At 61.7% G+C, this 226,596-nt stretch carries 208 protein-coding genes, 2 tRNA genes and 1 pseudogene (2 of these 211 cut by a window edge); 130 read left to right on the top strand and 81 right to left on the bottom strand.

From position 1 onward, the window contains the following. A protein-coding gene (locus tag AC1DYR_RS12830; RefSeq protein WP_477705428.1) for a sigma 54-interacting transcriptional regulator crosses the window boundary here: on the bottom strand, positions 1-927 show its 5' portion. The gene continues 165 nt to the left of window position 1, outside the view; only the first 927 of its 1,092 coding nucleotides appear in the window; it begins with the start codon at positions 925-927; the stop codon falls past the left edge of the window. Between the two features lie 559 nt (positions 928-1,486). Between AC1DYR_RS12830 and AC1DYR_RS12825 the strand changes: the two are divergent. From AC1DYR_RS12825 to AC1DYR_RS12815, 3 genes and pseudogenes are all read left to right on the top strand, one after another. Then, positions 1,487-1,854, top strand: a pseudogene (locus AC1DYR_RS12825) (YkvA family protein). 356 nt (positions 1,855-2,210) lie between these two features. Continuing rightward, positions 2,211-4,154: a hypothetical protein gene (locus AC1DYR_RS12820; RefSeq protein WP_477705427.1), complete on the top strand. Its 1,944-nt coding sequence runs from the start codon at positions 2,211-2,213 to the stop codon at positions 4,152-4,154. Between the two features lie 59 nt (positions 4,155-4,213). After that, complete coding sequence (locus AC1DYR_RS12815; protein WP_477705426.1) at positions 4,214-5,449, top strand: ABC transporter substrate-binding protein; 1,236 nt, start codon at positions 4,214-4,216, stop codon at positions 5,447-5,449. 332 nt (positions 5,450-5,781) lie between these two features. Here the strand turns inward: AC1DYR_RS12815 and AC1DYR_RS12810 are convergent, their stop codons facing one another. Further along, positions 5,782-6,822: a 1-aminocyclopropane-1-carboxylate deaminase gene (locus tag AC1DYR_RS12810; RefSeq protein WP_477647590.1), complete on the bottom strand. Its 1,041-nt coding sequence runs from the start codon at positions 6,820-6,822 to the stop codon at positions 5,782-5,784. A gap of 228 nt (positions 6,823-7,050) precedes the next feature. Here AC1DYR_RS12810 and AC1DYR_RS12805 point away from each other — a divergent pair, with 228 nt between their 5' ends. Beyond that, on the top strand, positions 7,051-7,515 hold the full coding sequence (locus AC1DYR_RS12805; protein ID WP_477705425.1) for an Lrp/AsnC family transcriptional regulator: 465 nt from the start codon (positions 7,051-7,053) through the stop codon (positions 7,513-7,515). Positions 7,516-7,548: 33 nt separating this feature from the next. On the opposite strand, the gene AC1DYR_RS12800 is transcribed toward AC1DYR_RS12805, so the two are convergent. The 5 genes from AC1DYR_RS12800 to paoA form a co-directional block, all read right to left on the bottom strand. Next, positions 7,549-7,944 carry a hypothetical protein gene (locus tag AC1DYR_RS12800; protein ID WP_477705424.1) on the bottom strand — a complete coding sequence of 132 codons (396 nt, stop codon included), beginning with the start codon at positions 7,942-7,944 and terminating at the stop codon, positions 7,549-7,551. Continuing rightward, complete coding sequence (locus AC1DYR_RS12795; RefSeq protein WP_477705423.1) at positions 7,944-8,774, bottom strand: hypothetical protein; 831 nt, start codon at positions 8,772-8,774, stop codon at positions 7,944-7,946. The genes AC1DYR_RS12800 and AC1DYR_RS12795 overlap by 1 nt, the downstream gene beginning before the upstream one ends. 273 nt (positions 8,775-9,047) lie before the next feature. Continuing rightward, positions 9,048-11,258 carry an aldehyde oxidoreductase molybdenum-binding subunit PaoC gene (gene paoC, locus AC1DYR_RS12790; RefSeq protein ID WP_477705422.1) on the bottom strand — a complete coding sequence of 737 codons (2,211 nt, stop codon included), beginning with the start codon at positions 11,256-11,258 and terminating at the stop codon, positions 9,048-9,050. Next, a complete protein-coding gene (locus tag AC1DYR_RS12785) occupies positions 11,255-12,211 on the bottom strand; it encodes an FAD binding domain-containing protein (RefSeq protein ID WP_477705421.1) in 957 nt (318 codons plus the stop codon). Before AC1DYR_RS12785 ends, paoC begins: the two co-directional genes overlap by 4 nt. After that, positions 12,208-12,858, bottom strand: coding sequence for an aldehyde dehydrogenase iron-sulfur subunit PaoA (gene paoA, locus AC1DYR_RS12780; RefSeq protein ID WP_477705420.1), 651 nt, complete (start codon positions 12,856-12,858; stop codon positions 12,208-12,210). Before paoA ends, AC1DYR_RS12785 begins: the two co-directional genes overlap by 4 nt. Before the next feature lie 289 nt (positions 12,859-13,147). On the opposite strand from paoA, the gene AC1DYR_RS12775 reads away from it, so the two are divergent. After that, a complete protein-coding gene (locus tag AC1DYR_RS12775; RefSeq protein ID WP_477669939.1) occupies positions 13,148-13,552 on the top strand; it encodes a DoxX family protein in 405 nt (134 codons plus the stop codon). A gap of 71 nt (positions 13,553-13,623) precedes the next feature. Here the strand turns inward: AC1DYR_RS12775 and AC1DYR_RS12770 are convergent, their stop codons facing one another. The 5 genes from AC1DYR_RS12770 to AC1DYR_RS12750 form a co-directional block, all read right to left on the bottom strand. Continuing rightward, a complete protein-coding gene (locus AC1DYR_RS12770; RefSeq protein ID WP_477705419.1) occupies positions 13,624-15,084 on the bottom strand; it encodes an MFS transporter in 1,461 nt (486 codons plus the stop codon). Further along, complete coding sequence (locus tag AC1DYR_RS12765) at positions 15,081-15,977, bottom strand: sigma-70 family RNA polymerase sigma factor (RefSeq protein ID WP_477705418.1); 897 nt, start codon at positions 15,975-15,977, stop codon at positions 15,081-15,083. The genes AC1DYR_RS12770 and AC1DYR_RS12765 overlap by 4 nt, the downstream gene beginning before the upstream one ends. 21 nt (positions 15,978-15,998) lie before the next feature. Continuing rightward, complete coding sequence (locus AC1DYR_RS12760; RefSeq protein ID WP_477705417.1) at positions 15,999-16,454, bottom strand: carboxymuconolactone decarboxylase family protein; 456 nt, start codon at positions 16,452-16,454, stop codon at positions 15,999-16,001. 170 nt (positions 16,455-16,624) lie between these two features. Continuing rightward, positions 16,625-17,431 (bottom strand): isocitrate lyase/PEP mutase family protein, encoded by an 807-nt coding sequence (locus tag AC1DYR_RS12755; protein ID WP_477705416.1) that lies wholly within the window; start codon positions 17,429-17,431, stop codon positions 16,625-16,627. A 109-nt stretch (positions 17,432-17,540) separates the two neighbouring features. After that, positions 17,541-18,308 (bottom strand): 2-keto-4-pentenoate hydratase, encoded by a 768-nt coding sequence (locus AC1DYR_RS12750; RefSeq protein WP_477705415.1) that lies wholly within the window; start codon positions 18,306-18,308, stop codon positions 17,541-17,543. A gap of 234 nt (positions 18,309-18,542) precedes the next feature. Here AC1DYR_RS12750 and AC1DYR_RS12745 point away from each other — a divergent pair, with 234 nt between their 5' ends. Both AC1DYR_RS12745 and queC read left to right on the top strand, forming a co-directional pair. Beyond that, the gene (locus AC1DYR_RS12745) at positions 18,543-19,721 is read left to right on the top strand and encodes a fumarylacetoacetate hydrolase family protein (RefSeq protein WP_477705414.1); all 1,179 of its coding nucleotides are present in this window, start codon (positions 18,543-18,545) and stop codon (positions 19,719-19,721) included. Between the two features lie 15 nt (positions 19,722-19,736). Beyond that, positions 19,737-20,477, top strand: a complete 741-nt coding sequence (gene queC, locus AC1DYR_RS12740; RefSeq protein WP_477705413.1) for a 7-cyano-7-deazaguanine synthase QueC — start codon at positions 19,737-19,739, stop codon at positions 20,475-20,477. 179 nt (positions 20,478-20,656) lie between these two features. Here the strand turns inward: queC and AC1DYR_RS12735 are convergent, their stop codons facing one another. The 8 genes from AC1DYR_RS12735 to ilvA form a co-directional block, all read right to left on the bottom strand. After that, a complete protein-coding gene (locus AC1DYR_RS12735; protein WP_477705412.1) occupies positions 20,657-22,264 on the bottom strand; it encodes an MFS transporter in 1,608 nt (535 codons plus the stop codon). Further along, positions 22,265-24,055, bottom strand: a complete 1,791-nt coding sequence (locus AC1DYR_RS12730; protein ID WP_477705411.1) for an ABC transporter ATP-binding protein/permease — start codon at positions 24,053-24,055, stop codon at positions 22,265-22,267. Positions 24,056-24,072: 17 nt separating this feature from the next. Beyond that, complete coding sequence (locus AC1DYR_RS12725; protein WP_477705410.1) at positions 24,073-25,041, bottom strand: 5'-nucleotidase; 969 nt, start codon at positions 25,039-25,041, stop codon at positions 24,073-24,075. A gap of 60 nt (positions 25,042-25,101) precedes the next feature. Continuing rightward, entirely contained in the window at positions 25,102-25,650 is a 549-nt protein-coding gene (locus tag AC1DYR_RS12720) for a histidine phosphatase family protein (RefSeq protein WP_477705409.1), read from the bottom strand. A 130-nt stretch (positions 25,651-25,780) separates the two neighbouring features. Continuing rightward, positions 25,781-26,635 carry an adenosylcobinamide-GDP ribazoletransferase gene (locus AC1DYR_RS12715; protein ID WP_477705408.1) on the bottom strand — a complete coding sequence of 285 codons (855 nt, stop codon included), beginning with the start codon at positions 26,633-26,635 and terminating at the stop codon, positions 25,781-25,783. A gap of 17 nt (positions 26,636-26,652) precedes the next feature. Further along, a complete protein-coding gene (gene cobT, locus AC1DYR_RS12710) occupies positions 26,653-27,714 on the bottom strand; it encodes a nicotinate-nucleotide--dimethylbenzimidazole phosphoribosyltransferase (protein ID WP_477705407.1) in 1,062 nt (353 codons plus the stop codon). Further along, on the bottom strand, positions 27,671-27,934 hold the full coding sequence (locus AC1DYR_RS12705) for a cysteine-rich CWC family protein (protein WP_477705406.1): 264 nt from the start codon (positions 27,932-27,934) through the stop codon (positions 27,671-27,673). Before AC1DYR_RS12705 ends, cobT begins: the two co-directional genes overlap by 44 nt. A gap of 27 nt (positions 27,935-27,961) precedes the next feature. Then, positions 27,962-29,605 (bottom strand): threonine ammonia-lyase, biosynthetic, encoded by a 1,644-nt coding sequence (gene ilvA, locus AC1DYR_RS12700; protein WP_477705405.1) that lies wholly within the window; start codon positions 29,603-29,605, stop codon positions 27,962-27,964. A 252-nt stretch (positions 29,606-29,857) separates the two neighbouring features. On the opposite strand from ilvA, the gene AC1DYR_RS12695 reads away from it, so the two are divergent. Further along, the gene (locus tag AC1DYR_RS12695; RefSeq protein WP_477705404.1) at positions 29,858-30,316 is read left to right on the top strand and encodes an OsmC family protein; all 459 of its coding nucleotides are present in this window, start codon (positions 29,858-29,860) and stop codon (positions 30,314-30,316) included. Positions 30,317-30,413: 97 nt separating this feature from the next. Here AC1DYR_RS12695 and coq7 read toward each other — a convergent pair whose 3' ends face one another. Together coq7 and AC1DYR_RS12685 are read right to left on the bottom strand one after the other, a co-directional pair. Next, entirely contained in the window at positions 30,414-31,043 is a 630-nt protein-coding gene (gene coq7, locus AC1DYR_RS12690; protein WP_477705403.1) for a 2-polyprenyl-3-methyl-6-methoxy-1,4-benzoquinone monooxygenase, read from the bottom strand. Positions 31,044-31,192: 149 nt separating this feature from the next. After that, a complete protein-coding gene (locus tag AC1DYR_RS12685) occupies positions 31,193-32,491 on the bottom strand; it encodes a porin (protein ID WP_477705402.1) in 1,299 nt (432 codons plus the stop codon). A 761-nt stretch (positions 32,492-33,252) separates the two neighbouring features. On the opposite strand from AC1DYR_RS12685, the gene AC1DYR_RS12680 reads away from it, so the two are divergent. The 4 genes from AC1DYR_RS12680 (at position 33,253) to AC1DYR_RS12665 (ending at position 38,306) form a co-directional block, all read left to right on the top strand. Next, the gene (locus AC1DYR_RS12680) at positions 33,253-34,344 is read left to right on the top strand and encodes a porin (RefSeq protein WP_477705401.1); all 1,092 of its coding nucleotides are present in this window, start codon (positions 33,253-33,255) and stop codon (positions 34,342-34,344) included. 357 nt (positions 34,345-34,701) lie between these two features. Beyond that, positions 34,702-35,847 carry a porin gene (locus tag AC1DYR_RS12675; RefSeq protein WP_477705400.1) on the top strand — a complete coding sequence of 382 codons (1,146 nt, stop codon included), beginning with the start codon at positions 34,702-34,704 and terminating at the stop codon, positions 35,845-35,847. Positions 35,848-36,239: 392 nt separating this feature from the next. Continuing rightward, on the top strand, positions 36,240-36,935 hold the full coding sequence (locus AC1DYR_RS12670; RefSeq protein ID WP_477705399.1) for a DUF3047 domain-containing protein: 696 nt from the start codon (positions 36,240-36,242) through the stop codon (positions 36,933-36,935). Between the two features lie 33 nt (positions 36,936-36,968). Next, on the top strand, positions 36,969-38,306 hold the full coding sequence (locus AC1DYR_RS12665; RefSeq protein ID WP_477705398.1) for a M20 aminoacylase family protein: 1,338 nt from the start codon (positions 36,969-36,971) through the stop codon (positions 38,304-38,306). A 135-nt stretch (positions 38,307-38,441) separates the two neighbouring features. Here the strand turns inward: AC1DYR_RS12665 and AC1DYR_RS12660 are convergent, their stop codons facing one another. After that, complete coding sequence (locus AC1DYR_RS12660) at positions 38,442-39,287, bottom strand: MurR/RpiR family transcriptional regulator (RefSeq protein WP_477705397.1); 846 nt, start codon at positions 39,285-39,287, stop codon at positions 38,442-38,444. A gap of 144 nt (positions 39,288-39,431) precedes the next feature. Then, positions 39,432-40,904 carry a glucose-6-phosphate dehydrogenase gene (zwf, locus tag AC1DYR_RS12655; protein ID WP_477705396.1) on the bottom strand — a complete coding sequence of 491 codons (1,473 nt, stop codon included), beginning with the start codon at positions 40,902-40,904 and terminating at the stop codon, positions 39,432-39,434. Between the two features lie 141 nt (positions 40,905-41,045). Between zwf and tal the strand changes: the two genes are divergently transcribed. The 11 genes from tal to AC1DYR_RS12600 all read left to right on the top strand — a co-directional run bounded on the left by tal (position 41,046) and on the right by AC1DYR_RS12600 (position 53,262). Continuing rightward, positions 41,046-41,993, top strand: coding sequence for a transaldolase (gene tal / locus AC1DYR_RS12650; RefSeq protein WP_477705395.1), 948 nt, complete (start codon positions 41,046-41,048; stop codon positions 41,991-41,993). Positions 41,994-42,013: 20 nt separating this feature from the next. Then, positions 42,014-43,591, top strand: coding sequence for a glucose-6-phosphate isomerase (gene pgi, locus AC1DYR_RS12645; protein ID WP_477705394.1), 1,578 nt, complete (start codon positions 42,014-42,016; stop codon positions 43,589-43,591). 90 nt (positions 43,592-43,681) lie between these two features. Further along, positions 43,682-44,542 (top strand): DUF3047 domain-containing protein, encoded by an 861-nt coding sequence (locus AC1DYR_RS12640; protein WP_477705393.1) that lies wholly within the window; start codon positions 43,682-43,684, stop codon positions 44,540-44,542. 200 nt (positions 44,543-44,742) lie between these two features. Further along, complete coding sequence (locus AC1DYR_RS12635; RefSeq protein ID WP_457282605.1) at positions 44,743-46,050, top strand: ABC transporter substrate-binding protein; 1,308 nt, start codon at positions 44,743-44,745, stop codon at positions 46,048-46,050. Positions 46,051-46,133: 83 nt separating this feature from the next. Beyond that, positions 46,134-46,991: a carbohydrate ABC transporter permease gene (locus tag AC1DYR_RS12630; RefSeq protein WP_457282606.1), complete on the top strand. Its 858-nt coding sequence runs from the start codon at positions 46,134-46,136 to the stop codon at positions 46,989-46,991. Positions 46,992-47,142: 151 nt separating this feature from the next. After that, entirely contained in the window at positions 47,143-47,967 is an 825-nt protein-coding gene (locus AC1DYR_RS12625) for a carbohydrate ABC transporter permease (RefSeq protein WP_431095103.1), read from the top strand. A 13-nt stretch (positions 47,968-47,980) separates the two neighbouring features. Next, complete coding sequence (locus tag AC1DYR_RS12620; protein ID WP_477705392.1) at positions 47,981-49,018, top strand: ABC transporter ATP-binding protein; 1,038 nt, start codon at positions 47,981-47,983, stop codon at positions 49,016-49,018. A gap of 86 nt (positions 49,019-49,104) precedes the next feature. After that, entirely contained in the window at positions 49,105-50,508 is a 1,404-nt protein-coding gene (gene dalD, locus AC1DYR_RS12615) for a D-arabinitol 4-dehydrogenase (protein ID WP_477705917.1), read from the top strand. Then, the gene (locus AC1DYR_RS12610; protein WP_477705391.1) at positions 50,505-51,293 is read left to right on the top strand and encodes an L-iditol 2-dehydrogenase; all 789 of its coding nucleotides are present in this window, start codon (positions 50,505-50,507) and stop codon (positions 51,291-51,293) included. Before dalD ends, AC1DYR_RS12610 begins: the two co-directional genes overlap by 4 nt. A 41-nt stretch (positions 51,294-51,334) precedes the next feature. After that, entirely contained in the window at positions 51,335-52,303 is a 969-nt protein-coding gene (locus AC1DYR_RS12605; RefSeq protein WP_477705390.1) for a carbohydrate kinase family protein, read from the top strand. An 11-nt stretch (positions 52,304-52,314) separates the two neighbouring features. Next, a complete protein-coding gene (locus AC1DYR_RS12600; RefSeq protein ID WP_477705389.1) occupies positions 52,315-53,262 on the top strand; it encodes an AraC family transcriptional regulator in 948 nt (315 codons plus the stop codon). 220 nt (positions 53,263-53,482) lie between these two features. Here the strand turns inward: AC1DYR_RS12600 and AC1DYR_RS12595 are convergent, their stop codons facing one another. From AC1DYR_RS12595 to AC1DYR_RS12585, 3 genes are all read right to left on the bottom strand, one after another. Beyond that, positions 53,483-54,163: an OmpW/AlkL family protein gene (locus AC1DYR_RS12595; protein ID WP_477705388.1), complete on the bottom strand. Its 681-nt coding sequence runs from the start codon at positions 54,161-54,163 to the stop codon at positions 53,483-53,485. Between the two features lie 291 nt (positions 54,164-54,454). Beyond that, positions 54,455-56,107, bottom strand: a complete 1,653-nt coding sequence (gene groL, locus AC1DYR_RS12590; protein WP_411877453.1) for a chaperonin GroEL — start codon at positions 56,105-56,107, stop codon at positions 54,455-54,457. 92 nt (positions 56,108-56,199) lie between these two features. Then, entirely contained in the window at positions 56,200-56,490 is a 291-nt protein-coding gene (locus tag AC1DYR_RS12585; RefSeq protein ID WP_007872916.1) for a co-chaperone GroES, read from the bottom strand. Between the two features lie 549 nt (positions 56,491-57,039). Here AC1DYR_RS12585 and AC1DYR_RS12580 point away from each other — a divergent pair. The 6 genes from AC1DYR_RS12580 (at position 57,040) to AC1DYR_RS12555 (ending at position 71,060) form a co-directional block, all read left to right on the top strand. Further along, on the top strand, positions 57,040-58,749 hold the full coding sequence (locus AC1DYR_RS12580) for a ShlB/FhaC/HecB family hemolysin secretion/activation protein (protein ID WP_477705916.1): 1,710 nt from the start codon (positions 57,040-57,042) through the stop codon (positions 58,747-58,749). 40 nt (positions 58,750-58,789) lie between these two features. Further along, the gene (locus AC1DYR_RS12575) at positions 58,790-66,616 is read left to right on the top strand and encodes a two-partner secretion domain-containing protein (protein ID WP_477705387.1); all 7,827 of its coding nucleotides are present in this window, start codon (positions 58,790-58,792) and stop codon (positions 66,614-66,616) included. After that, complete coding sequence (locus tag AC1DYR_RS12570; RefSeq protein ID WP_477705386.1) at positions 66,616-67,080, top strand: SMI1/KNR4 family protein; 465 nt, start codon at positions 66,616-66,618, stop codon at positions 67,078-67,080. Before AC1DYR_RS12575 ends, AC1DYR_RS12570 begins: the two co-directional genes overlap by 1 nt. 365 nt (positions 67,081-67,445) lie before the next feature. Beyond that, a complete protein-coding gene (locus AC1DYR_RS12565; RefSeq protein WP_477705385.1) occupies positions 67,446-68,948 on the top strand; it encodes an ATPase domain-containing protein in 1,503 nt (500 codons plus the stop codon). A gap of 114 nt (positions 68,949-69,062) precedes the next feature. Further along, a complete protein-coding gene (locus AC1DYR_RS12560; RefSeq protein ID WP_477705384.1) occupies positions 69,063-70,442 on the top strand; it encodes a hybrid sensor histidine kinase/response regulator in 1,380 nt (459 codons plus the stop codon). A 414-nt stretch (positions 70,443-70,856) separates the two neighbouring features. Further along, positions 70,857-71,060 (top strand): hypothetical protein, encoded by a 204-nt coding sequence (locus AC1DYR_RS12555; protein ID WP_477705383.1) that lies wholly within the window; start codon positions 70,857-70,859, stop codon positions 71,058-71,060. Between the two features lie 116 nt (positions 71,061-71,176). Here AC1DYR_RS12555 and metK read toward each other — a convergent pair whose 3' ends face one another. Then, positions 71,177-72,358 (bottom strand): methionine adenosyltransferase, encoded by a 1,182-nt coding sequence (metK, locus tag AC1DYR_RS12550; RefSeq protein ID WP_457279749.1) that lies wholly within the window; start codon positions 72,356-72,358, stop codon positions 71,177-71,179. A gap of 178 nt (positions 72,359-72,536) precedes the next feature. Between metK and AC1DYR_RS12545 the strand changes: the two genes are divergently transcribed. After that, positions 72,537-73,397 carry a lysophospholipid acyltransferase family protein gene (locus AC1DYR_RS12545; RefSeq protein ID WP_477705382.1) on the top strand — a complete coding sequence of 287 codons (861 nt, stop codon included), beginning with the start codon at positions 72,537-72,539 and terminating at the stop codon, positions 73,395-73,397. A gap of 14 nt (positions 73,398-73,411) precedes the next feature. Then, the gene (locus tag AC1DYR_RS12540) at positions 73,412-74,290 is read left to right on the top strand and encodes a lysophospholipid acyltransferase family protein (RefSeq protein ID WP_477705915.1); all 879 of its coding nucleotides are present in this window, start codon (positions 73,412-73,414) and stop codon (positions 74,288-74,290) included. Between the two features lie 82 nt (positions 74,291-74,372). Here the strand turns inward: AC1DYR_RS12540 and AC1DYR_RS12535 are convergent, their stop codons facing one another. Then, positions 74,373-75,284: an alpha/beta fold hydrolase gene (locus AC1DYR_RS12535; RefSeq protein WP_477705381.1), complete on the bottom strand. Its 912-nt coding sequence runs from the start codon at positions 75,282-75,284 to the stop codon at positions 74,373-74,375. Between the two features lie 87 nt (positions 75,285-75,371). Beyond that, positions 75,372-76,112, bottom strand: coding sequence for a ribosome biogenesis GTP-binding protein YihA/YsxC (gene yihA / locus AC1DYR_RS12530; protein ID WP_477705380.1), 741 nt, complete (start codon positions 76,110-76,112; stop codon positions 75,372-75,374). Positions 76,113-76,321: 209 nt separating this feature from the next. On the opposite strand from yihA, the gene AC1DYR_RS12525 reads away from it, so the two are divergent. Beyond that, a complete protein-coding gene (locus AC1DYR_RS12525) occupies positions 76,322-76,996 on the top strand; it encodes a c-type cytochrome (protein ID WP_477705379.1) in 675 nt (224 codons plus the stop codon). On the opposite strand, the gene AC1DYR_RS12520 is transcribed toward AC1DYR_RS12525, so the two are convergent. Next, on the bottom strand, positions 76,993-77,196 hold the full coding sequence (locus AC1DYR_RS12520) for a hypothetical protein (RefSeq protein WP_477705378.1): 204 nt from the start codon (positions 77,194-77,196) through the stop codon (positions 76,993-76,995). The genes AC1DYR_RS12525 and AC1DYR_RS12520 overlap by 4 nt on opposite strands. Here AC1DYR_RS12520 and AC1DYR_RS12515 point away from each other — a divergent pair. The 4 genes from AC1DYR_RS12515 (at position 77,195) to AC1DYR_RS12500 (ending at position 82,577) form a co-directional block, all read left to right on the top strand. After that, entirely contained in the window at positions 77,195-79,414 is a 2,220-nt protein-coding gene (locus tag AC1DYR_RS12515) for a cytochrome c biogenesis protein ResB (protein WP_477705377.1), read from the top strand. The two genes, AC1DYR_RS12520 and AC1DYR_RS12515, sit on opposite strands and share 2 nt — an antisense overlap. Next, a complete protein-coding gene (gene ccsB, locus AC1DYR_RS12510; RefSeq protein WP_477705376.1) occupies positions 79,411-80,811 on the top strand; it encodes a c-type cytochrome biogenesis protein CcsB in 1,401 nt (466 codons plus the stop codon). The genes AC1DYR_RS12515 and ccsB overlap by 4 nt, the downstream gene beginning before the upstream one ends. Before the next feature lie 108 nt (positions 80,812-80,919). Beyond that, entirely contained in the window at positions 80,920-81,918 is a 999-nt protein-coding gene (gene msrP, locus AC1DYR_RS12505) for a protein-methionine-sulfoxide reductase catalytic subunit MsrP (RefSeq protein ID WP_477705375.1), read from the top strand. Continuing rightward, entirely contained in the window at positions 81,918-82,577 is a 660-nt protein-coding gene (locus AC1DYR_RS12500) for a protein-methionine-sulfoxide reductase heme-binding subunit MsrQ (RefSeq protein ID WP_477705374.1), read from the top strand. The genes msrP and AC1DYR_RS12500 overlap by 1 nt, the downstream gene beginning before the upstream one ends. A gap of 60 nt (positions 82,578-82,637) precedes the next feature. Here the strand turns inward: AC1DYR_RS12500 and lysA are convergent, their stop codons facing one another. Further along, positions 82,638-83,921: a diaminopimelate decarboxylase gene (lysA, locus tag AC1DYR_RS12495; RefSeq protein ID WP_477705373.1), complete on the bottom strand. Its 1,284-nt coding sequence runs from the start codon at positions 83,919-83,921 to the stop codon at positions 82,638-82,640. Positions 83,922-84,083: 162 nt separating this feature from the next. Next, positions 84,084-84,290: an LPS translocon maturation chaperone LptM gene (gene lptM, locus AC1DYR_RS12490; protein ID WP_477705372.1), complete on the bottom strand. Its 207-nt coding sequence runs from the start codon at positions 84,288-84,290 to the stop codon at positions 84,084-84,086. 12 nt (positions 84,291-84,302) lie between these two features. Here lptM and cyaY point away from each other — a divergent pair, with 12 nt between their 5' ends. Then, positions 84,303-84,653, top strand: a complete 351-nt coding sequence (cyaY, locus tag AC1DYR_RS12485; RefSeq protein ID WP_477705371.1) for an iron donor protein CyaY — start codon at positions 84,303-84,305, stop codon at positions 84,651-84,653. An 81-nt stretch (positions 84,654-84,734) separates the two neighbouring features. On the opposite strand, the gene AC1DYR_RS12480 is transcribed toward cyaY, so the two are convergent. Beyond that, the gene (locus tag AC1DYR_RS12480) at positions 84,735-87,146 is read right to left on the bottom strand and encodes a penicillin-binding protein 1A (RefSeq protein WP_477705370.1); all 2,412 of its coding nucleotides are present in this window, start codon (positions 87,144-87,146) and stop codon (positions 84,735-84,737) included. 268 nt (positions 87,147-87,414) lie between these two features. Here AC1DYR_RS12480 and AC1DYR_RS12475 point away from each other — a divergent pair, with 268 nt between their 5' ends. From AC1DYR_RS12475 to tatC, 37 genes are all read left to right on the top strand, one after another. Continuing rightward, complete coding sequence (locus tag AC1DYR_RS12475) at positions 87,415-88,494, top strand: pilus assembly protein PilM (RefSeq protein ID WP_477686099.1); 1,080 nt, start codon at positions 87,415-87,417, stop codon at positions 88,492-88,494. Beyond that, the gene (locus AC1DYR_RS12470) at positions 88,491-89,159 is read left to right on the top strand and encodes a PilN domain-containing protein (protein ID WP_477705369.1); all 669 of its coding nucleotides are present in this window, start codon (positions 88,491-88,493) and stop codon (positions 89,157-89,159) included. Before AC1DYR_RS12475 ends, AC1DYR_RS12470 begins: the two co-directional genes overlap by 4 nt. A 22-nt stretch (positions 89,160-89,181) precedes the next feature. Next, positions 89,182-89,850 carry a type IV pilus inner membrane component PilO gene (locus tag AC1DYR_RS12465; protein WP_477705368.1) on the top strand — a complete coding sequence of 223 codons (669 nt, stop codon included), beginning with the start codon at positions 89,182-89,184 and terminating at the stop codon, positions 89,848-89,850. Next, positions 89,847-90,401: a pilus assembly protein PilP gene (locus tag AC1DYR_RS12460; protein ID WP_477705367.1), complete on the top strand. Its 555-nt coding sequence runs from the start codon at positions 89,847-89,849 to the stop codon at positions 90,399-90,401. Before AC1DYR_RS12465 ends, AC1DYR_RS12460 begins: the two co-directional genes overlap by 4 nt. Next, on the top strand, positions 90,398-92,542 hold the full coding sequence (locus AC1DYR_RS12455; protein WP_477705366.1) for a type IV pilus secretin PilQ: 2,145 nt from the start codon (positions 90,398-90,400) through the stop codon (positions 92,540-92,542). Before AC1DYR_RS12460 ends, AC1DYR_RS12455 begins: the two co-directional genes overlap by 4 nt. 166 nt (positions 92,543-92,708) lie before the next feature. Further along, a complete protein-coding gene (locus AC1DYR_RS12450; RefSeq protein WP_477705914.1) occupies positions 92,709-93,245 on the top strand; it encodes a shikimate kinase in 537 nt (178 codons plus the stop codon). A 45-nt stretch (positions 93,246-93,290) separates the two neighbouring features. After that, complete coding sequence (gene aroB, locus AC1DYR_RS12445; protein ID WP_477705365.1) at positions 93,291-94,406, top strand: 3-dehydroquinate synthase; 1,116 nt, start codon at positions 93,291-93,293, stop codon at positions 94,404-94,406. Positions 94,407-94,505: 99 nt separating this feature from the next. Next, on the top strand, positions 94,506-95,702 hold the full coding sequence (locus AC1DYR_RS12440; protein ID WP_477705364.1) for a deoxyguanosinetriphosphate triphosphohydrolase: 1,197 nt from the start codon (positions 94,506-94,508) through the stop codon (positions 95,700-95,702). 31 nt (positions 95,703-95,733) lie between these two features. Further along, positions 95,734-96,978, top strand: coding sequence for an MFS transporter (locus tag AC1DYR_RS12435; RefSeq protein ID WP_477705363.1), 1,245 nt, complete (start codon positions 95,734-95,736; stop codon positions 96,976-96,978). A gap of 192 nt (positions 96,979-97,170) precedes the next feature. Continuing rightward, on the top strand, positions 97,171-98,319 hold the full coding sequence (locus tag AC1DYR_RS12430; RefSeq protein WP_477705362.1) for an ABC transporter substrate-binding protein: 1,149 nt from the start codon (positions 97,171-97,173) through the stop codon (positions 98,317-98,319). 128 nt (positions 98,320-98,447) lie between these two features. Then, entirely contained in the window at positions 98,448-99,158 is a 711-nt protein-coding gene (locus tag AC1DYR_RS12425) for a transposase (protein ID WP_477705361.1), read from the top strand. Positions 99,159-99,396: 238 nt separating this feature from the next. Beyond that, positions 99,397-104,142, top strand: a complete 4,746-nt coding sequence (locus tag AC1DYR_RS12420; protein WP_477705360.1) for a glutamate synthase-related protein — start codon at positions 99,397-99,399, stop codon at positions 104,140-104,142. A 115-nt stretch (positions 104,143-104,257) separates the two neighbouring features. Beyond that, on the top strand, positions 104,258-105,724 hold the full coding sequence (locus tag AC1DYR_RS12415; RefSeq protein ID WP_477705359.1) for a glutamate synthase subunit beta: 1,467 nt from the start codon (positions 104,258-104,260) through the stop codon (positions 105,722-105,724). Positions 105,725-106,107: 383 nt separating this feature from the next. Then, positions 106,108-106,953: an ABC transporter ATP-binding protein gene (locus AC1DYR_RS12410; RefSeq protein WP_477705358.1), complete on the top strand. Its 846-nt coding sequence runs from the start codon at positions 106,108-106,110 to the stop codon at positions 106,951-106,953. Next, complete coding sequence (gene mlaE, locus AC1DYR_RS12405; protein ID WP_477705357.1) at positions 106,950-107,744, top strand: lipid asymmetry maintenance ABC transporter permease subunit MlaE; 795 nt, start codon at positions 106,950-106,952, stop codon at positions 107,742-107,744. The genes AC1DYR_RS12410 and mlaE overlap by 4 nt, the downstream gene beginning before the upstream one ends. A gap of 131 nt (positions 107,745-107,875) precedes the next feature. Further along, positions 107,876-108,382 (top strand): outer membrane lipid asymmetry maintenance protein MlaD, encoded by a 507-nt coding sequence (mlaD, locus tag AC1DYR_RS12400; RefSeq protein ID WP_457279721.1) that lies wholly within the window; start codon positions 107,876-107,878, stop codon positions 108,380-108,382. Positions 108,383-108,393: 11 nt separating this feature from the next. Continuing rightward, positions 108,394-109,155, top strand: coding sequence for an MlaA family lipoprotein (locus tag AC1DYR_RS12395; protein ID WP_477705356.1), 762 nt, complete (start codon positions 108,394-108,396; stop codon positions 109,153-109,155). A gap of 194 nt (positions 109,156-109,349) precedes the next feature. After that, positions 109,350-110,000 (top strand): MlaC/ttg2D family ABC transporter substrate-binding protein, encoded by a 651-nt coding sequence (locus AC1DYR_RS12390; protein ID WP_477705355.1) that lies wholly within the window; start codon positions 109,350-109,352, stop codon positions 109,998-110,000. Between the two features lie 13 nt (positions 110,001-110,013). Then, on the top strand, positions 110,014-110,295 hold the full coding sequence (locus AC1DYR_RS12385; protein ID WP_477669872.1) for an STAS domain-containing protein: 282 nt from the start codon (positions 110,014-110,016) through the stop codon (positions 110,293-110,295). Positions 110,296-110,395: 100 nt separating this feature from the next. After that, positions 110,396-111,361, top strand: a complete 966-nt coding sequence (locus AC1DYR_RS12380; protein WP_477705354.1) for an ABC transporter ATP-binding protein — start codon at positions 110,396-110,398, stop codon at positions 111,359-111,361. Next, positions 111,358-112,113 carry an ABC transporter permease gene (locus AC1DYR_RS12375; protein ID WP_477705353.1) on the top strand — a complete coding sequence of 252 codons (756 nt, stop codon included), beginning with the start codon at positions 111,358-111,360 and terminating at the stop codon, positions 112,111-112,113. The genes AC1DYR_RS12380 and AC1DYR_RS12375 overlap by 4 nt, the downstream gene beginning before the upstream one ends. Positions 112,114-112,125: 12 nt before the next feature. Then, the gene (locus AC1DYR_RS12370; RefSeq protein WP_477649156.1) at positions 112,126-112,371 is read left to right on the top strand and encodes a BolA family protein; all 246 of its coding nucleotides are present in this window, start codon (positions 112,126-112,128) and stop codon (positions 112,369-112,371) included. 6 nt (positions 112,372-112,377) lie between these two features. Further along, positions 112,378-113,652, top strand: coding sequence for a UDP-N-acetylglucosamine 1-carboxyvinyltransferase (murA, locus tag AC1DYR_RS12365; RefSeq protein ID WP_477705352.1), 1,275 nt, complete (start codon positions 112,378-112,380; stop codon positions 113,650-113,652). Next, positions 113,649-114,290: an ATP phosphoribosyltransferase gene (gene hisG, locus AC1DYR_RS12360; RefSeq protein WP_477705351.1), complete on the top strand. Its 642-nt coding sequence runs from the start codon at positions 113,649-113,651 to the stop codon at positions 114,288-114,290. Before murA ends, hisG begins: the two co-directional genes overlap by 4 nt. 11 nt (positions 114,291-114,301) lie before the next feature. Continuing rightward, positions 114,302-115,621, top strand: a complete 1,320-nt coding sequence (gene hisD / locus AC1DYR_RS12355; RefSeq protein ID WP_477705913.1) for a histidinol dehydrogenase — start codon at positions 114,302-114,304, stop codon at positions 115,619-115,621. Between the two features lie 134 nt (positions 115,622-115,755). Continuing rightward, positions 115,756-116,847, top strand: a complete 1,092-nt coding sequence (gene hisC / locus AC1DYR_RS12350) for a histidinol-phosphate transaminase (protein WP_477705350.1) — start codon at positions 115,756-115,758, stop codon at positions 116,845-116,847. Next, entirely contained in the window at positions 116,844-117,452 is a 609-nt protein-coding gene (gene hisB / locus AC1DYR_RS12345) for an imidazoleglycerol-phosphate dehydratase HisB (RefSeq protein ID WP_477705349.1), read from the top strand. The genes hisC and hisB overlap by 4 nt, the downstream gene beginning before the upstream one ends. A 129-nt stretch (positions 117,453-117,581) precedes the next feature. Then, positions 117,582-118,271, top strand: coding sequence for an imidazole glycerol phosphate synthase subunit HisH (hisH, locus tag AC1DYR_RS12340; RefSeq protein ID WP_477705348.1), 690 nt, complete (start codon positions 117,582-117,584; stop codon positions 118,269-118,271). 94 nt (positions 118,272-118,365) lie between these two features. Further along, positions 118,366-119,106 (top strand): 1-(5-phosphoribosyl)-5-[(5-phosphoribosylamino)methylideneamino]imidazole-4-carboxamide isomerase, encoded by a 741-nt coding sequence (gene hisA / locus AC1DYR_RS12335; protein ID WP_477705347.1) that lies wholly within the window; start codon positions 118,366-118,368, stop codon positions 119,104-119,106. A gap of 127 nt (positions 119,107-119,233) precedes the next feature. Continuing rightward, positions 119,234-120,034 (top strand): imidazole glycerol phosphate synthase subunit HisF, encoded by an 801-nt coding sequence (gene hisF / locus AC1DYR_RS12330; protein WP_477705346.1) that lies wholly within the window; start codon positions 119,234-119,236, stop codon positions 120,032-120,034. A 198-nt stretch (positions 120,035-120,232) separates the two neighbouring features. Then, positions 120,233-120,649: a phosphoribosyl-AMP cyclohydrolase gene (hisI, locus tag AC1DYR_RS12325; RefSeq protein WP_477705345.1), complete on the top strand. Its 417-nt coding sequence runs from the start codon at positions 120,233-120,235 to the stop codon at positions 120,647-120,649. Next, entirely contained in the window at positions 120,636-121,019 is a 384-nt protein-coding gene (locus AC1DYR_RS12320) for a phosphoribosyl-ATP diphosphatase (RefSeq protein WP_477686074.1), read from the top strand. The genes hisI and AC1DYR_RS12320 overlap by 14 nt, the downstream gene beginning before the upstream one ends. Before the next feature lie 85 nt (positions 121,020-121,104). Next, the gene (locus AC1DYR_RS12315) at positions 121,105-121,452 is read left to right on the top strand and encodes a DUF4870 family protein (protein ID WP_477705344.1); all 348 of its coding nucleotides are present in this window, start codon (positions 121,105-121,107) and stop codon (positions 121,450-121,452) included. 21 nt (positions 121,453-121,473) lie between these two features. Further along, complete coding sequence (locus AC1DYR_RS12310; RefSeq protein ID WP_477705343.1) at positions 121,474-121,833, top strand: histidine triad nucleotide-binding protein; 360 nt, start codon at positions 121,474-121,476, stop codon at positions 121,831-121,833. A gap of 146 nt (positions 121,834-121,979) precedes the next feature. Then, the gene (tatA, locus tag AC1DYR_RS12305; protein WP_477705342.1) at positions 121,980-122,219 is read left to right on the top strand and encodes a Sec-independent protein translocase subunit TatA; all 240 of its coding nucleotides are present in this window, start codon (positions 121,980-121,982) and stop codon (positions 122,217-122,219) included. Positions 122,220-122,235: 16 nt separating this feature from the next. Then, entirely contained in the window at positions 122,236-122,703 is a 468-nt protein-coding gene (gene tatB / locus AC1DYR_RS12300; RefSeq protein ID WP_477705341.1) for a Sec-independent protein translocase protein TatB, read from the top strand. Between the two features lie 70 nt (positions 122,704-122,773). Continuing rightward, a complete protein-coding gene (gene tatC, locus AC1DYR_RS12295) occupies positions 122,774-123,574 on the top strand; it encodes a twin-arginine translocase subunit TatC (RefSeq protein WP_477705340.1) in 801 nt (266 codons plus the stop codon). 152 nt (positions 123,575-123,726) lie between these two features. On the opposite strand, the gene AC1DYR_RS12290 is transcribed toward tatC, so the two are convergent. Continuing rightward, positions 123,727-124,884, bottom strand: a complete 1,158-nt coding sequence (locus AC1DYR_RS12290) for a S1C family serine protease (protein ID WP_477705339.1) — start codon at positions 124,882-124,884, stop codon at positions 123,727-123,729. Positions 124,885-125,127: 243 nt separating this feature from the next. Between AC1DYR_RS12290 and AC1DYR_RS12285 the strand changes: the two genes are divergently transcribed. Beyond that, positions 125,128-125,733, top strand: coding sequence for a chalcone isomerase family protein (locus AC1DYR_RS12285; protein WP_477705338.1), 606 nt, complete (start codon positions 125,128-125,130; stop codon positions 125,731-125,733). Positions 125,734-125,767: 34 nt separating this feature from the next. Further along, positions 125,768-126,529, top strand: coding sequence for a Nif3-like dinuclear metal center hexameric protein (locus tag AC1DYR_RS12280; RefSeq protein ID WP_477705337.1), 762 nt, complete (start codon positions 125,768-125,770; stop codon positions 126,527-126,529). A 17-nt stretch (positions 126,530-126,546) separates the two neighbouring features. On the opposite strand, the gene AC1DYR_RS12275 is transcribed toward AC1DYR_RS12280, so the two are convergent. Continuing rightward, positions 126,547-127,884 (bottom strand): diguanylate cyclase domain-containing protein, encoded by a 1,338-nt coding sequence (locus tag AC1DYR_RS12275; RefSeq protein WP_477705336.1) that lies wholly within the window; start codon positions 127,882-127,884, stop codon positions 126,547-126,549. Between the two features lie 208 nt (positions 127,885-128,092). Here AC1DYR_RS12275 and pdxA point away from each other — a divergent pair, with 208 nt between their 5' ends. Beyond that, a complete protein-coding gene (pdxA, locus tag AC1DYR_RS12270) occupies positions 128,093-129,127 on the top strand; it encodes a 4-hydroxythreonine-4-phosphate dehydrogenase PdxA (RefSeq protein WP_477705335.1) in 1,035 nt (344 codons plus the stop codon). 281 nt (positions 129,128-129,408) lie between these two features. Here the strand turns inward: pdxA and mscL are convergent, their stop codons facing one another. Then, positions 129,409-129,834 (bottom strand): large conductance mechanosensitive channel protein MscL, encoded by a 426-nt coding sequence (gene mscL, locus AC1DYR_RS12265; protein WP_457279696.1) that lies wholly within the window; start codon positions 129,832-129,834, stop codon positions 129,409-129,411. 293 nt (positions 129,835-130,127) lie between these two features. Here mscL and petA point away from each other — a divergent pair, with 293 nt between their 5' ends. From petA to AC1DYR_RS12230, 7 genes are all read left to right on the top strand, one after another. Then, the gene (gene petA, locus AC1DYR_RS12260; protein ID WP_457279695.1) at positions 130,128-130,763 is read left to right on the top strand and encodes a ubiquinol-cytochrome c reductase iron-sulfur subunit; all 636 of its coding nucleotides are present in this window, start codon (positions 130,128-130,130) and stop codon (positions 130,761-130,763) included. Positions 130,764-130,891: 128 nt separating this feature from the next. Continuing rightward, positions 130,892-132,433 carry a cytochrome b gene (locus AC1DYR_RS12255; RefSeq protein ID WP_477705334.1) on the top strand — a complete coding sequence of 514 codons (1,542 nt, stop codon included), beginning with the start codon at positions 130,892-130,894 and terminating at the stop codon, positions 132,431-132,433. A gap of 16 nt (positions 132,434-132,449) precedes the next feature. Further along, positions 132,450-133,205 (top strand): cytochrome c1, encoded by a 756-nt coding sequence (locus AC1DYR_RS12250; RefSeq protein WP_477705333.1) that lies wholly within the window; start codon positions 132,450-132,452, stop codon positions 133,203-133,205. Between the two features lie 85 nt (positions 133,206-133,290). Beyond that, complete coding sequence (locus tag AC1DYR_RS12245; RefSeq protein ID WP_007868077.1) at positions 133,291-133,902, top strand: glutathione S-transferase N-terminal domain-containing protein; 612 nt, start codon at positions 133,291-133,293, stop codon at positions 133,900-133,902. 1 nt (position 133,903) lies between these two features. Next, a complete protein-coding gene (locus tag AC1DYR_RS12240; protein WP_477705332.1) occupies positions 133,904-134,056 on the top strand; it encodes a hypothetical protein in 153 nt (50 codons plus the stop codon). 13 nt (positions 134,057-134,069) lie between these two features. Beyond that, a complete protein-coding gene (locus AC1DYR_RS12235; protein WP_477705331.1) occupies positions 134,070-134,621 on the top strand; it encodes a ClpXP protease specificity-enhancing factor in 552 nt (183 codons plus the stop codon). Positions 134,622-134,632: 11 nt separating this feature from the next. Then, a tRNA-Thr gene (locus AC1DYR_RS12230) sits at positions 134,633-134,708 on the top strand. 124 nt (positions 134,709-134,832) lie between these two features. On the opposite strand, the gene AC1DYR_RS12225 is transcribed toward AC1DYR_RS12230, so the two are convergent. Next, positions 134,833-135,150, bottom strand: coding sequence for a hypothetical protein (locus AC1DYR_RS12225; protein WP_477649133.1), 318 nt, complete (start codon positions 135,148-135,150; stop codon positions 134,833-134,835). Between the two features lie 53 nt (positions 135,151-135,203). Between AC1DYR_RS12225 and AC1DYR_RS12220 the strand changes: the two genes are divergently transcribed. The 5 genes from AC1DYR_RS12220 (at position 135,204) to AC1DYR_RS12200 (ending at position 141,961) form a co-directional block, all read left to right on the top strand. After that, on the top strand, positions 135,204-136,184 hold the full coding sequence (locus tag AC1DYR_RS12220) for a M23 family metallopeptidase (RefSeq protein WP_457279690.1): 981 nt from the start codon (positions 135,204-135,206) through the stop codon (positions 136,182-136,184). A gap of 212 nt (positions 136,185-136,396) precedes the next feature. After that, a complete protein-coding gene (gene secA / locus AC1DYR_RS12215) occupies positions 136,397-139,162 on the top strand; it encodes a preprotein translocase subunit SecA (protein WP_477705330.1) in 2,766 nt (921 codons plus the stop codon). 57 nt (positions 139,163-139,219) lie between these two features. After that, positions 139,220-140,461, top strand: a complete 1,242-nt coding sequence (gene argJ, locus AC1DYR_RS12210) for a bifunctional glutamate N-acetyltransferase/amino-acid acetyltransferase ArgJ (RefSeq protein ID WP_477705329.1) — start codon at positions 139,220-139,222, stop codon at positions 140,459-140,461. A gap of 97 nt (positions 140,462-140,558) precedes the next feature. Next, positions 140,559-141,524: an ATP-binding protein gene (locus AC1DYR_RS12205; RefSeq protein ID WP_477705328.1), complete on the top strand. Its 966-nt coding sequence runs from the start codon at positions 140,559-140,561 to the stop codon at positions 141,522-141,524. Then, positions 141,521-141,961, top strand: a complete 441-nt coding sequence (locus AC1DYR_RS12200; protein WP_477690023.1) for an NUDIX domain-containing protein — start codon at positions 141,521-141,523, stop codon at positions 141,959-141,961. Before AC1DYR_RS12205 ends, AC1DYR_RS12200 begins: the two co-directional genes overlap by 4 nt. Positions 141,962-142,571: 610 nt before the next feature. Here the strand turns inward: AC1DYR_RS12200 and AC1DYR_RS12195 are convergent. Together AC1DYR_RS12195 and AC1DYR_RS12190 are read right to left on the bottom strand one after the other, a co-directional pair. After that, positions 142,572-143,246, bottom strand: coding sequence for a lytic transglycosylase domain-containing protein (locus tag AC1DYR_RS12195; protein WP_477686061.1), 675 nt, complete (start codon positions 143,244-143,246; stop codon positions 142,572-142,574). A gap of 7 nt (positions 143,247-143,253) precedes the next feature. Further along, positions 143,254-144,996 (bottom strand): proline--tRNA ligase, encoded by a 1,743-nt coding sequence (locus AC1DYR_RS12190; protein WP_477705327.1) that lies wholly within the window; start codon positions 144,994-144,996, stop codon positions 143,254-143,256. 160 nt (positions 144,997-145,156) lie between these two features. Here AC1DYR_RS12190 and AC1DYR_RS12185 point away from each other — a divergent pair, with 160 nt between their 5' ends. Next, positions 145,157-145,861, top strand: coding sequence for an RNA pyrophosphohydrolase (locus AC1DYR_RS12185; RefSeq protein ID WP_477705326.1), 705 nt, complete (start codon positions 145,157-145,159; stop codon positions 145,859-145,861). Then, the gene (locus tag AC1DYR_RS12180) at positions 145,858-146,364 is read left to right on the top strand and encodes a CNP1-like family protein (protein ID WP_477705325.1); all 507 of its coding nucleotides are present in this window, start codon (positions 145,858-145,860) and stop codon (positions 146,362-146,364) included. Before AC1DYR_RS12185 ends, AC1DYR_RS12180 begins: the two co-directional genes overlap by 4 nt. Positions 146,365-146,396: 32 nt before the next feature. Here the strand turns inward: AC1DYR_RS12180 and proB are convergent, their stop codons facing one another. From proB to rplU, 4 genes are all read right to left on the bottom strand, one after another. Next, on the bottom strand, positions 146,397-147,533 hold the full coding sequence (gene proB / locus AC1DYR_RS12175) for a glutamate 5-kinase (RefSeq protein ID WP_477705324.1): 1,137 nt from the start codon (positions 147,531-147,533) through the stop codon (positions 146,397-146,399). A gap of 106 nt (positions 147,534-147,639) precedes the next feature. After that, complete coding sequence (gene cgtA / locus AC1DYR_RS12170) at positions 147,640-148,716, bottom strand: Obg family GTPase CgtA (protein WP_477649123.1); 1,077 nt, start codon at positions 148,714-148,716, stop codon at positions 147,640-147,642. Between the two features lie 120 nt (positions 148,717-148,836). Beyond that, positions 148,837-149,094 (bottom strand): 50S ribosomal protein L27, encoded by a 258-nt coding sequence (gene rpmA, locus AC1DYR_RS12165; RefSeq protein ID WP_122955354.1) that lies wholly within the window; start codon positions 149,092-149,094, stop codon positions 148,837-148,839. A gap of 27 nt (positions 149,095-149,121) precedes the next feature. Next, positions 149,122-149,433, bottom strand: a complete 312-nt coding sequence (rplU, locus tag AC1DYR_RS12160; RefSeq protein ID WP_122955355.1) for a 50S ribosomal protein L21 — start codon at positions 149,431-149,433, stop codon at positions 149,122-149,124. A 183-nt stretch (positions 149,434-149,616) separates the two neighbouring features. Between rplU and AC1DYR_RS12155 the strand changes: the two genes are divergently transcribed. The 9 genes from AC1DYR_RS12155 to AC1DYR_RS12115 all read left to right on the top strand — a co-directional run bounded on the left by AC1DYR_RS12155 (position 149,617) and on the right by AC1DYR_RS12115 (position 156,741). Continuing rightward, a complete protein-coding gene (locus AC1DYR_RS12155; protein WP_477705323.1) occupies positions 149,617-150,600 on the top strand; it encodes a polyprenyl synthetase family protein in 984 nt (327 codons plus the stop codon). A gap of 12 nt (positions 150,601-150,612) precedes the next feature. Beyond that, positions 150,613-150,689 (top strand) — tRNA-Pro (locus AC1DYR_RS12150). Between the two features lie 135 nt (positions 150,690-150,824). Further along, positions 150,825-152,561 (top strand): type IV-A pilus assembly ATPase PilB, encoded by a 1,737-nt coding sequence (gene pilB / locus AC1DYR_RS12145; protein ID WP_477705322.1) that lies wholly within the window; start codon positions 150,825-150,827, stop codon positions 152,559-152,561. An 80-nt stretch (positions 152,562-152,641) separates the two neighbouring features. Further along, complete coding sequence (locus AC1DYR_RS12140) at positions 152,642-153,862, top strand: type II secretion system F family protein (protein ID WP_477705321.1); 1,221 nt, start codon at positions 152,642-152,644, stop codon at positions 153,860-153,862. Between the two features lie 11 nt (positions 153,863-153,873). Further along, positions 153,874-154,713 (top strand): prepilin peptidase, encoded by an 840-nt coding sequence (locus AC1DYR_RS12135; RefSeq protein WP_477705320.1) that lies wholly within the window; start codon positions 153,874-153,876, stop codon positions 154,711-154,713. A gap of 4 nt (positions 154,714-154,717) precedes the next feature. Continuing rightward, positions 154,718-155,329, top strand: a complete 612-nt coding sequence (coaE, locus tag AC1DYR_RS12130; protein WP_477705319.1) for a dephospho-CoA kinase — start codon at positions 154,718-154,720, stop codon at positions 155,327-155,329. 45 nt (positions 155,330-155,374) lie between these two features. Next, positions 155,375-156,130, top strand: coding sequence for a cell division protein ZapD (gene zapD, locus AC1DYR_RS12125; RefSeq protein ID WP_477705318.1), 756 nt, complete (start codon positions 155,375-155,377; stop codon positions 156,128-156,130). A 70-nt stretch (positions 156,131-156,200) separates the two neighbouring features. Next, positions 156,201-156,407, top strand: coding sequence for a DNA gyrase inhibitor YacG (locus AC1DYR_RS12120; RefSeq protein ID WP_477649824.1), 207 nt, complete (start codon positions 156,201-156,203; stop codon positions 156,405-156,407). 61 nt (positions 156,408-156,468) lie between these two features. Continuing rightward, positions 156,469-156,741, top strand: coding sequence for a hypothetical protein (locus AC1DYR_RS12115; RefSeq protein WP_477705317.1), 273 nt, complete (start codon positions 156,469-156,471; stop codon positions 156,739-156,741). A 46-nt stretch (positions 156,742-156,787) separates the two neighbouring features. Here the strand turns inward: AC1DYR_RS12115 and grxD are convergent, their stop codons facing one another. The 4 genes from grxD to hemA all read right to left on the bottom strand — a co-directional run bounded on the left by grxD (position 156,788) and on the right by hemA (position 160,747). Further along, positions 156,788-157,120, bottom strand: a complete 333-nt coding sequence (gene grxD, locus AC1DYR_RS12110) for a Grx4 family monothiol glutaredoxin (protein ID WP_457279670.1) — start codon at positions 157,118-157,120, stop codon at positions 156,788-156,790. Positions 157,121-157,261: 141 nt separating this feature from the next. Continuing rightward, positions 157,262-158,119: a peptide chain release factor N(5)-glutamine methyltransferase gene (gene prmC, locus AC1DYR_RS12105; protein ID WP_477705316.1), complete on the bottom strand. Its 858-nt coding sequence runs from the start codon at positions 158,117-158,119 to the stop codon at positions 157,262-157,264. A gap of 109 nt (positions 158,120-158,228) precedes the next feature. After that, a complete protein-coding gene (gene prfA, locus AC1DYR_RS12100) occupies positions 158,229-159,350 on the bottom strand; it encodes a peptide chain release factor 1 (protein WP_477649827.1) in 1,122 nt (373 codons plus the stop codon). Positions 159,351-159,457: 107 nt separating this feature from the next. Then, positions 159,458-160,747 (bottom strand): glutamyl-tRNA reductase, encoded by a 1,290-nt coding sequence (gene hemA / locus AC1DYR_RS12095; protein WP_477686049.1) that lies wholly within the window; start codon positions 160,745-160,747, stop codon positions 159,458-159,460. Between the two features lie 138 nt (positions 160,748-160,885). Here hemA and AC1DYR_RS12090 point away from each other — a divergent pair, with 138 nt between their 5' ends. Then, complete coding sequence (locus AC1DYR_RS12090; protein WP_477705315.1) at positions 160,886-161,176, top strand: hypothetical protein; 291 nt, start codon at positions 160,886-160,888, stop codon at positions 161,174-161,176. 150 nt (positions 161,177-161,326) lie between these two features. Here AC1DYR_RS12090 and ugpQ read toward each other — a convergent pair whose 3' ends face one another. The 5 genes from ugpQ to ugpB form a co-directional block, all read right to left on the bottom strand. Beyond that, positions 161,327-162,082, bottom strand: coding sequence for a glycerophosphodiester phosphodiesterase (gene ugpQ, locus AC1DYR_RS12085; RefSeq protein WP_477705314.1), 756 nt, complete (start codon positions 162,080-162,082; stop codon positions 161,327-161,329). A gap of 42 nt (positions 162,083-162,124) precedes the next feature. Then, the gene (locus AC1DYR_RS12080) at positions 162,125-163,144 is read right to left on the bottom strand and encodes a sn-glycerol-3-phosphate import ATP-binding protein UgpC (protein WP_477705313.1); all 1,020 of its coding nucleotides are present in this window, start codon (positions 163,142-163,144) and stop codon (positions 162,125-162,127) included. A gap of 109 nt (positions 163,145-163,253) precedes the next feature. After that, positions 163,254-164,105, bottom strand: coding sequence for a sn-glycerol-3-phosphate ABC transporter permease UgpE (ugpE, locus tag AC1DYR_RS12075; protein WP_477705312.1), 852 nt, complete (start codon positions 164,103-164,105; stop codon positions 163,254-163,256). A 145-nt stretch (positions 164,106-164,250) separates the two neighbouring features. Beyond that, on the bottom strand, positions 164,251-165,132 hold the full coding sequence (gene ugpA, locus AC1DYR_RS12070) for a sn-glycerol-3-phosphate ABC transporter permease UgpA (RefSeq protein WP_477705311.1): 882 nt from the start codon (positions 165,130-165,132) through the stop codon (positions 164,251-164,253). A 129-nt stretch (positions 165,133-165,261) separates the two neighbouring features. Beyond that, positions 165,262-166,575, bottom strand: a complete 1,314-nt coding sequence (ugpB, locus tag AC1DYR_RS12065) for a sn-glycerol-3-phosphate ABC transporter substrate-binding protein UgpB (protein WP_477705310.1) — start codon at positions 166,573-166,575, stop codon at positions 165,262-165,264. A 230-nt stretch (positions 166,576-166,805) separates the two neighbouring features. Between ugpB and AC1DYR_RS12060 the strand changes: the two genes are divergently transcribed. The 16 genes from AC1DYR_RS12060 to AC1DYR_RS11985 all read left to right on the top strand — a co-directional run bounded on the left by AC1DYR_RS12060 (position 166,806) and on the right by AC1DYR_RS11985 (position 184,137). Continuing rightward, positions 166,806-170,708, top strand: coding sequence for a DUF3683 domain-containing protein (locus AC1DYR_RS12060; RefSeq protein WP_477705309.1), 3,903 nt, complete (start codon positions 166,806-166,808; stop codon positions 170,706-170,708). 100 nt (positions 170,709-170,808) lie between these two features. Next, entirely contained in the window at positions 170,809-171,222 is a 414-nt protein-coding gene (locus AC1DYR_RS12055; RefSeq protein WP_477705308.1) for a gamma-butyrobetaine hydroxylase family protein, read from the top strand. A 157-nt stretch (positions 171,223-171,379) separates the two neighbouring features. Next, a complete protein-coding gene (ubiE, locus tag AC1DYR_RS12050; protein WP_477705307.1) occupies positions 171,380-172,111 on the top strand; it encodes a bifunctional demethylmenaquinone methyltransferase/2-methoxy-6-polyprenyl-1,4-benzoquinol methylase UbiE in 732 nt (243 codons plus the stop codon). A gap of 38 nt (positions 172,112-172,149) precedes the next feature. Then, positions 172,150-173,139, top strand: a complete 990-nt coding sequence (locus AC1DYR_RS12045; protein WP_477705306.1) for a Tim44 domain-containing protein — start codon at positions 172,150-172,152, stop codon at positions 173,137-173,139. Positions 173,140-173,287: 148 nt separating this feature from the next. Continuing rightward, positions 173,288-173,920 (top strand): hypothetical protein, encoded by a 633-nt coding sequence (locus tag AC1DYR_RS12040; protein ID WP_477705305.1) that lies wholly within the window; start codon positions 173,288-173,290, stop codon positions 173,918-173,920. Beyond that, positions 173,917-175,470 carry a ubiquinone biosynthesis regulatory protein kinase UbiB gene (ubiB, locus tag AC1DYR_RS12035; RefSeq protein ID WP_477705304.1) on the top strand — a complete coding sequence of 518 codons (1,554 nt, stop codon included), beginning with the start codon at positions 173,917-173,919 and terminating at the stop codon, positions 175,468-175,470. The genes AC1DYR_RS12040 and ubiB overlap by 4 nt, the downstream gene beginning before the upstream one ends. Positions 175,471-175,596: 126 nt before the next feature. Then, positions 175,597-175,971, top strand: coding sequence for an FmdB family zinc ribbon protein (locus tag AC1DYR_RS12030; protein ID WP_477648507.1), 375 nt, complete (start codon positions 175,597-175,599; stop codon positions 175,969-175,971). Next, positions 175,971-176,600, top strand: a complete 630-nt coding sequence (locus AC1DYR_RS12025; protein WP_457279653.1) for a DUF502 domain-containing protein — start codon at positions 175,971-175,973, stop codon at positions 176,598-176,600. Before AC1DYR_RS12030 ends, AC1DYR_RS12025 begins: the two co-directional genes overlap by 1 nt. Positions 176,601-176,651: 51 nt before the next feature. Continuing rightward, positions 176,652-178,457: an aspartate--tRNA ligase gene (gene aspS, locus AC1DYR_RS12020; RefSeq protein WP_477648506.1), complete on the top strand. Its 1,806-nt coding sequence runs from the start codon at positions 176,652-176,654 to the stop codon at positions 178,455-178,457. Between the two features lie 131 nt (positions 178,458-178,588). Beyond that, positions 178,589-179,035: a dihydroneopterin triphosphate diphosphatase gene (nudB, locus tag AC1DYR_RS12015; RefSeq protein WP_477705303.1), complete on the top strand. Its 447-nt coding sequence runs from the start codon at positions 178,589-178,591 to the stop codon at positions 179,033-179,035. A gap of 132 nt (positions 179,036-179,167) precedes the next feature. Then, a complete protein-coding gene (clsB, locus tag AC1DYR_RS12010) occupies positions 179,168-180,394 on the top strand; it encodes a cardiolipin synthase ClsB (protein ID WP_477705302.1) in 1,227 nt (408 codons plus the stop codon). A gap of 140 nt (positions 180,395-180,534) precedes the next feature. After that, positions 180,535-181,257 (top strand): GTP cyclohydrolase I, encoded by a 723-nt coding sequence (gene folE / locus AC1DYR_RS12005; RefSeq protein ID WP_477705301.1) that lies wholly within the window; start codon positions 180,535-180,537, stop codon positions 181,255-181,257. A 2-nt stretch (positions 181,258-181,259) separates the two neighbouring features. Further along, positions 181,260-181,682 carry a BLUF domain-containing protein gene (locus AC1DYR_RS12000; RefSeq protein WP_348045618.1) on the top strand — a complete coding sequence of 141 codons (423 nt, stop codon included), beginning with the start codon at positions 181,260-181,262 and terminating at the stop codon, positions 181,680-181,682. Positions 181,683-181,708: 26 nt separating this feature from the next. Beyond that, on the top strand, positions 181,709-182,590 hold the full coding sequence (locus AC1DYR_RS11995) for an EamA family transporter (RefSeq protein ID WP_477705300.1): 882 nt from the start codon (positions 181,709-181,711) through the stop codon (positions 182,588-182,590). 4 nt (positions 182,591-182,594) lie between these two features. Further along, positions 182,595-183,428 carry a DUF429 domain-containing protein gene (locus AC1DYR_RS11990; RefSeq protein ID WP_477705299.1) on the top strand — a complete coding sequence of 278 codons (834 nt, stop codon included), beginning with the start codon at positions 182,595-182,597 and terminating at the stop codon, positions 183,426-183,428. 181 nt (positions 183,429-183,609) lie between these two features. Further along, positions 183,610-184,137 (top strand): thermonuclease family protein, encoded by a 528-nt coding sequence (locus AC1DYR_RS11985; protein WP_477705298.1) that lies wholly within the window; start codon positions 183,610-183,612, stop codon positions 184,135-184,137. Positions 184,138-184,309: 172 nt separating this feature from the next. On the opposite strand, the gene AC1DYR_RS11980 is transcribed toward AC1DYR_RS11985, so the two are convergent. From AC1DYR_RS11980 to AC1DYR_RS11950, 7 genes are all read right to left on the bottom strand, one after another. Continuing rightward, positions 184,310-184,624, bottom strand: coding sequence for a BON domain-containing protein (locus tag AC1DYR_RS11980; RefSeq protein ID WP_477648500.1), 315 nt, complete (start codon positions 184,622-184,624; stop codon positions 184,310-184,312). A 92-nt stretch (positions 184,625-184,716) separates the two neighbouring features. Next, positions 184,717-185,268, bottom strand: coding sequence for a ferritin-like domain-containing protein (locus AC1DYR_RS11975; protein WP_477648499.1), 552 nt, complete (start codon positions 185,266-185,268; stop codon positions 184,717-184,719). Beyond that, complete coding sequence (locus AC1DYR_RS11970) at positions 185,265-185,717, bottom strand: hypothetical protein (protein WP_477705297.1); 453 nt, start codon at positions 185,715-185,717, stop codon at positions 185,265-185,267. The genes AC1DYR_RS11975 and AC1DYR_RS11970 overlap by 4 nt, the downstream gene beginning before the upstream one ends. A gap of 24 nt (positions 185,718-185,741) precedes the next feature. Continuing rightward, on the bottom strand, positions 185,742-186,107 hold the full coding sequence (locus AC1DYR_RS11965; RefSeq protein ID WP_477705296.1) for a hypothetical protein: 366 nt from the start codon (positions 186,105-186,107) through the stop codon (positions 185,742-185,744). Between the two features lie 60 nt (positions 186,108-186,167). Next, the gene (locus tag AC1DYR_RS11960) at positions 186,168-186,551 is read right to left on the bottom strand and encodes a glycine zipper domain-containing protein (protein ID WP_477705295.1); all 384 of its coding nucleotides are present in this window, start codon (positions 186,549-186,551) and stop codon (positions 186,168-186,170) included. A gap of 99 nt (positions 186,552-186,650) precedes the next feature. Next, the gene (locus tag AC1DYR_RS11955; protein ID WP_457279639.1) at positions 186,651-186,815 is read right to left on the bottom strand and encodes a DUF1328 domain-containing protein; all 165 of its coding nucleotides are present in this window, start codon (positions 186,813-186,815) and stop codon (positions 186,651-186,653) included. Between the two features lie 265 nt (positions 186,816-187,080). Further along, a complete protein-coding gene (locus AC1DYR_RS11950) occupies positions 187,081-188,421 on the bottom strand; it encodes a sensor histidine kinase (RefSeq protein ID WP_477648495.1) in 1,341 nt (446 codons plus the stop codon). 130 nt (positions 188,422-188,551) lie between these two features. On the opposite strand from AC1DYR_RS11950, the gene AC1DYR_RS11945 reads away from it, so the two are divergent. Beyond that, entirely contained in the window at positions 188,552-189,184 is a 633-nt protein-coding gene (locus AC1DYR_RS11945) for a response regulator (RefSeq protein WP_007867910.1), read from the top strand. 2 nt (positions 189,185-189,186) lie between these two features. Here AC1DYR_RS11945 and AC1DYR_RS11940 read toward each other — a convergent pair whose 3' ends face one another. After that, positions 189,187-189,567: a response regulator gene (locus tag AC1DYR_RS11940; RefSeq protein ID WP_477648494.1), complete on the bottom strand. Its 381-nt coding sequence runs from the start codon at positions 189,565-189,567 to the stop codon at positions 189,187-189,189. A 357-nt stretch (positions 189,568-189,924) separates the two neighbouring features. On the opposite strand from AC1DYR_RS11940, the gene AC1DYR_RS11935 reads away from it, so the two are divergent. Continuing rightward, positions 189,925-191,937 carry an AsmA family protein gene (locus AC1DYR_RS11935; protein ID WP_477705294.1) on the top strand — a complete coding sequence of 671 codons (2,013 nt, stop codon included), beginning with the start codon at positions 189,925-189,927 and terminating at the stop codon, positions 191,935-191,937. A gap of 31 nt (positions 191,938-191,968) precedes the next feature. Here the strand turns inward: AC1DYR_RS11935 and AC1DYR_RS11930 are convergent, their stop codons facing one another. From AC1DYR_RS11930 to gpmA, 3 genes are all read right to left on the bottom strand, one after another. Then, positions 191,969-192,733 (bottom strand): HesA/MoeB/ThiF family protein, encoded by a 765-nt coding sequence (locus AC1DYR_RS11930; protein WP_477705293.1) that lies wholly within the window; start codon positions 192,731-192,733, stop codon positions 191,969-191,971. Positions 192,734-192,820: 87 nt separating this feature from the next. Then, the gene (locus AC1DYR_RS11925) at positions 192,821-194,260 is read right to left on the bottom strand and encodes a S41 family peptidase (RefSeq protein ID WP_477705292.1); all 1,440 of its coding nucleotides are present in this window, start codon (positions 194,258-194,260) and stop codon (positions 192,821-192,823) included. Between the two features lie 197 nt (positions 194,261-194,457). Next, positions 194,458-195,201, bottom strand: a complete 744-nt coding sequence (gpmA, locus tag AC1DYR_RS11920) for a 2,3-diphosphoglycerate-dependent phosphoglycerate mutase (RefSeq protein ID WP_477705291.1) — start codon at positions 195,199-195,201, stop codon at positions 194,458-194,460. Between the two features lie 125 nt (positions 195,202-195,326). On the opposite strand from gpmA, the gene AC1DYR_RS11915 reads away from it, so the two are divergent. From AC1DYR_RS11915 to AC1DYR_RS11900, 4 genes are all read left to right on the top strand, one after another. Beyond that, positions 195,327-195,737: a rhodanese-like domain-containing protein gene (locus AC1DYR_RS11915; RefSeq protein ID WP_477666087.1), complete on the top strand. Its 411-nt coding sequence runs from the start codon at positions 195,327-195,329 to the stop codon at positions 195,735-195,737. Between the two features lie 147 nt (positions 195,738-195,884). Continuing rightward, entirely contained in the window at positions 195,885-196,148 is a 264-nt protein-coding gene (grxC, locus tag AC1DYR_RS11910; RefSeq protein ID WP_477686020.1) for a glutaredoxin 3, read from the top strand. Positions 196,149-196,426: 278 nt separating this feature from the next. Beyond that, complete coding sequence (gene secB / locus AC1DYR_RS11905; protein WP_477648487.1) at positions 196,427-196,891, top strand: protein-export chaperone SecB; 465 nt, start codon at positions 196,427-196,429, stop codon at positions 196,889-196,891. A 47-nt stretch (positions 196,892-196,938) separates the two neighbouring features. Then, a complete protein-coding gene (locus AC1DYR_RS11900; protein ID WP_477705290.1) occupies positions 196,939-197,955 on the top strand; it encodes an NAD(P)H-dependent glycerol-3-phosphate dehydrogenase in 1,017 nt (338 codons plus the stop codon). A gap of 116 nt (positions 197,956-198,071) precedes the next feature. Here AC1DYR_RS11900 and AC1DYR_RS11895 read toward each other — a convergent pair whose 3' ends face one another. The 9 genes from AC1DYR_RS11895 to panD all read right to left on the bottom strand — a co-directional run bounded on the left by AC1DYR_RS11895 (position 198,072) and on the right by panD (position 206,069). Then, the gene (locus tag AC1DYR_RS11895; RefSeq protein ID WP_457279628.1) at positions 198,072-198,401 is read right to left on the bottom strand and encodes a cupin domain-containing protein; all 330 of its coding nucleotides are present in this window, start codon (positions 198,399-198,401) and stop codon (positions 198,072-198,074) included. 94 nt (positions 198,402-198,495) lie between these two features. Then, on the bottom strand, positions 198,496-198,960 hold the full coding sequence (locus AC1DYR_RS11890) for an N-acetyltransferase family protein (RefSeq protein WP_477705289.1): 465 nt from the start codon (positions 198,958-198,960) through the stop codon (positions 198,496-198,498). Positions 198,961-199,153: 193 nt separating this feature from the next. Then, entirely contained in the window at positions 199,154-200,002 is an 849-nt protein-coding gene (panC, locus tag AC1DYR_RS11885) for a pantoate--beta-alanine ligase (RefSeq protein ID WP_477705288.1), read from the bottom strand. A gap of 35 nt (positions 200,003-200,037) precedes the next feature. Next, positions 200,038-200,940, bottom strand: a complete 903-nt coding sequence (gene panB, locus AC1DYR_RS11880; RefSeq protein WP_477686017.1) for a 3-methyl-2-oxobutanoate hydroxymethyltransferase — start codon at positions 200,938-200,940, stop codon at positions 200,038-200,040. A 357-nt stretch (positions 200,941-201,297) separates the two neighbouring features. After that, complete coding sequence (gene bioB, locus AC1DYR_RS11875; protein WP_477648481.1) at positions 201,298-202,320, bottom strand: biotin synthase BioB; 1,023 nt, start codon at positions 202,318-202,320, stop codon at positions 201,298-201,300. 63 nt (positions 202,321-202,383) lie between these two features. After that, positions 202,384-203,592, bottom strand: coding sequence for an 8-amino-7-oxononanoate synthase (gene bioF / locus AC1DYR_RS11870; RefSeq protein ID WP_477705287.1), 1,209 nt, complete (start codon positions 203,590-203,592; stop codon positions 202,384-202,386). After that, positions 203,589-204,281: a dethiobiotin synthase gene (bioD, locus tag AC1DYR_RS11865; protein WP_477705286.1), complete on the bottom strand. Its 693-nt coding sequence runs from the start codon at positions 204,279-204,281 to the stop codon at positions 203,589-203,591. The genes bioF and bioD overlap by 4 nt, the downstream gene beginning before the upstream one ends. Then, positions 204,274-205,608, bottom strand: a complete 1,335-nt coding sequence (locus AC1DYR_RS11860) for an adenosylmethionine--8-amino-7-oxononanoate transaminase (protein WP_477705285.1) — start codon at positions 205,606-205,608, stop codon at positions 204,274-204,276. The genes bioD and AC1DYR_RS11860 overlap by 8 nt, the downstream gene beginning before the upstream one ends. A gap of 80 nt (positions 205,609-205,688) precedes the next feature. Then, positions 205,689-206,069 carry an aspartate 1-decarboxylase gene (gene panD, locus AC1DYR_RS11855; protein ID WP_477648477.1) on the bottom strand — a complete coding sequence of 127 codons (381 nt, stop codon included), beginning with the start codon at positions 206,067-206,069 and terminating at the stop codon, positions 205,689-205,691. Positions 206,070-206,229: 160 nt separating this feature from the next. On the opposite strand from panD, the gene nadC reads away from it, so the two are divergent. From nadC to adhP, 5 genes are all read left to right on the top strand, one after another. Next, the gene (gene nadC, locus AC1DYR_RS11850; RefSeq protein WP_477705284.1) at positions 206,230-207,108 is read left to right on the top strand and encodes a carboxylating nicotinate-nucleotide diphosphorylase; all 879 of its coding nucleotides are present in this window, start codon (positions 206,230-206,232) and stop codon (positions 207,106-207,108) included. Further along, positions 207,105-208,220, top strand: a complete 1,116-nt coding sequence (gene nadA / locus AC1DYR_RS11845; RefSeq protein WP_477705283.1) for a quinolinate synthase NadA — start codon at positions 207,105-207,107, stop codon at positions 208,218-208,220. Before nadC ends, nadA begins: the two co-directional genes overlap by 4 nt. Before the next feature lie 75 nt (positions 208,221-208,295). Further along, the gene (gene pabB / locus AC1DYR_RS11840; RefSeq protein WP_477705282.1) at positions 208,296-210,062 is read left to right on the top strand and encodes an aminodeoxychorismate synthase component I; all 1,767 of its coding nucleotides are present in this window, start codon (positions 208,296-208,298) and stop codon (positions 210,060-210,062) included. Between the two features lie 254 nt (positions 210,063-210,316). Next, a complete protein-coding gene (locus tag AC1DYR_RS11835) occupies positions 210,317-211,837 on the top strand; it encodes an aldehyde dehydrogenase family protein (RefSeq protein WP_477705281.1) in 1,521 nt (506 codons plus the stop codon). A gap of 31 nt (positions 211,838-211,868) precedes the next feature. Next, a complete protein-coding gene (gene adhP, locus AC1DYR_RS11830; RefSeq protein WP_477705280.1) occupies positions 211,869-212,900 on the top strand; it encodes an alcohol dehydrogenase AdhP in 1,032 nt (343 codons plus the stop codon). A gap of 140 nt (positions 212,901-213,040) precedes the next feature. Here the strand turns inward: adhP and nadB are convergent, their stop codons facing one another. The 6 genes from nadB to AC1DYR_RS11800 all read right to left on the bottom strand — a co-directional run bounded on the left by nadB (position 213,041) and on the right by AC1DYR_RS11800 (position 220,978). Then, positions 213,041-214,687 carry an L-aspartate oxidase gene (nadB, locus tag AC1DYR_RS11825; protein ID WP_477705279.1) on the bottom strand — a complete coding sequence of 549 codons (1,647 nt, stop codon included), beginning with the start codon at positions 214,685-214,687 and terminating at the stop codon, positions 213,041-213,043. A gap of 134 nt (positions 214,688-214,821) precedes the next feature. Then, a complete protein-coding gene (locus AC1DYR_RS11820; protein WP_477705278.1) occupies positions 214,822-215,481 on the bottom strand; it encodes a hypothetical protein in 660 nt (219 codons plus the stop codon). A 124-nt stretch (positions 215,482-215,605) separates the two neighbouring features. Continuing rightward, positions 215,606-217,837, bottom strand: a complete 2,232-nt coding sequence (locus AC1DYR_RS11815) for a two-partner secretion domain-containing protein (protein ID WP_477705277.1) — start codon at positions 217,835-217,837, stop codon at positions 215,606-215,608. Between the two features lie 51 nt (positions 217,838-217,888). Continuing rightward, complete coding sequence (locus tag AC1DYR_RS11810; protein ID WP_477705276.1) at positions 217,889-219,589, bottom strand: ShlB/FhaC/HecB family hemolysin secretion/activation protein; 1,701 nt, start codon at positions 219,587-219,589, stop codon at positions 217,889-217,891. 185 nt (positions 219,590-219,774) lie between these two features. Continuing rightward, complete coding sequence (locus tag AC1DYR_RS11805; protein ID WP_477705275.1) at positions 219,775-220,656, bottom strand: segregation and condensation protein A; 882 nt, start codon at positions 220,654-220,656, stop codon at positions 219,775-219,777. Between the two features lie 94 nt (positions 220,657-220,750). Then, positions 220,751-220,978 (bottom strand): DUF3460 family protein, encoded by a 228-nt coding sequence (locus AC1DYR_RS11800; RefSeq protein WP_477658447.1) that lies wholly within the window; start codon positions 220,976-220,978, stop codon positions 220,751-220,753. A gap of 141 nt (positions 220,979-221,119) precedes the next feature. Here AC1DYR_RS11800 and bamE point away from each other — a divergent pair, with 141 nt between their 5' ends. Further along, complete coding sequence (gene bamE / locus AC1DYR_RS11795) at positions 221,120-221,641, top strand: outer membrane protein assembly factor BamE domain-containing protein (RefSeq protein ID WP_477705274.1); 522 nt, start codon at positions 221,120-221,122, stop codon at positions 221,639-221,641. 66 nt (positions 221,642-221,707) lie between these two features. Here the strand turns inward: bamE and AC1DYR_RS11790 are convergent, their stop codons facing one another. Further along, positions 221,708-223,378, bottom strand: a complete 1,671-nt coding sequence (locus AC1DYR_RS11790) for a SulP family inorganic anion transporter (protein ID WP_477705273.1) — start codon at positions 223,376-223,378, stop codon at positions 221,708-221,710. A gap of 253 nt (positions 223,379-223,631) precedes the next feature. Between AC1DYR_RS11790 and AC1DYR_RS11785 the strand changes: the two genes are divergently transcribed. Beyond that, positions 223,632-225,398: a sensor domain-containing diguanylate cyclase gene (locus AC1DYR_RS11785; RefSeq protein WP_477705912.1), complete on the top strand. Its 1,767-nt coding sequence runs from the start codon at positions 223,632-223,634 to the stop codon at positions 225,396-225,398. A 27-nt stretch (positions 225,399-225,425) separates the two neighbouring features. Here the strand turns inward: AC1DYR_RS11785 and metG are convergent, their stop codons facing one another. Further along, positions 225,426-226,596 carry the 3' portion of a methionine--tRNA ligase gene (metG, locus tag AC1DYR_RS11780; RefSeq protein ID WP_477705272.1) on the bottom strand. Its footprint extends 1,010 nt past the window's final position, so 1,171 of the gene's 2,181 nt are visible here — the last part of the coding sequence; the start codon falls outside the window, past its right edge — the gene reads right to left on this strand; its stop codon occupies positions 225,426-225,428.

Below are 226,596 nucleotides of genomic sequence, written 5' to 3'. Positions count from 1 at the left end.
CTCGAACTCCGTGACGGCCTGCTGCTTGGCTGTACGAAAGACCGCCGATTCGGCAGCGGGACGCTCGCCGCGGGGTCGGGACACTGCCTGGCTTATATCGACTTCGTTGCTGTCGCTGAGCAAGAAAGCCCGCTGAACAACATTTTCGAGCTCACGCACATTACCCGGCCACGTGTAGCTCTGGATGAATGCGATAGATGCGGGCGTCAGGCGAACCTGCGGCCTTCCGTGATGGTGGCCAAGCCGCGTCAGGAAAATCCTGGCAAGTTCGATCCCGTCGTCGCCGCGCTCGCGCAACGTTGGCAGATAGACCGACAACACGTTGATGCGATACAGCAAGTCCTTGCGAAAACGGCGTGCTTCGGCAAGCTCGTTGAGGTTGGCGTTGCTGGCCACGACGATACGAACGTCAGACTGTTTGGTTGAACTCCCGCCGACGCGGCGGTAACTGCCGTCTTGCAAAAAGCGCAGCAGCGCGGCTTGGGCCTTGAGGCTGAGCGCGTCGACCTCGTCAAGGAAAAGTGTGCCGCCGCCGGCTTCGCTGACAAGCCCGAGCGAGGCAACTTTTGCGTCGGTGAAAGCCCCACGCTCGTGGCCGAAGAGCTCACTTTCCACCAGAGTTTCCGCGAGTGCTCCGCAATTGACCGGAACAAAAGCGCGGTCGGCCCTCTTGCTGCCATAGTGAATGGCCCGTGCCACCATTTCCTTTCCGGTGCCTGTTTCACCTTCGACGAGAACCGCCGCATCAACTCTGGCGACACGCTCGATCTGCGTACGCACTTTCGCCAGGGATTCCGAGGATCCCAGCAATTGGAAGCCGAATCTTGCACTCATTAACATCCCCCGTTTTATTGCGGCTACTTCAGGGGCTTCTGCCTGCTTTCGCGAGGAAGCAAGAAGAAACCGAGTGCCTGGAAGCGCAAACATAAGAGAATTGCCAACCCCTCACATCCTCCAATTGCAGGAGCAATTAGTACCGAAAATTCGTGATTGACCTGGCTGCTGAACTGCACTGAAGGCTGACGCAACTATTCACTGAATTCCAGCTTCAAACTTCTGTAAGCAGAATGTGTGAGTTGCATTTGAGGTGCGGTGACGCTCTCAGGAATTTTTGCCTCTTTTCACAGTCAATCGGACAGCCTTTCGCCAATACGGCTGGCGCTTGCAAGTGTTGACAAGCCTTGCGTGGCGATGGCTACTCTTGTCTGATCGTCGATACCTGGTCGATACTTATTACGCCTTACAAACTCGCGAATGAGTATCGGATTTTCTGGAAACACCCAAGGCCTGTGACCTTCCAAATCGCTCCATTCACAACCCTCATCCCCCTGTCAGAACTGACAGGTAGGGCATACACGGATCGGCTCGCAAAACTCAACATCTTTTTCACAGATCCTCGGCGGGCCCTGGTAAACGGCAGTCTGCAAACCGACGGATTCGTTGCAATTGATGTGATCACTCCGATGGCTGTGGCATGCTTGCACGCATGACGGTGCGCGGCAAACTCGACAATTGGGCCAGGCGGATCAAGCGCGATGGATTGACGCTCTGGTATGTCAAGGCGCTGGGGCTCTTCGTGGTGGGCTACGCGCTGAGTCCCATCGACCTCATCCCCGATTTCATCCCGGTGCTTGGCTATCTGGACGATGTTTTTTGTTGCTCCCGGGGCTGATCTGGTTGACCATCAGGCTCTTGCCCCCAGAGGAGCTCGCCGATTGCCGCGACCGGGCCGATGAGTGGGTGAAGACGCAGGGCTCAAAGCCGCGCAGCCGGATTGCTGCGCTCGTGATCTTGCTGGTCTGGATCGGATTCGCCGCGGCTTTGTGGATCTGGCTTGCCCAGCCGAGGTTATAGCTCCCGCACCGTTTCGCTCAATCGCAGGCCTCTTGATTCAGTGATCCAGTGCACTACAAAGCAAATCGGCAAGGCGACCGCCCGCATGTAGCGCTTCTGTTCTAGCCCCGGGGTGTGTACTCCGGCAGTACATGTCGCAAACAGACCGCACCGATGTCACCAGCTGTATCCATGCTGGCGCCCGAAAATTTGTATTTCTGGTGATGCTCCCCCTGTAAGCCGTCACGCTGAAAATTCTGACAAACGTCACAAAATGTGGAAGGTGAAAAGATACCTCGCGGGCAGTAGCAACCGCCTTGTCAAAGGTATTACTGCAGCGTATCTTGCGGTCAAACAAGCACAGCAGGGGGACACGCTTGAAAAAGTTGAAGTCGCTGACTTTTCACGCCAGGTCGATTCGCTCCCACCTGTTCTGGACCTATGCCGCGCTGGGTACGGTGCTTGTTGTGGCGCTCATGGTATTGGCCGAGCTGGCGGCAAGCCGCATCGTGCTGGACGGTGCGCAGCGCGAGCTGGAGCAACTGGGCCGCCGCACGCAGGAGCAGCTGCTGCGCTTTCAGGAGCCGGCCCGTGCCTGGCTGGAAGCCACCACCAACGACACGCACGCCGGCCTCGAAGGCGAGAACGACATTTCAGTGCAGCGCATGCAGATGTCGATGCAAAACCGCTATCCCCAGATCGCCTCGCTGGTGTTCGGTTATCCGGACGGCAGTTACCTGCAAAGCATGGTGCTGCGCACCGAACGCGACCGGGCCTGGGCCAAATCATTGCCGGAAGCCCGCTACGCCGAGCAGATCATCCGGGTCGACGAACACGAAAAGCGGGTGGAGGAATGGGTTTTTTACGACCAGCAAATGACCGCCATCGCCAGCGAACGGCGTCCCTGGGGCAACCGCTACGACCCCCGCAGCAGGCCCTGGTACGAGGGGGTGAGCGAGTTGAACCTGGGCACCTTCCAGGCCACCGATCCTTTTATGCTGCAGCTTCCGGCGGAGTTCGGCATGGCGTTGTCGCGGCCGCTCAGCGGGCCGAAGGGCGGCGTCGCGGCAGTAACGTTCACGGTCGCGGGCCTCTCGGATTTTCTGCGTGCGCGCAGCCAGGAAAGCCATGCCGAGCTGATCCTCTTTGATGAGCAGGGACGCGTCTGGGGCTGGTCCGATGCGGACCGCCTGCGCCGTCTGCTGGCGTCCGGCCGGCCCGTGAGCCTTGCCGCGCTGAATGACCCCCTGTATGCCGCGTTGCCGCCGCTGATGACACAGGCCTCTGTGAAAGATACGCCGATTCAGTCGGTCGATGGCGCCGACGGCCGGCGTTTTGCCGCAGTGGTGATGCCGGTCGAAGGCGTGTTCAGCCGCAAGGCCTATGTGGCCCTGGTGTCCGACCAGAACCTGCTGCTGGCGCAGGTGCGGCGCATGCGGTGGATGCTGCTGGGGGTGGGCGTGGCCGGGCTGGTGCTGCTGATGCCCATGCTGTTCTGGATGGCCAACCGGCTGGCCAGGCCCTTGAAGAACCTGGTGCGATCGGCCAGGCACATCCGGCAATTTGAATTCGACAGCGACATTCCGCAGGACAGCGACATCGCCGAGGTGCGCCGCCTGCAGGAGTCGCTGGCGCTGGCACGCATTGCGCTGCAGGGCTTTTCGCGTTACGTGCCGCGGCCGCTGGTGCAGCATTTCATTGCCAACCGCCTGACGCCGCAGGCCGGCGTCGAGCAACGCGAGCTGGCCGTGCTGTGCGCTGCGCTGGACGAGCACCACGCCACGGCCATGACCTGGTCGCCGCACGCCGACCACTACCTGCAGATCCTGGCGGTGGAAGTGGCGCAGGGCAAGGGCATGATGGACCGCTACGAAAGCTGTACCGCCGTCGCGCTGTGGAACACACCGCTCAATGTGTCCAACCCGGCCGGTTACGCCTGCGAGGCGGCCCTGCGCGCGGTGGACTCCATGAAGGCGCTGGCCGAAGGCCTTGATGCACCGGTGAAGCCGCCGCGCTTCGGCCTGGATTTTGGCAATGCCACAGTCGGCAACTTCGGCACCTGGGATCACCTGACATTTACCGCAGTGGGCGCACCGCTGGACCGGGCTCGGGCGCTGGCGCGGCAGGCCAATGCGCTGGGCGTGAACGTCGCCGCCAGCCGGGCGGTGGCGCTTGCGGCCGCGCGGTTTTTCCGTTTCAGGCTGGTGGCCACAGTGCCGCTGGGCCCGAAGGATGAGCCGTGCGAGGTGTATGAGCTCCTGGAAAGAATAGACCACGAACACCATGCGAAACACGAGGGCGTGAGCCTGCCGGCCGCGTGAGCTGCAGGTTTGCGTCGTCGGGTCCGCGTGGCTGTTCTTCACGTGAAAGAGGGGTCTTTATGGCCGGCAGATCAATGTTGACGCGCAGGCACTGGCTGCGCCAGGGCGCGGGCCTGGCCGGCGCAGCGACGGTGGGGCTGGCGCACCTTGCCCGCGCGCAGGCCGGCAAGCCGTTCACGATGTCCTATGGCTGGGTTCCGTGGGCGGCAGGCAACTCGCCGATCACGCAGCACATGATCAATAAAAAGCTGATCGAAAAACACGCTGCAGGGTTCGGCTACGACCTCACCATGGATTACCGCGCCTACCCCGCTGCAGCCCCGCAGGTCGAGGCGCTGGCTGCCGGCCAGCTCGACATGGCCATGTGGGGCAACACGCCGACGTTGCGCGCCATCGTGGCAAAGCTTCCTTTCAGCCTGGTGTCGGTGGCGGAAGGGCGGCTGCGCTTTTTGCTGTGCACGCGCAAGGACTCGCCCATCCGCAACGTGCAGGACCTCAAGGGCAAGACGGTCGGCACGCTGGTGGGCGCAGACCCGTACAACGCGTTCACGCAAATCCTGCGCTATGAGCTGGGCAACCCCGACCCGGCCGCGCACGGCATCCGCATGGTGCACCTGCCCACCTTGCCCGAAGCTGCCCAGGTGCCCAGCGGCATGGACGCCACATTGGCCGTGTACCCGGCCTTCCTGAAGGCGCAGGCCACGGGCACGGTGGCTGTGATGAACTCCTACGGCCACACCGAAGGGCATTACGACGGGCCAGCCGGCAAGGGCGCCGGCATCCTGCTTCCCTCGGTGAAGAATTCGCCTTTCTATCCAGACGGCTATTACCTGCACCGGTCCTTCCGCATCGTGCATAACAACATCGTGGAAAAACACCCCAACCTCGTGCTGGCCTTTCTGCTGGCGCAGCAGGAGGCCGTGAGCGTTCTCAGCGAAGCCGACCCCGAGGCCGTGTCGCAGCTGGTCAAGTCGTATTGGGGCCTGTCGCCGGCGGATGGCGCCAAGGTGGTTCGCGACGAAGTCGTGTTCCGCCGCGGCTGGTCCTGGTCCACCGAAGGTGACGCGCTGGCCTTGTTCGCCACGTCCAAAATGATTGCCGGCGCGAAAATCATTCCGCAGCCCTTGAGCTGGGCGCAGGTGAAAAGTGTCTTCGTGCAAACCGCGCCGCTGGCCAAACAGGCGTACGAGCGGCTGGGTGCCAAACCCGCCATCACGGAATTCCAGAGCGCAAAGGTCGGTGACCTTCGCGGCCTGCCGTCATGGGAGATGACGCGCTGGAAAGACCGGACCTAGCGTTTTACCGGCGGCAGTTTGCTATTAAAAACATAGCTGCTCGCGCATGCTCTTATTGGGCTTCCGCCACTTTTAATGCTTGAAAATGGCCTTTTTCAAGCGCTTTTGGCATGTGAAAGTGCCGGTGGGCCGCGCAAAGGCGCTGGAACCCGCTTTTCAGGCATTAAAAAGGCCTGCAGCCCAATAGTTTCGTGCGCGAACAGCTATTTAATTGATAGCAAAACTCCAATGCTCACGCTCAGATGGAGGCCAACTCCACCCATTGATGCAGCGTGTCCGGCCCCGGCGCCTCGTCCAGTGTGTGAGGCGTTTTCATGTTCAGCCGTTGCAGGTCAACCATTGCGGAAAAGGAAGCTGTAGGCATTGAGCGCCGGCACGCCGCCCAGGTGCGCATACAGCACGCGGGAGCCGGCCGGAAACTCACCGCGCCGAACCATGTCGATCATGCCCTGCATCGACTTGCCTTCGTACACCGGGTCGGTCAGCATGCCCTCCTGGCGGGCGCACAGGCGAATCGCCTCCAGCGTGCCTTCAGACGGCAGGCCATATTCAGGGCCGCCATAGCGGGTGTCCAGCACGACGTCTTTCTCGGTGATGGGGCGGCCCAGCTCCACCAGCTTGGCGGTGTTCTGCGCGATGCGCACAATCTGCGCGTGGGTTTGGGCGGGCTTGGCCGACGCATCGATGCCGATCACCCGGTCGGCACGGCCGTCTGCCGCAAAGCCCACCACCATGCCGGCCTGCGTGCTGCCGGTGACGGAGCACACCACGATGTAGTCAAACTTGAAGCCCAGCTCGGCCTCCTGCGCACGCACTTCTTCGGCAAAGCCGACAAACCCCAGGCCGCCATACGGGTGCTCTGAACAGCCCGCCGGAATCGGGAAGGGCTTGCCGCCCTTTTTGCGCACGTCTTCCATCGCCTGCTCCCAGCTCGGGCGGATGCCGATGTCAAAACCGGCCGCGTCCAGGCGCACGTCGGCGCCCATGATGCGCGACATTTCGATATTGCCCACGCGGTCATACACCGCGTCGGAGTAGTTGACCCAGTTCTCCTGCACCAGCACGCACTTCATGCCCAGGTGCGCCGCCACCGCCGCGACCTGGCGCGTCTGGTTGGACTGGATGCCGCCGATCGACACCAGCGTGTCGCAGCCCTGCGCCAGCGCCTCGGGGATCAGGTATTCCATCTTGCGCGTCTTGTTGCCGCCGAACGCCAGGCCGCTGTTGCAGTCTTCGCGCTTGGCAAACAGCTCGACCTTGCCGCCCAGGTGGGCGCTCAGTCGCTTGAGCGGCTGTATCGGGCTGGGCCCGAAGGTCAGGGAGTGCTTCGCAAATTTCTGGAGCTGGAGCGGATATTGGAGTGGGGTAGGCATGGAGGTCTTTCTCGGTTGAAGCCCTGGTGCGTAGACTGAAATGGCCGCAAAGAAGGAGGGCATGTGGGTGAAGGGTTGGGTGCAGTCCTGGTTCAAATCGTATCGCCGGGGCTGTGGAATGAATTGCATACTTCAGCGAATAAAGCGACTCTGAAATATTTGAACTGAATAAACGCACAATTTATTTTGTTGAATTGCCATTTGATGCAAGATTTGTACAATCCCCCAATGGAAAAAGAACTCGACCGGGTAGACCGCAAGCTCCTGAAGCTGCTGCAGCAAGACGCCTCATTGCCCAACATGCAGCTGGCCGAAAAAACCAACCTCAGCGCACCGGCCTGCTCCAGGCGGGTGGCCAAGCTCAAGGAGCTGGGGCTGATTCGCAAGACCGTGGCGCTGGTCAACCCGCGTGCGCTGGGCTACAACGGCCTGGTCATCATCGGTGTCGTGCTCGACCGCTCCACCACCGACTCATTCGCCGCATTTGAAAAAGCCGCCGCCGGCCTCACGGGTTGCCTCGAGGTGCAGCTGGTCACCGGTGAGTTTGATTATTTTGTGAAGCTGCGCATCAAAAGCATCGACTCGTTCAACGAGATGCACACCGCCCAGCTCGTGGCCCTGCCCGGCGTGCGGCAGGTGCGCACCTTTGTGTGCCTCAAGGAAGTGTTCGAGACGACCGTCATTCCGGTCTGAGGTGGCGGGGTGGGCCCTGAATCAATTGCGCAGTCAATCCTTGCGCTCTTCATAAGCCGGGTCAGCCGAATACGCCGGGCGGATCCGCGTCTTTTTAACAATGCCGGCAGGCGTGAACAGAATCACCAGCTCCGGGTTGGTCACCGTGGGGTGCGGCGTTTTTTTCCGGTAGACCCACACCTCGAATCCGCTGTCGAACTTCACCGACGTGGCGGCGTCGCCCAGCGCTGCGGCCACATCGGCCTTGGTGGACTGGCCGGCCACGATGGCGCCCTGCGCGCTTTCCATCGTCATGGCCGGGTCGCGAAAAGGCGGCGGCGCTTCCTCAGGGCCGAACAATCCCCCCGGGCCCGCGCAGCCGGCCAGCCACAGGCAGGCAAGCAGCATCGCACCGGCATGCCGCAACGTTTGATGGGGCAAGGTTTTCATCACGGCCCGTCCATGTACTCAAACTCCACCAGCGTGTCGTCCGGCCAGCTTCGGTCGCCTAGCGGCAAGACGTAAGTGCGGTCTACCAGCACCTCGCAGTCGCAATACGGCAGGTCGCCGTTCAGGTTGAGGTCGTCGCTGGCGGCGGCGTACAGCTTGTCGATGGAAAGAATCTCCCGTCGCGGGCCATTGACCATGGCCACGCTGAACAAAGGCCGGTCTGCAAAGAAAAGGTAAAGCGGCGCCTTCCTGTCGCAATAGGCGGGTGTGTCCAGAATCACCCGCGCCAGCCGGCCGATCACGTTGGTGGTGTTCGACACCAGCCCCGCCTCCATGCCCACCTGGCATTCCAGCCGCAAGTCTCCCAGCCGCCGCGTGTTGGGCGGCAGGCCCGGCGTGCGGATCTCGGTGCGCCACGTCATGGTCTGCGCCTTCCGGTTCGGAATCACCTGTGCGTTCTCGTCAAACGCCTTGGGGTCACGCTCCATCGTAAAGGTGTGGTCCGGCGCCACCGCCACATCAAACGCCACCGTCGTCCCGATGACCTCCATCTCGATGCGGTCCATCTCCGTCTCGCGCTTGCGCGGCAAGAGTTTGAAGCGCAGCGACGCGTTGGGCGCCATGGCGGCGCGCTGCTTCTCGAAAAGGTCCATGCCGCGGACCATCTTGCGGTAGGACTTTTCGACGGGGTCCCGGTTTGCCTTGGCGGCGATGGTGACTTGCGGCAGTGTGCCTGCGGCTTTGTCCTGCGCAGCGGTGCCCAGGCACGCAGCAGCCAGGGCTGACGCCAGGATCAGTCGTGTGGCGAGGCGAAAAGGGCGGGTTGACATGGCACCGTCAGTACGGAACGGATTCACAGGTAAAACCGATCCTAGTGCGCGCGAACACGCAGCTGTGTAGGACTTGTTCCAGCGGTGCGGCGGGCCGCCGTTCCGCTCGCCGGTGGGCTTGCGCAAGGGGGTTCGGGGTTGAACGGAGGCGCTATTAAATCAGGAGCTGCTTGCGCATGTCCTGATTGGGTTTCAGGCACTTTTTACGCCTGAAACAGGCATTTTTAAGGTGTTTTCCACACCCGCCGCCGGCGTGATGAGGCGCGCCGGCGCTCACACCAGCGCCGGCAGGCTGTCCAGCACTTTGTCCAGTGTGATCGGGTAGTGGCGCACCCGCGCGCCGGTGGCGTTGTAGACCGCATTGGCCACTGCCGCGCCCACGCCGCAGATGCCGAGTTCACCCACGCCCTTGGCCTTCATCGGCGATGAGGTCGGGTCGGTCTCTTCCAGGAAGATCACGTCCTGGTGCGGAATGTCGGCGTGCACCGGCACCTCGTAGCCCACCAGGTCGTGGTTCACGAAAAAGCCGTGACGCTTGTCGACGGCGAGTTCTTCCATCAGCGCCGCGCCCACGCCCATGGTCATCGCGCCTATCACCTGGCTGCGCGCGCTCTTGGGGTTGAGGATGCGGCCCGCGGCGCAGACGGCCAGCATGCGCCGCACGCGAATCTCGCCGGTGTAGATGTCGACGCCCACTTCCACAAAGTGCGCGCCGAAGGTTGACTGCTGGACTTTCTTGCCCAGGTCGCCGAACTCGATGGTGTCTTCGGCGACGAGGCCCTGGGCACCGGCAGCTTCAGCCAGCGGCACAGAGCGCCCACCCGCGCTGACCATGCCGTCGGCAAACGTGATGTCGCCCTGGGTCATTCCCAGTTTTTGGGCGATGGCTTCTCGCAGCTTCATGCAGGCGGCGTACACGCCCGACGTGGAGCTGTTGGCGCCCCATTGCCCGCCGGAACCGGCCGACACGGGAAAGGCGGAGTCGCCCAGCCGCACAAACACCTTTTGCAGCGGCACGCCCATGACTTCAGCGGCGGTCTGCGCAATGACGGTGTAGGTGCCCGTACCGATATCGGTCATGTCGGTTTCAACCGTGACGAGGCCTGTGTTGTCCAGCCGCACGCGCGCACCAGACGTCATCGTCAGGTTGTTGCGAAAAGCCGAGGCAACGCCCAGGCCCACCAGCCAGCGCCCTTCACGCAGCTGGCCCGGTTTGGCTACGCGCCGGCTCCAGCCGAAGGTTTGCGCACCGGTTCTCAGGCATTGAATCAACTGGCGCTGGGAGTAAGCGCGTTCGGGTTTTTCAGGGTCTACCTGTGTGTCATTCAGCACGCGAAACTCCACCGGGTCCATGCCCAGCTTCTCGGCCATTTCATCCATCGCAATCTCGAGCGCCATCAGGCCGGGCGCCTCGCCCGGTGCGCGCATCGCATTGCCCTCGGGCAGGTCGAGTACGGCCAGCCGTGTGGCGGTCATACGGTTGGCGCCGGCGTAAAGCAGGCGCGTCTGGTTCACCGCGGTCTCGGGCCCGCCGCCGGGCAGGTCGCCTGACCAGCCCTCATGGCCGATGGACGTGAGCTTGCCGTCGCGCCCCGCCCCCAGGCGTATGCGCTGGATGGTGGCGGGCCGGTGCGTGGTGTTGTTCATCATCAGCGGCCGCGGCAGCGCGACCTTGACCGGCCGCCGCACCGCGCGTGCACCCAGCGCGGCCAGCAGCACATCGGCACGCAGGAAAAGCTTGCCACCGAAGCCCCCGCCGATAAAGGGCGACACCAGCCTGACGTTGGCTTTGGGGATGTCCAGCGTCTTGGCCAGATCGCCCACGCCCCAGTCGATCATCTGATTGGCTGTCCATACTGTGAGCTTGTCGCCCGTCCACGCTGCGATGGTGGCGTGCGGCTCCATCATCGCGTGGGACTGGTCGGGCGTGGTGTAGGTGGCGTCCAGCTGCACAGGCGCCGCGGCAAAGGCGCCCGCGAAATCGCCCACCTTGGTCTCAGGCTCGCCCGAAAAATCAGAGGCCTTGGCCAGCGGCGCGCCGTCTTTTTCAGATGCCAGGTTGAACTTGCCCGGCGTGCTCTCATAGGTGATGCGTACGAGTTGCGCGGCGGCGCGCGCCTGCTCAAACGTGTTGGCCACCACCAGCGCCACGGCCTGGTGGTAGTGCTCAATCTCCGGCCCGCCCAGCAGCCTGGCCGTGTTGAAGCTGCCCTTGGTGAGCTTGCCGGCGTTCTCTGCCGTGACGATGGCCAGCACGCCCGGCGCGGTGCGGGCCGCGCGCAGATCCATCGACGCGATGCGGCCCTTGGCGATGCCGGCGCCTACGACGTAGCCGTAAGCCGCGTCCGGTGCGGCGTCGTGGCGCTCGTAGGCGTAGGGTGCGGTGCCGGTGGTTTTGAGCGGGCCGTCAATGCGGTCGGTCGGTTTGCCGATGACCTTGAGCTGGTCAATGGGGTTGGTGGTGGCAGGGGTGTCGAATTTCACGATGCGCTCCTCGCCTGGGCCAGCACGGCGGCGATGGTTCGCTCTGCCAGTGGCAATTTGAAGGCGTTGTCATGTGTCGGCGTTGCGCCGGCCAGCACGCCGGCCGCAAGAGCCCGCGCACCTTGCGGCATGGCGGCCTCTGCGGCTTCAACGCGCCAGGGCTTGTGCGCCACGCCGCCCAGGGCGACCTTGCCGGAGCCATCACGCTGCACGATGGCCGCCACGGAAACGAGCGCGAAGGCGTAAGAGGCGCGGTCACGCACCTTGCGGTAGATGTGCACGCCGCCGGCCGGGCGCGGCAGCGTCACGGCGGTGATCAGCTCACCGGGCTCCAGCGTGGTTTCGATGTGCGGCGTTTCGCCTGGCAGCCGGTGAAAGTCGGCAATCGGTATGACGCGCGCAAGCCCGTCGGCCCGCACGGTTTCTACCGTTGCGTCGAGCACGCGCATGGCAACAGCCATATCACTCGGGTGGGTGGCGATGCAGGCCTGGCTGGTGCCGATGATGCCGTGCTGGCGGTTCACGCCCCCGATGGCGCTGCAGCCGCTGCCCGGCTGGCGCTTGTTGCAGGGCTGGTCGGTGTCGTAAAAGTAGGGGCAGCGTGTGCGCTGCAGCAGGTTGCCGGCGGTGGTCGCCTTGTTGCGCAGCTGGCCCGAGGCACCGGCGAGCAAGGCCCGCGACAGCACGCCGTAGTCGCGCCGCACGCGCTCGTCGGAGGCCAGCGCGGTGTTGCGAACCATCGCCCCCACACGCAGGCCGCCCTCGGGCGTCGCTTCAATCTTGTCCAGCGCCAGCCCGTTCACGTCGACCAGGTGCGCAGGCGCTTCGATCTGCAGCTTCATCAAATCAAGCAGGTTGGTGCCGCCGGCGATGAATTTTGCCGCCGGGTTGCGGGCCACCGCTGCGGCGGCTTGCGCCGGCGAGGTGGCGCGTTCATACGTGAAGGGTTTCATGCCTGCCCCCCCGCCACTTCAGTGATGGCTTCAACGATGTTGGAGTAAGCACCGCAGCGGCAGATGTTGCCACTCATGCGCTCGCGAAGCTCGTCGGGCGAGAGCAGCGGCCGCGCGGTGATATCTGCGCTGACGTGGCTGGGGACGCCCCGGCGCAGCTCGTCAAGTGCGCCGACGGCAGAGCAGATCTGGCCCGGCGTGCAGTAACCGCACTGATAGCCGTCATGCTTGACGAAGGCTGTCTGCAGCGGGTGCATGCGCTGCAAGGTTCCCAGCCCTTCGATGGTGGTCACCTTGCTGCCCTCATGCATCACGGCCAGCGTCAGGCAGGAATTGATGCGCTGCCCGTCGAGCAGCACGGTACAGGCGCCGCATTGGCCGTGGTCGCAGCCCTTTTTGGTGCCGGTGAGGTGCAGATGCTCGCGCAAGGCATCGAGCAGCGTGGTGCGCGTGTCCAGGTTCAGGGTGTGGGCCGTGCCGTTGACCTCGAGGGTCACGCGTCCCTGAGGGACGGAGCCGGGCGCGGCGAGCGGTGAAGAGGGGGCTGCGGTGGCGTCTGATGGCATGGTGTTGACCGCCGCTGAGGCGGCACTAGCGATCAGGATACCTCGCCGGGAGATGGTGAGTGCATCGGTGGGGCTTTCCATGGCTTCTGCCTTTGTCCTTCAAGAGGGAGTGGGGAGTGGCGAGGTAACCGCCAGCATCCCGGAGCAGGGCCGATTGCGCTGTAGGAAACAGGCTTGGAGGGGAGTCGGTTGCCGCCACTGCCGCTGCACGGTTGAATTCCGCTGAAGTCTGACCCGAGAGGTGCGAGGCATTTGACGGCTTATCTGCGGAATTGGTGAGGCTGCTTACCCGTTCGATTTCTAAAACTTAATTCGCACTGAACTTATTCCTCCTTCCCCTGTCAGACACCCTTTTAACGGAGGGAACCTCATGGCTTTTGCCCAAAACGACCAACTGACTTCACGCGCCTTGTCGGTGCTTCGCATTGTTTCTGCTTATTTGCTTATTCAGCATGGCACGGCCAAGCTGCTGGGCTTTCCCCACGTGGCCTATTTCGACGGGCTGCAGGTGTTGTCACTGATCGGCTTTGCCGGGATTCTTGAGCTCTTTGGCGGTGCGCTGCTGTTGATTGGCTTGTTCACGCGGCCTGTGGCGTTTGTGTTGTCGGGCTTGCTGGCATTTGCCTATTTCATTGGCCATGCGTCTAAAGGCTTTGTGGCGGCGCCGATGCTGAATGGTGGCGAGTCGGCCGTGTTGTTCTGCTTTGTGTTTTTGTTCTTTGCCGCTGCCGGCGGTGGTGCATGGAGCGTTGACGCGCTGCGTTCGCGGAAGTAAGCAAGACGCCAACCTCGGTGTAAAGCCGGTGCATCCTTTGCGGGTGCGCCGGCTTTTTCACGCCTCACACCTTATGCGGCGCTGTTGGCTGTCTGCCTGAGGGCAGGCGGGCCTGGCTTCGCCGTTTTCCGTGAAGTCAGCAGGCACAGCGCGGGTGCCAGGGCGAACGCGGCGAAGAGCCATTGAGCCGCGCTCGCAGTTCCGGGTACACCGCCGGGGTTGGACAGGCCACCGAGGTTGGCGACCATGCCGGCCAGGGCCGCGCCCATGGCGGTGGCAAACAGCTCCACCGTCATGATGGAAGATGCCGCGAGGTCTTCTTCGCCAGATGGCGCAATCTGCAGCACACGCGTGCTCAGGTGCGGCCAGGCGATGCCGACGGCAAAACCCACAGCCACCATGGCGGCGCAGATGGGCGCCAGCACTTGCCAGCCGCCGTTGCTTGGTGCGGGCATCAGCACTGCCATGCCCACCAGGCCCGCCAGTGCCAGCACCGGTGCAATGCGAATTGCCAGACTGGCCCGGGTGCCGGTCGCGCTTGAGCTGATGAGTGAGCCCAGCGTCCAGCCTGCCGACATGATGGCGGCGAGGTAGCCTGAGACCAGCGGCGTTTGGGCATGCAGGACCTGGAAGAAAAGCGGCGAAAAAATCTCCGTGCTGGTGACCGTCATGCCCAGCAGCCCCATCGCGAGGTAAAGGGCGCCCAGCGCCCCGGGGCGAAACGCATCCTGCGGCAACAGGCGGTTGGCGGCGTGCTTGTCGACGATGACCAGCAACGCGCTGAGCGCAACCGCTGCACCTACACCGGCCGCATTCCACATGACTTGTGTGCTGACGCTGCCAGCAGAAACGGCGAAGACCGCGCCGGCCAGCAGGAGCAACTGCATCCACGGTACGGATGTCGGCGGGCTGCTGATGGAGTTGTGCCGTGGGATCACGCAGACGGCGAGCACGGTGAACAGAACCGCCGCCGGAATGAGCGCGCCAAACGCCCAGCGCCAGGCATCCATCTGGGCAAACACGCCCCCTATGGCGGGCCCCACCAGTGTGGCCACGCCCCACATACCCGACAGCAGGCCGATGGCGCGGGACCACAAGGCCTCGTCATACAGCAGGCGAATCATGGCGTAGGGCAGGGCCAGCAGCAGGCCACCGCCAAAGCCCTGCACCACACGCCCGGCCAGCATGACGGGCATGGAAAGCGCCAGCGCACAGGCGAGCGAGCCCACGGCAAAGATCGCGGCGCCGAGCACATAGGCAAAGCGCGGCCCGAGCTTGCCCAGCACCTGCGTCGCCATGGCGGCGCTGATGATGGAAGCCACCACGAAGAGGGCGGTGTTCCACGCGTAGTATTCGAGCCCGCCAATGTCGCGTACGACGGATGGCAGGATGGTGGTGCCGATGTAGAGGTTGATGGCATGCAGTGCGACGCCGCCGACCAGCGCCAGGGTGCGGATGGCATTGACGCCGGTCAGCAGGGCGATCCAGCCTGTGGGAGCGATGCCTGATGTGTTGCTTGAGGTGTTGTTCATTCCAGCGCCTCGGGTCCGAAGGCCAGCCCGTCAAGCTTGTCCGGGTTGCGCATGATGAAGATGTTGTTGGCCTTGCCTTCGTCGTTGTAGGCAAAGGTGATGGCGGCGGCGATCTCGCCGGTGCTCGTCCGCAGCTGGATGGCGCGGCCACCGTTGATCTCGCAGGGCACCCATTCGTAATGGGCCCAGTAGCGGGCCAGTTGCGTCGTCAGCAGGGTGAGCACGCTGCCCTTGCCCTGGAAGATGCCTTCCACCGAAGCGACCTTGCCGCCGCTGTCGGCGCTCAGGGCGATGTCGTCCGAAAGCAGGCTGGCGAGCGATTCGGTGCTGCCGGCGGTGATGGCTTCGCGGAAGGCGGTGAGCAGGTCGTCCTGCACCTTGGGCGGTGTTACGTGCCGGACTTTGCCCTGGGCGATGCTGGTGCTGGCGCGGGAGACCAGCTTGCGGCAGGCGGCTTCTTCCATGTCCAGCATCTCGGCCACTTCGGCATAAGGCGTCTCAAAAATTTCATGAAGCAGGTAGGCTGCGCGCTCTTTGGGCGTGAGGCGTTCGAGCAGTAGCAAAAAGGCCATGCTCAGCGATGAGGCCAGCAGGGCATGTGTTTCCGGTGTGTCTTCGGTTTGCGTGTGGATGGGTTCGGGTAGCCAGGTACCGACATAGTCGACCCGGCTGCGCTGGGCGTCGCGCAGCATGTCGATGCAATGGCGCGTGCAGATGGCGGTGAGCCAGGCGGCGGGTGTTGCGATGCCCGCGTGGTCGGCCGCCAGCCATTTGATGAAGACGTCCTGCACGGCGTCTTCGGCATCAGCCCGTGAACCGAGGATGCGGTAGGCGAGGCCAAACAGGTGTCTGCGCCTTTCTTCGAACACGGCGGTGGGGTCGATGCCTGTCATGTGCGTTCGCCTCGGTCTGGATCAGTGTGCCGAAACCTGGATGCGGTTCCAGAGATTGATCATGCCGATGGTAGCGGTCAGCGCGCCGATTTCCTTGTCGCTGAACGATTGGCGCAGGCGGCCGCGCAGGCTGGCGTAGTCGGTCTTGTGGTCGAGCGTGGTCAGCGCTTCCGTCCAGGCCAGTGCGGCTTTCTCGGCTTCACTGAAGTCATTGACATGCGCCCAGACGACGAGGCGGTCCAGCCTGTCCTGGGTTTCGCCGTCTTCACGGGCTTCCCGCAGGTGCATCTTGACGCAGAAAGCGCAGCCGTTGATTTGCGAGGCGCGCAGGTGAACCAGGTGGTGCAGTTTTTTGTCCAGGCCCTGGGCGCCAATGGTTTGACTGACCTTGAGCAGGGCGGGGTAGACATCAGGAATCGCGAGGTCGATGCGGACGGGGGCAGTGTTGGCGGCGGTGTTAGCGATAGGGGCAGTCATGGTGTTTCCTTTAAAAAGAGTTCAAAAGTTGGGTGTCACACCGTATTGACGATTCAGCTTTGCCGTTTGTGACGCGTTGTGACGCCTGCCTTCAAAAAAAGATGAAATAAATGAAAAATCGCCTGATCCCCAAAGGAATACAGGCGATAGCGGGCAAGCGCCTGTGCGCTCTAGCGTGGCGTGTTCAACAAGGTGTTCATCGCCGAATAGTCCAGCTTGGGGCCGAGCAGCGGCGACAGGTCCTGTTTCAGCAAGGCTTCAACGCTGGTTCGGGCGTGTTCGTAAGCCACCTGGAAAGGCGCCGGCCCTACGCTGACGCGCCGCACGCCGGCGGCTTGCAACTCGGCAATGGCCGGCAGTCCGGGCATGGCCATCAGGTTCAGCGGCAGGCTGACGGCTTCGCAGATTTCCCGCACGTCAGGCAAGGCAGTGAGGCCGGGGACAAAGGCACCGTCAGCGCCGGCCTGCTGGTACAGCTTCAGGCGGGCGATGCTGGCCTGGGCCGGCGTGCCCTCGACTTTGAGCCTGCGCAGGTAGACATCGGTGCGGGCATTGATAAAAAGCGGTGCGCCTTTGAGCGCGCTGCGTATGGCCTTGATCTTGTCGGCCAGCAGGGCTGGGGCACCGCCGCCGTCTTCGAGGTTGATGCCAGCCGCTCCCACGGCGACCAGCTCGGCGGCCAGGCGGCCTACCTCGGCAGGGCTCTCGCCGTAGCCGTCTTCCATGTCGACGGTCAGCGGCAGGCTCAAGACGCGGGTGATGCGGGCGACGGCATCGAGCAACTCGTCGGGCGGCAAGGCGCCGCCGTCGGCATAGCCGCAGGCCCAGGCCAGCGACGCGCTGCTGGTGGCGACGGCTTTGGCACCGGAGGCTTCAAAGATTTTGGCGCTGGCAGCGTCCCAGGCATTGGGCAGCAGCAAAACGCCGTGGGGCGCCTGGTGAAGTTGGGCGAATTGTTGGTGGTGAAGGACTTGCATGGCGGCTCCGTCGTTGTTGGCGGGATTGGAGAATCGAGGCGCACAGCTTAGCAAGCCGGGCTGAAGCGGCTGGCCATTTCCGGACCTTTTCTGCCCTATTTACTTCAAGTTACGGGTTGCGAAATTCCATCTCAAACCGGGCCAGGCCCGCGTAGTCAAACTGCGTGCGCTTTCCGAAGGGAAGCGTCAGTACGCCTGTATAGGAGCCCGTGATCACCGCCTGGCCGGCCAGCAGGCCGATGCCGCGTTCGCTCAGGAAATTGGCCAGCCAGTACAGCGGCGTGCGCGGGTCGCCGTTCGGGTGTGTGGCTTCGGCGGTTTGCGCAGGTTCTCCGGCGACTTGCCAGGTCAATTCAAATGCCGAGACATCGGGCCCGCCCAGTTCTGGCCCCAGCCACAGGCCGTTGTTGACCACGCCGTCGGCCAGCAGTTCGGGAAAAGGCAGGCTGCTGTGGTCGGTGTAGCGGCTGGCGCAGATTTCCAGCGCGGCATGTACCGAGYCAATCGCCGCATCCACCTCGGCCTCGGTGTAGGGCTGCCCGCGCGGGGGCAGGTCTTTGGCCATCACAAAAGCCAGCTCTGGTTCAACCACCACGGCGGTGGCACCCAAGGGAAAGGGGACGGCGCAGATCGCTGCACGGTTGAGGGCGGGCTGATAGATGGGGGCGGCCACCAGCTTGCCGGGGCTGGGCGGCGAGGCCTTCCAGCCGGCCACCGGCTGGCCCAGCTGGCGGGTGACCTCCTGCTGCACCTGCCAGCCGTCTTCCAGGTCGGCAGGACGGCAGCTGTCGGGCAAGCGTGGGCCCGCCTTTCCCGTGGTTCGCCTTGCTATTAATTCGATAGCTGCTTGCGCAAGTTTTTCGGGGGCTAGAGGCATATTTCGCTCAAAAATCAGGGGGTATGAAGGTTTGGCTGCCTCCCGGGTGGCATGAAGGCAGTGTCCCGCAAGCGGGTGCGTTTCAGTGTAGCGGTGCTTGCCTGGGGCCCAGACGTGTGCGTGCGCTTTTCCTCAACCCTCAGCGGGGCGCCTGGGCTTCTCGTACTTCCTTGTACTATTGATAGCTTCATACGCTTTTGTGTGCTGCCCTTCCTGTTCTTCCCTTCCAACATCATGAAAAACTCCCTGAGCCTTGCCTCCACCCTGCCTGTTGATGCCGCTGATGCCTTGCTGGTGGGGCGTGTCTGGATAGAAGGCACTGGCCCGGTGCTGGCTTTGGTCACACCCGACGGTGTGTACGACCTTTCCAGCGTCGCGCCGACCGCCAGCCAGCTGCTGGAATTGCCGGGTGTCGCCAAGGTTGTGCGGGCCGCTGCGGCGAAGCTGCCGCGCCTGGCGGGTACGGCCGAAGTGCTGGCCAATTCCGCGGAGGATGCGCATGACACCAGGCTGCCCTGGCTGCTGGCGCCATGCGACCTGCAGGCGCTGAAAGCCTCGGGCGTGACGTTTGTCGAATCGATGCTGGAGCGCGTGATTGAAGAACACGCGGGCGGCGACGCCAGCAAGGCCGATGGTGCGCGCAAGACGGTGATCGCCGTGATCGGCGAAAACCTGGGCAGCATCAAGCCCGGCTCGCCCGAAGCGGCCCAACTCAAAGATGTGCTGATCGCCCAGGGCATGTGGTCGCAGTACCTGGAAGTGGGCATCGGCCCCGACGCGGAAATCTTTACCAAGAGCCAGCCGATGAGCGCGGTGGGCACGGGCGCCGAAGTGGGCATACACCCTGGCAGCGACTGGAACAACCCCGAGCCCGAGGTTGTGCTGGCCGTGAACTCGCGCGGCGAAACCGTGGGCGCAGCGTTGGGCAACGACGTGAACCTGCGCGACTTTGAAGGCCGCAGTGCGTTGCTGCTGGGCAAGGCGAAAGACAACAACGCTTCGTGTGCCATCGGCCCTTTCATTCGCCTGCTCGACGAACGCTTCACCATCGACCATGTGCGCAGCAGCGACCTGAGCATCACCGTGACAGGACCCGAGGGTTTTGTGATGAAGGGTGGCAGCTCGCTGAAAAAGATCAGCCGCGACCCGCTGGACCTGGTGGCGCAAGCCATTGGCGCCAACCATCAGTACCCCGACGGCTTCATGCTTTTCCTGGGCACCATGTTTGCGCCCACGCAAGACCGCCACGGCCCGGGCCAGGGCTTTACCCATGTGGTGGGTGATGTGGTGACGGTGGCCACGCCGCAGCTGGGCAGCCTGGTCAACCGCGTCACGACCTCCGACAAGGCAGCACCATGGACGTTTGGCATTTCGGCGCTGATGAAAAGCCTGGCCAAGCGCAAGCTGCTGTAAAGAAGGAGAGGGCGGATGCATACCTCTGCATTGGTGCTGTTTTCCGGCGGGCAGGACTCCACCACCTGCCTGGCGCAGGCGCTGTCGAAATACGAACGTGTCGAGACGGTGGCGTTTGATTACGGCCAGCGCCACAAGGTGGAGCTGGAGGCACGGCTCAACGTGCTGCGCGAAATCAAACAGCAGTTTCCACAATGGGCCCACAAGATCGGTGAAGACCACCTGCTGGACCTGGCGGTGCTCGGGCAGGTCAGCGACACCTCATTGACACGTGACGTCGCCTTCAAGATGGAAAGCTCGGGCCTGCCCAACACCTTTGTGCCGGGGCGCAACCTGCTGTTCCTCACGCTCGCAGCGGCGCTGGCTTACCGCCGCGATTTGCAGGTGCTGGTCACCGGCGTTTGCGAAACCGACTTTTCGGGCTACCCCGATTGCCGCGACGACACCATCAAGGCCATGCAGCTGGCGCTGTCGCTGGGCATGGACAAACGATTCCTGATCGAGACGCCGCTGATGTGGATCGACAAGGCCGACACCTGGCGGCTGGCGCATGACATTGGGGAGAAATCCGGCGAGCCTAATGGGGGTGAGGCGATGGTCAACCTGATCGTGGAACACACCCACACCTGCTACCTCGGCGATCGCGTGCACCGGCATGCTTGGGGTTATGGCTGCGGTACCTGCCCGGCGTGCGAGCTGCGGGCGCGGGGCTATGTGGGCTATAAAACCACCCCCGTCCAGGCTCACTCCGTGTAGCCTGTTCCCCTTCGAGGGGGCGGCGCCTGCGGCCCGGCAAAGCCGGTTCCGCGGCCCGTACTGGTCGTGCCCAATGAACTCTTAAGCCAGCATGAGCCGTGGAACCGGCTTTGCCGGGCCACAGGCGGGCGGCCCCCTCGGGGGGCAGGGAGCTACACGAAGTGAGCGACCGTGGGGGCCTAACTCTCGACGATGCTGCGGGTGACGAGTGGGGGTTCTTCGCCCAGGTGAAATCCGAGTTTGCGTTCGCGCAGCGCCACGTCGCTGGCCGTCACGCGGTCAAAGCGGCGCAGATGTTCCGTCCATGACTCGTCAATGATCTGCTCGATGTAATGGCCGGGCTTGTTGACGTCGCGCAGCAGTTCCCATTCCAGCGCGCCCTGGCGCAGGCGGCTGCGGCGGCTTTCCTGCATCAGCGCGCGAAAATCGTCGGCGCGCGCCATGTCTATCTGGTAGTGAATCCTCACCACCACGCGGCCTGCACCGGGTGGCTCTTCGGCCACTGGCGCCTTGAACTGGCGCGACGGGGTCAGGTCTTCCTCAATGCTGAGGTCCGACACGAGGTACTGCGCCACCATCATCACGATCGAGCCGCTGGCGGCAGCCATCAGCAGGCCGGTGGACACGCTGGTGAGGCCGGCCACATGGCCCCAAAGCGCCGCACCCGCTGCGCTCGCGCCCATGATGGCCATCTGGTACATCGACATGCCGCGCGCACGCACCCAGTCGGGCAGCGACAACTGGGCCGACACGCTGAGCGAATTGGCGCAGGTGATCCAGGCCATGCCGTTGAGCAGCATGGCCGGCACGGCCACATACACATTGGGCGCGAAGGCCATGGCGGCAGTGGACGCCGTCTGCAGCAGCGTGGAGCGCATCACCAGCACGTCGCGCGGCATCATCTGGCGCAGCCGCGCCAGGTTCAGCGCCGCGATGATGGCGCCGGTACCCATGGAGGCCAGCAGCAGCGTGAAGGTGCCGGCGTCACCGCCGTGCAGGCTGCGCGCCACCAGCGGCAGCAAAGCCAGCAGGGCGGTGGAGTGAAAAAAGAAAATCGCCACGCGCAGCAGCACCGCGCGCAGGCGCGCCGACTGGCTCACAAACTGCAGGCCGACGCGCATGGCGCTGACCAGGCGCTCGCGCCCCAGCGGGCTGGGCGCGTGGTCGCGCCGCCAGCGCATGATGACAAAACCTGAAATGACCGACAGCACGGCGTTGAGCACAAACACGTATTCGGTGCCGGCGCCGGCAATCAAAGCGCCTGCAACGGTCGGGCCGACGATGCGCGAGGCGTTCATCGAAACACCGTTGAGCGCCAGTGCGGCGGGCAGCTGCACGCGCGGCACCAGCTCGGGCACGATGGCGGCAAACACCGGCCAGCGCATGGCCAGGCCCACGCCGTTGGCAAAGGTCAGCGCCAGCAACAGGGGTGGCGTCATGACATCCGAGATCACGGCGACGCACAGCAGTGTGGCCACTACCGCGACCCAGAACTGCGTCATGATGAAGTAGCGGCGCCGGTCCAGGATGTCGGCCAGCGCGCCGCTGGGCAGGCCCAGCAGAAAAACCGGCAGCGTGGAGGCCGACTGCACCAGCGCCACCCAGAGGGGCGAGGTGGTCATGGAGGTCATCATCCATGCGGCCGCCACATCGTTCATCCACATGCAGATGTTGGCCACCAGCCAGGTGCTCCACAGCATGCGGAACACGGGGTGCTTGATGGGTGCCCAGGCGGAGAGGGATTCAGCCGTTACCGGCTCGGGGGTTCTTGCAGCTTCCTCGGGCATTCAGGGCACTTCCTGTGCGGCACGCTGGTTCAGCGTGAACAGCGCGGGTGAGCCTTCGGGCAGCTTTTCGAAAGCCCAGGTCTTGTTGTGAAAGGCTGCCACGTTGGGCCGATGGGCGATCGAGACGATCGCGCCTCCCGATGTTTTGACGAGCGCCAGCAAACGTTCATACAACGTTTTTTCAGCCGCCTCATCGAGCGCGCTGGTGGCTTCGTCCGCAAAAATCCATTTTGGCTTTTTCAGCAATACCCGGGCGATGGAGAGGCGCTGTTGCTCACCGCCAGAAAGCTTCTGGCTCCAGGCGTCTTCTTCGTCCAGCCGTGCGGCCAGGTCGGGCAGCAGGGCTTCGTTCAGGGCTTGCTTCAACGCATCGTCGGTGTAGCTTGCCGCCAGTTCGGGGTAAGCCAGTGCATCGCGCAGGGAGCCGTTCGGGAAATACGGGCGCTGCGGGATGAACATGGCGTTTTCAGGTCGGGCGATACGGCCAGTGGCAAACGGCCAAATGCCTGCCAAAGCTCGAAAAAGGGTGGACTTTCCGCTGCCGGAAGGGCCCCTGAGCAGAATGTGGTCCCCGATGTCGGCATGCAGCTCGACGCCCGTCAGTAGAACGGCTCCGGTCGGCAGGGCCAGATTGAGGTCGCTCGACGTGAGCGATGTGGACGCACTGGTGACCAGGCCGACGTTGTCTTTTGCCTGCGCCATCATGCTGTCTTCGAAGCTTGTCAGGCGATCTGTTGTCGCACGCCAACTGGCGAGGCTGTCGTAGTTGTCCACAAACCAGCTGAGCGAATCCTGGACCTTGCCGAAGGCTGAGGAAATCTGTATGAGTTGACCAAGCTGGATTGCGCCGCTGAAAAAGCGTGGAGCCGCGACAATGAAGGGGAAGATCACGGCGGCCTGACCGAAGAAGCTCTGGAACCAGATGAGTTTTTTGTTGGCGCGTATCAGGTTCAGGTAGTTCGCCAGAACCGTCGTAAAGCGCCCGTCAAGCTGGTTGCGTTCAACTGTCTCGCCGTTGTCGAGTGCGATGGATTCGCTGTATTCACGCACACGCACCATGTGATGGCGAAAATTGGCTTCATAGCGCTGCTGCATGAAGTTGAGTTTGATCAGCGGCCGCCCAATGTAATGCGTCAACACGCTGCCGACCACGCAGTAGGCCACTGCGGCCCAGACCATAAAACCCGGAATCGCATAGCTGCTGCCGCCCAGGGTAAAACCCAACGGGCCTGAAAGCGCCCACAGGATGCCGATAAAACTGATCAGCGTCACAACTGCATTCAACAGGCCCATGCTCAATGAAATTGTGGCCGTGGTGAATGAGTGCACGTCCTCCTGAATCCGCTGGTCCGGGTTGTCCGGGCTGGCGTTGATGTTGGACGTGGCCGAATAGCGGGCCAGCTCCATCTTGTAGAAGGCGCGATGCGATAGCCAGCGATGCAGATAGTCGCGTGTCATCCAGGAGCGCCAGCGCATTTGCAGCAACTGGGTCAGGTAAAACTTGTAAACAGCAATGATGATGGCCCCAAAGGCCAGGTAGCTGAACCGCCCAAGTTGCTGCCAGAAAACGACCTGGTCCTTTTTCTCAAGTGCGTCGTAGAAGACGCGGTACCAGTCGTTGAACTGCACCGCCATGTAGACGGTGCCCAGGTTGAGCAGCACGATGGCCAGAAAAAGGCCGCGTGCCTTCCATTTGTCTTCAGAGCGGAAGTAGGGGGCGGCAAGCACCCCTACACGCCGGACGAAGGTTTTGAAGGCGCTGAATTTGCCGGAAAGGCTGGACGGATTCATGAAAGCCCTTTCGCGGCTCAGGAAAGCTGGTTGGAAACACCACTGGCCACGTGGCCCGAAGGCACATGCTGCGAGGCGGAGTGCACATGACCGGTCTGGTCGTCAAAGAAAAAGTCGGGTTCGAACTCGCGCAGGAATTCGCCTTTGGCCAGACCCCCCAGGAACATGGCTTCGTCGACCTCGATGTTCCAGTCCATCAGCGTGCGGATGGCGCGTTCATGCGCGGGTGCGCTGCGGGCGGTAACCAGGGCCGTGCGAATGCGCATGTGCGAGGTGCCGACCTGCTGCAGGCGGTGCAGCGCTTCGAGCAGGGGTTTGAACGGGCCGGCCAGCAGCGGCTGTGTGGCCTTGTCGCGTTCGTGCTGCTGGAAGGCTGACAGGCCCTGTGCCTGGAAGACGCGTTCAGCTTCGTCCGAAAACAGCACCGCGTCTCCGTCGAAGGCGATGCGCACTTCATTGGGGTGCGCATCGCTGGCGCGCACCGAATGCGGATAGACCTGTGCGGCGGGCACGCCGGCCAGCAAGGCGTCGCGGACGTCGCTCAGATGGGCGGACAGGAAAAGATTTGCGTGCAGGGGCTTGAGGTAGCGCCAGGGCGCCTCGCCGCGGTTGAAGGTGCCGCGCTCAATCTTGAGGCCGTAATGCTGTGCCGAGCGAAAGACCCGCATGCCGGAGACGGGGTCATTGCGCGAGAGGATCACGACTTCAACACGCTGGGCGGGTGCCGTGGGGCTGGCCGCCTCGCCGGCGCTTTCAGGCGCTTCATTGAAGGCCAGCAGTTTCTTCACCAGCGAAAACGCCACGCCGGGCTTGGCCGGCACGTCCAGCCGCTCGAGCTGCAGCTTCATGTAGGCTGCATCTTTTTTGGCGCCGGGCAAGGGCTCGGCCGTCATGCCGGTTTCAAAAACCTGGTTTTCTTCTTCAAAGTCAAACAGCGCGCGTGACGAGATCGCCACCACGAGCTGACCATCCAGAGTTGCTGCCATTGTTTGATGCCTTTGATGCGTTGTTGTGTCAGGTCGATGTTGAGTAGGCAACGGGGGTGTTCATGTCAGGTCTAGTTTGCACCAATGTCCATAGCTGGGTGCGTTGATCGGCCACTCGTCTGCCCTTGTGATCTGACGCTGGCCACGTGCGATCAGTTCCGCAGCGCGGATCACGCCTGCATGCGTGACCCACAAGGTATCAGCCTCGCTCTGCAACTCGTCAAAGGCCGCGGCTACACGCGCCATGACTTGCAGGGTGCTTTCCCCGTTTCCGCCTACGCAGTGGTGCGCAAAGCCGTCAGTCCAGGCCTGCAGCTCGGCCGGTCCAACGTCCTGCCAGCTGCGGCCTTCCCAGCTGCCGAAGTCCATTTCCTGCAATCGTGGGTCGGTTTTATAGGTCAAATCGGCCCGCAAGCCGATCAGGGCTTGCGCAAGGCGCTCACATCTTTGTAGCGGGGAGCTGATGACCCTGGTCGCAAGAGGGAGCATCTCTGCCAGCATTCGGGCGCATGTGGCGGTCGCGTCAGCGTCGGCCGCCACATCCTGCCGGCCGTAGCAAACGCCAGCGTCAATCAGGGGCTTTGCGTGGCGAACCAGCCAGAGTTTCATTCAAAGACCGGCCTGGGGCTGCGCTGCAAATACCAGCCAGGGCCGCGGGACCGGCTTTGCCGGGCCGCAGGCGCAGCGGCCCCCTCGGGGGGCAGCGCAGTACACGAAGTGACAAGCGTGGGGGCTCGTTTCATAAGCTCAGGGCCAGGCCCAGGTAAAAAGCGATTTCGCAAACCTGCTGGGTGGCGCCCAGGCAATCGCCGGTGAACCCCTGCAGCCTGCGCTTGAAGAGGCGGCCCATCCACAGCAACGCCAGTACGGCGAAGCTGCAGGCCACGATGAGGTTCATGACGTCGAGCACGAAGGTGGCCAGCGCCAGCGCGGCGAGGCACCAGGAAAAACCCACCAGCAGGCTGCCGGGGGAAATCTGGTCGGCGAGCGGCTTGGATTTGGAGAGGGCGGTGTCGCCCACGTGCGGCAGCAGGTAGATCAGCAGCAGCGGCAGGCCGCGCGACATGATGTGGCCCGTGCATAGCGCGGCACAGGCATACCAGCTGCCAAAGGGCGCCTCTTCCCAGTCGCCCCAGCCGGCGGGCGCGCCTTCGACCGAGCCGAGGATGGCCAGCAGCGCGACCTTGCACAGCAGGGCGAGCACCAGCGCCATGGCGCCAAAGGCACCCACGCGCGAGTCCTTCATGATTTCGAGTGCGCGGCCCTTGTCGTGGCTGCCGCCAAGGCCGTCGGCTACATCGGCAAGACCGTCTTCGTGGAAGCCGCCCGTCAGCAGCGCGGTGGAGGCGGTGGAAAACGCCGCGGCCACGAGCGGCGAGAACGTGGTGTCGGGCAGCACCGCCTGAAACAGTGCGTACACGGCAGCAGCAAACAGGCCCACCAGAATGCCGACGCCGGGGAAGTGGCCGGCACTGGCGCGCAACAACTCTGGGCTGTAGCCCACCCAGGCCGCCAGGCGCCCCGTGATGGGGATGCGCGTGAAGAACTGGACGGCGAGCAGGAACTCGCGGACAAACAGGGTGATGGATGTCATGCGAGGCCCATGATGGTTTATGCGTCTTCCCGCCCGCTCACACCGGCTGAGTCAAAGCTCGCCATTTCATTGAGAAAGCCGGCTGCCGACTGCACCAGGGGCCAGGCCAGCAGCGCGCCTGTGCCTTCGCCGAGGCGCAGACCCAGGTCCAGCAGCGGTTGGGCTTTCAGGTGCGCCAACAGCAGGCGATGGCCGTGCTCGTCGGAACGGTGGCAAAACACCATGTAGTCCTGCACCGCGGGAGCGAGCGAGCGGGCCACCAGTCCTGCCGCCCCGGCGATGAAGCCGTCGACCAGCACCACGCGGCGCTCGCTGGCGGCCCGCAGCATGGCGCCGGCCATCATGGCGATTTCAAACCCGCCCAGCGTGGCCAGCGCATCCAGAGGTCGTGTTGCGCCGGCGTGACGGGCCAGCGCGCGCGACAGCACGGCGCGCTTGCGTTGCAGTTGCTGGTCGTCCAGGCCGGTGCCGCGACCGGTGGCTTCGTCGATGCTGATGCCGGCAAGGCGTGCCAGCAGCAGGGCTGCAGGCGAGGTGTTGGCAATGCCCATTTCGCCAAACGCCACCACGTTGCCGGGCAGCGCTTGCAGGATGTCCATGCCCGCCTTGAGCGCGGCGCGGGTTTGCGGGTGCGACATCGCGGGCCCGCTGCAGATGTTTTGGGTGCCGTGGGCGATCTTGCGCTGCAGCAGCTGCGGGTGCGCGGGCAGGTCCGCAGCCACACCGGCATCCACCACGTGCAAGGCAAAGCCGTGCTGGCGCGCGAAGACGTTGATGGCGGCGCCGCCGGCCAGCATGTTGCCCACCATCTGCACCGTGACAGCCTGCGGAAAGGCCGAAACGCCTTCGGCGGCAATGCCATGGTCGGCCGCGAAAACCACCATTTGCGGGGACTGCAGTGTGACGTTCTCACTCTGCTGGATCAGGCCCAGCTGCAGCGCCACGCTTTCGAGCAGGCCGAGCGCTCCCTGCGGCTTGGTCTTGTGGTCGATCTTGTGCCGCAGCCTGGCCTCCAGCGGGAGGTCGGCAGTCGGCTCAATCGCGGGCAGGAGAAGGGGCGGAAAGTCGGGTGCGTTCATCGGTGATTTGCTTGAGGCAGGCGAGGCAGAAGCACGACAGCGCGCTGCCTTCCGGTTGCGGGGTTCGTTCGGAGGGCACGGGCATGACGTGCGGCAGTTTGACGCACCAGCATTCGGCATCGCCCGCCACCATGCCGCAGCGCAGGCCGGCGCCGCAGCGCGGGCACACCGAGGTGTTGGCCAGAGCGGGTGTGGTCGGGGCTGCGGCCTGTGGGCTCATGGCGTGTGGGCTGGCTCAGCTTTGCAATCAGCTTTGCAGAAACAACCGGTAGACGGGATTGTCGGTTTCTTCCACGTGGGGGTAGCCCAGCGTGTCCAGGAAATCCTTGAAGGCCTTGTTGTCGGCCTTGGGCACCTGCAGGCCCACCAGGATGCGGCCGTAGTCGGCGCCCTGGTTGCGGTAATGAAAGAGGCTGATGTTCCAGCCAGGCCGCATATTGGAGAGAAACTTCATCAGCGCGCCGGGGCGCTCGGGGAAGATGAAGCGCAAGAGGCGCTCGTCTTTGGACAGCGCGCTGTGCCCGCCCACCATATGGCGGATGTGTTCCTTGGCGAGCTCGTCGTGCGTGAGGTCCAGCGTCTTGAAGCCGTGGCGCGAGAAATTGGCGGCGATCTTGCTGCTCTCGCCCTTGGCCGACGTGGTCAGGCCCACGAAGACATGGGCTTTGGCGTCGTCGTTGATACGGTAATTGAACTCGGTCACGCTGCGCGGCCCGCCCGGCAGCTCGCCAATCACTTCGCAAAAGCGCCGGAAGCTTCCGCGCTCTTCGGGAATCGTCACGGCGAACAGGGCTTCGCGCTCTTCGCCGACCTCAGCGCGCTCGGCGACGAAACGCAGGCGGTCGAAATTCATGTTGGCACCGCACAAGATGGCCGCGTAGGTTTCGCCTTTGGTCTTGTGGGTGGCCACGTACTGCTTGACGGCTGCCACGGCCATTGCGCCGGATGGCTCGACGATGCTGCGGGTGTCGACGAACACATCCTTGATGGCGGCGCAGACGGCGTCGGTGTCGACGGTGATGAATTCGTCGACCAGTTCGCGGCTGATGCGGAAGGTTTCTTCGCCCACCAGCTTGACGGCCGTGCCGTCGGCGAAGAGGCCGACGTCGCTCAGGGTCACGCGCTTTTTGGCGTTGACTGACTGCAGCATCGCGTCGGAGTCGTTCATCTGCACGCCGATGACTTTGATCTCGGGCCGCACCGCCTTGATGTAGTTGGCCACGCCGGAGATGAGCCCGCCGCCGCCGATGGCAACAAACACGGCGTCGAGCCGGCTGGAGCCGAGGCTTTGCAGCTGCATGAGGATTTCCATTGCGATCGTGCCCTGACCGGCGATGACGTCCGGGTCGTCAAACGGATGCACGAAAGTCAGGCCCTGCTTTTTCTCGAGCACCACGGCGTGGGCGTAGGCGTCGGAGTAGCTTTCTCCATGCAGCACGACATTGCCGCCCCAGGCCCTGACGGCGTCGACCTTGAGCTGCGGTGTGGTGGTGGGCATGACGATGACGGCGCGTGTGCCGAGCTTTTGCGCGCTGAGTGCGACGCCTTGGGCATGGTTGCCGGCCGAGGCGCAAATCACGCCTTTTTTGAGCTGTTCGGGGCTCAGGTGAGCCATCTTGTTGTAGGCGCCCCGCAGCTTGAAGCTGAACACCGCCTGCTGGTCTTCGCGTTTGAGCAGCACGGTGTTTTTCAGGCGCAGGCTCAGGTTTTTGGCGGGCTCCAGCGCGGACTCCACTGCCACGTCATAAACCCGGGCTGTCAGGATCTTTTTCAGGTAGTCGGCTGGTTTCAGCGCGGGCTTCGACGTTTTGCCGGAAGGTTTCCCCGGAGCTTTGACTGCCTTGATGACTTTGGGAACAGGGCGGATGGCTTGTTTGGTGTGGGTTGGCATGTTTTTCTCGCAGCCTGACATCATAGTGGGCAAGAAAAAAGGCCCAGACTTTGCAGTCTGGGCCTGTAAATCCACCCTTAGAGGAGGTGGAGGAGACAACCGGTGCAAAAAGACCCTGAGTTGCCGGACAACTGATCTTGATGCGATGATTTCAGTATAGCGGGCCGATGTTGCGCTGCACAATATCTTGTGGCGTAAATTCGACATTTTTCACGGTTTAATCATAAATTTTATGCATGAGGAGAGAGATTCATGGAATGCACGGTGAGTTGGACGGGCCCGACGGCGGTCACAGGATCGCGCTCCGGAATGAGTTTTCTGGCTGAGACCGGCAGCGGCCACACCCTGGTGATGGACGGCGCGCCCGATGCCGACAAACCGGAAAACGGCGGCGCCAACCTGGCACCCCGGCCCATGGAAACCTTGTTGGCCGGCACCGGTGGCTGCACGGCCTATGACGTGGTGCTGATTCTCAAGCGTGGCCGCCAGGATGTTCGGGGCTGCTCGGTCAAATTGAGTGCTGAAAGAGCGCCTGTCGACCCCAAGGTGTTCACCAAAATCCACATGCATTTTGTCGTCACAGGGCGTGGCCTGGCCACCAGCGCAGTGGAACGTGCCGTAGCCATGAGCCATGACAAATACTGCTCGGCCACCATCATGCTGGCGAAAACAGCCGGGATCACGACCAGTTTTGAGGTCATTGAAGTTTGAGATGATTGTGGCTGCCAGCCCTTTTTGACAGTGCACGCGCAGCTATCAAATTTATAGCGAAATGGATTTGCATCGGCTTGCGCTTCAGCGGAATCTTTCAGATGTAGTGCGCCGTTGTCGTCATGACGCGTGCTGCAGAGCGCATCAGGGCCTTGACGGGCTCGGGTAACTGCAGGGCGCCGGCCTGTTCGGCATCGCGTGCATGCAGCGCTTCATCGTCTTTCATTTGGGCCACGATGGCGCGCGACTCGTGGTCGCCTGCCGGCAGGCGCTCCAGGTGGCTTGCCAGGTGCGCTTCAACCTGGCGCTCTGTTTCCACGACAAAGCCCAGGCTCAGGCGGTCGCCGAGCCGGCTCGCGACCAGGCCCAGGCCGAAGGCGCCGGCATACCAGAGCGGATTGAGCAGGGACGGTCGGGCGCCGAGTTCGTCGAGCCGGGTCTTTGTCCAGGCGAGATGGTCGCCCTCTTCGCGGCTGGCCTGCAGGAAGTGCTCGCGCAGGGCCGGGTCGCGGGTACCTAAAGCTTGCGCGGCGTACAGGGCCTGCGCACAGACTTCGCCCACGTGGTTGACGCGCATCAGTGCGCCTGAGCGCACCTTATCCTGCGCGGCAAGCTCGGTTTTCTCACCGGGTACGGTAGGGCAGGTACGGCTGGCGCGCGGGGCGGCAAAAAGCGTACGCAGGGCGCCGTCGGCGGCATTGAGTGCGGTATCGAGTGCGTTGGTCATGGTGCTTCGGTTCTTTGGGACGATTTTTTGAGGCGGGATGGTCCATGTTATCCCTCGTCCCGTGGAATGGAAACGGCCACAAAAAAGCCCCCATGCGGGGGCTTTGATGAAAGGAAGGCCGGATCGGGATCCGGACGCAACCTTGATCTTTAGAACGTGTGGCGGATGCCCAAGGCGAGGTTGGTGGAGTTGGTGCCCGCTGTAGACGTCACGCCGCCGAGGAAGCCATTGCCGCCGGGGGCTGCCTGGCCTAAACCCTTGTTGCTGAAGCGTGTCAGCACGGCGTTCAGGTTGGTTCGTTTGGACAGCGCGTAGGTATAGGTTGCACCATACGATGAGGTGTCGGCATTGTTGGGACGCTTGTCATCCAGGCGGTTGTAGGCCACCACAATGGTGTGTGGGCCGGTGGTCATGCGGTAGCCGATGTGCATGAGGTTGGCATCCTGGCGCAGCGCATTGGAGTACGCTGCAAGAATCGTCGCTGCATTGGTGCCCAAAGCCGTCAGACCGGCGGTCGCTGCTGCGGTGGTCAAGTTCGGGGCGATCAGCGCCAAAGCGTCGGGGTTTTCATCCTTGATCGTGGCGTACTGACCATAAATGGTGCCTGGGCCGACGTCAACAGTCGCGCCCAAAACATTGTTGGTCAGGGATTTCTGTCCACTGCTATTGTTCTTCGTGTTGTGACCGAAGCCGACAGACCAGCCGTCAGCCTTGTACATCACCATTCCGCCCAGGAAACGGCTGGCTGAAGAACCGACCGTGGCAGTGGATGCCTCACCGGCGCCATACATCAGCGAGGCTGTCACACCACTGGTCTGGATGGCGTACTGAACGGTGTTGCTCAGGCGAATGTCGAAGGCAGGGGGGAAGCTCGCCACCTGACCCGCAGCCAGACTGGACTGGGTTTGCGAGGCGTCGAAGGTGGCGCCAACCAGATAGCCTGGGGTGTACTGACGGCCCAGCGTAATAGCGCCAACCGGAGTGATCAGGCCGACAAAAGCCTGGCGGTCAAACAGGTTATTGGCCGTGTTGACGCCGAGGGTGCCGCCGATACTGGTGGCAATGGGTGTGAAAAAGTTTGTCTGTAAGCCAGCTTGCTGCGCGGCGGAAAAGGTGGGTACCAGCAAGTTGGCGTTGACCATGCGATCGGGCAACTGTGTGCCCGAATTCGTCCTGTTGCCCAGTGCACCGGTATCTGCTTCAAAGCGGTTTTCCAGCGTGAAGATGGCTTTGTAACCACCGCCGATGTCTTCGGTGCCACGCAGGCCGAAACGCGAGCCTTCCATGATGCCGCTGGCGATGGTGTTCACGGTGCCTTGACGTAAACCGCTCACGCGGTTGTAGCCGGCGTCCACAATGCCGTAGACAGTCACGGTACTTTGTGCCATGGCAGCGGAAGTGGACAGCAGTCCCATGATCGCAGTTGCAACGAGGGTCAGTTTTTTCATGGAGTCTCCAAGAGTTGTAATTGAGGGAAAACCTTCGCAGTCATTGCCGTAAATACACGCATACCGGCTTGACTCGATGGAGCAAAGATTAGTGGGGATGCCGCGGCACGTAAAGAGAGGCAATACGGGGGGTATCACTTTTGCGACAGGGGAAAACCCGAAGTTTTTCTGCCCTGGTTGACGCTGACGGTAACCCTTGGGAGGTTGTCAAATAATTGTGTTTTCCCTCTCAAATTCCGATGCTGAAGATCGTTTTAAGCGAGGCTGGAGAACGACACAGTCATGGGCAACCGGTGACTAGGGTTTGACCTCTAAACGGGGGGGTATAGCGGGTTGGCGGCAGCAGAGTGACTCGCGTTTACAACGGTTCATGCCGCACTACTCCAGCCTGTCCCCCTTCTTGTCTGATTTTTTGCGCCATAACGCTTCCCGGAGACAAAAAACGACTTGGGTTTGTGTTTTTCACCAAGGCGGGGCATCTTGAGGGGGATGCCCTGCTTTGGGGCGGCCTGCCTCGGCCGCCTGAAAATTTCCCTCGTACGCTCAGTCGGGCCCATTCATTCGCATGCGCACCTCCAGTGTGCGCAAAATGCAATGCGTTGTTAGGGGCCAACAACTCAGGTATGAACGTTGCTAATAGTAGAGATAAGGCTTGGTGTGATTTGTGACTCTTTGGTTAAATTGGCCTAAGGGTAGTCACTGAGCCCTTATAAGTTTATTTAGTTGCAGTGTTTGTTATTCCACCTTTTGGAGATTTTCTAATGATGAAGAAAAGCCTAGTTGCTTTGGCAGTGCTGGCCGTTTCCGGCGTAGCTTCTGCTCAGTCCACCGTGACTGTGTACGGCCTCGTGGACGCTTGGGTTGGTACCGTCAAGGATTCCGCCAACAACGTCAGCATCAGCCAGTCCGGCGTGAACCCTAACGGCGGCGGCGGTCTGCAGACCAGCCGTTTCGGCCTGAAGGGTTCTGAGGACCTCGGCGGCGGTTTGAAGGCCAACTTCCTGCYGGAAGCCGGTTTTAACGTCGCCACCGGTGCCTCGAACAACTACACCAACCCCTTTAGCGGCACGACCTCCAATGCCATTTTTGGTCGCCAGTCCTGGGTTGGCCTTTCTGGCGGCTTCGGTGAAGTGAAGCTCGGCAAAATGTGGACCCCTTACGACATGGTCAAGGGCTCTGGCGCTGCTGGTTTCGACGCGATCATATTTGCGCCTGCCAACAACGTGTGGGCCAGCAATGGCTATCAGGACCGTCCTGGTAACTCGATCTACTACCAGACCCCTGATCTGGCTGGTTTCTCTGCTGCTGCAATGTACAGCTTCGGCGAAAACAAAACCGCTACTGTCAGCGCAGGCAAAATTGCCAGCTTTAACGTTGCTTACGCAAACGGCCCCATCGGTGCTTCCCTGGCCTATCAGACCGAAAAAGCCACTGGCACCAGCACTGCAATCAAATACACGCAGTTGAACGGTTCCTATGATTTCGGCGTTGTCAAGCTGCTCGGTGCTTACGGTAACGTGAAGAACGGCACCAGCCCCATGGCTATCGCTCCCGCCGCCGCCCTGCCAACGGACAAGACGAAGGAATACCAGATTGGTCTGGACTTCCCTGTCAGCAGCACGTTTACCCTGTCTGGCGGTTATGCCCGCTCCAAGAGCACCCGTCTGGGTGGTCTTCCTGACCTGAAGCGCACTGGCTACAGCGTGGCTGGCCTGTATGCACTGTCCAAGCGCACGAACCTGTACGCTGGCATTCAGACCGCCAAGGAACAAAATCCTACGACCGTTGTCGGTACCACTGCGCCTGACCACAAGATCAGCAACTACGGTGTTGGCATTCGCCACACGTTCTAATCCAGGTTGGATATAAACCCGGGCTTGCCCGGGTTCTCTCAAAAAGCCGTTTCAGTGAAACGGCTTTTTTCATTGGATCGACCGAAAATCAGGCAAAAAACCGGATTTTGGCTAGGACGATTCCCGGGTTTCCGCAGGCGTTGTTTCTTTTCCACTTGCCTTTGTCTGTTTGTGGCTTGAGCACAACGTCTTGACTGTTTTTTCGGGCATTCCTTTGCGAATTGGGGCCCAGTCTGGTGCAATAGACCCAACTTCCCGAAACGGGGGTTGGCCCGGGTCTCTGGTGGTGCCATGAAGGCGAAAGTCTGAAATGGTCCCCGTGCCGGAGCCCTATGTTTAACCTTGGAGAAACTCTCAATGAAAAAGACTCTTATCGCCCTGGCTGCACTCGCTGCAACCGCTGGCGTTGCACATGCCCAATCCTCTGTGACCCTGTACGGCGTCGTTGATGCAATGATTGGTCAAGAGAACGTTAAAGTTCAATCGTCCACCACCAACACCAGCGTCAGCAACAGCAAGGTTGACGGTAGCGGCCTGAGCAGCTCGCGTTGGGGCATGCGCGGTAGCGAAGACCTCGGCGGCGGCATGGCAGCTGTGTTCACGCTCGAAGGCGGCTTCGGCATTGACACCGGTGCTTTGGCCAACAACGGCGGCAGCTCTTCTTCTACCGCCTCCATCCTGTTTGGCCGTGTCGCTTCCGTGGGCCTGAAAGGCAGCTTCGGTGAAGTTCGTCTGGGTCGTCAGTACACCGCGTATGACTCGCTGCGCGGCGCTACCAACAACACGTATGACTCCAACACGTTTGCTACCACCGGCACCATCTGGGGTGTGGGCCTGCAAGACTACAGCAACCGTGCCAACAACTCCATCCGTTATGACTCCCCCGTTTTCGGTGGTTTCAGCGGTTCGGTGATGTACGCTTTTGGCGAAGACAAGTCGGCAACGGTTTCTGCTTCCAGCAGCACCAGCGCCCACATCAAGTACGCCAATGGCCCTCTGTTGGTTGGTTACGCCTATCAGGCTGAAAAAGCTAACGGTGCCGCTGCCCCGGCTTCCACGCTGTTTTCCGGCGCTTCTGGCCTCGGTTCCACTGTTATCGGCTCCGCATCTAGCAACGTAGGTACCGCTGGTGTGGCAACCACCCGCAAGTACAACCTGCTGGGCGCTACGTATGACTTCGGCGTTGCGAAGCTCGTCGGTAGCTACAACACCGCCAAGGGTCTGAACACCGCTAGCCAGGATACCAAGGACAAGGAATACCAAATCGGCGTGAGCGTTCCATTTGGCGCTGCTTCCATTGCCGCCGGTTATTCCCGTGCCAAGAGCGAATTCGCCGGTACAAGCCGCAAGGGCACTGGCTATAGCTTGCTGGGTACCTATGACCTGTCCAAGCGCACCACGCTGTACACCGGTTACATCAGCCACAAAGGTGAGCCAATCGCTGACTCTACCCGTACCGACAAGAAGACCTTGTTCGCTGCTGGTGTTCGCCACACGTTCTAATCTGAAGCTGGCTTAGCCAGTTTTTGATGAGAATCTGAAAGCCGTCTCGGGGGTAACCCGAGGCGGCTTTTTTCGTGAAGAAAATCCGCGTTTTGCAGCTTGATGTGGCGAGCTATTGAAGTTTGTGAAACTTTTCTGCGTCTGCCGCGTTAAATACGCAAGGCTTGCTATTTGCGGCCAAGACGGGAATTGATACCCACATTCTTTGTAGTCCGTATCTTTCAATGCCATTGCCATACCACCGTCGTTTTTCCCGCTCCATGTTGCGCTTGCTGGCCGCAGGCTGCGTACTCTTTATAGCGGGTTGTGCAGGATTCGGACCTTCCTCGCCCGCGGTAAGCACCAACGTTGACTGGACTTCGGCATCATCCACGGACACCAGTGCCGATGCCGTGAAATGGCAGCACTGCACATTTCCCGGCAAGAAGTCGACTCGCTACCGTGCCGTGCTTCTGGACGGGCGCAATGCCATCCTCGGTGAATCCGACAGCGCCGCCAGCATGCTGCGGCAGAACCTGCGCATAGAGTCTGCAGAACTTGGAACCCTGGGCTTCTCCTGGAAGGTACCGAAGATGATTGCGGGTGCGGACATGACGCAACGCGACAGCGATGATTCACCCGTGCGTGTGGTCCTGGCTTTTGAAGGCGACAGGTCGAAGTTTTCCGCCAGGAACGCCATGCTTTCAGAGCTCGCGTTGGCACTGACGGGCGAGCCGCTGCCTTATGCGACTCTCATGTATGTTTGGGGCTCCCACAGCGCGCCGGAAAGCGTGATCATCAATACACGGACCGACCGGATCCGCAAAGTGGTGATCGAATCCGGCCCCGGCCGCCTTGGCCGCTGGCTTGATTACCAGCGTGACATTCGTGCGGACTACCAAAAAGCCTTCGGCGAGCCCCCCGGCGCTTTGGTCGGTGTCGCCATCATGACTGACAGCGACAACACGCGCCAGATCACCAAGGCATGGTACGGCCCCGTCAGCCTCAAACGCAAAACCGCGAGCATCATGGCCACACCGGTGATGGCTCCGGAGCTGCTGCAGGTTTCACAAACCCCTGAATTTGCACCGCTATCCCTTCAGGACTAGTATTTAACCTGCTGAACTCGGGACTTCACTGACATGCGCGCTCCGGCCAATCTTCCAAGTGCTTCATCCATTCAGCCCGCCGCAGCGGGAGAAATTGCAAACCTCGATCGTCCCTCTCCGCTTCGCGCCTCCGGCCGGGCCTTTGCGCAAATAGCGCAGTACCACCCCGAACTAACCGCCTTCCGACGTGACCTGCACGCGCACCCGGAACTCGGGTTTGAAGAGGTTTACACCTCCAGCCGGGTAGTACACGCGCTCAAGTTGTGTGGCGTAGACGAGGTGCACACCGGTGTCGGTAAAACAGGTGTTGTGGCTGTCATCAGAGGTCAGCAGCCAGCGAAGGCTTCCGGTCAACCCGGTTTTAAGCCCATGATCGGATTGCGCGCTGACATGGACGCGCTTCCCATGACGGAGCACAACGAGTTTGGCTGGAAGTCCGCCAAGGCCGGGTTGATGCACGGTTGCGGGCATGACGGACACACCACCATGCTGGTGGGTGCTGCCCGTTACCTCGCAGAGACGCGTAATTTTGCCGGCGATGCCGTGCTGGTTTTCCAGCCCGCGGAAGAAGGACGTGGCGGGGCCGATGCGATGATCAAGGATGGCTTGTTTGAGCGTTTTCCCGTGCAGGCCATTTACGCCATGCACAACTGGCCCGCGATGCAGCCTGGCACCATCGGGATCAATCCCGGCCCCATGATGGCCGCGGCAGACCGCATCACCATCGAGATTACCGGCAAAGGCGGCCACGGGGCACACGCCTATCTCACGGTCGATCCGGTGCTGGTGGCCGCTCACATCATCACAGCGGTGCAAGGCATCGTCTCGCGCAACGTCAAGGCCATGGACAACGCCGTGATCAGCATTTGTGCCGTCCAGGCAGGCGACTTGGGCGCGATGAGTGTGGTGCCCGGCAATGCCACACTGGTCGGCACGGTACGCACCTTCAAACCGGAAGTGCAGGACCTGGTCGAGCGGCGCCTCAAGGAGTTATGCGCCGCAGTGGCGCAGGGCTTTGGCGCCACGGCCACCGTTAAATACGAACGGATCTACCCTGCCACCATCAACTCACCGGTCGAATACGAGCTGGCCACCAGCGTCGCCGAACAACTCGTGGGTGCAGAGAACGTTGTGCGCAACCTTGAACCCAGCATGGGCTCGGAAGACTTTTCCTTCATGCTCAGGGTCAAGCCGGGTGCCTACTTGCGCCTGGGCCAGGGCGAGCAGTTGCCCGATGGCAAAGGCGGAACCATAGGCGGCGTGGGCAGCCGTTTTTTGCATAACAGCTGCTATGACTTCAACGACAGCGTTCTGCCGCTGGGCTCCGCGCTGTTTGCGGGAATTGTTGAACGCTCGCTGCCGCTGCGCTGATTTGCTATTAATTTGATAGCTGCTCGCGGACACCCCTTATGGGCTGCGGGCGAATTCTTCTTGATACTCCAAGGGGCCGTTATCACAGGCGGGACGACGCAGGCCGCGCCTGCGCCTCACCTGTCTGTGCCCGTCTCAGGCATAACGCTTGTTACGCAGGTTGTTTTTCATTTCCTTGAGCAACGGCTGCAGTTTGCTGCCGATGCGCAGTGCCACACAGGTTGCCAGGATGTCGATGATCATCAGGTGCATCAGGCGCGACACCATGGGGCTGTAGCGGTCGTAGCCTTCGGGGTGGTCGGCTGCCAGGTGGATGTTGCCGGCTGCGGCCAACGGCGAACCGGTGACGGTGATGACGATCGTGGTCGCGCCGTTCTTGCGGGCGATGTCGCAGGCGTCCATCAAATCGCGCGTGCGGCCAGAGTTGGAAATCACCACCACGCAGTCGCCCGGCCCCAGCAGCGAGGCGCTCATCACCTGCATGTGGCCGTCGCTGTAGGCGATGCTGGTGATGCCCAGGCGGAAGAACTTGTGCTGCGCATCCTGCGCCACGATGCCCGAGTTGCCCACGCCGAAGAATTCAATCCGCTTGCCGGTGTTGTACGTGGCCAGCAACGCGTCGGCGGCCCGTTCAACGGCTACGGAACTCGCATCGTTGCGGTATTTCAAAAACGCCGCTACCGTGTTGTCGATCACCTTGACCATCACGTCGCCGGTCTTGTCGTCCGCGTCCACGCTGCGATGGATGAAAGGTACGCCCTCACTGACGCTGCCCGCCAGCTTGAGCTTGAAGTCCGACAGCCCGTCATAACCCATGCTGCGGCAAAACCGCACCACAGTCGGCTTGCTCACATGCGAGCGGCTCGCCAGCTCGGTGATCGGCAGATTGGCAAAGGCTCGCGGATCGGTCAGCACCAACCGGCCGACGCGCTGCTCCGCAGGCGCCAGTGATGGCAATGAAGCTTTGATTCGGTCAAGCACGGCGCATGTCTCGGGTAGCGCCAACGCATTCAAAACCTGGCGTCTTCCCCAACCAGCAGGGGCCGCGGAACCGGCTTTGCCGGGCCGCAGGCGCAGCGGCCCCCTCGGGGGGCAGCGAACCACACGCAGTGGGGAGCGTGGGGGCTAGCATTCCTCGGACCAGCAATAGCCGTCGCGCGCAATCATCGCGCTCGCAGCACTGGGGCCCCAGGTGCCGGCGGCGTAAGGCCGTGGCGCACTCGCCTGGCTACTCCAGCTGTCCATGATGGGCTCGACCCAGCGCCAGGCTTCTTCCTGTTCGTCGCTGCGCACAAAAAGATTCAAGCGCCCGTCGATCACATCCAGCAGCAGCCGTTCATAAGCACCCACGCGCTCGGAGCCAAAGCGTTTGTCGAAATCCAGGTCCAGCTGCACCGGCGCCAGCGAAGGCGTGCCGCGGCCTCCCGTGCGCTGGTCGGCACCCTGCGCAAGCAGGTGCAGCTCCAGGCCGTCCTTGGGTTGCAGGTTGATCACCAGCCGGTTGGCCACATTGGAGCCGGCCAGCGCCGACTTGAAAATCGCGTGCGGCGCGGGGCGAAAGTTCACCTCGATGTGCGCGTCGCGGCCAGCCAGGCGCTTGCCGGTGCGGATGTAAAACGGTACACCGGCCCAGCGCCAGTTGGCGATCTCGGTGCGCAGGGCCACAAAGGTTTCGGTCCTGCTGTCAGGTGGCACCCCCTTTTCGTCGCGGTAGCCGGGCACGGCCTCGCCGTCGATGTTGCCGGCCGCGTACTGGCCGCGCACCACATGCTGGCTCAGCGTTTCAGGCGTCCAGGCTTTCAGCGATCGCAATACCTTGAGTTTCTCGTCGCGGATGGCATCGGCGTGCGAGTTGATGGGTGGCTCCATGCCGATAGCGCACAGCAGCTGCAGCGCATGGTTCTGCACCATGTCGCGCAGCGCGCCGGTGCTGTCGTAAAACGCACCGCGTTTTTCCACGCCCAGGTCTTCGGCAATGGTGATCTGGATGTTGGCAATCGTCTCGCGGCGCCACAGCGGTTCAAAGAGCGAATTGCCAAAGCGCAGCGCAAACAGGTTCTGCACCGAGGGCTTGCCCAGGTAGTGGTCGATGCGAAAGATCTGCTGTTCGCTTAAAACACTGCGCACCGTCTTGTTGATGGCGCGGTTGGATGCCAGGTCGTGGCCCAGCGGCTTTTCGAGCACCACGCGTGTCTGCGGGCCGTTGAGGCCGGCGGCGGCAATCTGCTCGCACACGACAGTGAAAAGGCTGGGCGCAGTGGCTACATACATCACCACCACCTCGGCGGGCCGCTGCTGCAGTTTCGCAGCCAGCGCGGCATAGTCGGCCGGGTTGGACAAGTCCATGCGCAGGTAGCCCAACATCGCCGCGAAGCGCGAGAACTCCTCTTCGCTCGGCCGCTTGGCCAGCTCGACATTGTCAAACCGGGACTTGATCAGCGCGCGGTACTGGTCGTCCGACAAATCGTCGCGTGCCACGCCCACAATGCGCCCGTCCTCCGGCAACGAGCCGTGGCGGAAGGCCTGGAACAGGGCCGGCATGATCTTGCGCCACACCAGGTCGCCGGTGCCGCCAAACAGGATGAGGTCAAAACTCATGGTAAAAAATTGTCTTGGTAATAAAGTTTCATATTCTATGGGCATAATGGTAACTCGACATCGAACCCGTGAAATGCCTGCATCCAGGCACCGCACGGTGTTTCATCCGGACCACTCCGCGTTTTGACCAGCCACCCAGCCATGACCCAACTTGACGCCCTGAAACAGTTCACCACCGTGGTTGCCGACACCGGTGACTTCAAGCAACTGGGGCAGTTCAAGCCGCAGGACGCCACCACCAATCCTTCCCTCATCCTCAAGGCGGTGCAAAAGGCCGACTACCAGCCCCTGCTGAAAGACATCGTGAGCCGATTCAAGGGCCGGGCGCTTGACGAAGTCATGGACCGTCTGCTGGTGCGTTTTGGCTGCGAAATCCTTTCCATCATTCCGGGCCGGGTCTCGACGGAGGTTGATGCCCGCCTGAGCTTTGACGCCAACGCAACGTATACGCGCGGCGAACGCATCATCGAGCTCTACCAGGCTGAAGGCATTCACATTGACCGCGTGCTGATCAAGGTCGCCGCCACCTGGGAAGGCATACAGGCGGCCGAAAAGCTGGAACAGCGCGGCATCCACACCAACCTTACGCTGCTGTTTTCGTTCTGCCAGGCCATAGCCTGCGGCCAGGCCAAGGTTCAGCTGATCTCGCCGTTTGTCGGCCGTATCTACGACTGGTACAAAAAATCTGCCGGCGCCGCCTGGGACGAAGCCGCCATGGCCGGCGCCAACGATCCCGGCGTGAAGTCTGTGCGCGAGATCTACAACCATTACAAGCATTTCGGTGTTGCCACCGAGGTGATGGGCGCGAGCTTTCGCAACGTCGGCCAAATCACTGCACTGGCCGGCTGCGACCTCCTGACCATCAGTCCGGAACTGCTGGCCCAGCTTGCCGCCAGCGATGCCGCGCTGCCGCGCGCACTCGATGCCAAAGCTGCAGCGGCGCTGGATTTGCCTCCAGTGAACTTTGACGAAGCCGGATTCCGTTACGCGCTCAACGAAGACGCCATGGCCACCGAGAAGCTGGCTGAAGGCATTCGCGCTTTCGCGGCCGATGCCGTGAAGCTTGAGCAGCTGATGCTGGCCGCATAACTTCCCGGGCAGGACACGTCATGAACCGACCGCGTTGCGACCAGACTTCCGTATGGCCTGCGCTGCAGGCGCTGTATGCCGCTTCCGGCAAAGATTTCGACCTGAAGGCTGCATTTGCTGCCGACCCGGACCGCTTCGCCAGCTTCAGCCAGGACGCACCACACGTTTTTGCGGACCTTTCCAAAAACCTGATCGACACCGGCAGCCAGGCTTTGTTGTTTGACCTTGCGCGCGCATGCGGGCTGGAGCAGCACCGCGACGCCATGTTCGCCGGGGAGCTGATCAACGGCACCGAAAAGCGCGCCGTGATGCATTTTTTACTGCGAAATCCGGCCGTAGCCCAAGATGGTATTGCGCCGGCAGCTATTAAAAATATAGCAACCGAATTGGCCCAGGTTCACACCACGCTGGACGCGATGCTGGCGTATGCCGAGCAGGTGCGCGCGGATGCCGCCATCACCGACGTTGTCAATATCGGCATAGGCGGCTCCGACCTGGGCCCCCAAATGGCGGTGCTGGCGCTCGGCGAATTCGCCGCCACGGGCAAGCGCGTTCACTTTGTTTCCAATGTGGATGGGGACGAGCTGGCTACCGTGCTGAAGGGGCTCAAGCCGCAAAGCACGCTGTTCCTGATCGCGTCCAAAACCTTCACCACCACCGAGACCATGACCAACGCGCATTCGGCCCGGCGCTGGTTTGAGGCACAAGGCGGACGCGACATCAGCCGGCATTTCGCCGCGCTGACGACCAACGTCGCGGCAGCCAACGAATTCGGCATCAGCACCACCTTTGGTTTCTGGGACTGGGTGGGCGGGCGTTATTCGCTGTGGTCGGCCATCGGCTTGCCGGTGGCCATCGCCATTGGCGCAGCCGGCTTTCGCGAGCTGCTGGCCGGCGCGCACGCCATGGATGGGCACTTTCGCACCGCACCGCTGGAGCGCAACCTGCCGGTGCGCCTGGGTCTGCTCGACGTCTGGTACCGCAACTTTCACGGCTTTACCAGCCGAAGCATCGCGCCCTACAGCAGCGCCCTGCGCCGTCTGCCGGCCTACCTGCAGCAGCTCGAGATGGAAAGCAACGGCAAACGCGTGGATGCGGACGGCAAGGCCTTGCCGTTTGAAACGTCCCCGGTGCTGTGGGGCGAGCCCGGCACCAACGGCCAGCACGCCTATTTCCAGATGCTGCACCAGGGGACGTCGGTGGTGCCAGTCGAGTTTGTGGCGGTCAAGACAGCCGCGCACGCACCGCATGACCTGCCGGGACATCACGCCAAATTGCTGGCCAACGTCCTGGCCCAGGCGCAAGCCTTGATGACTGGAAAAGAAGAGGCCGGCGGCCACAGGCATTTCCCTGGCAACCGTCCCAGTACTTTCCTGTTGCTTGAGCGGCTCACCCCGGCGAGCCTGGGCGCGCTGATCGCCCTGCAGGAGCACCGTGTGTTTGTCAGCGGTGCGATCTGGGGCATCAACAGTTTTGACCAGTGGGGCGTCGAGCTCGGGAAGGTGCTGGCCAAAGACATCGAGCCACGCCTGCACAGCGGGGACGTCTTTGGCCTTGACGGCTCGACCGCCGGCCTGCTGCGCAAAATTGCCGGCTGAATACCGCAAAAGTGTGCGTTTTTCCATAGCGGGAGCGCGCGCTTCCGTGGTCAACTTGCCACTTCGCCGATTTTTCGATGGCTTCGTATCATGTCTTTTTCCCTTCCGCTTCGCCGCCTTTTCCCCCGTTTTTCGATGTTCGCCGCAGCGTTTCTCACGCTGGCTCTGGTCTCCGGCTGCGCGACACGCCCGGCGCCCGACGAGGACACCGATGTCGATGAGCCGGCTAGCCGCGGCGGCACGCTCGGCCCGGCGGAGGGGGTGACCGGCACGGCTTGGGCCGAAATGTCGGCACCGCCCAAGGCCGGCGAGCTCAAGCCGGACGACCTCAGGTGGGAAATCTTCCGCGTGCCGGGCAAGCAGCCGGCCAGCTACAGCTATGTGCGTCATGAGGGCCGCGACGCTGTGCTCGCAAAGGTCGAGGCGTCCGGCAGCATCCTGCGCCATCGCCACCGCATCGAGCCCGACCAGCTTGGCCTCGTGCGCTTTTCCTGGAACGTGCCAGACGCCGGTGCGGGCACCAACCTTGCACTGCCGCAACTCGAGGATGTGCCGGTGCGGGTGGTGCTCGCGTTCGAAGGCGACCGCTCGCGGCTGTCGATGAAGAACTCCCTGCTGTCCGAGTTGAGCCGGCTATTGACCGGCGAAGAAATGCCGTTCGCAACGCTGGTTTATTCGTGGTCGCGCGTCAACCGGCCCGGTGAAGTCGTCGTCAACGACCGCACCGACCGTATCCGCAAGATCATTGTCGACTCGGGTGACCACGGCTACAACGAATGGCGCAGCTACGAGCGTGACATCCGCGCCGACTACCGCAAGGCCTTTGGCGAAGATCCGGGCGCCTTGCTTAGCTTCGCGGTCTTTACGGAAGGCGAAAAGAACGAAGGCCAGCTGCAGGCCTTCTACGGGCCGCTCAAGCTGGTGCCTGCTTCGGCCGTCGCGAGCAAGTAGCGCCATGCCAGGGAGGCGTCTACGCCGACCTTGACAATTTGTTGCATCTAATGATGCGGGGTTTAGGGAAATTACCACTCCTTCAATGCAACAAAGTATTGGAGTGCCCTGATCTGGTATCAAACCCGCAGGGACCTTTCTTCAAAATGCAGTGAACGGCAAAGCGGCCGTTTCGACTGACATAACGAAGGAGACACCCTATGAAGCGTTTTATCCAGGCAGGCCTGGTGCTTGCACTCTCGGGCGCCGGCATGGCCCATGCCGTGACCGAACTCGTGGTGGCGACGGTGAACAACGGCCACATGATCGAAATGCAGAAGCTCACGCCGGTTTTCGAGAAGGCCCATCCTGACATCAAACTCAAGTGGGTCACGCTCGAAGAGGGCACGCTGCGCCAGCGCGTCACCACCGACATCGCCACCAAGGGCGGGCAGTTCGACGTGATGACGATCGGCCTGTACGAAGCGCCGATCTGGTCGAAGAAGGGCTGGTTGCAGCCCATTGCTACCGATGCCGCCTATGACGTCGACGACCTGCTGCCCGCCATCCGCGCCGGCCTGTCGCACGAAGGCAAGCTCTACGCCGCGCCGTTCTATGGCGAGAGCTCGATGCTCATGTACCGCAAGGACCTCGCCGACAAGGTCGGCTTCAAGATGCCCGAGCAGCCCACCTGGACACAGGTGAAGGAACTGGCCGGCAAGATCCACGACCCGAAAGCCGGTGTGTACGGCATGTGCCTGCGCGGCAAGCCGGGCTGGGGCGACAACATGGCTTTCCTGACCACGCTGGTCAATACCAACGGCGGCCAGTGGTTCGACATGCAGTGGAAGCCGCAGATCGACACCAAGCCCTGGAAGGACGCGATCGGCTTCTACGTGGACCTGATGAAAGCCTATGGCCCGCCCGGTGCCTCGGCCAACAGCTTCAACGAAAACCTCGCACTATTCAACGAAGGCAAGTGCGGCATGTGGGTGGATGCCACCATTGCCGCCTCGTTCATCAGCGATCCGAAGCAGTCGAAGGTGGCCGACAAGGTGGCCTTTGCCCAGGCCCCTGTTGCCGTCACGCCCAAGGGCGCCAACTGGCTGTGGACCTGGAACCTGGCCATTCCGGCCAGCTCGACCAAGGGCGCGGCTGCCCAGACCTTCGTGAAGTGGGCTACCTCCAGGGAGTACATCAATCTGGTCGCCAAGGAACATGGCTGGGGGACGGTACCCACCGGCACGCGCAAGTCGACCTACGCAAACCCCGAGTTCCAGAAGGTTGCGAAGTTCGCTGCCGCCGAGAAGAAAGCCATCGACAGCGCCAACCTCAGCGACAGCACGCTGCCCAAGTCGCCCTACGTCGGCGTGCAGTACGCGGCCATTCCCGAGTTCCAGGCCATCGGCGTGGCGGTGGGCCAGCAGATGAGCGCAGCGCTGTCGGGCAAGGTCACGGTGGATCAGGCCCTGAAGACATCACAGACGGCCGCCGAGCGTGAGATGAAGAAGGCCGGGTATTACAAGTAAACCCACAGGCAGCATGCCCTGCCCGCGGACCGGCGAAGCCGGGTTCGCGGCAGTTCTGCCCTGACGCCCCCGGGACCCACAACATGAACCGCCTCCTGCCACGCGCGCTCATGGCGCCCGCAGTGCTCACGCTCTTCCTCTGGATGATCGTGCCGCTCGTGATGACCCTGTACTTCTCGTTCGTGAGCTACAACCTCATGCAACCCGGCGAGCATCCGTTCATCGGCATCGAGAACTTCCAGTACTTCATCACCGATCCGGACTTCTGGCCTGCGACCTGGAACACGCTGTTGCTTATCGGCAGCGTGATCGTCATCACGGTGGTGTTCGGTGTACTGCTCGCGCTGCTGGTGAACGAGCCTTTCCCGGGGCGAGGCATCGTGCGCGTGCTGCTCATTTCGCCTTTCTTCGTCATGCCCGCAGTGAACGCACTGCTGTGGAAGCACATGATGATGAACCCGATCTATGGCGTGCTTGCCGACCTCTGGCGTTTTTTCGGCGCGCAACCGGTCGACTGGCTCACCGATGTGCCGCTGTTGTCGGTGATCATCATGGTGGCCTGGCAGTGGCTGCCCTTTGCCTGCCTGATCTTCATTACCTCGCTGCAGTCGCTCGACCGCGAGCAGATGGAAGCGGCGCGCATGGACGGTGCAAGTTCGTTTCAGCGCTTCTTCTATCTCATCATTCCGCACCTCGGCCGGCCGATGGCGGTGGTGATCATGATCGAAATGATCTTTCTGCTCAGCGTGTTCGCCGAGATCGCCATCACCACCAACGGCGGCCCGGGCAACGAGAGCACCAATCTCACTTACATGATCTTCAAGCAGTCGCTGATGAACTTTGACGTGGGTGTGGCATCGGCAGGTGCGTTGTTCGCGGTGGTGGTGGCCAACATCGTGGCGGTGTTCCTCATTCGCATCGTCGGCAAGAACCTCGACTGAAAAAATGACGCACACCCCCAGTCTTCGCGCACTTCGTGTCGCTTCGCCAACCCCCTTGCAGGGGGCAACACCAACGGCCCGGCAGAGCCGGTTCCGTGGTGTTCCTGGGATGAGCCTTGTGTTAATCCATATGCGGTGGAGCAACTGAGTCATGCAACCAAGCAACTTCCTTCCGCAACTGCTGCGCACTGTGGGTGCGTGGGCCGTGGCGCTGCTGTTGTTCTTTCCGCTCGGCTGGCTGTTTCTCACGGCTTTCAAGACCGAACTTCAGGCAATCCATGTGCCGCCGCTCTTTATTTTCGAGCCCACGCTCGACAACTTCAGCGAAGTGCAGCGCCGCAGCGACTATTTGCTGTATGCGCGCAACTCGCTCATCACCAGCCTGGGTTCAACCATCATCGGCCTGTTGATCGCGGCACCTGCCGCGTACTCGATGGCCTTCTTCCGTACGAAGAGGACGCGCGACATCCTGATGTGGATGCTTTCCACCAAGATGATGCCGGCGGTGGGCGCGCTGGTGCCGATCTACGTTCTCGCGCAGACAGCGGGCCTGCTGGATTCGCTCACCGCGCTGACCATTGTGTTCACGCTGGCGAACCTGCCGATCATGGTGTGGATGCTCTACAGCGCCTACAAGGACATTCCGAACGAGATCCTGGAAGCCGCACGCATGGACGGTGCGAGCCTCTGGACCGAATTTCGCCATGTGGTGCTGCCGCTGTCGGTGGGAGGTCTCGCTTCGACCGGCCTGCTGTGCCTGGTGCTGAGCTGGAACGAGGCCTTCTGGGCGCTCAACCTCAGTTCGGCCAAGGCCGGCACGCTGGCGACATTGATCGCCTCGTACTCCAGCCCCGAAGGGCTGTTCTGGGCCAAATTGTCAGCCGCCTCGCTGATGGCGATCGCACCGATCGTCGTGTTCGGCTGGTTCAGCCAGAAACAGCTGGTGCAAGGCCTGACATTCGGTGCGGTGAAGTGAAAGGAATTGACCCATGGCTTATCTGGAACTCAAGAACATCGAGAAAAGTTTCGGGGAAACCCAAATCATCCGCGGTGTTGATCTTGAAATCAACAAGGGCGAGTTCATCGTCTTTGTCGGCCCTTCGGGTTGCGGCAAGTCGACACTGCTGCGCCTCATCGCGGGGCTGGAGCCCATCACCAGAGGCAACTTGCTGCTGGACGGCAAGGACATCACCTGGACGCCTTCGGGCAAGCGTGACCTGGCGATGGTGTTCCAGAGCTACGCGCTCTACCCGCACATGAGTGTGTACGACAACATGTCCTTTGCGCTCAAGCTTGCGGGCGTGCCGAAGGACGAGATCCAGGCCAAGGTCGAGTACGCGGCCAAAACGCTCAACCTCACCCAGTACCTGGGCCGCACACCGAAAGACCTGTCGGGTGGACAGCGGCAGCGGGTGGCGATTGGCCGCGCCATCGTGCGTGCACCCAAGGTGTTCCTGTTCGACGAGCCCTTGTCCAACCTGGATGCCGCGTTGCGCGGCAACACGCGCGTCGAAATCCACAAGCTGCACCGCGCGCTCGGTGCAACGACCATTTACGTCACGCACGACCAGGTCGAAGCCATGACGCTGGCCGACCGCGTGGTGGTTCTCAGGGACGGGCTGATCGAGCAGGTCGGCACGCCGCTCGAGCTCTACGACCACCCGGCGAACCGGTTTGTCGCGCAGTTCATCGGCATGCCGTCGATGAACATGGTGGCGGCGAGCGCGATTCCGAGCTTCTCGGCGGCCACGGGTGGGCGCCTGCCGAGCGATGGTTTCCTGGGTGTGCGGCCGGAAGGCTTGCGCGTGCATCCGAAGCAGGCCGTTGCTTTGGGTGTGCAAGGCCGCGTGGAGCTGATCGAGGCACTCGGTGCCGACACCCTGATTCACGTCGACGTCGGCGGCGTGCCGCTGATAGCGCGCCAGAACGAACGGACACCGCTGCATGCAGGTGACGATGTTGCGGTCGAGCTCGACCCCTCGGTGCTTCATCTGTTCAACCGTGAAGGCCGTGCGGTTCCGGCCTGATTTCTTCCTTCTTCCTTTCGGACATTCCCTTGACTCTCGCAACAGCGCTTCTTGCGCAAACGCCACCGGCACCTTCGGAATTCACGGTGCTTCACCTTGGACTGGGTTCGTTCCATCGAGCCCACCAGGCCGTTTATCTTCAGCGGCTGATCGATGCGGGCGATACCCGTTGGTCCATCGTGGGCGCCAACATCCGGCCCGACATGGCCGAGGTCGTCGCGGCCTTGCAGGCACAGGGCGGGTGTTACACGCTGGAAACCGTATCGCCGGCCGGCGAGTACCGCTATGAACAGATTGACGCCATCCGCGAAGTGCTTCCCTGGGAAGACTCGCTGGCTGCGGTGATCTCTCGCGGCGCGGCGCCGTCCACCCGCATCGTTTCATTCACCGTGACCGAGGCAGGCTACTACCTCGACACGAAAGGCAGGCTGGACCTGTCTTTCAATGATCTCGCGGCAGACCTTGAGCGCGCACGCCGCGGCGAGGCGGGCGGGGAGGGCGTGACCATCTACGGCGCCGTCTGCGCGATCCTGCGTGCGCGCAAGGCGGCGCAGGCCGGCCCGGTCACCCTGCTCAACTGCGACAACCTGCGCCACAACGGCGACCGCTTCGGTGCCGGGTTGCGCGAATTCATCGAACTCACAGGCGATACCTGGCTGCTTTCGTGGGTCGCGGGGAACACCCGCTGCCCCAACACGATGGTCGACCGCATCACGCCGCGTCCGCCACCCGAGCTGCGCGCTCGCGTCAAGGCCGCCACGGGGCGGGATGATGCGGCTGCGATCACTGGCGAGAGTTTCATCCAGTGGGTGATCGAAGACAATTTCGCGGCCGGGCGACCCGACTGGGGCCGTGTGGGCGTGGAACTGGTCGAGTCGGTGCAGCCCTACGAGGAGGCCAAGATCCGCATCCTCAATGCCACGCACAGCTGCATTGCCTGGGCCGGCACATTGGTTGGGCTGGATTTCATCCACGAAGGGACACACAACGCGGTAATCCGGAAGATGGCCTACGACTATGTGACCGACGACGTGATTCCCTGTCTGAGTTCTCCCGACTCTCCCGGGCCGATCGACCTCACAGCGTACCGCGATGTGGTGCTCGAGCGCTTTGGCAACCCTGCGATCCGCGACACCAATCAACGCGTGGCGGCGGACGGTTTCTCAAAGATTCCAGGGTTTATCGCGCCCACGGTACGGGAGCGGCTCGCCGCGGGACAGCCCATCGACAGCGTCGCAGTGCTGCCTGCGCTGTTTCTTGTTTTCCTGCGGCGCTGGCACCGGGGGGCGTTGCCCTATGCCTACCAGGACCAGGGTATGGACGAGGCGGTGGCCCGCGCGATCTGCGACGCTGTCGATCCTGTGCGCGCGCTGTGCTCCGACGCGGGGCTATGGGGGAGTGCCGCAGGCGATACACGGCTGACGGATGCTGTGCGCGGCGCGATCGGGCGAGTCGCCGGTTTTGTCAATTCAGGGGTAAAAAGAACATGAGCGAACGTCTGAAGAACCGTCATGTGCTTCTGACGGGCGCCGGTGGCGGTATCGGTCTGGCGGTGGCTGAAGCCTGCATCGCCGAGGGCGCGCACTGCAGCGTGGTCGACCGGGCAGTGGTGACGCCTGAAGCCGTGCAGGCACTGCAGAAACGTCATCCCGGCCGCCTGGCCTACATCGCGGCGGACGTGACGGACGCGCAGGCGATTGCGCGCCTGCTGGCGCAGGCACAGGCCGCTTTTGGTCCCGTTCATATCCTTTTCAACAACGCGGCCGTATTCGATCTCGCGCCTTTGCTTGACAGCGACGAGGCATCTTTCGACAGGCTCTTTGCCGTCAATGTGAAAGGCATGTTCTTTGTCATGCAGGCCGTGCTTCGCCACATGGTCGAGGCCGGCACGCAGGGTGCGTCGGTCATCAACATGGCCTCGCAAGCCGGGCGGCGAGGTGAGGCCCTGGTGTCGCACTACTGCGCCACCAAGGCCGCGGTCATCAGCTACACCCAGAGTGCCGCATTGGCCATGGCGCCGCATGGCATTCGCGTCAACGGCATCGCACCCGGTGTGGTCGATACACCGATGTGGGACCACGTCGACAGCCTCTTCGCCAGGGCAGAGGGGTTGCCCCCGGGGGAAAAGAAGCGGCGTGTGGGCCTGGAAGTGCCGCTCGGCCGCATGGGTGTACCGGCAGACATCGCGGGAGCGGCGGTATTTCTGGCCAGCGACGAGGCGCGTTACATCACGGCGCAGACTCTGAATGTCGATGGCGGTAACGTCATGAGCTGATTTGGCCGACGACGGCGCCTTGCATTGACCGACAATCCATCATGCGCATTGCAATCACGGGGGAAGCCCTGATCGATTTCACCGCCGACGAGGCGGGCACACTGGCGTTTCTCGGCCACGAGGGCGGCTCGCCGCTCAACACGGCTGTCGCCTGCGCACGCCTCGGACAGCCCACTGGCTTCCTCACGCAACTGTCGACCGACCTGTTCGGCGAACGCCTGATGCGTTTTCTCGAACGCAACGGCGTGGACACCCGTTTCATCCTGCGCAGCCCCGCGCCGTCGACCCTGGCCTTCGTTGAGCGCACGCCACAGACCAACCGCTATGCCTTCTACACGCAGGGCAGCGCCGATGCGACCTGGGCACCCGAGCCGCTGCCGCAGTTGCCGGCGGAATGCCTCTTCCTGCATTTCGGCTCGATCGCGCTCCTGCAGGAACCTGCTGCCACGCGCATCACCGGGCTGATGGCCGCCAATGCCGGGCGCCGTGTGATCGTGTTCGATCCCAACGTGCGGCCCAGCCTGATTTCCGATATGGCAGCCTACCGTGCGCGTGTCATGACCTGGTTTTCAATGGCCGACCTGGTCAAGCTCAGCGACGAAGATGCCGGGCTGCTGGCGCCCGGCAAGCCTGTCGATGCGCTGGCTGCAGATTGCCTGCAAGCCGGTGCGCGAGCGGTCATCGTCACGCGCGGCGCCGGCGGTGCCACGCTCTGGCGCACAGGGCACGGGCCGTTGACCGTGGCGGCACCGCGTGTTGAGGTGGTCGACACCATCGGTGCTGGTGACACTTTTACGGCCGGGCTTTCAGTCTCGCTGCTTGCGCATGGCGTCGAACACCCGGCCCAGCTTGGCGAGCTGAGTGGCGACGCCTGGCACGCAGTGATGCGCTTCGCCGCCACGGCCGCCGCACTGAACTGCACCCGCGAAGGTGCCGATCCGCCCACGCTGGAGGCCGTTCACGCCGCGCTCGCGCGGGAGGGCCGTGAGGCCGTTGCTTCCCGGTCATGACCCAGACTGCCATGACAATGTCCACATCCAAACGCCCGATTCCCCGTCAGCGCCAGCCCGAGCTGGAACGCGATATTGCGCGTTCCCCGGCGCTGGGTTACGAGGCACCTGAAACCGGTCTGGTGCGCTGTCTTGCACACGGCTTCCCGAGCCCGCTGGTACGCTGGCATTTTCATGAAGAGTATGAACTGCACCTGATCACGGAGACTTCGGGCAAGGCGTTTGTCGGCGACTGGATCGGACCGTTCCAGCCCGGTCATCTGGTGTTGTGCGGCCCGCGCCTGCCGCACAACTGGATTTCGCTCGACGCCCCCGAAGGCGGCGCGGCGGGACGTGACCGGGTGATCCAGTTCCACCACGAACCCATTGAGCGCGCGGCAACCGGGATTCCCGAATTGCGCGAAGTGATGCAGTTGCTCGAACGGGCGCGCCATGGCATCGAGTTCTTCGGCATGTCGCAGCTGGCGCAGACGCACTGGGACAACATCAAGGCCGCACGCGGCGTGCGCCGCCTCGGCCACTTTTTTGAGTTCATGGCCGACCTGGCGCAATGGACGGACTACCGGCTGCTGTCGAGCGTACAGATGCAGGGCACACAGGGCGCTGATGGCGACGCGCAGGTTGACCAGATCAACGGCATCGTCAACCGCATTACCGCCAACATGGCGGAACCGATCTCGATGTCAGTCGTGGCGGCCGAGCTCGGCATGAGCGAGAGCCGCTTCAGCCGCTTCTTCCAGCGCTCCACCGGCAACAGCTTTACCGACTTCGTCAACCGTGTGCGCATCAACAGCGCCTGCCACCTGCTGATGCAGACCGACCACAACGTCACCGACATCTGCTATCAGGTCGGTTTCAACAATGTCGCAAACTTCAACCGGCGCTTTCTGGAGATCAAGGGCATGACGCCTACCGAGTTCAGGCGGCAGACAGACGACCGTTTTGGCCGGTTATCCTGATGGTACTGGCGTTTTTTTGGATTCCTTGTCAGAGGCTACGCATGTATTTGGGCCTTGACCTGGACACTTCGGAGTCCGGGCCGCTTCGCCGCATGACCCTGGCAGAGCGGTACAAAATTTTCGGACCTTGTGTCCGCGTTGCGCTCCAGCCTTGCGGCCTGCGCTTCTGACGAGAGCCTGCATTCTTTGTGCGGTCCTGCCTTCAGGCAGCAACGTGAAATTAAAACTTGTACCCCAGCTGCAAGGTGAAGCAATCAGGGTCAAGGCCCACGTCGATGGTCTGGTTGGTACTGAGCGTGCCGCGGGTTTTCAGGAAAGTCTTGGTATAGCTGGCTTCCACAAACCATTTTTTGTCGAGGTTGAAAATACCACCCAGTTGCAACGCGGGGGCAAATTTCGACTTGAAGGATACGCTTGTGGCGGGGCCGCCTGGGTTGGTCAACGCGGTCAGCAGGGCTGTGCCGCGTTCCTTGTAGAACTTCACGTAGGAGAGGCCCGCACTCAGGTAAGGACGAAACCGGGCGTCGGCATCAAGAAACCGGTATTGCACGATCAGCGTGATGGGCAAGGCCCGGGTGTCGGCCACCGTGCCAACGCCAGCGAGCACACCTGCGCCGCTGACGTCGTGCCTGAAGCCCAAACCGAGCGGCAGGTGCAGGCTGATGTGATCGGTGACCATGTAGTTCACGGCCGCCGTTAACCTGGAACTGCTGCTGACGTCGACTTTCGCGTCCTGAATGACACCAGTTCCGGATGGCGCCGAAAGGCTGCCGCTGTCCACGGAAGGCGCAATCCGCGTGACGCCGGCCGACACGGACCATGTGCCCGCCTGTTGTGCAAAGCCGTATACGGAAGAAACCGCCAGGGCGGACGCTATGAAGAGTTTCTGGGAGGGATTCATGGGCAAGTGCGAATGCGGGATGTGTTCGGGTTGCTAGGGCGTCATTGTTTGTGCCGGCGGTATTCGCGCCATCGCACGGGGCGAGGGAAGTCATCCGGTGGCTCATGAGAAATCATGGTAGCGGCAGGCGCCAATGTGCAGCATCTTCCTCCCCCGTTTTTGTGAAGAGACTGTGGCGCCGCCGACGAAGGATCTTGTTGCGTGCAAACGTTTTTCGTACAAATTGAACGGACAATAAAAAAGGGCCGCTTTCGCGGCCCTTTTTGCTGGAGCGTGAAGCTCAGGCAGGCATTACATGCCCATGTCGCCCATACCGCCCATTCCACCCATGCCGCCTGGCATGCCGCCGCCGGCGCCGGACTCTTCCTTCGGAGCTTCGGCGATCATGGCTTCGGTCGTCAGCATCAGGGATGCGACGGAGGCTGCGTTCTGCAGTGCGGTGCGGGTGACCTTCGTGGGATCCAGGATACCCATTTCGATCATGTCGCCGTAGGTGTCGTTGGCTGCATTGAAGCCGTAGTTACCCTTGCCGGCCAGAACCGCATTGACCACCACAGAGGCTTCGCCGCCTGCGTTGTAAACGATTTCACGCAGGGGGGCTTCAATGGCGCGCAGCACCAGCTTGATACCGGCGTCCTGGTCAGGATTGTCGCCGGCGATCTTGCCTGCAGCCTGCTTGGCGCGCAGCAGGGCCACGCCGCCGCCGGCCACAATGCCTTCTTCCACGGCAGCGCGGGTAGCGTGCAGTGCGTCTTCCACGCGGGCCTTCTTTTCCTTCATTTCGACTTCGGTGGCAGCGCCAACCTTGATCACGGCAACACCGCCGGCCAGCTTGGCCACGCGCTCTTGCAGTTTTTCACGGTCGTAGTCGCTCGTCGCTTCTTCGATCTGGACGCGCACTTGCTTGACGCGTGCTTCGATGTCGGCAGCGGCGCCGGAGCCGTCGATGATGATGGTGTTTTCTTTGCCCACTTCGATGCGCTTGGCCTGGCCGAGGTCAGCCAGCGTCACTTTTTCGAGCGACATGCCGACTTCTTCAGCGATGACCTTGCCGCCGGTCAGGCAGGCGATGTCTTCCAGCATGGCTTTGCGGCGGTCGCCGAAGCCAGGGGCTTTCACAGCCACAACCTTCAGGATGCCGCGCAGGGTGTTCACGACCAGCGTTGCCAGGGCTTCGCCCTCGACTTCTTCGGCAATGATCAACAGAGGACGGCCAGCCTTGGCAACTTGCTCCAGGGTAGGCAGCAGGTCACGGATGTTGCTGATCTTCTTGTCGTAGAGCAGAACAAACGGGTTGTCCAGCAGTGCGGACTGCTTTTCAGGGTTGTTGATGAAGTAAGGGGAGAGGTAGCCGCGGTCGAACTGCATGCCTTCGACGACGTCGAGTTCGTTTTGCAGGGACTTGCCGTCTTCCACGGTGATCACGCCTTCTTTACCAACCTTGTCCATCGCGTCAGCAATGATCTTGCCGATGGATTCGTCGGAGTTGGCAGAGATGGAACCGACCTGGGCGATTTCTTTCGAAGTCGTGGTGGGCTTGGAAGCCTTCTTCAGCTCTTCGGTCAGGGCCAGCACGGCCTTGTCGATACCGCGCTTCAGGTCCATCGGGTTCATGCCGGCGGCCACGTACTTCATGCCCTCGCGGACGATGGCTTGAGCCAGAACGGTGGCGGTGGTGGTGCCGTCGCCAGCGTTGTCAGAGGTCTTGGAAGCAACTTCCTTGACCATCTGCGCGCCCATGTTCTGCAGCTTGTCCTTGAGTTCGATTTCCTTGGCGACGGACACACCGTCCTTGGTCACCGTGGGGGCGCCGAACGAGCGCTCCAGAACCACGTTACGGCCTTTAGGGCCCAGGGTTACCTTGACGGCGTTGGCCAGGATGTTCACACCCTCGACCATGCGTGCGCGGGCTTCGCCGCCGAAAATTACGTCTTTTGCTGCCATGATGCAGATTCCTTAAAGTTTATGGATGAAATCGCCTGCCAGCCCATATATAACGTGCGCCAGCAGCTATCAAATAAATAGCAGAAGAGAGATTACTTCTCGACCACTGCAAACAGGTCTTCTTCTTTCATGACGAGCAGTTCGTCGCCGTCGACCTTGACGGTCTGGCCGCTGTATTTGCCGAACAGCACGCGGTCGCCAACTTTCACGCCCACGGGGCTCAATTCGCCCTTGTCGTTCTTCTTGCCAGGGCCAACGGCCAGCACTTCGCCCTGATCAGGCTTTTCAGCGGCGCTGTCAGGAATGACGATGCCGGAAGCGGTTTTGGTTTCGTTTTCCACGCGTTTGACGATCACGCGGTCGTGCAAAGGACGAAGTTTCATGAGAGCTCCTTGTATGAGAACAATGGTTTTTAGGGAATCAAAAAGCACCCACCAAAAAGTGAGTGCTTGTTAACTTGGTGGTTTGACAGGGCTGTGTTAGCACTCAATACCATCGAGTGCTAATCATAGAGTCATTTAAGGTGGTTTTCAAGGTGAGCTTGCAGGAAATCTGTACCAGCGGGTGAGGGTTGTCGATTTCAGGTTAACTTTGAGCTCTCGGGACCTCTATTTGGCGACGACTGACCTCCACTTTTTGCTGCATGAGCGCTAAGGCGCCGTCCGCGCGTAGATGGACCCTGATGATTCCTCTTTTCGCGCCCCCAAAAACCAACACTTCCAAAGCGTCCTAGGTAACATTCCTTACATTTCCTCTCCGCAAAATTTAAACTCCGGGTTAACCCGGGTGTAAGGCTTGGCGACAACAACAAAACGGAATCAGGGAGAGCGTGATTGGCCAAGCCACACGATGACTTGGGTGTATCACTCGGGGCGGTGCCAGCATGCACCCGAAAATCTGCAAAACGAACAACCAGCCTGCGTAAACTGTGCATCGGCCTGGCCGCGGCTGTCATAGCTTGTAACGTTTTTGCCCAACCCGCACCACAAACCAGTGCGGAGCAGGAGCAGCGCCGTGCCCAGGAGCGAGAGCGAGTACAGCGCGAGCAGCAGGAGAGGGGGCGTGACGAGCGGACCCCTCCTCCCGGCGTGGCCGAAACCGCAAAGCTGCCCGCCGCTGAATCGCCGTGCTTTCCGGTCCACACCCTGAAGCTGCGCACCGTTGCCGGCGAACCAGCCGCGCTGGCGTCCCAATTCGCCTGGGCGCTCGATGCCGCAGCCGGGTCGGACGCGAGCGATTCGCCAACAGGCCGCTGCCTGGGCACAAGCAGCATCGGCATCGTGATCAAGCGCGTGCAAAACGCCGTGATTGCCCGCGGCTACGTCACCACGCGTGTGCTCGCCGAGCCGCAAGACCTCAAAATCGGCATCCTCGCGCTCACGCTGGTCCCCGGCCGTATCCGTGCCGTCCGGTTCTCCGAAGGCAGCGACGCACGCGGCAATGCCTGGACGGCCCTGCCTGCCAGGCCGGGTGACATCCTGAACCTGCGCGACATCGAGCAGGCTTTGGAAAACTTCAAGCGTGTGCCCACGGCCGAAGCCGATATCCAGATCGAGGAAGCCAAAGGCGCGGAGGTCCAGCCGGGCCAGAGCGATCTGGTCATCAGCTACAAGCAAGCGTTTCCGTTTCGGCTCTCGGTGTTCGCCGACGACAGCGGCTCCAAAGCCACCGGCAAATACCAGGGCGGTGTCACCCTGTCCTATGACAACTGGCTGACGCTCAACGACCTGTTCTACGTGTCACTCAATACAGACCTGGGCGGCGGTGAACCGGGCGGCCGCGGCACGCGCGGCACCACGGTCCATTATTCCGTACCCTTCGGCTACTGGACGCTGGGCGCCACCGTCAGCGACAACCGCTACTTCCAGAGCGTTGCCGGCCTCAACCAGGACTACGTTTACCGCGGCACCAGCAGCAACGCCGAACTCAAGCTCTCGCGCCTCGTCTACCGTGACGCCAGCCGCAAGACCACCATCAGCGCCAAGGCCTTCCAGCGTCGCTCCAACAACTTTATTGACGACACCGAAGTCGAGGTTCAGCGCCGCGTCGTCGGCGGCTGGGAGCTCGGCGCAGGCCACAAGGAGTTCATCGGGCAGGCCACGCTGGAAGGCAATGTGACCTACAAGCGCGGCACCGGTGCCTTCGGCTCCTTGCCCGCACCCGAAGAGCCCTTTGGTGAAGGCACTTCGCATTTCGCTGTGGTCAATATGGACGCCAGCCTCAATGTGCCGTTCAAGCTGGCCGAACAAAGCATTCGCTACAACGCCAGCTGGCGCCTGCAGCACGACCGCACCCCGTTGACCCCGCAAGACCGCTTCGCCATCGGTGGGCGCTACACCGTGCGCGGTTTCGACGGCGAATCTTCGCTGAGCGCCGAGCGCGGCTGGCTGCTGCGCAATGAGCTCAGTACCGCGCTGGGTGAGACCGGCCAGGAGGTCTATATGGGCCTGGACCACGGCGAGGTCGCGGGGCCCAGCAGTGAATTCCTGGCGGGCAAGCGGCTGACGGGCGCCGTGATCGGTTTGCGCGGCAGCTTCAAGAAGTTGCAATATGACTTCTTCATCGGCACGCCCGTTAAAAAGCCCGAATTCTTTCGTACCGCCAATAGCACTGTGGGCATGAGCCTCAGCGCGTCGTTCTGACGCTTCCCATTTTTTTTGTGATCCCAGCCGACCCTTCGCCATGAACAAAAACCTGCACCGCATCATCTTCAATTCAAAGCGCGGCCAGCGCATGGTGGTGGCCGAGACCGCCAGCAGCCAGGGCAAGGCGGCAGGTGGCGAAACGCCGGGTGTGGCCGCTTCCGGGGATCTTCTGGCGTGCCTACGTCCATTGCGCTTCGCCGTGCTGAGCGCACTGGGCGCGGTGCTGTGGCTGCAGCCCGCCGTACAGGCACAGGTCATCGCAGACCCATCCGCTCCAGCCAGCCAGCGTCCCACCATCCTGCAAACCGCCAATGGCCTGCCGCAGGTCAATATCCAGTCACCCAGTGCCGGCGGTGTCAGCCGCAACACGTATATCCAGTTTGATGTGCCGCAAGGCGGCGTCATCCTCAATAACAGCCGCGGCAACGTGCAGACCCAGCTCGGCGGCTTCGTGCCGGGCAACCCCTGGCTGGCCACAGGCGCAGCGCGCGTCATTCTCAACGAGGTGAATTCGTCCAACCCCAGCCAGATCAGGGGCTATGTCGAAGTCGCCGGCCAGCGTGCCGAGGTCATCATCGCCAACCCGGCGGGTATCAACGTCAACGGTGGCGGCTTTCTCAATGCCAGCCGCGTCACCCTCACCACCGGCAGCCCGGTGCTCAACAGCGGCGCGCTCGACGGCTTTCGCGTGCAGGGCGGCACCATCACGGTGAACGGCGCAGGCCTGGACACCAGCACGGCCGACTACACCGGCATCCTCGCCCGGGCTGTGCAGCTCAATGCCGGTATCTGGGCCAAAGAGCTCCGCGTGACGACCGGTGCCAACCAGATTGATGCGACACAGACCAGCGCCACACCGATAGCCGGCACCGGCCCTGCACCGACCTATGCGATTGACGTGGCCCAGGTCGGCGGCATGTATGCCGGCAAGATTTTCCTGATCGGCACCGAAACAGGCCTGGGTGTGCGCAACGCCGGCGCCATAAACGCCACAGGCGGCGACCTGGTGTTGCAATCCAATGGCTGGCTCACCAACACTGGCAGCCTGCTGGCCAGCGGCAACTTGCAGTCCGCCACCACCGGCCTCACCACCAACAGCGGCACGATGTATGCCAATGGCAACGCCGCGGTGGCCGCACAGGCCGGCGTCAGCAATACCGGCAGCGCCACACTGGGGGCCCAGGGCAACACCACGGTGCAGGCCAGCGGTGCGGGCGCGCAGGTCACCTCGGCCACCGGCGCCGTGATCGCCGCGGGGTTGAACACAGACGGCAGCACCACCACCAGTGGCAACCTCACCATCAACGCGGCCAGTGCCGTCACCATCTCAGGCAAGGCCCTGGCCGGCGGCAACGCTTCTCTCTCAGGCAGTCAGCTCAACCTGGCGGACAGCACCTTGCGCGCCCAGGGCATGTCGCTCACCGCCACAGGCGGCGACATCGACGCCAGCCGCGCCAACCTCAATGCCACCGGCCTGCTGGCCACCAGCACGGCGCAAACCCTGCGCACCGACGCGGCCACCGTGGTGGCCGGCCAGCTGCGCCTGGCGGCAGGCAGCCTGTCCAACCTCGGCGGGCAAATCACCCAGACCGGCACCACCGCCGGCAGCGTCAGCGCGCAGGGCCAGATCAACAACACCGGCGGCAGGCTGGCCAGCAACGGCAACACCACGCTTCAGGCGCAAAGCCTGGCCAACCAGGGCGGCACGGTCCAGACCACCGGCAGCGCCGACCTGGCCATCACCACCGCCGGTGTGCTCGACAACACTGCTGGTGACCAGCTGGTTGCGGGGGGTAACCTCACCCTCAACGCGGCCGGCATCACCAACGCCGGCAAGCTGCAAGCCGGCAGTACGTTGACCGCGTCAGCCACCGACATCGACAACGCAGCCACCGGCGAAATCACCGGCGCCACCACGCAGCTCACGGCCACCAACAGCCTGACCAACCGCGGCCTCGTCGACGGCCAGGTCACCCGGCTTGATGCGCAGCTCATCACCAACACCGGCACCGGCCGCATTTACGGCGACACCTTAAGCATTGCCGCCGCCACCCTGAACAACACACCCGAAACCATTGCCGGCGTCACCAAGGCCGGCGTGATCGCCGCGCGCAACCGGCTCGACATCGGCGCGGGCACCATCAACAACGGCATCGGTGCGCTCATCTTCAGCGGCGGCACGGGCGCAGCGGCGCTCAACATCGGCGGCAGCCTGGACGCATCCCGCCAGGCCACGGGCCTGGCCCAGGCCGTCAACAACGCTGGCGGCACCATCGAGTCGCTGGGCGGCCTCACGATTGCCGCCGCGCAGATCAACAACACCAACCCTGACTTTGCCTACACGGTGCAGTTTTCGCCCGGCACCAACGGCAAGGAATACGTTACGGGGCAGGGCACATACTCGCCGGACGATGTGGGCTGGATCGTCAGTGGCGAGAACTACCGGGCTGCATCCAACGGTGGCTATTTCTATTACGACACCACCGGCCTCCAGCAGATCTACGGCGGCCCAGGGCGCTGGGGCTCGGAAGACGGCGTACTGCCATACACCGACCACCTCAACGTTGATGGCAAGGGCCGTGTGTTGCTTAAGGGCGCACCCTACTCAGACCCTAAGTACGCGCCGTATTTCCTCGGTCCGAGTGCCTACGTTCCCGACCACAACCTGCTGACAGGCGCCCGCGACGGGCTGGTGTCGACCTCTGTTGCGGCGTTTTTTGGCTACGACGCCAACAGCCCGGTGTGGCAGGTTTTCGGGGTGGCCCGCCCGAGCACTGCTGCGCCGGGACCTCGACCTACAGGTTCTAACACGGGTCACGAATCCAGCTATGTGCCCCCCAATCCGCAGGACCTTGCCGCCTGGGAAGCCGCCGCTGCGCCGTGGATCGCGCTGCAGGCGCAGATCGACGCGATGCGCAGATCCGTCGTTGCTAATGCCGTCGCCTTTGACGCCTTCCGCGACTACAACCAGTCCGTTCCCAGCGCCACCATCACCAGCAGCGCGCCCGGCCGCATCCTGAGCGGCGGGGCCATGACGCTCAACGCCCGCGATGCGCTCCTGAACGACCAGGCGCAGATCGTTGCCGGTGGCGCCCTCAACATCACCGGCCGGGCCGTAGACAACCGCGGCCGCAGCATCACCGTCAACGCCCAACGCACCGGTACTGCCTATGCGTGGAGCAACTACAACGAAGGCTGCGGCGGATGGGACGGCTGCGACTACAACTACAACGCCTATCGCGACTCCGCCTACGTGCAGGATGTGCCCAAAACCTTTGTGCTGGACGTCAACCGCAGCCAGGGCATGACGGCGCCATCCAGCCAGGGCCTGGCCAGCGGCACCCAGCTGGCGGCAGCCGTGGTGGCCGGCGGCGCTGCGGCGCTGCCCGCCAGCAGCAACAGCCTGACGGTGCCCAGCAGCAGCCTGTTCCGCGTCACGCCCAACCCCGTGGGCAACTTCATCGTCGAGACCGACCCGCGCTTTGCCAACTACCGCAACTGGCTCGGCAGCGACTACATGCTCAATGCCCTGGGCCTGGACCCGGCCACCACCCAGAAGCGCCTGGGCGACGGTTTTTACGAGCAGCGCCTGGTGAACGAGCAGGTAGCCCAGCTCACCGGCCAGCGCTTCCTGGCCAACTACACCAGCGAAGAAGTCCAGTACAAGGCCCTGATGGACGCCGGCGTCACCTTTGCCCAGCAGTTCCAGCTGCGCCCCGGCGTGGCGCTGACGGCCGCGCAGGTGGCCCAGCTCACCAGCGACATCGTCTGGCTGGTCGAGCAGGACGTCACCGTGCCCGATGGCCGTGGCGGCACCGTGCAAGTCAAGGCCCTGGTACCCGTGGTCTACGTCGTGCCCCGCGCCGGCGATTTGAGCGGCAAGGGCGTGCTGCTCGCCGGGCGTGAGGTCAACATCAACCTCGGCGGCGACCTGACCAACAGCGGCACCATCGCGGGTCGCAATGTCGTCAGCCTCACGGCAGAGAACGTGCAGAACATCAGCGGCCGCATCACCGGCGACGCCGTCACCGTGGCCGCTCGCAACGACATCAATGTCACCGGTGGGCAGATCGACGCCGTCAACAGCCTGACGGCCCTGGCCGGGCGCGACATCAACATCGTCACCACCACCAGCAGTGCCACCAACCGCACCGGCGGCCTGGGCAGCGGCGGTAATGCCACCGCCGTCAATGCCTCCAGCAACAACACCTTCAGCATGACCGGCATTGATCGGGTGGCCGGTCTCTACGTCACGGGCAATGTCTCCGGCACCGCAGGTACCCTGGTCGCCAGCGCCGGCCGAGACCTCAACGTCATCGCCGGGGTCATAGGCAACAACAACGCCAGCGGCAGCACCATGCTTGCTGCCGGCAACAACATCAACCTGGCCACCGTCACCACCGCCAACAGCAGCGACCAGCGCCGCGGCGACGACGACTTTGTGCGCGACGCGCAAACCAAAGAGGTCGGCAGCCAGATCCAGACCGCAGGCAGCCTGAGCCTGAACGCCGGCAACGACCTCAACGCCCGCGTCGCCAATGTGCAGGCGACTGGCGACCTCACCGCCAGCGCCGGCAACAACGTCAACCTCAGCGCAGGCCGGCAGACCAACAGCTTCGGCTTTGGCATGACCACCGCCGAGAGCGACCTCTTCAGCAGCTCCAGCACCAAAGAGCGCCGCAGCACTGATCAGGACAACGCCGTCGGCTCCAGCCTGGGCGGCAAAACGGTCACCGTGGTGGCAGGCAAAGACATCAACGTCAAAGGCAGCGCCGTCATCAGCGACACCGGCACCACCCTGGCTGCCGGCCGCAACATCGCTATCGAGGCCGCGCAGAACACCAGCAGCAGCACGTCTTTCTTTGAGAAGAAGGAGTCGGGTCTGCTCGACGGGGGCGGCATAGGCATCACCATCGGCACGCGCGAGCAGTCGAATGACCAGAAAAACAAAGGCGCCACCGCCGCAGCCTCCACCGTTGGCGCCGTCAGCGGCAATGTGACCCTGGTGGCCAATGACGTCTACAAGCAGGTCGGCAGCGACGTGATCGCACCCAAAGGCGACATCATCATTGCCGCCAAAACGGTAGACATAGTCGAAGCCCGCGAAGCCAGCCGCACCGAGACCGAGCAGAAGTTCAAGCAAAGCGGCCTGACGCTGGAAGTCACCTCCCCCGTCATCAGCGCGCTGCAGACCATCGACAAGATGAGCGAAGCGGCCAGCCAGACCAAGGACAGCCGCATGCAGGCCCTGGCCGGCGCCAACATGGCCTTTGCCGCCAACAATGCTTACAACGCCATCCAGGCCGGCCAAATGCCCAAAGGCACCGGCGGCAACAACCCCAGCGCCAGCCAGGACGTCGAGCCCAGCGCCGCAGAAAAAGCAGGCGGCATCAACCTGGCCATTAGCATCGGCAGCAGCAAGAGCCAGAGCAACTCCCTGAGCGAAAGCAGCACCGCGCGCGGCAGCAACATCACGGCCGGCAACAACATCACCATTGCCGCCACCGGCGGCGGACAAGCCAGCAACCTGACCATCCAGGGCAGCACCGTCGAAGCCGGCAAGGCCGTGCAGCTGATAGCTGAAAACGAAGCCCGGCTTCTGGCGGCGCAAAACCTCGCCAGCGAACGCAGCACCAACAGCAGCAGCTCGGGCAGCGTCGGCGTGAGCTTTGGCACCGACGGCTTCCTCGTCAATGTCAGCGCCAGCAAAGGCAAGGGCCGCACCAACGGCGACGACACCAGCTACACCAACACCCAGATCAAGGCCGGTGAAAAAGTCAGCCTGACCACGGGCGGCGACGCCACCCTGCAAGGCGCCGTGATCCGGGCCGAGCAGGTCAAGGCCGACATTGGCGGCAACCTCAACATCACCTCATTGCAGGACAGCAGCACCTACACCAGCAGCCAGCAAAGCCTGGGCGGCTCACTGAGCGTGGGCGTCGGCAAGATCAGCGGCAGCATCAGCGCTTCCAGCAGCAACATCAACTCCAACTTCCAGAGCGTTGCCGAACAAAGCGGCATCAAGGCCGGCAGCGGCGGCTTCCAGGTCAGCGTGGCCGGCAACACCGCCCTGCTGGGCAGCGTCATCGCCAGCGACACCCAGGCCGTCAACGCCCAGAAGAACAGCTTCAAGACCGGCGGCACCCTAAGCATCAGCGACATCCAGAACACCGCCAGCTACAAGGGTGAGTCAATCGGCATCAGCTTTGGCGGCGGCGCCACTGCCAAGACTGCCGGCATCAACGGCCTGGGCATAGGCATCGGCTCAGACAAGGGCGATGCCAGCAGCACCAGCAGTGCGGGCATCTCAGGCATCGCTGGCAATACCGCCGTGAGGAGTACGGATGCTGAAACGGGTCTTAAACCCATCTTTGACGCAGCACGGGTGCAGGCCGAGATCAATGCGCAGGTTCAGATTACGCAGGCGTTCACTCGAGAAGCGCCCAAGGCTGCCGCCAGCTTTGCAGAAAGCCAGGCCAAAGCCCTGCGCATTGAAAAGAACGAAGAAGAAGCGAAGAAGTGGGATGAAGGGGGCATCTATCGCATCGCCCTACACACCGTGATAGGTGCGCTAGGTGGCGGCGTGGACGGTGCCTTGGGTGCTGCCACCAGCGCCAGCTCCGCCAACCTGATGAATGCGCTTCAGGACAACCTGCAGCAAAGCTTGCAAGAGGCAGGTCTGGGCGACGGCGCTGCCAAAAGCATTGCTCAAGTCGTTGCCGGGCTGACGGCTGCTGGCATTGGTGCTGCTGTTGGAGGTACGCGGGGTGCTGCTACTGCTTGGACTGTGGATGCCAATAATCGACAGTTGCATTACACCGAAACCCAAAAACTTGCCGCTGCGAAGGAAGGCAAGACTACTGAAGAGAAACGTCGACTGGATGCAGCGGCGTGTGCGTTGATCCGGTGTGCGGATGGCATTCCCGACAGCGATCCAAACTGGATCAAGCTCAACGACATGCAGCGACAGGGTGACACCTATACAGCTGAGAAGGCCATTCTTCAAAAAACGGGTGAGTTCATTTATCAGTCTTTGGATGCGATACGAGACGGCCTGACTCGAAACGGAGAGGCTGTCACTCGAGTGGGTGGTGCCGTCAATATGGGTGCTGGTGCTGTGGGAGTGGTGGGTGGAGGTGTGATTGCCACAGGGGGCGCGGTGTCATGCGTTGAAACATTGGGTCTTGGCTGCGTTGCTGTGCCGATCGGGGTTGGTATTGCCGGTGTATCAAACCAACAGATGCAACAAGGCAATTCGGCCCTCTTTGGCTCCTACCAGTCCGGCGAAGGCCAGCGTGTGCTGGACTCGTTTAATCTGGCGACATACCCGGGCGAGCGTGATCCACTTATGCTGATTGGTATTGATGCCGCCAAGCTTGGGCTTGCCTACCTGGGAGGGAAATACATTCCCAAGGCGCTGGCTAAGGCTGAGGGGTTGGGGGCTGGCGGGGCAAATGGGGCAACCAGCGTGCCAACAGCGTCGGTAAATTTGGCTGATCGCGCCGTGCAAATTCGTACCGATCTCAATATCGGTGGGGGAAGAAATATTGGCGTCGCTCAGTACACTATTGATGGCAATGCTGGAGAGTTGGTCGGCGTCAGCGGGCAAGCGTCACGCCCTGGAACAGTTAATGCGCCAACAAATTCAATATTTAACACAATTCAAACAGGTAACAACCCGAGGACTTTAGATTCGGAATACAAGATCCTTTCGGAACTAGCTACTAAGTTGACCTCCTCCTCAAAAGGGGTTGTGAACTTGTATTCTGAATTGCCTGTCTGTGCTTCGTGCAATGGTGTAATTGACCAGTTCAGGCAGCGATTTCCGGGCGTGACTGTCAACGTAATCACGGGCAAACCATAATGATAGATGGCGTTAAGAAATTGTTTGATGCATTGGTGCAGCAAGGGGCAATCTTGGAGACATCGCTCGTTGGTTGTACCGATGCTGAAATTGCCACCATCGAGCAGCATTTCGGCTGCATTTTGCCAGCAGCGTATCGTGACTTTTTGGCCCTTGCTGGAAAATCCGCGGGGAAACTGTTTCGTGGGACGGATATATTTTTTCCGCGTGTCTTAGCGCTCCGAGCAGAAGCATGCGAACTCATGAATGAATTGAATTTGGCCGATCTTCTGCCTGTTGATGCAAAAATATTTTGTATGCATCAGGGTTATGAAATTAATTACTTTCTACCTATTTCAAATGATCCACCTGTTTGCCAGTTTTTTGAGGGGCAGAGTTCGACAACTCAACCATGGAAAAGTTTTTCAGAGTTCTTGAAAAATTCAATTGAGTACCATCTTGTTCAGTGGCACGATTTAAATTAATGGTGTTAATTTCCATCACAACTTGAACCACTTAGACAGGTAATTTTCAGTCGGCCTTGACCCGCTTGGGTCTGGCTTTGCCGTTCCAAAACAGGTGGAACTCGGGGAGGAGTTCACCTTTTGATGATCCTTTCCCCCCAAAGCGCGCGGATCAAGATTTGATGGAAATACTGGGTCAACTAGCGGCGCAACTCAACAGTGGGACGGCGTCTTGTCCTACGCATAACGAAGATGCGGTAAACCGGGCTTTTTAAGCGGGCTGACTACCATTTATCCAGGTGTTACAAGCCGCTGTGTTCTTTAACGGGTGTTGCGGATTGTTCTTTCATTGGCAAGTCGGCCCACAAACCGCTTTTCCTGCAACCATGACTTCAAAGAACCCAATCGAGCTCCATTTCCTTTCCACCGGTATAGCCGGCCTGGACAATATTCTGGGCGGCGGCCTCATCAAAGACCGCATTTACCTGATCGAAGGTGAACCTGGCACCGGCAAGACCACTACCGGGCTGCAGTTTCTGGTCGAAGGCGCCCGGCGCGGTGAGTCGGTTGTCTACATCACGCTGGCCGAAACGGCCGCAGAACTGGGTGGTGTTGCCGAATCGCATGGCTGGGACATGGAGGGCATCCACATTCATGAGGTCCTTCCTTCCGAAAACCTGCTGACGCCGGAGGCCGAATACACCATGTTCCACCCCTCCGAGGTCGAGATGGGCACCACCACCCAAATGATCCTATCTGTGATCGAGGAACGAAAACCGACCCGGGTCGTGATCGATTCCCTCTCCGAATTGCAGCTGCTGGCCGACACACCGCTGCGCTATCGCCGCCAAGTGCTGGCACTGAAGCAGTTTTTTGCCAGCCGTTCCTGCACCGTGATGCTGCTGGACGATCGCACCGCCGCCGGCATTGATCTCCAGGTGCGCTCCATTGCCCATGGCGTGATCACGCTGGACCAGTCCGTGAAGGACTACGGGGCCGAACGGCGCCGCGTGCGCGTGGTGAAGTACCGCGGCATCGCCTTTCGGGGTGGAATGCATGACTACGACATCCAGTACGGCGGTCTCTGCGTGTACCCGCGCCTGGTGGCGGCCGAGTCGCGCGTGATGGGCAAACGGGAGCAGCTCAAAAGCGGTTTGCCTGAACTCGACACGCTGCTGGGCGGTGGATTGGAAGAGGGCACGAGCACCCTCATCGCCGGGCCTCCCGGCACCGGCAAGTCGTCGCTGGCGGCCCAGTTCGTGACTGCTGCCGCTGCGCGCAGTCAGACCAGCGCCATGTTCCTGTTTGAAGAAGCCGCCAACAATTTGCTGAACCGCGCGGACGGCTTGGGGATGGAAATCCGCGAGCCCTATGAGTCGGGTGTGCTGAGCATTCAGCAGATCGACCCGGCCGAACTGTCCCCCGGGGAGTTCGCGTCGGTGGTGTGCCAGGCTGCCGACCGCGGCTGCAAAGTCGTCGTCATCGACAGCATCAACGGCTACCTCAATGCCATGCCGGATGAACGCTTTCTGACTACGCATTTGCACGAACTGCTGACGTACCTGGGCCAGCGTGGTGTGGTGACCATCCTGGTGGGCGTGCAGCAGGGCATGCTGGGCGGCCAGATGTCCACCACGGTGGATGCCAGCTATCTGGCCGACAACGTGCTCATGCTGCGCTATTTCGAGCATGACGGCGAAGTCAAGCAGGCCGTGTCAGTATTCAAAAAGCGAGGCAGCCTGCACGAGCGCACCATCCGCGAATTTTCCATGTCCCACAAGGGTATCCACGTAGGCGCGCCTCTGCGCGGCTTCCGCGGCATCCTGACGGGGGTGCCGGTCTATGTCGGTAACGATCCTGAAGTGGGTGGCGCCCGCGGAGCGAGCTAGGTGGAGCGGCGAATCGTCATTTGTGCGCCTACAGGGCGGGACGCGGCGCTGACTGCCAAAGTGCTCCGGTCCGTGGGCATCCACAGCATTGTGTGCGCAAACAGCGATGAGCTTATGACGCAACTCCCGCTGGGTGCCGGCGCCCTCTTGCTGGTGGAAGAAGTTGTCAGCGGTGTGGCCATGCGGCCACTGGCCGAATACGTGGCCTCACAGCCCACCTGGTCGGACATCCCCATCCTGCTTTTGACGCGTAGCGGCGCCGATTCGCTGGATGTGCAGCGGGCGGTCGAGCATCTGGGTAATGTGACGCTGGTGGAACGGCCCGTGCGCACCATTGCCCTGATTACCGCCACCCGCTCGGCCGTGCGGGCACGCGAAAGGCAATACCAGGTGCGCGATGCCGACAAGCGCAAGGACGAGTTCCTGGCTACGCTCGCGCATGAACTGCGCAATCCGCTGGCGCCGATCCGCACGTCCATGGGCATCCTCAAGCATCTTTACCCGGATTCGGGCCAGATCACGCAGCTGCGCAATGTCGTGGACCGCCAGGTTGCTCACCTGACGCGATTGGTGGATGACCTGTTGGACGTGGCCCGCATCACCAGCGGCAAGGTCACCCTGAAAAGGGGGCAGATCACACTGCAATCAGTGATCAACCATGCGGTGGAGATTTCCTGCTCCGCCCTGGAAAGCAAGCAGCACCGGCTGGACGTGCAGGAGCCGGACGCACCGTATCTGCTGGATGCCGATCACGCGCGCCTGGTGCAAAGCGTCGCCAACCTTCTGGTCAACGCCGCCAAGTTCACGCATCCAGGCGGGCATATCGTGCTGCGCGCGGAAGTCGAGGGGCCTGTGGTGACTTTCCGGGTCGCCGACAACGGGATCGGGCTTGAGGCGTCTTCTCTGGCAAAAATCTTTGACCTGTTTGCCCAGACGCCCGTGCCTGGCGAAGCGCCGACCGGTCTGGGAATCGGTCTAAGCCTGGCCAGGCAGTTTGCCGAGATGCACGGCGGCACTCTGCACGCCAGCAGTGAAGGCCTGGGTCATGGCAGTGAGTTCGTCCTGGCGCTGCCGGTGGTTCTGGAGGGCGGGCAGCCTGCATCGCCTGTGCAAATGGCGGGCTCCGCCCGGTCCGGAAACGCCAAAAAAATCCTGGTGGTGGACGACAACGTGGATGCGGCCAATACCTTGGGCGCTTTGCTTGGCATGGACGGGTTTTCAGTGACAACGGCGTATGACGGTGTGGCCGCCGTTGCCGCAGCCAAGGCCCACAGGCCGGACGTTATCGTCATGGACATCGGAATGCCCGGCATGAACGGGTACGACGCAGCACGCTTGATCCGCCAGCAGCCTGCCGCTGAAAACATGGTCCTTATTGCGCTCACTGGCTGGGGACAGACAACGGACAAAGCCCTTGCCAGCCTGGCCGGGTTTAACCATCACCTGGTCAAGCCGGTGGATTACGAAAGCCTGATGTCCTGCCTCGTTGCCTGACGTAGGTAAAAACAGCGGCCGGAAAGCCGGGAATTAAAGCTCCAATCAAGGAAGTGGTGCCTGATTCGAGCTTGTCCTACACGCATTTCCTATCCTGCTGACGCATCGTGGCCAAGTGTGAACCTACAGTCAAAACCCAGCCACCCAAAGCCTTCATTGGCGCCGCCATGTTTCTAGACAGCTTTCCCCTGCACCAATCAGAAATCCGGGCACCCCGGCCTGTGCGCGAAGTCGCCATCGAGACGGGGAAATCCCGCAGTGCCTGGCCGTTCATCGTTACCGGCAACGGGGTTGGTGTGTCGGACGCTGCCAGTGATTTCCAGGGGGGAATGCCATCAATGTCTGCATCCGCATTTCCCGCCGCGGATTCCAGCAGCTTTGTTACGTGACGTTCCGCGACATGAAAGACACGAGATGGGCCTGAAAAAACGCATCGATCCAAAGAGTGATCGTGACCGCAAGAACGGGTCAGCCGCACCGCCTGACCCCATATCTGCCGAGGAATACGGCAGAGAGGGCACCAACAAGACCATCGCGCAGCCCAAAGCCGACAACGCGCCTTCCGAAGAATTGGGCAATACCCCGCATGTCGGGAAAAGCCCGTACACGCGCGGTTGAACTGCGGGGTTGATCCCCTGGATTAGCGAGCGGGAGCTACCTTTTCGGTCCTTAACTTCGCTACGCGAAGTGAGCCTGGGCTGAAGAACTAATACCGGGCTATCCGCCCGGCGGCATTACAGGCCGGCTGCAGCGCGAAGCGCAGCGGCTTTATCAGTTCTTTCCCACGTAAATTCCGGTTCGTCGCGGCCGAAGTGGCCGTAGGCGGCGGTTTTTTCGTAGATGGGGCGCAGCAGGTCCAGCATCTGGATGATGCCCTTGGGGCGCAGGTCAAAGTGTTCGTTGACGAGAGCCGAGAGTTTCTCGTCGGAGATCACGCCGGTGCCTTCGGTGTAAACAGTCACATTCATGGGACGGGCTACGCCGATGGCGTAAGCCACCTGGATCTGGCACTGCCGTGCGAGTCCTGCGGCCACAATGTTCTTGGCCACGTAGCGGGCTGCGTAGGCGGCCGAACGGTCCACCTTGCTGGGATCTTTGCCGCTGAACGCGCCGCCGCCGTGCGGACAGGCACCGCCGTAGGTGTCGACGATGATCTTGCGGCCGGTCAGGCCGCAGTCACCCTGAGGGCCGCCGATAACGAAGCGGCCGGTCGGGTTGATCAGGTACTTGGTGTCCTTGAGCCACTCTTTGGGCAGCACCGGCTTGATGATCTCTTCAATGATGGCTTCGGTGAACGAGGCCTTCATTTTGTGCGCGGTTTCGCTCTGGTCGGGGCTGTGCTGGGTCGACAGCACCACGGTGTCGATGCTGTGCGGCTTGCCATCCACATAGCGCATGGTCACCTGGCTCTTCGCGTCAGGGCGCAGGAAAGGCAGGCGTCCGTCCTTGCGCAGCTGGGCCTGGCGCTCGACGAGGCGGTGTGCGTAGTAAATCGGCGCGGGCATCAGGTCCGGCGTTTCGTCGCAGGCGTAGCCGAACATCAGGCCCTGGTCGCCGGCGCCTATGTTCAGGTGGTCGTCGGAAGCGTGGTCCACGCCCTGGGCGATGTCGTTGGACTGCTTGTCATAGCAGACCATGACGGCGCAACCCTTGTAGTCGATGCCGTATTCGGTGTTGTCGTAGCCGATGCGCTTGATGGTGTCGCGCGCGACCTGGATGTAGTCGACATGCGCGTTGGTGGTGATCTCGCCGGCCAGCACGACAAGGCCGGTGTTGGTCAGGGTTTCGGCAGCGACGCGGCTGCGCGGGTCCTGCTTGAAAATCGCGTCGAGGATCGCGTCGGAAATCTGGTCGGCGACCTTGTCGGGATGGCCTTCAGAGACGGATTCGGATGTAAAGAGAAAATCGTTCGCCATTGCGTACACTCCATGAAAAGTTTGTCGGCGCGTTGCCGGCTGGAATGCTTCGGCGAACGCTTTAGCAGTTTGGTTTAATGTCGCCCTGCAAGTTGTTCAGTAACTCGGCGACAGCCCGCATTATATGACGGCTGGATTTCCGCCGGCGTAACCTTTCGATACCCCTTTCGCCTGATTCATGCCCTGGTTGTTCCGCTTCTTTTCCCTCTGGCCACTGGCTGCGTTGCATGCGCTGGGCGGTGTGCTGGGCTGGCTGGTATGGGGTTTGAGCCCACGCTACCGCGCGCAGTTCAAGGCCCATGTGGCGCAGGCCGGCCTCCCTTTTTCGCTGGCCCGGCCGGCGATTGCCGAGGCAGGACGTTTTATTGCTGAGCTGCCGAAACTGTGGATGCGGCCCGCCACTGAATCCTGCCTGGGCAATGTCCGTGTTGAAGGTCAGGCGCACGCGGAGCAGGCTTTTGCCCAAGGCCGCGGGGTGATATTTTTTGGCCCGCATTGCGGCAGCTTCGAACTGGGCCCTCAGGCGCTCGCCGAACTGTATGGGCCCATTACCGCGATTTACCGGCCCGCGCGCAAGGCCTGGCTGGCCCGGCTGGAACGCCTGGCGCGCGACCGGGCCAATCTCACCGTCGTGCCCGCGTCCCTGAGTGGCATTCGCCTCATGCATAAAACCCTCAAAGCCAACCAGGCCGTCGCCTTGCTGACGGACCAGGTGCCACCCGAAGGCCTGGGCGTATGGGCGCCTTTTTTTGGCAAGCCGGCCTACACGATGACGCTGGCCGCACGGCTGACGTTGCAAAGCGGTGCGGTGCTGCTGCCCGTCAGTTGCGAGCGCCTGGCCCGCGGCAAAGGATATTTCCTCAAGATATGGCCACCGGTGCAGGGGATGGACGCCTCTGATTCCGGCGCGCGCGCCGACCTGCTGCATGGGGTGACACAGATCAACCGGGCGATCGAAGCCATTGTGCTGAGCCAGCCCGGCCAGTATTTGTGGGGCTACGCGCGCTACAAGACACCACGCAAGGAAACTCCGCTTTGAAGACCCCCCGCCAGATGGCCAGCCGGATCGTGACCCGCGGCGGCATTGCTTTCATGAGGGTGTTGGCCCTGTTGCCGCTGTCCTGGACCCGTGGCCTGGGCGTGTTGTTCGGCTGGATTTTGTACGCAGTGGTTGGCTCACGGCGGCGCGTGGTGGCCACCAATTTCGCGCTGTGTTTTCCCGGCTATCCGGCCGCAGAACGCCGCCGCCTCACGGTGCTGACATTTGTCTTTTTTGCCCAGGCCTGGCTGGACCGCGCGTGGCTCTGGCATGCGCCCCAGGCCTGGGTGCAGCGGCGCGTTAGGGTAACGGGTGCCGTGCAGGAACTGGAGGGCAATGAGCCCACGGTGATATTCCTGCCGCATTTCGTCGGCCTGGATGCGGCATGGGCTGGTGTGGCGCTGCAGATGCCGCGGCCCTCGACCACCATTTACACCGACCAGTCGAACAAACTGGTGGACCGCTGGATACTGCGGGGCCGTCGGCGTTTTGGCAACCTGCGGCTTTTTGGCCGGGGTGATGGCGTCAAGCCCATTGTGGCAGCGCTTCGGGAAGGGCAGCCGCTTTACCTGTTGCCCGACATGGACTTCGGCCCCGATGATTCAGTGTTCGTGCCTTTTTACGGCATACCCACCGCAACGGTCCCATCCCTGTCGCGATTTGCACGCCTGGGCCGCGCCAAGGTGCTGCCCCTGTTGCCCCGGATTACCCCGGCGGGTTATGAGGTGGAAGTGCTGCCGGCCTGGGCGGATTTCCCGAGCGACGACCCGGTAGCCGACACCGCGCGCATGAATGCGCAGCTGCAGGACTACATCAACACCATGCCCGCCCAGTACTACTGGGTGCACAAGCGCTTTAAAACCCGGCCTGAAGGCGATCCCTCCCTGTATTGACGGCGGACGGGGGCGAAAATTTAATGAAATGAGCGTTCCGCCCAGGCAGAGTCTGCACGATCAGCTATCAAATACATAGCAATTAATGCAGAAAATCCTGCAGGTGCGCCGCCACCAATGTGGGCTGCTCATGCACGATCCAGTGGGTTGCGCCTTCGATGCGGCGTAAATCCATCTGCGGTACATAGTCGCCCAGGCCTTCCAGCAGCGCGGGCGGCAAGGCCGTATCGTCCAGCGCCCAGAGCACCAGCGTCGGAAGGTGGACTTCCAGCATGTCGCGTGGAATGCTCACTGCGGCGGCCGCCGGGTCGTTGTGCGGCGGCCCGGGCCGGGGCGGGCGCAAGGGCGAGGCCCGGTAGTAATTGCAGGGGCCTGTCAGGCCCTGGCGCCAGATTTCGCGGTATTGGTCCTTGACGGCTTCAGTCAGCCAGGCGTGCGGCCCATCGGCTGCGCCCATGTTGGTAAAAAAATCCCAGAGCCTCCGAAAATCGTCTTCGGCCAGCAAGGCTTCGGCATCGGGGCGAATCAGGAAGTTCATGTAGGCGCTGGCGGCTTGCTGCGCCGGCGAATGCTGCAGTTCGCGCAGAAAAGTGCCGGGGTGCGGCGAGTTGATGATGGCCAGTTTTTTCATCAGCGCAGGATGAGCCGCGGCCAGGTTCCAGGCCACCGCACCGCCCCAGTCATGGGCCACAAGGCATTCCAGTTGGCCACCTTCCAGCGCAATCAGCGCTGCGATGTCCTGCACCAGGTGTTTGGGCCGGTAGGCGGCCGCCTCCAGCGGCGCGCTGGAATGTTCAAAGCCGCGCAGGTTGGGCGCCACACAGCGAAAGCCGCCGTTTTCGGGCCGCGCAAAGTGTTCCAGCAAGCCATCCCAGACAAAAGCGGCTTCCGGGAAGCCGTGCAGGAACATCAGGACAGGGCGGCCTTTTTCACCGGTTGTACGGCAGGACAAAGTAATGCCGTGGGGCAATGCGTACAAGCGGGTGGCGATCATATTGCTACTATTTTTATAGCTACTTGCGCTTGTCCCTGTTGGGCTGGAGTCGATATTTGCCTGAAGTTTCAGCGCCGGGGAGGTGTCTCAGTCATTGATCTCGGGCAGCTCTTCAGGCGCCGCTTTGGCAGGCTTTGCCGGCTTTTCGACCGATTTCTCTGCTGGATGGGCCCAGTCCCACAAATGCTGGGCCACTTCCTCGACACCGCGGCGCTTCAGCGAAGAAAAGAGTTTGACGTCTCCGCCGCCGGCCTGCAGTCGCACAATGGACAGCGCCTTGGCCGCTTCGGTCTTGTTGAGTTTGTCGGACTTGGTCAGCAGCACCAGGAACTTGAGGCCGTCTTCCACGCGCGGCCGGATCACGTCCAGCAGGATTTCGTCGAGCTCGGTCAGGCCCAGGCGCGGGTCGCACAGCAGCACCACCGCCTTGAGGTTGTCGCGCGTCTGCAAATAGTTGCCCATCACCTGCTGCCAGCGGTACTTGGCTTCCTTGGGCACGGCCGCATAGCCGTAGCCCGGCAGGTCGGCCAGCACGGCGTCGGTCACGCCCTGTTTGCCCAGGCTGAAGAGGTTGATGCTTTGCGTGCGGCCCGGCGTCTTGGAGGCAAACGCCAGCCGGTGTTGCTGCGTCAGCGTGTTGATGCAGGTGGACTTACCGGCATTGGAACGGCCGACAAAGGCGATTTCGGGCACGTCGACACGGGGCAGGTGCTTGAGCTCGGGCGCTGTGGTCAGGAATTTGGCAGTGTGCAGCCAGCCCATCGCGATTTTGGGGTCGGGCGCGCCGGTTGCGGCTAAAGGTGGTTTGGACGGAGAGGGTGAGGTCATGATCGGGCGGTCCCTGGAGATCGGTTGCACGCTACCGGCATGCGTTGGAGGGAGCAATGGCTTCGGGGACGGAACCCGGGAAGCGCTGAGGCGGTGCGGAGCTGCTGGCCCGTTGCCGCGGCAAGACCCGAATAATCGGGGATGCCCTGAAGCCATTGTAAAATCAGAAAGTTATAAGTTTTGTGCGCCAACCAATTAAAACCCCCGATATGAAGCTGTTCGTTACTTCTCTCCTGGCCGCCTTGCTGGCCGTGCCTGCCGTGTCGTCTTATGCTGCCGGCGAAGCCGCACCTGCGCATGGCGCCGCTTCGGCTCCCGCAGCAGCAGCCCTGGCCAAGGTTGCCAAGCCTGATCTGGTCAAGGGCGAGGCCAGCTTCACCGCAGTTTGCGCCAGCTGCCACGGCGCTGACGGAAATTCCGGCACCCCTGCCAACCCCAAGCTGGCGCAGCAGCACCCCGAATACCTGGTCAAGCAGCTGCAGGAGTTCAAGGCCGGCAAGCGCAAGAACCCCATCATGCAAGGCTTTGCCGCGGCACTGTCTGACGACGACATGAAAAACATCGCTTACTGGGCGACGTCCAAGAAAGCCAAAACCGGCTTTGCCAAAGACAAGGAACTGGTTGCACTCGGTGAGCGGATCTACCGCGGCGGCGTGCAGGACCGGCAGATCGCAGCCTGCGCAGGCTGCCACAGCCCGACCGGCGCCGGCATTCCTTCCCAATATCCCCGCCTGAGCGGCCAGCATGCTGAGTACACAGTGACGCAGTTGACGGCTTTCCGTGACGGTGGCCGCGGCAACAGCCTGCCCATGAGCCAGGTGGCCGCCAAGCTGAACGACCGAGAAATCCGCGCGCTGGCCGACTACATTGCCGGCCTGCGCTAGGCAAAGAACAGCAAAGGACTGGCAGGCGCGTGATTTTTTGCTGAAAGTACCCGCAGGCTGCCTGCAGTATTGAACCCAAGCCTCCAAAACCAATCACACCAAGGCGGGTCTTTCTGATGAAAGCCCGCCTTTTTTCTTTTTCCCTTCTTTTTCTTGTTCGCAGGCTTTCCTGAGCCAACCGCAGGTTCCATTTCAAGCATGACAGTTTCCACTGAGGGTATGAAGGTCAATTGGGGCTCCCGCAGCTGGCGGGCGGCGGTGGAGCTGCTGTCGTCCATGCGGTTTTCCATTTCGCTGCTGACGGTGATCTGCATCGCATCGATCATTGGCACGGTGCTCAAGCAGGCGGAGCCGCTGGGCAACTACGTGAACCAGTTCGGCCCGTTCTGGGCGCAGGTGTTCAGCCTGCTCAGCCTCAACACCGTGTACAGCGCCTGGTGGTTCCTGCTGATCCTGGCTTTTCTGGTGGTCTCTACTTCTTTGTGCATTGCGCGCAACGCCCCCAAAATCTTCGCGGACCTGAACCAGCTCAAGGAAAACGTCCGGGAGCAAAGTCTCAAGGCCTTTGGCCACCGTGCCGAGGCTGCGTTGGCCGAGTCACCCGAAGCGGCTGCGCGCCGCATTGGCCAGACGCTGGTGCAAAGCGGCTGGAAGGTGAAGCTGCAGCAGCGCGCCGGCAACGGCTGGATGGTGGCGGCCAAAAAAGGCGCGGCCAACAAACTGGGCTACATTGCGGCGCACAGCGCGATCGTGCTGGTCTGCGTGGGCGGCCTGCTCGACGGCGACATGATCGTGCGCGCGCAGATGTGGCTGAACGGCAAATCGATTTATGCCGGCGGCGGCCTGATTGCCGATGTGCCGGCCCAGCACCGGCTCAGCGACAAAAACCCGACGTTTCGCGCCAACCTGCTGGTGGCTGAAGGCACGCAGTCCAGCACCGCCATACTGAACCAGCCCGGCGGCGTATTGCTGCAGGAGTTGCCGTTTTCCATCGAACTCAAGAAATTCATCGTTGAGTACTACTCGACCGGCATGCCCAAGCTCTTTGCCAGCGACATCATCATCCACGACAAGGAAACCGGCGAGAAGATTCCGGCGCGCGTAGAGGTCAATCATCCGGCCAATCACCGCGGTATCGAGATTTACCAGTCGAGCTTCGACGACGGCGGTTCCAGCGTGACGCTCAAGGCCATTCCGATGGCCGCGGCGAGCAAGCCGTTTGAAATCCAGGGCACGATCGGGGGCTCGAGCGGCCTGACCAACGGGCAGGGCGAAGGCGCCGAAAAGCTGACGCTGGAATACACCGCGCTGCGGGTCATCAACGTGGAAAATTTTGCATCGGGCGGGAGCATGGGTTCCGGTGCGGATGTGCGCAAGGTCGACCTGCACCAGGCGATTGACACACGGCTTGGCGCGGCGAACAAGACCGTGACGCAAAAGGAGCTGCGCAACGTAGGCCCCAGCGTGAGCTACAAGCTGCGCGATGCTTCCGGGCAGGCCCGTGAATTCCACAACTACATGCTGCCGGTCAAGACGGACCCGGCTGAAGACAGCCCGGCGGTCTACCTGATGGGTGTGCGCGAGACACCGTCCGCGCCCTTCCAGTACCTCCGGATCCCGGTGGATGCCGAAGGCGGCATGGAGACCTTTTTGCGCCTGCGCGCGGCGCTTGCCAATCCGGCGCAGCGTGAGCTGGCGGTCAGGCGCTACGCGAGCCAGGCCATTGGCCCGGAGCGGCCGGAGTTGATGCAGCAGCTCGCCGCATCGACGTCGCGGGCGCTGGCTCTTTTTGCCGGTGACGTTGCAGACGCAGCGGGCGCCGCGCAAGGCTTGACTGGCAAACCCAAAACCGCTGCAGGCCTGCAGGCCATCTCTGATTTTATGGAAGCCAATGTGCCCGAGGCCGAGCGCAACCGCGCTGGCGAGGTGCTGATCCGCATCCTCAACGGCGCCTTGTTTGAGCTGACGCAGATGACGCGCGAGCAGGCCGGGCTCAAGCCGCTGGGCCAGGATGAAAAGACGCGGGCTTTCATGTCGCAAATGGTGCTGAGCCTGTCGGATGCCAATTTTTACCCCGCGCCCATGGCGTTTGAGCTCAAAGATTTCACCCAGGTCCAGGCCAGTGTGTTCCAGGTAGCGCGTGCACCGGGCAAGACCATCGTCTACCTGGGCTGCGCCTTCCTGATCCTGGGGGTGTTCGCCATGCTTTACGTGCGCGAACGCCGCGTCTGGGTCTGGCTGGCGCCGCGCGGCGCAGGGGGCGATCAGGCAGAAGATGGCAATGTTGCGGGTTCGATGCCAGAATCGGCCGAAGACCACAGTCAGGCCACCATGGCCTTGTCGACCAATCGCAAGACCATGGACGGCGACAAGGAGTTTGAGATGTTGAAAACGAAACTGTTGCAGGCGCCTTTATGAATACCTCCACGATCAACACCACCGCGGTGAACACCACCACGCTGAAGGCGGGCGGCGACAGCACGCTGAGCCTGAACGAGGGCTATTTCACCCGGCGTAATGTGCTGGATTGGGTGTTTGCCGCGCTCGTCGCCGGTGGCTTTCTGTATGCCTTCGCCCGTTACAGTGATTTCATGGATGTCTATGAAAAGGGCATCCTGTTCGCGGCCATTCCGGCGGCTATCGCCATGGGCTGGTTTTGGCGGCCGCTGCGGGTGCTGATGATGGTGGTCAGTGCCTTCGCACTGCTCGGCATCGCTTCCTACCAGGGTGACCTGGCGCGCGCCGAGCAGGTGTTCTGGCTCAAATACTTTCTCTCCAGCCAGTCGGCCATTTTGTGGATGAGCGTGCTGTTCTTCATGAGCACGATTTTTTATTGGCTGGGCATGTTCGCAAGCGGCGCGACCAATGCGCAGGGCCATAGCAGCCATAGCGCCGTGCTCGAGTCGGTAGGTTCAAAAATTGCCTGGGCCGCCGTCAGCATGGCCTTGATCGGTACGCTGGTGCGCTGGTATGAAAGTTACCTGATAGGCGCAGATGTGGGACACATTCCGGTCAGCAACCTGTATGAAGTGTTCGTGCTTTTCTGCTGGCTGACCACTACCTTTTATCTCTATTTCGAAGCGCAGTACAACACGCGCACTTTAGGGGCGTTTGTCATGCTGGTGGTCAGCGCAGCCGTCGGTTTTCTGCTTTGGTACACCGTTGTGCGGGAAGCGCATGAGATACAGCCGCTAGTGCCTGCGCTCAAAAGCTGGTGGATGAAATTGCACGTGCCGGCCAACTTTATCGGCTACGGGACTTTCGCACTCTCCGCGATGGTTGCGCTGACCATGTTGCTGAAAACCGCGACCGGCAAATCTCTGTGGATTGGCCTGGTTGCCTTGCCGACCGTCCTTGTTGTCTTGCCTTTGACGGCTGTGATGTTTTTCGGGTCGGCTGAAATGGCTCCCGCCATGGGTAAGGCTTTGCGCATGGTCGTTCCCACCATCATCTTCTTTGTGGCCGTCATTTGGGCGCGCAAGGCGATTAATGCGCACACACCGGATGCCGTCGTCATGGACGACCTGATGTACAAGGCCATCGCTGTAGGCTTTGCCTTCTTCACCATCGCCACGGTGCTGGGTGCCTTGTGGGCGGCCGAAGCCTGGGGCGGCTACTGGAGCTGGGACCCCAAGGAAACCTGGGCGCTGATCGTCTGGCTTAACTACGCGGCCTGGCTGCATATGCGGCTGATGAAAGGGCTACGCGGTACGGTCGCTGCCTGGTGGGCGCTGGTCGGGCTGGTCGTGACTTCCTTTGCCTTCCTGGGTGTCAACATGTTCCTCTCGGGCTTGCATAGTTACGGAACCTTGTAGCCGGCAGCAAGTCCTTGTAAGGTCGGGTTAATTCACCGGCGGGTTGAATCCCTGTAAGAAGTTGCTGCGTATTCAGACTAACCCTTAAACGGATTTCAAGGACCTCACATGCTCATCAGGACCCACGCCAGCGGCTTCGACCACCCCGTTCCCAGCGAGATCACGCCACAAGGCATTTATCACGCCCGGCGCGACCTCATCAAACTGATGGCCACTGGCGCTGCAGGCGCTGCCATGGCCGGATGGGCTGGGCGCGAGGCGATGGCGCAGACGGTGCAGAAACCCGGGAAGCTGGCAGCTCTTGCCGGCGGTAAGTCGGCAGTGCCTGGCGCAGTCACCATGGAAAAGATCACCGACTACAAAGACGCCTCCACCTACAACAACTACTACGAGTTCGGCACCGACAAGGCCGACCCGGCCAAGAACGCCCACACGCTGGTGACCAAGCCCTGGTCGGTGGCTGTCGAAGGCCTGGTCAAACAGCCCAAGACCTTCACCCTCGAAGACCTGATCAAGCTGGCTCCGCAGGAAGAGCGTATTTACCGCCTGCGTTGTGTGGAAGGCTGGTCCATGGTGATCCCGTGGGTGGGGTATTCACTGTCGGAGCTCATCAAGAAGGTCGAGCCGCTCGGCAACGCCAAATACGTTGAATTCGTCACCCTGGCCGATCCCAAGACCATGCCGTTTGTGGGCTCTCGCGTGCTCGACTGGCCTTATGTGGAAGCCCTGCGCATGGACGAAGCCATGCACCCGCTGGCGCTGCTGGCTTTCGGCATGTATGGGGAAGTGCTGCCCAGCCAGAACGGTGCGCCGGTGCGAATGGTGCTGCCCTGGAAGTACGGCTTCAAGAGCGGCAAGAGCATCGTCAAGATCCGCTTTACCGACAAGGAGCCGCGCACCGCCTGGAACAAGGCCGCTGCGCAGGAATACGGCTTTTATTCCAACGTGAACCCGGACGTCGACCACCCGCGCTGGAGCCAGGCCACCGAACGCCGTATCGGTGAAGACGGCCTCTTTGCCAAGAAGCGCAAGACGCTGATGTTTAATGGCTACGAAGCACAGGTGGGCCAGCTCTATGCGGGCATGGACCTTAAGAAGAATTTCTGATGGCGGCGTTCATGGCGGCGCGGCAGAAGTGGCTGCTGAATCCTGCTGCTAAACCCATTCTCTTCGCCATCTGCTTATTGCCTTTCGTCTGGCTTTTCTACGGCGCTTTTACCAACCAGCTCGGCGCCAATCCGGCCGAGGCGCTGATCCGCGCTACGGGTGACTGGACGTTACGCTTTATCTGTATCGTCCTGACGGTCACGCCGCTTCGGGTCATCACCAGCACGCCTGCACTGGCGCGCTTTCGGCGCATGCTGGGGCTGTTCGCGTATTTCTATGTAGTCGTCCACCTGCTGAGCTACAGCTGGTTCGACATGGGCTTTGATTTTGCCGATATTGCCAAAGACATCGCCAAGCGGCCGTTCATCCTGGTCGGATTCTCGGCCTTTGTGTTGCTGACACCCCTGGCGGCGACGTCCTTCAATGCGGCCATCAAAGCCATGGGTGCCAAACGCTGGCAGTGGCTGCACAAGCTGGTCTACCTGATTGCAGGCTTGGGGCTGCTGCATTTTTTCTGGATGCGCGCCGGCAAGAACAATTTTGCCGAAGTGTTCGTTTACGCTGCGATCATCGCCGTACTTCTCGGCTGGCGTGTGCAACAGTTCTTGAAGAAAAAGAGGCTGAAACCCATATACGACGTGCGCAATCAGCTATCATAATAATAGCAATATGCGTACTTTACCGAGGCCGCCGCGTGGCCGGTGAGCCCGGCTCCAGTCTTAACCCGTTACCAGCTGTTCCTGCCGCATCTGGTCTTCAGCGGTTTCCCGCCGGCGTATGAGGTGCACTTCACCGCCGTCGACCAGCAGTTCAGCCGCCCGGCCGCGTGTGTTGTAGTTGCTGGCCATGCTCATGCAGTACGCACCTGCCGACATCACCGCCAACTGGTCACCCGCTGCGACGGACAACACGCGGTCGCGGCCTATCCAGTCGCCGCTTTCGCAGACCGGGCCCACGACGTCATACGTCGCTTCGGCAGTTTTGCCTTCGGCCAACACGGGCACGATGGCGTGGAAAGCCTGGTACATCGCGGGACGCGGCAGGTCGTTCATCGCCGCATCGACGATGCAGAAGTTCTTGTGCTCGCCCGGCTTGACGTAGAGCACTTCCGTCAGGCAAACCCCCGCGTTGCCGACCAGTGAACGGCCCGGCTCGATCATCAGCTTTTTACTGCCGTAGCCGCGCGCGTCGATCTTCGCGAGCAACTGCTGCCAGAGCGCGTCGGCTTCGGGCGGGGTGTCGTTGTTGTAGTTGATGCCCAGGCCACCGCCGAAATCGATATGTTCGAGCGGGATGCCCGCGGCTTCAATGGCCGCCACCAGGTCGAGCACCCGGTCCATGGCGTCAAGATACGGTGTGGCGTCGGTGATTTGCGAGCCGATGTGGCAGTCGATGCCGACGACCTGCAAACCTTTCAGTGAGGCCGCGTGCCGGTAGATGCGCAGCGCGTCTTCGTGTGCCACGCCGAACTTGTTGTCTTTCAGGCCCGTGGAAATGTAGGGGTGCGTCTTGGGGTCGACATCGGGATTGACGCGAATGCTGACGGGCGCACGCATGTCCATGGCGAGAGCCACCCCGGACAGCACATCCAGCTCGGCTTCGCTTTCGACATTGAAGCAGCCGATACCGGCGGTCAGGGCCTGGCGCATTTCGCTGCGGGTTTTGCCTACGCCTGAAAAAATGATCTTCCGGGCCTCGCCACCAGCGGCAAGTACGCGATTGAGTTCTCCGCCCGAAACGATGTCGAAGCCGCAACCCGCCCGGGCAAACGCCTGCAGGATGCCGAGGGAGGAGTTGGCTTTCATGGCATAGCAAATTTGCGCGTTGCGCCCTGCAAAGCCACGCTGGTAAGCCGCCAGCGCCGAAAGCATGGCCGCCCTGGAATACACAAACAGCGGCGTGCCGTGTGCAGCGGCCAGGTCGCGAAGCCGGACATTTTCAACAAACAGCTCGGTGTCGCGGTAAGCGAAGTGGGGATGGCCGGGGAGAGGTTCGCGGGTCATGAAGAATGGGCTTTGAAGCGGTTGGAGTTATTGGCAACTATCTTAAGGAGCGCAGGGCTTGCGCGCCATGATCGATTGACGGCATGAACGGTCGGGCGCCTTTGGATTGAAGGCCCAGCCACCGGATGGCCTGAATCTTCAATGAATCGGCCAGGTTGCTGGTCAGCGAGCGGCCGACGCTGGCGTTGCAGGCGCGGCAGCCGGCGGCGCTGTGGTGGCCGTGGCCGGCACCTTCGGGGGGACTGGCAGGTAAAGTGGGCCTTTTTGTCCACAACCGGCCAGCAAGGCCGCGCCGACCACAATTGCAGCAAGGCCATAGCGGGAGGCCGAAGGGCGGATGCGGCCTAAAATTTGAGCTGAAGAAACCATGATGGGATTGTAATGACGGACCTTGAATACCAGGATCTGGCCGAGAGTGCACTCAGGGCCGTTGAAACCGCCTGTGACCGTATCAATGATGAGACCGACGCGGACATTGATAACCAGCGCACCGGTGGCATGGTCACGCTGACTTTCTCCAACCGCAGCCAGATCATCATCAACCTGCAAAAACCCTTGCAGGAAATATGGATGGCGTCCAAGGCCGGCGGATTCCACTACAAATTCAGTGGCGGGCAATGGGCTGACACCAAGGACTCGAGCGAGTTTTTTGCCAATTTGTCGCGCTATGCCAGCGAGCAGGCTGGCCAGGCCTTGGTGTTCGCGGCCCCGGCTGAAGTCAATAAGGCGTAGCTGCCGAAGCTTGCAGGTGTGCCTTGATTGGCACCAAAACAAAAAAGGGCTCCGTGGAGCCCTTTTTTGATGCGCTTCACGTCAGTTTTTGAACAGATCCAGGATGCGCTTTTTCTCATCTGAAGGCGGCAGCACCTGGATCGCCCCTGGCGCAGCCGGGGTACCGGCGGCTGCCGGGTCCTGTTGTATACCGACCGTACTGACTCCGGAGCCTTTGGCATATTCGCTGTAATACCACTCTCCGCCAACGTTGACGACACCCTCGGGCGCCGGGTATTCGGTCACCGGCACGCCCTTGAGGGCGTATTCCATGAAGTTGATCCAGATGGGCAGGCTCAGGCCTCCGCCGGTTTCCCGGTCGCCGAGTTTTTTCGGCGTGTCGTAACCCATCCACACCGCCGCCGTCAGAGTAGGCTGGAAACCCACGAACCAGGTGTCGATCGAGTCATTGGTGGTACCGGTCTTGCCAAAAAGGTCGGGGCGCTTGAGTGTGGCTTGCGCTTTGGCAGCCGTACCCGAGCGTGCGACTTCCTGCAGCAGGCTGTCCATGATGAACGCATTGCGCGCATCGATGGCCCGGGCCGATTCGTCCAGCACGGGTGGCTTGCTTTCCAGCAGGACTTTGCCGCGCTGGTCGGTGATTTTGGTGACCAGGTAGGGATTGACGCGGTAACCGCCATTGGCAAATACCGAATAGGCGGTGGCCATTTGTATCGGGGTGACCGATCCGGCCCCCAGCGCCATCGTCAGGTAGGCGGGATGTTTTTCGGCCTCAAAGCCGAAGTGGGTGATCCAGTCCTGTGCATACGGGGCACCGATAGCCTGCAGTATGCGGATGGAAATCATGTTCTTGGATTTCTTCAAGCCGGTCCGCAGACTCATGGGGCCGTCGAAAGTGCCGTCGTAATTTTTGGGCTCCCAGGGCTGGCCCCCAGTGACGCCGGCGTCGAAGAACAGCGGGGCATCATTCACCACGGTCGCCGGGGTAAAGCCCTTCTCGAGGGCGGCGGAGTAAATAAATGGCTTGAAGCTGGAACCCGGCTGGCGCCATGCCTGGGTCACATGGTTGAACTTGTTTTTTTCGAAATCGAACCCACCCACCAGCGCCCGGATGGAACCGTCGCGCGGATCAAGGGCCACAAAAGCGCCTTCCACTTCAGGCAGCTGGGTGATTTCCCAGGTGTTTTTCGGTGTTTTCGCGACGCGGATCAGTGCGCCGCGGCGAATCTTGATGTTGGGCCCTGCCTTGTCGGCCAGCCCGGACTGTGCGGGTTTCAGGCCATCGCCGGTAATTTCAACCGTTTCGCTGTTCTGGCGCATGGCCAGGATCCGCTTGGGATTGGCTTCCAGCACGACCGCCGACATCACATCTCCGTTGTCGGGGTTGTCAGTCAGTGCGTCGTCAATCGCATCTTCGGTTTCCTGCGCATTGGCCGGCAGATCGATGAACTTCTCGGGGCCCCGGTAAATTTGGCGGCGCTCATAATCCATGATGCCCTTGCGCAAGGCCTTGTAGGCGACCGTCTGGTCGCTGGCGCGCAGGGTGGTATAGACATTCAGACCGCGGGTGTAGGTTTCGTCCCCGTACTGGTTGTAAACCAGCTGGCGGACCGTTTCAGCGACATATTCCGCGTGCACCCGGCCCGCGTCGGGCCCGGTCCTGACCTTGAGCTCTTCTTCTTTGGCGGCCTTGGCCTGTTCGGCGGTGATGAAGCCGTTTTCTTCCATCCGCTCGATGATGTAGAGCTGGCGGGCCCGGGCGCGCTTGGGATTGATGATGGGGTTGTAGGCCGAAGGCGCCTTGGGCAGGCCCGCCAGCATGGCTGCCTCGGAGATGGAGATGTTCTTCAGGGGCTTGCCGAAATAGGCCTCTGAGGCCGCGGCAAAGCCATAAGCCCGGTTTCCCAGAAAAATCTGGTTCATATAGATCTCAAGGATCTGGTCCTTGGTCAGCAGGTGCTCCAGCTTGAAGGTCAGCAGGATTTCATAGATCTTGCGGGTATAGCTTTTCTCGGCTGACAGATAGACATTGCGGGCCACCTGCATGGTGATAGTGGAGGCGCCCTGGCTCTTGGCCCGGCCCACATTGGCAAAGCCGGCCCGGATCACGCCCAGGTAGTCCACGCCGCCATGCGAGAAAAAGCGGGCATCCTCGATGGCCAGCACCGCGTCCTTCATGACCTGCGGGATGTCCTTGATCGGAGTGAGGCTGCGGCGTTCTTCCCCGAATTCGCCAATAACCACCCCATCGGCGGAGTAAACCCGCAACGGCAACTTTGGCCGGTAGTCTGACAGGTCAGAGATATCCGGCAGGTTGGGGTAGGCAACCGACAGCGCTACAGCCACAAACAGCAAGACGGCGGCAACACCAGCCAGCAACAGGCCGCCGCTCCACAAAAAGAGCATGACCAGCCAGCGGGGGACGAGGGACTTTGCGCGACCTTGCTTGACCGGGGCAGAGTTTGAATCAGAAGACGTGGGTGTGGAGGGCATGTAGACAATCGTAAAGTCGCGTCACCATTATAAAAATCCCGGGAAGCGGGTTGTGCGGGGTGTCAGGGCAAGGGCCATACTTTTACGTTTGCAGACAACGTTTTAGGGAACCTTGCAAACTCCTGGTCCGGTACGACCGTCTGCTTTTGACAACGTTCCAGATGTCCAAAACAGGAAAAATCCTTACTGCACAAAGAGCTTACTGCTACTATTCAAGTGATTTCTTAAGTATGCAGGGCTACATATTAGCCGTCATTTGGGGACCGCCTTGATCTCTCTGGGATCGTTATTCAACCGCCAACAACCCGCTTTGCTGGGTTTAGATATCAGCTCATCCAGTGTCAAGCTGGTGGAGTTGAGCCGTGACAAGGCCGGTAATCTGGTGTTGGATCGCTGTGCGATCGAACCGCTGGAACGAGGCTGGATTACCGATGGTAACGTCGAAAAATTCGACGAAGTGGCCGACGCGGTGCGCCGGCTCGTCAAAAAAAGCGGAACCCGCACCAAGAATGTGGCGATGGCCCTGCCGGCTTCGGCGGTCATTACCAAAAAAATCATTCTCCCGGGCGGTCTCAGCGACGCAGAGCTGGAAATCCAGGTCGAATCCGAAGCCAATCAATACATTCCGTTCTCGCTGGATGAAGTCAGCCTCGATTTCTGCGTGGTGGGTCCGAGCGCTACCTCCAGCGGCGACGTTGAAGTGCTGATTGCCGCTTCGCGCAAGGAAAAAGTGCAGGACAGGCAGGGCCTCGCAGAAGCTGCAGGGCTCAAGCCCATCGTTATAGATGTGGAGTCGTATGCCTCTCGCCTGGCCACTGCCCGCCTCATTGAGAGCCTTCCCAACAAGGGCGTGGACACCATGGTGGCCCTGTTTGAAGTGGGTGCATTGACGACCAGCATGCAGGTCATCAAAAACGACGAAGTACTTTATGAGCGTGATCAGGCCTTCGGTGGCGCACAGCTGACGCAGCTCATCATTCGGCAGTACGGTTTTTCCCCCGAAGAAGCAGAAAGCAAAAAACGCAGTGGCGATTTGCCGGAAGACTACGAATCCGGTGTGCTGAAGCCTTTTGTCGAGAGCATGGCACAGGAAATCGGGCGGGCCTTGCAGTTCTTCTTTACCAGCACGCCGCACAACAAGGTTGACTATGTGATGTTGGCCGGCGGCTCGTCTGCCCTGCCGGGTCTGACCGATTCCGTCACCCAGCAGACTTCGTTTGCCTGCGTGCTTGCCAATCCTTTCGAAGGAATGGAACTCGGTGATGGGGTGCGTGAAAAGAAAATGCGGCGCGAAGCGGCGTCCTACCTGACCTCTTGCGGTCTGGCTTTGCGGAGGTTTCTGCAGTGATTCTCGTCAATCTGCTTCCCCACCGCGAAGCTGCGCGCAAGCGCAGGCGCGAAGTATTTTTTGCCACGCTGGGTATCGCGGCCTTGGTCGGCGGTCTTATTTGCGGTGCCGTTTATTCCTGGTACCTGGCCCAAATTGAGGGCCAGCGCGGAAAGAACAATTTCCTGAAAACGGAAATTACACGGCTGGAAGGGCAGATCAAGGATATAGCCACGCTGCAGGCGGAGATTTCGGCACTCAGGGCTCGTCAGAATGCGGTGGAAGATCTGCAGGGCAACCGCAATCTGCCGGTGTATTTGCTGAGCGAACTGGTCAAGCAGTTGCCGGATGGTGTGTACATCACAAGCATGCGGCAGGAAAACCAGACGGTGCTGATAACCGGCGTCGCACAGTCCAATGAACGCGTTTCGGAGCTGCTGCGCAACCTTGCTAACAACAGTGCGTGGCTGACACGGCCGGAGCTCGTAGAAATCACAGCCAGTACGGTGGCTTTGACTGCACGTGACCAGCGCAGGGTATCCAATTTTTCGATGAAGGTCGGGCTGAAGCGGGCCAGCGATCCGAAGACTGCTGGTTCTGCACCGACAGGGTCAGGGGCGGTACCGGTAGTGTCCGGGGCGGCTGCCAAGCCAGCCTCGGCCGTCTCGGCGCCAGCCAAGGTATGAGGCGGAATGAACGAGTTTGATCATGGCAAAAACCTCTAAAAATTCCATCGACTTTGCTGCCATTCAAAGCAGTCTGAAGTCCCAGTTTGTGGGCCTGGATCCCAACGATCCGCCTTCCTGGCCAGCGCTTCCGCGTTATCTTCTTTGCCTGGCCGTAACGATTTTTGTTGTCGTGGCCCTCTGGTTTGTGTGGCTCAGCGCATCCGATGAGGAGTTGACCGCAGAGAAAGCCAAGGAAGTCAAACTTAAGGAAGACTACACGGCAAAGCTTGCGCAGGCTGTCAATCTGGATGCGCTGAAGAAGCAGCGCGAACAGGTTCAACAATATGTAACCCAGCTTGAAAAGCAGCTACCGAGCAAGGCCGAAATGGACGCATTGCTTTCTGATATCAATCAGGCTGGTTTAGGACGTAGTCTGCAGTTCGAATTGTTTCGTCCAGGCCAGGTCAGCGTGAAGGAATATTATGCTGAGCTGCCGATCGCCGTCCGAGTCACTGGAAGGTATCACGACATCGGCTCTTTTGCGGCTGATATAGCCAATCTTTCACGCATTGTCACCTTGAATAACCTGACCATATTGCCAGGTAAGGACGGCGCGTTGGTCATGGATACTACGGCCAAGACGTTCCGCTACCTGGACAATGACGAGGTTGCCTTGCAGCGCAAGAGCAGTCCAGGAGCAAAAAAATGAATAAGGGCAAATACGCGTTAGCCGTCTGTGGGGTGGTAGGGGTTTTATTTGGCATGTCTGGTTGCGGCTCTTCTGGCCAAGAGGAGTTGCAAGAATGGATGACGCAACAGCGTAACGCGACCAAGCCTCGCGTGGCTCCTCTGCCGGAGCCAACCAAGTTTTCGCCACAGCCATATGGCCAAGAGGGTTCTATTGAACCTTTTAGCAATCAAAAACTGACGCAGGCATTGAAGCGCGAATCCAATCAATCGACGGCCAACGCCGCTTTGATTGCACCTGAACTGAGTCGGCGTAAAGAACCGCTCGAAGCATATCCCTTGGACGCCGTTGTTATGGTGGGCAGCCTGATCAAGGTTGGCCAGCCAGTTGCGCTGGTACGGGTAGATAACCTGGTTTACCAGGCTCGGGTAGGAAATTACCTTGGGCAAAATTACGGCCGAATCACGAAGGTGACCGAAACGAATCTCGCACTTCGCGAGATAGTGCAAGACGCAGCGGGTGAATGGATAGAGCGGACCGCGACATTACAGCTATTAGAGGGATCAAAATGAACAAGCAGACACAGGCATTAGAGGCGCAGGAAATCGGGGGCCGCCTGCAGCTTTTGTTGGGGCGTGTGTTGCGCTGTGCTTCACTCAGTCTGGCATTTTCTGTAACTGCTGCTCCTTTGGTGGCGCAGGCGCAAAATGCCATTCAAGCCGTATCTGGATCAGTTCAGGGTGGCTCGGAAGTCATTCGGATTGATTTGGCCGAGCCGTTGGCTGCAATCCCGACAGGATTTAGTATCCAAACACCAGCTCGCATCGCACTTGATTTCCCCGGAGTCGGCAATTCCATGGGTCGATCTGCAGTAGACCTCAATTTGGGCAATCTGCGCTCAGCAAACGTCGTACAAGCGGGGGAGCGGACTCGCGTGGTTCTGAATCTCAAAGTGCCGACGGCATACAAGGCTGAGATTCAAGGAAAATCGTTGCTGATCATTCTCGATTCGGTTGCCGCAGCCGCTCCTTCTGCGGTAGCGCCGCCGGTGTTCGCTGAGAATCGCAATACCGACACGCTTCCCTTGAAGGACATAGACTTTCGGCGCGGGGTCGAGGGTTCTGGGCGCATTGTTGTGGATTTGCCTAATAACCAAGTGGGGGTAGACATTCGTCAACAAGGCCAGACCTTGGTGGTCGAGTTCCTGAAAACCGCATTGCCTGAGGGCTTGCGCCGTCGCCTGGATGTAGGCGACTTCGGAACACCGGTGCAGACCGTCACCACGTTTCAAACAGGAGATAAGGTTCGCATGGTTGTAGAGCCCAAAGGGGCTTGGGAGCACAGCGCGTACCAAAGCGATAGCCAGTTTGTGCTGGAAGTGCGCCAGCAAAAAATCGACCCAAATAAGTTGACGCAAGGACCGGGATATAGCGGTGAGAAGCTTTCTTTGAATTTCCAGAATATTGAAATTCGCTCGCTCTTGCAGGTGATCGCGGACTTCACGAACTTCAATATCGTGACTTCAGATTCGGTTACCGGTGCCGTTACATTGCGTTTGAAAGATGTGCCTTGGGATCAGGCGCTGGATATTATTCTGCAGGCCAAAGGCCTAGGCATGCGAAAAACGGGCAACGTCTTGCTGATAGCACCCAAAGATGAACTCGCAGCCAAAGACAAGCTGGACCTTGAATCAAAAAATGCGATTCAAAGCCTTGAAACGCTCCGTACCCAGGATTTCAAGCTTAACTACGCGAAGGCTGCGGATGTTGCTGCGGGGCTACTGGGCACCAACGCCGGCGCTACCAAAATACTTTCAGCGCGGGGAAGCGTGATCTCGGAGACGCGTACCAATCAGCTGTTTGTGACCGACATCCCTTCGCGGTTGGAGCAGGTGCAAGCGCTGATCGCAAAACTTGATGTAGCCGTTCGTCAGGTACTGATCGAAGCACGTATTGTCGAGGCATCCGACTCGTGGGGTAAATCATTAGGTGTCAGGTTGGGCGGTCGGCCATTCAATACGACCAGTAATGTTATGTTTGGGAATACCTACATTCCACCTAATGTTCCTGCTGGTACTGCACCCCAACTCGGTTTAAACATTGGGACCAATGCGGGCGATTTTGTGAATATGCCCGCTGTTGGTCAAAACGGCTTTGGAGCTAATACATTTGCCTTGTCGCTTTTCAATTCATCGATGACCAGGCTGTTGAACCTTGAGATCTCGGCATCCGAAGCAGACGGCAAGACCAAAATTGTGTCCAGCCCGCGTATCATCACCGCCGACCAAGTTAAGGCTTTGATCGAGCAGGGTACGGAACTGCCGTACCAGCAGGCGACTTCCAGCGGCGCCACCTCCATTAGCTTCCGCAAAGCCAACCTGAAGCTTGAGGTCACGCCCCAGATCACGCCAGAAGGCAACATTATCCTGAATGTCGACGTGAACAAGGACAGCGTGGGCCGCGAAACGGCTAACGGCTTTGCGATTGACACCAAGCACATCCAGACGCAGGTGTTGGTGGAAAATGGCGGAACTGTGGTGATCGGCGGAATCTATGAGCAAAATGACCGTGATAACGAAACAAAGGTTCCGTTGCTGGGCGATATCCCCGGTGTTGGCAACTTGTTCAAACAAAGAACACGTTCAGCCACCAAGTCCGAGATGCTGGTGTTCCTGACCCCCAAAATGTTGACAAATGGGAGTGCTTTGCGCTGATTCAGACAGCGAGGTTGTCGGCAGGCATAGAGCATCGCGCGTCACTCTGTCCAATAGGACACCTGTTAACGTTCGCATAGTTTTTATATCACCCGCAAGCAGCACGCCGACCGGCGATGCTTGCGCGCCCGGCGGCCGTTTCATGGATCAATTGAATGCACATCCGTTGAGAATCGCCTGCGTGGGCTTGCCTGGGTCGGGAAAATCCACTGTCGGCAGGCATCTTGCCCGAAGAATGGGGTTGCGGTTCATTGACTCGGATCAGGTGATAGAGCAACGCATCGGTTGCTCCATCCGTGAGTTTTTTGAGCGCGAAGGTGAAGACGCATTTCGCGACATCGAGCAGCTGGTCATCGATGAATTGACTCAGGGTGAGGCTTGTGTGCTCTCCAGCGGCGGAGGGGCTGTGCTGCGCCCCGCCAACCGGCAACATCTTCGGGAGCGGGCGCAGGTGGTTTACCTGCATTCCATCCCCGAAGAGGTTTTTCGCCGTTTGCGGCATGACCAGAACCGCCCCTTGCTTCAGGTGGCCGATCCGCTGGCGCGACTGAGGGACCTTTACGCCGCCCGCGACGCCCTCTATCGGGAAACGGCACACTATGTCATTGAAACTGGCCGCCCTTCGGTCTCTACACTGGTCAACATGATCCTGATGCAGCTGGAGCTGGCAGGCGCGATGGCTCCGCCTCCCGACCGGCCGTAACCATTGGCAAGCCTTGGAAAGGGTGGAAGCCTCTACACTTCTTCCATGCAAGAAAATTCCTCTTCCGCCGTTGCGACAATCCGGATAGATCTGGCCGAACGCAGCTATCCGATCGTCATTGGCAGCGGGCTTCTGGGAAGCAGCAATACCTACCAGGACGTGCCCAAAGCCGCGACGGCGCTGGTGGTGTCAAACACCACCGTGGCACCGCTGTATGCCGTGCAACTCACCCGGGCATTGCAGCAACGCTATGACAAGGTGCTGCTGGTCACCTTGCCGGATGGTGAAGCCCACAAAGACTGGCCTACCCTGCACTTGATTTTTGATGCCCTGCTGGAAAACGGCTGCGACCGAAAGACGGTGCTGTTTGCCTTGGGCGGTGGCGTGGTCGGCGACATGACCGGCTTTGCCGCGGCCAGCTACATGCGAGGCGTACCATTTGTGCAGGTGCCCACGACATTGCTGGCCCAGGTGGATTCCTCGGTAGGCGGCAAGACGGCGATCAACCACCCGCTGGGCAAAAACATGATCGGTGCGTTCTACCAGCCCTTGCAGGTGGTGTGCGACCTGGATGTCCTGGCGACGCTGCCGTCTCGCGAACTGAGTGCGGGTCTGGCCGAGATCATTAAATACGGCCCCATTGCCGACATGGCATTCCTTGAATGGATCGAGGCTAACCTGGAAGACCTGCTCGCCAGGGAGCCCGTGGCCATGGCCCACGCCATCCGGCGCAGTTGTGAGATCAAGGCATGGGTTGTAAGCCAGGACGAGCGGGAGTCGGGCTTGCGGGCCATCCTGAATTTCGGTCACACCTTCGGTCACGCGATTGAATCCGGCCTGGGCTATGGAGAATGGCTGCATGGCGAAGGTGTGGGCTGCGGCATGGTGATGGCCGCGCATCTGTCAGAGCGTCTGGGCTTGGTTGACAAGCCTTTTACGGAACGCCTGACCAATCTTGTCCGACGATGCGGCCTGCCGGTGCGAGGACCTGTTCTGTCAACCACCGACAATGCCGGCCGCTATCTCGAACTGATGCGCATCGACAAAAAATCCGAAGCGGGTGAGATAAGGTTTGTTGTGATCGACGGCCCCGGGAAGGCAGCCGTTCGCAGCGCGCCGGATGCCATGGTGCGCAGTGTCATAGATATGTGCTGTGCATAAGCGGTGGAAAATGTGGAAGGAGTACCTGAGATTGCTATCAATTCAGGAACTGCTTGCGCTTGTACCGTATGGGATTCCGGTCGTATTTACGTTTAGTCCATGAATCTCCAGCCCTATGCCTGTGACCCTTCGCGTTCGCGTGGCCGCCGCTTTGCCGAGCCTGCTGCGCCAACCCGGTCCGAGTTTCAGCGCGACCGCGACCGTATCGTGCACTCCACCGCTTTTCGGCGCCTGGTGTACAAAACCCAGGTGTTCCTGAATCACGAAGGTGATTTGTTTCGCACCCGGCTGACTCATTCGCTGGAGGTCGCCCAGCTGGGAAGGTCCATCGCCCGCACGCTTCAGCTCAATGAAGATCTCGTGGAAGCCATTGCGCTTGCGCATGACCTGGGCCATACGCCGTTCGGCCATGCCGGCCAGGATGCCTTGAACGCTTGCCTGAAGGCCTGCAACCCGGACAGCGCAGGCTTTGAGCACAACCTCCAAAGCCTGCGCGTGGTGGACTCCCTTGAGGAGCGCTATCCGGCCTACAACGGGCTGAACCTGACCTTTGAGACGCGAGAAGGAATCCTGAAGCATTGTTCCAGGCGCAATGCACGCCATATTGAAGCCCGCGAGCCGGACGGTGTTGCCCGCCGGTTCGTAGAGCCCGCTGACGGGCCGCGCTGGCTGCAACCCGGCCTGGAAGCACAACTGGCCAACCTTGCGGACGAAATAGCCTACAACGCGCACGATATTGACGACGGCGTGCGCTCCGGCCTGTTAAGCCTGGAGCAACTGGAGGGTGTCGAGCTGTTCGCGCAACACTGCCGCGAAACGCAACTGGCGCACCGGGCGTTGAAAGGCCGGCGGCTGCTATTCGAGACCATACGGCGCATGCTCAGTGCCCAGGTCTATAACGTGATGGATGCGACATCGCTTGCGATTCACAAGGTTGCCCCTGCCAGCGTGGACGAAGTTCGCAGGCATCCGGCGCTGGTGTGTTTTACCGAAGAAATGGCGACGCAGTCTGCATCCCTCAAACGTTTTTTGCTGCGAAACCTGTACCGCCACCCGAAAGTGGTGGAAACCACGCAGGCTGCCAAGCAGGTAGTCCGTGACCTGTTCGACGCCTATATGGCCGACCCGGCCCAGATGCCCCAGGCTCACATCGACCGGTTTGACGGCATTGACGCCCCCCATGCGGCGGGCGCAAAACCCGAGAGGGTGGTCGCCGACTACATTGCCGGCATGACAGACCGCTTCGCCGCCAAAGAGCATGAACGCCTTAAGGGGCGCGCAGCTTTTCCGGTTTAGGTGGAGTTGTAGCGGCCCATAGGCAGCAAGCGTGACGGAGCCCCGACCAACAACAACCCCGAGCCCGAACGCGGCCTGGTACGTGATGGCTGCCGGTGTGGTGGCCGCCCTTTACGTGGGAAAACTACCGCCTGCGCTGCCTGTACTGGGAAAGGTATGGGGCGTGACATTGCTGCAGGCCGGATTTCTCCTGTCGCTGGTGCAGCTGGCGGGTATGGTGCTCGGGCTGCTCATCGGGCTTGTTGTGCAGCGTGCCGGCCTCAAGCGCAGTATGGTGGCCGGGCTGCTGGTGTTGGGTGGTGCGGGCTTGCTGGGTGGAATGTCTCCCGATGTGCATTGGCTGCTGGCCGCACGTGTATTCGAAGGGCTGGGATTCCTCTGGGTGGTGTTACCGGCCCCAGCCATGATCCGCCAGTTGGTGCCACAAGAGCGGCTCAACGGCATGCTGGGAGTATGGGGCGCCTACATGCCGCTGGGGGCCTCTCTGGCCTTGCTGGGTGGCCCCGCGATCATCGGGCTGGCCGCACCGGACTGGGGTTGGCGAATTTTGTGGTGGTTTCTGGCCGTACTGGCCGCAGTGCTGGCTTTGCTGGTCGTGTGGCAAGTCCCCGCACAGGGGCATCTGCATGATGGCATGTCCTCCCGGCAGTCGCCGGCTCCTCATTTCCGTGGCGGAGATATTGTCCGCGCGACCCTGCGGTCGCGCGCAGCCTGGTACATGGCTGTTGCTTTTGCGATGTACTCGGGGCAGTGGCTTGCCGTGGTCGGTTTCCTGCCGTCCATCTACACCCAGGCTGGTGTGAGTGGTGCATGGGTGGCCTGGCTCACGGCGCTTGCGGCTGCCGTCAATATCATCGGCAACGTCGCGGCAGGCAGGTTGCTGGAGCGTGGTGCACGACCGGTGGTTCTGCTTGGGGCAGGCTTCCTGTCGATGGCTGGAGGTGCCCAGCTCGCATTTGCCGTCCAACTGCCCCCGGAAATACAGTACGTGGCCATACTGGTCTTCTCGATGGTGGGCGGCCTGATCCCCGCAACGCTGTTTAACCTGGCCATCCAGCTTGCGCCCCGCCGTGATGCCGTGTCCACCACCGTTGGCTGGGTCCAGCAGTGGTCGGCGCTGGGGCAATTTGCCGGTCCTCCGCTGGTTGCCTGGGTGGCCGGCACTGCGGGAGGGTGGCAATGGACGGGTTGGCTTGCGACGGCCGGCTGTGCCGTCGCCCTCGTGTTGGCAATCTTGCTTCATCGCTTGCCTGGATCTGCTTGCCAACGCACTTGAACGGGCGTAAGTTGGCGCCCCATGCGCATAGGCTTATGACGTGTTGGCATTCCCACGCTGGTTTTTGGTGGTTGTACAGATTACGCTGAGGGTCTGCGCACAATCTGTGACATTTCTTCGGAATATTGAGCGCATGCTGAGGTACGGGCATCAAACCTGCTTTGGCTATTTCGTCTCTCAAAAGGTGTTCTCATGGGTCTCAATCGACGTCAACTAATTCTGCGCGGGGTTTCCGCGGGCGCTGCGGTAGCAAGCCCTGCGCTCTGGGCTCAAAGCAAAACCAGCCGCAAGATTCTTCTTGGCCAATCGGTGCCCTTGACCGGTGCAGCCGACCAGATCGGTCTGGCGTATCTGAATGGAGCAAAGATTTATTTCGATGCCATCAATGCAAAGGGCGGTGCCGGCGGCCATAAGATAGAAGTCAAGACACTCGACGACGGCTACAACCCGGCCAAGGCTGCCGCCAATGCCAAGCAGTTGATCGACGAAGGCGTAGACGCGCTGTTCGGCTTTGCCGGAACAGCCAGCTGTGACGCCGCGTTTGCCGCTTCCAAGGCGTCCGGAGCGCTCTTTTTCGCGCCTTTTGCGGCGTCGGACGCGCTGCACGATCCTGCTCTGGCAAACATATTTCATGTGCGCCCGGCGCTGGCTGACGAGGCCTACAAAATTGCACGCCACTGCGCCACCCTCAACCAGGACCGTATCGGTGTATTTGCCGAAGATGACGCCATGGGGCGGGGCGGCCTTGCAGCGGTCAACCAGGCCCTGATCGATCTGAAGCGCCCGGCCATCGTTGGCAGCGCCCTGTCCCCGGTCAACAGCGACAAGGTCGATGCCGCAGTAGCGCAGCTGATGAAGGCGCAACCCCAGGCCGTGATCCAGGTCAGCCTGTTCAATTCATCGGCGGCGTTTATCCGCAAGATGCGCCAGGCCGGCTTCGGCGGGCAGTTCCTCAATTTCTCCGTCGTGGGTATCGATCCGCTGTTCAGTGCCTTGGGCAAGGAGATAGGCGGCGTGGTGATCTCGCAGGTGGTGCCGTCGCCACGCAGTACGGGTACACCCATCATCAAGGAGTACCTGGATGTACTGAACCAGACGGACCAGACGCCGAGTTACGAGAGTGTGGAGGGTTATATTGCTGCCCGTACTTTTGCCGAAGGTGTGCGCCGCAGTGCGGCCGGCAGCGGCAAACCCGACAGGGCAGGCCTGCAAAAGGCGTTTGAAACCATGACGGACTACGACGTGGGCGGCTTTCGTGTGAACCTTCGCCCCAAGAAATACGAATCGGTGCGCGCGATTGACCTGGTCACCATCACGCCTGACGGCAAAGTCGTTCGTTAAGCGTTCTGACTCTGTGCGGGCGCCCGCCTTGCCGGCGCTTTGAAGGGTGTCCATTTGCGCAATATCGGAACGGCGAAATTGGGGTCAGATTCCTTTTATCATGGTGCAAACTCCAGGCATCGCACCCTATGGCCCGTCTTCCCCGGCTGACGCTTCCCGGCTATCCCCACCATATCATCCAGCGGGGCAATAACCGCCAGACCGTCTTTTCATCGGTGGCCGACCACCAGATGTTTTTGGCGCTTCTGGACGAAAGCGCCCGCAAATTCGGCGTCGCCCTGCATGCCTATGTGCTGATGGAAAACCACTTCCATCTGCTTGCAACGCCTTCCACGGCCGAAGGGCTGCCGAGGATGATGCAAGCGGCGGGGCGGCGCTACGTGCGCTATTTCAACGACAGCCAGGGCCGCTCCGGCACCCTGTGGGAAGGGCGTTACCGCGCCACGGTCATCGAGGCCGAGCGCTACCTGCTGCCGTGCATGGCCTACATGGACCTCAACCCGGTTCGCGCGGGGCTGGTGGCCGAGGCCAAAGACTACCCCTGGTCCAGCTACGTCCACTATGCCGGCTTGCGGCTGGACAACCTGCTGACGCCGCATCCGCTGGTTTGGGCGCTGGGAAACACACCCTTCGCCCGGGAGGTGGCCTACGCCGAACTGGTGCGCGCCGGCATCACGCTGGAGCAGCAGGAGCAGCTGACCCGTTCGGCCTTGAGCGGTTGGGCGCTGGGAGGTGAGGGCTTTGTCTCGGAACTGCAAAAACGGACAGAGCGCCGCATCACCAAAAACCTGCCCGGGCGGCCAGTTCGCATCCAAAATGAGGAAGAAAATGGCCTATAGCCCAGTCTTTATGTGGATTTATTGCTATCAAATTTGATGTGTCCCTAATTTAATGTTGATTAAATTGATCGGTATTTAATTAGAATCTGACCCTATTTAAAACGCTTGGCATTGTTGTTGCAATGCAATATGCTCCCATTCCCTGCGAAAAATTATGAACCTTGCGGATGGATGCGTTGCCGGGGCCTTTTCAGAAGCCGCGCGGCATCGCCGTCATCCCAACTGACGAGGAATTGCCATGACCACGGCTGCTGAAATCAAGCATTTTGAAGAAAACGGTTTGTACTCCGGTGCGAACGAACACGATGCCTGCGGCGTCGGTTTTGTGGCCCACATCAAGGGGCACAAAAGCCACGCCATCGTCCAGCAAGGCCTGAAAATCCTCGAAAACCTCGATCATCGGGGCGCAGTGGGCGCTGACAAATTGATGGGCGACGGCGCCGGCATCCTGATCCAGCTGCCTGACGCGCTTTACCGCGAAGAAATGGCCAGCCAGGGCGTGCAGCTGCCGCCGCCCGGCGAATACGGCGTCGGCATGGTGTTTCTGCCCAAAGAGCACGCCTCCCGCCTCGCGTGCGAACAGGCGCTGGAGCGCGCCGTCAAGGCCGAAGGCCAGGTACTGCTGGGCTGGCGCGATGTGCCGGTCAACCGCGACATGCCGATGTCGCCCACCGTGCGCGAAAAAGAACCCATCCTGCGCCAGATCTTCATCGGCCGCGGCAACGACGTCATCGTGCAGGACGCGCTGGAGCGCAAGCTGTACGTGATCCGCAAGACCGCCAGCGCCGCCATCCAGAACCTTCGCCTGACGCACAGCAAAGAGTATTACGTGCCCAGCATGTCCAGTCGCACCGTGGTCTACAAAGGCCTTTTGCTGGCTGATCAAGTGGGTACCTACTACCGTGACTTGACGGACCCACGCTGCGTCTCCGCGCTCGGCCTCGTGCACCAGCGTTTTTCCACCAACACCTTCCCCGAATGGCCGCTGGCCCACCCCTACCGCTATGTGGCGCACAACGGCGAGATCAACACCGTCAAGGGCAACTACAACTGGATGAAGGCGCGCGAAGGCGTGATGTCATCGCCGGTGCTGGGCGCCGACCTGCAAAAGCTCTACCCCATCAGCTTTGCCAGCCAGTCCGACACCGCAACGTTTGACAATTGCCTGGAGCTGCTGACCATGGCCGGCTACCCCATCAGCCAGGCTGTGATGATGATGATTCCCGAACCTTGGGAACAGCACACCACCATGGACGAGCGCCGCAAGGCCTTCTATGAATACCACGCCGCCATGCTGGAGCCCTGGGACGGCCCGGCCTCCATCGTGTTCACCGACGGCCGCCAGATCGGCGCCACGCTGGACCGCAATGGCCTGCGCCCCTCCCGTTACTGCGTGACCGACGACGACCTGGTCATCATGGCCTCCGAATCGGGCGTGCTGCCGATTCCCGAGCACAAGATCGTGCGCAAATGGCGCCTGCAACCCGGCAAGATGTTCCTGATCGACCTCGAGCAAGGCCGCATGGTCGACGACGAAGAAATCAAGGCCACGCTGGCCCACAGCAAGCCCTACAAGCAGTGGATTGAAAACCTCCGTATCAAGCTGGACGACCTGGCCGGCAAAACCGCCAAGACTGCTCCGGTCACTGTGCCCGCCGCCTCCAGCATTGCCTTGCTTGACCGCCAGCAGGCCTTCGGCTACACGCAAGAAGACATCAAGTTCCTGATGTCCCCCATGGCCGCCAACGGCGAAGAGGCCACCGGCTCCATGGGCAACGACAGCCCTCTGGCCGTGCTGTCCAACAAGAACAAGCCGCTCTACAACTACTTCAAGCAGTTGTTTGCGCAGGTGACCAACCCGCCTATCGACCCGATCCGCGAAGCGATCGTGATGTCGCTGGTGTCCTTCATCGGTCCCAAGCCCAACCTGCTGGACATCAACCAGGTCAACCCGCCGATGCGGCTGGAAGTCAGCCAGCCCGTGCTCAACGTGGCCGACATGCAAAAGCTGCGCGACATCGAAGCGCACACCCAGGGCAAGTTCAAGAGCTACACCCTGGACATCACCTACCCGCTGACCTGGGGCCACGAGGGCGTTGAGGCCAAGCTGGCCTCGCTGTGCGCCGAGGCGGTTGATGCGATCAAAGACGGCAAGAACATCCTGATCATCAGCGACCGCGGGATTAGCGCCACACAGGTTGCCATTCCGGCCCTGCTGGCGCTGTCGGCGATTCACCAGCACCTGGTGAAAGAAGGCCTGCGCACGACCGCCGGCCTGGTGGTTGAAACCGGCTCCGCGCGCGAAGTGCACCACTTCGCCGTTCTGGCCGGCTACGGCGCTGAAGCCGTGCATCCCTACCTCGCCATGGAAACCCTGGCTGAGCTGTCCAGGGGCCTGCCGGGCGACCTCAGCACCGACAAGGCCGTCTACAACTACACCAAGGCCATCGGCAAGGGCCTGTCCAAGATCATGTCCAAGATGGGTGTGTCGACCTACATGAGCTACTGCGGCGCGCAGCTGTTCGAGGCCATCGGCCTGAACAAGGGCACCGTGGCGAAGTTCTTCACCGGCACGGCCAGCCAGGTCGAAGGCATGGGCGTGTTCGAGATCGCCGAAGAAGCGCTGCGCATGCACCGCGCGGCTTTCAGCGACGACCCGGTGCTGGCCAACATGCTGGACGCCGGCGGCGAATACGCCTGGCGCGTGCGCGGCGAAGACCACATGTGGACGCCCGATGCGATTGCCAAGCTGCAGCATTCCACCCGTTCCAACAACTGGAACACCTACAAGGAATACGCCCAGCTGATCAACGACCAGAACCGCCGCCACATGACGCTGCGCGGCCTGTTCGAGTTCAAGATCGACCCGTCCAAAGCCATCCCGATCGACGAAGTCGAGCCGGCCAAGGAGATCGTCAAACGTTTCGCCACCGGCGCCATGTCGCTGGGCTCTATCAGCACCGAGGCTCACGCCACACTGGCCGTGGCCATGAACCGCATCGGCGGCAAGAGCAACACGGGCGAGGGCGGTGAAGACCCGAACCGTTACCGGCAAGAGCTCAAGGGCATCCCGATCAAGAAGGGCGAGACGCTGAAAAGCGTGATCGGCCCGAAACAGGTCGAGGTCGATTTGCCGCTGCAAGACGGCGACTCGCTGCGTTCGCGCATCAAGCAGGTGGCGTCGGGCCGTTTCGGCGTCACGGCTGAATACCTGGTGTCTGCCGACCAGATCCAGATCAAGATGGCGCAGGGCGCCAAGCCCGGCGAGGGCGGCCAGCTGCCCGGCGGCAAGGTCAGCGAATACATCGGCTCGCTGCGCTACTCAGTGCCCGGCGTGGGTTTGATCTCGCCGCCTCCGCACCACGACATCTACTCCATCGAAGATCTGGCCCAGCTGATCCACGACCTGAAGAACGTCAACCCGCGCGCCAGCATCAGCGTCAAGCTGGTCAGTGAAGTGGGTGTCGGCACCATCGCGGCGGGCGTGGCCAAGGCCAAGTCCGACCACGTGGTGATTGCAGGCCATGACGGCGGTACAGGCGCTTCGCCGTGGTCGTCCATCAAGCATGCCGGTTCGCCTTGGGAAATCGGCCTGGCCGAAACCCAGCAAACCCTGGTGCTCAACCGCCTGCGCGGCCGCATCCGTGTGCAGGCCGACGGCCAGATGAAAACCGGCCGCGACGTCATCATTGGCGCGCTGCTGGGCGCCGACGAATTCGGCTTCGCCACGGCGCCGCTGGTGGTTGAAGGCTGCATCATGATGCGCAAGTGCCACCTCAACACCTGCCCTGTTGGTGTCGCTACGCAAGACCCGGTGCTGCGCCAGAAATTCAGCGGCAAGCCCGAACATGTCGTCAACTACTTCTTCTTCGTCGCCGAAGAGGCGCGCCAGCTCATGGCGCAGCTCGGCGTGCGCAAGTTTGACGACCTGATCGGCCGCGCCGACCTGCTCGACACGCAAAAAGGCATTGAGCACTGGAAAGCCAGCGGTCTCGATTTCGCCCGCCTGTTCTACCAGCCGAATGTGCCGGCCGACGTGCCGCGCATGCACGTCATGGAACAAGACCACGCGCTCGAAAAAGCGCTGGACGTGCGTCTGATCGAAAAGTCCAAAGCCGCGATTGAAAAGGGCGAAAAAGTCCAGTTCATCGAGGTGGCGCGCAACGTCAACCGCACCGTCGGCGCCATGCTGTCGGGCGAGCTGACACGGCACCACCCACAAGGCTTGCCCGACGACACGCTGCGCATCCAGCTGGAAGGCACCGGCGGCCAGTCCTTCGGCGCCTTCCTGGCCAAGGGCATCACCATGTACCTGATCGGTGACGCCAACGACTACACCGGCAAGGGTCTTTCCGGCGGCCGCATCGTCGTGCGCCCCAGCATCGACTTCCGCGGCGACGCGGTGAAGAACACCATCGTCGGCAACACCGTGCTCTACGGCGCGACCACCGGCGAGGCCTTCTTTAGCGGCGTGGCCGGTGAGCGTTTTGCCGTGCGCCTGTCGGGCGCCACGGCAGTCGTCGAAGGCACGGGCGACCACGGCTGTGAATACATGACGGGCGGCACCGTCGCCGTGCTGGGCAAAACCGGCCGCAACTTCGCTGCCGGCATGAGCGGCGGCGTGGCTTATGTATATGACGAGGACGGCTTGTTTGCCACGCGTTGCAACACCTCCATGGTGTCGATGGACCGCGTGGTCACCACATCCGAACAGCACACGCATGACAAGGCCGAATGGCATGCGGGCGAAAGCGACGAGGAATTGCTCAAGCGCCTCCTGCAAGACCACAACCGCTGGACCGGCAGCAAGCGTGCGCGCGAACTGCTCGACAACTGGAGCGAGTCACGCCTGAAGTTTGTGAAGGTCTTCCCGAACGAATACAAGAAGGCCCTGATTGAGCGCAAGGAACGCCGCCTGGAAGCCGCGACCGAGACCACAAGGGCCCAGGTCGCCACCAACCAGGAAGCGGTGGCGGCCAAGTAAGGCTGCTGAAGCTCTCACGCCACCTTACGTTTGCTATTAAATTTATAGCTGCTTGCGCTTATCTTTAAAGGGCTGGCGGCATAAAACGCTTAAAAGAATTGCACAGGACTTCATCATGGGAAAAATCACCGGCTTCATGGAATACGAGCGCATCGAGGAGGGCTACAAGCCCGTGCCGGAGCGCCTGAAGAACTACAAGGAATTTGTCATCGGGCTGGACGACGCGCAGGCCAACAAGCAGGCCGCGCGCTGCATGGACTGCGGCACGCCCTTTTGCAACAGCGGCTGCCCGGTCAACAACATCATTCCGGACTTCAACGACATGGTGTTCCGCTCTGATTGGAAAAACGCGATCGACACGCTGCACAGCACCAACAATTTCCCCGAGTTCACCGGCCGCATCTGCCCCGCGCCCTGCGAAGCCGCCTGCACGCTGAACGTGAATGACGACGCCGTAGGCATCAAGTCGATTGAGCACGCCATCATCGACCGCGCCTGGTCCGAAGGCTGGGTCAAACCCGTGATGCCCAAGCACAAGACCGGCAAGAAGGTTGCCGTGGTCGGTTCCGGCCCCGCCGGCATGGCCGCTGCGCAGCAACTGGCGCGCGCCGGCCATGACGTGACGTTGTTCGAGAAGAATGACCGCATCGGCGGCCTGCTGCGCTACGGCATCCCCGACTTCAAGATGGAAAAGGTCCACATCGACCGCCGCGTCGAGCAGATGAAGGCCGAGGGCGTGAACTTTCGCACCGGTGTGATGGTGGGCAGCCTGCCAAAGGACTCCAAGGTTACCAACTGGGCGAAAGAAAGCATCACGCCCGAGCAACTGCAAAAAGACTTCGACGCCGTGATCCTCACGGGCGGCGCCGAGCAGTCGCGCGACCTGCCCGTGCCCGGCCGCGACCTGGACGGCGTGCACTTCGCGATGGAGTTTTTGCCCCAGCAAAACAAGATCAACGCAGGTGACAAGGTCAAAGGCCAATTGCGCGCAGACGGCAAGCACGTCATCGTGATCGGTGGCGGCGATACGGGTTCTGATTGCGTGGGCACCAGCAACCGCCACGGCGCTGTCAGCGTCACGCAGTTCGAGCTGATGCCCCAGCCGCCCGAAGAAGAAAACCGCCCCATGACCTGGCCTTACTGGCCGATCAAGCTGCGTACGTCTTCCAGCCACGAAGAAGGCTGCGAGCGCCAATTCGCCATCTCCACCAAAGAGCTGATGGGCGAAAAAGGCAAAGTCACGGGCCTGAAGACCGTTCGCGTCGAATGGAAAGACGGCAAGATGGTGGAAGTGCCCGGCTCCGAGCAAACCCTCAAGGCCGACCTGGTGCTGCTGGCTATGGGCTTTATCTCACCGGTGGCGTCGGTTCTGGATGCGTTCGGCATCGAAAAAGACAACCGCGGCAACGCCAAGGCCCATACCGACTTCACCGGCGGCTACGCCACCAACGTGCCCAAGGTGTTTGCGGCAGGCGACATCCGCCGCGGCCAGAGCCTGGTGGTCTGGGCGATTCGCGAAGGCCGCCAGGCCGCGCGTGCTGTCGACGAGTTTTTGATGGGTTTTAGCGATCTGCCTCGCTAAGTGCCAGCGTTTATAAATCGCCAAAAAAGGGCGATCAAGAGGCCCAGGTTGGTGCCCGGGTTGCGTGAAATGGCGCCAAACCCCCAGGAATCCCCCAATTGGCGTGACGGTCCGTTGCGCTTTGCGCACACCTGCCTGGTTGGCAAATAACACCGAAAATCCCGGGCGCTATCAAAAAAATAGCTGCTTGCGCCGGATGGTCGTGGCTTGCGGCCACTATCTGCCCGATAAAGCGGCCGTTTTTTTGGGCCACCCTCGCTGCTTTAGGCCGCTCAGCCCAAGGTTTTTGGTTTGCGGTCAGGGGCTGTATAAGGGCAAACCCCGTATCATTCGGTATTACTTACCCAAGCCAGCACGCCTGCTGGCCTGTCTTTTCTCCTTCAATGCCCGACATTTCCGCTTCATCATTGGTTGAGTTCAAGGATGTGACGTTTTCCTATCCCGGCTCCGCCGGTGATCGCGTCATCCTGGACAAGGTCACGCTGTCCGTGCCTCGCGGCAAGGTTACCGCGCTGATGGGCGCTTCGGGAGGCGGCAAAACCACCGTGCTGCGCCTCATCGGCGGGCAGCAAAAGGCTGTCAGCGGCGCTGTGCTGTTCGACGGCAAGGACGTCGGCCAGCTGGCCCAGGCGGAACTCTACGCCGCGCGCCGTCGCATGGGCATGCTGTTCCAGTTCGGTGCGTTGTTCACCGATCTGAGTGTTTTCGACAATGTGGCGTTTCCCTTGCGCGAGCACACCGAATTGGGTGAAGCCCTGATCCGCGATATCGTGCTGATGAAACTCAATGCGGTGGGCCTGCGCGGCGCGCGGGACCTGCTGCCCAGCGAGATTTCGGGCGGCATGGCCCGCCGGGTTGCGCTGGCGCGGGCCATTGTGCTGGATCCGGAACTCATCATGTACGATGAACCGTTCTCCGGGCTCGATCCGATCTCGCTCGGCACCGCCGCGCAGCTCATACGCCAGCTCAATGATACGCTGGGCATCACCAGCGTGGTGGTGTCGCATGATCTGGAAGAAACCTTCCGCATTGCCGACAAGGTCATCATCCTGGCCAATGGCGGCATTGCGGCGCAGGGCACACCCGACGAGGTGCGTCGCTCCACCGATCCGCTGGTGCACCAGTTTGTCAATGCCGAAAGCGAAGGCCCCGTGAAATTCCACTATCCGGGCCCCACTGTGGAGGCCGATTTCGGCAGCCCGGCGGCCAAATCAGGGAAGCGCGCATGAGCCGCTATAGCCCTGCCGCCCTGATTTCAGGCCTCGGTTTTTCCGTGCGCAGCCAGCTGGCCGAGCTGGGCTATGCTGCGCGGCTGATGTCCCGGCTGGTGGCCCTGACCGGCCCCGCCCTGGCCCGCTTTGGCCTGGTGCGCGACCAAATCTTCTTTTTGGGCAACTACTCGCTGGCCATCATTGCCGTGTCCGGCCTTTTTGTCGGCTTTGTGCTGGGGCTGCAGGGCTACTACACGCTGCAGCGCTATGGCTCGGCAGAAGCACTGGGCTTGCTGGTGGCGCTCAGCCTCGTGCGCGAACTCGGGCCGGTGGTCACTGCTTTGCTGTTTGCCGGCCGTGCCGGCACGGCGTTGACGGCCGAAATCGGCCTGATGAAAGCCGGCGAACAGCTCTCAGCCATGGAAATGATGGCGGTGGACCCGGTGCGGCGCATCCTGGCGCCCCGTTTCTGGGGCGGCATCATCGCCATGCCCCTTCTGGCTGCCGTGTTCAGCGCGGTGGGCATCATGGGTGGCTGGCTGGTGGGCGTGGTCATGATCGGTATTGATGCGGGCTCCTTCTGGAGCCAGATGCAGTCGGGAGTCGATGTCTGGCGCGACGTAGGCAACGGCATCATCAAGAGCTTTGTGTTTGGCGTCACGGTCACTTTTGTGGCCTTGCACCAGGGTTTCGAGGCCCAGCCGACGCCCGAGGGCGTGTCGCGCGCGACCACGCGGACCGTGGTGGTTGCGTCGCTGGCCGTGCTCGGGCTGGATTTCCTGCTGACCGCCTCGATGTTCAGCCTTTAAAACCGTCTTCATACATTTTTAATTCGCCCATGAGAAAATCCTGCTTCCCAGTGTTTGCCTTGGGTGAGCCCCACAAGGACAAAACAGCCCGGAATGGCGAAAACGCCGGACCAGGCCACTGAAAGAAAACGATGCAACGTTCCAAAAATGATCTGTGGGTGGGTTTGTTCGTGTTGATTGGCGGCGCCGCCATCCTGTTTCTGGCGCTCAAGTCCGCGAATCTGCTCAGCCTGAATTTCGACACCTCGTACAAGGTGACGGCGAAATTCGACAACATTGGCGGCCTCAAGCCGCGAGCCGCGGTCAAAAGCGCTGGCGTGGTGGTGGGCAGGGTTGAAAACATCACTTTCGATGACAAGTCCTACCAGGCCAGCGTCAATCTGGCCATGGAAAGCCGTTACGTGTTTCCGAAAGACAGCTCGCTGAAGATTTTGACCAGCGGGTTGCTGGGCGAGCAGTACATCGGCGTGGAGGCCGGTGGGGACGAGAAAAATCTTGCCGCGGGGGACGTAGTCAAAAACACGCAGTCCGCCGTGGTGCTTGAGAATCTGATCAGCCAGTTTTTATACAGCAAGGCGGCAGACAGCAGTTCCGGATCAGGGTCTGCGCCGCCATCAGGGACGCCAGAAAAAAAATGACAGCAGAAATCATGATGAAAAAACCGGCCGGCTGGGCTGCGGCAGTGCTTGCACTGGCATTTCTTCAGGGGTGTGCTACCGGTCCCAATGCGAGTCCGTCCGATCCGCTGGAGCCGTTCAACCGGACCATGTTCAATTTCAATGACGGTGTGGACCGCGCCGTCGTCAAACCCGTGGCAACCGCGTACCGGGATATCACGCCTGCGCCTGTGCGCACCGGTGTCACCAATTTCTTCGGCAACATTTCCGACGTGTGGTCCACCGTCAACAACCTGCTCCAGGGTAAAGGCCAGGCTTCTATCGAGAGTTTTTTCCGCGTCACGACCAATACCATCTGGGGCGTGGGTGGCATTTTTGACGTTGCCAGCGATCTGAAAATTCCCAAGCACTCGGAAGATTTTGGCCAGACGCTCGGCGTTTGGGGTGTGGGCTCGGGTCCCTACCTCGTGCTGCCTTTGCTGGGCCCTTCTTCCGCGCGTGATTCGGTAGGTTCGCTGGTTGATTACCAGGGCGACCTGGTAAGCCGGATCGACAATGTCCGTGCCCGCAATTCCCTGACGACTTTGCGCCTGGTGAATGCCAGGGCCAACGTGCTCGGGGCCGGCGATGTCCTGGACCAGGCCGCACTCGACAAATACAGCTTCACCCGCGAAATCTACCTGCAGCGCCGCCGCAGCCTGATAGGTGGGACTTCGGAAGAGAAAGAGGAGCGTTACGATTTGCCGGAAGGCGCATCGGCCGCCCCCGCGGCACCAGCCTCCGCCGCCAAATAGCGTCCTGCCGGGTTTGAACAGGGGTCAAAAGGTTGTTGATTGCAAACAATATTTACAAGACTGCCGTAAAACTTCATTCACAGCCCGGAAACCATCCCGCAGAATAACCATCGAACCATCGGTTGCAGCAGCGACGTATCTATACGGGGTACTGCAATTTTCGCAACCGCATGCTTCTTCAAAGAAGGAAAGTCATGAAACGTAGAACACTTGGCCATTTATTCACCGCCGCCCTCAGTCTGGCCCTGATGGGGTCCGCGCCTCTCGTTCGCGCAGCCGATGAGGCACCCGATGCCCTGATCAAGCGCGTCTCGGCCGATGTGCTGGACAACATCAAGACAGACAAGGCTGTGAAAGCCGGTGACCTCACCAGGGTGCTCGCGCTCGTCGATAGCAAGATCATGCCCAACGTGAACTTCACGCGCATGACGGCCTCTGCCGTCGGCCGCAACTGGCGCCAGGCCACGCCTGAGCAGCAAAAAAAGCTACAGGACGAGTTCAAGACCCTGCTGATCCGCACCTATTCAGGCGCACTGGCACAGGTCAGTGACCAAAGCGTCAACGTCAAGCCCTTGCGCGCAGCACCGGAAGATACGGAGGTCGTCGTCCGCACTGAAGTTCTGGGCCGGGGCGATCCAATCCAGCTGGATTACCGTATGGAAAAGACCGCCACGGGCTGGAAGATCTATGACCTCAACGTGCTGGGCGTCTGGCTGGTGGAAACCTACCGTACCCAGTTCGCCCAGGAAATCAGCGCCAAGGGCGTTGATGGCCTGATCGCTTCCCTGGTTCAGCGCAATCAGTCCAATACCGGCGCAGGCGCGGCTGTTGCCAAGAAGCCCTGAGCGGGCATCGCCAGTGCTGACGCTTCCTTCTGTCCTCACGCATGCCGAGGCTGCCGGGTTTGCCCTCGGCCTCAAGCAGGCCGTGCTGTCCCAGCCGGCCGGCGTGGTGGCCGATGCAGGCGCGCTGAAGGAGTTTGACTCCTCCGCGCTGGCGGTGCTGCTGGAGTGCCGGCGTGAAGCGCTGGCTGCCGGCAAGGCGTTTTCGGTGGCTGGCTTGCCGGCTCGCCTGCGTCAGTTGGCAGGCCTGTATGGCGTGGCAGAGCTGATTCCCGCCGCTGCCGCCCCGGCGGCCTGAGACGCCGCTTTCGGGTTTCTTCCCCCATCGGGGTTCTGACGCAGGGCATTCAGCCGCCGACCCGGATAAAAACAGCATCCGCCCTTAAAATGGCGGGCTCATGCCAGCGATCTCATTTCAGTCCGTCTCCAAAACCTACTCATCCACGCGAAATCAGACGGGGCCTGCTGTCAAGGCGCTGGACGACGTCAGTTTTGATATCCGGCAAGGCGAATTTTTTGGCTTGCTGGGCCCTAACGGCGCCGGAAAAACCTCTCTCATCAGCATACTCGCCGGCCTTTCGCGCGCGAGCAGCGGCCGGGTCCTGGTGCATGGCAGCGACGTGCTCACCGACTATGCCAATGCAAGGCGAAAACTCGGCGTCGTACCCCAGGAGCTGGTGTTTGACCCCTTTTTCTCCGTGCGCGAGGCGCTGCGCATCCAGTCCGGCTATTTCGGCATCAAACGCAACGACGACTGGATCGACGAACTGCTGGTCAGCCTGGGGCTGGCCGACAAGGCCAATGCCAACATGCGCCAGCTCTCCGGCGGCATGAAGCGCCGCGTGCTGGTGGCGCAGGCGCTGGTGCACAAGCCGCAGGTCATCGTGCTGGACGAGCCCACTGCGGGCGTTGATGTCGAACTGCGCCAGACGCTGTGGCAGTTCATCGCCAAACTCAACAAACAGGGAAGCACGGTGCTGCTGACCACGCACTACCTCGAAGAAGCCGAGGCCCTGTGCAGCCGTATCGCCATGCTCAAGCAGGGGCGGGTGGTGGCGCTGGCGCAAACATCCGAGCTGCTCAAGGCCGCGTCCTCCAATGTGCTGCGCTTCAAGATCGACAGCGAATTGCCGGTACACCTGGCCGCGCAGGCCCGCATCACCGGCCGCATCGTGCAGTTCCCGGCGCATAACGCCAATGAAATCGAACAATACCTCGCGGCCATCCGTGAGGCGGGGCTGATAGCGGAAGACGTTGAAATCCGCAAGGCCGACCTGGAAGACGTGTTTCTGGACGTTATGAACAAAAAGCCGGTTGCCGACACCGCAGGCGTGACGGTAGATTTCGCGAAAGTAGCAACATGACTGGCTGGCAAACACTGCTCTACAAGGAAACCCTGCGCTTCTGGAAAGTGGGTTTCCAGACGGTCGGAGCCCCGGTGTTGACCGCCGTGCTCTACATGCTGATCTTTGGCCACGTGCTGCAGGATCAGGTCAAGGTTTACGACCAGGTCAGCTACACCGCCTTCCTGGTGCCGGGTCTCGTGATGATGAGCGTGCTGCAGAACGCGTTCGCCAACAGCTCTTCCTCGCTGATCCAGAGCAAGATCATGGGCAGCCTGGTGTTTGTGCTGCTCACACCGCTGTCGCACTGGCACTGGTTTTTTGCGTACGTCGGCTCGTCCGTCGCGCGTGGCCTGCTGGTGGGCACCGGCGTGTTTGCCGTCACCGTGTTTTTTGGACAGCCCGCTTTTGTGGCGCCGCTGTGGATTGTGCTGTTTGCGGTGCTGGGCGCCGCCATGCTGGGTGCGTTGGGCGTGATTGCCGGCCTCTGGTCTGAAAAGTTCGACCAGATGGCGGCCTTCCAGAACTTTGTCATCATGCCGATGACCTTTTTGAGCGGTGTGTTTTATTCGATTCACTCGCTGCCACCGTTTTGGCAAAAGGTCAGCCACCTCAACCCGTTTTTCTACATGATTGATGGCTTCCGTTATGGATTCTTTGGTGTCAGCGATGTATCTCCCTGGTTGAGTCTGGGCATCGTGGCCACCGCGCTATTCGTCGTCAGCGCAGTCGCCGTCAACATGCTGCGCACCGGCTACAAAATAAGACACTGACTGAACAACAACATGACCAGCGAAGAACTCCAAGCCATCATTGCCGCAGGCCTGCCCTGTGAGCACATCGAGCTGTCGGGCGACGGCCGCCACTGGTACGCGACAATCATCTCCAGTGCCTTTGAGGGCCTGCGCTTGATCCAGCGCCACCAGAAGGTGTACGCCACGCTGGGTGGCCGCATGCAGACCGACGAAGTGCATGCGCTGTCGATGAAGACCTATACGCCCGCGGAATGGGCCAACAACAATACGCAATAAAAGAACATGGACAAATTACTCATCAGGGGCGGCAAATCACTCGCCGGCACGGTCGAAATTTCCGGCGCCAAGAATGCCGCGCTCCCGGAGCTTTGTGCAGCCCTGCTGACGGCCGACACGGTGACGCTGCAGAATGTGCCGCGCCTGCAGGATGTGGCCACCATGCTCAAGCTGGTGCGCAACATGGGCGTGCAGGCCGAACGCAGCCAGGACGTGCCCAGCACCGTGGTTCTCAATGCCGGTGGCCTGAGCTCACCGGAAGCCCCTTATGAGCTCGTCAAAACCATGCGCGCTTCCGTGCTGGCCCTCGGCCCGCTGCTGGCGCGCTTTGGCGAAGCGACTGTGTCACTGCCCGGCGGTTGCGCCATTGGTTCGCGCCCGGTCGACCAGCACATCAAGGGCATGCAGGCCATGGGCGCTGAAATCGCCGTGGAGCACGGCTACATGATCGCCAAGCTGCCGCCTGGTCAGAAGCGACTCAAGGGCACCAGCATCACCACCGACATGGTGACGGTGACCGGCACTGAAAACTTCCTGATGGCGGCCAGCCTGGCAGAAGGCGAAACCATCCTGGAGAACGCCGCGCAGGAGCCCGAGATTGGCGACCTGGCTGAAATGCTCATCAAGATGGGCGCGAAAATTGAAGGGCACGGCACGCGCCGCATCCGTATTCAGGGCGTCGAGCACCTGCATGGCTGCACCCACCAGGTGGTGGCCGACCGCATTGAAACCGGCACCTTCCTGTGCGCGGTGGCCGCTGCCGGTGGCGACGTGGTCTTGAAGCACGGCCGCGCCGACCACCTCGATGCCGTGATCGACAAGCTGCATGAAGCCGGCGCCGTGGTGACTGCGGGCGAGGGATTTATCCGCATCCAGGCCAGCGGCCGCATGAAGGCGCAATCCTTCCGCACGACCGAATATCCCGGCTTCCCGACCGACATGCAGGCCCAGTTCATGGCGCTGAACGCCATTGCACAGGGCAGCAGCACGGTGACCGAGACGATTTTTGAAAACCGCTTCATGCACGTCAACGAAATGGTACGTCTGGGCGCGAAGATCCAGATCGACGGCAAGATCGCCGTCATGGAGGGCGTTGAAAAGTTGTCGGGTGCCACCGTGATGGCCACTGATTTGCGCGCCTCCGCCAGCCTGGTGATTGCCGGCCTGGTGGCCGAAGGTGAAACCATGGTGGACCGTATTTACCATCTGGACCGCGGCTACGACCAGATGGAAGCAAAACTGCGCGGAATCGGTGCCGACATAGAGCGAGTCAAGGCATGATCACCCTGGCGTTATCCAAAGGCCGCATCTTCGACGACATCCTGCCGCTGCTCAAAAGCGCCGGCATCGAGGTGCTGGACGACCCGGAAAAATCCCGCAAGCTGATTCTGGACACCAACCAGCCCGGCCTGCGCGTGGTGCTGGTGCGCGCCACCGACGTGCCCACCTATGTGCAGTACGGCGGCGCCGATCTCGGTGTGGTCGGCAAAGACACGCTGATCGAATCGGGCAGCCAGGGCCTGTACCAGCCGCTCGATTTGCAGATCGCCAAGTGCCGCATCAGTGTGGCTGTGCGCGAGGGTTTTGACTACGCCGCCGCCGTGCGCCAGGGCTCGCGCCTGAAAGTGGCCACCAAGTACGTGGCGATTGCCCGCGACTTTTTCGCCACCAAGGGCGTGCACGTCGACTTGATCAAGCTCTACGGCAGCATGGAGCTGGCACCGCTCACGGGCCTGGCCGACGCGATTGTCGACCTGGTGTCGACCGGCAGCACGCTCAAGGCCAACCACCTGGTCGAGGTCGAACGCATCATGGACATCAGCTCGCACCTCGTCGTGAACCAGACCGCGCTCAAGCTCAAGCAAGAGCCCATTCGCAAGCTGATCGATGCCTTCGCCGCTGCCACAGCCAAATCTTGAGTTTTGATGCTATGAAATTAATAGCTGCTCCCGCACGTTTATCAACGGCTACGGCCACTTTTGATACTGAATTCAAGGCTAGGCTGCATTGGTCTGCCGACACCGACGCGGCCATCGAGCAGCGCGTGGCCGACATTCTGGCGGACGTGCAGCAGCGTGGCGATGCGGCGGTGCTTGAATACACGGCGCGATTTGACGGGCTGGACGTTTCTTCCATGGGCCAGCTTGAACTCACCCAGGCCGAGCTGAAAGCCGCGTTCGATGCCATCCCGGCTGCCCAGCGTGATGCCCTCGAAGCCGCCGCACGCCGTGTGCGCAGCTACCACGAGGCCCAGAAGAAGGCCAGCGGCGAAAGCTGGAGCTACCGCGACGAAGACGGCACCTTGCTGGGCCAGAAGGTCACGCCACTCGACCGCGTCGGCATCTATGTGCCCGGCGGCAAAGCGGCCTACCCGTCGTCGGTGCTGATGAACGCGATTCCCGCCCACGTGGCCGGTGTCGGCGAAATCATCATGGTGGTCCCCACGCCCAAGGGCGAGAAAAACGCCCTGGTGCTGGCCGCCGCCTACGTGGCCGGCGTCACTCGCGCCTTCACCATCGGCGGTGCGCAGGCTGTGGCCGCACTGGCCTACGGCACGCAGACCGTGCCCAAGGTCGACAAGATTACCGGCCCCGGCAACGCCTATGTGGCCAGCGCCAAAAAGCGCGTTTTCGGCACCGTGGGCATCGACATGATTGCCGGCCCGTCTGAAATCCTGGTACTGGCCGACGGCAGCACGCCCGCCGATTGGGTGGCCATGGACTTGTTCAGCCAGGCCGAGCACGACGAGCTCGCGCAAAGCATCCTGCTGTGCCCCGACGCCGGCTACATCGACGCCGTGCAGGCCGCCATCGACCGCCTGCTGCCCGAGATGCCGCGCGCCGAGATCATTGCCAAATCCCTCACCGGCCGCGGCGCGCTAATCCACACCCGCAGCATGGAAGAGGCCTGCGAGATCAGCAACCGCATCGCACCCGAACACCTCGAAGTCTCAAGCCGCGACCCGCACGAGTGGGAGCCACTGCTCAAGCACGCTGGCGCCATCTTCCTGGGCGCCTATACCAGCGAATCACTGGGCGACTACTGCGCCGGCCCCAACCACGTGCTGCCCACCAGCGGCACGGCACGCTTCAGCTCGCCGCTGGGCGTCTACGATTTCCAGAAACGCTCCAGCCTCATCGAGGTCAGCGAAGCCGGTGCGCAAGTCCTCGGCAAGATCGCCGCAGAACTTGCTTATGGCGAGGGCCTGCAGGCGCATGCGCGGGCGGCCGAGATGAGAATGAAAAAATGAGCGCAGCAAGCGACAAGTCAGACCTCTCCTCACCAGCCGGGGCCGCGGAACCGGCTTTGCCGGGCCGCAGGCGCAGCGCCCCTCTTCTTGGTGAAAGGGGCAGCGTACCGCCGAAGGCACGCGAAGCGACAAGCGTGGGGGCCCACATCTTTCGCCAGGACGTGCAGTCCATGCACGCCTATGCCATTCAGGAATCGGCCGGCATGGTCAAGCTCGATGCCATGGAGAACCCGCACCGCCTGCCGGCATCGCTGCAGGCCCATCTGGGTCAGCGACTGGGTGCGCTGGCATTGAACCGCTATCCCGATGGCCGCGTGAATGATCTGCGCAAGGCCCTGGCCGACTATGCGCAGATGCCCGAGGGCTTCGACATCATGCTGGGCAATGGCTCGGACGAGCTGATCTCGCTGCTGGCCATGGCCTGCGATGTGGAAGGCGAAGCAGGAAGCGGCGGCCGGCCAGCCGCCGCGATATTGGCGCCGCTGCCAGGCTTTGTGATGTACGCCATGAGCGCGCAGCTGCAAGGCCTCAAATTCATCGGCGTGCCGCTGACGGCCGACTTCGAGCTCGACGAAGCCGCCATGCTGGCCGCCATTGCCGAGCACCAGCCGTCCATCATTTACCTGGCCTACCCGAACAACCCGACGGCCAACCTGTGGGACGACGCGGTGATTGAAAAGATCATCGAAGCCGCGCCCGGCCTGGTTGTTATGGACGAGGCCTACCAGCCGTTTTCGAGCAAAAGCTACATCGACCGCATCGCCAGGCATGGCCATGTGCTGCTGATGCGCACCCTGAGCAAGTTCGGCCTGGCCGGCGTGCGCATCGGCTACATGATGGGCCCGAAGGCGCTGATCGCCGAAGTTGACAAGGTACGCCCGCCCTACAACATCAGCGTGCTCAACTACGAATGCGCGTTGTTCGCGCTGGAGCACCAGGGTGAATTCGCCGCCCAGGCCGCGGAGCTGGTGGCCCAACGTGCTGTGTTGCTGCAGGCCCTGGCCGGCATGGCGGCCAAGGGCGTCAAAGCCTGGAAAAGCGACGCCAACATGATCCTGGTGCGCGTGCCCGACGCCGCCAAAACCTTCGAAGGCATGAAATCGCGCAAGGTCCTGGTCAAAAACGTTTCTAAAATGCACCCATTGCTGGCCAATTGTTTGCGCCTGACGGTCGGCACCGCGGACGAGAACGTGCAAATGCTGGCGGCGCTTGAAAAATCCCTATGACCATCCCTACCCACGCTCCCCGCATTGCCGAGGTTTCACGCAACACCGCTGAAACCCAGATCACCGTCAAGCTCAACCTGGACGGCACCGGCAAAGCCAGCCTCTCCACGGGCATCGGTTTTTTCGACCACATGCTGGACCAGATCGCCCGCCACGGGTTGATCGACCTCGACATCCAGGCCAAGGGCGATTTGCACATTGATGGCCACCACACGGTGGAAGACGTGGGCATTACGTTGGGGCAAGCAGTGGCCAAGGCCGTGGGCGACAAGAAAGGCCTGCGTCGCTACGGCCACGCCTATGTGCCGCTCGACGAGGCACTGTCGCGCGTGGTGGTCGATTTCTCGGGCCGTCCGGGCCTTGAGATGCATGTGCCCTTCAAGAGCGGCATGATCGGCACTTTCGACAGCCAGCTCGCCTACGAATTCTTTCAGGGCTTTGTGAACCACGCCTTTGTGACCTTGCACATCGACAACCTCAAGGGCGAAAACGCCCACCACCAGGCCGAAACCGTGTTCAAGGCATTTGCCCGCGCGCTGCGCATGGCGCTGGAGATCGACCCGCGCGCCGCAGGTGTGATCCCATCGACCAAGGGCTCGCTGTAGTCCTCCCAACCGCCCAAAACGCTGGAAACACGTTCAACCCTGTTTTTTAATGCCTGTTTTCGCCTCTGGCCCAATAGTGGCAAGCGCAAGCAGCTATTAAATTTATAGCAACAATACCTTTCGACCCCAATGGCAAAACCCAAAACAGTCGCCGTGGTCGACTACGGCATGGGCAACCTGCATTCCGTATCACAGGCTGTCCGCCATGTGGCGGGCGGCAGCGGCTTTGACGTGCTGGTCACCTCCCGGGCCGAAGACGTGATGTCGGCCGAACGCATCGTGCTGCCCGGCCAGGGTGCCATTGCCGACTGCATGCGCGAGCTGGCCGAATCCGGCATGCTGGAGTCGGTGCTGCACGCGGCCGCCAACAAGCCGCTGTTCGGCGTTTGTGTTGGCATGCAGATGCTGCTGAGCCACAGCGACGAAGGCCAGCCCGGCGACGGCGGCGTGGGCACCGCCGGCCTGGGCCTGATCCCGGGTGAGGTCATCAAATTCGAGCTGGCAGGCAAAATCCAGCCCGACGGCAGCCGTTACAAGGTGCCGCAGATGGGCTGGAACCAGGTTTACCAAAATGGTGCGGGCACGGCCAGGGCCCACCCGGTATGGGCTGGCGTGCCCGACGGCGCGTACTTTTATTTTGTACACAGCTTTTATGCCCGGCCGTCGGATGCACACCACATCGCGGGAGAGGCCGACTACGGCGCGCGCTTTACGGCGGCGATTGCACGCGATAATATTTTTGCCACCCAGTTCCACCCCGAAAAGAGTGCCGACCACGGGCTGGCCCTGTACCGCAATTTCCTGCACTGGAATCCCTGAATACCTTGGGTCAGACCCGGTACCGGGGCGTCCGGCTTTTTGTTACCCTGAGCGTCCGCTTTGTCTTTTACCGTTTTACCGTCTTTAACCGCACATGCTACTTATCCCCGCGATTGACCTGAAAGACGGTCACTGCGTCCGCCTCAAACAGGGCGACATGGATCAATCCACCATCTTCAGCGAAGACCCGGCCGCCATGGCGCGCAGCTGGGTCGACAAGGGCGCGCGGCGCCTGCACCTGGTGGACCTGAATGGCGCCTTTGCAGGCAAGCCCCGCAACGAGGCCGCCATCAAGCAGATCCTGGCGGAAGTCGGCAGCGAGATCGACGTGCAGCTGGGCGGCGGCATTCGTGACCTGGACACTATTGAACGTTACCTCGATGCCGGCTTGCGCTACGTCATCATCGGCACGGCCGCTGTCAAAAACCCCGGCTTTTTGCAAGACGCTTGTACCGCTTTCGGCGGCCACATCATCGTTGGCCTGGACGCCAAGGACGGCAAGGTCGCCACCGACGGCTGGAGCAAGATGACCGGCCACGAGGTCGTAGACCTCGGCAAGAAATTCCAGGACTACGGCGTCGAATCCATCATCTACACCGATATCGGCCGCGACGGCATGCTGACCGGCATCAACATCGACGCCACCGTCAAGCTCGCCCAGGCACTGACGATTCCCGTGATCGCTTCGGGCGGCCTTTCGAACATGGCTGATATTGAGAAGCTGTGTGAAGTCGAGGAAGAGGGCGTCGAGGGCGTGATCTGCGGCCGCTCGATTTACAGCGGTGATCTGGATTTCGAAAAAGCGCAGGCGAGAGCCGACGAATTAAACGGATGACTGCTACTCCAAGGGTTAGTGGCTCTTCACGCCAGCAGGGGCCGCGGAACCGGCTTTGCCGGGCCGCAGGCGCAGCGGCCCCCTCGGGGGGCAGGGAGCTACACGCAGTGAGCGACCGTGGGGGCTTATGTTAGCCAAACGAATCATCCCTTGCCTAGACGTCACCGGCGGCCGTGTGGTCAAAGGTGTCAATTTCACCCAGCTGCGCGACGCGGGTGACCCGGTGGAAATTGCTGCGCGCTACAACGAGCAGGGCGCCGATGAGCTCACCTTTCTCGACATCACAGCCACCAGCGACGGGCGTGATCTGATCCTGCCCATCATCGAGGCGGTGGCTTCGCAGGTCTTCATTCCTCTTACCGTGGGCGGCGGTGTTCGCACCGTTGAGGACGTTCGCCGCCTTCTCAACTCCGGCGCCGACAAGACCAGTTTCAACTCGGCCGCCATCGCCAACCCGCAGGTGATCGCCGACGCTTCCGCCAAATATGGCTCGCAGTGCATCGTGGTGGCAATCGACGCCAAACGCCGCGGCGCGGAAGACGAAAAGCGCCTTACGCCCGCCGGCGAACCGGTCGGCCCGGGCTGGGACGTCTACAGCCACGGCGGGCGCAAGAACACCGGCCTGGACGCCGTGGCCTGGGCCACCGAGATGGCGCGTCGCGGTGCCGGCGAGATTTTGCTGACCAGCATGGACCGCGACGGCACCAAGTCGGGCTTTGACCTGGCCCTGACCCGCGCGGTGAGCGATGCCATTAGCGTGCCGGTGATCGCCTCGGGCGGCGTCGGCAACCTGGAGCACCTGGCCGACGGCATACAAAACGGCGGCGCCGACGCGGTGCTGGCCGCCAGCATCTTTCATTACGGCGAATACACGGTGCAGCAGGCCAAGCAGCACATGGCTGCACGCGGTATTCCTGTGAGGTTGTAGTTTTTAGAGTTTCGGCATCCAGCCCTTACCCCGCATGCGCAAGCAGCTATCGATTTGATAGTGACTACTTGCAAGCCGCCCCTGCTCTCCCAAACCAGCATGAGCCGCGGGACTGGCTTTGCCAGACCGCAGGCGGGCGGCCCCCTCGGGGGGCAGGGAGCACACGAAGTGAGCGACCGTGGGGGCGATAATACTTTTATGAACTGGTTAGATGAAGTCAGCTGGGACGACAAGGGCCTGATCCCTGTCATTGCACAGGAAGCCTCCAGCGGCGATGTGCTCATGTTCGCCTGGATGAACCGCGAGGCGTTGAAAAAAACCGCCGAGCTCGGCCAGGCTGTGTATTTCAGCCGCTCGCGCGGGCGCCTCTGGCACAAGGGTGAAGAGTCCGGCAACCAGCAAACGGTGCATGAGATCCGCCTGGACTGCGACAACGACGTGATCCTGCTCAAGGTGACGCAGCTGGGCCACACGCCGGGCATCGCTTGCCACACGGGCCGCCACAGCTGCTTTTTCAGTGTGTATAAAGACGGCCAATGGGTGGTGACCGAGCCGGTCCTGAAAGACCCGACAACCATGTACAAACAGACTCCCGGCAAACATGACCACGAATGACTCCCTCCAGCGCCTGGCGCAGATCATCGAAAGCCGCAAGGCTGCCAATGGCGGCGACCCGGACACCAGCTATGTGGCGCGCCTGCTGCATAAAGGCCCCGACGCCTTCCTGAAAAAAATCGGTGAAGAAGCCACGGAAACGGTGATGGCGGCCAAGGACATCGACCACGGCGGGCCCACGGCGGAGCTCAAGGGCAAGCTGGTTGGCGAAGTGGCCGACCTGTGGTTTCACAGCCTGATCGCGCTGGCGCATTACGGCCTCAGCCCGCTGGACGTGATTGCCGAGCTGGAGCGCCGCGAAGGCACCAGCGGCATCGAGGAAAAAGCCCTGCGCAAGGCCCAGCGCCGTGATGCGGCCGAAAAGCCCTGAGCCGGGCATTGCTGGCTGGCATTACCTGTGGCTGATTTTCTTCCCCCTGTATCGCCTCATATCGCTTTGACTGGAACCTGAACGCATGGAAACCGACCTGGCCGAATTCGAAGGCAAGAATCCCAACGACCGCACCATCATGCATGTGCTGTACGGTCTGCACACGCTGGCCTGGTTCAGCGGCGGTGTGTTTGCGGTGATCGCCGTCATCATCAACTACATTCGCCGTGCGGATGAAACCGATCCGCTCTATATCGACCACCACAGCTACATGATCCGCACCTTCTGGTGGACGCTGGCCTGGCTGGTGCTGCTGTCGCCGCTGTGGCTGTTGATTGTGCCGGGGTGGGCGGCCTATGGCATTGTCTGCCTCTGGTACCTGTACCGCTGCGTGCGTGGCTGGATGCGTTTTAACAGCCACCGTCCTGCGTAATTCCTTGAGTCACGCCCAGCCATGAACCATTCCGACACCTGCATTTTCTGTAAGATCGCCGCGGGCACCATCCCAAGCCGGAAGGTGTACGAAGACGACGAGCTGTACGCTTTTCACGACATCAACCCGTGGGCGCCCGTGCATTTCCTGATCATTCCGAAGGACCACATTCCGTCCATGGCCCAGGTCGGCCCTGAGCACGCTGCCTTGCTGGGCCGGATGATGGTGCTGGCTCCCAGGCTGGCGATGGAGCAGGGCTGCAACCCTTATCCGGAGGGCGGCTACCGGATCGTGACCAATACCGGCGCCGAAGGCGGGCAAGAGGTGCATCACCTGCACTTTCACGTGATCGGAGGGCCTCGTCCATGGCTGAAAGGTTGAGTTTTATTGAACCCTCGTGGGTGCCTGGCCTCTAACCACCCTGTCCGGCGGGTGGTATTAGCCGTTTGAGAGGGCCTGGCCTTTAGAATCAACATATCGGCCGCTCAAACCGGCCAAACCTGCAATTTCATATTTAGGAGCAAATCATGGGTGGACTGAGCTGGATTCACTGGTTGATCGTGTTGCTGATCGTGGTCATGATCTTCGGTACTAAAAAACTCAAGAATATGGGCAGCGACCTGGGTGGCGCCGTCAAGGGATTCAAGGACGGTATGAAGGACGGCAACCAGCCTCCCGCCGATGTGCCTGTGCCGCCTGCCAGCGTAACCAACGCTCAGGCAGCCGACAAGACGACGATCGACGTCGAAGCCCGTCAAAAGTCCTGATCCGGCCTGACGTTCAGTGATTGATCTTGGCATTTCCAAAATGGCGCTGATCGGTGCCGTGGCGCTGATCGTCATCGGCCCGGAAAAGCTGCCGCGCGTGGCGCGCACCGTGGGCACGCTGCTGGGCAAGGCGCAGCGTTATGTGGCCGACGTCAAAAACGAGGTCAACCGCTCCATGGAGCTGGACGAGCTCAAGAAGATGAAGGAAACCGTCGAGGGCGCTGCCCGCGACGTCGAGAACACCATCCAGACCAACGCCAGCGATTTTGAAAAATCCTGGGCCGAAGCCACGGGCGAGTCGTCTTCCGGCGCCTTGCCGGGCATGGAAATCTTCCCCGAGTACAAACACCCGAAAAAGAAGTGGCGGCTCAAGCAGGGCGCGACGCCCCAGTGGTACAAGGCGCGTTCCGGCGTACGAACCAAGGCCCAGTCAGGCGCCGCCCGGGTGGCGCGCTTCCGTCCGCAGCCGGGCCGCATGCCTTGAGCTGCTTTCCTGCTGATTCCTTCCTGTTTGCGTGCCTCCCCGCGCAGTCCCACCGGCACAAATTTCTCCCATGAGCGACCCCAACACCGAGAAGCCCGACGAACTCGCAGGCACCGAGCAGCCCTTTGTGCAGCACCTCATGGAGCTGCGCGACCGGATGATCAGGGCGGTGATCGCCATCGGCATTGCCGCGATCGTGCTGGCATTTTTCCCCGGTCCGGGTGCGCTTTACGACATCCTGGCCGCGCCGCTGGTGGCCTCGCTGCCCAAGGGCGCCACGCTGATTGCCACCAACGTGATTTCGCCTTTCGTTGTGCCGATCAAGATTTTGTTCATGGCGGCCTTCATGATCGCGCTGCCGGTAGTGCTCTACCAGGTGTGGGCTTTTGTGGCGCCCGGCCTTTATTCGCACGAGAAAAAACTCGTGATGCCGTTGGTGGTCTCCAGCACGCTGCTGTTTTTTGTCGGGGTGGCGTTTTGTTATTTCGTGGTGTTCGGCCAGGTGTTTCATTTCATCCAGAGCTTTGCCCCCAAGTCGATCACCGCCGCGCCAGACATCGAGGAGTACCTCAATTTCGTCCTCGGCATGTTTCTGGCCTTCGGGCTGGCTTTTGAAGTGCCGATCGCGGTGATTTTGCTGGTGCGCATGGGTGTACTCAGCGTGGCCCAGTTGCGCGAATACCGCGGTTACTTCTGGGTTGCGGCAGCCGTCGGCACCGCGCTGGTGACGCCGCCTGATGCGGGTTCGATGCTCATGCTGCTGGGCGTGGTCGGCGGCCTGTATGAGGTCGGCATCATCGCCGCGCAGGTGTTCGTCAAGCACACCAAAAAGCCCGAAGACGACGCCGAAGCCGAGGCGGCCCAGTCTTGATTGAGCTGGGGCTTTACGCCCCCGCCCTATGTGCAGGGCATCTCAAGAATTTCAGATAAAAATGGCTGCAGCCCAATATGGACGGACGCAAGCGGCTACTAATTCGATAGCATCTTCACAGGGATAGGAGCGGGCTCAACGTGCGCGGCCGTTCAGCGCTGCTGAACCTTGGGCCGCTGGCGCTTGCCGGGCGTCACCGGGATCTCGGTCTGCTTGTCCTTGCGCAGTACCGTCAACGGCGCCGGCGTACCGGGCTTGAGGGCCGCAACAGCGGTCAACAACTGGCTCACGTTGTGCACGCCCTTGCCGTTCACGGCGGTGATCACATCGCCAGGCAGAAGGCCGGCTTGCGCGGCCGGGCCGTTTTGCAGAACGCCGGTGATAATGACACCGCCTTCTTTGGCCGCAGCCGCCGGAAGGCCGAATGTTTCGGCCAGTTCGGGGTTGAGGTCCTGCGGCTCCACGCCGATCCAGCCCCGCGTGACCTGGCCGTCCTTCACAATGCCGTCAAGCACCAGCTTCGCGGTCGACACCGGGATGGCAAAACCAATGCCCATGGAGCCGCCCGAGCGTGAATAAATGGCGGTGTTGATGCCCATCAGGTTGCCGTTCACGTCGACCAGCGCACCGCCCGAGTTGCCGGGGTTGATGGCGGCATCGGTCTGGATGAAATTTTCAAAGGTGTTGATGCCCAGCTGGTTGCGGCCCAGCGCGCTCACGATGCCGCCGGTGACCGTCTGGCCCACGCCAAACGGGTTGCCGATGGCCAGAACTGCGTCGCCCACCTGCAGGGTGTCGGAGTTGCCCAGCACGATGACGGGCAGCTTGTCCAGGTCGATCTTGAGGATGGCCAGGTCGGTGTCGGGGTCGGTGCCTATGACTTGTGCTTTTGCCTTGCGTGTGTCGTTGAGGATGACTTCGATCTCGTCGGCGCCTTCCACCACGTGGTTGTTGGTCAGGATGTAGCCGCTGGCGCTGATGATGACGCCGCTGCCCAGTCCGCCCTGCGGTTCATTGGGGCTCTGGTCGCCGAAGAAAAACTTGAACCACGGGTCTTCGGCATGCGGGTTTTTGGCAGCGGCCTTGCTGGTGTTGATGCTGACCACCGCCGCAGAAGCAATTTTGGCCGCCGACGCGAAGCCGCTTCCGGCGCCGCCGCTGCGCGGCGCGCTGCCGGCCGGAGCCTCGATGACGGACACGCCCGGCATGTTGCCGCGGTCCAGCCACTGCGGCTTGAGCGTGGCCACCACGAAGTAGGCCGCCAGCAGGACGGTGACGGTTTGGGAAAAAAGAAGCCAGGTGCGTTTCATGAGGCGTGAGGGTCGGCGTGCCGGTACGAAGGTGCGGAAGACGAAAGGGGGCGGGAATCCGGGGCGGCACAGGGCCGGAAGGGGCGCGGCGCCAACTGATGGAGTTTATCGCTTCGGGTTCCCGCTCGCTGTAAGGAAGCACGCCGGCTGGCTCCGGTACCATGTTCCTGGCTGCCGCAAGGCCGCAGCCGCGGGCAGCCTGAACCGCTGCCTGCGGTCAACAACCATAACGGAGGTGACAACATGCATCAGTGTTCAAGGCGGACTTGGCTCGCGCGTGGCGCGGCCGCATTGACAGCGGGTTCGGCGGGACTGGCATTGCCGGTTCTGGCCGCACCCACGGCGACGAAATTTCCAGCCAGTGTGGCGGCGCAGGGCACCACACTGCAGCTCAACGGCGCCGGCACCCGCTTCAAGGCCATTTTCAAGGTCTATGACATGGCCCTGTACACCAGCCGCAAGGTCTCGTCGGCCGACGAGGCGATGAAGCTGGGCACGCCCATCCGCCTGGCTTTTGTGGCGCTGCGCGAAGTCTCAGGCACCGACCTGGGCCGGCTCTTCCTGCGCGGCATGGCCGACAACTCAAGCCGCGACGCGGTCAGCCGCCACTCGGTGTCGAGCAACCGGCTGATCGACATCTTCTCGGGCCGCAGCAAGCTGATGCCGGGCGATTCGTTCGCGATGGAGTTTGCTCCGGGCAAGGGCACCAGCTTTTTCATCGCCGAGCAGCCGCAGGGCGCAGCGGTCGGTGATGCGGAGTTCTTTCGCATGGTGCTGGGCATCTGGCTGGGGTCCGTTCCGGCGGACTTCATGCTCAAGGACGCTTTGCTGGGCCTTGAGAAAAGCTGATCGTCCTGAAGCAGCGCCCTGAGACAATGGGGCCATGAGCACCACACGACAGGACTTGCTGCAGGCCTTTGACACGCTTTTGCAGCCCGCGCGCTTCAAGGACTACGGCCCCAACGGCCTGCAGGTCGAAGGCAAACCGTCGGTCGGCAAGATCGTTTCCGGCGTTACCGCCAGCCTGGCGCTGATTGAAGCGGCGATTGCGGCGCAGGCCGACGCCGTGTTTGTGCACCACGGCCTGTTCTGGCGTGGCCAGGACGGCCGCGTGACGGGCTGGATGAAGCAGCGCCTGGCCTTGTTGCTGGCGCACGACATCAACCTCTATGCCTACCACCTGCCGCTGGATGCGCACCCCGAGCTCGGCAACAACGCCCAGCTGGGCTTGCAACTGGGCCTCACGGCGACGGGGCGCTTCGGCGAACAGGACCTGGGTTTTATCGGCGGGCGTGTCGGCGGAGGGCAGTTTTCAGATGCCGGCGCACTGGCAATACATGTTGAAAAAATACTTAATCGGGCTGTAACCAAAGCAGGGCCAGCGCAAACAGCTATCAAAAACATAGCATGGTGCACGGGCGGCGCGCAGGGGTATTTTGAGGCGGCGATTGCCGCAGGCGCCGACGCCTTCATCACCGGCGAGATTTCCGAACCCCAGGCGCACTACGCGCGCGAGATGGGCGTGGTCTTTATTGCCTGCGGGCACCACGCCTCCGAGCGCTACGGCGCGCCGGCCGTGGCGGCGCAGGTTGCCACGCAGCTCGGCCTGGCCCACCAGTTCATCGACATCGACAACCCGGCCTGAAGCGTTTCTTGCGGGGATCAGGCCGGCTTGTGGCGCTGCCGCCCGGCGCGGCTGGCGTTGGGGCTGGCGGGTTTGCCCCGCAGCGGGCTTTGCGGCGTGGCGTTTCGCAGCGCATGCCAGCTGGAACCCAGCTCGGCATGCTCCACCGGCACGGCGGTGCGGGTTTCCGGGTCCAGCAGCGCAGCGCGGGAGCGCATGGCGCGGGCAGCTTGCGCCACAGACTGCGCTTCGTGCAGCAGCTGGGCGACGTCCTTGCCGGCGACCGACAGATGAACGATGCCGACGGCAATGTCCGGCTTGATCCGGGCACGACCCCCGCCAAGGGCCGTCACGTCCATCGGGCGGCGCAGGTCGGAGGCCACACGCAGGCCCAGGGTGCGTATCCAGCGCGGCGAATGCATGGTTTCCAGCAGCACGACAAAGCAGCGGTCGTAGTAGCGGCCGGCCGGGTTGACGGCGCCCGTGTGGCGCTGGATGCGGCGCGCCATCTGGATATAGATTTCGTTCAGGCCGGCCTGGCCGATCTGGGGCAGCAGGCTTTCGGGTTCGAACAGCAGCACGGCCATCAGCGCGCCGTCGCGCCGCGTGCGCAGACGCCGGCGCTGCGCGCGGATGATTTTCTGCACCATCGCCACGCCGTCATAGAGCTGGGTGATCGGGTCATGCCCCGACGCTTCGCCGTGCTTCAATTGCCGGGTCTGCCGGTTGCGCAGCCACAGCATGGCGGCCGTGATGACCACACTGAGCAGGGCTGCCATGGCCACGCCGGCCTGCAGCGGCAGTGAAAACCGGGTAGGGCTCAGCGCCAGGCTGTACAGGCCGATCTGCGCGGGCAGCGTCAGCAGGCAGCCCAGCGCCAGGCCCCAGGCCAGCCGGTCACCGAGTTGCGTGGCGCGCACCGACAGCCACAGCACCACGGAAAGATTGACGACGGCGAGCGTTGCCGAGGCGGGCAGGGCCCACTGCGGCTCCAGTAGCAGGCAGAGCGGCCCACCGGCGATGCAGACCAGCGTGATGGTGAGCAGGCTGACCTTCATCAAGTGGTCGCGCTGGTGGGCCGACAGCCATTTGCTGGCGCCGAAGCTGCCCATCGACGCGCAAGCCGGCCCGACAAGGAGTTGCGCAATGCCTAGCGACTCCTTGCCGTCCGGCCAGAGCTCCATGGGCAGGCCGCACAACAGCATCACCACCAGCCAGCAAAGCGCGAGGTAAGCCAGGGTCTGCCAGGCAGCGCGGGTGCGGCTGTAAAGGGCATCGGCCAGGGCCAGCAGCAGCACCAGGCCAAGTGCGCCGGCCGCAGCACTCCACAGCATCATTTCACCGTCGGACATCAGGACGGGCATGGCAGCATTCATGGCAGGCTGATGTCCTGTGCGCCGGCAAGCTGCCGCTGCGATGTGGTTTGCGCCAAAATACCCCCAGCATGCATTTGACCGTCCCCCCTGAATTCATTGATCCGGCGCCGCGCTGTGCAGCCGGTGTGTTGACCTGTTTCTTTGTGATTATGGGCTGTCCTGTAACCAAATGCACCCTGCGGCCGCAATTCACCGCGACGCCCGGCTTGTGAACAAGCCGCTGCTCATCACCATGGGTGACGCCGCCGGCATCGGCCCGGAGATCATCGCCAGGGCTTTTCGCGATGCGCCCGTTGAAATGGCGGGCTGCGCCGTGGTGGGTGATGTCGCCACAATGCGCCGCGCTGCTGCGTTGACAGCGTCCCCGCTGGCGTTGCCGGTGGCCAGGCTGGACACCCTGGCCGATGCGGCGGGGGTACCCCCCCATTGCATCGGGGTGTTGCAAAAATGCGAGTTGGAGGCCGTGCCTTACGGCCAGGTCAATGCGCGGGCGGGCCAGGCTGCGGCCGACTGCATCGTCTGGGCTGCCCGCAGCGTGCTGGCCGGTGAGGCCTGTGCCATGGTGACGGCACCCATCCACAAGGAGGCATTGGCAGCGGCCGGCGGCTGGGCGGCGGCCTTTCCGGGCCACACCGAAATGCTCCAGGCTGAAGCGGCCGCTTTTCTGGGTAAATCGGCGGCGGACGTGCCGGTGCGCATGATGCTGGCCAATGATGAACTCAAGACCGTGTTGGTGAGCATTCACATGTCGCTGCGGCGCGCCATTGAGGCCGTCACCTATGACAACGTGTTGCAGACCTTGCGCATCACCCATCGCGCGGTGGCTGCCAGCCTGGGCCGGGCACCGCGCATTGCGGTGGCAGGGCTGAATCCGCACGCCGGTGAAGGCGGACTGTTCGGCAGCGAAGAGCAGGCCATCATCGCGCCGGCCATCGCTGCCGCTCGCGCAGAAGGGCTGGATGTGAGCGGTCCCTTCGCACCCGACACGGTATTCATGCGCGCGCGCCATGCCGCCGGCAAGCCCGGCGAGTTTGACGTGGTGGTGGCGATGTACCACGACCAGGGGCTGATCCCGGTCAAATACCTGGGCGTGGAGCAGGGCGTGAATGTGACGCTGGGCCTGCCGCTGGTACGCACGAGCCCCGACCACGGCACGGCGTTTGACATCGCCGGCACGGGGCGCGCGGACGCATCCAGCTTGCTGGCGGCTGTTCGCATGGCGCGCCAGCTTGTTGCCGGCTAAAAATCAAGCGAAATCGGGCTCTGGCCCAATAGCAGTCTGCGCTAGCAGCTATTAAATCAATAGCATAGCCATGTCTTCGCAAGCGGGGGCCGCGGTCTGGCTTTGCCAGCCGCAAGGCGCCGTCCCCTGCAGGGGAGAGGCCCGCTACACGAAGTGAGCGGGCAACAGGGGGGTAGATATCTTTCAAGCGGGGGCCGCGGTCTGGCTTTGCCAGCCGCAAGGCGCCGTCCCCTGTAGGGGAGAGGCCCGCTACACGAAGTGAGCGAGCCACAGGGGGGTGCTTACTTTTTTAGGCTGTCGCGGATTTCGCGCAGCAGCACGATGTCTTCAGGCGGCGCGGCGGGCGGTGGTGCAGCTTCGTGGTGACGTTTGAGCCGGTTGATCTGCTTGACCATCAGGAAAATGATGAAAGCGAGGATGACGAAGTTGACGCTCACCGTCAGGAAGTGGCCGTAGGCAAAGACCGGGACGCCGGCTTTTTTGAGGGCTTCAAGCGACATGTCGGTGCCCGGCGGCACGGTGCCCAGCAATACGTACATGCTGGAAAAGTCCAGCTTGCCGAAGACCAGGCCCACCAGCGGCATGATCAGGTCGCTCACCACGGCGTCGACGATCTTGCCGAAAGCGGCGCCAATGATCACGCCTACGGCCAGATCGATCACATTGCCCTTGACGGCAAATTCCTTGAATTCCTGCATCATTCCCATTAGTCTCTCCTGTTATTGGCAGCGGTTGCCGGCCGTGCCGGTGTTCTGCGAAAAAAATGATTATGAAGGCTGGGCGTGTTTTCGGGCGGCGCGGAAGGGTCGGCTTGCAACAAAGTATGCGAAGGCGGCCGGCTGCCTTAAAAACAGGCACTTCCAGCCCAGCCATGCGGGCCGCCACCGCCCGGGCCGGGCCCTCTGCCTTGAAAAACGACATCGCGCTCCGCTACAATTGCGGGTTGACCCCACTAAGCCTCCCACCAAGCCTATTTCAAGCCAGTTCTTGAAGGACTCTCATGACCCAAGCAAGCGAAGCAAGCGCGAACGGTGTGCCCCACGGCGCCCCCGTCGATAAAGATAAAAGAAACTGGCTCGTGGCCACCTGCGCTGTAGGCGGCGCAGGCGTTGCAGCCACCGCAATCCCCTTTGTCAGCACTTTCCAGCCCTCCGAAAAAGCCAAGGCTGCCGGTGCGGCCGTCGAGGTCGATATTTCCGGCGTGAAACCCGGCGAAAAGATCACGGTGGAATGGCGCGGCAAGCCCGTCTGGATCATCAAACGCACGCCCGAGCAGCTCGCCGAGCTGCCCAAGGTCGACGCCCTCCTGGCCGACCCCAAATCCGAGCGCAAGCCCGACGAACTGACCCCTGAATACGCCCGCAACGAAAACCGTTCCATCAAGCCCGAAACGCTGGTGGTGGTGGGCATCTGCTCGCACCTGGGCTGCTCGCCTTCCGACAAGTTCCAGCCTGGCGCGCAGCCTTCGCTGCCCAACGACTGGGCCGGCGGCTTCCTCTGCCCCTGCCATGGCTCGACCTTCGACATGGCCGGCCGCGTGTACAAGAACAAGCCCGCGCCGGACAACCTGGAAGTGCCGCCGCACATGTACCTCTCGGACACCCGTCTGCTGATTGGTGAAGACAAGAAGGCCTGAAGGCGCTTGCCGTAACCCGCGTTAACCAAGCTCCTTCACAAGACCCTGTAGCCAGCACCTGATACCCGCCGACCTTTCTGCCGCGTACCAGGTGCTTGCCAAAGAATCCCACCGAACCAGGATCAGTTATGGCTGAATTCAAAGAAATTTCCCCCGATGCCCCGCTCGCCGTCAAGGCGATGAACTGGGTCGACAACCGGTTTCCCGCCAGCAAGCTCTACAAAGAGCACATGAGCGAGTACTACGCACCGAAGAACTTCAACTTCTGGTACATCTTCGGCTCGCTGGCCATGCTGGTGCTGGTCATCCAGATCGTCACCGGCATCTTCCTCACGATGAATTACAAGCCCGACGCCGCACTGGCTTTCGGCTCGGTCGAGTACATCATGCGCGACGTCCCCTGGGGCTGGCTGATCCGCTACATGCACTCCACCGGCGCTTCCGCTTTCTTCGTGGTGGTTTACCTGCACATGTTCCGCGGCCTGCTCTACGGCAGCTACCGCAAGCCGCGTGAGCTGGTCTGGATCTTCGGCTGCGCGATTTTCCTGTGCCTGATGGCCGAGGCCTTCATGGGCTACCTGCTGCCATGGGGCCAGATGAGCTACTGGGGCGCCCAGGTGATCGTCAACCTGTTTGCCGCCATCCCTTTCATCGGCCCTGACCTCGCGCTGCTGATCCGCGGCGACTATGTGGTGGGCGATGCGACGCTGAACCGCTTCTTTGCTTTCCACGTCATTGCCGTGCCGCTGGTGCTGCTGGGCCTGGTGGCCGCGCACATCATCGCGCTGCATGAAGTCGGCTCCAACAATCCCGACGGCGTTGAAATCAAGGGCCCCAATGCGCCCAAGGATGCCGCAGGTCACCCGCTCGACGGCATTCCCTTCCACCCGTACTACACGGTGCACGACATCTTCGGTGTGAGCGTCTTCCTGATGATCTTCACGGCGATCATCTTCTTCGCGCCCGAGTTCGGCGGCTACTTCCTGGAGTACAACAACTTCATCCCGGCCGACCCGCTGAAGACGCCTGCACACATCGCACCGGTCTGGTACTTCACGCCTTACTACTCGATGCTGCGCGCCATCACCGGTGAAATGGCCGGTGCACTGGGCATCATCGCGATCGTCGCCGCCGTGCTTGCCGCCCGCAAACTCTCCGGCATCTTCAAGCCGGCCGTGCTGGTGATTGCCGTCGGCGCAGCCTTGCTGCTGGGCTTGCTGCCTTCCATCGCCAACTGGATCGGCCTGGTCATTCCTTCCGCCGGCGCCGGTATCGCGCACGGCCTGGATGCGCTGGCCAAACCGCTGGCCGGCGTGCCTTTCCTGGGCGAGCTCTGGGGCATGATGATCAAGGGTATCGACGCCAAGTTCTGGGGCGTGGTCGTGATGGGTGGTGCGGTCATCATCCTGTTCTTCCTGCCATGGCTGGACCACAGCCCGGTCAAGTCGATCCGCTACCGCCCTGACTGGCACAAATACCTCTACGGCATTTTTGTCGTGAATTTCCTGGTGCTCGGTTACCTGGGAGTTCAGCCGCCATCGGCCATCGGCGAGCGCGTGTCCCAGCTCGGCACCCTGTTCTATTTTGGTTTCTTCCTTTTGATGCCGTGGTGGAGCCGCCTGGGTACGCCCAAAACACCGCCTGACCGTATTATTTTCCACGGTCACTAAGCAGGAGATAACAACAATGAAAAAACTGATTTTTTCCCTGATCGCGGCCCTCGGCCTGGTTGCCGGTGCACACGCTTCCGAAGGCGGCATGGCCTGGGACAAGGCGCCGAACAATACGAATGACCTTGGCTCCCTGCAAAACGGTGCCAAGCTGTTCGTCAATTACTGCCTGAACTGCCACTCCGCTGCTTTCATGCGCTTTAACCGCCTCAAAGACATCGGACTGACCGAGCAGCAAATCAAGGACAACCTGCTGTTCACGACCGAAAAGGTCGGCGACACCATGAAGGCCGCGATTGATCCCAAGCAGGCGAAGGACTGGTTCGGCGGCAATCCGCCCGACCTGACCGTGATTGCACGTTCGCGCTCGGGTGCCGGCGGCACGGGTGCCGACTATCTTTACACCTACCTGCGCAGCTACTACCCCGACAACACCAAAGCCACGGGCTGGAACAACCGCGCTTTCCCGAGTGTGGCCATGCCGCATGTGCTGTGGGAGCTGCAGGGTACTCGCGAGCCGCAGTACGACTACAAGGAAGAGCACGGCCACAAAGTGGAGATTTTTAAAGGCTGGAAGCAGGTCACGCCCGGCACCATGACGCCGCTGCAGTATGACCAGGCGATGGGCGACCTCGTGGGTTACCTGCAATGGATGGGCGAGCCGGCCCAGAACACCCGTATTCGCGTCGGCGTCTGGGTGCTGATTTTCCTTCTCGGCTTGACCTTTGTTGCCTGGCGCCTGAATGCGGCGTTCTGGAAAGACGTCAAGTAATTTTTCGCCGGGGCTAAGCTCCCGGCACCTTCTGGAGTGGATGCTTTCAATGTATCCACTCCTTTGCATTTAGGAGTTCCGCACCATGATGGTCCTTTATTCAGGCACAACCTGCCCCTTCTCGCACCGCTGCCGTTTTGTGCTGTTTGAAAAGGGCATGGATTTCGAGATTCGCGATGTTGACCTGTACAACAAGCCCGAAGACATCAATGTGATGAACCCTTACGGACAGGTACCTATCCTGGTCGAGCGCGACCTGATCCTGTACGAATCGAACATCATCAACGAGTACATCGACGAGCGCTTTCCGCACCCGCAACTCATGCCCGGTGACCCGGTTGACCGTGCGCGCGTGCGCCTCTTCCTGCTGAACTTCGAAAAAGAACTGTTCGTCCACGTCAGCACGCTGGAATCGCGCGCCTCCAAAGGCAACGAAAAGGCGCTTGAAAAAGCCCGTTCGCACATCCGTGACCGCCTGACGCAGCTCGCACCGATCTTCCTGAAAAACAAGTTCATGCTCGGCGACAACTTCTCCATGCTGGACGTGGCGATTGCTCCGTTGCTGTGGCGCCTGGACTACTACGACATTGACCTGTCGAAAAATGCCGCACCGCTGCTCAAGTATGCGGAACGCATTTTTTCGCGCCCCGCCTATATCGAAGCACTGACGCCGTCCGAGAAGGTGATGCGAAAGTAATATGGCCCCCACGCTCGTCACTGCGTGTACTTCGCTGCCCCCCAAGGGGGCGCTGCGCCTGCGGCCCGGCGAAGCCGGTTCCGCGGCCCTGGCTGGCGAAGAGAGATCTCTCACGGCCGGTGAAGAGGGTGCCCACGTGATGATTCGGGTCTAACTTGGCTGAATTCATGAACGCCCTGGACTCCACGTCGACTCGCCCGTATTTGATACGGGCCTTGTACGAGTGGTGCACCGACAACGGCTTCACGCCTTATGTGGCCGTGTCGGTGGACGACACGGTGCAGGTGCCGCGCGAGTACGTCAAGAACAACGAGATCGTGCTCAACATCAGTTTTGACGCGACCTCGTCGCTCAAGCTCGGCAACGATTTCATCGAGTTCAAGGCGCGGTTTGCCGGCAGTGCCCGGGAAATCATGGTGCCCATCAGCCACGTGATCGCGATCTATGCCCGTGAAAACGGGCAAGGCATGGCTTTTCCCATGGTTGCGGCTTCCCCCGGTCCGGTTTCCGGCGCTGAGGCGGGCGCCGAAGACCCCCATGGCGCACCTCCGGTGGCTGCCGCGCCGGTCGCGCATCCGCACAATCCGGCGGAAGGCCCGGAAAAGATCATGCAGCTGGTGCCCGAAAGCAACGCTGATACGCAAGCCGATGACGGTTCCGAGCCGCCGGATCCGCCCAAGTCGCCGCGCACACGGCCTTCACTGAAACGGGTCAAGTAAAATAGCTTTGTGCCGCTTTAGCTCAGTTGGTAGAGCAACCGCCTTGTAAGCGGTAGGTCGTCAGTTCGATTCCGACAAGCGGCACCATTTCCCCTTTCCTGTTGCCTTCCCCATGCCATATGGGTACCATACGCTACGAAATTGGTAGCAGGCAATGTGATCAACATGCGGGCCAGGACGTATTGAGGCTTCTGTGAGCCGGTCTGGACGACTACTTTTTGGCTATTAGTATCTTGAGCCGAATTGATGTAACCTTCCAACCTTTGCCGAGAAGGCGCGCCTGGATCAGGGGGAGCAACTGCCGGATTTTTGCAGCAGCCGCATTGCCATTTACCAGCAGGCACCAGGTTTCACCGTCAATCGGTCCGGCCTGAACGGCGGGCCGAAGGGCTTCAGGAAGCAGCGATTCAATGGCCTTGAGCCTTTCGCCGGACTCCTGAACGAGCTCCGTCAGCCGTGCCAGGGAAGGTGAATTCCCGGCCGCCTGGTAAACGGAAAGCGCCTGGGGAAGGCGCCGGTCAGTGGTCATGATGGGCAGATAGCAGCCTGGCAAGCGCAAGCTGAAAAAAAAGAGGTAGACAAGTGCATTTGATTATCACGGATGCGTGGCTGGCGAAAAGCCGGGCCATTTATTTAAGCGGTACCAAACTGGTGCTGGCCGGCTTTGTCGCCGCCCTGGCGCTCATGCTCGTGGCTGCGGGCCTCTATCACTGGGTGTTCCTCAAGGGAGCGCGGGAAGGCTGGCCGGTCGTCGGCTCGCTGGTCAAGCTCATGGTCAAGGACGAATTCGACCAGCGTGACCGCTTTATGCGTGAGAACCTTGATGTCATGGCCAGGCGGGTCGGTGAAATGCAGGCCAAGATGATGCAGCTCGAAGCGCTCGGCGAGCGCGTGTCGGGCCTGGCAGGGGTCAGCCCGAATGACATCAAGGTGACGCCCGGCCGCGGCGGCGTGCTGGTGGCGGGGCCCTCGCTGACCATGGAAGAGCTGCAAGCCACCCTGGCTGACCTGGACAAACTGACCGACCAGCGCGTGGACCTCATGACCGTGATGGAGTCGCGCCTCTTCGACCAGAAGATCAAGAAGATGATGGTTCCCACCCAGGAACCGGTGGCCGGTGGCAATCTGGGCTCACCTTTCGGCTGGCGCATTGACCCGATGAACGGACGCTCGGCCTTGCACACCGGCCTGGATTTCCCGTCCGAGCCCGGTACCGCGATTCTGGCCGCCGCAGGCGGTGTGGTCGTCACGCAGGAATACCACCCCGCCTACGGCAACATGGTGGAAATCGACCATGGCAACGAACTCGTCACACGTTACGCCCATGCGTCCCGCGTGCTGGTCAAAAAAGGCGACCTGATCAAGCGTGGCCAGAAGATTGCAGAAGTGGGCACCACGGGTCGTTCCACCGGTCCGCACCTGCATTTCGAGGTGCTGGTCCAGGGCGTCTTCCAGGACCCGCAAAAATTCCTGACCGCAGGGCAAAAACTGCCCGGGCCCACGGTGGCAGCGGTTTCTCCGCGGCCGGCCGTGCCGGCTCCCCAGTTGCCGCGCCCCCACTAGGCGCTTGCCGCTGCCGTGCCAGGTGCACGGCTTTTGGCTTGCCGCTGCGGTTTTACGGCGGCGGGCCATGCGACTCCCTTGGCAGAGTTAAAATCAGGGGTTTGGGCCCAGTTGAAGTAACTGTTGGCGCCCACACCTAGGTTCCGTACACAAAAAGGGATTTCGGCCGCATTGCCTAGCTCGCGGGAGCGGTCAAAGGCGGCCTCGCATTTATGGCTTCCAACATCCTGACCAAAATTTTCGGCAGCCGCAACGACCGCCTGCTCAAAACCTACCGCAAAACCGTAGAACGCATCAATGCGCTGGAACTCGAGTATGAGAAGCTGAGCGACGACCAGCTGCGCACCAAAACCCAGGAATTCAAAGACCGGGTGGCCGCAGGCGAAGAACTCGATGCCATTCTTCCCGAAGCTTTTGCCGTGGTCCGTGAGGGCAGCAAACGCGTCATGAAGATGCGTCACTTTGACGTGCAAATGCTGGGCGGCATGTCGCTGCACAACGGCAAGATTTCCGAAATGCGCACCGGGGAGGGCAAGACCCTTACCGCCACGCTGCCGGTCTACCTCAACGCACTGACCGGAAAAGGCGTGCATGTGGTGACGGTCAATGACTACCTGGCCAGCCGCGACGCGCGCTGGATGGGCAAGCTCTACAACTTCCTGGGCCTCACCGTCGGCATCAACCTGCCCAACATGTCGCGCGAGGAAAAGCAGGCAGCCTACGGCTCCGACATCACCTACGGCACCAACAACGAGTACGGCTTTGACTACCTGCGCGACAACATGGTCTACGAGGTGGCTGACCGCGTGCAGCGCGGCCTGAATTACGCCATCGTTGACGAGGTCGACTCGATCCTGATCGACGAAGCGCGCACGCCGCTCATCATCAGCGGTCAGGCTGAAGACCACACCGAGATGTACCTGGCGATGAACAAGGTCGTGCCCTTGCTGACGCGCCAGGAAGGCGAAGCCGATCCGCGCACCGGCGAAGGCGTGACCAAGCCCGGCGACTACACCATCGACGAGAAAACCCACCAGGTCTTCCTTACCGAGCAGGGTCATGAAAACGCCGAGCGCCTGCTGTTCAACCTCAGCCTCATCCCTGAAGGCGCCACGCTGTACGACCCGGCCAATATTTCGCTGATGCACCACCTGTATGCAGCGCTGCGCGCCAACCTGCTCTACCACCGTGACCAGCATTATGTGGTACAGGACGGCGAGGTCGTGATCGTTGACGAATTCACCGGCCGCCTGATGTCGGGCCGCCGCTGGAGCGACGGCCTGCACCAGGCTGTCGAAGCCAAGGAAGGCGTGCAGATCCAGGCTGAGAACCAGACCCTGGCCTCCATCACCTTCCAGAACTATTTCCGCCTGTACAGCAAGCTGGCCGGCATGACCGGAACGGCCGACACCGAAGCCTACGAATTCCAGGAAATCTACGGCCTCGAAACCACGGTCATCCCGCCCAACCGCGTCAGCCGCCGCGACGACCAGCTGGACCGCGTCTACAAGACCACCCGCGAGAAGTACGAAGCCGCGATCAAGGACATCCGTGAATGCTATGAGCGCGGCCAGCCCGTGCTGGTCGGCACGACGTCGATTGAGAACTCCGAAATCATCGACCAGCTGCTGATCAAGGAAAATCTGCCGCACCAGGTGCTCAACGCCAAGCAGCATGCCCGCGAAGCCGACATCATTGCCCAGGCCGGGCGGCCGAAAATGATCACCATCGCCACCAACATGGCGGGCCGCGGCACCGACATCGTGCTGGGCGGCAATGTGGAAAAATTGATTGAAGCGGTTGAAACGGACGAATCGCTCGATGTGGCTGCCCAGGAAGCGGAAATCACCCGTCTGCGCGCGGTCTGGAAAGAAGAGCACGAACAGGTTACCTCCCTGGGCGGCTTGCGCATCATCGCGACCGAACGTCATGAATCGCGCCGTATCGACAACCAGTTGCGCGGCCGCTCAGGCCGCCAGGGCGACCCCGGTTCATCGCGCTTCTATTTGAGCCTGGACGACCCGCTGATGCGCATCTTCGCGGGCGACCGCGTCAAGGCCATCATGGAGCGGCTCAAGATGCCCGACGGCGAGGCGATCGAGGCGGGCATTGTGACCCGCAGCATCGAGTCGGCCCAGCGCAAGGTCGAGGCGCGCAACTTCGATATCCGCAAGCAGTTGCTGGAATATGACGACGTGGCCAATGACCAGCGCAAGGTGATTTACCAGCAGCGCAACGACATCATGGATGCGGCCAACCTGCAGGCGCAAATCGCTTCCCTGCGCGAGGGCTGTTTCACCGACTTGGCGCGGCAGTATGTGCCGGTTGAGAGCGTTGAAGAGCAGTGGGACATCGCCGGGCTCGAGAACGTGCTGAGCGACGAGTGGCAGATCGAGTTGCCCCTGCGCCAGGAGCTGGAGGCCGCGACCGCCATCACCGACGACGAAGTCGTGGAAAAAGTCATCGCTGCGGCCAACGCCGCATTCGCCGACAAGGTCGAAAAAATCGGCGAAGAAAACTTCACGCAGTTCGAACGCATTGTCCTGCTGCAAAGCATCGACAGCCACTGGCGTGAACACCTGAGCGCCCTCGACTACCTGCGCCAGGGCATTCACCTGCGCGGCTATGCGCAGAAGCAGCCCAAGCAGGAATACAAGCGCGAGGCTTTTGAACTCTTCGGCCAGCTGCTGGACAGCGTGAAGAACGAGGTCACCAAGGTGCTGATGACGGTCAAGGTCCAGTCGGGCGAACAGCTGGAGCAGGCTGCCGAGGAACTGGAAAACCGCGCCGAGAACATCACCAACGTCACCTATACCGCCCCCACCGAAACCGGTGAAGTGGAAACGACGCTGGACAGCGAATCTCAGCGCCGCGCATCGGCCATACCGGCCGACGAAGTGCCGCGTGTGGGCCGCAACGACCCTTGCCCTTGCGGCTCGGGCAAGAAGTACAAAAACTGCCACGGCCGCCTGAACTGAGCACCACCCTGCGCTGAACACTGCCGATTTAACCCTGATTTTCCGGAGTCCTGGAACATGCCCGTCAATCTGGTTGCCACGCCCGCTGCAGACCTTTACCCTGTGCCCGGCGTGCGCTGGGGAATTACCGAAGCGGGCATCCGCAAGGCCAATCGCAAAGACCTGTCGGTGTTGCTGCTCGACGAGGGCGCCTCGGTCGGGGCCGTCTTCACGCAAAACCGCTTTTGTGCTGCGCCCGTGCAGATCTGCCGTGAGCATCTGGCCAAAAATGACGGCAAAACAGCCGGCATACGCGCCATGCTCATCAACACCGGCAATGCCAACGCCGGCACCGGTGACGACGGCCTGAGCCGCGCGCACGCCAGCTGTATCGCACTGGCCCGTCTGCTGGATATTGCGCCCGAGCAGATCCTGCCGTTTTCCACCGGCGTCATCATGGAGCCGCTACCCAACGACCGCATCGCGGCGGGCCTGCCGGCCGCGCTGGAAGCCGCCAAGGCCGACAACTGGGGCAACGCCGCCGAAGCCATCATGACGACGGATACCGTCGCCAAGGCTTTCTCCGCGCGCGTCAAGATTGCGGGCGCCGACATCACCATCACCGGCATCAGCAAAGGTGCCGGCATGATCCGGCCCAACATGGCCACCATGCTCGGCTTCATGGCGACGGATGCCTGTGTTGCCCAGCCGCTCATGACGCAACTGGCCACGGAGCTGGCTGAGGGCTCCTTCAACCGTGTGACGGTCGACGGCGACACCTCGACCAATGACTCGTTCGTCGTGATGGCCACCAACAAGGCGAAGCACCCGCCCATCACCTCGCTGGACAGCGCGGAGGGCAAGGCGCTGCGCGCCGCCATGCTGGACATTGCCCGCAAGCTGGCCCAAGCCATCGTGCGCGACGGTGAAGGCGCGACCAAATTCATGACCATCCAGGTCGAAGGCGGCAAGACCGGCGAAGAGTGTCGCAAGGTCGCCTACGCCATTGCGCATTCGCCGCTGGTGAAAACCGCCTTCTTCGCCAGTGATCCCAACCTCGGCCGTATCCTGGCGGCCGTCGGTTATGCCGGCATCGACGACCTGGACCAGACAAAAATCGATCTGTACCTGGACGATGTGCTGGTCGCCAAAAACGGCGGCCGCCACCCCGGCTACGTGGAAGCTGACGGCCAGCGCGTGATGAAGCAGAGCGAGATCACTGTGCGTGTGGTGCTGGGCCGGGGCAATGCAGCCGACACGGTCTGGACCTGCGATCTCTCTTACGACTACGTCAAGATCAACGCCGATTACAGATCATGAAACACTCCCGAAGCGCCTTCGGCGCCTCCCCCTCAAGGGGGCGCCACCAGCGGCCCGGCAAAGCCGGTTCCGCGGTGGCCTGCGAAGGGAAGGGCCTGTGAACGACAAGTTTGAGCGATTGATAGAGCGCGTCGAGTCCCTGATGGCGCGGATTGAATCCGTGCTGCCGCAACCGCTCACTGCACCCGACTGGAGCGCTTCGATTGCCTACCGCTACCGCAAGCGCAGCTCCGGCCACGGCTCGCTGGAGCCGGTGCGCCACATCGGCAACATGAGCCTGGGCGACCTCAAGGAAATCGAGGACCAGAAGGAAAAGATCCGGCGCAACACCGAGCAGTTTGTCAGCGGCAAGCCCGCCAACAACGTGCTGCTGACCGGCGCCCGCGGCACCGGCAAGTCTTCGCTGATCAAGGCCTGCCTCAATGAATACTCGGCGCGTGGCCTGCGGCTGATCGAGGTCGACAAGGCCGACCTCACCGACCTGCCGGACATCGTTGACGTGGTGTCCGGGCTACCCGAAAAATTCATCGTCTTCTGCGACGACCTGAGTTTTGAAGAAGGCGAGCCCGGCTACAAGGCGCTCAAGTCCATCCTCGATGGGTCCGTGGCAGCGGCTACGCCCAACGTGCTGATCTACGCGACCAGCAACCGGCGCCACCTGCTGCCCGAGTACATGACGGAAAACCTCACCTATACGCACGGCGACGATGGTGAGGTGCATCCTGGTGAGGTGGTCGAGGAAAAGATTTCGCTGTCCGAGCGTTTTGGCCTGTGGGTCAGTTTTTACCCCTTCACCCAGGACGAATACCTGACCATCGTCGCGCAGTGGCTGTCGTCCTTCGGCGTGGGCCCTGACGCAATTGCGGCCGCGAGGCCCGCATCGCTGGTCTGGGCGCTGGAGCGCGGCTCGCGCAGCGGCCGCGTGGCCTACCAGTTCGCCCGCGACTACGCCGGCCGCGACAGCGCCAGCCGACCTGTGGCGGCTGCGCCCATCGCGGCGTATGAGCGGCCGGGCGCGGCGGCGACGGCCCCATCTGACCAAGCTCCAGACCATTCGACATGAGCGTGCTGGTCGCTGACGGCGAGCGCCCGCGCGAGGGCGGTGTGGACCGCAAGGTGGTCGACGTGGCCGTCGGCGTGCTGATCCGGCCGGATGGCGATTTCCTGCTGACCTCACGCCCGCCCGGCAAGGTCTACGAAGGTTATTGGGAATTCCCCGGCGGCAAGCTCGAAGCCGGTGAAACCGTCGAAGAAGCCTTGCGCCGCGAGCTGCAGGAAGAAATCGGCGTCACCATAGGCGCCGCCCAGCCCTGGAAAGTCGAAATGGTCGACTATCCGCACGCGCTGGTCCGCCTCAATTTCTGCAAGGTCTTCGACTGGACCGGCGAGCTCCACATGCACGAAGGCCAGTCCTTTGCCTGGCAAAACCTGCCGGTAACGGTGCAACCAGTGCTGCCGGGCACGGTGCCCGTGCTGGACTGGTTTGCCGCCGAAAAATAGAACACCCCCGTTCAGGCTCACTTCGTGTAGCCTGCTCCCCCCTTGCAGGGGGCGGCGCCTCCAGGCCGGCAAAGCCGAAAACTAAGTTCACCCCGTCGAACGCTCACTGCGTGTAGCGCCTTCCCCCTTCCAGGGGCGGCGCCTGCGGACTGGCAGAGCAAGATCCGCGGCCCCTGCTGGCAAGGCAGCCGGTCGCTATTAAATTTATAGCTGATCGCGCCCGACAGCATTGGGCTATGGGCACTATTCATGGGTAAAAAGAGGCCAAAAATCCCCTTTTAGAGACCAAAATGCCTTCAGGACTCGTTGTATTGGCCGTAAAACATCGTCAAAACCTTGTTTTCAGGCATTAAATCGGACCTCAGCCCAATAGGGACGTGCGCGAGTAGCTATTGAATTGATAGCGCCATGCTGTATCAAGCTGGGGCCGCGGAACTGGCTTTGCCAGGCCGCAGGCGCCGCCCCCTGCAAGGGGGGGAGCAGGCTACACGCAGTGAGCCTGAACGGGGGTGTGCCGATGGCACCGCGGAACCGGCTTTGCCGGGCCGCAGGCGCCGCCCCCTGCAAGGGGGAAAGGGGCTACACGCAGTGAGCCCCGATGGGGGTGTGCCTAGAACTCCCAGGCTTTGCTGGCCCCCATCACGGCATTGGGATAAGGCGACTTGCCCCGCGATCCGTTGTAGCGGCCCAGGCCCATGAAGAGGTCGCCGCGTTCGCGGTCCAGGTAGTGGCGCAGGATCACGCAGCCAAAGCGCAGGTTGGTCTGCATGTGAAAGAGCTTGGACGGGTCGCCGTCGCCGATCACGCGCGTCCAGAAAGGCATGACCTGCATGTAGCCGCGCGCGCCGACGTTGCTCACGGCGAACTTGCGGAAATTGCTTTCCACCTGGATCAGGCCCAGCACCAGCGTGGTGTCCAGCCCGGCACGGCGGCTTTCGTACCAGACGGTCTGCAAAAACTCCTTGCGGATCTGCCACTCGGGTTTTTTCTTCTTCAGCCGTTCGCTCATGGCGCCCAGCCAGCGCAGGTAGGCGAGCCGGCTTTCGGTGTCCTTGAACTCGGGCACGGGCGGCGCCTGGTTGGCAATCGCCGAACTCAGCGCGGTGCGTACCGAGTCGATCAGCGGCTCTTCAACCTGCGCGCCGGCATGCGCCTGCTGCGCCAGCAGCAGTGGGCTGAGGGCGATGGGCAGGGCCTGCAGGCAGCTTCGCCTGGAAATCCCCTGCGCCCTGGCCTGGGCGGCAGCTTCGGATGCGGACAGGGTCAATGAGCGCACGGAAACCATTGGAGCGTCAAAGCGCCAGCTTTCCCTTGAGGAAATCAAAGGCGCCGGCAACGTCGATCTTGCTGGAAGCTGCATCGCGCCGGTGCTGGTATTCGAGCTGGCCGTCTTTCAGGCCGCGGTCGCCGATGGTGACGCGGTGCGGCACGCCAATCAGTTCCCAGTCGGCAAACATGGCGCCGGGGCGTTCACCGCGGTCGTCCAGGATCACGTCCACACCGGCTGCGAGCAGTTCTGCGTAAAGCTTGTTGGCGGCCGCTTCGACTTCGGGAAAGCGGTCGGGGCTGATGGGGCACAGCACCACGGTGAAGGGCGCAATCGCGTCGGGCCAGATGATGCCGCGCTCGTCGTGGTTCTGCTCAATGGCGGCGGCCGGCAGGCGCGTGATGCCGATGCCGTAGCAACCCATTTCCAGGAATTGGGGCTTGCCGTTTTCACCGAGGAAGGTGGCGTTCATGGCCTGGCTGTATTTGGTGCCGAGGTAAAAGACGTGGCCGACCTCGATGCCGCGCTCAATCACCAGCGCACCCTTGCCGTCGGGCGAAGGGTCGCCCGCGACCACGTTGCGGATGTCGGCCACCAGTTCGGGCTCGGGCAGGTCGCGGCCCCAGTTGACGCCGGTGGTGTGAAAGTCCACTTCGTTGGCGCCGCACACCCAGTCGGCCATGGCCGCGACTTCGCGGTCCACCACCAGCTTGACGGGCTTCTTCAGGTTGAGCGGGCCGAGGTAGCCGGGCTTGCAGCCGAAATGGTCTTCAATTTCGGGCAGGGTGGCAAAGCGGAAGTCCGCCAGGCCCGGCACCTTGCCAACCTTGACCTCGTTCATGTCGTGGTCGCCGCGCAGCAGCAGCAGCCAGACCTGCGTCTTGACGATCTTGCCGGTTTCATCCATCTGGTCGGTGGCCAGTACCAGCGACTTGACGGTGGAAGCGAGCGGGATGCCCAGCAGCTCCGCCACGTCGGCGCAGGTGGCTTTGCCGGGCGTGGCGGTTTTGGTCAGTGCCTGGGAGGCTACCTTGCGCGCGCCCTGGGGCGCCAGCGATTCGGCTTTTTCCATGTTGGCCGCGTAGTCGCTGCCGGGGCAATACACGATGGCGTCTTCGCCGGTGGCGGCGATCACCTGGAACTCTTCGCTGAGGTCGCCGCCGATGGCGCCGCTGTCTGCCGCGACGGCGCGGTAGGTGAGGCCAAAGCGATCAAAAATCTTGCGGTAGGCCGCTGCCATGACCTGGTAGCTGGCCTTGGCGCTGGCCTGGTCGCGGTCAAAGCTGTAGGCGTCCTTCATGATGAACTCGCGTCCGCGCATCAGGCCGAAGCGCGGCCGGCGCTCGTCGCGGAACTTGGTCTGGATCTGGTACAGGTTTTTGGGCAGCTGCTTGTAGCTCTTGATGTCCTGGCGCATCACATCGGTGACGACTTCCTCGCTGGTCGGCTGGACGACAAAGTCGCGGCCGTGGCGGTCCTTGATGCGCAGCAGCTCGGGGCCCATTTTTTCAAAGCGGCCGGTTTCCTGCCAGAGCTCGGCCGGCTGGATCACCGGCATGGTCATTTCGATCGCGCCGGCGCGGTTCATTTCCTCGCGCACGATGGCCTCGACCTTGCGGATCACGCGCAGGCCCATCGGCATGTAGTTGTACACGCCGGCGCCCAGTTTCTTGATCATGCCGGCCCGCATCATGAGCTGGTGGCTGACGACTTCCGCGTCGGCAGGCGCTTCCTTGAGGGTGGAAATAAAGAACTGGGAGGCTTTCATGGGCGGTTTTCGGGGATTCCGGGGTTGGAAAAAAGGATGGAAAAGAGTCGAAAAAGGAACGAAAAGGGAACGGGAAAGGGGTGCTGCAGCCCGCCGTGCGCTTGGCGCTGGGGCCTTCGCTGTGCATAATGGACTCAGTTTAAAAAATTGAGGTTTGATTATGCTTGACCGGGACGGCTTTAGGCCCAACGTCGGCATCATCTTGCTCAACCAGAGAAGTCAGGTATTTTGGGGCAAACGTATCCGTACCCACTCGTGGCAATTTCCGCAGGGTGGCATTGACCGGGGCGAAAATCCCGAGCAGGCCATGTACCGCGAGTTGCATGAAGAAGTGGGGCTGTTGCCGCAGCATGTGAGTGTGCTGGCCCGAACCCGAGACTGGTTGCGCTATGAGGTGCCTGACCGGTTCATCCGCCGCGATGCGCGCGGACATTACAAAGGCCAGAAACAAATCTGGTTCCTGCTGCAACTGGTCGGCCACGACTGGGACTTGAACCTGCGCGCCACAGACCATCCGGAGTTCGATGCCTGGCGCTGGAACGACTACTGGGTGCCGCTGGACGTGGTGGTCGAGTTCAAGCGCGGCGTGTACGAAATGGCCCTGACCGAGCTGTCGCGGTTCGTTCCGCGAACGGACGCGCGTTTCGAGCAACGCCCCGACCACCGCAACCGATATTTGCGCGGGGGCTTGCATCAGCGTGACCACGCGGGCCAGGCCGGCGAGGGCGGTTTTGCACCCGCTGGCGAGCCCTTTCATGCACCACTGACACGGCTGGGAGCGTCTTTTGAATTGCCGCCCGGCGCCACTTTTGAACCCGATCCGCAGACCAGCCTGGATGCGAACAGCCAACCGACCAAACCATGAATCTCAAACCCGCCCTTGTGGCCGCCACGCTTTTGCTGGGGATCAGCTTTACGTCATGGGCCCAGACCCCGATGGAAGACCCCGAGTGGAAAGAAGACAGCGTCTCGGCGCCGCCGGCCTTCGACCTCACCAAACTCGTCACGTTTGAGGTGTCGCCCAATTCCCAACTGGTATACGGCGTGGACCCGGCGACCATTCAGATTTCGAGCCAGGACAGCGTCGTGCGCTACGTGATCGTGGCCTCGAATGCCAGCGGTGCGCGCAATGTGATGTACGAAGGCATACGCTGCAGCACAGGTGAATTCAAGACCTATGCCCGTTATTCGGACGGCAAATGGACCAACGTCAGCAATCCCGAATGGAAGTCAGTGTTCGGCAATATGCCGTCCAAGCATGCCTTTCGTTTGGCAAGGGCCGGCGCCTGCGACAGCGCGGCACCTGCGCAAACAGTGGATCTGATGGTGTCGCGGCTGAAGAACCCGAATTTCAGGACCCGGGAATAGGGCGCAGGAAGCAGGGCCGCAGCCGGCAAAGCCTAGCGGGTCAATACCAGGTTGGTGCGGTGAACCATCTCGGGCTCGCCCGTGTAGCCCAGCAGTTTCTCGAACTCTGACGATGCCTTGCGGCAGATCATGCGGGCTTCGGCGCTTGAGTAATTGGCCAGGCCGCGCGCGATCTCGGCGCCTCCGGGATCCCTGATGGCGATGACATCGCCGCGTGAAAACTCCCCCTGAACGGCCGTCATGCCGATGGGCAGCAGGCTTTTCCCCTCATCGCGCACCTTGCCCACGGCACCTGCGTCCACAGTCACTGAGCCCCGCATTTGCAGGTGATCGGCCATCCATTGTTTGCGTGCCTGCATCTTCTGGGTTTGCGCCACCAGCAGCGTGCCAATGGGCTCGCCCCGGGTCAGCCGGACCAGCGCTTGCGGCTCGCGGCCCCAGGCGATAACTGTCGATGCACCTGAGCCCGCGGCGCGTTTGGCGGCCAGGATCTTGGTGATCATGCCGCCCTTGCCGATGCTGGAGCCGGCGCCTCCCGCCATGGCCTCCAGCGCTGCGTCGCCGGCCTTGGCTTCGTGAATAAAGCGAGCGCCGGGGTCTTTGCGCGGGTCGGCGCTGTAAAGGCCTTTCTGGTCGGTCAGGATGACCAGTGCATCAGCGTCCACCAGGTTGGCGACCAACGCACCCAGGGTGTCGTTGTCGCCGAACTTGATCTCGTCGGTGACTACCGTGTCATTTTCATTGATCACCGGCACCACGCCGAGCTGCAGCAAGGTCAGCAGGGTAGAGCGTGCGTTGATGTAGCGTTCGCGGTCAGCCAGGTCGGCATGAGTCAGCAGCACCTGAGCACTGGCAAGGCCGTTTTCGCGCAGCTTGGTTTCATAGACCTGCACCAGGCCCATTTGCCCGACGGCGGCGGCGGCCTGCTGCTCATGGATGGCCTTGGGTCGCGTCGCCCAGCCCAGGCGTTTCATGCCCTCGGCAATCGCGCCGCTGCTGACCATGATGACCTCCCGGCCGTCCTTCACGAGGGCTGCCAGCTGCTCGCACCACTGGCCGATCGCCACGACGTCCAGTCCGCGCCCCTCATTGGTGACCAGGCTGGAGCCAACCTTCACCACGATGCGTTTGGCGTTGCGCAGGACCAGGGAGCCGGTTTGTTCTTGCATTTAAGTATATTTTAGGGCGCTAGACCAATCAGAGTGAGCGCAAGCAGCTATCATTTATATAGCAAGCGCCGGCGGCGTTTGCCCGGAAATCAGCGGGGAAAGGCCGTTACGGGGATTCCGGCGGCAGTTCGGCAAATCGCGGATCAACCTCTTCCACCGGCTGTTCGCTTTTCTGGACGCTCTTCACATGCTGGTAAATGGTTTTGACCAGCTGCTCGCAACCCTCGCGCGTCAGGGCCGAGATTTCGAAGACGGGGCCCTTGAACTTGAAGCGCTTGACGAAGTCCTTCACCAGCGCGGCACGTTTGTCCTTGTCCACCATGTCGAGCTTGTTGAGGACGAGCCAGCGCGGCTTGTCGTACAGCGCCTCATCGTATTTTTTGAGTTCGCCCACAATGGCCTTGGCCTGCGCCACCGGGTCCACGCCTTCATCGAAAGGCGCCATGTCGACAATATGCAACAGCAGGCGGGTGCGCTGCAGATGCCGGAGGAACAGGTGGCCCAGGCCGGCGCCTTCCGAAGCACCCTCGATCAGGCCGGGAAGATCTGCCACCACGAAGCTTTGTTCCGGGCCCACGCGTACCACGCCGAGGTTGGGGTGCAGGGTGGTGAACGGGTAGTCTGCAATGCGCGGGCGCGCATTCGACACGGCCGAAATGAAGGTGGACTTGCCGGCATTGGGCATGCCCAGCAAGCCGACGTCGGCCAGCACCTTGAGTTCGAGCTTGAGGCTTTTGCGCTCGCCGGGCCAGCCGGGTGTCTTGCTGCGTGGCGCGCGGTTGGTCGAGCTTTTGAAGCGCAGGTTGCCGAAGCCGCCATCCCCGCCCTTGGCAATCAGCACTTGTTCACCGGGGACCAGCAGCTCGTACAGCACTTCCCCGGTTTCGCCGTCAGTCAGGATGGTCCCGACCGGCATTTTCAGGATGATGTCGTCGCCCTTGGCGCCGAACATGTCTGAACCCATGCCGTGCTGGCCGTTACGGGCCTCGTGGCGGCGTGAAAACCGGAAGTCGACCAGGGTGTTCAGGTTGATGTCGGCCACCGCATACACGTGGCCGCCGCGTCCGCCGTCGCCGCCGTTGGGGCCGCCGAACTCCTTGTATTTTTCATGGCTGAAGGAGACGCAGCCACTCCCGCCATCGCCGGCGGCAATGTCAATAAAGGCTTCGTCAACAAATTTCATGATGGAGTGCTGCGGTTAAAACAGGGGGGCGTCAGGGGCCGGAGATCAAGTTTACAAACAAAAAAGCCCCGACAGGTCGGGGCTTCGTTTCAGTCGAAGTGACTTATCGAAGTGATCAGCTTACGCCGGGGTCACATTCACGGTGTGCTTGTTCAGCGCACCCTTGACGGAAAACGAGACCGAGCCGTCAACCAGCGCAAACAGCGTGTGGTCTTTGCCGATGCCGACATTGACGCCTGGGTGGAACTTGGTGCCGCGCTGGCGCACGATGATGCTGCCTGCGTTGATGACTTCACCGCCAAATTTCTTGACGCCGAGCATTTTGGGCTGTGAATCACGCCCGTTTCGCGTAGAGCCGCCGCCTTTTTTCTGTGCCATTTTTCGTTACTCCTGGTACGTCCCTGCTTAGCCGGCGATGGCGCCGATTTGCAGTTCCGTGTAGTTTTGCCGGTGGCCCTGACGCTTTTGGTAGTGCTTGCGACGGCGCATTTTGAAAATGCGAACCTTGTCGTGCCTACCCTGAGAAAGGACAGTGACTGTAACAGTGGCGCCGGACACCAAGGGCGTACCAACCGTGATTGTGCTGCCGGTGCCGACAGCCAATACCTGGTCAATAACGATCTCTTGGCCTACGTCCGCAGCAATCTGTTCTACTTTAATTTTTTCTCCAGTAGCAACTTTGTATTGTTTGCCACCGGTTTTTATGACCGCGTACATGTAAGACCTCTTTATTGAGTTCTGCAGACGGATTTCCGCAGAGCCCAATATTCTAGCATGCCGGGCCAAAATTGGCCAGCCACCTGTTTTCCGGGCTTTTTCGGGCCGGATGAGGGGCTGGGCCGGGTATGGCGGGCGGGGGTCTTCCTATAATCTGCCCAAACTTACGTCTGGACCCGCCTTTTGTCTGCCAATTCTTCAAGCACCGCCGCAGCCCTCGCCCTGATTGCAGACGACATGCGGGGAATGGACGCGGTCATCGAGCTTCGCCTGAAGTCCGAGGTGCCCCTTGTTAGTCAGGTCTCCCGGTACATCGTCGCGGCCGGCGGCAAGCGGTTGCGGCCGGCACTGCTGCTTTTGATGTGCGGTGCTTTGGGCTACAAAGAGGCTCAGCGCTACAACCTCGCCGCCGTCGTCGAGTTCATCCATACCGCGACGCTTCTGCATGACGATGTGGTGGACGAGTCCACCTTGCGCCGCGGGCGGGCGACCGCCAACGAAGCCTTCGGCAACCCTGCCAGTGTTCTGGTGGGTGACTTCCTCTATTCCCGGGCGTTCCAGATGATGGTCGAAGCCGGCAATATGCGTGTCATGCAGACACTTGCCGAGGCAACCAACGTGATCGCCGAGGGCGAGGTGCTGCAGCTCATGAACATGCACGATGCGACGCTGTCGGAGGAGGGCTACCTCCGGGTGATCCGATCCAAGACGGCCAAGCTGTTCGAGGCCAGCGCCCGTCTGGCGGCCTTGCTGGCCCAGGCGCCGCCAGCCATCGAGCAAAGCTGCGCGGACTACGGACAGGCGCTGGGCACCGCATTTCAGGTGATCGACGACGTGCTGGACTACGACGGGGATGTGTCCGAAATGGGGAAAAACCTGGGGGACGACTTGCGCGAAGGCAAGGCGACACTCCCGCTGATCATTGCCATGCAGCGAGGTACCGAGGCCGAACGCACGACCATCCGGCAGGCGATCGAGACTGGCGGCACGGGCCAGATGGCGCAGATCATTGCCATCGTGCAGCAGACGGGGGCACTTCAGGCCACCAGGGATGCCGCAGCTGTGGAGGCACAGCGCGCACTGGATGCCTTGCAGGCATTGCCCCAAAACATTTACAGTAATGCCCTGGTGCAGCTGGCCTCCCAATTGCTTGAGAGGCGTTTCTGACAGCTGCCGGATCGGGGTGTAGCTTAGCCTGGTAGAGCGCTACGTTCGGGACGTAGAGGCCGGAGGTTCGAATCCTCTCACCCCGACCAGGAATGTTTCTGCCTTAGCCATATCTGTGCGTTTCTTCGCATACTTCCAACGTCTGGCAGGCCTCTGGCGCGTTTTCGATTTACACCTTGTAATCTATAAGCGATGATACCTATTTAAGCCTATCCAGAGAACCCATGGCCGCTGTCGACACCGCTATCAACCAACCGCCATCCATGGCATTGCCGGGTCTGGGCCGAGCTCTGGTGATTGCGGGGAAACTGGGGCAAAAGGCCGCTGAAGACATTTTTCGCAAAGCCCAAACGGGGCGCACCAGCTTCATCGCCGAACTGACAGGCTCCGGAGCGGTTTCTGCATTTGACCTTGCGCACACCATGTCGACCGCCTTTGCGGCGCCTTTGCTTGACCTGGATGCCATAGACATACAGCGCCTGCCCAAGGGGCTGCTCGATACCAAGATTTGTGCAACGTATCGCATCGTTGTGCTGAGCAAGCGCAATAACCGGCTGATTGTTGCGACGGCAGACCCTTCCGACCAGGAGGCGGCCGAAAAAATCAAGTTTTCCACCCAGATGGGGGTCGACTGGGTCATCGCCGAATACGACAAGTTGTCCAAGCTGTCGGAAACGTCCAATACCAGCGCCTCCGAGGCGATGGAAAGCATCATCGGTGACGACTTTGAGTTTGATGAAACAAGTGTGGATTCTGGCGCCGCGGAAGATGATGTGGCGGGTGTCTCAGAAGTTGAGGACGCACCGGTTGTCAAATTTCTCCAGAAGATGCTGCTCGACGCTTTCAGCATGCGTGCTTCCGATCTGCACTTCGAGCCGTTTGAACATACTTACAGGGTTCGCTTCCGGGTGGACGGCGAATTGCGTGAAATCGCGTCGCCGCCAGTGGCTATCAAGGAAAAGCTCGCTGCGCGTATCAAGGTTATTTCCAAGCTGGATATCTCGGAAAAACGCGTGCCGCAAGACGGCAAGATGAAGCTCAAGATCGGTCCTGATCGTGTCATCGATTTCCGGGTGAGTACCTTGCCGACCATGTATGGCGAAAAAATCGTTATCCGTATTCTGGATCCCAGCAGCGCCAAGCTGGGCATCGATGCGCTGGGGTATGAGGCGATTGAAAAAGAGCGTCTGATGGCCGCCATTCAGCGGCCCTATGGAATGGTGCTGGTGACGGGGCCGACGGGCTCCGGTAAAACCGTGTCGTTGTACACCTGCCTGAATATTCTGAACAAGCCGGGCGTCAACATTGCCACCGCTGAAGACCCTGCCGAAATCACGTTGCCCGGTGTCAACCAGGTCAGCATGAATGACAAGGCCGGCATGACTTTTTCTGTCGCGCTCAAGGCCTTTTTGCGCCAGGATCCGGACATCATCATGGTCGGTGAGATTCGTGACCTTGAAACGGCTGATATTGCCATCAAGGCCGCGCAGACCGGGCACATGGTCATGTCCACGCTGCACACCAACGACGCGCCGACCACATTGACGCGTATGCGCAACATGGGCATTGCTCCTTTTAATATTGCTTCCAGCGTGATCCTGATCACGGCCCAGCGCCTGGCCCGCCGGCTTTGCCCCAACTGCAAGTCCCCTGCGGATATCCCCCGCGAGACATTGCTGGAGGCTGGGTTCAAAGAGGATGACGTCGACGGCTCATGGACGCCGTATCGGCCTGTGGGGTGCTCCATGTGCACAAATGGTTACAAGGGTCGTGTCGGTATTTATCAGGTGATGCCGATTTCCGAAGAAATCCAGCGTATTGTCCTTCGCGACGGAAGTGCGCTTGAAATCGCCGCGCAGGCTGAACTCGAAGGGGTCAGAAGCCTGCGCCAGTCCGGATTGCAAAAAGTTAAACTCGGAATGACCTCTCTGGAGGAGGTTTTGGGTTGCACGAATGTTTAAATTTACTCACGTAAAGTGCTGATCAATCGGCGTCTGTAGCGAAAGGTGGCTTGGGCCATCGATAAAACGAGAAAACCATCATGGCAACTGCAGCATCCACCAGAGGCGTCAAGGAATTTGTTTTCGAGTGGGAGGGCAAGGACCGCGGCGGCAAACAGGTTCGAGGTGAAACCCGGGCCGCCGGAGAAAATCAGGTCAAGGCTTCCCTGCGCCGCCAGGGCGTTTTGCCCACCAAGATCAAGAAGCGCAGCATGCGCTCCGGCAAGAAGATCAAGCCGAGGGACATCGCCATCTTTACCCGCCAGCTGGCTACGATGATGAAAGCGGGGGTTCCGCTTTTGCAGTCTTTTGATATTGTGGGTCGCGGCAATGCGAATGCCAGCGTCACCAAACTTCTCAACGATGTGCGCACTGACGTGGAAACCGGTACCTCCCTAAGCGCGGCTTTTCGCAAATACCCGATGTATTTCAATGCGCTGTATTGCAATCTGGTCGAGGCCGGTGAAGCTGCAGGTATTCTGGAATCCCTGCTGGACCGCCTTGCGGTCTACATGGAGAAAACTGAAGCCATCAAATCGAAGATCAAGTCAGCCCTGATGTACCCCATTTCGGTGGTGATTGTGGCCTTTGTGGTGGTCGCGGTGATCATGATTTTTGTGATCCCGGCTTTCAAGGAGGTTTTTAAATCTTTTGGCGCTGATTTGCCGGCGCCGACGCTGTTCGTGATAGCCGTCAGTGAATTTTTCGTTGCCTATTGGTGGCTCATTTTTGGTGGCATCGGTGGCGGTCTCTACTTTTTCTTCCAGGCCTGGAAGCGCAACGAAAAAATGCAAAAATTCATGGACAGAGCCTTGCTCAAGGTGCCTGTCTTTGGCTCCCTGATTGAAAAATCGTGCATTGCCCGATGGACCCGCACCTTGTCCACCATGTTTGCCGCCGGCGTTCCACTGGTTGAAGCGCTGGATTCCGTGGGTGGAGCGTCGGGCAATTCCCTCTATGCCGATGCCACCGAGAAAATCCAGCAGGAAGTCTCCACGGGCACCAGCCTGACGGCCGCGATGGGCAATGCGAATCTGTTCCCGACCATGGTGTTGCAGATGTGCGCCATCGGCGAGGAGTCCGGCTCCGTCGATCACATGCTCGGTAAGGCCGCTGACTTCTATGAAGCGGAAGTCGACGAGATGGTGGCCGGCCTTTCGAGCCTGATGGAGCCCATCATCATTGTGTTCCTGGGTACCCTTATTGGCGGCATCGTGGTATCGATGTACCTGCCCATCTTCAAGCTGGGTCAAGTCGTTTGATGGAGACGGGTATGGGCCCGGCGTTTGATGCGTCGCTGGCCGCCATCCTGGGCCTGCTGATTGGCAGTTTCCTGAATGTTGTGATTTACCGCCTCCCCAAAATGATGGAGCGGCAGTGGGCGCAGGAATGCGCGGAACTGGCTGGGCATCCAGCAGAACCTTCTGACAAATTCAATCTGCTGGTGCCACGTTCACGGTGCTCCAGCTGCGGCCATGCCATCCGCTGGTACGAGAACATTCCGGTGGTCAGTTACGTGTTCCTGCGCGGCAAGTGTTCGGTATGCGGCTCGCCCTACGGTATGCGCTACCCCGTCGTCGAAGCGGTGACGGGCACCCTTTTCTTCTTTTGTGTGTGGCGTTGGGGTTGGTCGCTGACTGCTCTGGGCTGGTGTGGCTTTTCGGCCGCACTGCTGGCCCTGGCGGTGATCGATTGGGACACCACCCTGCTGCCTGACGATATCACCTTGCCTTTGCTGTGGGCCGGCCTGATCGTCGCCGCCCTGCAGTGGAACCCGTCGGTTAACCTGCCAACGGCTTTGTGGGGCGCAGTTGCCGGCTACCTGTCTCTGTGGCTGGTGTACTGGGCCTTCAAACTGGCCACCGGCAAGGAAGGCATGGGCTATGGCGACTTCAAGCTTTTCGCGGCACTCGGTGCCTGGTTCGGCTGGCCTGCGCTGGTTCCCATGATCCTGATGGCTTCGGTGATTGGTGCTGTCACAGGCATTGCGCTGAAGTTCTCCACGGGCTTGCGTGACGGCGGGTATGTGCCCTTTGGGCCTTTCCTGGCCGGTGCGGGGTTCACGGCCATGATTTTTGGGCCGCAATCCATTTTGCGATTTGTGGGCCTGTGATGCCATGTCCCGTGCAGCCCTGCGTATTGGACTGACCGGTGGCATAGGCAGCGGTAAAAGTACGGTTGCCGGCATTTTGGTTGCGCAGGGCGCGGTGTTGGTGGATGCCGATGCCATTTCCCGCGCCGTCACGGCAAGTGGCGGAGCGGCTGTACCGGAAATTGTGGCGTTGTTCGGTGCAAACCTGATCACCCCTGAAGGAGCCATGCACAGGGAGCGGATGCGAAAGCTGGTCTTTGATGACCTATCTGCGCGGCGCAAGCTCGAGTCCATCGTGCATCCCTGGGTAAGCCGGGAAACCCTGCGCCAATATGAGCTGGCGGTCGCAGGCGGCAGTGCTTGTGTCATTTTTGACGTCCCGTTGCTGGTGGAGTCGGGACGGTGGCGGCAACAGCTTGACCAGATTCTGGTGGTGGATTGCAGCGAGGTGACCCAGGTTGACCGCGTGATGGCCCGAAACGGCTGGCCACGGGAGGTGGTGGAGAAAATCATGGCTGGCCAGGCAAGCCGCGCGCAGCGCCTGTCTGCGGCTGACATATGCCTTTATAACGATGGCCTATCTCTGGCGAGCCTGGAAGCCCTGGTCCGACAGCTTGCCAAGCGCTTCGGGCTATGATGCGCAAACAAACCTCCTCATTCAAAGCCGACGAAATCTAGCGCTGTGATCCTTTACGAGTATCCTTTTCACGAACGCATACGCACGTATTTGCGACTTGAACACCTGTTCCGCCGTCTCGGCGAACTGGTGGAACGTGAGAGCCCGACGGATCATCATTTCGCGATCACGACCATTTTTGAAATCATGGACGTGGGTGCACGGGCCGACCTGAAGACCGACGTGCTCAAGGACCTTGAGAAACAAAAACATGTCCTCAATGGTTACCGTGGCAACCCGGCCATTTCCGAGGCCGTTCTTGACGAGGTGACCGGCCAGCTTGAAGGCTGTTTTTCCGCTTTGAACAACCTGCCGGGCAAAGCCGGTCATTCCCTGACGGAAAACGACTGGCTGATGAGCATTCGCAGCCGTGTCGGCATCCCGGGCGGGACCTGTGAGTTTGATTTGCCGGCCTACTATGCATGGCAACACCTGGACACCGAAACACGCAAGCAAGACCTGCAGCGCTGGATCACGCCGCTGGTGCCGCTGGCCGAATCCATACGTGTACTGCTGACGCTGTTGCGTGACTCCGGGGCGCCTCAAAAAGTGGTGGCGCCTGGCGGGCAATACCAGCAGACGTTGCCGCAGGGGCGTACCTTCCAGCTGTTGCGCCTGCGGATAGACCCGGCTCTGGGGCTGATTCCCGAAATCAGCGGTAACCGGCTGATTGTGTCGGTGCGCCTCATGCGTCACGGCAGTGACGACCGGTTGCATGCCAGCACGGAAGATTCCGAGTTTGAGTTGACGCTTTGCTCCTGAACCCAAGGCCTGCTGCGCACTTGCCAACAGACTCGATCAATCCCCAGACCTGTCCACAAACATGCCTGCGATGAAAAAAGATTCCCCGCCTCTCAAACGGGTCGTTTGCCCGGGCTGCGGCGGTGAAAGCATTTACGCTCCCAGCAACCCTTTTCGCCCATTTTGCAGCGAGCGTTGCAAGAACATAGACTTGGGCGCCTGGGCCAGCGAAGGGTTCCGCCTGCCGGCTGATGTGCCACCGGATGATGAACAATTTGGCGACCCCAAGCTGCAATAAAGCTTGAGGCGAAACGCGGTGTCACCTGCGTTTGCGAAAGAATAAAAAGGGAGGAAAAAGTATGAACAGGAATTTTTGCAATGCGCTGGCAGCCGTCCTGGCCATGGCGCTGCTGGGCGGTAATGTGCAGGCTCAATCGGCCCAGGATGGGGTAAAGCCCGCCAAGGCCAAAAAAACCAGGAAGACCGCCGCGCAGCCCGGTGCGACACTTCCAGGTGGCAAGGTGAAATTCATCTCCGGATCCGCAGAGACAGCCGGCCAGCGCGATGCCCGGCTCAAGCGCGAATGCAAGGGCGCAGTGAATGCGGGCGTCTGCACGGGCTACACGCGCTGACACACTGGCAGCGCCGGTGCGAAGCGGGCGTCGCTACCTGTAATGCTCAGTTGGTGGTGGGGGTTCCCAGCACCTGTTGCAGCTCGCCGTTCTGGTACATCTCCATCATGATGTCCGAGCCGCCGATGAACTCGCCTTTCACATAGAGCTGTGGAATGGTCGGCCAGTTGCTGAACTCCTTGATGCCGTGGCGGATTTCCTCGTCTTCCAGCACGTTCACCGTGGCGGGCTTGTTCACGCCGCAGGCCTTCAACACCTGGATGGCACGGCCGGAAAAACCGCACATCGGGAATTGGGCCGTGCCTTTCATGAAAAGGACCACATCGCTCGATTTGACGATTTCGGCGATGCGTTGCTGGGTAGGGTCTGTGGTGCTCATGGTGAATCCTTTTGGGGTGTAGGCCGAAGCGCCTGTATCGGGCCGAAAAACGCGTTTCGGCGAGGCTGTTTCAAATACATGGAATCTGGAAACCAGAATTCAACCTCCCGATTATCCCGCCGTTTGATTTCCCGTGTGGATTCATCGTTCGCCGGGCCACAGCCCGCCAGAACAGCGTTCAATGCCTGCCAGGTCGCGCCGGCTCTGAACCTGTACAAAGCCCTCCTGCGCCAGCAGTGACCGCACGGCTTCAGCCTGGTCGTAGCCGTGCTCCAGCAATAGCCAGCCGCCTGGCAGCAGGCTGGCGGGCGCCTTCCGGGTGATCTCCCGGATGTCGTCCAGCCCGTCCAGCCCGGCGGCCAGCGCTGTCAGGGGTTCATGGGTCAGGGCGTCCAGATGGGGGTCGGCACTGGCGATGTAGGGCGGATTGCTGACGACAAGGTGAAAGTGTCCGCTAACTTTCTCAAGCCAGTGGCTTTGGATGAAATCCAGGTCGAGGCGTAAACGGGCCGCGTTTTCGCGGGCCACGACCAAGGCGTCCGCGCTGGCGTCCACGGCCACAACCCGGCCTTCGCGACAGGCTGTTTTCAGGCTATGCGCGATGGCCAGCGCAATCGCGCCACTGCCCGCGCCCAGGTCCAGAATCGCCGGTGCTGCGGGCGCGGTGGGGGTTTGCAACAGCTCCAGCGCCCAGTTCACCAGGGTTTCGGTGTCGGGCCGCGGCACCAGCACGCGGGCATCCACCTGCAGTGTGAGGCCGAAAAACTCCTTGTTGCCGACGATATAAGCAAGGGGTTCTCCCCCGGCCCGGCGCAGGCTCAGGGCGCGAAAGTCGTCAGCTGCTTTTTGCGCAAGCACATCGGTGTCGTGCGCCAGCAGCCAGGCGCGGGCGTCGGCGGGCTTGCCCAGCGCGTGCAACAGCAGCAATTGAGCGTCCAGGCGGTCCAGCCCCAGAGTCTGGGCCGCCGCCAGGGCCTGTGCGCAGCTGGGTGGGTTCATGGCAGATGACTATGTTTGCTATTAAAAATATAGCTGCTCGTGCATGATCTATAAGGGCTGGAGGCCGATTTCATACATAAAACTGCCATAAAAGCATCAAAAAGGCCCTTCAGAGGCCGTTGTTGGCCGTCTCAAGCTCCGCCAGCAGCTCGGCGCCGCGCGCCACCTGCAGCGCGGTGACCACGTCGCCCAGGTCGCCTTCCATGATGGCCAGGAGCTTGTACAGCGTCAGGTTGATGCGGTGGTCGGTCAGCCGCCCCTGCGGGAAGTTGTAGGTGCGGATGCGGTCGCTGCGGTCGCCCGTGCCCACCAGCCCCTTGCGCAGGGCGGCATCTTTGGCGGCGCGCTCGGAGCGGTCTTTTTCGTGGATGCGTGCCGTGAGTACCTTGAGCGCCTGGGCCTTGTTGCTGTGCTGGCTCCGGCCTTCCTGGCATTCCGCGACGATACCGGTCGGGATGTGCGTGATGCGCACGGCCGAATCCGTCTTGTTGATGTGCTGGCCGCCGGCACCGCTGGCGCGGTAGGTGTCGATGCGCAGGTCGGCCGGGTTGATCTGGATGGCCACGGCTTCGTCCGGCTCCGGCATCACGGCCACCGTGCAGGCGCTGGTGTGGATGCGGCCTTGCGTTTCAGTGGCGGGCACGCGCTGCACCCGGTGGCCGCCCGACTCAAAGCGCAGCTTGCCGTACACACCGACGCCCAGGGCGTCCGTAGCGCCGTCAATACGCAGGACGACTTCCTTGTAGCCGCCCAGTTCGCTGGAGGATTCACTGATGATTTCCACCTGCCAGCGGTTGCGTTCGGCAAAGCGGGTGTACATCCGGAACAGGTCACCGGCGAACAGCGCCGATTCGTCACCGCCGGTGCCTGCCCGGATTTCGATGAAAGCCGCGCGCGCATCGTCCGGGTCCTTCGGAATCAGCATCAGCTGCAGGGCTTCGTCAATCTGCGCGATGTCGGCTTTTGCCGCGGCGATTTCTTCCTCTGCCATCGCAGCCATCTCAGGGTCATCTTTGGCTTCAGCCAGCATGCCTTCAGCACTGCTGAGGTCGGCCTCGCGGCTGGTGAGCCGCAAATACTGGTCGGCGATCACGCTCGCCTCGGCATGTTCCCGGGTCAGCGAACGGAAGCGGTCCAGGTCGCTGACCACGTCGCTGGCGGACAGCAACGAGTCCAGCTCGTGCAACCGCAGCAGCTGGCGGTCCAGGGTTTGGCGAAGAAAAGGTTTCATGGGAATGGAGTACTGGAAAAGGGGGGCCGCAAGGCCGTCAGCAACGACGCTCCGCCAGCGGAGCCACCGGCTCGCGCCGGCAGGGGGAGTCAGCGCGTTGGCGGCCGCTAACGCTCTTTGTCGCCGGACTGGATTTTGGGCAGCTGGCCGCGCAAGAACAGCCTGGACACGGTTTGTGCCGTGGCTTCGCGGCTGTTGGCGTCGCCCGCATGCAGCTCGGCCAGCGCGCCGTGCAGCATTTTCTGGGTGAGGCCGCGGGTCAGCGCGTCCAGCACCGTGTCGATGGGCTCGCCCCGGGCCAGCAGCTTTTTGGCCCGCACGATCTCGGCGGCACGCCACTCGTCGGTCTGCGCGTTGAGCTGCTGGATCAGCGGCACGCTGCGGCGCTGGCCCAGCCAGTGCATGAAATTCTGAACGCCCGCGTCGATGATGACCTCGGCTTGCGCCACGGCGGCCTTGCGGTTGTCCTTGCCGGTCTGCACCACGTGGGCCAGGTCGTCCACCGTGTAAAGGTAAATGTCGGGCAGCGCCTTGACTTCGGGTTCGATGTCGCGCGGCACGGCCAGATCAACCATGAACATCGGGCGATGCTTGCGCAGTTTCACGGCGCGCTCGACAGCACCGAGGCCGATGATGGGCAGCGTACTGGCGGTGCAGCTGATCACGGCGTCGAATTCATGCAGGCGGCTGGGCAGATCGGCCAGGCGCATCACTTCGGCGCCGAAGCGGCCGGCCAGTTTTTCGCCGCGCTCGAGCGTGCGGTTGGCAATCGCCATGGCTTTGGGGTTCTTGGCGGCAAAGTGGGTGGCAGCCAGGTCAATCATCTCGCCGGCGCCGACAAACAGCACCTTGATGTCGCTCAGGTCTTCAAACAGCTGGCCGGCCAGCCGCACGCTGGCCGCCGCCATGCTGATGCTGTGCGCGCCGATTTCGGTGCTGCTGCGTACTTCTTTGGCCACGGCAAAGGAGCGCTGGAACAGCTGGTGCAAGGTGGTGCCCATGGCGCCCGCGTCCTCGGCGGCGCGCACGGCATCCTTCATCTGGCCCAAAATCTGGGGCTCGCCCAGCACCATGGAATCGAGCCCGCTGGCCACGCGAAAAGCATGACGGGCCGCTGCATCGTCGTGCAGGGTATAGGCATGTGAGCGCAGCAGGGCGGGCGAGACGCCGCCGCTGTGCGCCAGCCAGTCCAGCGTGTGGTCCAGGTCGTTCTTTTCGCCAGCGCAGTAGATTTCAGTACGATTGCAGGTAGAGAGCAGCGTGGCCTCAGGCTGGCGGGCCAGCGACTCGCGCAAACCGCGCAAAGTGGGCTCGACCTGGTCCAGGGCGTACGCGAACCGGCCGCGCAAATCGAGCGGTGCGGTGTTGTGGTTTAGCCCAAGGGCCCAGACTGACATCCTCCGATTATAAAATTGAAGCGACCAGGCCGGTACAAAGGCCGGACAATCGCCCTGATAGTCCTTTTTTTTGGCCGTTTTGAAGCCTGTTTTGGAGCTGTTCTGAAGCCGGGCGAGTTTTTAACTACCCCTACGCGCATGACCTTTTACCTGCTGGCGAACCACCTGCTCAATCTTGTCCTGCCGGCCGCCGCGGTGGCCCTGCTGCTGGTACTGGCAACTCAGCTTATGGGTGGATTATTTAGATCAAAAAGCCCTCTGACCCAGACCTGGTATGCGCAAGCAGCTATTGTTTTTGTAGTAAACGTGGTGGTGCTGGTGGCCGGGCTGGTGTTCTTCGGCCATGACGGGAAGATGCTGACGTATGCCGCCATGGTGGTCGGCGCGGCCGTCTGCCAGTGGGTTTTGCTGGGCGCCTGGCGGGCCTGAAGGGGTTCTATAAATCCAATTGCCGGGCGCATGGCTGCGTTGCGCGCTGCTCGGAATCCTCATGCACCCAAGTGCATTCCGGTGTCCTGCGCTCCGTGCGCCTTGCCCTGCACCCGGTAATTGAATTTCTAAAGTCCCTTCGAATAGCGACTACAAATCGGGCTTGAAGACGTTCACTGCGTCGGTGATGATGCCGTCGGTGCCCAGGGCCAGCAGCCGCTGCACGTTCGCTTCGTCATTCACCGTATAGCTCAGCAACTTGAAGCCGGCTTTTTTGGCCTGGGCCACCGTATCGGCGTTCCAGAGTTTGTGGTTGCAGACGATGGCCACGCAGCCCAGCTGAGCCGCTGTTTCCAGCCAGTTGGCGGGGAGTTGGTCGAGCAGCAGGCCGCGTGGCAACTGGGGCTGGGCATTTCGAGCCGCCTCCAGCGACAGCGGCTGGAAGGACGTCAGCAGTGGGGGAATGGCTTGGCCCTGCCACAGCCGGGCCGCTTCGTTGGCCACCACGGTGCCGGTGTGACTGTCGATGCCCGGTGTGGGCTTGATCTCGATATTGAGGAAGTAGCCCTTGTCCAGGCAAAAGCGGGCGATGCGCTCAAAGCTGGCGAGGCCCTCCGCGGCAAACGCCGGGGAATGCCAGCCGCCGGCGTCAAGCTTGGCCAGCGCCTCCCAACTTAACTCGCCAGCCACACCTTTGCCGTTGCTGGTGCGCTCCAGCGTGGCGTCGTGCAGCAAAAAGGGAACGTCGTCGGCGCTCAGTTTCACGTCGCACTCGAACATGCGGTAGCCATGGCTGGCGCCCATCATGAACGAGGCCAGCGTGTTCTCAGGCGCCAGCTTGCCGGCGCCGCGATGCGCTACCCAGCGCGGGTAGGGCCAGTTGGCAGCTGATACGGGGTTTGTCATGGGTGTGCTCAGGACCTGTGGAGACGAGACGAAAGCCGGAAATTAGATCCGTTTGCCCGTTTCCGAGTCAAACCAGTGCAGGCGATCTGCGCGCGGCGTGACATGGATGGTCGCGCCGATTTCGGGCGCCGTTGACAGGCTTTCATCGGTACGCACGATCAGGAATTCTTCGCCCATACGGCAATACACCAGGCGCTCCGCACCCAGCATTTCAATCGTATCGACCTGCACGGCCCAACCCGTAGCGCCCACCGTCAGGTGTTCGGGCCGTATGCCCAGAATGGCGCCGGGCTTGCCGCCGAAATCGTTGTTCGGCGCCTGCTTGAGCAAATTCATGGGCGGCGAGCCCATGAAGCTGGCCACAAAGGTGGTGGCGGGGCGGTTGTACACCTCTTCGGGCGTGCCGAACTGCTCCATGCGGCCGGCGTTCATCACCATCATGCGCTGGGCCAGCGTCATGGCTTCGACCTGGTCGTGCGTGACGAAGAGTGAGGTGATGCCGAGTTCGCGGTGCAGCTTCTGGATTTCAAGACGCGTCTGCACGCGCAGCTTGGCGTCCAGGTTGGACAGCGGCTCGTCAAACAAAAACACCTGCGGCTGGCGCACGATGGCACGGCCCATGGCCACGCGCTGGCGCTGCCCGCCCGAAAGCGCGCGGGGTTTGCGGTCCAGCAGGTGGCCCAGCTCCAGGATCTTGGCGGCCTTGTCGACACGCGTCTTGATTTCGTCTTTGGGCACCTTGGCGATTTTCAGGCCGTATGCCATGTTGTCGAACACGCTCATGTGCGGGTAGAGCGCGTAGTTCTGGAACACCATGGCGATGTCGCGCTCGGAGGGTTCCAGCTCGTTGACGACCTTGCCGCCGATGGAGATCTGCCCGTCGCTGACTTCCTCCAGCCCGGCCACCATGCGCAGCAGGGTGGATTTGCCACAGCCCGAAGGCCCGACGATGACGATGAACTCGTGGTCCTTGATTTCAGCGTTCACGCCGTGCAGAACCTGCAGCATGTCCTTGCCGGTGCCGTAGCGCTTGATGACATTGTTGAATTGGAGTGAAGCCATTGAGATAACCTGTGTTGGATTTAATTCAAGCGGACGCCGCGGAACCGGCTTTGCCGGGCCGCTGGTGGCGCCCCCTGGGGGGAGGCGCCGAAGGCGCTTCGGGGGAGGATCATTTCTCGGTGTCGACCAGGCCCTTGACGAACCATTTCTGCATCAGCACCACCACCAGGGCGGGCGGCAGCATCGCCAGAATGGCGGTGGCCATGACCACGTTCCATTCGTTCTGGCCGTCGCCGCCGGCGATCATGCGCTTGATGCCAACGACCACGGGGTACATGTCTTCACTGGTCGTGGCCAGCAGCGGCCAGAGGTACTGGTTCCAGCCGTAGATGAACTGGATCACGAAGAGCGCGGCGATCGAGGTTTTCGACAGCGGCAGAAGTACGTCAAAGAAAAAACGCATGGGGCTGGCGCCGTCCATGCGTGAGGCTTCTGTGAGTTCGTCGGGCACCGTCAGAAAAAACTGGCGGAACAAAAAGGTGGCTGTGGCCGAAGCGATCAGTGGCACCGTGAGACCCGCATAGGTGTTGAGCATGTTCAGGTCGGACAGCACCTTGTAAGTGGGCAGAATGCGCACCTCCACCGGCAGCATCAGCGTCACAAAGATGGCCCAGAAGCAGGTCTTCTTGAACGGAAAGCGGAAGTACACGATGGCGAATGCCGACAGCAGCGAGATCGCAATCTTGCCGATGGCGATCACCATCGCCGTGACGAAGCTGACCCACATCATGTGCGCTACGGGTGCGTTGGAGCCAACAGCGGATTCGCGCCCGAACAGCGCCGCCTTGTAGCTGTCGAGCATATTCGTGCCCGGCAACAGCGGCATGGGCGCCTGCACGATGTCCTGCGCGGTGTGGGTGGAGGCCACGAAGGCCAGGTAGAGGGGAAAAGCAACAATCAGGACGCCCAGGATCACGATGACGTGGGCAAGGATGCCGTGGGTTCCGCGTTTTTCAACCATGGTATGACCCCCACGGTTGCTCACTGCGAGCCTGCGGCAACGCCCTGCCCCTTGCACTGGTCAAGGGGCCGCTGCGCCTGCGGTCTGGCAAAGCCAGTTCCGCGGCCCCTGCTGAACAGGAATTCAGATGTTTTTTGGAGATCATTTAGTACTGAACCTTTTTCTCGACGTAGCGGAATTGAATTACGGTCAGCGCCACCACGATCACCATCAAGACGACCGACTGCGCAGCCGAACCTCCCAGGTCCATGGCCTTGAAGCCGTCGTAATACACCTTGTAGACCAGGATGGCCGTGTCCTTGCCCGGCCCGCCCTGCGTGGCGGCGTCGACGATGGCAAAGGTGTCGAAAAAGGCATAGACCACGTTGATGACCAGCAGGAAGAAGGTGGTAGGCGACAGCAACGGGAACTGGATGGTCCAGAAGCGGCGCCACGGCCTGGCGCCATCGATGGCGGCGGCCTCGATCAGCGATTTGGGAATCGACTGCAGGCCCGCCAGGAAGAACAGGAAGTTGTAGGAGATCTGCTTCCACACCGAGGCCATCACGATCAGTGTCATGGCATGACCCGAGTCAAGCAGGTGGTTCCAGTTGATGCCGATCTTGCCCAGCGCATAGGCCACCACGCCCAGTGAAGGCGAAAACATGAAAACCCACAGCACGGCCGCCACGGCAGGTGCCACCGCGTAAGGCAACACCAGCATGGTCTTGTAGAACATGCCGCCGCGCGTGATGCGGTCGGCAAAAACGGCCAGCACCAGCGACAGGCTGATGCCGATGCCGGCGACCATTACCGAGAAAAAGGCGGTGGTCTTGAACGACTCCACATAGCTCGGGTCGTCCAGCAGCTGCCGGAAGTTGGCCAGGCCGACAAATTCAATGGAAGTTCCAAAGGCATCCTGCTGCTGCAGCGACTGCAGGATGGCCTGCGCCGCAGGCCAGAAGAAGAACACCAAAATGACCGCCATTTGCGGCAGCAGCAGCAGCCAGGGCAGCCAGCTGGATCGAAAGACAACGCGTTTTTCCATAGGGCCTTCAGTGGGCAAAAACTGGTGAGTGCTAAAACATAAAAACCCGCCTGGCCTTCCCTGATCGAGGGGAGGGTCAAGCGGGCCGAGTGTAGCCCGCCAGGCGGGCTTGGCTCTGTCTCTTGCGGATCAGCCCTTGTTGGCTTTCTGGAAGCGCTCAAGCTGTTCGTTGCCGCGCTTGACGATGGTGTCCAGGGCTTCCTTGGCTGTTTTCTTGCCATTCCAGACCTGCTCGAGTTCTTCGTCCTCGATCGCACGTACCTGCACATAGTTGCCCAAGCGGATGCCGCGGCTCTTGTCGGTCACCTTGCGGATCATCTGCGTCACGGCCACGTCGGTGCCGGGGTTTTGCGTGTAAAAGCCCGACTTCTCGGTCAGTTGGTAAGCCGCGGTGGTCACAGGCAGATAACCCGTGCGCTTATGGCTGGCCGACTGCACTTCAGGCGTGGAGATGAAACTGAAGAACTTGGCCACGCCCTTGTATTCGGCAGGCTTCTTGCCCGACATGACCCAGAGGCTGGCGCCGCCGATCACGGTGTTTTGCGGCGCGCCGGGTACGTCCTGGTAGTAGGGCAGCGGAGCCAGGCCATAGGCGAATTTGGCGTTTTTCGCCACATTGCCGTAAAAGCCCGACGAGGTATTGATCATGGCGCACTCGCCCGAGATGAAGCTGGCTTCCGGTACGTTGCCGCGGCCCTTGTAGATAAAGAGGCCTTGCTTGGCCATGTTGGCCAGGTTCTCGATATGGCGCACATGCAGCGGTGAGTTGATCTTCATGCGCGCATCAAGCCCGGCCAGGCCGTTGCTCTTGGTCGCGAACTCGACGTTGTGCCAGGCCGAGAAGCTTTCGAGCTGCGTCCAGCCCTGCCAGGCCGTAGTGAAGGGGCATTTGTGGCCCGCGGCCTTGAGCTTGGCGGCGGCAGCCACCACTTCCGGCCAGGTTGCAGGCGCTTTGTCCGTCGGCAGGCCGGCGGCCTTGAAGGCATCCTTGTTGATATAAAAAATGGTGGTGGAGCTGTTGAACGGGAAGCTCAGCATCTGGCCGTTAGGCGCTGTGTAGTAGCCGGCCACAGCCGAAATGTAGGCGGTAGGATCGAATTTTTCGCCTGCATCCCTCATGACCTGACCGACGGGAATGACCGCGCCCTTGCTGGCCATCATGGTGGCAGTGCCGACTTCAAACACCTGCAGGATGTGGGGCGCGTTGCCGGCGCGGAAGGCCGCGATGGAGGCGGTCATCGATTCGTCGTAAGTGCCCTTGAAGGTAGGGACCACCTTGTATTCCTTCTGGCTTTCGTTGAACTGCTTGGCCAGGTCATTGACCCATTCGCCATTAACGGCTGTCATCGAATGCCACCACTGGATCTCGGTTTGCGCCTGGCTGGCCAAAGGCACGCAAAGGCCTAGGGCCGCAAAAGCGAACGCGGAAAGACGGTTTTTCATCAAAACTCCTGGGATTTGGGCGCGCACAAGGGGCGCCAAGTTAAACGAGACAGTCTAGAAACTGTTTATGACACACGGATTTAAGCGATTTGGAAGACTCCCGGCAAGCGGGATTTCCATAAGACGACTTAGGATTGTGCCCGGGGCAGCGCGGCACTGGCCAAATGTTGCGCTGCGGTAATATAGGGCAACAGCGCTGGACACGGGTCCGAAGCCGCTGGCTTTTCACGATGAACGCCCCTACTACCCTCCAAGAATTGAACGTCTTTGCCGATGACGCAAAGGCTGGCGAAGCCCGCATCCGCGAGATTCCCTATAACTACACCTCGTTTTCCGACCGCGAAGTGGTCATCCGCCTGCTCGGCGAGCGGGCATGGGACCTGCTGAACCGCCTGCGCGACGAGCGTCGCACCGGCCGCTCCGCGCGCATGCTGTATGAAGTGCTGGGCGATGTCTGGGTCGTGCAGCGCAACCCCTATTTGCAGGACGACCTGCTCGACAACCCCAAGCGGCGCAAGCTGCTGGTCGACGCCTTGCAGCATCGGCTGACTGAAGTCGAAAAACGCCGCACCCCGGATGCAGACCAGCAGCGCGACGCCATCGTGGGCGAACTGCTGGACGCCGCTCGCGGCGCCGTCGCCCGCTTCTACACCTCCTTTAGCGAGATGTACGACCTTCGCCGCCTGACGGAACGCAAGCTGCGCAAACTGACCCTCAAGGACAACATCAAGTTCGACGGCCTTTCGCGGGTGTCGCATGTCACCGATGCGACCGACTGGCGCGTCGAGTACCCCTTTGTGGTGCTCACGCCTGACACTGAAGCCGAAATGGCCGGCCTGGTCAAGGCCTGTATCGAGCTCGGCCTGACAATCGTGCCGCGCGGCGGCGGCACGGGCTACACCGGCGGGGCGATTCCGCTCACCTGGAAGTCGGCTGTCATCAACACCGAAAAACTCGAAGCCATGACCGAGGTCGAAATGGTCTCGTTGCCTGGTGTTGAGAACCCGGTCGCCACCGTGTGGACTGAAGCCGGCGTGGTTACCCAGCGCGTGGCCGACGCCGCAGAGCGCGGCGGTTTTGTGTTCGCAGTCGACCCGACCTCTGCTGAAGCCTCCTGCATAGGCGGCAACATCGCCATGAACGCGGGCGGCAAAAAGGCCGTGCTGTGGGGCACCGCTCTGGACAACCTTGCTTCATGGCGGATGGTTACGCCGCAGGCCCAGTGGCTGGAAGTCACGCGCGTGGGCCACAACCTCGGCAAGATCCACGACGCCGAGATGGCCAGTTTCGATCTTCAGTATTTCGAAGCCGATGGCAAAACGCCCATTCGCACCGAGCGGCTCGATATTCCCGGCAAGACATTCCGCAAGGAAGGCCTGGGCAAAGACGTCACCGACAAGTTCCTGAGCGGCCTGCCCGGTATCCAGAAGGAAGGCTGCGACGGCCTCATCACCAGCGCGCGCTGGATCGTGCACCGCATGCCGGCGCACACCCGCACGGTGTGCCTGGAGTTCTTCGGCAATGCCAAGGACGCGGTGCCCAGCATCGTCGAGATCAAGGATTTCATGTTCGCCGAGCAAAAGCGCGGCGGCGCCATCCTCGCGGGGCTGGAGCACCTGGACGACCGTTACCTCAAGGCGGTCGGCTATGCGACCAAATCAAAAAAGCACGGCGGCCTGCCGAAGATGGTGCTGTTTGGCGACATTGCCGGCGACGATGCCGACGTCGTGGCGCGCGCCACGTCGGAAGTCGTGCGCATTGCCAACTCGCGCCATGGCGAAGGTTTTATCGCCATCAGCCCCGACGCGCGCAAGAAATTCTGGCTGGACCGCAAGCGCACCGCCGCGATCTCCAAGCACACCAATGCCTTCAAGATCAATGAAGACGTGGTGATTCCTTTGCCCCGCATGGCGGAGTACACCGACGGCATCGAGCAGATCAACATCGAGCTCAGCCTGGCCAACAAGATTCGGCTGTGCGACGAGCTGGAGGCGTTTTTCCTCAAAGGCAACTTGCCGCTGGGCAAATCGGATGATGCCAACGAGATTCCTTCGGCAGAGCTGCTGGAAGACCGCGTTGGCCAGGCGCTCGCGCTGCTGGCTGAAGTACGGGCTCGCTGGTCGGGCTGGCTCGCAGGCGTTGCCACCTTGTTCCCGCAGCTGCAGGACCACACGCTGCGTGCCAGCTGGAAAACCGATATCCGCGCCCAGCTTCAGGCGATCTTCTCGGGCGGTGCGTTTTTGCCGATCCTGGAAGAGTGCAATGCCATCCACAAGCGCGTGCTCAAGGGTCGCGTGTGGGCGGCGCTGCACATGCACGCCGGCGACGGAAATGTGCACACCAACCTGCCCGTCAACAGCGATGACTACGAGATGCTACAAACCGCGCATGTGGCTGTGGCGCGCATCATGGTGCTGGCCCGTTCGCTGGACGGCGTCATCTCCGGCGAACACGGCATTGGCATCACCAAGCTGGAGTTTTTGACCGACGAAGAGCTGCGGCCCTTCACCGAATACAAGCAAAAGGTCGATCCGGAAGGGCGCTTCAACAAAGGCAAGCTGCTCCGAAATCAGGAGCAGCTTGCGCACGAAGGGCGTGGCCTGCAAGCCGATTTGACCAATGCCTACACCCCCAGCTTCGGTTTGATGGGGCACGAGTCGCTGATCATGCAGCAGTCCGACATCGGCGCCATTGCCGACAGCGTCAAAGACTGCCTGCGCTGCGGCAAGTGCAAGCCGGTGTGCGCCACCCACGTGCCGCGCGCCAACTTGCTGTACAGCCCGCGCAACAAAATTCTGGCCACCTCGCTGCTGGTCGAAGCCTTCCTGTACGAAGAGCAGACCCGGCGCGGCGTGAGCATCAAGCACTGGGAAGAATTCGAGGACGTGGCCGACCACTGCACGGTGTGCCACAAGTGCCTGACGCCTTGCCCGGTGGATATCGACTTCGGCGAAGTCTCGATGAACATGCGCAACCTGTTGCGCAAGATGGGGCAAAAGTCCTTCCGGCCTGGCAACGCGGCTGCCATGATCTTCCTGAACGCCACCAGCCCGCAAACCATCAAGTTCATGCGCGGCGCCATGGTGGACGTGGGCTTCAAGGCCCAGCGCCTGGCCAACGACCTGATGCGCCGGCTGGCGCGCAAGCAGACGGCGTTGCCGCCCGCCACCGTCGGCAAGGCGCCCGTGAAAGAGCAGGTGATCCACTTCATCAACAAGAAGATGCCGGGCGGGCTGCCCAAAAAGACCGCGCGTGCGCTGCTGGACATCGAAGACAAGGACTACGTCCCCATCATCCGCAACCCCAAGAGCACCACCTCTGAAACCGAAGCGGTGTTCTATTTCCCCGGTTGCGGCTCCGAGCGGCTCTTCAGCCAGGTGGGCTTGGCCACGCAGGCCATGCTCTGGCATGCGGGCGTGCAGACCGTGCTGCCGCCGGGTTACCTGTGCTGCGGTTACCCGCAACGCGGCAGCGGCCAGTTCGACAAGGCCGAGAAAATCATCACCGACAACCGGGTGCTGTTCCACCGCGTGGCCAACACGCTGAACTACCTGGACATCAAGACGGTGGTGGTCAGCTGCGGCACCTGTTATGACCAGCTGCAGGGCTATGAGTTCGACAAGATATTCCCGGGCTGCCGCATCATCGACATCCACGAATATCTGCTCGAAAAAGGCATCACCCTGCGCACCGACCAGCCCGGTGCGGGCTACCTTTATCACGACCCCTGCCACAGCCCGATGAAGCTGCAGGAGCCGATGAAGACCGTCAAGGCGCTGCTGGGCGACAACGTGCTCAAGAACGACCGCTGCTGCGGCGAATCGGGCACGCTGGGCGTCACCCGGCCCGACATCTCGACGCAAATCCGCTTTCGCAAGGAGGAAGAGCTGCGCAAAGGCGAGGCCGCCTTGCGGCAGGCCGGGGCTGTGGCTGAGACCGGCAACGTCAAGATCCTCACCAGCTGCCCGAGCTGCCTGCAAGGGCTCTCGCGCTACGGCGATGATCTGCAGAACGGCCTGCTCGAGGCGGACTACATCGTGGTGGAAATGGCCAACCAGATTCTGGGCAAGGAGTGGCTGCCGACGTATGTGGAGGCAGCCAATCACGGCGGTATCGAACGGGTGCTGGTCTAGGCCGTTTCCTGGTTCCAATGTCAACGGGCTTATTGCCAAAATGCCAAAACCTTGAAGGCCTGATCCGTCCGGCCTTCCTCTTTCAGAAAGCGATTCCTCCATGGCAGGCCTGCAACCCGGTTCACCCACTCCCACTGCGCTGACGGTTCATAGCCAGTCGCGTGTCCTTGAAATCGCGTTTTCCGACGGCGCCGAGTTCAAAATCCCGTTTGAGCTCATGCGCATCTATTCGCCCTCGGCAGAAGTGCAGGGCCATGGCCCCGGCCAGGAAATTTTGCAAACCGGCAAACGCGAAGTGAATGTGGTTGAGCTCGAGCCTATTGGCAATTACGCGGTCAAGCCCGTGTTTTCCGATGGCCATGAGAGCGGAATCTTCTCGTGGGACTACCTCTACAAACTGGGCGCCGACCAGGCCCAGTTATGGGACGAGTACCAGAGGCGCCTGCAGGCGGCCGGTGTTGAGCGCGATGCACCCATGGCCGCGCCCGGCGGCCACGGCTGCGCAAGCCACTGATTCCGCGCGAGCGGTGCGCGGCCACGGCGTGGCCGCGAATGGGCATTTCGCACCACTGTTGTTTTTCCAGCATAAAAGTGGGCAATAAGCCGCAATGCCCCATGTCAGCTCAGGGTTGTCGAGAGCAATTACACCTTTGCCCTCTAGCATTGATGGTATGAGCAGTACCCATTTCGGTTTTGAATCCGTCGACGAGCAGGACAAGGCACGCCGCGTGCGCGGGGTGTTTGACTCTGTGGCCCCCAAATACGACGTGATGAACGACCTGATGTCCATGGGCCTGCACCGTGCCTGGAAGGCCTACACGGTGCTGGTGGCCAATGTCAAAGAGGGCTACCAGGTGCTGGACATCGCCGGCGGCACGGGCGACCTGGCGCTGGCCTTTGCCCCCAAGGTGGGCAGCACCGGCCGTGTGGTGCATACCGATATCAACGAGGCGATGCTCCGCGAAGGCCGCAACCGGCTGCTCGATGCTGGCGTCAGTTTGCCCACCCTGGTGTGCGACGCCGAACACCTGCCGTTTCCCGATGCGAACTTCGACGTGGTGACTGTCGCCTTCGGGCTGCGCAACATGACGCACAAGGAAGATGCGCTGCGCGAAATGAACCGCGTGCTCAAACCCGGTGGCAAGCTGCTGGTGCTGGAGTTCTCCAAAGTGGCCAAGCCGCTGGAAAAAATTTACGACTGGTATTCCTTCAAGGTGTTGCCGCGGTTGGGCAAGCTGGTGGCCAATGACGATTCAAGCTACCAGTACCTCGCTGAATCAATTCGCATGCACCCCGGCCAGGACGAACTGAAAGCCCTTATGCATAAAAGTGGTTTCGGCCATGTGGACTATCACAACATCACAGGCGGAGTTGTGGCATTGCATGTTGGAATCAAGTGTTGAAAAGTCAAACGGCCTCAAACCGTGATCAAGGAGACGATATGAAAATCTGGTCGGCAATTTTTTCCGCAGCGCTTGCGTTAGCCCTGACTCTGGGGGGAACGGCTGCTGACGCCAAACGACTGGGCGGTGGTTCGTCATTTGGCAAACAGTCGTCCAACGTGACCAAGCGTGAAGCGGCGCCTGGCGGTGCCAATGCCGCCAAACCGGCGGCCCCTGCGGCAACGCCGGCGCCTGTTGCGCCCAAGAAACCCTGGGGTGCCATGCTGGGCGGCTTGGCCGCAGGTCTGGGCCTGGCGTGGCTGGCTTCGTCGCTGGGCCTGGGCGGCGCCTTCGGCCAGATCATCATGTTCGCCTTGCTGGCACTGGTGGTCATGCTGGTGGTCGGCTTCATCATGCGCAAGCTCAAGGGTGGAGCGGCTGGCGCGCAAGGTTCTGCGCCCGGGCAGACGCCCTTTGCCTTCCAGGGTGCGGGGAATGCCACCGCCCCCAAGAACTACAGCCCTGAGAACGTCGGCAACGATGCATCCGCACGCCCCTGGGAGCGTAGCAGCATGGCTTTTGATGCCAACAAATACGATGCGGCAGCGCCCGCAGGCGGCTCCATGATCGGTTCGGCCCTCCTCGGTTCGCAGTCCTGGGGCGTTCCGGCCGGTTTTGACGCCGAAGGCTTCCTCAAGGCCAGCAAGGCCAACTTCGTCACGCTGCAGGATGCCTGGGACCGCTCCGACATCCAGAACCTGCGCGCCATGATGACGGACGACATGCTCGAGCAGATCAAGACCCAGCTGGCTGACCGCGAATCGCACACCGGCGGTGTGGTCAACAAGACCGAGGTCGTGATGCTGGATGCGCAATTGCTGGGCATCGAGGAACTGAGCGACGTCTATATGGCCAGCGTGGAGTTTTCCGGCATGATCCGCGAAGACGCTTCCGCAGGCGCCAGCCCCTTCCGCGAAGTCTGGAACATGACCAAGCCACGCAGCGGCGGCAGCGGCTGGCTGGTTGCCGGTGTACAGGCATTGCAGTAGCCCCCACGGTCGCTCACTGCGTGTAGCTCCCTGCCCCCGAGGGGGCCGCTGCGCCTGCGGCCCGGCAAAGCCGGTTCCGCGGCCCCGGCTGATAGATAAATAGGGGGCTTAACTTGTCAGGCGTTTTATCCTGCAAAATCGGGGTCGTATGAACACTACGACCCCTTTTTCATTTCTGGAATCCGTTGCCACCCGCTTTCAGCCGCCCGCCTGGGTGGTGGATGAGGGGCAGCAACGACTGGTGCTCTTCCTGAACCATGTCCTGATGCAGGAAAAGCAGGCGCAGGATCGACTGCTGCGGCAAAAGGGGCGCGTGGTGCATCTGCGCTGGGGTCTGTTTGCGATTGACCTGGTGGTGACACCGGCGGGCCTGGTGGACCGGGCCCAGCCTGCTGCCAAGCCGGACCTGCTGCTGGCTGTGGCTACCGAATCCCCGCTGACCGTGATGCAGTCCGTATTGGCCGGCAAGCCGCCGCCGGTGAAAATCGAGGGTGATGTTCAGCTGGCCGCTGAACTGGGCTGGCTGGCCGAGAACCTGCGCTGGGATGCCGAAGAGGACCTTTCCCGGTTGATCGGTGACGCGCCTGCGCATGCCGTGGCCGACGCCGGGCGGCGAATCTTTGCGGGGCTCAAGCAGTTTTTGGCAAGTACACCTCTTGCGTCGGTTCCTCCTTCCTCCGCGGCAGCAACCTCCGGTGCCGAACCCCCTGAAACGGCGCCCAAGGCGGGTCCTTCTGCGGCAGGCGGCGATGCCGAGCCAGTGAAAGCACCTGCTGCATGAGTCGCCTCTTCCGAGGTGTTTTTATCGTCTGGACCGTGCTCCGGTTTGGCCTGGATGAGCTGGTGCTCTCCAGTTTCGAGCGTCCCTGGATCCGTTTGCTGACCCGCATCGTTTCGCTGGGCCGCAACCTGAAGGCACCGCGCGGCGAGCGCCTGCGCGAAGCGCTTGAAAGCCTGGGTCCTATTTTTGTCAAGTTTGGCCAGGTGATGTCGACACGGCGCGACCTGCTTCCCCCCGACATCGCCGACGAGCTTGCGCGCCTGCAGGACCGGGTGCCGCCTTTTGAGTCCGCCGTCGCCGTCGCCATCATCGAAAAGGCCTTTGGCCGGCCGCTGGACCGCATCTTTGCAAGCTTCGAACAAATCCCCGTCGCCAGCGCCTCGATTGCCCAGGTGCACTTCGCCACCTTGCCAAATGGCCGCGAAGTGGCCGTCAAGGTGCTTCGGCCCAATATGCTGCCTGCCATTGAGAAAGACCTGGCGCTGATGCACATGATGGCCGGCTGGGTGGAAGGCGCGTCGGCTGATGGCAAACGCCTCAAGCCCCGCGAGGTGGTGGCCGAGTTCGATAAATACCTGCACGACGAGCTGGACCTTCTGCGCGAGGCGGCCAATGCGGCCCAGCTGCGCCGCAACATGCAGAACCTCGACCTGGTGATGATCCCTGAAATGGTCTGGGACTTCTGCATGCCCGACGTCATGGTGATGGAGCGCATGAAGGGCGTTCCGATCAGCCAGGCCCAGCGCCTGCGCGATGCCGGTGTCGACATGAAAAAACTGGCGCGCGACGGCGTCACCATTTTCTTCACCCAGGTGTTCCGCGACGGTTTCTTCCATGCCGACATGCATCCCGGCAATATTCAGGTCAGCCTGGCGCCGGAAACATTCGGCCGCTACATCTCGCTGGACTTCGGAATCGTGGGCACCCTGACCGAAGTCGACAAGGAATACCTGGCCCAGAACTTCAGTGCTTTTTTTCAGCGCGACTACAAACGCGTGGCCGAATTGCACCTGGAATCCGGCTGGGTTCCGCCCGAGACGCGGGTGGACGAGCTGGAAGCCGCTATCCGTGCCTGCTGCGAACCCTACTTCGACCGGCCCCTCAAGGAGATCTCGCTGGGCCTGGTGCTGATGCGGCTGTTTCAGACCTCGCGCCGCTTCCATGTCGAAATCCAGCCCCAGCTGGTGCTGCTGCAAAAGACCCTGTTGAACATCGAGGGCCTGGGCCGCGAGCTGGACCCTGACCTGGACCTCTGGAGCACCGCCAAGCCTTTTCTCGAGAAATGGATGCTCGAGCAGGTGGGACCGGAAAAACTGCTGGCGCAGCTCAAGGCGGAAGCGCCCGCTTATGCGAAGCTACTACCCGGTTTACCACGCCTGTTGTCCCAGTACCTGAAATCGCCCCCCGGAATCAGCCGGCGGGAGCTTGAGGAGCTGCTGTATGAGCAAAAGCGTACCAACAAACTGCTGCAAAGCCTGATTTATGGCGGTTTGGGCTTTGTGTTGGGGCTGATTGCCATGCAGTTTGTCCTGCGGATACGGGTGTTTTAGGGCCGGCCGGGGAAGGTCTCAACGGCCTATAATTGAAGGCTTTGCATCTGGGAGCCTTTTCCAGGCAAATTCCCCGGGATATTCCCGGGAATACCCCGGGGACAGCCCCTCAAAGCCTTAAGCACTATGCCAATCTACGCCTATAAATGCGAGTCCTGTGGGCATGCCAAGGACGTTCTGCAAAAAATCTCCGATGCACCCCTCTCGGTGTGCCCGCAATGCGGCGAACCCGCATTCAAAAAGCAGGTCACGGCGGCGGGTTTCCAGCTCAAGGGCTCGGGCTGGTACGTGACGGACTTCCGCGGCGGCAACAGCACAGGCGTGCCCGCGCCCAAGACTGACGGCGGCGAAGCCGCCACTGCCAGCGGCAACGGGGCGGACAGCAAGCCGGCCGATTCCGGTGCAGCCGCGCCGGCAAGCACCGCAGCAGCCCCCGCTCCCGCGCCAGCCGCACCCGCCAAGGCTTCGGCCAGCGACTCCTCTTCCAAGACTTCCTCGTGATGGCTTCGATCCGCCGATGGCTTCTGGCCGGACTGTTGGTGCTGGTGCCCCTGGCCATCACGCTGTGGGTGCTCGACTGGATTGTTGGCACGCTGGACCAGACGCTGCTGATTCTTCCCGGCGCCTGGCATCCCGACAAGCTGCTGGGTTTCCATATCCCCGGTTTCGGCGTGCTGCTGACGCTGCTGATCGTGCTGCTGATGGGCGCGGTTGCCAGCAATTTCTTCGGCAAGAAACTGGTCCGCTGGGGCAACTCATTCCTGAGCCGCATTCCCATCGTCCGCTCCATCTATTCCAGCGTAAAGCAGGTCTCCGATACGGTGTTTTCGGAAAACGGCAATGCCTTTCGCAAGGCATTGCTGGTGCAGTGGCCGCGTGAAGGTGTCTGGACCATCGGCTTTCTGACGGGACTGCCCGGCGGCGATGTGGTCAATCACCTGCAGGGCGATTACCTGAGTGTTTATGTACCCACCACGCCCAATCCCACCGGTGGCTATTTTGTGATGCTGAAAAGAAGCGACTGCATTGAGCTCCAGATGAGCGTTGATGAGGCTTTGACCTACGTGATTTCCATGGGCGTCGTGGTGCCCTCCAAACCTGTACCGCGGCCGCTGACCCCTCCCCTTTAAACGGCGAAAATTGCAACACTGCGCGCGAGGCGCTGAAAGTCCGAGATTTTTATGGCTATCGTTTCCCAAATGCGTTCGAACTATTGCGGTCTGGTGACCGAGGCCTTGCTGGGCCAAACCGTGAGCCTGTGCGGCTGGGTCAATCGCCGCCGCGACCATGGCGGGGTGATTTTCATCGACCTGCGCGACCGCGAAGGCTATGTGCAGGTGGTCTGCGACCCGGACCGCGCTGATATGTTCAAAACCGCCGAAGGCGTGCGCAACGAATTCTGCGTGCAGGTCAAAGGCGTGGTGCGAGCCCGCCCTGAAGGCACGACCAACGACAACCTCAAAAGCGGCAAGGTCGAGGTGCTGTGCCACGAACTGATCGTGCTGAACCCGAGCGTGACGCCGCCGTTCCAGCTTGACGACGACAATCTGTCGGAGACGACGCGCCTCACGCACCGCGTGCTGGACCTGCGCCGCCCCTACATGCAGAACAACCTGATGCTGCGCTACCGCGTGGCCATGGAGACGCGCAAGTTCCTTGATGCCAACGGCTTCATCGACATCGAAACCCCGATGCTGACCAAGAGCACGCCCGAAGGCGCGCGCGACTACCTGGTGCCCAGCCGCGTCAACGAAGGCATGTTCTTCGCGCTGCCACAAAGCCCGCAGCTGTTCAAGCAGTTGCTCATGGTGGCGGGCTTTGACCGCTATTACCAGATCACCAAGTGCTTCCGCGACGAAGACCTGCGCGCCGATCGCCAGCCCGAATTCACACAGATCGATATCGAGACGTCCTTCATGGGCGAACAGGACATCCGTGACCTGTTCCAGGGCATGATCAGCAACATTTTCAAGACCGTGCTCAACACCGACCTGGGTGAATTTCCGGTGATGGCCTACAGCGAGGCCATGCATCGCTTTGGTTCCGACAAGCCTGATTTGCGTGTGAACCTGGAGTTCACGGAACTCACCGAAGTCATGGCGACGGTGGACTTCAAGGTCTTCAGCACGCCTGCCACTACCGTTGGCGGCCGTGTGGTTGCCCTGCGCGTTCCCGGGGGTTCCGAAATGAGCCGCGGCGAGATCGACGGCTACACCGAGTTCGTCAAGATTTACGGTGCCAAGGGCCTGGCCTGGATCAAGGTCAATGACATCACCAAGGGCCGCGACGGCCTGCAAAGCCCCATCGTCAAGAACATCCATGACGCGGCGATTGCAGAAATCCTCAAGCGCACTGGTGCCCAGAACGGCGACATCCTTTTCTTCGGCGCCGACAAGGCCAAGGTTGTCAACGACAGCATCGGCGCGTTGCGCCTGAAGATCGGCCACAGTGAATTCGGCAAGAAAACCGGCCTCTTCACCAAGGGCTGGAAGCCGCTGTGGGTGGTTGATTTTCCGATGTTCGAATTTGACGAAGAAGGCCAGCGCTGGAGCGCGGTGCACCATCCGTTCACCGCACCCAAAGACGGGCATGAAGACTGGATGGACACCGACCCGGGCCGCTGCATCGCCAAGGCATACGACATGGTTCTCAATGGCTGGGAGCTGGGCGGTGGCTCGGTCCGTATCCACCAGGCGGACGTGCAGAGCAAGGTCTTCAATGCCCTGAAGATCGGACCGGAGGAAGCGCAGCAGAAGTTCGGCTTCCTGCTGGACGCATTGCAGTACGGCGCGCCGCCCCACGGCGGCCTGGCCTTCGGCCTGGATCGCATCGTCACCATGATGACGGGCGCCGAGTCGATCCGCGACGTGATCGCTTTTCCGAAAACCCAGCGCGCCCAGGATTTGCTTACGCATGCCCCGAGCCCGGTGGACGAAAAGCAACTGCGCGAACTGCACATCCGCCTGCGTAATCCACAGCCAGTTTAATGTGGCCCCCACGGTCGCTCGCTGCGCGTAGCTTCCTGCCCCGCGAGGGGGCGCTCTTTTCCTTGGGGCGGCCCGGCGGAAAAGCCTGTCGCTCACAAGCAAGCGCACGCATCTGAGTGACGAGGGGCAGCTTGAAAGCCTTCAAGATCCCCGAGTCTGTGCTGGTCGTTATTCACACACCGCAGCTGGACGTGCTGCTGATCGAACGCGCCGACAACCCGGGGTTCTGGCAGAGCGTCACGGGCTCCAAAGATACGGCGGGCGAACCCTTGCTGCAGACCGCGGTGCGCGAGGTGCTGGAAGAGACCGGCATCGCAGCCGCGCCCGGCCAGTTTCGCGACTGGGGCCTGTCCAACGTCTACGAGATTTATCCAGTCTGGCGCGCCAGGTATGCGCCCGGCATCACCCACAACACCGAACATCTCTTCAGCCTGTGTGTGCCTCAGGCCTGCGATGTGAAGCTCAGCCCCAGGGAGCACACCGCCTGGCAATGGCTGCCGCACTACGCCGCTGCCGACCGGTGTTTTTCCCCTTCGAATGCGGAAGCGGTGCTCCTCCTGCCGAAATTCATGGCTTGAGCCGCGCAGCGCGCAGGCGCAACACTTTGTGAGTTTGGCGTTTCACTGGATTGGCAAACATCGGCCAGTCGGTTCAAATGGAATAGACCTTCCCGCCAACTCTCCACACTTCCAGGAAAAAAGCCGCTGGCCATGTTTCCACTCCACAAGTCCGGTGCGTTGCAACTGCTCCAGGGCGGCCGGGACTTTTTCCCTGCACTCGTCAAGGCCCTGGACGCGGCGCAGACCTGGATCCAGCTGGAAACCTATATTTTTGATTTCAACGGTGCCGGCGCGGATGTCGCCGAAGCACTGGTTCGCGCGGCCCGGCGCGGCGTAACAGTGCAGGTGCTGGTCGACGGCATAGGCACCGGTCCCCTTCCGGCCGAGTGGCGCGAAAAATTCGCGGCGTCGAAAGTCGACTGGTGCGTGTACTCGCCCCTGGGGACGGGCCTGAGCCGCCTGGGCCTGCTGCTGCCCGAGCGCTGGCGCCGGCTGCACCGCAAGCTCTGCGTGGTGGACCAGCACACGGTGTTTTGCGGCGGCATCAATGTGCTCGATGATTTCTACGATCCCAACCACGGGGAGCTCCAGACTCCGCGCGTCGATTTCGCCGTGGCTGCCACCGGCCCGCTGGCGCAGGAGGCCGCCGATGCCATGGCGCTGCTGTGGTGGCGTGTGCAGGCCGGTTACAGCGCGCGGCAGCGTCACATGGCCGCCGCATGGGAGAAGTTCAGGGCGGCGGGGTACGGCGGGCGCACCGGCGCCACATCGCTCGTGGTGGGTAACGGGTCTGGCGTTGCCGGCCCCAAGGCAGCGCTGATCCTGCGCGACAACTTGCGTAACCGTAGCAGCATCGAGCGCGCTTACCGCAGGGCCATCGGCAGGGCGCACCGGGAAATCATCATTGCCAACGCCTATTTCCTGCCGGGCGGCAAGCTGCGGCGCGCCCTCATCGGGGCGGCCAGACGCGGTGTGCGTGTTACCTTGCTGCTGCAGGGGCGCTACGAGTACTTCATGCAATACCATGCGGCCCGGCCCTTCTACGGCGCCCTGCTGGAGGCCGGCGTGGAAATCCATGAATACGAGGCCGGCTTTCTGCACGCCAAGGTGGCCGTGGTGGACGGGCATTGGGCCACCGTGGGCTCCTCCAACCTGGACCCCCTGAGCCTGCTGCTGGCCCGCGAGGCCAATGTGGTGGTTGAGGACAAGGCCTTTGCCGAAAGCCTGGCGGGTATTGTGCGCGAGGCCATGGCGAAACAGGGGCGGCGCATGGAGCCGGCCGACCACAGCCATCGTCCTTTTGGCCTGCAGCTGCGAGGCTGGATAGCCTATGCCCTGGTGCGGCTGGCGCTGCTGGTGGCAGGCCAGCGCTATTGAGGCCCCTTGAGCCAGCCCGGCCTTCATGTCGTTAGCTATTAATTTGATAGCTGCTCGCGCTCATGAGGAAAGGGCTGGAGGCCAAAAACCTTATCAAATTCCGGACAAGACGGTTTAGGGGCAGGCTGGTAATATCTGGCATGCTTATGAAATCCGATACGCCCCCCCAGGACGCGACCGACGAGGGCACGCCCGTCTCCGTCAAGATCCGCGAACGCCTGGCCCAGGCTCGCAAGCGCTTTCACGCCAACGACAACATCGCCAAGTTCATTGAACCGGGCGAGCTCGAAAAGCTGCTGGACGAAGTCGAAGTCAAGATGCAAGGCGTGCTCGACAGCCTGGTGATCGACACCGCCGGCGACCACAACACCCACAACACCGCGCGCCGCGTGGCCAAGATGTACCTCAACGAGGTGTTCAAGGGTCGCTATGTGCATGCGCCCACCATCACCGAGTTTCCCAACGCCGAGCACCTCAACGAGCTGATGATCGTCGGCCCGATCACGGTTCGCAGCGCCTGCTCCCACCATTTTTGTCCCGTCATCGGCAAGATATGGATCGGCGTGCTGCCCAATGAGCACACCAACGTGATCGGCCTGTCCAAGTACGCGCGCCTGGCCGAATGGGTCATGGGTCGTCCGCAGATTCAGGAAGAAGCGGTGGTGCAGCTGGCCGACCTCATCATGGAAAAAACCCAGCCCGACGGCCTGGCCATCGTGATGGAGGCCAGCCACTACTGCATGGCCTGGCGCGGCGTCAAAGACATGGACAGCAAGATGATCAACTCGGTGATGCGCGGTGTGTTCCTGAAAGATTCCACCTTGCGCCGCGAATTCCTTGCATTGATCCCGCAGAAAGGCTGACCATGCTCGTTCGTTTACTTTATGCAAGCCGCGCAGTCGACACCAGCCCCGAAGCCATCGAGGGCATCCTCTCGCAATCGCGCCAGCACAACCCCTCGTCCGGCATCACCGGCATCCTCTGCTACGGCGGCGGTATCTTCCTGCAGGCCATCGAAGGCGGCCGCATGGCGGTCAGCGAGCTGTTCGGCCACATCCAGCAGGACGCCCGCCACAAGGACGTGATCCTTCTGCATTTTGAGGAAATCTCCGAGCGGCGCTTTGGCGGCTGGACCATGGGCCAGGTCAACCTGTCCAAGCTCAACCATTCCATCCTGCTCAAATACTCCGAAAAAGCCGAACTCGATCCGTACTCGGTCTCCGGCAAAGTCTCGTTCGCACTGCTCGAAGACCTGATGGCGACCGCCTCTATCTGCGGCAGGGTTTGAGGCCCGCGTACCGCCAGGCCTGACGCGTGTCTTTAGGCGCCCTGGCCCTCGTACTTCTCGCCGGACTGATTCACGCCAGCTGGAACATCGCCGCCAAGAAGGCCGGCGGTGATGCCCGCTTTGCCGCTTTTACCGGCGTGGTGCTGCTGGTGGCGTGGGCGCCGCTGGGTATCTGGTTCGGCATAACCGAGCTGCCGCGCTGGGGTTGGGCGCAATGGCTGCTGCTTTGCGCCAGCGCCTTGCTGCACACCATCTATTACATTGTCCTGTTGCGCGGCTACCGCAAGGCGGACCTCACCGTGGTCTATCCGCTGGCGCGGGGCTCGGGGCCGCTGCTGTCGTCGCTGGCCGCCATCTTGCTGCTGGGCGAGCAGATTTCCGCGCTCGGTGTTGCCGGTATCGCGGGTGTCGTGGGCGGCGTGTTTCTGGTCGCCGGTGGGCCGGGCCTATGGCGCGCCTCGCACGACCCGGCGCAGCGCCAGCGGGTGCGCAGGGGCATGCTCTATGGCTTGCTGAGCGGCGCCTTTATCGCCAGCTACACCGTCGTCGATGGCTATGCGGTCAAGATCATGCTGATGTCGCCGATCCTGGTGGATTACATGGGCTGCCTGCTGCGCATGGTGGTGCTGGCACCCGCCTTGCTGCGCGACCCCGCTGCGGCCAGGGTGTTGTGGAAGCAGCAATGGAAGTACGCGGTGTTTGTCGGTGTCGTCAGTCCCGTGTCCTATGTGCTGGTGCTGTACGCCATGCAGACCGCGCCGCTGTCGCATGTGGCGCCTGCGCGCGAGGTGTCCATGTTGTTTGCCGCGCTGATAGGCGGCCACTTGCTGGGCGAGGGCGACCGTGCCTTACGCCTGATCGGCGCCGCCTGCATTGCGGCGGGCGTGATGGCGCTGGCGCTGGGCTGAGACCATGATTGAGGCCGCGATGACGGTGCCCTTGCTGCTCGGCTGCGATTTCTCCAGCAGCCCTACCCGAAAAAAACCCATTGTTTTAGCCCTCGGGTCTATGTTTCATGGGCGCTGCGTGCTATCAAAAATAGAGCGGCTGGAGTCCCTGGCGGCGTTCGGGCACTGGCTGCAACAGCCCCAGCCCTGGCTGGGCGCGTTTGATTTTCCATTTGGCCTGCCGCGTGAACTGGTGGCGCATCTGGGCTGGCCGATGCAGTGGGAAGCCTGCATGCACCACTATGCGGCCTTGAGCCGCGAAGACATCCGGAGCACCTTTGCCGCCTTTTGCGACGCGCGGCCAGTGGGCGGCAAGTTCGCCCATCGTGCCGCCGACGGCCCGGCCGGCTCCAGCCCTTCGATGAAATGGGTCAACCCACCCGTGGCCTACATGCTGCACGCCGGTGTGCCGCGTTTGCTCGCGGCGGGCGTGCACCTGCCGGGCCTGCATGACGGCGACACCCAACGTGTGGCGCTCGAAGGTTACCCAGGCCTGCTCGCGCGCGAGGTGCTGGGCAGCCGCGCTTACAAAAGCGACGACAAAGCCAGGCAGACGCCCGAGCGGCTGATTGCACGCAAAGACCTGATCACCGCGCTGGAGAACGGCCAAACGCGTCTGGGGCTGCGCCTGAAGGTCAGCCACGCGCAGCGCGACCTGCTGGCCGACGACGCCAGCGGCGACAGCCTCGATGCCGTGCTGTGCCTGATGCAGGCGGCCTGGGCGGCGCAGCAGGGTGCGCCCCGCTACGGCTTGCCGGTGGAAATGGATGCGCTGGAAGGCTGGATCGTTACAGCGTGATCAGGGCGGGAATGAAGCTGTTTATTTGTACAGTATATTCAGGGCTTCTCGCTCCTCTTTAATGCGCGCCGGCGACGACAGCACGGAAACGAAGCGGCCGATCTTCAGTGTTCATCAAGATTTCTGCCTCCAGGTCAATATTGGCGGGCGCAAACAGCTATCAATTTAGTAGCAAATTAACGTGACGAAAAATTCCGCAGTCCAGGCCGTGGGCGTGTTCTTTCTGGTGGCGCTCATGCATGGGAGCGTGTCGGCGCGCACGGCCTCGCCTCCCGTCGCGGCCTGGCCCGGGATCGTCACCTATGTGGTGGATGGCGACACCGTCCGGGTGCGCCCGGTAGCGGGGGGTAAACCGGTCAGCATTCGTATCCAGGGTATTGATGCGCCGGAAATCTGCCAGCCGGGCGGGGCCCTCGCGCGCGATGCGCTGATGCGCCGGCTTCTGGGCAAGCGTGTGGCGGTGCATGGCCAATACCACGACGACTACGGCCGCCTCCTGGCCAAGGTGGTGTTCAGCGGAGAAGATGCCGGCAAATGGATGGTCGCAAACGGTATGGCGTGGTCCTACCGCAGCCGCGGCAATGCAGGTCCCTATGCCCGGGCGGAAAAGCGTGCCCAAGCCGCAAGGCTGGGACTGTTTGCATCGACAAAGGGCGCGCCGCCTGTGTATCCGGCGCTGTTCCGCAAGCAGCATGGAAGTTGCCACTGAAAAGACCCGGGCCTGGGACTTGCAGGAAGACTGCTGCAGGCTCCAGGCGCCGCAGTGGCCGCAGCGGCCGCATCGCCGCCTGGTCACAACGAAAAAAAGCAGGCACAGATTATCTGTAGCCTGCTTTTTTTAGCCACCTGCGCGGTGGCCCGGCTTGTTCAGCCGCTTACGCTCAAGGACGAACGACGATGTCGTTACGCACACCCTTGACGTTCTTCACATTGCGGGCAATGTTTTCGGCCTGGGCTTTTTCAGCGCTGGACTTGGCAAAACCGGACAGCTGAACGGTGCCATTGAGCGTTTCCACCTTGATGGAGGACGCGGCAACGGTTTTGTCCTCGACGAACTTGGCCTTGACTGACGTGGTGATGGCAGCATCATCAACATAAGCGCCAGCAGTTTCCTGACCACGCCCAACGGCGCAGCCGCTGCCGATGATGGTGATGCCTGCCAGTGCGGCGAATGCAATTGCGCGAGCGTATTTCATATTGTTTTCCTCTAAGTTGATTTAATCGTCTGGTGCATGGTTAAAAAGGCCTGTCGACTGGCGGCACCACGCCGGCCGACCTGCGGTAATCGTTATTTCTCCAGCCAGTCCTTGAGCTCGTCGGCATGCTCTTCCTCATCGGCAAGAACATCTTCGAGCAGGCGGCGTGTCGTGGGATCCTTGTCGCCGATCAGCGCAATCATCTGGCGATAGGTTTCAACCGCGATGCGTTCGGCGATCAGGTTGACCCGCACCATGGTTTTGAGGTCGTTCGATTCGTCGTAATCCGCATGGCTGCGCTGCAACAGAGTGGCCGGCGAAAAGTCCGGCTCGCCTCCCAGCTGCACAATGCGCCGGGCAATGCGGTCCGCATGTCCGGATTCTTCATTGGCGTGGACCAGGAATTCGTCGGCGATGGGCGGTGACGACACACCGCTGGCCGTGAAGTAGTGCCGCTTGTAGCGCAATACGCAAACCAGTTCTGTTGCCAGTGCGTCATTCAGCAGCTTGACGATCGCATCGCGGTGCGGCCCGTAGGCCGGCGTGATCGCGCCGTCATTGAGGCTGTTGCGGGCCGCGTTCAGCCCTGTTTCGTCAAGCGCCAGCTCCTCTGGAGCGGTGCGGGAAAGCGTGGAGGTGTTCATCGTGTGTAGGGTGTTTTTTCAGGCTTGTGCGGCGCGCCAGACAACATGGACAGCAAGGTGCCCGGGAGTTCGGACGTCTTGAGGGCAGCCAGCAGCAAGCCGCCAAGTGATACCAGTCGCCATGGCCGCAGTACGACCGCTGCGGCGCCTGCCGCGGCTGCAATACCCAATAGCTGTAACGGTTTTTCTTCGGCGTACCGGTCAATCATCGGCCGGGCAATGTCAACCGCAACGCTCACAGGGTGATGCCGCCACCAGCTCCCCAAAGCATGTTTGAGAACGCCCCAGGTTCCGCGGTCGAGAAAGTGCGCCGGATCATCCTCCGGGCCGGCCTCTGGATTGCCCGGGTTTTCCTCCTGGTCCAGTTTTTCCCGGCTCATGTGCCGGACAATGGCCTTGCGGCTACTGGCCAGTCTTTCCTGTGGCGTTGGGGCGGTGAGGGTAGACATTGTGGTTTCTGCCGGCTCGCGGGCTCAGGCGGCCATGCGCAATGCACGTGCGTCGCTGTCGATCTGGGCTTTCAATTCGGGAAAGCGTTCATTCGCGAAAGGTTTTCTGGCCCGCAGTGCCGCCCCGATGGCGATGGCCAGCGCAATGCCCGGAACCATCACCAAGGCCCAATGAAACTGGTTTTGAAGCGCCCCCAGCATGACGGCTGTTCCTGCGAGCCCCACAAATACGGCAGCCGCCAGCACCGCAATCACCCACGCCACAGCCCGTGCAACCAGCTCGGCACCCGCATCGGAAGCCTCTTCATGAAAGAGCGCCGCGTAAGCAGAGACATGGTCCATGACGAGGTCAGGCCGCTGCACGATGGTGGAAAACAGGGGGTGAAGCATTGGGTGGGCGAATCTGCGTGCGGGGGGGTGTACCGGGAAAAGGGGGCGGGAGCCTGGCGATCAGTAACGGTTTTGGTTGCGATGGCGTGCAGACGACACCAGCAGCGCGATGCCGGCGCCGACGGCGGCGGCAATCAGCACCGAACGCAGGGGTTGCTCGGCAACATAACGGGTGGTTGCACCTGCGGCATTGGACAGCGACTGTTGCGCGCGATGCTTGGCTTCAGAGGCGATCTCGAGACTCTGACGGGCAAGGTGCTGGGCCTTGGACGCCAACATGTCCACGACGGGATCCACACTGCCGCGCAGTTCGCGCACTTTGGTTTCTGCCTTGTCAAATGCCTCGTTGGCATAGCTGCGGGTGGAGTCAACAGCTTTTTCTGCGTTCTGCAGCAACTCATCCGAGCTTTGGCGGGCAGTCTTGGTGGCGGTTTGGGTATTCATGTCAGGTCCTTGGTGAGTTGAGTGAATGACGATGGAGATGCAAGGAGAGAGCGCGCCGCTCGCTCGTAAAAAGCGTTCGGCACTCTCGGAATGGCTGGATCAATTCTTTCGGAGCAAGCTGATGACAAAGCTCACGATGGCCATGACGGCGAAGATGAAAAAGAGGATCTTGGCGATCTCGACGGCACCTGCGGCGATGCCACCAAAACCGAACACGGCAGCGATCAGCGCGATGATCAGGAAAACGACGGAGTAGTGCAGCATCTCGGGCTCCTTGCTTGGCTAAAAGGGGGTGGTGCTTCTTTTGAAACGCCTTCAGCAAGGTTAATGAGTGCCTTCAATTTCCTTCATCGGCTGCCAGCGTGTGCCCCTGTCAGTTCGAGCGGCCACGCCCTGTAGGAGGTGGCCGACATTTTGTTACGCTGGCAGCGCAGCACGTGCCTCGAAAAGCTGAGAGATGTTGAGCCCTTTGGCGGGCAGGGCAGGGCATGGCAGCAGGCGGGTTGCTTGCGCCGCGTTCAAAGACTGGTCACAGTGTTTTGGGCAGCACTGCTGAAATTCGCGTGCCGTCGCCTTCTGTGCTCGATACCGTCAGCCGTCCGCCTGCGGCTTCGACGCGATGGCGCATGCCGGCAAGGCCATGGCTTCCCGGGCCCACGCTCTCAAGCTTGAAGCCTTTGCCGTTGTCTTTGACTTCCACCGTGATGTAGCTGTCGAAATTGTGAAGGCTTATCTCTGCTTGCCTGGCTTCCGCGTATTTGCCGATGTTGGTCAGTGACTCCTGCACCAGCCGGTAGATGGTCAGCTGCGCCGAGCCGCCGAGTTCCACAGGCTCCAGATCGGTGGTGATGGAAAGTCCTGAGCGTTCTTCAAACTCGCGTGCGAGGATCTCGAGAGAGGCGACCAGCCCCAGGTGCGACAGCGAGGACGGCCGCAGGTCTTCCACAATGCGGCGTTTCAGCGCAATGCCGCTGTTAAGCGTGTTGGTCAGGTGCGTCAGCCGTTCAGCCGCTTCCGGCAGATTGCCTGCCAGGCGGGATTTCAATCGGGCCACATCCAGTTTCGCGGCAGTCAGAAGCGCGCCCAGTTCGTCATGCAGTTCACGCGCCAGGTGACCCCGTTCGTCCTCGCGCACGTTTTGCAGGTGGGTGGCGAGCTCGGCCAGGTTGGCGGTTCTTTCACGTACCTGTATTTCGAGGAAGTCGCGCTCGCGTTGCAGGGATTCCTGCTCGCGCCGGCCGGAAGCGAGCAGCGCCTTGGTTTGAAGGAGGTACATGTAAAAAGCCAGCAGGCCCGCCAAAGCCATGGCCGCAATGCCGATGCGGGAGAGCTCCAGCGCTTTCTTGATCTGAACCTGCCCCTGTTCCATTTTGCTGACGCTGTTGGAAGCCAGTTTCGCGGACTGCGCGCGAATCGCCTCCATGTGCTCCTTCCCGACATCCGTGGTCAGGACAAATTTCCAGGCGTCCTCGTTGCCTTCCTTGCGCATGCGTACGCTCAGGTCCATTTCGGCCAGCTTGCGCGAAACATGCCTGGACATGACGCCGAACTCTGAAAGTTGCTCCTGATAGGGGGTGAACAACCGGCGCAAGGCATCCAGGTTTTGGTCGATATCGGCCAGGGCGGAGTTGTAGGGCTCGAGATATCGAACATCTCCGGTCAGGAGGTAGCCGCGCTGCCCGGTTTCCGCATCCAGCATGTGCTGCATCAACCGGTTGATGGCGCCGCGGGTTTGCTGGGCCTCTTCAATACTGGCCGCCGCCTCCGTGGATTTCTGGAAGCTTGCCTCATTAATGAAGATGAGAATGGCGGCAGCCAGTACCGCCAGGGGTAGGCTGATGGCCATTTTTGGGATCGCAAATCGTTTCACGGCAAACTCCGTTCAGTAATTCGGTGAGAATTTCGTCAATAATGAACACTGAAAATCAATGCGGATGTCCTGCAGGCCATCTTTTTCATTGCGTTGCCCGCTTGCGCAGACCTTATAGAAAGACAGCGACATGATCAAAATTGGAATTGTGGACGACCATGCCATTGTGCGTTCTGGACTCAAACAGTTTTTTTCCGACCAGGTAGACCTGCGCGTCGTGGGGGAGGCCGGCAGTGGCCGCGAGGCAATTGATCTGGTGCGTAACGTTGAGCTGGATATTCTGGTCATGGACTTGTCCATGCCTGGGCAAAGCGGCATCGATGCGCTGGCCATGATTCGCGCCAAGGCGCCTGATGTCGGCATCCTCATTCTGAGCGGTTATCCCGAAGAGCACTATGCGGTCAACCTGATTCGCCAGGGCGCCAGCGGTTACCTGAACAAGGAATGCGATCCATCCGAAATTGTGGATGCGATCCGCGTGATTTCGCTTGGAAAACGCTACATAACCCCGGCGGTGGCAGAGCTCCTTGCGCAGCAACTGAACCGGCCCAACGACGTGGCCTCCCACGAACAATTGTCCGAGCGGGAGTTCCAGGTTTTTCTCAAGCTGGCCAAGGGTGAAACCGCAGGCGATATTGCCAAGGCGCTTTCGCTGAGCGTGAAAACCGTGAGCACTTACAGGACGCGTGTCATGGAAAAAATGAGCCTGTCGTCCAACAGCGACCTCACCTACTACGCGCTCAAGAACAAGCTGATCGATTGAGTTCAATCTGAAATGGTGCTCTGCTGGATGCAATAGTCCACCAGGGCATCGATTTCGTTGGACTTGTCAAAAACGGCATCAACGCCGAGCTGGGCACATCTTTGGCGGATGTCTGCAGTAGCGTAATTGCTGAGGACTACGACTTTTTGCGTGGAGGGGCGATCGCGGCAGGCAGCCAGCACACCCAAACCGCTTCCCTGTTTGAGAAACAGGTCAACAATCGCCAAATCCCAATCGCCGCTGTTCTCGACAAGCCAGGCCTTGCCTTCGTTTTCAGTTTCGGCCGTGCCTACCGCGTTAATGCCTGCCAATTCCTCAAGCGTCCCGATCAGATTCTCTCGAATGGTGGGATTGTCTTCTACGATGTACGTTTTCAGTCTCACTGCTCGGGTCCAGGTGGGAAGGCTACGTGCTTCTCGGAAATATTACAAAAGGCTCAAGAACGCGGTGTCCTTGTTTCCTAATGTATCTTTTTATTGTGGCCCATTCTGCCAGTGACCAAGGGTAGTGCCTGTAGGAGGTTTCCTACGACCCGCTCGAAAAAACTGTAGGCACATGCCCACAGCGTCTCATGGCGCTTGCCGACTGCCCTCTGGAGTGAGCTGTCGCACATTTGAATGTGATTCTCTGTAGTTCAGCGCGCTTCGCTTGCTTGCATGGTGATGGACATTGCCGGTAGCCGCGCATTGTTGGCCATTACAGACTGCCTTTGCAATGGTTTGAACGATTCCTCCCCCAGCATGAACAACATCTTGTCCCCATCGCCTCTTCTGCGTAGAACACTCATAGGCATTGCCGTATTGGTGGCGGTTCTGGTGCTGGTTGCGGTGTTTTTTCCGTGGGACATGCTTCGTGGCCCGATCAATCGTCACGTATCCGAGCAACTCGGGAGGCGCTTTGAAATTACCCGGCACCTGTCGGTCCAGCTCGGACGTACTGCGACAGTCAAGGCCGACGGGGTGGAAATCGCCAATCCCGAATGGGCCAGCAAACCCTATCTGGTGACGGCAACCACCGCAGAATTTGATATCCGGCTGTTGCCGCTTCTTTTTGGCCGGGTAGAGTTGCCCAGGATTGTGCTGACCGAGCCGCAGATAGGGCTCCAAATAGAGCCCGATGGCCGCCGGACCTGGGCCTTGTCGCGGGATACGTCCGATGAAGGATCCGTTCCACGAATCGACGCGTTGGTCATTGACCGCGGCACGGTTGACTATCAGGCTGCAGCGCAAGGCGCCAATATCCATGTTCAGTTCTCACTGGCACAAGAAGCAAATGAGCAGTTACCCCTGAGCTACAAGGCCACCGGAAAATGGAAAAACGAGTCCTTCAATGCGACTGGCCGCACCGGCGGCGTACTCCAGCTGAGCAAAGACCTCGAAGCGCCGTTTCCGGTAGAAGTGAGCGCCGTAGCCGGCAAGACCAGCCTCAAGGCCAAAGGCTCGGTGTCCAATCTCGCGGAGCTGGCCGGCATCGACGCGACCTTCGACCTGCAGGGACGCAACCTGGAAGAACTCTACAAGCTGGTGGGCGTTGTGCTGCCTTCAACACCGCCCTACAAAGTCCGGGGCAAACTGGCCAGGCATGGCAAGGTGTGGGCCGCCAGCCAGATGCAGGGCGTTCTGGGAGGTTCGGATATCAATGGGGCGCTCAGTTTTGACCAGTCTGCTGCCGTGCCGCTTCTGACCGGCAAGGTCCAGTCCAGGCTGCTTGATTTTGCCGATCTCGCGCCCGTGATCGGCCTTGCGCCATCAGGGAAGGCCGCACCTGCCAGTGCCGACACACCCGTCGCCAGGACTGACAGCGATTCGGTGGCGGCACCGGGCAGAAAAACGGTGCCCGCTGCGCGCAAGGTTCTGCCTGTCGCAGTGCTTGATGTGACGCGGTTGCAGGCGATGAACGCCGACGTGATTTATTCTGCGGCTGATATACGGCATGTGAAAGTGCTGCCGCTTGACAAGGGCAGCGTTCATGTCCAGCTGAAAGCCGGTGTTTTGCAACTCGAACCGATCTCGCTGGGCATTGCAGGCGGTACGGTGGCAGGCAGTATCCGCATCGACTCCAACCCTGTGCCTGCGGTTTTCACGACACGGTTGGACCTGCGGGCCGTGCAGCTCAACCAGCTCTTTCCTGCCGTTGAAACGACCAGGAGCAGCCTGGGCAAGGTCAGCGGCCAGCTGGACCTGAAAGGGCGTGGAAATTCACTGGCGCAAATGCTGGGCACCGCATCCGGCGACGTCGCCGTGTTGATGGGCAAGGGCGAGATCAGCAATATCCTGCTCGAGTTCATGGGCCTGGACGGCGGAGAGGTTATCAAGTTCCTGGTTCGTGGTGACCGCAATGTGCAGTTGCGCTGCGCTGCTGCGGCTTTTGCAGTGAACAAAGGCCTGATGACCACCAAAACGATTGTGCTGGATACGACAGATACGGTGATCAACGGTCGCGGCACGGTTAGCCTTGCCGATGAGACCTTGGACCTTGTTCTGGATCCGGCCCCCAAAGACCGCAGCATACTGAGCTTGCGGTCTCCCCTGAAGATTGGCGGTACCTTCGCCTCCCCATCGGCTGGCCCCGACAAGGGAGCCCTCGCGGGACGTGCAGCCGTTGCTATCGGACTGGGCGTGATCAATCCCTTGCTGGCATTGGCCGCTACCATTGAAACCGGACCGGGCCAGGACGAAAACTGCGCAGCGATTCTTGCGAAGGCCGCAGCGTCTGCTGCCGGTTCGCGGATGCCGGCATCGGCCACCAGATAAGGTTTCCCCGCAGCCTTTCGGCCGGATTTTTTCAGGGAATTTTTTTGACCCCGCCGCCGCAGACTGCGCATGCCGCATGGGGCGCAATTTTCATCTCGCTCCATTCCATGTGCTTGCCGTCCAGCATCAACAGCCGTCCGGTCAACGACCCGCTGATGCCGCAGATCAGCTTCAGGGCTTCGGCCGCCTGCGTGCTGCCCATGATGCCGACCATAGGCGCAAAAACGCCCATCGTCGCGCAAAGGGCTTCTTCCAGCTGGTCTGATTCGGGAAACACGCAGGCATAGCACGGCGAATCCTCACGTCGTGAATCGTAGACGGAGATCTGGCCGTCAAAGCGGATGGCTGCACCCGATACCAATGGCTTGCGGTGTTTGACGCAAGCGCGGTTGATGGCATGGCGCGTGGAGAAGTTGTCCGTGCAGTCCAGCACAACATCGGCGTCCCGGACCAGCTGATCGAGCAGTGCGCCCTCTGCGCGCCGGGTAACCGGGGTGACCACGACGTCGGGGTTGATGGCCGCGATGGACTGGGCAACGGATTCTGCCTTGAACGTTCCGATGCGAGACAGGTTGTGGGCGATTTGCCGTTGCAGGTTGGTGGCGTCCACCCGGTCATGGTCAGCGATGGTGATGCGGCCGACACCGGCGCTGCCCAGATAAAGCGCGACGGGCGAGCCCAGCCCGCCCGCACCGACGATCAGCACATGCGACTGGAGGATTTTTTCCTGGCCTTCGATGCCGATCTCGTCGAGCAGGATGTGCCGCGAGTAACGAAGCAGCTGTTCGTCGTTCATGAGGGGAAACCGTTCAGGCTGCAGGACGGGCTGGCCCGGAAGGGGCGGGCGGATCCGGCGCAAGCCGGCTCCGCTCTGCGCATCGGCCTAGTTGTCTTTTTTCTCGTTTTTCGGTTCGACCACGGCTGTCTTGCTGACCAGCACGGGACGTCCCTTGAGCTTGTTGATCGCCTGAGCCAGCTGGAAGTCCTTGTCGCTACCCAGTTCAGGCGGGCGACGTTGCTCAGGTGTCTTTTTGGCTTCTTCTTCAAGGCGTTTCAGGGCCTCTTCGCGAGCCTTCTCGCGGCCGGTGTCTTTCACTTCAGCGCCCTGGCCGCTGTTGAGGTGTTTCTCAAGGTCGGCTTCGCGGGTGCGCAATGCGGCAAAAGGACTGCCTTCAGCGGTTTCATCGACCATGACGTCAGGCACGATGCCGCGCGCCTGGATGGATTTCCCGCTGGGCGTGAAGTAACGCGCCGTGGTGAGCTTCAGGCCCGTATCCGGCCCCAGGGGGCGGACGGTTTGCACCGATCCCTTGCCGAAAGTCTGGTTGCCCATGATGGTGGCACGCTTGTGGTCTTGCAAAGCACCCGCGACGATTTCGCTGGCAGAGGCCGAGCCTTCATTGACCAGCACCACCAGCGGCACGTTCTTGAGGGCAGCCGGCAGGCGCTTGAGCGGGTCGGCGCCGTTGCGGCGCTGGTAAAACTCCGGTGCAGCTTTGTAGGTGAATTTGCTTTCAGCCAGCTGGCCGTTGGTGGACACCACGGTGACGTTTTCAGGCAGGAAAGCCGACGAGACAGCGACTGCCGCATCCAGCAGGCCGCCCGGGTCATTGCGCAGATCCAGCACCAGGCCCTTGAGGTTGGGCTCCTGCTTGTAAATCTGCTCAAGCTTGGTCACGAAGTCGTCGACCGTGCGTTCCTGGAACTGGCTCAGGCGAATCCAGGCATAGCCGGGCTCCACCACTTTGCTGCGAACCGACTGGGTGCGGATTTCTTCGCGCGTGATGGTGACCGGGAAAGTGCGGTTTTCGTCCTTGCGGAAGATCGTCAGCAACACCTTGGTTTTGGGTTCGCCGCGCATTTTCTTGACCGCATCGTTGAGGCTCAGGCCCTTGACCGCCGTGTCATCGATACGTGTGATCAGGTCGTTCGGCTTGAGGCCGGCACGGTCCGCAGGAGAGCCTTCGATGGGAGACACCACCTTGACAAGGCCGTCTTCCTGGCTGATTTCGATGCCGACACCGACAAAACGGCCTGTGGTGCCTTCCCGGAATTCCTTGAACGACTTTTTGTCGAAGTAAACCGAGTGCGGATCAAGGCTGGCCACCATGCCGGAAATGGCGTCGGTGATGAGTTTTTTCTCGTCCACCGGTTCGACATAGTCGGTCTTGACCATGCCAAAGACGGCGGCGAGCTGCTGCAGTTCTTCCAGGGGAAGAGGTGCCAGACCGGCACGGGCCACGGCTTGCAGCTGCACGGTGGTGAGGGCTCCGGCCACGGCACCAATTGAAATCCAGCCTGCTATCTTGAGCTTCTGACCCATAGAAAATACCTTCGTAAACCTGTTGAAGAGCCCCTGCTCCCCCTAGGTGAAGCAATATACACCTTGGAGAAAGACCAGTCGCCACAGTTCCGCCATTCATGCGGCCTGGCGCCGCAAAAGAGCCAAAACGGGCAGTATTTACAGGACTTTTACAAGAATGGCTCCCGCAGGACTGCCAGGAGCCATTGAATTGCCCCTCAAGCCTTGCCTTGTGCACCCACGGCCGCCGCCGCCTTGGCCGCGGCCTCACTGTCACCGAGGTAGTAATGGCGCAAGGGCCGCAGTTCGGCGTTCAGCTCATAGACCAGCGGGATGCCGTTGGGAATGTTGAGTCCCACGATGTCGCTGTCGGAGATGTTGTCCAGATACTTCACCAGGGCGCGGATGGAATTGCCATGGGCGGCCACCACAATGCGCTTGCCTGCCTTGATGGCCGGTGCCATGGACTCATTCCAGAACGGCAGGACGCGATTCACCGTGTCCTTGAGGCATTCGGTCAGCGGCACCTGACCGGGCTGCAGCCTGGCGTAGCGCGGGTCGTTGCGTTCGCAGCGCTCGTCGGCGGGATCAAGCGCCGGGGGCGGCGTGTCATAGCTGCGGCGCCAGATCAGCACCTGCTCGTCGCCGAACTTTTTCGCTGTTTCGGCCTTGTTCAGGCCCTGCAGGGCACCGTAATGCCGCTCGTTGAGACGCCAGCTGTGCACCACGGGCAGCCAGGTGCGGTCCATTTCGTCCAGCGTGTGCCAGAGCGTGCGGGTCGCGCGCTTGAGCACGCTGGTGTAGGCCACGTCAAAGTCATAACCTTGGCTTTTGAGCAGTTTGCCGGCGTTTTTAGCCTGTTCGATGCCGGTTTCGGTGAGGTCAACGTCGGCCCAGCCGGTGAAGCGGTTTTCAAGGTTCCAGGTCGATTCGCCGTGGCGGATGAGCACGAGTTTGTACATGGTCGGGATGGTGGATTAGGGATGTAAAAGAAGGGAAACAGGGGCAATGGACAGTGCCGCAAGGGCGGTTTTGCCCCTCCATTCTAAAATCACGGGTTAGGTGAAAAATATACAAAGGGTACAACGTGAAATTTCTGATCGATAACTGGATGCTGATTTCGATAGCGGTCGCCTCGGGCGGCATGCTGGTCTGGCCCATGATTGCCAGCGGCATGAACGCCGGCGCGCTCACGGCCAGCGGCGCCGTACAGCTGATCAACCGCGAAAAAGCGGTGGTGGTGGACGTCAGCGAGGCCGATGAATTCGCTGCTGGCCATGTCACGGGCGCCAAAAACGTGCCTTTCAGCGAGCTGGAAGGAAAACTGCCCGCCACCGTCAAAAACAAGGCTTTGCCGCTGATTCTGGTGTGCGCTAGCGGTGCACGCGCCGGCCGCGCCGTCGCGGTCGCCAAAAAGCTCGGCTACGAGCAGGCCCAATCACTGGGCGGTGGGCTGAAAGCGTGGAAAGAAGCTAACCTGCCACTTGAGAAGGCCTGATCAGTTCGGTTCTGACCCCGTTTCCTGATCCGGTTTTTTGGCAGGCACGAAAGCTGCAATGCCATGGTTACCGGGCGTTGGCCCGGCTTTCACCCTGGCTATCCATTTTTCCTGCGCTGCGCGTAGACCAGCCCCTCCGGAGGAACCATGCAAACCGTCAAAATTTACACCACGGGTACCTGCCCTTATTGCATCCAGGCCAAGCAGATATTGAAGCAGCGCGGCGTCACCGAGCTAGACGAAATTCGTGTGGACATGGTGCCTGGTGAACGCCAGAAAATGATGGACATCACCGGCCGGCGCACCGTGCCGCAGATTTTTATCGGCGAAACTCACGTAGGCGGCTGCGACGACCTGATGGCCCTCGACAGCCGCGGCGGCCTGATGCCTCTATTGAATCCCGCCGCCTGATCTCTCTTCGCCAGCATGAACCCCCCGGAACCGGCTTCGCCGGGCCGGAGGGCGGGCGGCCCCCGAGGGGCTGGAGCCCGCGGCTCCAAGCCTGCCTGCGCAGGCTTGGACGGGCGACAGGGGTGAAGCGTCTCGCGAGCCGCGGCCTGCAAGGCCTCGGGAGCTACACGAAGTGAGCGACCGTGGGGGCCACATCCACGGGTCCATATAATCATTCGCTGGTCGCCGGCTTGCCGCGCATCTGAACCTCAACTTTCCCCCGTACCCGAAAGAGCACCATGGCTGAAGCCAATCTTGACCCCGTATTCCAGATCCAGCGCGTTTATCTCAAGGACGTGTCGCTGGAGCAGCCCAATTCGCCTGAAATCCTGCTGAGCCCGGAGCAGCCTGCGGTGGACATCCAGCTGGGCGTGGGCGCCACCCCCGTGGCAGACGGCCTTTTTGAGGTTTCCGTGACGGCCACCGTGCAGACGAAAATCGGCGACAAAACCGTGTTTCTGGTGGAAGCCAAGCAGGCCGGCATCTTTGAAATCCGCAATGTGCCCGATGACCAGATGGGTGCCATCCTGGGCATTGCCTGCCCGCAAATCGTCTACCCCTACCTGCGCGGCAATGTCGCTGACGTGATCCAGCGCGGCGGCTTCCCGCCTGTGCACATGGCTGAAATCAACTTCCAGGCCATGTACGAACAGCAGCAGTCCCAGGCCGCTGCCGAATCGGCTGCGCCCCAGATCATCGTTTAACGGCTTGCCGGGGTTTTCCCGGCAACTGTCTTCCTGCCCATCCACGCATGAAAATCCTGGTCATCGGTGCTGGCGCCTGGGGCACGGCTGTGGCCGTGAGCAGCGCCGCCCGCCACCAGGTCACCTTGTGGGCGCGCGATGCTGCGCTGGCCAAAGACTTGCAGGCCAGCCGCACCAATGCCCGCTACCTGCCTGGCGTTCCCCTGCCTGCCAGTCTGCGGCTGCAAGGCGGCGATGTACCCCTGGCAGAGGCGATTCAAGGGCAGGATCTCATCATCCTGGCAACGCCCGTTTCAGCGGCGCGCAGCATGCTGCAGTCCCTGCAGCACGCCAGGGTTCCGGTGGCCTGGCTGAGCAAAGGCTTTGAGGCGCCGCTCGATTCGGCGCCGCCTTCAGCATCATTTGGCCTGATGGTCCATGAAATACGGGCGCAAGCTGCTATCAATTTAAGAGCGGGCGTGCTCAGTGGGCCCAGCTTCGCCCTCGAAGTCGCTCGCGGCCAGCCGACCGCGCTGGTGGCTGCCAGTGAACATCCCGAAGTACGCGAAGCGCTGGTGGCCGCCTTTCACAGCGCCACCCTGCGCGTTTACGCCAATGACGATGTCGTGGGGGTGGAGGTGGGTGGCGCCGTCAAGAACGTGCTGGCCATCGCCACGGGGCTTTGCGACGGATTGCAGCTGGGGCTGAACGCCCGCGCTGCGCTGATCACCCGCGGCCTGGCCGAAATGACACGGCTGGGCGTGGCGCTGGGCGCGCGTGCTGAAACCTTCACCGGCCTTTCCGGCCTGGGCGACCTTGTGTTGACGGCCACCGGCGACCTGAGCCGCAACCGCAAGGTGGGCCTGTTGCTGGCCGAGGGCAAGACGCTGGCGCAAGCGGTGGATTCACTGGGGCACGTGGCCGAGGGCGTGTATTGCGCCCGCACCGTGGTGCAGCGCGCTGCCGGCTTGGGCATCGAGATGCCGATTGCACAAAGCGTGGTGGCCTTGCTGGACGGCAAGCTCAGACCGGCTGAGGCTGTGGCGGCGCTGATGGGGCGCGATCCGACTGCCGAACTGGCCTGACCACGCGATCGATTTTTCCGGTTCCCGTTTTTGCTATCGAATTAATAGCTTCTTGCGCATGTCCCTATTGGGCTAAGGCTCTAAAGCATCATTAATTCGCGAAGCAGGAGCCGACCCTACTTTCGCAAATGCAGCGTTACCAGCAGCGATGCATCCTGCACCGCGGTCAGGCCGTGTTCCACGCCGCCCGCCAGCCACAATAGCTGGCCTGCCTTCATGCGCTGGGTTTGTCCCTCTGCCGTGAAGGCCACTTCACCCTCCAGGCATTGCACGGTGATTTCGCCCTTGACCCGGTGCGAGGGCACCAGCTTGCCGGCCGGCACGATGAGGCGCATGACTTCCAGCTCATCGCTTTTGAACAGCGCGACGGTTCGGGCCTCCAGGAGCTTGCCCGCGAGCGGCTGGACGTCGATGAGTTGCCCGGAGGCGGCGTGGGGAATGGCCATGGTGAAACTCCTGCAAAGGTGGCGGCATGTGCCTGAACCTACTGAAAGCGTTATACCCCAAGGCCCGCACGGGCTGAAGCTGTGCTCGCGGCGGCTAAACCATTTTGTTGTACGCCAGGAAGACGTCGTCACGAATCCAACCCAGGGACTCATACAGCGCCTGCGCGGTGTGGTTGGTCCTGGCGGTGGTCAGGTCCAGCCGGGCAAAGCCGTGCTGTTTTGCGTGCAGGTGGGCGGCCTGCATCAGGGCGCGGCCGATGCCGCTCTTGCGTGAAGCGGGCGCCACATACAGGTCATACAGCGTGTAGATGGGCTGGGCGATCACCGAGCAGAAGCCGGGATACAGCTGGCAAAAACCGGCGAGCGGGCCGGCACCGGGTGCGCCTTGCGGCTCGGCCACCAGGATGACCGATTCGCGGTTTCGCATCCGGTTGCCGACGAAGTCCAGCGCCAGCGCGGCATCGGCGGGCTGTTCGTAAAACTGGCGGTAGGCGTCAAACAGCGCGGCCACGGCAGGCTGGTCGTCCAAAGTGGCAAGGCGTACGGAAAAAGAGGTCATGTCGGTCTGTCGAGAACAAAATCAGCCGGTCGGCAGCTTTTTTGTGAATAAAAGGGGCTACAGCCCAAGCAAAACCTGCGCAAGCAGCTATCAAAAAGAGAGCAAAAAGAGAGCACTGAGAGGGTGGTGAGAGCGCCAGGAGGGAGCCACACCAGCTGCCCGCGCGGGCGGTGGCCGGGGCGAGCGCCCGGGCCTAGATTTCCAGGTTGTCGATCAGCCGGGTGCTGCCCAGCTTGGCCGCGCCCAGCACCACCAGCGGCACGTCGGCCAGCGGGCCGTGCGGCACCTGCAGGTCGGCGCGGCGGCGCACGGTGAGGTAGTCGGGTTTCCAGCCGCGGCGGGCCAGCGCCTGCATGGCCTGGGCTTCCAGCGCGGGCAGGTCGGGCGTGCCGCCGGCGCGGGCGGCTTCGCCCAGGGCGCGTATCGCTTTGGAGAGTTCCACTGCCTCGGCGCGCTGGGTGGCGTTGAGGTAACCGTTGCGTGAGGACAGCGCCAGGCCGTCGTCGGCGCGCTGGGTTTCACCGGCCAGGATTTCGATCGGCAATGCAAACTGCCGCACCATGCGCTGCACCACCATCACCTGCTGGTAGTCCTTCTTGCCGAAAGCCGCCACGCCCGTGGGCATGCCGGCAAACACGCAGGAAAAGAGCTTGAGCACCACGGTGCTCACGCCGATAAAAAAACCGGGCCTGAAGTGACCTTCAAGCATGTCGCTGATGTCGGTGGCCGGGTGCACCTTGTAGCTTTGCGGCTCGGGGTAAAGGTGTTTTTCCAGCGGTGCAAACAGCACGTTGCAGCCTGCCTCTTTCAGGCGCTCGGCGTCGGCGTCCAGCGTGCGTGGGTAGCTGTCGAAGTCTTCATGCGGCGCAAACTGCAGGCGGTTCACGAAGATGCTGGAGACGCTCACGTCGCCCAGCGGCTTGGCCTGCCTGACGAGGGCGATGTGGCCGTCGTGCAGGTTGCCCATGGTGGGCACGAAGGAAGGGCGCTTAAACGGGCTGAGGGCCTCGCGCAGCTCCGGGATGGTGTGGACGATCTGCATCTTGTCTCCTGAAAGGGGCGTGCGTGAAGGGGCGGCTACCACGCGTGGGTGGCGTTCACCGGAAAGCTGCCGTCTTTCACGGCGCGCACATAGGCTTCCATGGCGCCGCGCACACTGGCGGTCTTGTTGTCCGGGCCTTCCATGAAATTGCGCACAAACTTCGGCATCTTGCCCAGGTTCATGCCCAGCATGTCGTGCAGCACCAGCACCTGGCCGGCAGTGCCGTTGCCCGCACCAATGCCGATGGTGGCGCAATGGGTGAGTTCTTGTGTGAGCGTGGCCGACAGGGCCGCAGGCACCATCTCCAGCACCATCATGGCGGCGCCTGCGTCCTGCAGCTCGCGCGCGTGGCGCGTCATCGTGGCAGCGGCTTCGTCGCCCTTGCCCTGCACGCGGTAGCCGCCCAGCGCGTGCACGGTTTGCGGTGTCAGCCCCAGGTGGGCGCAGACCGGGATGCCGCGCTCGACCAGAAAACGCGTCGTCTCGGCCGTCCAGCCGCCGCCTTCGAGCTTGACCATGTGGGCGCCGGCCTGCATCAGCACCGCGGCGCTGCGCAGCGCCTGCTCTTTGGACTCGTGATAACTGCCAAACGGCAAATCGCCGATCAACCAGGCCGTGGCCTGCGAGCGGCGCAGGCCGTTGGCCACGCATTCGGTGTGGTGGCGCATGGTCTCCAGGGTCACGCCGACGGTGCTGGTCAGGCCCTGGCAGACCATGCCCAGCGAGTCGCCCACCAGGATGCATTCCACACCCGCGGCATCGGCCACGGCGGCAAATGTGGCGTCATAGGCGGTCAACATGGTGATCTTTTCGCCATGCGCCTGCATCTCGCGCAGGCGCGGCAGGCTTACCGGCTTGCGCGCAGGCGGCGTGGCAGGCGTAGACGAAGGCGGCAGCGTGCCGTAGGGCGTGACGGAAGTATTGGCAGGTGTCGTCATGGGGCAGGTCCGGAATTTAGCGAGAGTCTAACCAGCTTCGCCGTGCTTTTTTGTGTCCGATTTAGAGAGTCCAGACAAGCCGTGCGTTTAAGAACCTGTTCACGGCCTAAACGGGGCCGCGCAAGCACCTTGTCGGGATGGGATGCAAGGCGCGGTGCGCTGCCCATAGCATAGCTATGGGTTAGCGCCGCAACGCCGCAGACCGCCCGAGAAGGCGCTTGCCCTCCGGGTTGGGGTGAAATCGGGCGATTGAGCCACCCAAGCCCTTGCATGGGCATTAGCCCATGCAGCGTTCCCGGTCGGCCCACTCATCCCGATTGCACCCCAACGCGACCCCGTTTAGGCCGTGAACAGGTTCTAACGCGCCTCAGGCGCAGACCGGCTCATGCCCAGGCGCTCGAGCAGCTTCACATCGGCCTCGGTGTCGGGGTTGCCGGTGGTGAGCAGCTTGTCGCCGTAAAAAATTGAATTGGCACCGGCCAGGAAGCACAGCGCCTGCACGCCATCGCCCATTTGCTGGCGGCCGGCCGACAGGCGCACGCGCGCCGTCGGCATGGTGATGCGCGCCACGGCAATCGTGCGCACGAATTCAAACGGGTCCAGGTCGGCCTGGTTGGCCAGCGGCGTGCCTTCAATTTTCACCAGGTTGTTGATGGGCACCGATTCGGGGTAGGGCGTGAGGTTGGCGAGTTCGGCCACGAGGCCGGCGCGCTGGCGTCGCGTTTCGCCCATGCCGACGATGCCGCCGCAGCAGACCTTGACGCCGGCGCTGCGCACGCGCGCCAGTGTGTCCAGGCGGTCCTGGTAGTCGCGCGTGGTGATGATGTCGCCGTAAAAATCAGGCGCGCTGTCGAGGTTGTGGTTGTAGTAGTCCAGGCCCGCGCTTTGCAATGTTTGCGCGTGGCCGTCTTCCAGCATGCCCAGCGTGGCGCAGGTCTCCAGGCCCAGCGCTTTCACGGTGCGCACCAGCTCGGCGACTTTTTCAATGTCGCGGTCTTTGGGTGAGCGCCACGCGGCGCCCATGCAAAAACGTGTGGCGCCCGCGGCCTGCGCACGCTGGGCGGCAGCCAGCACTTCGGCCGGCTCCATCAGCTTGCTGGCTTCCACGCCGGTGTCGTAGCGCGCGGCCTGCGGGCAGTAACCGCAGTCTTCGGCGCAGCCGCCGGTTTTTACCGACAGCAGTGTGGCGAATTCGATGTGCGTAGGGTCGAAGTTTTCGCGGTGCACCGTTTGGGCGCGATGCATCAGTTCCGGAAAAGGCAGGTTGAACAGCGCTTCGATGGCGTCTACGCTCCAGCGCTCGGCGCCGGCCTTTTCAGCTGGCGATGGCTGAGGGCGCGGGCGGTGGAGCGTAATGGTTTGTTCTGCAACGTGGGACATGGTTCTCTTTCCTTTCGGGGAATGGTTTTTGAGTCTATCTGATGCGTTTTTTAGTAGCCTGCTTCAGCCTGGCAGCGAATGCTTTGCCAGGGCCGTCAGGGCTTCGACCAGCAGGTCGATATCGGCTTCGGTGTGCGCGGCCGACAGCGCAATGCGAAGGCGTGCCGTGCCATCGGGCACGGTGGGCGGGCGAATCGCCGGTACCCAGATGCCGCGTGCGCGCAAGCCCTCCATCACGGCCAGGGCTTCGTCGCTGCGGCCGATCAGCAGCGGCTGGATGGCCGTCTGCGAGGGCGGCAGTTGCCAGTGGCTGCCTTTCAGGCCCGCCAGCAAGCCGCTGCGCAAGCGCGCAATGAGTTGCTGCAAATGCGTACGGCGCCAGTCATCCTGTTCAATCAGCGCAAGGCTGGCACGCAGCGCGCTGGCCAGCAGCGCCGGCGCGGCAGTCGCAAAAATATAACTTCGGGTTTTTTGCAGCAGCCATTCAACCAGGGCCTCGTCGCCCGCCACAAACGCGCCCGCCACACCAGCCGCCTTGCCCAGCGTGGCCATGTAGAGCACGCGGCGCGAGGCCTTGGCGCCATACAACCCCGCGGCGGCCAGGCTGCCGCGCCCTTGAGGGCCCAGCACGCCAAAGCCATGTGCATCGTCCAGCAGCAGCAGGGCGTCATGGCGCTCACACAGCGCCAGCAGGGCGGGAATGTCGGCGCTATCGCCATCCATGCTGAACACCGCGTCGCTGATGACCAGCTTGCGCGGTGCGTCGCTTTGCGCGAGCTCTCGCGCCAGCGCGTCCAGGTCGGTGTGTGCGTAGCGGTGGATTTTTGCGCGCGACAGCCTTGCGCCGTCAATCAGGCAGGCGTGATTCAGCGCATCCGAAAAAATCGCGTCACCGGCACCCACCAGCGCCGGCACGATGCCGATGTTGGTGGCGTAGCCCGCATAAAAATACAACGCGCGTGGCAGACCGACGAAGGCCGCGAGTTCGCGTTCCAGCGCCTCGTTGGCGGCGCTGTGGCCGCTGACCAGTGGCGATGCGCCCGACCCGACACCGTAGGCTTGTGCGCCGGTGCAAGCCGCCTGCACCAGGGCCGGGTGTGTGGCCAGGCCGAGGTAGTCGTTGCTGCAAAAGGCCAACATGCTTTGCCCGTCAATCGAGAGGCGTGCGCCGCTTTCAGGCATGACCGCGCGGCGCTGGCGGCGCAGGTGCGTGCGGTCCAGTTCGGCCACGCGTGCCGGAAATTCGTCGAGCCAGGAGGAGATGATGTTCATTGCCATTCAGTAGGGAGGTTGATGGTGACCTCGCGTGCGTCAATATTGGGTTGCCAGGGAACAGTGGCCAGCAGTGGCGCCTGCAACTGCTTTTGTAGAAAGGCGATGTTGTCCCCCTGCGCCAGCATGTTTGGGTCAATGTGGTTGGCGACCCAGCCGACCAGCGTGAGACCGCGCGCGCGGATGGCTTCGGCGGTGAGCAGGGCGTGGTTCAGGCAGCCCAGCCGCAGGCCCACCACCAGTACCACGGGCAGGCCCAACACTTGAGCCAGATCGGCACCGGTCTCCGTGGGCGAGAGCGGCACATGAAAGCCGCCCGCGCCTTCCACCACCACGGCATCGGCCTGCAGCGCGAGTTGGCGGTGGCAGGCCACCAGGTGGGCAATGTCAATGCGTGCACCAGCGCGGGCGGCTGCGATGTGCGGTGACACCGGGTCGGGCAGCAGCACCGGGTTGTCGAGTTCGGGGGGTACGCGGCAACTGGAAGCTGCGCGCAGGGCGAGCACGTCTTCGTTGGCATCGACACCGTCAATCGGCACCGTGCCTGCCGCCACCGGCTTCATGCCCACCACACGAAGGTGCCGGCGGGCCAGCGCATGTAACAGTGCAGCGCTGACCAGCGTTTTTCCCACGCCGGTGTCGGTGCCGGTCACGAACAGTGAAACCGTCTTGTGCGCCGCTTCAGCCATGTGCAGCAATTTCTTCGGCCAGGGTGGCGTCAAGCGCGGCCAGCGCGCCGCGCGCCAGGTGATCAATCGCCTCTTCGTCCATCACATAGGGCGGCATGGCGTAGACCGTCTGGCCTATCGGGCGCAGCAAGACACCGTGGGCCATCGCGTGCTGCGTGTAGCGGCGGGCAAAGTGGGGCGCCGTCGTGGGCTCGATGTCCCAAGCCCAGATCATGCCCAGCCTGCGTGCGTTCCGTACAGCGGGGTGCTGAGTCAGCGGCGCGAAGGCCAGGTCCAGGGTGTTGGCCAGGACTGCGTTGTCTGCCAGCACATCAGTTTGCTCGAACAGCTCCAGCGTAGCCAGCGCGGCGCGGCAGGCCAGCGGGTTGCCGGTGTAGGAGTGCGAGTGCAAAAAGCCGCGCGCCACGTCGTCGTCGTAAAACGCTTCATACACGGTATCGGTCGTCAGCACGGCCGACAGCGGCAGCGTGCCGCCTGTGAGGCCTTTCGAGAGACAGATGAAGTCAGGCTGTATGCCTGCCTGCTGATGCGCAAACATGGTGCCGGTGCGGCCAAATCCGGTGGCGATTTCATCGGCAATCAAATGCACTTCATAGCGGTCGCACAGCGCGCGCGCTTCGCGCAGGTAGGTGGCATCGTGCATGGCCATGCCGGCCGCGCACTGCACCATGGGTTCCACAATGAGCGCGGCGGTTTGCGCGTGATGCTGCTCCAGCCAGCTTTGCAGGTCTGCCGCTGCGTGTCGCGCTACGTCTGCGGCGCTTTCACTGGGCTGTGCGCCGCGTGCGTCGGGGCTGGGCACGGTGGCTGCCAGCCGCACCAGAGGCGCATAGGCTTCGCGAAAAATGGCAATGTCCGTCACAGCCAGTGCGCCCACGGTTTCACCGTGGTAGCCGCCGGCCAGCCCGATGAAGCGGCACTTTTCAGGCTTTCCAGTGTTGCGCCAGTAATGCGCACTCATCTTCAGTGCGATCTCTGTGGCGCTGGCGCCGTCGCTGCCGTAAAAAGCGTGGCCCAGTCCGGTCAGTGCGCCCAGCCGCTCGGACAGCTCCACCACGGGCTGGTGCGTGAAACCGGCCAGCATGACGTGGTCAAGCCGATCCATCTGGTCGCGCAGCGCCGCCTTGATGTGCGGGTGGCCGTGGCCGAACAGGTTGACCCACCACGAACTGATGCCGTCCAGGTAGCGCTTTCCTTCAAAGTCGTACAGCCAGACCCCTTCGGCCCTGGCGATGGGCACAGGAGGTTGCGACTCGTGCAGCTTCATCTGCGTGCAGGGGTGCCACACATGGCGCAGGCTGCGCTGGATCATTGAGAGGTTGTCCATGAAGGCCCGTGGTGAAGAGTGGAGGGCGAAAGCCCAGGCGTGCGCTGCAAGCCGGGGCTAAAGCACGAGTCGGACGCGGGTCAGGGCTTCTGCACCGGAATGGTCGAGCGCTCTTCCTTGATGCGGTTATCGGGGTTGACGAACACCAGCTTGGGGCTGAAGCCCGCGACATGCTCTTCATGCACCTGCGCAAACGCCGCAATGATGACCAGGTCGCCCACGGCAGCCCGCCGTGCGGCGGAACCATTGACCGAAATGATGCGGCTTCCGCGTTCGGCACGAATGGCGTAGGTGATGAAGCGTTCGCCGTTGTTGATGTTCCAGATGTGCACCTGCTCGTTTTCGGCGATGTTGGCGGCATCCAGCAGGTCTTCGTCGATGGCGCAGGAGCCTTCGTAGTTGAGTTCGCAGTGGGTTACTGCAGCGCGGTGAATCTTGGACTTGAGCAGTGTTCTGAACATGGTGTGTGGAGGGTGTACTCAGGCAAAAGGAAAACGCCGGGGTGGGCGAAGGGGGCCGGCGGCGGGCAGCGGCAAAGGGCGCTGTAACATTCGCGGCAGTTTTGAGGTCTACTCAATAGTTTAGTGCAGGGTACTGCGCGGTTTCTTTCTTAGATTGCTTATGAAAAAGTCATTTGATTTCACGATAGAAGCGCTTGGCGCCCTGGCCCGGGCGGATGCGGCGCGCGCGCTGGCCGAGGACATTGGCAGCGGCGACCTGACCGCCGCACTGATTGACCCGGCCCGCCAGGCACGGGCGCAGGTGGTGGCGCGTGAAAGCGCGGTGGTATGTGGCAGCGCCTGGGTCGAAGCCACGATGCGGCAGCTGGACCCACAGGCCCAGCTGGTCTGGCATGTGAAGGATGGCGAGCGCTGCGAAGCCGGCCAGGTGGTGTTTGAGGTGCGCGGCCTGGCCCGTGCCCTGTTGTCGGCTGAACGCACGGCGTTGAATTTTTTACAGCTGTTAAGCGCCGTTGCGAGTAAAACGGCTGTTTATGTTGACATCGTGAAAGGCACGCGGGCTGCTATTGTGGACACACGCAAGACCCTTCCCGGCCTGCGGCTGGCGCAAAAATACGCAGTCGTTGCGGGGGGCGGAACCAACCACCGGGTAGGTTTGTATGACGCGGTGCTCATCAAGGAAAACCACATCGCGGCCGCGGGCGGTATTGCGCAGGTGCTGGCGCGCGCTGCGGACGTCGCCGCACAGGCCGACTTTGTAGAGATTGAAGTCGAGAACCTGGACGAGCTGGCCCAGGCGCTGAATGCCGGTGCGCGCATGGTGCTGCTCGACAACATGAGCCTGCCCGACCTGAAAGAAGCCGTGCGCATCAACAACGGGCGAGCGATTCTGGAAATTTCGGGCGGGGTCACCCTGGAGGGCCTGCGCACCCTGGCCGAAACCGGCGTCGACCGGATTTCCATCGGCACCCTGACCAAGGACGTGCGGGCGATTGATTTTTCCATGCGCTTTGACGCCGAGAGCACGGTGGCGGCATGAGCGCGGTGCTGCCGATCATTCGCGTTGACTACGAGCAGCCTGAGGGCGCTGCTTGCAGCACGCACCAGGCCTGGGCCCGGGTGCCGGCCGAGCCCACGCAGGCCGAGCGTGCCGGGCTGAAGGCACGCATCCGCGAGCTGCTCAAGGCCCGCAACGCCGTCATGGTGTCGCACTACTACGTACACCCCGACCTGCAGGACCTGGCTGAAGAGACCGGCGGCCTGGTGTCGGACTCGCTGGAGATGGCGCGCTTTGGCCGTGACCATGCGGCACAGACGCTGATGGTGTCGGGTGTGCGCTTTATGGGCGAGACGGCAAAGATTCTTTCACCCGAAAAACGCGTTCTGATGCCCGACCCTGACGCGACCTGTTCGCTTGATCTGGGCTGCCCGGTGGATGAATTCAGCGCGTTTTGCGATGCCCACCCGGACCGCGCGGTGGTGGTCTATGCCAACACCAGCGCCGCGGTGAAGGCGCGGGCCGACTGGGTGGTGACATCCAGCTGCGCGCTCGACATCGTGCGTGCGCTCAAAGACCAGGGCCAGAAAATCCTCTGGGCGCCCGACCGGCACCTGGGCGGCTATATCCAGCGCGAAACCGGCGCTGACATGGTGTTCTGGAATGGCGCCTGCATCGTGCACGACGAATTCAAGGCCTTTGAACTGCAGGCCCTGAAAAAAGAGCACCCCGGCGCCAAAGTGCTGGTGCACCCCGAGTCACCCGCCGACGTGGTGGCGCTGGCCGACGCCGTGGGTTCAACGTCAGGCATTTTGAAGGCGGCACGCGAGATGGACGCGCGCGAATTCATTGTGGCGACCGACAACGGCATGCTGCACAAGCTGCGTACGCTCAACCCCGGAAAAGTGTTTATTGAAGCGCCCACCGCCGGCAACAGCGCCACCTGCAAAAGCTGCGCGCACTGCCCGTGGATGGCCATGAACGGCTTGGCCGGTTTGGCCCATGTGCTGGAAACCGGTACGCATGAGGTGAAGATAGACCCCGCACTGGGCCTGCGCGCCCGGCTGCCGATAGACCGCATGCTGGCTTTCACCGCCGCCCTGAAAAACGGCCAGCCCACGGCGGGGCTGGTGCCGCATATCGGTGCGGCTTGAGGCCTGATCCGGGTACGGTAGATGCTCCTGTTTTGATAGCTGCTCGCGCTTGTTCTGTATGGGCTGGAGGCCGATATGAGCCCCATAACGGCCTGTATTGACTTCTCGGACCCGCATGATGGCACCGCGCCGCGCCTGCGCCGTGCTTTCGGCGCGCCGCGTGCGGTGCTGGTGGCACGCAAGCTCGACGAGGTACGGCCGGTACTGGATGCCGTGCAGGCCGCTGCCGTACAGGGCGCCTGGTGTGTGGGTTACCTGCGCTATGAGGCCGCACCGGCTTTTGACGCCGCGCTGGCCGTGCACGATGTGGATGGGCCGCTGGCCTGGTTTGCGGTATATGACGAAGCCTTGCCCTGGCCACAGACTGTGCCAGGTGCCGATGTGCAGGTGCAGTGGCAGCCGGGGCTGGATCGCCCGGCTTTTGACGAGGCCCTCGGCACGCTGCAGCGGGCGATTGCCAACGGCGCCCACTACCAGGTTAACTTCACGGCCCAGATGACCGGCCGGTTGCTGCCGGGCCAGGAAGCCGCGCCGGCCCATGCCTTGTTTGGCGCCCTCCAGCGCGCGCAGCCCGGCGGTTATGCGGCCTTCCTGGATACCGGTGATGAGCAGATTTTGTCGGTGTCGCCCGAGTTGTTTTTTGACTGGCGCGCCGGCCAGCTTCTGACGCGGCCGATGAAGGGCACGGCGCCGCGCGGCACGACGCCCGAAAGCGATGCGGCCCAGGCCGAGACGCTACGCACGTCAGTCAAGGAGCGTGCCGAGAACGTGATGATCGTGGACCTGCTGCGCAATGACCTGTCGCGCATCGCCGAACCCTTCAGCGTGCGCGTGCCGCGCCTGTTCCATACCGAGGCGCTGCCCGCGGTATGGCAGATGACGTCCGACGTCGAGGCGCGCACGCGGCCCGGCTGTAGCCTGGCCGAGGTGTTTGCCGCGCTGTTCCCCTGTGGTTCGATCACCGGCGCACCCAAGGTGCGCGCCATGCAGGCCATTCAAACGTTGGAACCCGGGCCGCGCGGTGTGTATTGCGGAGCCGTCGGTGTGGTGCAACCCGGCGGCGCGGCGACTTTCAATGTGCCGATCCGCACCGTCAGCCTGCGCGGCGCCCAGGCCCGTTGTGGTATCGGCAGCGGCATCACCTCGGGTTCTGTGGCTGAAGGGGAATGGCAGGAGTGGCGCCACAAGCAGGCCTTTCTGGCGCGTGCCAGCATGCCCTTCGAGATTCTGGAAACCCTGGCGCTGGAAGCGGGCCAGTTGCGCCATAGGGAAGACCACCTGGCGCGCATGGCGGTTTCTGCGGCCCACTTTGGCCACCGATGGGATGCGGCGCAAGCCTACGCGTGCCTGCAGGCATTGGGGGAGGCGCACGCGCAGGGGCTCTGGCGTGTGCGGCTGCTGCTCAGCGCCGGCGGGAAGTTTACCGCCCAGGCTTATGCCATGGAGCCGTCACCGCCCCAGGTGCGACTGCAGCTGGCCGACCGGCCGTTGCTGGAGGCGCACAGCGAGTTCGTCCGCTTCAAGACCACGCGCCGCAGCCACTACGACTCTTTCAGCACGCCAGCCGGAGTCTTCGACACCTTGCTGTGGAACGCTGCTGGTGAAATCACGGAATGCACACGCGGCAATATCGCACTGCTGCTGGATGGCCGCTGGGTCACACCGCCGCTGGCCTGCGGCCTGCTGGGTGGCATAGGCCGGGCCAAAGCGCTGGCAGACGGCAGGCTGGTGGAGGCGGTGGTGCGCGTGGACCAGCTGCCACGGGTACATGCCTTCGCCTTCGTCAACAGCTTGCGCGGCTGGATAGATGCGGATCTGGCCCGTCCACATACGGCCCACTGAACCTTGCGTACAACGTGCTTACGCACGTAGCTGCGGAATCCTTGACGCAGATCAAGTCCATGCCCTTGGCATGCCTGCACAGTTGCACCACTGATCACCAGGAACAACCCTAGGCATCCGGATTTCCGTACTGAAAGAAGCACTTTCAGATTGCGGCCACTGCTGTACCGGCGGCCGCCTGGCTTTGAATGCCCCTGCAACAGAACCCTCCGGCAAAAAGCCGGCCGTTTCACTGCCACCCCATGGAGTCCATCATGTTCCAGCAAGCACTTGATTACGTTCGCATCCACGGTAAATTGCCCACCCGCTATGGGAATTTCATCGGCGGCAAATGGCAGGCGCCCATCGAAGAACAATATTTCACCGACCACAGTCCCATCAATGGCGCAGCGTTGGTCCAGGTGGCCAAATCGACTCCGGCCGACGTCGAATTGGCGCTGGATGCCGCGTATCGCGCCAAGGATGGCTGGGCGCGGCTGCCCCCCACCGAACGCGCCCGCACACTGAATCGCGTGGCCGACCGACTGGAAAGCAATCTGGAGTTGTTTGCGCTGGCCGAGACGCTCGATAACGGCAAACCGATCCGTGAAACCCGTAACGCCGATGTGCCGCTCGCCATCGACCATTTCCGTTACTTCGCGGGCTGCGTGCGTGCCGAAGAGGGCGCCATTTCAACCATCGACGAAGACACCATTGCCTACCATTTCAAAGAGCCACTCGGCGTGGTCGGGCAAATCATTCCGTGGAACTTTCCACTGCTGATGGCGGCCTGGAAAATTGCGCCGGCACTGGCTGCCGGGAATTGCACGGTGATCAAACCGGCATCGCAGACACCGCTCACTTTGCTTTTGTTCGCCGAATTGACGGCCGACATCCTCCCGCCCGGTGTGCTCAATGTCGTCACCGGCCCCGGCGGCTCGGTCGGGCAGGCGATTGCCGCCAATCCGCGTATTGCGAAAGTGTCTTTCACCGGCGAAACCACGACGGGCAGACAGATCATGCACGCCGCCGCCGAACACCTGATTCCGCAAACGATGGAGCTGGGCGGCAAGTCGCCCAATATATTCCTGGCCGACGTGATGGACGAAGACGACGATTTTCTCGACAAGGCCCTGGAAGGCTTCGCGCTGTTCGCCTTCAACAAAGGGGAGGTCTGCACCTGCCCGTCGCGCGCACTGGTGCATGCATCGATATACGACAAATTCATGGAAAAAGCCGTCAAGCGGGTTGCCGCCATCAAGGTCGGCAATCCTCTCGCCGCCGATACCCAGATGGGCCCCCAGGCATCGCTGGACCAAGTCAACAAAATACTTTCCTACATCGATATCGGCAAGCAGGAAGGAGCCCAGCTCCTGACCGGCGGTGCGCGTGCGCATCTGGGCGGCGAACTGGAAGAGGGCTATTTCCTGCAACCCACGGTGTTTTTTGGCCATAACAAGATGCGGATATTTCAGGAAGAAATTTTCGGCCCCGTGTTGTCGGTAACAACATTCAAAACGGTCGAGGAAGCCATCGCGATCGGGAACGACACCGTCTATGGACTCGGCGGCGGAATCTGGACCCGCAACGGCACGCAGGCGTACCGCGTCGGACGCGCCATTCAGGCCGGCCGGGTATGGACCAACTGCTACCACGTCTATCCGGCCCATGCGGCATTCGGTGGCTACAAGCAGTCTGGGTTCGGCCGCGAAAACCACAAGGCGATGCTTGACCACTACCAGCAGACCAAGAATCTGCTGGTCAGCTACGACAACAAGGCGCAAGGCTTCTTTTAAGCGATCAACCTAATCCAACAGGAGAACAGTCATGGGCAAGATGATGAAAGCCGCCGTAGTCCGGGCCTTTGGCAAGCCGCTACAGATTGAGGATGTTCCGGTGCCCACACCCGGTGTCGGGCAGGTGTTGGTCAAGATCGAGGCCTGCGGCGTTTGCCATACCGACTTGCACGCCGCCGAGGGCGACTGGCCGGTCAAGCCCAATCCGCCGTTCATCCCGGGACATGAAGGTGTGGGTTATGTGGCCGAGGTCGGCGCCGGGGTCAAGCATGTCAAGGCCGGCGACCGTGTCGGCATTCCGTGGCTGTATTCCGCCTGCGGCCATTGCGAGCATTGCCTGGGCGGCTGGGAAACGCTGTGCGAATCGCAGCAAAACACCGGCTATTCGGTCAATGGCGGCTTTGCCGAATATGCACTGGCCGACGCCGACTACGTCGGCCATTTGCCCAAAGGAATCGGCTTCGTCGACATCGCGCCGATCCTGTGCGCCGGTGTCACGGTGTACAAGGGGCTCAAGGTCACCGATACCAAACCCGGCGACTGGGTGGTTATTTCAGGCATAGGCGGTCTCGGCCATATGGCGGTGCAATATGCGAAAGCCATGGGGCTGAACGTGGTTGCGGTCGATATCGACGACGGCAAGCTCGCACTGGCCAAACGCCTGGGCGCGGCCCTGACCGTGAATGCCAAAACCACCGACCCGATTGCCTTTATCAAAAAGGAAATCGGCGGCGCGCACGGCGTGCTGGTGACTGCTGTGTCGCCCAAAGCCTTCTCGCAAGCACTTGGCATGGTGCGGCGTGGCGGCACGGTCTCGCTGAATGGTTTGCCGCCGGGCGACTTCCCGTTGCCGATCTTCGATATGGTGTTGAACGGCATCACCGTGCGCGGCTCCATCGTCGGCACGCGGCTCGATCTGCAAGAGTCGCTGGTTTTTGCCGACGAGGGCAAGGTCAAGGCAACCGTGTCGACGGAGCGCCTCGACAATGTCAACGAGGTGTTTGCGCGCATGCGTCGCGGCGACATCGAAGGCCGGGTCGTGCTCGACTTTGCATCCGCATAGCGCCGCGTTTGTGGGCAAAGCGGCATATATGGCGCGATAGCCTGCGCGGCTGGATAACCGTGGAGCTGCAGCGGCGCGGCGTTTAGCTATTATTTTTATAGCTAATAGCGAAGGTAATACCTGCGCCAGAGCCCGATTTTCTATAATTTTTCGGGTACCAGCACTGTTGGCTCTGACGATGCTGCCAGCTCGGGGTAGTCGCGGCTGAAATGCAGGCCGCGGCTTTCGTGCCGGCCGTGCGCCGAGCGGACGATCAGATCCGCCACCTGCACCAGGTTGCGCAGTTCCAGCAAGTCGCGCGTGACACGGAAGTTGGCATAGAACTCCTGGATCTCCGCGTTGAGCAGGGCGATGCGGTGCGCCGCACGCTCGAGCCGCTTGGTGGTGCGCACAATGCCCACGTAGTTCCACATGAAGCGGCGCAGCTCGTCCCAGTTGTGCGAGATCACCACGGCTTCGTCGGCATCGGTGACCTGGCTTTCGTCCCAGACGGGCAGGTCGGGAACTTCGGCGGGTGCCCGGGCTTCAATCGCGTGGGCCGTGGCGCGTGCGAGCACCACGCACTCCACCAGTGAATTGCTCGCCAGGCGGTTGGCGCCGTGCAGGCCGGTGCAGGCGGTTTCACCAACCGCATAGAGGTCCGCCACATCGGTGCGCCCGGCCAGGTCGGTGATCACGCCGCCGCAGGTATAGTGCGCGGCGGGCACCACCGGGATGGGCTGGCGCGTGATGTCGATGCCGAGCTCAAGGCAGCGCTTGAGGATGTTGGGGAAGTGCTCCTGCAGAAAAGCCGGGCTCTGGTGCGAGATGTCCAGGTAGACACAGTCGAGGCCGTGCTTTTTCATCTCAAAGTCGATGGCGCGGGCCACCACGTCGCGCGGTGCGAGCTCGGCACGGGCGTCATGCGCGGGCATGAAGCGCCCGCCCCCGGCCGAGGGCGGCAGCAGCAGCTTGCCGCCTTCGCCGCGCACGGCTTCTGTGATCAAAAACGATTTCGCGTCCGGGTGGTAGAGGCAGGTCGGGTGGAACTGGATGAATTCCATGTTGCCCACGCGGCAGCCGGCCCGCCAGGCCGCGGCGATGCCGTCGCCGGTGGCGGTGTCGGGGTTGGTGGAATAGAGATACACCTTGCCCGCGCCGCCGGTTGCCAGGATCGTGTGGCCGGCGCTGAAGGTCAGCACCTCGCCGCTGGCGGTGTCGAGCACATAGGCACCATAGCAGCGGTTACCGGGTTGTTTGAGATGCCGGTCGGTGATGGCGTCGACCAGCATGTGGTGCTCATAGAGCGTGATGCCGGGCGTCTTGCGGACCTGCTCCATCAGCGTGCGCTGCACGGCGGCGCCGGTGGCGTCGGCCGCGTGCACGATGCGGCGCTGGCTGTGGCCGCCCTCGCGGGTCAGGTGCAGCTCGCCGGGATGGCCGGCGTCTTCGGAAAAGGCCACGCCCAGCCCACGCAGCCAGGCAATGGCTTCGGGCGCACCTTCGACCACCGCGCGTGTGGCGGACAGGTCGCAGAGACCCGCACCTGCGACAAGCGTGTCGCTCACATGCTGCTCCAGCGAATCGCCCTCGGCCAGCACGGCAGCCATGCCGCCCTGCGCCCAGCCGCTGGCCCCGTCGCCAAGCGCACGTTTGGTCACTACCGCCACACGCCGGCCTGGCGCCAGCAGCAGCGCAGCAGACAGGCCCGCCAGGCCGCTACCGACAATAACCACGTCAAAGGCGTGTTGCGTGGAGGGCTCGGCCTTACCGGGTTGCCTGTGGCCGGAGGCGGGAAGGGCGTTCATGGGCAGTATGAGTCTGTAGGGTCACGCAGCAAGCCAGTGGCCGGATATCCTGTGGTCAGGAAATCGCAAATTATCAGCCAATCGCCAGGTGGCCGGGTTTAGACGCGAAGTTATTGAGCCGGGTGCCCAGGCTGTTAGGGTGTGGCGGAAGGCTGACGTTGCGTACCCCCATTAATGTCATAGGACCCGAAAACTTCTTGCGCGGTCCGCGTTTCGGGCAGGATGTACACGATGCCGTTGGTTCCGGTGAAAGCCGGACTGACCACCTTGTCGTAAAAACTGACAGGAACGTTGATGCAGCCAAAGGTGATGCGGTTGTCTGCAGAAGTGGTGCTGCTCAGGCGCTGGGCGCGCTGCTCGGCGGGCGTTCCCCTTACCACCCTGTGAAGGGAGATGGAGGTGGCGTAGTCAATCCAGAGTATTTCTACGCCATGAAGGTTCCGGTCCAGCGAGGCGACAAACCGGCCGGCGGGTGTGGTGCGTTCGTGCGCCAGGATGGTGGAGAGCTTGCGTTCGCCAATGCCGGGTGTGGAGTCGTCGCCGCGTGCCAGGCCAAGCAGTGCGGGCGCCGCGCCTATGAGTTGTCCGTCCTTGCCAAGGACCAGAACCTGCGCGTTGACCTTGTCGACAATCATGAAGGGCATGCCCTGGTTGTCGGCCGAGTGAACAATCCACGCAGCCAGACCGGAGACCTCCCTGGACACCTGTTGCTGCCCGAAGCTGGCATGTTGGGGCGAAACGGATGCGGAGGTTGAAGCTGCGCCCGCGGCCCATGTGCCCTGGAGGGCCGGCATGGTCAGGAGGGCGGCCAGGCATATTCCCCGTGCAGTAGGTGCTCTGGCGGCTTTTGCCAGGGATACGCAGGCGCTCGCAAGAAGCGGAAGTGACATGTGGTGAGCCAGTTCTTGAGTCTGCTCGTTAGTTGCGTTCAGGTTTTGGGGCATAACGCCGGGCCACATAGGGTTTGGGCGGGATGAGCGGAATGGCCGTGGGAGCCACTTCCTGTTCCTCGGCAAGAGCCAGAAACACGTCGTTGTTGCCGGCGTAGGGCGTTGGCATCAGGTCCAGAGGGAACGCACCCGCCATTGCGACCACGGTCATGCCCATGAAGGGAGTGGTGGCCCCAAGAGCTGCGAGAACCCCAGGAGCCACAAGAGTCGCAGGACTGATGGTCCCGGTGGTCTTGCTGACAATCGGCCCGCAACAGGACGTGGCCAGCGCATATTGGGCAGCATCGGGCCCTGCCAGGCGGTAGCCGGTAAAGGTCACGGTTTTGCCGGTCCCCGGGTCTGCGCCGTTGAACACGGCGGTGCTGCCCGGATCAGCCACCAGGCTGACCCCCGCCGGGTTGCCTTTCAGGGACACGAGGGTGGCGGCGGTGCTTCCGTCGTAGGTTTTGGTGACTTCAGGGAACACCAGCATGCGTTGGGCCAGCGCTGCTCCGGCGGTCAGCGTGAATTTGGTTGAATAGTCCGTCGGTGTCGTGTAAGAAACCGGGTTGTAAGTGACCGTGACCGGCGCATTGGTGATGGCCCAGGCAGGCGCAAGCGGGGCGAAAATCACGGTGCCGCCCGCGACGCCAGGCCCGGTGCCATCCGTGTCCGCAATGATCGTCAGCCCGCGCGGCAAGCCCAGGCTGCGTGTCGGATCAAGGGTGCCATTGTCCAGCGTGAGTGCGCCGGCGAGGCTCACGTCATTGGCGGCGCAGATCATGATGTTGCCGTTGGTCGCCGTCATGGCACCGACCTTGTTGAAATTGCGCCCGGCGCTCATCAGCATGCTGCCCCGGGTTGTTGTGATGGCTGCATTGACATTGATATCGCGTCCGCAACACACGGCCAGGTTGCCATCCGTGGCCGTGATGGGGGCATTGATATTGACGTCCCTGTCCGCATTGAGGGTTAACGTGGTGGTGGGCGCACCAACGGGGGTCGTCCAGCTCACTGCCTCGTTGATAAAAATATCCCCGTTGCCGGGCCCGGGCGCGGTGGCGATAGTGACGTTGCTGTTGACCAGGTCGAGCCCAAGCTGGACGCCCGAGATATTGCCGCCGGGGCCAACGACGAAGTCTTGGGGATCGATGAGCCAGGTGCCGGGCAGGCCGAAAGGAGCGGCTGTTGTGCGCACCCCGCTCCCAATGCTTACTGTGGCGGCCGAGGTTTCGATGAAGCCGCCGTTACCTCCGTTCGGTGCGCTGGCATCCAGAGTGCCGGCCACATTCATCGTGCCGGAATCCATATCGCCGAGCAGCAAAATGGTGCCGTTGCGGTTTCCGATGGTCTGCGCCTGGATGACGCCGGTGTTGTTGACCGCGGTGTGCAGCAGGCTGCCCGCCGCCTGTGTGGTCATGAGGACCTTGCCACCATCGGCGCGGATCATGCCGCCGTTTTCCACCAGCGCGTTGACCGCGCCTTGCGTCACGGACACACGCAACATACCGTCGCCTGCCAGGTCGAGCGTGGCTGCCTGACCTCCGGCCAGGGCCACGCTTCCCAGGCGGGCGGTGATGACGCCCTGGTTGGCGACGTTTTTCCCCATCAGGGCCACGTATCCGCCATCCGCTGCGTTGATCGTGCCCTGGTTGATCACCGATCCGTTCCCCGCATTGGTGAAGCTGTGGTCACCCGCCATGAATTTCGCATCGCTCAGGCTCATGGTGGTCGCGACCAGGCCGCCGACATTGACTTGCGCGCCACTGCCGAACAGGATGCCGTTGGGATTGAGCAGAAACACCTTGCCGTTGGCCGACAAGTTGCCCAGGATGCTGGAAGCGTCAGCGCCCAGCACGCGGTTCAGCGCGACGGAGGTGCTGCCGGGTTGCACAAACTGTACGGTCTGCCCGGCTGCAATGCCGAAGCTTTGCCAGTTGATCACCGCATTGGCGGTCGACTGGTTGATGGTGGTGGTGGAGCCGGTGCTGGAAATGGTGGCCGAGCCGGCTGCAACCACGCCATCGGTCGGCAGCGCATGGGCGGCACCGCCCAGGCCCATCATCAGGGAGACCGAAAGCAGGTTGCCGGCAAAAGACGGACGCATCGCGCTCGCAGCGGCGCGCGACGATTTTTGTTTGCCCCGACCGCTTGCGTTTTCGGCGACGGCGACAAGGGCGCTGGCATTGGCGTTCCAGATGGTTCTGTAGATGTGGTTCATGAGGCGTCCTTCAAAAGCTTGCTGGGTGCGGGGTGGCTCGGCCTGCCGCGCTTAAAAATACTTGATAGCCTGGATCCAGAAACGGCCCGATTTGTCTGGCGCCGAGGTGGCCGCTTTGTCACCGAGCTTGCGTGCGTAGTAGGTCCGGATCGCAAAATTGCCGGGCTCGCCCCATGTCAGCCCCACGCCGTAGGCTCCGAGGCTGACGTGGTTGTTGCCCGCCGCCCAGGGCTTTTTGTTGACGGTGGCGCTGCCTCCATCTACAAAGCCGATCAGGTGAAACTGGCCGGGCAAACTTTCTGGTTTGGGTAGCAGCTGGCGGGCTTCCAGGGTGACGATGTACCCCTGGTCGCCGAAAGCCTCGCCCTGCGGATAGGCCCTGACGCCGTCCATGCCGCCCAGAACCATTTTTTCGGAAGAGTCCAGGTTTTTGGAGGCCAGCTGTCCGTTGATGCCTGCGTAGAGGGAGAGGGTGTCGGTGACGCGCTGCAGCCGGCTCGCACCGAATGCCAGCTTGCCGTAGGAGCCGTTGGTGCGTGCACTGGCCGCATCGGCCGCCAGCGCAGCAGGCGTTTCAATATCCAGGTTGCCGGCAGACAGCCCCAGCGAAAAAGCGCTCACCCCGCCACCGCCCAGGTTGTCAAGGTGGTTCCCGTAGAGACTGCCAGTGACGACGTTCGCCTTCTTGTCAACGACCGAGGGGATCGCGTCCACCCGGTCCTGAAAGATCCGGTGGTCGTAGTTGAGACCGACGTTCAGATTGGTGTTGCGTGAGCGAATCAAGGGATAGCTTCCGTACACGCTGACAATTTCTGCTGTGCCGTTGGCCCGCAATGGGGCAAATTCCCTGCCCAGTTCGTAGGCCAGGCGGCTGTAGGCAACGCCCGCTGTGGCTTTGCCCAGCTGAAGCTGGTAGGACGCGCGACCGTAGTTCAGCCCCGAACCGGACGTCACCCCCCGAAAACTGGCGACGTCGCCCTGGCCGAGCAGGTTGTTGATATTGACCGTGGCACCCAGGCGGTATTCCCCGGTGTAATAGTTCCCGGCGTTGTCTGCGTCCACGCTGCCGCTGATGCGCTGGCCTGGCGTGATGTCTACGAGCAGGTCGGAACTGCCGGACGCTTCTCCGGGCACCAGTGTTGACTTGACCTTGACGCCGGGAATGTCTGAAAGCAGCAGCAGCCGGCTTTCCAGTGTGTCATTGGTGATGGGGTCGCCGCTGTTGATGCCGCCCAGGATGTTGAGGACCAGTGCATCAGAGAGATGGGTCTGATTGCTCAGGACAATCTTGCCGTACTGTCCTTCGCTGACTGCGATGGTGACGGCGTTGTCTTTGACGCTTTGCGCAGGCAGGTAGGCCCGGGCAACAAAATAGCCGTTCTTCCTGTAATGCTCGGTGATGCGCGCGGCCATGGCCTGCAGTTCGGCCAGGGTCAGCTCCGTATTGGCGACAAAACCCGTGAGCCCGAGAAGCTCTGCTTCAGAAAACACGCGAGCGCCCGTCACTTGCAGGCTTTTAACCAGAATTTTGGCGGTGCCGGGAGCTGATTTGATGGGTGCTGCGCCTTCCTCAATCCGGATTTCCGGCGCCGCCTTTTGCGGTACAGGAGCGGGTGGAAGTTGCTGGATCTGGCTGCCGGCTCCCGGGAGCTGCTGGGCCAGAAGGTCGTGACCAAGAGCCAGCATCGTCAAGGCAAGCAAGGTTTTTTTCAAGCCCCGGGGTGTAGGGGCGCGTCCTTGCGCAGTTTTCATGGAGTCCTAAGTAGTGACCCATGTTCCGCTAAGGACTTCCAGAAGGGAGTAGGACGCAACGCCGCTACTCAGCAAGGTAGAACTGCCAGAACCAATTAATTTGAAAAATTCATTAAACCAGGCTGACGGGGCAAGCCTGCGGGCTTCTTTGGGCCCTGGGACGGGCTGAACGCCAGCGGGAGCGCTCAGGCCGGCGTATACGCCAGGCGCACGTAAATCGGCGCAAAAGCCTCGGCTTGTGTGACTTCCAGCAATCCTTCTTTGGAGAGCTCGAGCAGCGCGATGAAGGTCACCACCAGCACCGGCATGCCGCGTGTGGCATCGAACAGGTCTTCAAATTCGAGGAACTTTCGGCCCTGCAGCTTGCGCAGCACGATGCTCATGTGCTCGCGCACCGAGAGTTCTTCGCGGCTGATGACGTGATGCTGTATCAGGCGGGCGCGTTTGACAATGTCGCGCCAGGCGTCCTGCAGGTCCACGATGTGCACATCGGGAAAGCGCGGCTGCAGCGACTGCTCGACATACACCTGCGCGCGCAGGAAGTCGCGGCCGAATTGCGGCACTTCGTTGAGCTTGTGGGCGGCCAGCTTGATCTGCTCGTACTCGAGCAGGCGGCGAACGAGTTCGGCGCGCGGGTCTTCGGGCTCCTGGCCTTCCGCCACCTTCTTGGGCGGCAGCAGCATGCGCGACTTGATTTCAATCAGCATGGCCGCCATCAGCAGGTACTCGGCCGCCAGTTCCAGGTTGGTGCTGCGGATTTCGTCGACGTAGGTGAGGTACTGGCGCGTCACCGCCGCCATCGGGATGTCGAGGATGTTGAAGTTCTGCTTGCGGATCAGGTACAGCAGCAAGTCCAGCGGCCCCTCAAACGCCTCCAGGAAGACCTGCAGCGCATCCGGCGGGATGTACAGGTCGTGCGGCATGGCAAACAGCGGCTCGCCGTAGAGGCGGGCCAGCGCCACCTGGTCGATCACGGCGGGCATGTCCGGGCTCAGGGCTGCGGACAGCTCCTGCCCGGCGGCCGGCGGCAGCTCCTGGGGGGACGGTGAAAAAGGGGTTTGGGACATGAAAGAGGCCGAAGCGGTGCGCGCGTTAAAGATTTGCTATGAAAAAGATAGCTGCTTGCGCTCGTCCTGCAAGGGCTGAAAGCCTGTTCGGCCCTTATTTTCCGTTCGGATGGCTGCTGGTGCCGTACACGTAAGGCTGCTGCGGAACCTTGGCCTCGCCGTATTCCGCCTGTTCGGAGCGGTTCAGGTTCTTGTCCCACAGCAGCGCGCGCCCGGCGCGTTGCTCGGCTTCCAGGGTGGGCTTGTTGGCCTTCAGCTGGTCGATGAACTGCGTGGTATCGGAGGTGTAGTCGGAGCGGCGGAAGAAGTTGAGGAGGGACATGGGTCTAAACTGCCTGAATCGTATAGTTGGCTGATTTTACCGGGGTCTGCCTTGCGCCCATTGTTACCACCTTCCCCACCCTCCTTCGCACCGGCCCGAATGGGCTTTTCAGCACTTTTTTCCGTCAGGACGGTCATCTGTATGGGTCTGCTCTCATTTGTCCTGGGCCTGGTGGCATGCGACGCGCAGCGCATTGCCGAACTGGAAGAAGGCGTGGCCACGGAAGCCGATGTACGCGCGCGCTTTGGCGAGCCCGAGAAAGTGTGGGAAGCGGCCGACATGGCCGAAACACCGCAGCCCGGCGCTGCGGCGGCGCCCGGCGCCCGCACCTTCGAATACAACCGCCAGCCGGAGGGCAAGGTCAACTACATGATCACGATAGGTGCAGACGGCAGGATGAGCGCGCTGCGGCAGGTGCTGACACCGCAAAATTTCGCCAAGGTGCAGCCCGGCATGCGGATGGAGCAGGTGCGCAAAATGCTGGGCAAACCAATGAAGGTCACACCCTATGCGCTGAAACAGGAAACCCACTACGACTGGCGTTATGTGGAGCCACCGTCGGCGGCGCGTATTTTTACCGTGGTGTTTGACGGGGACCTGAAGGTGGTCAGCACGGGCTCGGTGGACGATGAAAGCGCGAGCGCTTCAGGTGGCAATCGCTGACGTGGTGAGTTTATAAAGGAAAATGGGCTGCAGCCCAATAGGGACGGGCGCAAGCAGCTCCTGTTTTTATAGCGTTTCAATTTTCTCCAGGAAGCCCGAGCGCTGCATCACGGCCCGCGGCTGGGCATTGAGCCCTGCCATGACCAGCCGGCCGCCGCGCAGCACGATAGCCTTGTGCAGCTGCTCCAGCACATCGAGCCCGGAGGTGTCCAGCGACTGCAGCGATTGCACGTCCAGCCGCACCACCAGGCCTTTGGGCGCGCTTTCCACCACGTTCAGGATGGGGTCGAGCTTGGCGACCGCGCCAAAGAACAGCGAGCCGTAGAGCTGGAAGCTGGCGCCATCGGCGCTGCGCGAGACCTCCACCACCTGAAACAGGGTGCTCATGCGCCGCACAAACAGCACGCAGGCCAGGATCAGGCCGACCTGCAGGGCTACCGTCAGGTCAAAAACCACGGTCAGCAAAAACGTTCCCAGCATGATGAGCCGGTAGTGGCTGCTGGCCTGGCGCAGGTGGGCGAATTCGCGCCACTCGCCCATGTTCCACGCCACATACAGCAGGATGCCGGCCAGCACCGCCAGCGGCACATGCACGGCCAGCGGGGCGGCCACCAGTACCACCACCACCAGCGTGAGGGCATGCACCACGCCCGAGACGGGTGAGGTGGCGCCCGAGCGCACGTTGGTCACCGTGCGGGCAATGGTGCCGGTGGCGGGCATGCCGCCAAAGAACGGCACCACAAAGTTGGCTACGCCCTGGGCCATCAGCTCCTGGTTGGGGTCGTGGCGCGGCAGGCCGGAAATCTGGTCCGATACGCGCGCGCAGAGCAGCGACTCCACTGCACCCAGCAGTGCAATGGTGATGGTAGGTGCCACCAGCAGCCGCACGGTTTCCCAGGAAAAGTCGGGCAATGCAAATGAAGGCAGCGCACGCGGTATGCCGCCAAAACGCGTGCCGATGGTCTCCACCGGCAGGTGCAATAAATAGGCAAATGCGGTCAGCGTAACCAGCGCGACGATAGGCCCCGGCATGCGCGAGGCCATGCGCGTGGCCCGTTTGAGCTGCACGCCCTCGACGGCCTGCATCAGCCTGATCAGCCGCGTGGTGAAACCGCCGGCGCTTCGCGTGTGCGCGGCAAACAGCTTGGGCCACACAAAGAGGCCGAGCAGGCAGGCCAGCCCCAGCCCCAGCGCGTAAGGGTTGAAGCTGTCCAGGTGCCCGCCAATCACACGCAGCTGCGAGAAAAAATCGGCCGGCATCTTGGGCACCACCAGCCCCAGCAGGTCCTTGACCTGCGACAGCACGATCAGCACTGCGATGCCGTTGGTAAAACCCACCACGATGCTCACCGGCACGTAGCGCACCAGCGTGCCCATTTTGAAAAACCCCAGCAGAAAGAGCAGCACGCCCGCGCAGGCAGTGGAGATCAGCAGGTTGGCCAGGCCGTAGCGTTCAAGAATCCCGTAGACGATGACGATAAAGGCGCCGGCCGGGCCGCCTATCTGCACCGCCGAGCCGCCCAGCGCAGAGATCAATGCGCCTGCGATGATGGCCGTCCAGATGCCGGCCTCGGGTTTGAGGCCGGAAGCGATGGCAAAAGCCATGGCCAGGGGCAAAGCCACAATACCCACCGTGACGCCGGCCCCGGCATCCTTGAAAAACCTCTCACGGGTGTAGCCGGCAAGCGCTGAAAACAGGCGAGGGCGGAACGGGGCGAGATAGGCCGGTAAATGCATTATGCGGCGGGCGTCGGGCGTGGGATTTGCGTGACTGGTGGTATGGGCAACGGCGCAGGCATTGAATGCCCCGTATGACTTTTTTCCATTGTTCGAAGCCTCAACATTCGGTACATTAGAAGGTTTTGTTAGGTAGAAATAGTTACTTTTCGTGTGATTTCAGGGTCGAATCATCAGTGTCGTCCCGTTTTGATCATCTGCGTATGGTTTTTTGGGGAAGTGATTGTTTGGCCTTTTAAGTTTTTTGTCTGCGATGCCGCCGCGCCTGTCCGCCTGCCTGGCGGCATTGCTATTGGCCCACGCTGCAGCTGTTGCACAGGAAACGGCCGCCCCGCCTTCCCCCGTCGCGGCTGTTGTTGCACAAAGCGTGCCGTCCGACGGCTACGACGTGGTTGGCCAGGGGCTGGTGCTGGTCGACAGCACCGGCTCGCTGACCTTTGAGCAGGCCCACGGCCGTTTTGAAGCCGGTGAAGGCGAGCCGGCCAGGCCGGAACAGATCATGCCGACTGGCGACGGGCGTGCCTTGTGGTACCGGTTGACGCTGCCTGCGGTGAGCCAGCCCACCCGGGTCATGCTCACGACACCGCATCCCAACATGGACAGTGTCTCGTTGTACCGCCCCTCGCAAGACCCTCTTGCTGAGGGGCAATGGCAAATCAGGCGCTCAGGTGATTCCATCCCCGTAGCAGAGTGGCCGGTGCGCCACCTGACACCTGCGTTCGAGATGCTGCTGCGCCCCGGTGAGACGCGGCCCACTTACCTTCGGGTCACCCACAACTATCCGATCAGCATGCACTGGGTTCTGTCCGACCCGGGCAGTTTTCACGAGCAGTCCAAGCAATGGCACCTCCTGCTGGGGGTTTACATCGGCCTGGTGTTGCTGATGGCGCTGATGAGCGCTTTCCACTCGGTCTCGTGGCGTGATTCCATCCACCTGTTGTATGCCGGTTATGTGCTGGTCGTGGCGCTTGGCCAGTTGTCGCTGACCGGTCTGGCAGGGGAATTTTTCTGGCCCCGCAATGCCTGGTGGAACGACTGCGCGCCCGTGGGGCTGTCTCTTGCCACTGCCGCATTGCTGCATCTTGTACTGCGCCAGATGGTGGTTGACCGCGATGTGCCCTGGCTTTCCCGCGGACTGCTGGCCATGACCGTTCTGGGCCTTGCGATCGTGCTGGCCTTCCTGGCTCTGGGGAACAAGTCGTCTTTCAACCTGGCCACGCCTTACTACGTTGGAAGCATCGCCGTCTACCTTTTTGTTTCCGCCTGGTACACCTGGCGCCGGCCGGCGGTGGGTATCTGGATCATGGCCGCGATGGTGTGCCTCACCGTGGGCTCCATCTTCCCCATCCTGCGCACGCAGGGCCTGATGCCCCTGGGCACGGCCACGCAGTTCGGCGCGCAAATCGGTGCCGCCCTGGAAATCCTTTTCCTGATGATGGCGCTGTACCTGCGCAGCCGAGAAAAGCGCGACAACCAGGCGCGCGTCGGTGCGCTGACACGCGTGGACCCGCTGACCGGCCTGGGCAACCACCGCGTGCTGCTGCAGCGGCTGGACGCGCTGCTGATTCGCCAGCAGCGCGACCCCGGTGCGGGCGCGGTGGTGCGCATCCGGCTGGGCAACGCCGTGGATATCCGGCAGGACTACGGCATGGAGGCGGCGCAAAGCGCGGTGGTCCAGGCCGGCGCCTGTGTCACAAGTGTTGCCCAGGAAGGCGATACGGTTGCCCGGCACCGCGACGGAGACTTTGTGTTGATCCTGCAGGGGCACCTGACGCGCGGGGCGCTTACCGATATCGGCCAGCGGCTGATTGCCCGCGGACTGGCCGACAGCCCCAGCCTGCCGCCCAACACCGTGCTGCAGTTCAGGGTCGCGGTGGCCGAAGCGCCCTTCAGGGAAGGCGATGCAACGCAATTGCTGCACTCGCTGGGCCTTGTGCTCGGCGAGCTTTCCAGCCGTTCGGGCACTGGGCTGCGCTTTGCTGCCGGGGCGGCGGACGCCAGGAATTCGGCACCGGCCTGACGCAGGAGGCGGCGTTGCGCCGCAAACTTAGTGAATGCGCATGCCCGGTGTTGCGCCCGGCAAGGGTTCCAGCACATAGATACCGGGTTGGGCTTTTTCGTCGGCGTGGCTGGCGGCCAGCACCATGCCTTCGCTGATGCCGAACTTCATTTTTCGCGGCGCCAGGTTGGCCACCAGCACCGTGAGTTTGCCGACCAGGTCTTCGGGCTTGTAGGCTGAAGCGATACCGCTGAACACGTTGCGCATGCGGCCTTCGCCGGCGTCCAGCGTCAGGCGCAGCAGCTTGGTCGAGCCTTCCACGGGTTCGCAGTTGACGATCTTTGCAATGCGCAAATCGACCTTGGCGAAGTCGTCAATGGTGATGACAGGCGCGATGGCCTCGCCGCCGGGCACAGTTTCTTCTGCTATCAAATCAGTAGCTGCTTGCGCTGGCTCTTCCTGGGCTGGAGGCTCAAACAATGCCTCAAGTTGTTTGATGTCGACGCGTTGAATGAGGTGCTTGTAGTCGCCGATGACGTGGCCGCCCATTAGCGCGGCTGGGACTATTTGATTGGGTGCTAATTCCCCAGGAGGCGTTTGGAGGAGGTTCTGAGCATCAGCCCAAGTCAGGTTGGAGATATTGAGGAATGACTCAACTTGTAAGGCGGTCACCGGCAAAATCGGTTTAAGTGCAAGGGTTAATAGCTTGAACAAAATGATGCTGAAGGAGCACGTCACATGAAGATCCGCAGTTTTCGATGGATCTTTAGCCAGTTCCCAAGGTTTTTTATCTGCAACATACGAGTTTGCAATATCGGTCAAGGTCATGATCAGGCGTATTGCCTTTGAGTATTCCCTTGCTTCCAAAGCTTGCGAAATCTGAGGGAGCTGACTCGAAAATGTGCCGAGAACCTGCATCTCTTGCAGGTTGTTCTCGTAGCCACTTGCTAATTTTCCGTCAAAACGTTTTGCGATAAACCCCGCAGTTCGACTAGCGATGTTGATGTACTTGCCCACCAAATCGCTGTTGACCCGTGCCATGAAGTCATCGGCATTGAAGTCGATGTCTTCATTCTTCGCATTGAGCTTGGCGGCCAGGTAGTAGCGCAGCCACTCGGGGTTCATGCCCAGGCTCAGGTACTTGAGCGGGTCCAGCCCGGTGCCGCGGCTCTTGCTCATCTTCTCGCCGTTGTTCACCGTGAGGAAACCGTGCACAAAC

The sequence above is a fragment of the Polaromonas sp. P1_F9 genome (assembly GCF_056405615.1).
The sequence above is the reverse complement of the archived record's forward strand: the minus strand, read 5'-3'. Positions and strand labels throughout refer to the sequence as shown.

Excerpts from the sequence above, each read along its gene's own strand:
- AC1DYR_RS12815 (WP_477705426.1), top strand. The coding sequence starts at position 4,214 with ATGGCCGGCAGATCAATGTTGACGCGCAGGCACTGGCTGCGCCAGGGC.
- AC1DYR_RS12810 (WP_477647590.1), bottom strand. The coding sequence starts at position 6,822 with ATGCCTACCCCACTCCAATATCCGCTCCAGCTCCAGAAATTTGCGAAG.
- AC1DYR_RS12805 (WP_477705425.1), top strand. The coding sequence starts at position 7,051 with ATGGAAAAAGAACTCGACCGGGTAGACCGCAAGCTCCTGAAGCTGCTG.
- AC1DYR_RS12800 (WP_477705424.1), bottom strand. The coding sequence starts at position 7,944 with ATGAAAACCTTGCCCCATCAAACGTTGCGGCATGCCGGTGCGATGCTG.
- AC1DYR_RS12795 (WP_477705423.1), bottom strand. The coding sequence starts at position 8,774 with ATGTCAACCCGCCCTTTTCGCCTCGCCACACGACTGATCCTGGCGTCA.
- AC1DYR_RS12785 (WP_477705421.1), bottom strand. The coding sequence starts at position 12,211 with ATGAAACCCTTCACGTATGAACGCGCCACCTCGCCGGCGCAAGCCGCC.
- paoA (WP_477705420.1), bottom strand. The coding sequence starts at position 12,858 with ATGGAAAGCCCCACCGATGCACTCACCATCTCCCGGCGAGGTATCCTG.
- AC1DYR_RS12775 (WP_477669939.1), top strand. The coding sequence starts at position 13,148 with ATGGCTTTTGCCCAAAACGACCAACTGACTTCACGCGCCTTGTCGGTG.
- AC1DYR_RS12770 (WP_477705419.1), bottom strand. The coding sequence starts at position 15,084 with ATGAACAACACCTCAAGCAACACATCAGGCATCGCTCCCACAGGCTGG.
- AC1DYR_RS12765 (WP_477705418.1), bottom strand. The coding sequence starts at position 15,977 with ATGACAGGCATCGACCCCACCGCCGTGTTCGAAGAAAGGCGCAGACAC.
- AC1DYR_RS12760 (WP_477705417.1), bottom strand. The coding sequence starts at position 16,454 with ATGACTGCCCCTATCGCTAACACCGCCGCCAACACTGCCCCCGTCCGC.
- AC1DYR_RS12755 (WP_477705416.1), bottom strand. The coding sequence starts at position 17,431 with ATGCAAGTCCTTCACCACCAACAATTCGCCCAACTTCACCAGGCGCCC.
- AC1DYR_RS12745 (WP_477705414.1), top strand. The coding sequence starts at position 18,543 with ATGAAAAACTCCCTGAGCCTTGCCTCCACCCTGCCTGTTGATGCCGCT.
- queC (WP_477705413.1), top strand. The coding sequence starts at position 19,737 with ATGCATACCTCTGCATTGGTGCTGTTTTCCGGCGGGCAGGACTCCACC.
- AC1DYR_RS12735 (WP_477705412.1), bottom strand. The coding sequence starts at position 22,264 with ATGCCCGAGGAAGCTGCAAGAACCCCCGAGCCGGTAACGGCTGAATCC.
- AC1DYR_RS12730 (WP_477705411.1), bottom strand. The coding sequence starts at position 24,055 with ATGAATCCGTCCAGCCTTTCCGGCAAATTCAGCGCCTTCAAAACCTTC.
- AC1DYR_RS12725 (WP_477705410.1), bottom strand. The coding sequence starts at position 25,041 with ATGGCAGCAACTCTGGATGGTCAGCTCGTGGTGGCGATCTCGTCACGC.
- AC1DYR_RS12720 (WP_477705409.1), bottom strand. The coding sequence starts at position 25,650 with ATGAAACTCTGGCTGGTTCGCCACGCAAAGCCCCTGATTGACGCTGGC.
- AC1DYR_RS12715 (WP_477705408.1), bottom strand. The coding sequence starts at position 26,635 with ATGACATCCATCACCCTGTTTGTCCGCGAGTTCCTGCTCGCCGTCCAG.
- cobT (WP_477705407.1), bottom strand. The coding sequence starts at position 27,714 with ATGAACGCACCCGACTTTCCGCCCCTTCTCCTGCCCGCGATTGAGCCG.
- AC1DYR_RS12705 (WP_477705406.1), bottom strand. The coding sequence starts at position 27,934 with ATGAGCCCACAGGCCGCAGCCCCGACCACACCCGCTCTGGCCAACACC.
- ilvA (WP_477705405.1), bottom strand. The coding sequence starts at position 29,605 with ATGCCAACCCACACCAAACAAGCCATCCGCCCTGTTCCCAAAGTCATC.
- AC1DYR_RS12695 (WP_477705404.1), top strand. The coding sequence starts at position 29,858 with ATGGAATGCACGGTGAGTTGGACGGGCCCGACGGCGGTCACAGGATCG.
- coq7 (WP_477705403.1), bottom strand. The coding sequence starts at position 31,043 with ATGACCAACGCACTCGATACCGCACTCAATGCCGCCGACGGCGCCCTG.
- AC1DYR_RS12685 (WP_477705402.1), bottom strand. The coding sequence starts at position 32,491 with ATGAAAAAACTGACCCTCGTTGCAACTGCGATCATGGGACTGCTGTCC.
- AC1DYR_RS12675 (WP_477705400.1), top strand. The coding sequence starts at position 34,702 with ATGAAAAAGACTCTTATCGCCCTGGCTGCACTCGCTGCAACCGCTGGC.
- AC1DYR_RS12665 (WP_477705398.1), top strand. The coding sequence starts at position 36,969 with ATGCGCGCTCCGGCCAATCTTCCAAGTGCTTCATCCATTCAGCCCGCC.
- zwf (WP_477705396.1), bottom strand. The coding sequence starts at position 40,904 with ATGAGTTTTGACCTCATCCTGTTTGGCGGCACCGGCGACCTGGTGTGG.
- tal (WP_477705395.1), top strand. The coding sequence starts at position 41,046 with ATGACCCAACTTGACGCCCTGAAACAGTTCACCACCGTGGTTGCCGAC.
- pgi (WP_477705394.1), top strand. The coding sequence starts at position 42,014 with ATGAACCGACCGCGTTGCGACCAGACTTCCGTATGGCCTGCGCTGCAG.
- AC1DYR_RS12640 (WP_477705393.1), top strand. The coding sequence starts at position 43,682 with ATGTCTTTTTCCCTTCCGCTTCGCCGCCTTTTCCCCCGTTTTTCGATG.
- AC1DYR_RS12635 (WP_457282605.1), top strand. The coding sequence starts at position 44,743 with ATGAAGCGTTTTATCCAGGCAGGCCTGGTGCTTGCACTCTCGGGCGCC.
- AC1DYR_RS12630 (WP_457282606.1), top strand. The coding sequence starts at position 46,134 with ATGAACCGCCTCCTGCCACGCGCGCTCATGGCGCCCGCAGTGCTCACG.
- AC1DYR_RS12625 (WP_431095103.1), top strand. The coding sequence starts at position 47,143 with ATGCAACCAAGCAACTTCCTTCCGCAACTGCTGCGCACTGTGGGTGCG.
- AC1DYR_RS12620 (WP_477705392.1), top strand. The coding sequence starts at position 47,981 with ATGGCTTATCTGGAACTCAAGAACATCGAGAAAAGTTTCGGGGAAACC.
- AC1DYR_RS12610 (WP_477705391.1), top strand. The coding sequence starts at position 50,505 with ATGAGCGAACGTCTGAAGAACCGTCATGTGCTTCTGACGGGCGCCGGT.
- AC1DYR_RS12605 (WP_477705390.1), top strand. The coding sequence starts at position 51,335 with ATGCGCATTGCAATCACGGGGGAAGCCCTGATCGATTTCACCGCCGAC.
- AC1DYR_RS12600 (WP_477705389.1), top strand. The coding sequence starts at position 52,315 with ATGACAATGTCCACATCCAAACGCCCGATTCCCCGTCAGCGCCAGCCC.
- AC1DYR_RS12595 (WP_477705388.1), bottom strand. The coding sequence starts at position 54,163 with ATGAATCCCTCCCAGAAACTCTTCATAGCGTCCGCCCTGGCGGTTTCT.
- groL (WP_411877453.1), bottom strand. The coding sequence starts at position 56,107 with ATGGCAGCAAAAGACGTAATTTTCGGCGGCGAAGCCCGCGCACGCATG.
- AC1DYR_RS12585 (WP_007872916.1), bottom strand. The coding sequence starts at position 56,490 with ATGAAACTTCGTCCTTTGCACGACCGCGTGATCGTCAAACGCGTGGAA.
- AC1DYR_RS12575 (WP_477705387.1), top strand. The coding sequence starts at position 58,790 with ATGAACAAAAACCTGCACCGCATCATCTTCAATTCAAAGCGCGGCCAG.
- AC1DYR_RS12570 (WP_477705386.1), top strand. The coding sequence starts at position 66,616 with ATGATAGATGGCGTTAAGAAATTGTTTGATGCATTGGTGCAGCAAGGG.
- AC1DYR_RS12565 (WP_477705385.1), top strand. The coding sequence starts at position 67,446 with ATGACTTCAAAGAACCCAATCGAGCTCCATTTCCTTTCCACCGGTATA.
- AC1DYR_RS12560 (WP_477705384.1), top strand. The coding sequence starts at position 69,063 with ATGACGCAACTCCCGCTGGGTGCCGGCGCCCTCTTGCTGGTGGAAGAA.
- AC1DYR_RS12555 (WP_477705383.1), top strand. The coding sequence starts at position 70,857 with ATGGGCCTGAAAAAACGCATCGATCCAAAGAGTGATCGTGACCGCAAG.
- metK (WP_457279749.1), bottom strand. The coding sequence starts at position 72,358 with ATGGCGAACGATTTTCTCTTTACATCCGAATCCGTCTCTGAAGGCCAT.
- AC1DYR_RS12545 (WP_477705382.1), top strand. The coding sequence starts at position 72,537 with ATGCCCTGGTTGTTCCGCTTCTTTTCCCTCTGGCCACTGGCTGCGTTG.
- AC1DYR_RS12540 (WP_477705915.1), top strand. The coding sequence starts at position 73,412 with ATGGCCAGCCGGATCGTGACCCGCGGCGGCATTGCTTTCATGAGGGTG.
- AC1DYR_RS12535 (WP_477705381.1), bottom strand. The coding sequence starts at position 75,284 with ATGATCGCCACCCGCTTGTACGCATTGCCCCACGGCATTACTTTGTCC.
- yihA (WP_477705380.1), bottom strand. The coding sequence starts at position 76,112 with ATGACCTCACCCTCTCCGTCCAAACCACCTTTAGCCGCAACCGGCGCG.
- AC1DYR_RS12525 (WP_477705379.1), top strand. The coding sequence starts at position 76,322 with ATGAAGCTGTTCGTTACTTCTCTCCTGGCCGCCTTGCTGGCCGTGCCT.
- AC1DYR_RS12515 (WP_477705377.1), top strand. The coding sequence starts at position 77,195 with ATGACAGTTTCCACTGAGGGTATGAAGGTCAATTGGGGCTCCCGCAGC.
- AC1DYR_RS12520 (WP_477705378.1), bottom strand. The coding sequence starts at position 77,196 with ATGCTTGAAATGGAACCTGCGGTTGGCTCAGGAAAGCCTGCGAACAAG.
- ccsB (WP_477705376.1), top strand. The coding sequence starts at position 79,411 with ATGAATACCTCCACGATCAACACCACCGCGGTGAACACCACCACGCTG.
- msrP (WP_477705375.1), top strand. The coding sequence starts at position 80,920 with ATGCTCATCAGGACCCACGCCAGCGGCTTCGACCACCCCGTTCCCAGC.
- AC1DYR_RS12500 (WP_477705374.1), top strand. The coding sequence starts at position 81,918 with ATGGCGGCGTTCATGGCGGCGCGGCAGAAGTGGCTGCTGAATCCTGCT.
- lysA (WP_477705373.1), bottom strand. The coding sequence starts at position 83,921 with ATGACCCGCGAACCTCTCCCCGGCCATCCCCACTTCGCTTACCGCGAC.
- lptM (WP_477705372.1), bottom strand. The coding sequence starts at position 84,290 with ATGGTTTCTTCAGCTCAAATTTTAGGCCGCATCCGCCCTTCGGCCTCC.
- cyaY (WP_477705371.1), top strand. The coding sequence starts at position 84,303 with ATGACGGACCTTGAATACCAGGATCTGGCCGAGAGTGCACTCAGGGCC.
- AC1DYR_RS12480 (WP_477705370.1), bottom strand. The coding sequence starts at position 87,146 with ATGCCCTCCACACCCACGTCTTCTGATTCAAACTCTGCCCCGGTCAAG.
- AC1DYR_RS12465 (WP_477705368.1), top strand. The coding sequence starts at position 89,182 with ATGGCAAAAACCTCTAAAAATTCCATCGACTTTGCTGCCATTCAAAGC.
- AC1DYR_RS12460 (WP_477705367.1), top strand. The coding sequence starts at position 89,847 with ATGAATAAGGGCAAATACGCGTTAGCCGTCTGTGGGGTGGTAGGGGTT.
- AC1DYR_RS12455 (WP_477705366.1), top strand. The coding sequence starts at position 90,398 with ATGAACAAGCAGACACAGGCATTAGAGGCGCAGGAAATCGGGGGCCGC.
- aroB (WP_477705365.1), top strand. The coding sequence starts at position 93,291 with ATGCAAGAAAATTCCTCTTCCGCCGTTGCGACAATCCGGATAGATCTG.
- AC1DYR_RS12440 (WP_477705364.1), top strand. The coding sequence starts at position 94,506 with ATGAATCTCCAGCCCTATGCCTGTGACCCTTCGCGTTCGCGTGGCCGC.
- AC1DYR_RS12430 (WP_477705362.1), top strand. The coding sequence starts at position 97,171 with ATGGGTCTCAATCGACGTCAACTAATTCTGCGCGGGGTTTCCGCGGGC.
- AC1DYR_RS12425 (WP_477705361.1), top strand. The coding sequence starts at position 98,448 with ATGGCCCGTCTTCCCCGGCTGACGCTTCCCGGCTATCCCCACCATATC.
- AC1DYR_RS12420 (WP_477705360.1), top strand. The coding sequence starts at position 99,397 with ATGACCACGGCTGCTGAAATCAAGCATTTTGAAGAAAACGGTTTGTAC.
- AC1DYR_RS12415 (WP_477705359.1), top strand. The coding sequence starts at position 104,258 with ATGGGAAAAATCACCGGCTTCATGGAATACGAGCGCATCGAGGAGGGC.
- AC1DYR_RS12410 (WP_477705358.1), top strand. The coding sequence starts at position 106,108 with ATGCCCGACATTTCCGCTTCATCATTGGTTGAGTTCAAGGATGTGACG.
- mlaE (WP_477705357.1), top strand. The coding sequence starts at position 106,950 with ATGAGCCGCTATAGCCCTGCCGCCCTGATTTCAGGCCTCGGTTTTTCC.
- mlaD (WP_457279721.1), top strand. The coding sequence starts at position 107,876 with ATGCAACGTTCCAAAAATGATCTGTGGGTGGGTTTGTTCGTGTTGATT.
- AC1DYR_RS12395 (WP_477705356.1), top strand. The coding sequence starts at position 108,394 with ATGATGAAAAAACCGGCCGGCTGGGCTGCGGCAGTGCTTGCACTGGCA.
- AC1DYR_RS12390 (WP_477705355.1), top strand. The coding sequence starts at position 109,350 with ATGAAACGTAGAACACTTGGCCATTTATTCACCGCCGCCCTCAGTCTG.
- AC1DYR_RS12380 (WP_477705354.1), top strand. The coding sequence starts at position 110,396 with ATGCCAGCGATCTCATTTCAGTCCGTCTCCAAAACCTACTCATCCACG.
- AC1DYR_RS12375 (WP_477705353.1), top strand. The coding sequence starts at position 111,358 with ATGACTGGCTGGCAAACACTGCTCTACAAGGAAACCCTGCGCTTCTGG.
- AC1DYR_RS12370 (WP_477649156.1), top strand. The coding sequence starts at position 112,126 with ATGACCAGCGAAGAACTCCAAGCCATCATTGCCGCAGGCCTGCCCTGT.
- murA (WP_477705352.1), top strand. The coding sequence starts at position 112,378 with ATGGACAAATTACTCATCAGGGGCGGCAAATCACTCGCCGGCACGGTC.
- hisG (WP_477705351.1), top strand. The coding sequence starts at position 113,649 with ATGATCACCCTGGCGTTATCCAAAGGCCGCATCTTCGACGACATCCTG.
- hisD (WP_477705913.1), top strand. The coding sequence starts at position 114,302 with ATGAAATTAATAGCTGCTCCCGCACGTTTATCAACGGCTACGGCCACT.
- hisB (WP_477705349.1), top strand. The coding sequence starts at position 116,844 with ATGACCATCCCTACCCACGCTCCCCGCATTGCCGAGGTTTCACGCAAC.
- hisH (WP_477705348.1), top strand. The coding sequence starts at position 117,582 with ATGGCAAAACCCAAAACAGTCGCCGTGGTCGACTACGGCATGGGCAAC.
- hisA (WP_477705347.1), top strand. The coding sequence starts at position 118,366 with ATGCTACTTATCCCCGCGATTGACCTGAAAGACGGTCACTGCGTCCGC.
- hisF (WP_477705346.1), top strand. The coding sequence starts at position 119,234 with ATGTTAGCCAAACGAATCATCCCTTGCCTAGACGTCACCGGCGGCCGT.
- hisI (WP_477705345.1), top strand. The coding sequence starts at position 120,233 with ATGAACTGGTTAGATGAAGTCAGCTGGGACGACAAGGGCCTGATCCCT.
- AC1DYR_RS12320 (WP_477686074.1), top strand. The coding sequence starts at position 120,636 with ATGACCACGAATGACTCCCTCCAGCGCCTGGCGCAGATCATCGAAAGC.
- AC1DYR_RS12315 (WP_477705344.1), top strand. The coding sequence starts at position 121,105 with ATGGAAACCGACCTGGCCGAATTCGAAGGCAAGAATCCCAACGACCGC.
- AC1DYR_RS12310 (WP_477705343.1), top strand. The coding sequence starts at position 121,474 with ATGAACCATTCCGACACCTGCATTTTCTGTAAGATCGCCGCGGGCACC.
- tatA (WP_477705342.1), top strand. The coding sequence starts at position 121,980 with ATGGGTGGACTGAGCTGGATTCACTGGTTGATCGTGTTGCTGATCGTG.
- tatC (WP_477705340.1), top strand. The coding sequence starts at position 122,774 with ATGAGCGACCCCAACACCGAGAAGCCCGACGAACTCGCAGGCACCGAG.
- AC1DYR_RS12290 (WP_477705339.1), bottom strand. The coding sequence starts at position 124,884 with ATGAAACGCACCTGGCTTCTTTTTTCCCAAACCGTCACCGTCCTGCTG.
- AC1DYR_RS12285 (WP_477705338.1), top strand. The coding sequence starts at position 125,128 with ATGCATCAGTGTTCAAGGCGGACTTGGCTCGCGCGTGGCGCGGCCGCA.
- AC1DYR_RS12280 (WP_477705337.1), top strand. The coding sequence starts at position 125,768 with ATGAGCACCACACGACAGGACTTGCTGCAGGCCTTTGACACGCTTTTG.
- AC1DYR_RS12275 (WP_477705336.1), bottom strand. The coding sequence starts at position 127,884 with ATGAATGCTGCCATGCCCGTCCTGATGTCCGACGGTGAAATGATGCTG.
- mscL (WP_457279696.1), bottom strand. The coding sequence starts at position 129,834 with ATGGGAATGATGCAGGAATTCAAGGAATTTGCCGTCAAGGGCAATGTG.
- petA (WP_457279695.1), top strand. The coding sequence starts at position 130,128 with ATGACCCAAGCAAGCGAAGCAAGCGCGAACGGTGTGCCCCACGGCGCC.
- AC1DYR_RS12255 (WP_477705334.1), top strand. The coding sequence starts at position 130,892 with ATGGCTGAATTCAAAGAAATTTCCCCCGATGCCCCGCTCGCCGTCAAG.
- AC1DYR_RS12250 (WP_477705333.1), top strand. The coding sequence starts at position 132,450 with ATGAAAAAACTGATTTTTTCCCTGATCGCGGCCCTCGGCCTGGTTGCC.
- AC1DYR_RS12245 (WP_007868077.1), top strand. The coding sequence starts at position 133,291 with ATGATGGTCCTTTATTCAGGCACAACCTGCCCCTTCTCGCACCGCTGC.
- AC1DYR_RS12240 (WP_477705332.1), top strand. The coding sequence starts at position 133,904 with ATGGCCCCCACGCTCGTCACTGCGTGTACTTCGCTGCCCCCCAAGGGG.
- AC1DYR_RS12235 (WP_477705331.1), top strand. The coding sequence starts at position 134,070 with ATGAACGCCCTGGACTCCACGTCGACTCGCCCGTATTTGATACGGGCC.
- AC1DYR_RS12225 (WP_477649133.1), bottom strand. The coding sequence starts at position 135,150 with ATGACCACTGACCGGCGCCTTCCCCAGGCGCTTTCCGTTTACCAGGCG.
- secA (WP_477705330.1), top strand. The coding sequence starts at position 136,397 with ATGGCTTCCAACATCCTGACCAAAATTTTCGGCAGCCGCAACGACCGC.
- argJ (WP_477705329.1), top strand. The coding sequence starts at position 139,220 with ATGCCCGTCAATCTGGTTGCCACGCCCGCTGCAGACCTTTACCCTGTG.
- AC1DYR_RS12200 (WP_477690023.1), top strand. The coding sequence starts at position 141,521 with ATGAGCGTGCTGGTCGCTGACGGCGAGCGCCCGCGCGAGGGCGGTGTG.
- AC1DYR_RS12195 (WP_477686061.1), bottom strand. The coding sequence starts at position 143,246 with ATGGTTTCCGTGCGCTCATTGACCCTGTCCGCATCCGAAGCTGCCGCC.
- AC1DYR_RS12190 (WP_477705327.1), bottom strand. The coding sequence starts at position 144,996 with ATGAAAGCCTCCCAGTTCTTTATTTCCACCCTCAAGGAAGCGCCTGCC.
- AC1DYR_RS12185 (WP_477705326.1), top strand. The coding sequence starts at position 145,157 with ATGCTTGACCGGGACGGCTTTAGGCCCAACGTCGGCATCATCTTGCTC.
- AC1DYR_RS12180 (WP_477705325.1), top strand. The coding sequence starts at position 145,858 with ATGAATCTCAAACCCGCCCTTGTGGCCGCCACGCTTTTGCTGGGGATC.
- proB (WP_477705324.1), bottom strand. The coding sequence starts at position 147,533 with ATGCAAGAACAAACCGGCTCCCTGGTCCTGCGCAACGCCAAACGCATC.
- cgtA (WP_477649123.1), bottom strand. The coding sequence starts at position 148,716 with ATGAAATTTGTTGACGAAGCCTTTATTGACATTGCCGCCGGCGATGGC.
- rpmA (WP_122955354.1), bottom strand. The coding sequence starts at position 149,094 with ATGGCACAGAAAAAAGGCGGCGGCTCTACGCGAAACGGGCGTGATTCA.
- rplU (WP_122955355.1), bottom strand. The coding sequence starts at position 149,433 with ATGTACGCGGTCATAAAAACCGGTGGCAAACAATACAAAGTTGCTACT.
- pilB (WP_477705322.1), top strand. The coding sequence starts at position 150,825 with ATGGCCGCTGTCGACACCGCTATCAACCAACCGCCATCCATGGCATTG.
- AC1DYR_RS12140 (WP_477705321.1), top strand. The coding sequence starts at position 152,642 with ATGGCAACTGCAGCATCCACCAGAGGCGTCAAGGAATTTGTTTTCGAG.
- AC1DYR_RS12135 (WP_477705320.1), top strand. The coding sequence starts at position 153,874 with ATGGGCCCGGCGTTTGATGCGTCGCTGGCCGCCATCCTGGGCCTGCTG.
- coaE (WP_477705319.1), top strand. The coding sequence starts at position 154,718 with ATGTCCCGTGCAGCCCTGCGTATTGGACTGACCGGTGGCATAGGCAGC.
- AC1DYR_RS12120 (WP_477649824.1), top strand. The coding sequence starts at position 156,201 with ATGAAAAAAGATTCCCCGCCTCTCAAACGGGTCGTTTGCCCGGGCTGC.
- AC1DYR_RS12115 (WP_477705317.1), top strand. The coding sequence starts at position 156,469 with ATGAACAGGAATTTTTGCAATGCGCTGGCAGCCGTCCTGGCCATGGCG.
- grxD (WP_457279670.1), bottom strand. The coding sequence starts at position 157,120 with ATGAGCACCACAGACCCTACCCAGCAACGCATCGCCGAAATCGTCAAA.
- prmC (WP_477705316.1), bottom strand. The coding sequence starts at position 158,119 with ATGAACCCACCCAGCTGCGCACAGGCCCTGGCGGCGGCCCAGACTCTG.
- prfA (WP_477649827.1), bottom strand. The coding sequence starts at position 159,350 with ATGAAACCTTTTCTTCGCCAAACCCTGGACCGCCAGCTGCTGCGGTTG.
- hemA (WP_477686049.1), bottom strand. The coding sequence starts at position 160,747 with ATGTCAGTCTGGGCCCTTGGGCTAAACCACAACACCGCACCGCTCGAT.
- AC1DYR_RS12090 (WP_477705315.1), top strand. The coding sequence starts at position 160,886 with ATGACCTTTTACCTGCTGGCGAACCACCTGCTCAATCTTGTCCTGCCG.
- ugpQ (WP_477705314.1), bottom strand. The coding sequence starts at position 162,082 with ATGACAAACCCCGTATCAGCTGCCAACTGGCCCTACCCGCGCTGGGTA.
- AC1DYR_RS12080 (WP_477705313.1), bottom strand. The coding sequence starts at position 163,144 with ATGGCTTCACTCCAATTCAACAATGTCATCAAGCGCTACGGCACCGGC.
- ugpE (WP_477705312.1), bottom strand. The coding sequence starts at position 164,105 with ATGGTTGAAAAACGCGGAACCCACGGCATCCTTGCCCACGTCATCGTG.
- ugpA (WP_477705311.1), bottom strand. The coding sequence starts at position 165,132 with ATGGAAAAACGCGTTGTCTTTCGATCCAGCTGGCTGCCCTGGCTGCTG.
- ugpB (WP_477705310.1), bottom strand. The coding sequence starts at position 166,575 with ATGAAAAACCGTCTTTCCGCGTTCGCTTTTGCGGCCCTAGGCCTTTGC.
- AC1DYR_RS12060 (WP_477705309.1), top strand. The coding sequence starts at position 166,806 with ATGAACGCCCCTACTACCCTCCAAGAATTGAACGTCTTTGCCGATGAC.
- AC1DYR_RS12055 (WP_477705308.1), top strand. The coding sequence starts at position 170,809 with ATGGCAGGCCTGCAACCCGGTTCACCCACTCCCACTGCGCTGACGGTT.
- ubiE (WP_477705307.1), top strand. The coding sequence starts at position 171,380 with ATGAGCAGTACCCATTTCGGTTTTGAATCCGTCGACGAGCAGGACAAG.
- AC1DYR_RS12045 (WP_477705306.1), top strand. The coding sequence starts at position 172,150 with ATGAAAATCTGGTCGGCAATTTTTTCCGCAGCGCTTGCGTTAGCCCTG.
- AC1DYR_RS12040 (WP_477705305.1), top strand. The coding sequence starts at position 173,288 with ATGAACACTACGACCCCTTTTTCATTTCTGGAATCCGTTGCCACCCGC.
- ubiB (WP_477705304.1), top strand. The coding sequence starts at position 173,917 with ATGAGTCGCCTCTTCCGAGGTGTTTTTATCGTCTGGACCGTGCTCCGG.
- AC1DYR_RS12030 (WP_477648507.1), top strand. The coding sequence starts at position 175,597 with ATGCCAATCTACGCCTATAAATGCGAGTCCTGTGGGCATGCCAAGGAC.
- AC1DYR_RS12025 (WP_457279653.1), top strand. The coding sequence starts at position 175,971 with ATGGCTTCGATCCGCCGATGGCTTCTGGCCGGACTGTTGGTGCTGGTG.
- aspS (WP_477648506.1), top strand. The coding sequence starts at position 176,652 with ATGGCTATCGTTTCCCAAATGCGTTCGAACTATTGCGGTCTGGTGACC.
- clsB (WP_477705302.1), top strand. The coding sequence starts at position 179,168 with ATGTTTCCACTCCACAAGTCCGGTGCGTTGCAACTGCTCCAGGGCGGC.
- folE (WP_477705301.1), top strand. The coding sequence starts at position 180,535 with ATGCTTATGAAATCCGATACGCCCCCCCAGGACGCGACCGACGAGGGC.
- AC1DYR_RS12000 (WP_348045618.1), top strand. The coding sequence starts at position 181,260 with ATGCTCGTTCGTTTACTTTATGCAAGCCGCGCAGTCGACACCAGCCCC.
- AC1DYR_RS11990 (WP_477705299.1), top strand. The coding sequence starts at position 182,595 with ATGATTGAGGCCGCGATGACGGTGCCCTTGCTGCTCGGCTGCGATTTC.
- AC1DYR_RS11980 (WP_477648500.1), bottom strand. The coding sequence starts at position 184,624 with ATGAAATACGCTCGCGCAATTGCATTCGCCGCACTGGCAGGCATCACC.
- AC1DYR_RS11975 (WP_477648499.1), bottom strand. The coding sequence starts at position 185,268 with ATGAACACCTCCACGCTTTCCCGCACCGCTCCAGAGGAGCTGGCGCTT.
- AC1DYR_RS11970 (WP_477705297.1), bottom strand. The coding sequence starts at position 185,717 with ATGTCTACCCTCACCGCCCCAACGCCACAGGAAAGACTGGCCAGTAGC.
- AC1DYR_RS11965 (WP_477705296.1), bottom strand. The coding sequence starts at position 186,107 with ATGCTTCACCCCCTGTTTTCCACCATCGTGCAGCGGCCTGACCTCGTC.
- AC1DYR_RS11960 (WP_477705295.1), bottom strand. The coding sequence starts at position 186,551 with ATGAATACCCAAACCGCCACCAAGACTGCCCGCCAAAGCTCGGATGAG.
- AC1DYR_RS11955 (WP_457279639.1), bottom strand. The coding sequence starts at position 186,815 with ATGCTGCACTACTCCGTCGTTTTCCTGATCATCGCGCTGATCGCTGCC.
- AC1DYR_RS11945 (WP_007867910.1), top strand. The coding sequence starts at position 188,552 with ATGATCAAAATTGGAATTGTGGACGACCATGCCATTGTGCGTTCTGGA.
- AC1DYR_RS11935 (WP_477705294.1), top strand. The coding sequence starts at position 189,925 with ATGAACAACATCTTGTCCCCATCGCCTCTTCTGCGTAGAACACTCATA.
- AC1DYR_RS11930 (WP_477705293.1), bottom strand. The coding sequence starts at position 192,733 with ATGAACGACGAACAGCTGCTTCGTTACTCGCGGCACATCCTGCTCGAC.
- AC1DYR_RS11925 (WP_477705292.1), bottom strand. The coding sequence starts at position 194,260 with ATGGGTCAGAAGCTCAAGATAGCAGGCTGGATTTCAATTGGTGCCGTG.
- gpmA (WP_477705291.1), bottom strand. The coding sequence starts at position 195,201 with ATGTACAAACTCGTGCTCATCCGCCACGGCGAATCGACCTGGAACCTT.
- grxC (WP_477686020.1), top strand. The coding sequence starts at position 195,885 with ATGCAAACCGTCAAAATTTACACCACGGGTACCTGCCCTTATTGCATC.
- secB (WP_477648487.1), top strand. The coding sequence starts at position 196,427 with ATGGCTGAAGCCAATCTTGACCCCGTATTCCAGATCCAGCGCGTTTAT.
- AC1DYR_RS11900 (WP_477705290.1), top strand. The coding sequence starts at position 196,939 with ATGAAAATCCTGGTCATCGGTGCTGGCGCCTGGGGCACGGCTGTGGCC.
- AC1DYR_RS11895 (WP_457279628.1), bottom strand. The coding sequence starts at position 198,401 with ATGGCCATTCCCCACGCCGCCTCCGGGCAACTCATCGACGTCCAGCCG.
- AC1DYR_RS11890 (WP_477705289.1), bottom strand. The coding sequence starts at position 198,960 with ATGACCTCTTTTTCCGTACGCCTTGCCACTTTGGACGACCAGCCTGCC.
- panC (WP_477705288.1), bottom strand. The coding sequence starts at position 200,002 with ATGCAGATCGTCCACACCATCCCGGAGCTGCGCGAGGCCCTCAGCCCG.
- panB (WP_477686017.1), bottom strand. The coding sequence starts at position 200,940 with ATGACGACACCTGCCAATACTTCCGTCACGCCCTACGGCACGCTGCCG.
- bioB (WP_477648481.1), bottom strand. The coding sequence starts at position 202,320 with ATGTCCCACGTTGCAGAACAAACCATTACGCTCCACCGCCCGCGCCCT.
- bioF (WP_477705287.1), bottom strand. The coding sequence starts at position 203,592 with ATGAACATCATCTCCTCCTGGCTCGACGAATTTCCGGCACGCGTGGCC.
- bioD (WP_477705286.1), bottom strand. The coding sequence starts at position 204,281 with ATGGCTGAAGCGGCGCACAAGACGGTTTCACTGTTCGTGACCGGCACC.
- AC1DYR_RS11860 (WP_477705285.1), bottom strand. The coding sequence starts at position 205,608 with ATGGACAACCTCTCAATGATCCAGCGCAGCCTGCGCCATGTGTGGCAC.
- panD (WP_477648477.1), bottom strand. The coding sequence starts at position 206,069 with ATGTTCAGAACACTGCTCAAGTCCAAGATTCACCGCGCTGCAGTAACC.
- nadC (WP_477705284.1), top strand. The coding sequence starts at position 206,230 with ATGAAAAAGTCATTTGATTTCACGATAGAAGCGCTTGGCGCCCTGGCC.
- nadA (WP_477705283.1), top strand. The coding sequence starts at position 207,105 with ATGAGCGCGGTGCTGCCGATCATTCGCGTTGACTACGAGCAGCCTGAG.
- pabB (WP_477705282.1), top strand. The coding sequence starts at position 208,296 with ATGAGCCCCATAACGGCCTGTATTGACTTCTCGGACCCGCATGATGGC.
- AC1DYR_RS11835 (WP_477705281.1), top strand. The coding sequence starts at position 210,317 with ATGTTCCAGCAAGCACTTGATTACGTTCGCATCCACGGTAAATTGCCC.
- adhP (WP_477705280.1), top strand. The coding sequence starts at position 211,869 with ATGGGCAAGATGATGAAAGCCGCCGTAGTCCGGGCCTTTGGCAAGCCG.
- nadB (WP_477705279.1), bottom strand. The coding sequence starts at position 214,687 with ATGAACGCCCTTCCCGCCTCCGGCCACAGGCAACCCGGTAAGGCCGAG.
- AC1DYR_RS11820 (WP_477705278.1), bottom strand. The coding sequence starts at position 215,481 with ATGCCGGCCCTCCAGGGCACATGGGCCGCGGGCGCAGCTTCAACCTCC.
- AC1DYR_RS11815 (WP_477705277.1), bottom strand. The coding sequence starts at position 217,837 with ATGAACCACATCTACAGAACCATCTGGAACGCCAATGCCAGCGCCCTT.
- AC1DYR_RS11810 (WP_477705276.1), bottom strand. The coding sequence starts at position 219,589 with ATGAAAACTGCGCAAGGACGCGCCCCTACACCCCGGGGCTTGAAAAAA.
- AC1DYR_RS11805 (WP_477705275.1), bottom strand. The coding sequence starts at position 220,656 with ATGTCCCAAACCCCTTTTTCACCGTCCCCCCAGGAGCTGCCGCCGGCC.
- AC1DYR_RS11800 (WP_477658447.1), bottom strand. The coding sequence starts at position 220,978 with ATGTCCCTCCTCAACTTCTTCCGCCGCTCCGACTACACCTCCGATACC.
- bamE (WP_477705274.1), top strand. The coding sequence starts at position 221,120 with ATGGGTCTGCTCTCATTTGTCCTGGGCCTGGTGGCATGCGACGCGCAG.
- AC1DYR_RS11790 (WP_477705273.1), bottom strand. The coding sequence starts at position 223,378 with ATGCATTTACCGGCCTATCTCGCCCCGTTCCGCCCTCGCCTGTTTTCA.
- AC1DYR_RS11785 (WP_477705912.1), top strand. The coding sequence starts at position 223,632 with ATGCCGCCGCGCCTGTCCGCCTGCCTGGCGGCATTGCTATTGGCCCAC.